Annotated in this window: 201 protein-coding genes and 1 riboswitch (1 of these 202 only partly in view); of the genes, 114 read left to right on the top strand and 87 right to left on the bottom strand. The window is 44.9% G+C overall.

Features of this window, described 5'->3' with window-relative positions:
- Nucleotides 1-316: 316 nt before the first annotated feature.
- Nucleotides 317-1,624, top strand: a complete 1,308-nt coding sequence (locus AB9P05_RS08595) for a peptidoglycan DD-metalloendopeptidase family protein (RefSeq protein WP_371908415.1) — start codon at nt 317-319, stop codon at nt 1,622-1,624.
- Between the two features lie 78 nt (nt 1,625-1,702).
- Here AB9P05_RS08595 and AB9P05_RS08590 read toward each other — a convergent pair whose 3' ends face one another.
- Nucleotides 1,703-3,157, bottom strand: a complete 1,455-nt coding sequence (locus AB9P05_RS08590; RefSeq protein ID WP_371908414.1) for an ATP-binding protein — start codon at nt 3,155-3,157, stop codon at nt 1,703-1,705.
- A gap of 359 nt (nt 3,158-3,516) precedes the next feature.
- On the opposite strand from AB9P05_RS08590, the gene AB9P05_RS08585 reads away from it, so the two are divergent.
- From AB9P05_RS08585 to AB9P05_RS08575, 3 genes are all read left to right on the top strand, one after another.
- Nucleotides 3,517-4,245 carry an OmpA family protein gene (locus AB9P05_RS08585; protein WP_371908413.1) on the top strand — a complete coding sequence of 243 codons (729 nt, stop codon included), beginning with the start codon at nt 3,517-3,519 and terminating at the stop codon, nt 4,243-4,245.
- 11 nt (nt 4,246-4,256) lie between these two features.
- On the top strand, nt 4,257-6,275 hold the full coding sequence (locus AB9P05_RS08580; protein ID WP_371908412.1) for an OmpA family protein: 2,019 nt from the start codon (nt 4,257-4,259) through the stop codon (nt 6,273-6,275).
- A 163-nt stretch (nt 6,276-6,438) separates the two neighbouring features.
- Nucleotides 6,439-7,290, top strand: a complete 852-nt coding sequence (locus AB9P05_RS08575; RefSeq protein WP_371908411.1) for a hypothetical protein — start codon at nt 6,439-6,441, stop codon at nt 7,288-7,290.
- On the opposite strand, the gene AB9P05_RS08570 is transcribed toward AB9P05_RS08575, so the two are convergent.
- Nucleotides 7,287-8,090: a hypothetical protein gene (locus AB9P05_RS08570; protein WP_371908410.1), complete on the bottom strand. Its 804-nt coding sequence runs from the start codon at nt 8,088-8,090 to the stop codon at nt 7,287-7,289. The two genes, AB9P05_RS08575 and AB9P05_RS08570, sit on opposite strands and share 4 nt — an antisense overlap.
- Nucleotides 8,091-8,300: 210 nt before the next feature.
- Here AB9P05_RS08570 and AB9P05_RS08565 point away from each other — a divergent pair, with 210 nt between their 5' ends.
- Nucleotides 8,301-9,749 (top strand): aldehyde dehydrogenase family protein, encoded by a 1,449-nt coding sequence (locus AB9P05_RS08565; protein ID WP_371908409.1) that lies wholly within the window; start codon nt 8,301-8,303, stop codon nt 9,747-9,749.
- A 47-nt stretch (nt 9,750-9,796) separates the two neighbouring features.
- On the opposite strand, the gene AB9P05_RS08560 is transcribed toward AB9P05_RS08565, so the two are convergent.
- Entirely contained in the window at nt 9,797-10,009 is a 213-nt protein-coding gene (locus tag AB9P05_RS08560) for a pinensin family lanthipeptide (protein ID WP_371908408.1), read from the bottom strand.
- A 258-nt stretch (nt 10,010-10,267) separates the two neighbouring features.
- Nucleotides 10,268-10,377: riboswitch (SAM riboswitch) on the top strand.
- A gap of 251 nt (nt 10,378-10,628) precedes the next feature.
- On the opposite strand from AB9P05_RS08560, the gene AB9P05_RS08555 reads away from it, so the two are divergent.
- The 4 genes from AB9P05_RS08555 to AB9P05_RS08540 all read left to right on the top strand — a co-directional run bounded on the left by AB9P05_RS08555 (nt 10,629) and on the right by AB9P05_RS08540 (nt 17,591).
- On the top strand, nt 10,629-11,948 hold the full coding sequence (locus AB9P05_RS08555; protein WP_371908407.1) for an O-acetylhomoserine aminocarboxypropyltransferase/cysteine synthase family protein: 1,320 nt from the start codon (nt 10,629-10,631) through the stop codon (nt 11,946-11,948).
- On the top strand, nt 11,945-12,994 hold the full coding sequence (gene metX, locus AB9P05_RS08550; protein ID WP_371908406.1) for a homoserine O-acetyltransferase: 1,050 nt from the start codon (nt 11,945-11,947) through the stop codon (nt 12,992-12,994). Before AB9P05_RS08555 ends, metX begins: the two co-directional genes overlap by 4 nt.
- An 18-nt stretch (nt 12,995-13,012) precedes the next feature.
- Nucleotides 13,013-14,248 carry a homoserine dehydrogenase gene (locus AB9P05_RS08545; RefSeq protein ID WP_371908405.1) on the top strand — a complete coding sequence of 412 codons (1,236 nt, stop codon included), beginning with the start codon at nt 13,013-13,015 and terminating at the stop codon, nt 14,246-14,248.
- 406 nt (nt 14,249-14,654) lie between these two features.
- Nucleotides 14,655-17,591, top strand: a complete 2,937-nt coding sequence (locus AB9P05_RS08540) for an AsmA-like C-terminal region-containing protein (protein ID WP_371908404.1) — start codon at nt 14,655-14,657, stop codon at nt 17,589-17,591.
- Nucleotides 17,592-17,672: 81 nt separating this feature from the next.
- On the opposite strand, the gene AB9P05_RS08535 is transcribed toward AB9P05_RS08540, so the two are convergent.
- The 3 genes from AB9P05_RS08535 to AB9P05_RS08525 all read right to left on the bottom strand — a co-directional run bounded on the left by AB9P05_RS08535 (nt 17,673) and on the right by AB9P05_RS08525 (nt 20,667).
- Entirely contained in the window at nt 17,673-19,229 is a 1,557-nt protein-coding gene (locus AB9P05_RS08535; RefSeq protein WP_371908403.1) for a ribonuclease E/G, read from the bottom strand.
- A 192-nt stretch (nt 19,230-19,421) separates the two neighbouring features.
- On the bottom strand, nt 19,422-20,255 hold the full coding sequence (locus AB9P05_RS08530; RefSeq protein ID WP_371908402.1) for a tetratricopeptide repeat protein: 834 nt from the start codon (nt 20,253-20,255) through the stop codon (nt 19,422-19,424).
- An 85-nt stretch (nt 20,256-20,340) separates the two neighbouring features.
- Nucleotides 20,341-20,667 (bottom strand): HU family DNA-binding protein, encoded by a 327-nt coding sequence (locus tag AB9P05_RS08525; protein WP_371908401.1) that lies wholly within the window; start codon nt 20,665-20,667, stop codon nt 20,341-20,343.
- A gap of 155 nt (nt 20,668-20,822) precedes the next feature.
- On the opposite strand from AB9P05_RS08525, the gene mutY reads away from it, so the two are divergent.
- Genes mutY through recG form a run of 5 tightly spaced genes read left to right on the top strand, consistent with a single transcriptional unit; the run spans nt 20,823 to nt 26,484 of the window.
- Complete coding sequence (gene mutY, locus AB9P05_RS08520; protein ID WP_371908400.1) at nt 20,823-21,893, top strand: A/G-specific adenine glycosylase; 1,071 nt, start codon at nt 20,823-20,825, stop codon at nt 21,891-21,893.
- Nucleotides 21,894-21,935: 42 nt separating this feature from the next.
- Complete coding sequence (locus AB9P05_RS08515; RefSeq protein ID WP_371908399.1) at nt 21,936-22,406, top strand: single-stranded DNA-binding protein; 471 nt, start codon at nt 21,936-21,938, stop codon at nt 22,404-22,406.
- A gap of 34 nt (nt 22,407-22,440) precedes the next feature.
- Nucleotides 22,441-23,766 carry a gliding motility-associated protein GldE gene (gene gldE / locus AB9P05_RS08510; RefSeq protein ID WP_371911340.1) on the top strand — a complete coding sequence of 442 codons (1,326 nt, stop codon included), beginning with the start codon at nt 22,441-22,443 and terminating at the stop codon, nt 23,764-23,766.
- Between the two features lie 8 nt (nt 23,767-23,774).
- Nucleotides 23,775-24,380, top strand: coding sequence for a gliding motility lipoprotein GldD (gene gldD, locus AB9P05_RS08505; RefSeq protein WP_371908398.1), 606 nt, complete (start codon nt 23,775-23,777; stop codon nt 24,378-24,380).
- 4 nt (nt 24,381-24,384) lie between these two features.
- Nucleotides 24,385-26,484 carry an ATP-dependent DNA helicase RecG gene (gene recG, locus AB9P05_RS08500; protein ID WP_371908397.1) on the top strand — a complete coding sequence of 700 codons (2,100 nt, stop codon included), beginning with the start codon at nt 24,385-24,387 and terminating at the stop codon, nt 26,482-26,484.
- On the opposite strand, the gene AB9P05_RS08495 is transcribed toward recG, so the two are convergent.
- From AB9P05_RS08495 to AB9P05_RS08485, 3 genes are all read right to left on the bottom strand, one after another.
- Nucleotides 26,477-26,914, bottom strand: coding sequence for a hypothetical protein (locus AB9P05_RS08495; RefSeq protein WP_371908396.1), 438 nt, complete (start codon nt 26,912-26,914; stop codon nt 26,477-26,479). The genes recG and AB9P05_RS08495 overlap by 8 nt on opposite strands.
- 115 nt (nt 26,915-27,029) lie before the next feature.
- Nucleotides 27,030-28,952 (bottom strand): GAF domain-containing protein, encoded by a 1,923-nt coding sequence (locus AB9P05_RS08490; RefSeq protein ID WP_371908395.1) that lies wholly within the window; start codon nt 28,950-28,952, stop codon nt 27,030-27,032.
- 98 nt (nt 28,953-29,050) lie between these two features.
- Nucleotides 29,051-29,563: a YfiR family protein gene (locus AB9P05_RS08485; RefSeq protein ID WP_371908394.1), complete on the bottom strand. Its 513-nt coding sequence runs from the start codon at nt 29,561-29,563 to the stop codon at nt 29,051-29,053.
- A gap of 224 nt (nt 29,564-29,787) precedes the next feature.
- On the opposite strand from AB9P05_RS08485, the gene prfA reads away from it, so the two are divergent.
- The 3 genes from prfA to AB9P05_RS08470 are packed head-to-tail and all read left to right on the top strand — an operon-like array spanning nt 29,788 to nt 32,664.
- Nucleotides 29,788-30,861, top strand: coding sequence for a peptide chain release factor 1 (gene prfA, locus AB9P05_RS08480; protein WP_371908393.1), 1,074 nt, complete (start codon nt 29,788-29,790; stop codon nt 30,859-30,861).
- Complete coding sequence (locus AB9P05_RS08475; RefSeq protein ID WP_371908392.1) at nt 30,845-32,236, top strand: right-handed parallel beta-helix repeat-containing protein; 1,392 nt, start codon at nt 30,845-30,847, stop codon at nt 32,234-32,236. Before prfA ends, AB9P05_RS08475 begins: the two co-directional genes overlap by 17 nt.
- A 5-nt stretch (nt 32,237-32,241) precedes the next feature.
- Complete coding sequence (locus AB9P05_RS08470; RefSeq protein WP_371908391.1) at nt 32,242-32,664, top strand: secondary thiamine-phosphate synthase enzyme YjbQ; 423 nt, start codon at nt 32,242-32,244, stop codon at nt 32,662-32,664.
- Nucleotide 32,665: 1 nt separating this feature from the next.
- Here AB9P05_RS08470 and AB9P05_RS08465 read toward each other — a convergent pair whose 3' ends face one another.
- Nucleotides 32,666-33,415 (bottom strand): L-type lectin-domain containing protein, encoded by a 750-nt coding sequence (locus AB9P05_RS08465; protein ID WP_371908390.1) that lies wholly within the window; start codon nt 33,413-33,415, stop codon nt 32,666-32,668.
- A gap of 343 nt (nt 33,416-33,758) precedes the next feature.
- Here AB9P05_RS08465 and AB9P05_RS08460 point away from each other — a divergent pair, with 343 nt between their 5' ends.
- A complete protein-coding gene (locus AB9P05_RS08460) occupies nt 33,759-34,748 on the top strand; it encodes an aldo/keto reductase (protein WP_371908389.1) in 990 nt (329 codons plus the stop codon).
- A 43-nt stretch (nt 34,749-34,791) separates the two neighbouring features.
- Here the strand turns inward: AB9P05_RS08460 and AB9P05_RS08455 are convergent, their stop codons facing one another.
- Nucleotides 34,792-35,022: a hypothetical protein gene (locus AB9P05_RS08455; RefSeq protein WP_371908388.1), complete on the bottom strand. Its 231-nt coding sequence runs from the start codon at nt 35,020-35,022 to the stop codon at nt 34,792-34,794.
- 239 nt (nt 35,023-35,261) lie between these two features.
- On the opposite strand from AB9P05_RS08455, the gene AB9P05_RS08450 reads away from it, so the two are divergent.
- The gene (locus tag AB9P05_RS08450; protein ID WP_371908387.1) at nt 35,262-37,169 is read left to right on the top strand and encodes a M1 family metallopeptidase; all 1,908 of its coding nucleotides are present in this window, start codon (nt 35,262-35,264) and stop codon (nt 37,167-37,169) included.
- Between the two features lie 57 nt (nt 37,170-37,226).
- Nucleotides 37,227-37,883, top strand: a complete 657-nt coding sequence (locus AB9P05_RS08445; RefSeq protein ID WP_371908386.1) for a fasciclin domain-containing protein — start codon at nt 37,227-37,229, stop codon at nt 37,881-37,883.
- 72 nt (nt 37,884-37,955) lie between these two features.
- Here AB9P05_RS08445 and AB9P05_RS08440 read toward each other — a convergent pair whose 3' ends face one another.
- The 16 genes from AB9P05_RS08440 to AB9P05_RS08365 all read right to left on the bottom strand — a co-directional run bounded on the left by AB9P05_RS08440 (nt 37,956) and on the right by AB9P05_RS08365 (nt 60,454).
- On the bottom strand, nt 37,956-39,755 hold the full coding sequence (locus tag AB9P05_RS08440) for an acyl-CoA dehydrogenase family protein (protein ID WP_371908385.1): 1,800 nt from the start codon (nt 39,753-39,755) through the stop codon (nt 37,956-37,958).
- Between the two features lie 106 nt (nt 39,756-39,861).
- Nucleotides 39,862-41,037 carry an acetyl-CoA C-acyltransferase gene (locus AB9P05_RS08435; RefSeq protein ID WP_371908384.1) on the bottom strand — a complete coding sequence of 392 codons (1,176 nt, stop codon included), beginning with the start codon at nt 41,035-41,037 and terminating at the stop codon, nt 39,862-39,864.
- 36 nt (nt 41,038-41,073) lie between these two features.
- On the bottom strand, nt 41,074-43,476 hold the full coding sequence (locus AB9P05_RS08430) for a 3-hydroxyacyl-CoA dehydrogenase NAD-binding domain-containing protein (protein WP_371908383.1): 2,403 nt from the start codon (nt 43,474-43,476) through the stop codon (nt 41,074-41,076).
- A 17-nt stretch (nt 43,477-43,493) separates the two neighbouring features.
- Nucleotides 43,494-43,931, bottom strand: coding sequence for a MarR family winged helix-turn-helix transcriptional regulator (locus AB9P05_RS08425; protein ID WP_371908382.1), 438 nt, complete (start codon nt 43,929-43,931; stop codon nt 43,494-43,496).
- Nucleotides 43,932-44,193: 262 nt separating this feature from the next.
- The gene (locus tag AB9P05_RS08420; protein ID WP_371908381.1) at nt 44,194-45,963 is read right to left on the bottom strand and encodes a long-chain fatty acid--CoA ligase; all 1,770 of its coding nucleotides are present in this window, start codon (nt 45,961-45,963) and stop codon (nt 44,194-44,196) included.
- Nucleotides 45,964-46,029: 66 nt separating this feature from the next.
- On the bottom strand, nt 46,030-47,817 hold the full coding sequence (locus AB9P05_RS08415) for a tetratricopeptide repeat protein (protein ID WP_371908380.1): 1,788 nt from the start codon (nt 47,815-47,817) through the stop codon (nt 46,030-46,032).
- A gap of 493 nt (nt 47,818-48,310) precedes the next feature.
- Entirely contained in the window at nt 48,311-50,020 is a 1,710-nt protein-coding gene (locus AB9P05_RS08410) for an Ig-like domain-containing protein (protein ID WP_371908379.1), read from the bottom strand.
- Entirely contained in the window at nt 50,017-50,898 is an 882-nt protein-coding gene (locus AB9P05_RS08405) for a class I SAM-dependent methyltransferase (protein WP_371908378.1), read from the bottom strand. The genes AB9P05_RS08410 and AB9P05_RS08405 overlap by 4 nt, the downstream gene beginning before the upstream one ends.
- A 4-nt stretch (nt 50,899-50,902) precedes the next feature.
- The gene (mnmG, locus tag AB9P05_RS08400) at nt 50,903-52,768 is read right to left on the bottom strand and encodes a tRNA uridine-5-carboxymethylaminomethyl(34) synthesis enzyme MnmG (protein ID WP_371908377.1); all 1,866 of its coding nucleotides are present in this window, start codon (nt 52,766-52,768) and stop codon (nt 50,903-50,905) included.
- 111 nt (nt 52,769-52,879) lie between these two features.
- Nucleotides 52,880-53,332, bottom strand: a complete 453-nt coding sequence (ybeY, locus tag AB9P05_RS08395; RefSeq protein ID WP_371908376.1) for an rRNA maturation RNase YbeY — start codon at nt 53,330-53,332, stop codon at nt 52,880-52,882.
- Between the two features lie 3 nt (nt 53,333-53,335).
- Nucleotides 53,336-53,737 (bottom strand): ATP-binding protein, encoded by a 402-nt coding sequence (locus tag AB9P05_RS08390; RefSeq protein ID WP_371908375.1) that lies wholly within the window; start codon nt 53,735-53,737, stop codon nt 53,336-53,338.
- 11 nt (nt 53,738-53,748) lie between these two features.
- The gene (locus AB9P05_RS08385; RefSeq protein ID WP_371908374.1) at nt 53,749-57,075 is read right to left on the bottom strand and encodes a DUF4175 family protein; all 3,327 of its coding nucleotides are present in this window, start codon (nt 57,073-57,075) and stop codon (nt 53,749-53,751) included.
- 59 nt (nt 57,076-57,134) lie between these two features.
- The gene (locus AB9P05_RS08380) at nt 57,135-58,907 is read right to left on the bottom strand and encodes an ABC transporter substrate-binding protein (protein WP_371908373.1); all 1,773 of its coding nucleotides are present in this window, start codon (nt 58,905-58,907) and stop codon (nt 57,135-57,137) included.
- 65 nt (nt 58,908-58,972) lie between these two features.
- Nucleotides 58,973-59,743, bottom strand: a complete 771-nt coding sequence (gene xth, locus AB9P05_RS08375; RefSeq protein ID WP_371908372.1) for an exodeoxyribonuclease III — start codon at nt 59,741-59,743, stop codon at nt 58,973-58,975.
- A complete protein-coding gene (locus AB9P05_RS08370; RefSeq protein WP_371908371.1) occupies nt 59,743-60,111 on the bottom strand; it encodes a hypothetical protein in 369 nt (122 codons plus the stop codon). Before AB9P05_RS08370 ends, xth begins: the two co-directional genes overlap by 1 nt.
- Nucleotides 60,104-60,454, bottom strand: coding sequence for a carboxymuconolactone decarboxylase family protein (locus AB9P05_RS08365; RefSeq protein WP_371908370.1), 351 nt, complete (start codon nt 60,452-60,454; stop codon nt 60,104-60,106). Before AB9P05_RS08365 ends, AB9P05_RS08370 begins: the two co-directional genes overlap by 8 nt.
- 101 nt (nt 60,455-60,555) lie before the next feature.
- Between AB9P05_RS08365 and AB9P05_RS08360 the strand changes: the two genes are divergently transcribed.
- A complete protein-coding gene (locus tag AB9P05_RS08360) occupies nt 60,556-61,236 on the top strand; it encodes a ComF family protein (RefSeq protein WP_371908369.1) in 681 nt (226 codons plus the stop codon).
- Nucleotides 61,237-61,287: 51 nt separating this feature from the next.
- Here the strand turns inward: AB9P05_RS08360 and gldJ are convergent, their stop codons facing one another.
- Complete coding sequence (gldJ, locus tag AB9P05_RS08355; RefSeq protein WP_371908368.1) at nt 61,288-62,511, bottom strand: gliding motility lipoprotein GldJ; 1,224 nt, start codon at nt 62,509-62,511, stop codon at nt 61,288-61,290.
- A 287-nt stretch (nt 62,512-62,798) separates the two neighbouring features.
- Between gldJ and AB9P05_RS08350 the strand changes: the two genes are divergently transcribed.
- A complete protein-coding gene (locus AB9P05_RS08350) occupies nt 62,799-63,347 on the top strand; it encodes a hypothetical protein (protein ID WP_371908367.1) in 549 nt (182 codons plus the stop codon).
- 1 nt (nt 63,348) lies between these two features.
- Here AB9P05_RS08350 and AB9P05_RS08345 read toward each other — a convergent pair whose 3' ends face one another.
- The 6 genes from AB9P05_RS08345 to AB9P05_RS08320 form a co-directional block, all read right to left on the bottom strand.
- Nucleotides 63,349-64,773: a DASH family cryptochrome gene (locus AB9P05_RS08345; RefSeq protein WP_371908366.1), complete on the bottom strand. Its 1,425-nt coding sequence runs from the start codon at nt 64,771-64,773 to the stop codon at nt 63,349-63,351.
- A gap of 56 nt (nt 64,774-64,829) precedes the next feature.
- Nucleotides 64,830-65,573 carry an SOS response-associated peptidase family protein gene (locus tag AB9P05_RS08340; protein ID WP_371908365.1) on the bottom strand — a complete coding sequence of 248 codons (744 nt, stop codon included), beginning with the start codon at nt 65,571-65,573 and terminating at the stop codon, nt 64,830-64,832.
- Between the two features lie 212 nt (nt 65,574-65,785).
- A complete protein-coding gene (locus tag AB9P05_RS08335; protein ID WP_371908364.1) occupies nt 65,786-66,223 on the bottom strand; it encodes a methylglyoxal synthase in 438 nt (145 codons plus the stop codon).
- Nucleotides 66,220-67,446: a M28 family metallopeptidase gene (locus AB9P05_RS08330; RefSeq protein WP_371908363.1), complete on the bottom strand. Its 1,227-nt coding sequence runs from the start codon at nt 67,444-67,446 to the stop codon at nt 66,220-66,222. Before AB9P05_RS08330 ends, AB9P05_RS08335 begins: the two co-directional genes overlap by 4 nt.
- A gap of 518 nt (nt 67,447-67,964) precedes the next feature.
- Entirely contained in the window at nt 67,965-69,101 is a 1,137-nt protein-coding gene (locus AB9P05_RS08325) for a hypothetical protein (protein WP_371908362.1), read from the bottom strand.
- 133 nt (nt 69,102-69,234) lie between these two features.
- On the bottom strand, nt 69,235-70,428 hold the full coding sequence (locus AB9P05_RS08320; protein WP_371908361.1) for an aminotransferase class V-fold PLP-dependent enzyme: 1,194 nt from the start codon (nt 70,426-70,428) through the stop codon (nt 69,235-69,237).
- Nucleotides 70,429-70,836: 408 nt separating this feature from the next.
- Between AB9P05_RS08320 and AB9P05_RS08315 the strand changes: the two genes are divergently transcribed.
- From AB9P05_RS08315 to AB9P05_RS08305, 3 genes are all read left to right on the top strand, one after another.
- Entirely contained in the window at nt 70,837-71,496 is a 660-nt protein-coding gene (locus AB9P05_RS08315) for a hypothetical protein (protein ID WP_371908360.1), read from the top strand.
- A gap of 70 nt (nt 71,497-71,566) precedes the next feature.
- On the top strand, nt 71,567-71,779 hold the full coding sequence (locus AB9P05_RS08310; RefSeq protein ID WP_371908359.1) for a hypothetical protein: 213 nt from the start codon (nt 71,567-71,569) through the stop codon (nt 71,777-71,779).
- Nucleotides 71,780-71,837: 58 nt separating this feature from the next.
- Nucleotides 71,838-72,167, top strand: coding sequence for a hypothetical protein (locus AB9P05_RS08305; protein WP_371908358.1), 330 nt, complete (start codon nt 71,838-71,840; stop codon nt 72,165-72,167).
- Nucleotides 72,168-72,196: 29 nt separating this feature from the next.
- Here the strand turns inward: AB9P05_RS08305 and AB9P05_RS08300 are convergent, their stop codons facing one another.
- Nucleotides 72,197-73,387 (bottom strand): glycoside hydrolase family 57 protein, encoded by a 1,191-nt coding sequence (locus AB9P05_RS08300; protein ID WP_371908357.1) that lies wholly within the window; start codon nt 73,385-73,387, stop codon nt 72,197-72,199.
- A 1-nt stretch (nt 73,388) separates the two neighbouring features.
- Nucleotides 73,389-74,747: a glycosyltransferase gene (locus tag AB9P05_RS08295; RefSeq protein ID WP_371908356.1), complete on the bottom strand. Its 1,359-nt coding sequence runs from the start codon at nt 74,745-74,747 to the stop codon at nt 73,389-73,391.
- A gap of 296 nt (nt 74,748-75,043) precedes the next feature.
- Here AB9P05_RS08295 and AB9P05_RS08290 point away from each other — a divergent pair, with 296 nt between their 5' ends.
- From AB9P05_RS08290 to AB9P05_RS08280, 3 genes are all read left to right on the top strand, one after another.
- The gene (locus tag AB9P05_RS08290; RefSeq protein WP_371908355.1) at nt 75,044-77,053 is read left to right on the top strand and encodes an OmpA family protein; all 2,010 of its coding nucleotides are present in this window, start codon (nt 75,044-75,046) and stop codon (nt 77,051-77,053) included.
- Between the two features lie 148 nt (nt 77,054-77,201).
- Nucleotides 77,202-77,726 (top strand): flavin reductase family protein, encoded by a 525-nt coding sequence (locus AB9P05_RS08285; RefSeq protein ID WP_371908354.1) that lies wholly within the window; start codon nt 77,202-77,204, stop codon nt 77,724-77,726.
- A gap of 380 nt (nt 77,727-78,106) precedes the next feature.
- Nucleotides 78,107-78,763, top strand: coding sequence for a DUF3365 domain-containing protein (locus AB9P05_RS08280; RefSeq protein ID WP_371908353.1), 657 nt, complete (start codon nt 78,107-78,109; stop codon nt 78,761-78,763).
- Nucleotide 78,764: 1 nt separating this feature from the next.
- On the opposite strand, the gene AB9P05_RS08275 is transcribed toward AB9P05_RS08280, so the two are convergent.
- Nucleotides 78,765-78,998, bottom strand: coding sequence for a Kazal-type serine protease inhibitor (locus AB9P05_RS08275; RefSeq protein WP_371908352.1), 234 nt, complete (start codon nt 78,996-78,998; stop codon nt 78,765-78,767).
- Nucleotides 78,999-79,009: 11 nt separating this feature from the next.
- Complete coding sequence (locus tag AB9P05_RS08270) at nt 79,010-79,588, bottom strand: DNA-3-methyladenine glycosylase I (RefSeq protein ID WP_371908351.1); 579 nt, start codon at nt 79,586-79,588, stop codon at nt 79,010-79,012.
- Between the two features lie 62 nt (nt 79,589-79,650).
- Between AB9P05_RS08270 and AB9P05_RS08265 the strand changes: the two genes are divergently transcribed.
- From AB9P05_RS08265 to AB9P05_RS08250, 4 genes are all read left to right on the top strand, one after another.
- Nucleotides 79,651-81,744: a CARDB domain-containing protein gene (locus tag AB9P05_RS08265; protein ID WP_371908350.1), complete on the top strand. Its 2,094-nt coding sequence runs from the start codon at nt 79,651-79,653 to the stop codon at nt 81,742-81,744.
- An 80-nt stretch (nt 81,745-81,824) separates the two neighbouring features.
- Nucleotides 81,825-82,808: an AAA family ATPase gene (locus AB9P05_RS08260; RefSeq protein ID WP_371908349.1), complete on the top strand. Its 984-nt coding sequence runs from the start codon at nt 81,825-81,827 to the stop codon at nt 82,806-82,808.
- Nucleotides 82,809-83,013: 205 nt separating this feature from the next.
- Nucleotides 83,014-84,417, top strand: a complete 1,404-nt coding sequence (locus AB9P05_RS08255) for a hypothetical protein (protein ID WP_371908348.1) — start codon at nt 83,014-83,016, stop codon at nt 84,415-84,417.
- 81 nt (nt 84,418-84,498) lie between these two features.
- Nucleotides 84,499-87,354: a TonB-dependent receptor domain-containing protein gene (locus AB9P05_RS08250; RefSeq protein WP_371908347.1), complete on the top strand. Its 2,856-nt coding sequence runs from the start codon at nt 84,499-84,501 to the stop codon at nt 87,352-87,354.
- 50 nt (nt 87,355-87,404) lie between these two features.
- On the opposite strand, the gene AB9P05_RS08245 is transcribed toward AB9P05_RS08250, so the two are convergent.
- A complete protein-coding gene (locus AB9P05_RS08245; RefSeq protein WP_371908346.1) occupies nt 87,405-87,698 on the bottom strand; it encodes a hypothetical protein in 294 nt (97 codons plus the stop codon).
- A 270-nt stretch (nt 87,699-87,968) separates the two neighbouring features.
- Here AB9P05_RS08245 and AB9P05_RS08240 point away from each other — a divergent pair, with 270 nt between their 5' ends.
- The 4 genes from AB9P05_RS08240 to uvrA all read left to right on the top strand — a co-directional run bounded on the left by AB9P05_RS08240 (nt 87,969) and on the right by uvrA (nt 93,697).
- Nucleotides 87,969-88,877: a TIGR01777 family oxidoreductase gene (locus AB9P05_RS08240; protein WP_371908345.1), complete on the top strand. Its 909-nt coding sequence runs from the start codon at nt 87,969-87,971 to the stop codon at nt 88,875-88,877.
- A gap of 100 nt (nt 88,878-88,977) precedes the next feature.
- Nucleotides 88,978-89,736 carry a TIGR00730 family Rossman fold protein gene (locus AB9P05_RS08235; protein ID WP_371908344.1) on the top strand — a complete coding sequence of 253 codons (759 nt, stop codon included), beginning with the start codon at nt 88,978-88,980 and terminating at the stop codon, nt 89,734-89,736.
- A 4-nt stretch (nt 89,737-89,740) separates the two neighbouring features.
- Entirely contained in the window at nt 89,741-90,754 is a 1,014-nt protein-coding gene (locus AB9P05_RS08230) for a lytic transglycosylase domain-containing protein (RefSeq protein ID WP_371908343.1), read from the top strand.
- Between the two features lie 63 nt (nt 90,755-90,817).
- A complete protein-coding gene (gene uvrA / locus AB9P05_RS08225; protein ID WP_371908342.1) occupies nt 90,818-93,697 on the top strand; it encodes an excinuclease ABC subunit UvrA in 2,880 nt (959 codons plus the stop codon).
- Between the two features lie 56 nt (nt 93,698-93,753).
- Here uvrA and AB9P05_RS08220 read toward each other — a convergent pair whose 3' ends face one another.
- Nucleotides 93,754-94,050, bottom strand: a complete 297-nt coding sequence (locus tag AB9P05_RS08220) for a hypothetical protein (RefSeq protein WP_371908341.1) — start codon at nt 94,048-94,050, stop codon at nt 93,754-93,756.
- A 369-nt stretch (nt 94,051-94,419) separates the two neighbouring features.
- On the opposite strand from AB9P05_RS08220, the gene AB9P05_RS08215 reads away from it, so the two are divergent.
- From AB9P05_RS08215 to AB9P05_RS08200, 4 genes are all read left to right on the top strand, one after another.
- Nucleotides 94,420-95,781: an NAD(P)/FAD-dependent oxidoreductase gene (locus AB9P05_RS08215; RefSeq protein WP_371908340.1), complete on the top strand. Its 1,362-nt coding sequence runs from the start codon at nt 94,420-94,422 to the stop codon at nt 95,779-95,781.
- A gap of 119 nt (nt 95,782-95,900) precedes the next feature.
- Entirely contained in the window at nt 95,901-96,233 is a 333-nt protein-coding gene (locus AB9P05_RS08210) for a hypothetical protein (RefSeq protein WP_371908339.1), read from the top strand.
- Between the two features lie 13 nt (nt 96,234-96,246).
- Nucleotides 96,247-97,290 (top strand): sensor histidine kinase, encoded by a 1,044-nt coding sequence (locus AB9P05_RS08205; RefSeq protein WP_371908338.1) that lies wholly within the window; start codon nt 96,247-96,249, stop codon nt 97,288-97,290.
- A 12-nt stretch (nt 97,291-97,302) separates the two neighbouring features.
- Complete coding sequence (locus tag AB9P05_RS08200) at nt 97,303-98,025, top strand: LytR/AlgR family response regulator transcription factor (RefSeq protein WP_371908337.1); 723 nt, start codon at nt 97,303-97,305, stop codon at nt 98,023-98,025.
- A gap of 2 nt (nt 98,026-98,027) precedes the next feature.
- On the opposite strand, the gene AB9P05_RS08195 is transcribed toward AB9P05_RS08200, so the two are convergent.
- From AB9P05_RS08195 to hemW, 4 genes are read right to left on the bottom strand one after another with little or no spacing between them, the layout of a single operon-like run.
- Entirely contained in the window at nt 98,028-99,635 is a 1,608-nt protein-coding gene (locus tag AB9P05_RS08195) for a M1 family metallopeptidase (RefSeq protein ID WP_371908336.1), read from the bottom strand.
- Nucleotides 99,636-99,661: 26 nt separating this feature from the next.
- On the bottom strand, nt 99,662-100,027 hold the full coding sequence (locus tag AB9P05_RS08190; protein ID WP_371908335.1) for a hypothetical protein: 366 nt from the start codon (nt 100,025-100,027) through the stop codon (nt 99,662-99,664).
- A gap of 59 nt (nt 100,028-100,086) precedes the next feature.
- Nucleotides 100,087-100,809, bottom strand: a complete 723-nt coding sequence (locus tag AB9P05_RS08185) for a cyclase family protein (protein WP_371911339.1) — start codon at nt 100,807-100,809, stop codon at nt 100,087-100,089.
- A 34-nt stretch (nt 100,810-100,843) separates the two neighbouring features.
- Nucleotides 100,844-101,980 carry a radical SAM family heme chaperone HemW gene (hemW, locus tag AB9P05_RS08180; protein ID WP_371908334.1) on the bottom strand — a complete coding sequence of 379 codons (1,137 nt, stop codon included), beginning with the start codon at nt 101,978-101,980 and terminating at the stop codon, nt 100,844-100,846.
- Nucleotides 101,981-102,235: 255 nt separating this feature from the next.
- On the opposite strand from hemW, the gene AB9P05_RS08175 reads away from it, so the two are divergent.
- The 7 genes from AB9P05_RS08175 (at nt 102,236) to gldN (ending at nt 109,916) form a co-directional block, all read left to right on the top strand.
- The gene (locus AB9P05_RS08175; RefSeq protein WP_371908333.1) at nt 102,236-103,291 is read left to right on the top strand and encodes a DUF4271 domain-containing protein; all 1,056 of its coding nucleotides are present in this window, start codon (nt 102,236-102,238) and stop codon (nt 103,289-103,291) included.
- A gap of 42 nt (nt 103,292-103,333) precedes the next feature.
- Entirely contained in the window at nt 103,334-104,107 is a 774-nt protein-coding gene (locus AB9P05_RS08170; RefSeq protein WP_371908332.1) for a uroporphyrinogen-III synthase, read from the top strand.
- 127 nt (nt 104,108-104,234) lie between these two features.
- Nucleotides 104,235-105,200, top strand: a complete 966-nt coding sequence (locus AB9P05_RS08165) for a type IX secretion system membrane protein PorP/SprF (protein ID WP_371908331.1) — start codon at nt 104,235-104,237, stop codon at nt 105,198-105,200.
- A gap of 189 nt (nt 105,201-105,389) precedes the next feature.
- Nucleotides 105,390-106,430 (top strand): gliding motility lipoprotein GldK, encoded by a 1,041-nt coding sequence (gene gldK, locus AB9P05_RS08160; protein ID WP_371908330.1) that lies wholly within the window; start codon nt 105,390-105,392, stop codon nt 106,428-106,430.
- A 71-nt stretch (nt 106,431-106,501) separates the two neighbouring features.
- Nucleotides 106,502-107,308, top strand: coding sequence for a gliding motility protein GldL (gene gldL, locus AB9P05_RS08155; RefSeq protein WP_371908329.1), 807 nt, complete (start codon nt 106,502-106,504; stop codon nt 107,306-107,308).
- A gap of 55 nt (nt 107,309-107,363) precedes the next feature.
- Complete coding sequence (gene gldM / locus AB9P05_RS08150) at nt 107,364-108,968, top strand: gliding motility protein GldM (protein WP_371908328.1); 1,605 nt, start codon at nt 107,364-107,366, stop codon at nt 108,966-108,968.
- A gap of 21 nt (nt 108,969-108,989) precedes the next feature.
- Nucleotides 108,990-109,916 (top strand): gliding motility protein GldN, encoded by a 927-nt coding sequence (gldN, locus tag AB9P05_RS08145; protein ID WP_371908327.1) that lies wholly within the window; start codon nt 108,990-108,992, stop codon nt 109,914-109,916.
- Nucleotides 109,917-109,974: 58 nt separating this feature from the next.
- Here the strand turns inward: gldN and uvrC are convergent, their stop codons facing one another.
- The 3 genes from uvrC to AB9P05_RS08130 all read right to left on the bottom strand — a co-directional run bounded on the left by uvrC (nt 109,975) and on the right by AB9P05_RS08130 (nt 116,615).
- On the bottom strand, nt 109,975-111,774 hold the full coding sequence (uvrC, locus tag AB9P05_RS08140) for an excinuclease ABC subunit UvrC (protein ID WP_371908326.1): 1,800 nt from the start codon (nt 111,772-111,774) through the stop codon (nt 109,975-109,977).
- 73 nt (nt 111,775-111,847) lie between these two features.
- Entirely contained in the window at nt 111,848-114,148 is a 2,301-nt protein-coding gene (locus tag AB9P05_RS08135; protein WP_371908325.1) for a penicillin-binding protein 1A, read from the bottom strand.
- A 1-nt stretch (nt 114,149) separates the two neighbouring features.
- Nucleotides 114,150-116,615, bottom strand: coding sequence for a tetratricopeptide repeat protein (locus AB9P05_RS08130; protein ID WP_371908324.1), 2,466 nt, complete (start codon nt 116,613-116,615; stop codon nt 114,150-114,152).
- Nucleotides 116,616-117,053: 438 nt separating this feature from the next.
- On the opposite strand from AB9P05_RS08130, the gene AB9P05_RS08125 reads away from it, so the two are divergent.
- The 12 genes from AB9P05_RS08125 (at nt 117,054) to AB9P05_RS08070 (ending at nt 125,371) form a co-directional block, all read left to right on the top strand.
- Nucleotides 117,054-117,758: a M23 family metallopeptidase gene (locus AB9P05_RS08125; RefSeq protein ID WP_371908323.1), complete on the top strand. Its 705-nt coding sequence runs from the start codon at nt 117,054-117,056 to the stop codon at nt 117,756-117,758.
- A 10-nt stretch (nt 117,759-117,768) separates the two neighbouring features.
- On the top strand, nt 117,769-118,200 hold the full coding sequence (locus AB9P05_RS08120; protein WP_371908322.1) for a polymer-forming cytoskeletal protein: 432 nt from the start codon (nt 117,769-117,771) through the stop codon (nt 118,198-118,200).
- Complete coding sequence (locus AB9P05_RS08115) at nt 118,151-118,381, top strand: AtpZ/AtpI family protein (RefSeq protein WP_371908321.1); 231 nt, start codon at nt 118,151-118,153, stop codon at nt 118,379-118,381. Before AB9P05_RS08120 ends, AB9P05_RS08115 begins: the two co-directional genes overlap by 50 nt.
- Nucleotides 118,378-118,779, top strand: a complete 402-nt coding sequence (locus tag AB9P05_RS08110) for a hypothetical protein (protein ID WP_371908320.1) — start codon at nt 118,378-118,380, stop codon at nt 118,777-118,779. Before AB9P05_RS08115 ends, AB9P05_RS08110 begins: the two co-directional genes overlap by 4 nt.
- The gene (gene atpB, locus AB9P05_RS08105; protein ID WP_371908319.1) at nt 118,779-119,852 is read left to right on the top strand and encodes a F0F1 ATP synthase subunit A; all 1,074 of its coding nucleotides are present in this window, start codon (nt 118,779-118,781) and stop codon (nt 119,850-119,852) included. The genes AB9P05_RS08110 and atpB overlap by 1 nt, the downstream gene beginning before the upstream one ends.
- Nucleotides 119,853-119,886: 34 nt before the next feature.
- Nucleotides 119,887-120,144, top strand: a complete 258-nt coding sequence (gene atpE / locus AB9P05_RS08100) for an ATP synthase F0 subunit C (protein WP_371908318.1) — start codon at nt 119,887-119,889, stop codon at nt 120,142-120,144.
- Between the two features lie 76 nt (nt 120,145-120,220).
- Nucleotides 120,221-120,715, top strand: coding sequence for a F0F1 ATP synthase subunit B (locus AB9P05_RS08095; protein WP_371908317.1), 495 nt, complete (start codon nt 120,221-120,223; stop codon nt 120,713-120,715).
- A gap of 10 nt (nt 120,716-120,725) precedes the next feature.
- Nucleotides 120,726-121,286 (top strand): ATP synthase F1 subunit delta, encoded by a 561-nt coding sequence (atpH, locus tag AB9P05_RS08090; RefSeq protein WP_371908316.1) that lies wholly within the window; start codon nt 120,726-120,728, stop codon nt 121,284-121,286.
- Between the two features lie 47 nt (nt 121,287-121,333).
- Entirely contained in the window at nt 121,334-122,908 is a 1,575-nt protein-coding gene (gene atpA / locus AB9P05_RS08085) for a F0F1 ATP synthase subunit alpha (RefSeq protein WP_371908315.1), read from the top strand.
- A gap of 52 nt (nt 122,909-122,960) precedes the next feature.
- Nucleotides 122,961-123,854, top strand: coding sequence for an ATP synthase F1 subunit gamma (atpG, locus tag AB9P05_RS08080; RefSeq protein WP_371908314.1), 894 nt, complete (start codon nt 122,961-122,963; stop codon nt 123,852-123,854).
- A gap of 108 nt (nt 123,855-123,962) precedes the next feature.
- Entirely contained in the window at nt 123,963-124,754 is a 792-nt protein-coding gene (locus AB9P05_RS08075) for a hypothetical protein (RefSeq protein WP_371908313.1), read from the top strand.
- A complete protein-coding gene (locus AB9P05_RS08070; RefSeq protein ID WP_371908312.1) occupies nt 124,751-125,371 on the top strand; it encodes a class I SAM-dependent methyltransferase in 621 nt (206 codons plus the stop codon). The genes AB9P05_RS08075 and AB9P05_RS08070 overlap by 4 nt, the downstream gene beginning before the upstream one ends.
- Here the strand turns inward: AB9P05_RS08070 and AB9P05_RS08065 are convergent.
- Both AB9P05_RS08065 and AB9P05_RS08060 read right to left on the bottom strand, forming a co-directional pair.
- The gene (locus tag AB9P05_RS08065) at nt 125,368-127,734 is read right to left on the bottom strand and encodes a GAF domain-containing protein (RefSeq protein WP_371908311.1); all 2,367 of its coding nucleotides are present in this window, start codon (nt 127,732-127,734) and stop codon (nt 125,368-125,370) included. The two genes, AB9P05_RS08070 and AB9P05_RS08065, sit on opposite strands and share 4 nt — an antisense overlap.
- A 171-nt stretch (nt 127,735-127,905) precedes the next feature.
- Nucleotides 127,906-128,739, bottom strand: a complete 834-nt coding sequence (locus tag AB9P05_RS08060) for a DUF1206 domain-containing protein (protein ID WP_371908310.1) — start codon at nt 128,737-128,739, stop codon at nt 127,906-127,908.
- Between the two features lie 38 nt (nt 128,740-128,777).
- Between AB9P05_RS08060 and AB9P05_RS08055 the strand changes: the two genes are divergently transcribed.
- Nucleotides 128,778-129,719 carry a hypothetical protein gene (locus AB9P05_RS08055; RefSeq protein WP_371908309.1) on the top strand — a complete coding sequence of 314 codons (942 nt, stop codon included), beginning with the start codon at nt 128,778-128,780 and terminating at the stop codon, nt 129,717-129,719.
- Nucleotides 129,720-129,729: 10 nt separating this feature from the next.
- Here the strand turns inward: AB9P05_RS08055 and AB9P05_RS08050 are convergent, their stop codons facing one another.
- Together AB9P05_RS08050 and AB9P05_RS08045 are read right to left on the bottom strand one after the other, a co-directional pair.
- Complete coding sequence (locus AB9P05_RS08050) at nt 129,730-130,692, bottom strand: pyridoxal-phosphate dependent enzyme (RefSeq protein WP_371908308.1); 963 nt, start codon at nt 130,690-130,692, stop codon at nt 129,730-129,732.
- Nucleotides 130,689-131,108, bottom strand: coding sequence for a VOC family protein (locus AB9P05_RS08045; protein ID WP_371908307.1), 420 nt, complete (start codon nt 131,106-131,108; stop codon nt 130,689-130,691). The genes AB9P05_RS08050 and AB9P05_RS08045 overlap by 4 nt, the downstream gene beginning before the upstream one ends.
- Nucleotides 131,109-131,191: 83 nt before the next feature.
- Here AB9P05_RS08045 and AB9P05_RS08040 point away from each other — a divergent pair, with 83 nt between their 5' ends.
- The 7 genes from AB9P05_RS08040 to AB9P05_RS08010 all read left to right on the top strand — a co-directional run bounded on the left by AB9P05_RS08040 (nt 131,192) and on the right by AB9P05_RS08010 (nt 135,563).
- Nucleotides 131,192-132,124, top strand: coding sequence for a patatin-like phospholipase family protein (locus AB9P05_RS08040; protein WP_371908306.1), 933 nt, complete (start codon nt 131,192-131,194; stop codon nt 132,122-132,124).
- Nucleotides 132,121-132,729 carry a class I SAM-dependent methyltransferase gene (locus AB9P05_RS08035; RefSeq protein ID WP_371908305.1) on the top strand — a complete coding sequence of 203 codons (609 nt, stop codon included), beginning with the start codon at nt 132,121-132,123 and terminating at the stop codon, nt 132,727-132,729. The genes AB9P05_RS08040 and AB9P05_RS08035 overlap by 4 nt, the downstream gene beginning before the upstream one ends.
- A 93-nt stretch (nt 132,730-132,822) precedes the next feature.
- A complete protein-coding gene (locus tag AB9P05_RS08030; protein WP_371908304.1) occupies nt 132,823-133,302 on the top strand; it encodes an RDD family protein in 480 nt (159 codons plus the stop codon).
- A gap of 121 nt (nt 133,303-133,423) precedes the next feature.
- A complete protein-coding gene (locus AB9P05_RS08025) occupies nt 133,424-133,612 on the top strand; it encodes a CPXCG motif-containing cysteine-rich protein (protein ID WP_371908303.1) in 189 nt (62 codons plus the stop codon).
- Between the two features lie 22 nt (nt 133,613-133,634).
- On the top strand, nt 133,635-134,393 hold the full coding sequence (locus AB9P05_RS08020; RefSeq protein WP_371908302.1) for an SDR family NAD(P)-dependent oxidoreductase: 759 nt from the start codon (nt 133,635-133,637) through the stop codon (nt 134,391-134,393).
- Between the two features lie 3 nt (nt 134,394-134,396).
- Nucleotides 134,397-135,335, top strand: coding sequence for a LysR substrate-binding domain-containing protein (locus AB9P05_RS08015; protein ID WP_371908301.1), 939 nt, complete (start codon nt 134,397-134,399; stop codon nt 135,333-135,335).
- Between the two features lie 84 nt (nt 135,336-135,419).
- Nucleotides 135,420-135,563, top strand: a complete 144-nt coding sequence (locus AB9P05_RS08010) for a pinensin family lanthipeptide (protein ID WP_371908300.1) — start codon at nt 135,420-135,422, stop codon at nt 135,561-135,563.
- Between the two features lie 151 nt (nt 135,564-135,714).
- Here the strand turns inward: AB9P05_RS08010 and AB9P05_RS08005 are convergent, their stop codons facing one another.
- Together AB9P05_RS08005 and AB9P05_RS08000 are read right to left on the bottom strand one after the other, a co-directional pair.
- Nucleotides 135,715-136,293: a carboxymuconolactone decarboxylase family protein gene (locus AB9P05_RS08005; protein WP_371908299.1), complete on the bottom strand. Its 579-nt coding sequence runs from the start codon at nt 136,291-136,293 to the stop codon at nt 135,715-135,717.
- A gap of 18 nt (nt 136,294-136,311) precedes the next feature.
- Nucleotides 136,312-136,866: a peroxiredoxin gene (locus AB9P05_RS08000; RefSeq protein WP_371908298.1), complete on the bottom strand. Its 555-nt coding sequence runs from the start codon at nt 136,864-136,866 to the stop codon at nt 136,312-136,314.
- A 208-nt stretch (nt 136,867-137,074) separates the two neighbouring features.
- Here AB9P05_RS08000 and AB9P05_RS07995 point away from each other — a divergent pair, with 208 nt between their 5' ends.
- The 3 genes from AB9P05_RS07995 (at nt 137,075) to arsM (ending at nt 141,313) form a co-directional block, all read left to right on the top strand.
- Nucleotides 137,075-138,919, top strand: coding sequence for an ABC transporter permease (locus AB9P05_RS07995; RefSeq protein WP_371908297.1), 1,845 nt, complete (start codon nt 137,075-137,077; stop codon nt 138,917-138,919).
- A gap of 75 nt (nt 138,920-138,994) precedes the next feature.
- The gene (locus AB9P05_RS07990; RefSeq protein ID WP_371908296.1) at nt 138,995-140,251 is read left to right on the top strand and encodes an aspartyl protease family protein; all 1,257 of its coding nucleotides are present in this window, start codon (nt 138,995-138,997) and stop codon (nt 140,249-140,251) included.
- A 90-nt stretch (nt 140,252-140,341) separates the two neighbouring features.
- Entirely contained in the window at nt 140,342-141,313 is a 972-nt protein-coding gene (gene arsM, locus AB9P05_RS07985; RefSeq protein WP_371908295.1) for an arsenosugar biosynthesis arsenite methyltransferase ArsM, read from the top strand.
- A gap of 67 nt (nt 141,314-141,380) precedes the next feature.
- Here arsM and AB9P05_RS07980 read toward each other — a convergent pair whose 3' ends face one another.
- The gene (locus AB9P05_RS07980) at nt 141,381-141,857 is read right to left on the bottom strand and encodes a hypothetical protein (protein ID WP_371908294.1); all 477 of its coding nucleotides are present in this window, start codon (nt 141,855-141,857) and stop codon (nt 141,381-141,383) included.
- Nucleotides 141,858-142,198: 341 nt separating this feature from the next.
- Here AB9P05_RS07980 and AB9P05_RS07975 point away from each other — a divergent pair, with 341 nt between their 5' ends.
- Nucleotides 142,199-143,674 (top strand): SDR family oxidoreductase, encoded by a 1,476-nt coding sequence (locus tag AB9P05_RS07975; protein WP_371908293.1) that lies wholly within the window; start codon nt 142,199-142,201, stop codon nt 143,672-143,674.
- On the top strand, nt 143,646-144,788 hold the full coding sequence (locus AB9P05_RS07970) for an NAD(P)/FAD-dependent oxidoreductase (RefSeq protein WP_371908292.1): 1,143 nt from the start codon (nt 143,646-143,648) through the stop codon (nt 144,786-144,788). The genes AB9P05_RS07975 and AB9P05_RS07970 overlap by 29 nt, the downstream gene beginning before the upstream one ends.
- Here the strand turns inward: AB9P05_RS07970 and AB9P05_RS07965 are convergent.
- Complete coding sequence (locus AB9P05_RS07965) at nt 144,782-145,645, bottom strand: UbiA family prenyltransferase (RefSeq protein ID WP_371908291.1); 864 nt, start codon at nt 145,643-145,645, stop codon at nt 144,782-144,784. The genes AB9P05_RS07970 and AB9P05_RS07965 overlap by 7 nt on opposite strands.
- Nucleotides 145,646-145,831: 186 nt before the next feature.
- On the opposite strand from AB9P05_RS07965, the gene AB9P05_RS07960 reads away from it, so the two are divergent.
- Both AB9P05_RS07960 and AB9P05_RS07955 read left to right on the top strand, forming a co-directional pair.
- Nucleotides 145,832-146,983 (top strand): type III polyketide synthase, encoded by a 1,152-nt coding sequence (locus AB9P05_RS07960; RefSeq protein ID WP_371908290.1) that lies wholly within the window; start codon nt 145,832-145,834, stop codon nt 146,981-146,983.
- Nucleotides 146,967-147,677 (top strand): methyltransferase domain-containing protein, encoded by a 711-nt coding sequence (locus AB9P05_RS07955; RefSeq protein WP_371908289.1) that lies wholly within the window; start codon nt 146,967-146,969, stop codon nt 147,675-147,677. The genes AB9P05_RS07960 and AB9P05_RS07955 overlap by 17 nt, the downstream gene beginning before the upstream one ends.
- On the opposite strand, the gene AB9P05_RS07950 is transcribed toward AB9P05_RS07955, so the two are convergent.
- Together AB9P05_RS07950 and AB9P05_RS07945 are read right to left on the bottom strand one after the other, a co-directional pair.
- Nucleotides 147,674-148,264 (bottom strand): nitroreductase, encoded by a 591-nt coding sequence (locus AB9P05_RS07950; protein ID WP_371908288.1) that lies wholly within the window; start codon nt 148,262-148,264, stop codon nt 147,674-147,676. The genes AB9P05_RS07955 and AB9P05_RS07950 overlap by 4 nt on opposite strands.
- A 7-nt stretch (nt 148,265-148,271) precedes the next feature.
- Entirely contained in the window at nt 148,272-150,533 is a 2,262-nt protein-coding gene (locus tag AB9P05_RS07945; RefSeq protein ID WP_371908287.1) for a TonB-dependent receptor, read from the bottom strand.
- A gap of 96 nt (nt 150,534-150,629) precedes the next feature.
- Between AB9P05_RS07945 and AB9P05_RS07940 the strand changes: the two genes are divergently transcribed.
- Complete coding sequence (locus tag AB9P05_RS07940) at nt 150,630-152,363, top strand: M14 family metallopeptidase (protein WP_371908286.1); 1,734 nt, start codon at nt 150,630-150,632, stop codon at nt 152,361-152,363.
- A gap of 20 nt (nt 152,364-152,383) precedes the next feature.
- Nucleotides 152,384-153,091, top strand: a complete 708-nt coding sequence (locus tag AB9P05_RS07935) for an SDR family oxidoreductase (protein WP_371908285.1) — start codon at nt 152,384-152,386, stop codon at nt 153,089-153,091.
- Between the two features lie 6 nt (nt 153,092-153,097).
- Here AB9P05_RS07935 and coaE read toward each other — a convergent pair whose 3' ends face one another.
- The 8 genes from coaE to AB9P05_RS07895 all read right to left on the bottom strand — a co-directional run bounded on the left by coaE (nt 153,098) and on the right by AB9P05_RS07895 (nt 159,395).
- Nucleotides 153,098-153,718 carry a dephospho-CoA kinase gene (coaE, locus tag AB9P05_RS07930; protein ID WP_371908284.1) on the bottom strand — a complete coding sequence of 207 codons (621 nt, stop codon included), beginning with the start codon at nt 153,716-153,718 and terminating at the stop codon, nt 153,098-153,100.
- Nucleotides 153,705-154,694 (bottom strand): hypothetical protein, encoded by a 990-nt coding sequence (locus AB9P05_RS07925; RefSeq protein WP_371908283.1) that lies wholly within the window; start codon nt 154,692-154,694, stop codon nt 153,705-153,707. Before AB9P05_RS07925 ends, coaE begins: the two co-directional genes overlap by 14 nt.
- 9 nt (nt 154,695-154,703) lie before the next feature.
- Entirely contained in the window at nt 154,704-155,021 is a 318-nt protein-coding gene (yajC, locus tag AB9P05_RS07920; protein WP_371908282.1) for a preprotein translocase subunit YajC, read from the bottom strand.
- Between the two features lie 38 nt (nt 155,022-155,059).
- Nucleotides 155,060-155,599: a DUF1573 domain-containing protein gene (locus tag AB9P05_RS07915; RefSeq protein ID WP_371908281.1), complete on the bottom strand. Its 540-nt coding sequence runs from the start codon at nt 155,597-155,599 to the stop codon at nt 155,060-155,062.
- A gap of 59 nt (nt 155,600-155,658) precedes the next feature.
- Complete coding sequence (locus tag AB9P05_RS07910) at nt 155,659-156,660, bottom strand: isocitrate/isopropylmalate dehydrogenase family protein (protein ID WP_371908280.1); 1,002 nt, start codon at nt 156,658-156,660, stop codon at nt 155,659-155,661.
- 36 nt (nt 156,661-156,696) lie between these two features.
- Nucleotides 156,697-156,996, bottom strand: a complete 300-nt coding sequence (locus AB9P05_RS07905; protein WP_371908279.1) for a YtxH domain-containing protein — start codon at nt 156,994-156,996, stop codon at nt 156,697-156,699.
- A 10-nt stretch (nt 156,997-157,006) separates the two neighbouring features.
- Nucleotides 157,007-158,203, bottom strand: coding sequence for a transcription antitermination factor NusB (gene nusB, locus AB9P05_RS07900; RefSeq protein ID WP_371908278.1), 1,197 nt, complete (start codon nt 158,201-158,203; stop codon nt 157,007-157,009).
- Between the two features lie 88 nt (nt 158,204-158,291).
- Nucleotides 158,292-159,395, bottom strand: a complete 1,104-nt coding sequence (locus AB9P05_RS07895) for a Glu/Leu/Phe/Val dehydrogenase dimerization domain-containing protein (protein ID WP_371908277.1) — start codon at nt 159,393-159,395, stop codon at nt 158,292-158,294.
- Nucleotides 159,396-159,720: 325 nt separating this feature from the next.
- On the opposite strand from AB9P05_RS07895, the gene AB9P05_RS07890 reads away from it, so the two are divergent.
- A complete protein-coding gene (locus AB9P05_RS07890; RefSeq protein ID WP_371908276.1) occupies nt 159,721-161,505 on the top strand; it encodes an ABC transporter ATP-binding protein in 1,785 nt (594 codons plus the stop codon).
- An 11-nt stretch (nt 161,506-161,516) separates the two neighbouring features.
- Here the strand turns inward: AB9P05_RS07890 and AB9P05_RS07885 are convergent, their stop codons facing one another.
- The gene (locus AB9P05_RS07885) at nt 161,517-161,783 is read right to left on the bottom strand and encodes a hypothetical protein (RefSeq protein ID WP_371908275.1); all 267 of its coding nucleotides are present in this window, start codon (nt 161,781-161,783) and stop codon (nt 161,517-161,519) included.
- A gap of 183 nt (nt 161,784-161,966) precedes the next feature.
- On the opposite strand from AB9P05_RS07885, the gene AB9P05_RS07880 reads away from it, so the two are divergent.
- Both AB9P05_RS07880 and AB9P05_RS07875 read left to right on the top strand, forming a co-directional pair.
- Entirely contained in the window at nt 161,967-162,203 is a 237-nt protein-coding gene (locus tag AB9P05_RS07880; RefSeq protein ID WP_371908274.1) for a hypothetical protein, read from the top strand.
- Between the two features lie 87 nt (nt 162,204-162,290).
- On the top strand, nt 162,291-162,848 hold the full coding sequence (locus AB9P05_RS07875; RefSeq protein ID WP_371908273.1) for a Dps family protein: 558 nt from the start codon (nt 162,291-162,293) through the stop codon (nt 162,846-162,848).
- 49 nt (nt 162,849-162,897) lie between these two features.
- Here AB9P05_RS07875 and AB9P05_RS07870 read toward each other — a convergent pair whose 3' ends face one another.
- On the bottom strand, nt 162,898-163,908 hold the full coding sequence (locus AB9P05_RS07870; RefSeq protein ID WP_371908272.1) for a DUF697 domain-containing protein: 1,011 nt from the start codon (nt 163,906-163,908) through the stop codon (nt 162,898-162,900).
- A 301-nt stretch (nt 163,909-164,209) separates the two neighbouring features.
- Here AB9P05_RS07870 and AB9P05_RS07865 point away from each other — a divergent pair, with 301 nt between their 5' ends.
- Nucleotides 164,210-164,641 (top strand): hypothetical protein, encoded by a 432-nt coding sequence (locus AB9P05_RS07865; RefSeq protein WP_371908271.1) that lies wholly within the window; start codon nt 164,210-164,212, stop codon nt 164,639-164,641.
- Between the two features lie 36 nt (nt 164,642-164,677).
- On the opposite strand, the gene AB9P05_RS07860 is transcribed toward AB9P05_RS07865, so the two are convergent.
- Nucleotides 164,678-165,580, bottom strand: a complete 903-nt coding sequence (locus AB9P05_RS07860) for a sterol desaturase family protein (protein ID WP_371908270.1) — start codon at nt 165,578-165,580, stop codon at nt 164,678-164,680.
- Nucleotides 165,581-165,785: 205 nt separating this feature from the next.
- On the opposite strand from AB9P05_RS07860, the gene AB9P05_RS07855 reads away from it, so the two are divergent.
- Nucleotides 165,786-166,997: an alpha/beta fold hydrolase gene (locus AB9P05_RS07855; protein ID WP_371908269.1), complete on the top strand. Its 1,212-nt coding sequence runs from the start codon at nt 165,786-165,788 to the stop codon at nt 166,995-166,997.
- A gap of 528 nt (nt 166,998-167,525) precedes the next feature.
- Here AB9P05_RS07855 and AB9P05_RS07850 read toward each other — a convergent pair.
- Together AB9P05_RS07850 and AB9P05_RS07845 are read right to left on the bottom strand one after the other, a co-directional pair.
- Nucleotides 167,526-169,409, bottom strand: a complete 1,884-nt coding sequence (locus AB9P05_RS07850) for a T9SS type A sorting domain-containing protein (protein WP_371908268.1) — start codon at nt 169,407-169,409, stop codon at nt 167,526-167,528.
- A 489-nt stretch (nt 169,410-169,898) separates the two neighbouring features.
- Nucleotides 169,899-171,014 (bottom strand): RluA family pseudouridine synthase, encoded by a 1,116-nt coding sequence (locus tag AB9P05_RS07845; protein ID WP_371908267.1) that lies wholly within the window; start codon nt 171,012-171,014, stop codon nt 169,899-169,901.
- A gap of 70 nt (nt 171,015-171,084) precedes the next feature.
- On the opposite strand from AB9P05_RS07845, the gene AB9P05_RS07840 reads away from it, so the two are divergent.
- Nucleotides 171,085-172,008, top strand: coding sequence for a 1-aminocyclopropane-1-carboxylate deaminase/D-cysteine desulfhydrase (locus AB9P05_RS07840; protein ID WP_371908266.1), 924 nt, complete (start codon nt 171,085-171,087; stop codon nt 172,006-172,008).
- Here the strand turns inward: AB9P05_RS07840 and AB9P05_RS07835 are convergent, their stop codons facing one another.
- Both AB9P05_RS07835 and radA read right to left on the bottom strand, forming a co-directional pair.
- Entirely contained in the window at nt 172,009-172,608 is a 600-nt protein-coding gene (locus AB9P05_RS07835) for a DUF2179 domain-containing protein (RefSeq protein ID WP_371908265.1), read from the bottom strand.
- 498 nt (nt 172,609-173,106) lie between these two features.
- Nucleotides 173,107-174,486 carry a DNA repair protein RadA gene (gene radA, locus AB9P05_RS07830; RefSeq protein ID WP_371908264.1) on the bottom strand — a complete coding sequence of 460 codons (1,380 nt, stop codon included), beginning with the start codon at nt 174,484-174,486 and terminating at the stop codon, nt 173,107-173,109.
- Between the two features lie 248 nt (nt 174,487-174,734).
- Here radA and AB9P05_RS07825 point away from each other — a divergent pair, with 248 nt between their 5' ends.
- The 3 genes from AB9P05_RS07825 (at nt 174,735) to AB9P05_RS07815 (ending at nt 179,658) form a co-directional block, all read left to right on the top strand.
- Complete coding sequence (locus tag AB9P05_RS07825; RefSeq protein ID WP_371908263.1) at nt 174,735-175,568, top strand: ion transporter; 834 nt, start codon at nt 174,735-174,737, stop codon at nt 175,566-175,568.
- A 174-nt stretch (nt 175,569-175,742) separates the two neighbouring features.
- Nucleotides 175,743-178,619 carry a cadherin-like domain-containing protein gene (locus tag AB9P05_RS07820; RefSeq protein WP_371908262.1) on the top strand — a complete coding sequence of 959 codons (2,877 nt, stop codon included), beginning with the start codon at nt 175,743-175,745 and terminating at the stop codon, nt 178,617-178,619.
- A 10-nt stretch (nt 178,620-178,629) separates the two neighbouring features.
- On the top strand, nt 178,630-179,658 hold the full coding sequence (locus AB9P05_RS07815; RefSeq protein WP_371908261.1) for a PorP/SprF family type IX secretion system membrane protein: 1,029 nt from the start codon (nt 178,630-178,632) through the stop codon (nt 179,656-179,658).
- A gap of 235 nt (nt 179,659-179,893) precedes the next feature.
- On the opposite strand, the gene AB9P05_RS07810 is transcribed toward AB9P05_RS07815, so the two are convergent.
- Nucleotides 179,894-180,925, bottom strand: a complete 1,032-nt coding sequence (locus tag AB9P05_RS07810) for a M28 family peptidase (RefSeq protein ID WP_371908260.1) — start codon at nt 180,923-180,925, stop codon at nt 179,894-179,896.
- 199 nt (nt 180,926-181,124) lie between these two features.
- Between AB9P05_RS07810 and rimP the strand changes: the two genes are divergently transcribed.
- Genes rimP through AB9P05_RS07790 form a run of 4 tightly spaced genes read left to right on the top strand, consistent with a single transcriptional unit; the run spans nt 181,125 to nt 186,265 of the window.
- The gene (rimP, locus tag AB9P05_RS07805; protein ID WP_371908259.1) at nt 181,125-181,592 is read left to right on the top strand and encodes a ribosome maturation factor RimP; all 468 of its coding nucleotides are present in this window, start codon (nt 181,125-181,127) and stop codon (nt 181,590-181,592) included.
- Nucleotides 181,593-181,601: 9 nt separating this feature from the next.
- Nucleotides 181,602-182,843 (top strand): transcription termination factor NusA, encoded by a 1,242-nt coding sequence (nusA, locus tag AB9P05_RS07800; protein ID WP_371908258.1) that lies wholly within the window; start codon nt 181,602-181,604, stop codon nt 182,841-182,843.
- Between the two features lie 43 nt (nt 182,844-182,886).
- Nucleotides 182,887-185,997 (top strand): translation initiation factor IF-2, encoded by a 3,111-nt coding sequence (gene infB / locus AB9P05_RS07795; protein WP_371908257.1) that lies wholly within the window; start codon nt 182,887-182,889, stop codon nt 185,995-185,997.
- Nucleotides 185,998-186,037: 40 nt separating this feature from the next.
- Nucleotides 186,038-186,265 (top strand): hypothetical protein, encoded by a 228-nt coding sequence (locus AB9P05_RS07790; protein WP_371908256.1) that lies wholly within the window; start codon nt 186,038-186,040, stop codon nt 186,263-186,265.
- Here AB9P05_RS07790 and AB9P05_RS07785 read toward each other — a convergent pair.
- Nucleotides 186,249-187,427, bottom strand: a complete 1,179-nt coding sequence (locus AB9P05_RS07785; protein ID WP_371908255.1) for an SAM-dependent methyltransferase — start codon at nt 187,425-187,427, stop codon at nt 186,249-186,251. The two genes, AB9P05_RS07790 and AB9P05_RS07785, sit on opposite strands and share 17 nt — an antisense overlap.
- Nucleotides 187,424-188,416 (bottom strand): aspartate-semialdehyde dehydrogenase, encoded by a 993-nt coding sequence (locus AB9P05_RS07780; RefSeq protein WP_371908254.1) that lies wholly within the window; start codon nt 188,414-188,416, stop codon nt 187,424-187,426. Before AB9P05_RS07780 ends, AB9P05_RS07785 begins: the two co-directional genes overlap by 4 nt.
- Nucleotides 188,417-188,598: 182 nt before the next feature.
- Here AB9P05_RS07780 and AB9P05_RS07775 point away from each other — a divergent pair, with 182 nt between their 5' ends.
- Both AB9P05_RS07775 and AB9P05_RS07770 read left to right on the top strand, forming a co-directional pair.
- Entirely contained in the window at nt 188,599-193,005 is a 4,407-nt protein-coding gene (locus tag AB9P05_RS07775; protein WP_371908253.1) for a lamin tail domain-containing protein, read from the top strand.
- A gap of 142 nt (nt 193,006-193,147) precedes the next feature.
- Entirely contained in the window at nt 193,148-193,309 is a 162-nt protein-coding gene (locus AB9P05_RS07770) for a hypothetical protein (protein WP_371908252.1), read from the top strand.
- Between the two features lie 3 nt (nt 193,310-193,312).
- Here AB9P05_RS07770 and AB9P05_RS07765 read toward each other — a convergent pair whose 3' ends face one another.
- A complete protein-coding gene (locus AB9P05_RS07765; RefSeq protein WP_371908251.1) occupies nt 193,313-194,329 on the bottom strand; it encodes an isoaspartyl peptidase/L-asparaginase family protein in 1,017 nt (338 codons plus the stop codon).
- Nucleotides 194,330-194,476: 147 nt separating this feature from the next.
- Here AB9P05_RS07765 and truA point away from each other — a divergent pair, with 147 nt between their 5' ends.
- The 5 genes from truA (at nt 194,477) to AB9P05_RS07740 (ending at nt 198,934) form a co-directional block, all read left to right on the top strand.
- The gene (gene truA, locus AB9P05_RS07760; RefSeq protein ID WP_371908250.1) at nt 194,477-195,229 is read left to right on the top strand and encodes a tRNA pseudouridine(38-40) synthase TruA; all 753 of its coding nucleotides are present in this window, start codon (nt 194,477-194,479) and stop codon (nt 195,227-195,229) included.
- An 11-nt stretch (nt 195,230-195,240) separates the two neighbouring features.
- On the top strand, nt 195,241-197,001 hold the full coding sequence (locus AB9P05_RS07755) for an ABC transporter ATP-binding protein (RefSeq protein ID WP_371908249.1): 1,761 nt from the start codon (nt 195,241-195,243) through the stop codon (nt 196,999-197,001).
- A 49-nt stretch (nt 197,002-197,050) separates the two neighbouring features.
- Complete coding sequence (locus AB9P05_RS07750; protein ID WP_371908248.1) at nt 197,051-197,641, top strand: hypothetical protein; 591 nt, start codon at nt 197,051-197,053, stop codon at nt 197,639-197,641.
- Nucleotides 197,642-197,644: 3 nt separating this feature from the next.
- Complete coding sequence (locus tag AB9P05_RS07745) at nt 197,645-198,184, top strand: hypothetical protein (protein ID WP_371908247.1); 540 nt, start codon at nt 197,645-197,647, stop codon at nt 198,182-198,184.
- A gap of 81 nt (nt 198,185-198,265) precedes the next feature.
- Nucleotides 198,266-198,934: a hypothetical protein gene (locus AB9P05_RS07740; RefSeq protein WP_371908246.1), complete on the top strand. Its 669-nt coding sequence runs from the start codon at nt 198,266-198,268 to the stop codon at nt 198,932-198,934.
- Between the two features lies 1 nt (nt 198,935).
- Here AB9P05_RS07740 and AB9P05_RS07735 read toward each other — a convergent pair whose 3' ends face one another.
- Nucleotides 198,936-200,081: a hypothetical protein gene (locus tag AB9P05_RS07735; protein WP_371908245.1), complete on the bottom strand. Its 1,146-nt coding sequence runs from the start codon at nt 200,079-200,081 to the stop codon at nt 198,936-198,938.
- A gap of 87 nt (nt 200,082-200,168) precedes the next feature.
- Here AB9P05_RS07735 and AB9P05_RS07730 point away from each other — a divergent pair, with 87 nt between their 5' ends.
- The 5 genes from AB9P05_RS07730 to AB9P05_RS07710 all read left to right on the top strand — a co-directional run bounded on the left by AB9P05_RS07730 (nt 200,169) and on the right by AB9P05_RS07710 (nt 201,904).
- Nucleotides 200,169-201,104: a M20/M25/M40 family metallo-hydrolase gene (locus tag AB9P05_RS07730; RefSeq protein ID WP_371908244.1), complete on the top strand. Its 936-nt coding sequence runs from the start codon at nt 200,169-200,171 to the stop codon at nt 201,102-201,104.
- A 62-nt stretch (nt 201,105-201,166) separates the two neighbouring features.
- Nucleotides 201,167-201,337, top strand: coding sequence for a hypothetical protein (locus AB9P05_RS07725; RefSeq protein ID WP_371908243.1), 171 nt, complete (start codon nt 201,167-201,169; stop codon nt 201,335-201,337).
- A 4-nt stretch (nt 201,338-201,341) separates the two neighbouring features.
- Nucleotides 201,342-201,515, top strand: a complete 174-nt coding sequence (locus AB9P05_RS07720; RefSeq protein ID WP_371908242.1) for a hypothetical protein — start codon at nt 201,342-201,344, stop codon at nt 201,513-201,515.
- A gap of 29 nt (nt 201,516-201,544) precedes the next feature.
- Nucleotides 201,545-201,691 carry a pinensin family lanthipeptide gene (locus AB9P05_RS07715; protein ID WP_371908241.1) on the top strand — a complete coding sequence of 49 codons (147 nt, stop codon included), beginning with the start codon at nt 201,545-201,547 and terminating at the stop codon, nt 201,689-201,691.
- 45 nt (nt 201,692-201,736) lie between these two features.
- On the top strand, nt 201,737-201,904 hold the full coding sequence (locus AB9P05_RS07710; protein WP_371908240.1) for a hypothetical protein: 168 nt from the start codon (nt 201,737-201,739) through the stop codon (nt 201,902-201,904).
- Nucleotides 201,905-201,971: 67 nt separating this feature from the next.
- On the opposite strand, the gene mfd is transcribed toward AB9P05_RS07710, so the two are convergent.
- Complete coding sequence (gene mfd, locus AB9P05_RS07705; RefSeq protein ID WP_371908239.1) at nt 201,972-205,334, bottom strand: transcription-repair coupling factor; 3,363 nt, start codon at nt 205,332-205,334, stop codon at nt 201,972-201,974.
- Between the two features lie 158 nt (nt 205,335-205,492).
- Between mfd and AB9P05_RS07700 the strand changes: the two genes are divergently transcribed.
- The gene (locus tag AB9P05_RS07700) at nt 205,493-206,125 is read left to right on the top strand and encodes a heme-copper oxidase subunit III (RefSeq protein WP_371908238.1); all 633 of its coding nucleotides are present in this window, start codon (nt 205,493-205,495) and stop codon (nt 206,123-206,125) included.
- A gap of 15 nt (nt 206,126-206,140) precedes the next feature.
- The gene (locus tag AB9P05_RS07695) at nt 206,141-206,590 is read left to right on the top strand and encodes a DUF4174 domain-containing protein (RefSeq protein ID WP_371908237.1); all 450 of its coding nucleotides are present in this window, start codon (nt 206,141-206,143) and stop codon (nt 206,588-206,590) included.
- A gap of 14 nt (nt 206,591-206,604) precedes the next feature.
- On the opposite strand, the gene AB9P05_RS07690 is transcribed toward AB9P05_RS07695, so the two are convergent.
- A complete protein-coding gene (locus AB9P05_RS07690) occupies nt 206,605-206,955 on the bottom strand; it encodes a hypothetical protein (protein ID WP_371908236.1) in 351 nt (116 codons plus the stop codon).
- A gap of 1,315 nt (nt 206,956-208,270) precedes the next feature.
- Between AB9P05_RS07690 and AB9P05_RS07685 the strand changes: the two genes are divergently transcribed.
- The 4 genes from AB9P05_RS07685 to AB9P05_RS07670 all read left to right on the top strand — a co-directional run bounded on the left by AB9P05_RS07685 (nt 208,271) and on the right by AB9P05_RS07670 (nt 213,345).
- On the top strand, nt 208,271-210,004 hold the full coding sequence (locus AB9P05_RS07685; protein WP_371908235.1) for a hypothetical protein: 1,734 nt from the start codon (nt 208,271-208,273) through the stop codon (nt 210,002-210,004).
- Between the two features lie 337 nt (nt 210,005-210,341).
- A complete protein-coding gene (locus tag AB9P05_RS07680; protein WP_371908234.1) occupies nt 210,342-211,130 on the top strand; it encodes a hypothetical protein in 789 nt (262 codons plus the stop codon).
- 195 nt (nt 211,131-211,325) lie between these two features.
- Entirely contained in the window at nt 211,326-212,633 is a 1,308-nt protein-coding gene (locus AB9P05_RS07675) for a DUF3103 family protein (protein ID WP_371908233.1), read from the top strand.
- A 1-nt stretch (nt 212,634) separates the two neighbouring features.
- Nucleotides 212,635-213,345 carry a hypothetical protein gene (locus tag AB9P05_RS07670; protein ID WP_371908232.1) on the top strand — a complete coding sequence of 237 codons (711 nt, stop codon included), beginning with the start codon at nt 212,635-212,637 and terminating at the stop codon, nt 213,343-213,345.
- Between the two features lie 80 nt (nt 213,346-213,425).
- Here AB9P05_RS07670 and AB9P05_RS07665 read toward each other — a convergent pair whose 3' ends face one another.
- The 3 genes from AB9P05_RS07665 to AB9P05_RS07655 are packed head-to-tail and all read right to left on the bottom strand — an operon-like array spanning nt 213,426 to nt 216,159.
- Entirely contained in the window at nt 213,426-214,286 is an 861-nt protein-coding gene (locus tag AB9P05_RS07665; protein ID WP_371908231.1) for a hypothetical protein, read from the bottom strand.
- A gap of 5 nt (nt 214,287-214,291) precedes the next feature.
- Entirely contained in the window at nt 214,292-215,821 is a 1,530-nt protein-coding gene (locus AB9P05_RS07660; protein WP_371908230.1) for a tetratricopeptide repeat protein, read from the bottom strand.
- Complete coding sequence (locus AB9P05_RS07655) at nt 215,821-216,159, bottom strand: hypothetical protein (RefSeq protein ID WP_371908229.1); 339 nt, start codon at nt 216,157-216,159, stop codon at nt 215,821-215,823. Before AB9P05_RS07655 ends, AB9P05_RS07660 begins: the two co-directional genes overlap by 1 nt.
- A gap of 707 nt (nt 216,160-216,866) precedes the next feature.
- Between AB9P05_RS07655 and AB9P05_RS07650 the strand changes: the two genes are divergently transcribed.
- Nucleotides 216,867-217,448 (top strand): hypothetical protein, encoded by a 582-nt coding sequence (locus AB9P05_RS07650; RefSeq protein ID WP_371908228.1) that lies wholly within the window; start codon nt 216,867-216,869, stop codon nt 217,446-217,448.
- A gap of 777 nt (nt 217,449-218,225) precedes the next feature.
- Here the strand turns inward: AB9P05_RS07650 and AB9P05_RS07645 are convergent.
- From AB9P05_RS07645 to AB9P05_RS07635, 3 genes are all read right to left on the bottom strand, one after another.
- A complete protein-coding gene (locus AB9P05_RS07645; RefSeq protein ID WP_371908227.1) occupies nt 218,226-218,732 on the bottom strand; it encodes a hypothetical protein in 507 nt (168 codons plus the stop codon).
- A gap of 424 nt (nt 218,733-219,156) precedes the next feature.
- Nucleotides 219,157-219,885, bottom strand: a complete 729-nt coding sequence (locus AB9P05_RS07640) for a hypothetical protein (protein ID WP_371908226.1) — start codon at nt 219,883-219,885, stop codon at nt 219,157-219,159.
- Nucleotides 219,886-220,154: 269 nt separating this feature from the next.
- The gene (locus AB9P05_RS07635) at nt 220,155-220,340 is read right to left on the bottom strand and encodes a hypothetical protein (protein ID WP_371908225.1); all 186 of its coding nucleotides are present in this window, start codon (nt 220,338-220,340) and stop codon (nt 220,155-220,157) included.
- 438 nt (nt 220,341-220,778) lie between these two features.
- Between AB9P05_RS07635 and AB9P05_RS07630 the strand changes: the two genes are divergently transcribed.
- Genes AB9P05_RS07630 through AB9P05_RS07615 form a run of 4 tightly spaced genes read left to right on the top strand, consistent with a single transcriptional unit; the run spans nt 220,779 to nt 227,401 of the window.
- Nucleotides 220,779-222,248: a DUF3375 domain-containing protein gene (locus AB9P05_RS07630; protein WP_371908224.1), complete on the top strand. Its 1,470-nt coding sequence runs from the start codon at nt 220,779-220,781 to the stop codon at nt 222,246-222,248.
- Nucleotides 222,249-222,253: 5 nt separating this feature from the next.
- Nucleotides 222,254-222,859, top strand: a complete 606-nt coding sequence (locus tag AB9P05_RS07625; RefSeq protein WP_371908223.1) for a DUF4194 domain-containing protein — start codon at nt 222,254-222,256, stop codon at nt 222,857-222,859.
- Entirely contained in the window at nt 222,852-226,265 is a 3,414-nt protein-coding gene (locus tag AB9P05_RS07620; RefSeq protein ID WP_371908222.1) for an ATP-binding protein, read from the top strand. Before AB9P05_RS07625 ends, AB9P05_RS07620 begins: the two co-directional genes overlap by 8 nt.
- Nucleotides 226,262-227,401 carry a Wadjet anti-phage system protein JetD domain-containing protein gene (locus AB9P05_RS07615; protein WP_371908221.1) on the top strand — a complete coding sequence of 380 codons (1,140 nt, stop codon included), beginning with the start codon at nt 226,262-226,264 and terminating at the stop codon, nt 227,399-227,401. The genes AB9P05_RS07620 and AB9P05_RS07615 overlap by 4 nt, the downstream gene beginning before the upstream one ends.
- Nucleotides 227,402-228,165: 764 nt before the next feature.
- On the opposite strand, the gene AB9P05_RS07610 is transcribed toward AB9P05_RS07615, so the two are convergent.
- Both AB9P05_RS07610 and AB9P05_RS07605 read right to left on the bottom strand, forming a co-directional pair.
- On the bottom strand, nt 228,166-228,648 hold the full coding sequence (locus AB9P05_RS07610; protein ID WP_371908220.1) for a DUF695 domain-containing protein: 483 nt from the start codon (nt 228,646-228,648) through the stop codon (nt 228,166-228,168).
- A gap of 260 nt (nt 228,649-228,908) precedes the next feature.
- Nucleotides 228,909-229,130, bottom strand: a complete 222-nt coding sequence (locus AB9P05_RS07605) for a hypothetical protein (protein ID WP_371908219.1) — start codon at nt 229,128-229,130, stop codon at nt 228,909-228,911.
- A gap of 505 nt (nt 229,131-229,635) precedes the next feature.
- Between AB9P05_RS07605 and AB9P05_RS07600 the strand changes: the two genes are divergently transcribed.
- Both AB9P05_RS07600 and AB9P05_RS07595 read left to right on the top strand, forming a co-directional pair.
- A complete protein-coding gene (locus AB9P05_RS07600) occupies nt 229,636-230,214 on the top strand; it encodes a hypothetical protein (RefSeq protein ID WP_371908218.1) in 579 nt (192 codons plus the stop codon).
- Nucleotides 230,204-230,686, top strand: the 5' portion of a protein-coding gene (locus AB9P05_RS07595; protein WP_371908217.1) for a DUF2490 domain-containing protein. Its footprint extends 210 nt past the window's final position; 483 of the gene's 693 nt are visible here — the first part of the coding sequence; its start codon is at nt 230,204-230,206; the stop codon falls past the right edge of the window. Before AB9P05_RS07600 ends, AB9P05_RS07595 begins: the two co-directional genes overlap by 11 nt.

The following is a 230,686-nucleotide window of genomic DNA, read 5'->3' as shown; positions in this document are numbered from 1 at the left end:
ACAGGAATTAAAATACAATCTGTTGTCATCAAAAATCAAGACTCTGCTTTAAGGCCTGTCACCTATGTAAATATTCTGGCATACTATTGTCATAAACACATGTTTTCAATCTTTCTAGCTCCGCTATACCATGCCTGCAGCTTGAACGTTAATTTTCAGGGCAGAAATAACCCTCAAATTTTAATAATAATTGAAGCTTTTCTTATCAAAATACATCTTAATTACATGAAAGCTAGAGAGTTACCAACTTAAAGGTTTAAATTGTGCCTAAAAAGCCTTTATTTAGTAATTCGAAACGCTCAAATATCGACTCTTAATGAAAAAACGTATTCTTGCTATCGGAATTTTGGTGGCTCTTTCTATTGCTTCCTATTATATGTTGAGCCCCTACAGACAACAGTCTGCAAGCGCTACTCAGGTAAGTGAAGCTTCGGCTACTTTACATGCAGATTCCGTAAGTAAGCCAGAACCTGAACCCAAGGTTCTATACGGTATGGTCGTGGATTCTATGCTCATTATAGAGGATGTCATAAAGCCTAACCAAAACCTTTCACACATCCTTTCCGAGTACAATATTTCATTTGGCACCATCCACAACATCGCTCTTAAGAGCAAAGAGGTATTTGATGTAAGGCGTTTGGCTGCCAATAAAAAATATACTCTCATCTGCGATAATGATTCCGCTCGTACGGCTAAGGCCATGGTTTATGAACCTAGTCCGCTGGAATATGTCGTGTTTGACCTGCAGGATAGCATCAGAATCTACAAGGAGCAGAGGCAGGTAGTCACCGAAGAAAGGACCATGAGCGGTGTGATCGAGAGCAGCATGTACCAAACCCTTATGGATGAAGGAGCCTCTCCCGCACTCGTAAGTAAGCTGGCCGATGTGTTCGCCTGGCAAATCGACTTCTTCCGTATCCAAAAGGGAGATCGCTTTAAAGTCATATATGAGCAGCAACTCGTAGAAGGCGAACCTGTTGGGCTGGGTAGAATCATAGGAGCTGAATTTGAGCACTTCGGTAATACGTTTTTTGCCTTTTACTATGATCAGGGCAATGGGGTAGACTACTTTGATGAGGAGGGCAACAGCCTTCGCAAAGCATTTCTTAAGGCACCTCTGAACTACAGCCGTATCAGTAGCCGCTACTCTCCCAGGCGATTCCATCCCGTACAAAAGCGGTGGAAAGCACATTTGGGTACAGATTATGCGGCCCCCACAGGCACCCCTATCAAGTCAGTCGGTGACGGCATCATAGTCGCCTCTACCTACAACAGCGGTAATGGCAACTATGTGAAAGTAAAGCACAACAGTGTTTATACCACTCAGTACCTCCATATGTCTAAGCGCGCCCAAGGTATTCGCCCGGGTGTAAAGGTAAAGCAGGGACAGATAATCGGCTATGTGGGCAGCACAGGGCTGGCCACAGGCCCCCACTTATGCTTCCGTTTTTGGAAGAATGGCCGTCAGGTAGATGCACTAAGGGTAGAACTTCCCCCTTCGGAGCCTATCAGTAAAGAACATGCTGAAGCTTTCGCTGAGGTAAAAAGAAGCCTGACACAAAAGCTGGAAAGCATCAGCTATCCTGTTAAGGAAGAAGAAAAGGTATTGGCTAAAGTGCAGTAGCACGTAAGAAAAAGGCATTAAAAAAGGAGCTGCTCTTCTAAGAGCAGCTCCTTTTTTTTATCCCCTTACCTGGACTTATCATGCAGGAAGCAACACAGTAAATATAGTTCCCTGCCTGTCTTTGCTATCCACAGTGAGCGTGCCCCCCAGTCTGTCTACAGCACTTTTCACTATATACAAACCAAGGCCACTTCCCTTACTCTGCTCGGTACCCCGATAAAACATATCAAATATTTTCTCCTGCACTTCAGTCGGCATACCTATGCCATTATCCTGCACCTGCACTTTTAGGCTATCTTTTCTTTCCTCTATATTCACCGTAACCCGGGGAGTCTTCTTATGGTCAGAGTACTTAATGGCATTTTCCAGAAGATTCTGAATAATTGAGGTTAATAAGCTCTTTTGAGCCTTAAGGTCCGCTGTCTGGGAAATATTCAGGTCGAAGTCTATATTTTCGTATTCAGGTAAGTGATTGAGCGCCTGCATACTCTGCTCAACTATTTCCCGCGTATTAACAAGCTCTTTCTTAAGAGAAGCCTCCTTGACACGAGCAAGCTCGATAAGGTTTTCCAGTACATAATTCAACCTCAGCACATTGGTATTATAGTGCTTGAAATAGAACATTGCAGTTTCATCCTGAAACTCCTCCGCTTCTACAATTGAATGCAGACCTAAAAGGCTTGCTATAGGACCTTTAAGATCATGTGCTGCTTTAAAAACAAAATTGTCAAGCTCCTCATTCTTAGCCTTCAGTTCCTTTTCTATCTCCTTTTGTGTGCTTATATCCTGCACGACACTGATCAGTTGCCGCGGTTCTCCCTGCTGATTTTTTACTACCGTAGCCGTCAGGTATATCCATACTTCCCCACCGTCTTTATGCAGGTACTTCTTTTCCAGCTCATAGTGATCCAGCTCGCCATTCAGCAGCTTGGCAGCCAGATCCATACTTTCTTCTATATAATCAGGATGGGTTATAGACCATGCCCCCTGAGAACGGTACTCCTTCAGGTCATAACCCGTAATTTGAGTAAATTTCTTATTGACACGGATAGGATTGTAATTGATATCATATAGCATCACCCCTACTGCAACCTGCTGAAAAATAGAGGAAAAGTTTAGCTCAAGGTCTCGAAACCTGTTTGCCTCCTCTCTTCTAGATGTCACATCAGATGCATAGATCAGCACATAGGGAAGGATAGTTTCTCCAGCCATTAGTGGCTGGAAGGAGATGTCAAACCATCTTTTTTGTCTCTTTCTAACAAAATAATAATGCGTTAGATGAGTCTTATGTCCTGAAAGTGCCTTAGAGACAAGCTTACTAAGTACATCAGGATCATCAACAGGAATACAGTCCTGGATATTTATCCCCGTTTTCAGGTTCTTCCCTTCAAACTGAGCCACTACCGTAGCAGCCTTCTGGTTAAATGCTTTAACCTCTTGCTCAGGGCTTAGCAATATGACTATCTCCCTGCTGGCTTCTATTACTGACTGAAGAATAGAGAAGTCTTCTTCTATTTTATTTGGAAATGACATAAAGAAATATCATGTCTTAACTACAAATTAATACATGATTTGGTTGTTTTAACTCTTTCGAAAATAAGCTGGTTGAAAGGGTAAAACTGCTAATGTTAAAATTAAATATCTGAAATGTTCATTATAATTTTTAAACAATGTTTTGAAAGGCATGTAATATTTTACAGGCAAAAGATCAAAATACTATGAAAACCCCCTCATAGTTGTAGCTTTGAAAATATATCGCCCGCAGGCTTTTGTGATTTTTTCACAAAAAAAGATGAGAATTATTTATTAAATCGAATAAAGTACAATTTTTCTCATTTTGTTTATCAAAATGACGTACCTTAATGGATGATTTTTTTACCAGATTCTATCGTATGAACTCGAGGTTTAATCTCATTTGTGGATTTTGTCTGCTTTTCCTGTTAACCACAATCGGCCTTCAGGCTCATGCTCAATCTCCTGATAAAAAACCTGTACGCATAATAAAAATACTGGGGCAGGTAACCGACAGTGAAAACCAACAGCCACTTCTGGCAAAGGTGAGCTACGAAAAAATCCCCTACGGAAGTATCGTTGGAATTTCAAATACAAAACAGATGCAAGGCGACTATGCATTTTTTGTACCTGGTAATGGCGCTTATAAAGTAGTCGTGTCCGCACCAGGCTACAAAGATGAAATGGCCGAGATTGCCTTTACGGACAGTACTCATTCCGATAGTGTGTATGTCAGGCATTTTGAACTAATACCCCAGGGTGTCGGACGCGTTATTCGTCTTGAAAAGCTCATTTTTAAGGTCGGAGATTATCAGATCACCGAACCATCCTATCAGGAACTGGATGAACTGGCAAAGACCCTTCTTGAAAATCCACAAATGGAAATACAGCTTGAAGGCCATACTGACTACCGTGGCGGACATAAAGCCAACCTTAAACTATCTCAAAAAAGAGTAGATGCTGTCAGGGATTACCTTGTATCCAAAGGAGTATCCAAGAATAGGATTAAAACGAAAGCTTTTGGAGGATCTCAGCCCCTTACCCGGGAAAATACAGAAGAGGCGCGGAGGCTGAACCGGCGCGTGGAGGTGCGCATCATCAAAAATTAATAAATCCACAAATGACTATCCAACCATCAACCTTACTACTTTTAATCATTACGGCGCTGACCCCTTTGGCAGCTTCAGGTCAGAATGTGGAATGGGCCAGTACAGTAATAGAAGTTTCCTCAGAATACTCTTATCCACAGTACTCAGCTCTTCAGACCCTGGGCAGACCTAATGTACTACCCGCCGGAGGAGAAAGCCCAAATGCATGGGTTCCCCGAAGACCCAATAAATCAGAATTTATTAAAGTCGGGTTCCGAAACCCTATTCGCATAAAACAAGTAGCCATCGGGGAAAGCTTTAATCCAGGCTCGGTTTCCAAGGTATTTGCCTATGATAGCACCGGAGTCGAGTACCTGCTTTACGAACTTACTCCCCAGCCCCTGGAACTTAGCGGGAGAGTACTTAATATCAATGTTGATAAAACTCCATATAAGGTCCATGCCATAAAGGTCGTAATTGATGGTAATGCTGTACCCGGCTATAATGCAATTGACGCTATAGGCATCTCAAGTACACAATATCCAATTACGGCAGGTATAAACATTGCCACAAATTTAGATCCTGCTCTAAGAGTAGAGCGTGTAGGACCAGCAATTAACAGCCCCTATGCAGAATACGGACCCATTGTTTCGCCCGATGGCAAACAGATGTACTTCAGCCGCCTTAATCACCCGGACAATGTAGGGGGTGAAGATGACCCGGAGGACATCTGGGTAGCAGATATTAACGAGGAAACCGGCCAGTGGGAAGAAGCGCGTAACATAGGCCCCCCTCTTAATAATGATCAGCCTAACTTCATCAATGCCATCTCAAGTGATGGTAATACCATGGTTCTCTTGTTGGGAAATATTTACGAAGGCAACCGGATGATACCAGGCATTTCATTCAGCCGTAAAGTAGATGGTGAATTTCAGGAGCCCACTCCTGTAGAAATAAAGGATGACTACAACCTTTCCCCCAAGGCTAACTACTACGTAAGCAATGACCAGGAAGTGCTTCTCATGGCTATACAGCGTGATGATTCACACGGTGACCGTGATCTGTACGTGTCATTTCAACAGGAAGATAGTTCTTATAGTGTTCCCCTAAACCTGGGGAGTGTAGTCAACTCAGCCGGAGAAGAAGCGGGTCCCTTTTTATCCTCAGACGGAAAAACAATGTTTTACAGCTCTCGCGGATTCAGCGGATATGGAGGCACTGACATTTATGTTACTCGCCGGCTGGATAGCACTTGGACTAACTGGACTGAACCTGAAAACCTGGGCAACGTTATCAATTCAAAGGATGATGATCTCTTCTTTAATCTGCCTAAGGAGGGTAATTATGCCTATTTTGTAAAATCACAGGAAGAAGGCAATACGGACATTTTCAGAGTATCCTTACCTCTCTTTTACGAAGCTCCTGCAGTGGTTTTCATTCAGGGAAATGTCTATGAGAAAAGAGAAAATGAAAAAATTCCCCTTCAGGCAAATATTGAAGTACAAAACCTGAGCAGTTCAGAGGTTATCGATACCCTGGAATCAAATAGTGAGGGCTTTTTTGAAATTCTGCTGCCTGCGGGTAACAGATATGGATTTACTCCACAAGCAGATAAGTTCTTACCTATTAGCGATAACATTGACCTGACGGCGGATACCTCTTACCGGGAAATGAAGAAAGACCTGTATTTGGTAAGTAAAGAATACGCTGCTCCCATCACTATCAATAATGTATTTTTTGCCTTTAACAGCAGTGCGATTCAGTCAGACAGTAAGCTCGGACTGAATAGATTGGCTGACCTTTTAAAGAAGAACGAAGACCTGAGAATCAGAATTACCGGGCATACAGATAATGTGGGTGACGATGCATACAACCTCACACTATCCCGTGAAAGAGCCCGGGCCATCAAAAATTATCTGGTAGGTGAAGGGGTGGACCCTGATCGCCTGGCAACAGAAGGCAAAGGAGAAAGTAATCCGGTTGAGGATAATAATACCGAAGAAGGGAGAAGGCAGAACCGAAGGGTAGAGTTCAGAATAATAAGTGAATAACCTTTTAGGAAAAAAATTAAGCTCGCTACGGCGGGCTTTTTTTATTCATTTTCGCTGTTGATGAGTAACATCATTTAAGTTTAAAAGAATATTAAACATCTCTTTTTTGAATATTAATAATTAAGTACCTAGCTTACCTTTCCTGGCATTAGATTTTGTAAGGATGGATCTTCAATCATTTCTTGAGCTTCTTAAGATTCTTGTTACCATTCCCCTTACTATATTAGTTATAGCGGCTGTTTTTGGCGTGTTGCGATCACTTGCCCTATCCAAACTCAATCAGGCTAATAAAAATGCTCTAATGCTATCAGCCAATGCCATAGGCCTCAGCCAAAAGCCATTTGATATGAATGCCGCCTCTGCTAAAAAGCGTCGATTGAACAGCCTCACCCGCTCTTTTGTAGCAGAAGTCGTTCAGCAACAACTTGTGTATAAGTACTATGCTATGCAGGATGATGTACTTGCCATTACCCAAAAAGTGGGAAACAGGTATCCAGACTCACTCCGCTACCTCGAAGACCTTATTAGGTTTACAGTGAGAAACGGCCTGGCATCGGATATGATTCGTGATTGCCTGAAGGGCAAGGGGCTTTCCGAAAAAAGCCTGTATTTCGTTATCAAAGAAAACTTTAGTCAACTAGCTGAGGATGAGTTCAGCTTTCTGGAAATAGAATGCAATCAGCCAGGCAGGCGGTTTAACAAATATTTTGAACAGGACATGTTTACCATATCTCTCCTATTATTAGTCGAATCCACTTTCATGCGAACCCCTACTTCTATTTGCTACTATCTATGCTACACCTCTGGTCAAGTACGGCTTCATATACTTGATAATGATGATAGCGAGACTGGCCTCGACTTACAGGTAAAAAAAGATAAGTGGCCGGAAAACTATAAGGCTGTGCATAATATAGCCTCCCATTATCAAGGCTATTTATCTATGGATCCTACCGTTACAAAGGGAGTCTCGATAGAAGTGAACATTCCAATACCTGAGTGGGCAGGTGAGGATTAGGAGGCAGATGAAGACTTATTAACAAAAGTGATATACTGCTTATATAGCCTGCGTTTAGTCTCCTCTGATACATCAGCACAGGTAACAATAGCATCCAATATCGTGTCAAGGCAAAGCTTTAGCCTTTTAGAAGGGTAAAACTGGTATCCGCGTAATGCCAGCCTGTAGGCTTCTGACAGCTTCCCTTCACGGTAATGAATGACAGCTTCATTGTAATACTGCAATCCGGCCAATGCTGCAAGTCCGGGTAATTCCTGTACGCCAGGCTTACCCTGAGCCAGACCCTCAGAAGAACCCACACTAGTCGGGAATACTGAAACCAGGCCATTTGAGATATTTTCAACGTGTCTCGCTATGATCGTTTCATCAGCTATAAACCCGTTGAGAGGGTCTGTACTCTCTATTAGGTAACGTTCTTCCCCCGCTTGGACCATAAGAAATACATGATCATCGGATTCATATATCGTATATGGAATCTCAAGTGCATCAAATACAACCGCGTATAGGGCCGTACCGCTGATACAGTTATAGTCACCGCTAAGGATCAGGCGGTCATACGCTACCACGGCCTTATAGTTCCGAAGAAATTTCTTATGTGTTTTATAGAAGAGTTTACTCAGAAAAAACTCAGTAGCCGGGCCACTACCACGTTTTTTTTGTAATTTCTCAATATGATTTTCTAATCTGGAAAAGTGGTCTTCCACTTCTTCCTCATCAAGTGCTTTACTCTGGGAGTAAAAAATAACCAGTGAGTCAATTGAGGTGTGGCCGGTAAAATGTGTGCCTTCAGAAATGAACATACACCTGGCACTAAGTCCTTGGGTCAACAATAATATTAAGATTAAAAATATGTAAACAACTCTCCTTCTCATACCCTGTGTGCTGAATTGCAGAATTCAATTCCATTGCAAAGATAAATTTTACCGTAACATTAAGTTAACATAAAGGTAACATTAAAACAACTTTCAGGAAAAATGTTTTAAACTTACTGTTCTGAAAACCATTCCGATATGCCTGAAGCAACCCTTAATAATTCATCAACAGCCACGGATAACGTGGTTGACAAGCACTTTAGGCGCTTAAAGTCTAACAGTGTCGCTCTAAGAAGTGAAGGGTATAAGTCACGTAAAAGGAGGCTTACTAAGCTACGTGACTGGGTAATGAACAACCGGCCGGCCATTAAGGAGGCCCTATTTAAAGACTTTAAAAAACCGCCTGAAGAAGTAGACCTCAGCGAGGTATACGTAGTAATCCAGGAGCTGAATCACGCCATCACTCATTTGAAAAAATGGATGAAGCCGAAAAAGGTCAGTACGCCTCTAAGCCTGTTAGGTACGAATGGGGCCATTCACTATGAACCGAAGGGAATCTGCCTGATAATTGCTCCCTGGAATTTTCCTTTTAATCTGACAGTGGGTCCGCTTGTATCCGCCCTTGCTGCTGGCAATACTGTCATGATCAAACCTTCAGAACTCTCTCCTGCCACTTCAGATCTCATACACCGCATGGTGGAAGAGTGCTTTGGTGATGATGATATCGTCCAGGTTATGCTGGGAGATAAAGAGACTAGTACAGCATTGTTAGAACGACCATTTGATCATATTTTTTTTACCGGAAGCCCGCAAGTAGGTAAAATTATAATGGAGGCCGCTTCCAGGCACCTCTCAAGCATAACCCTGGAGCTTGGAGGGAAGTCTCCCCTTATAGTAGATGAGAAAGCAAATCTCAGAGACACCGCAGAAAAATTGGTTTGGGGGAAGTTCAGTAATGCAGGACAGACCTGTATAGCACCGGATTATGTGCTGTGCCATGAAAAAATTCAAAATGCTCTGCTGGAGGAAATACGCTCAGCCATTTTACGCTTGTTTGACCCGGATGGTAAAGGTATTCAGAAATCCGCAGCATATGCCAGAATTATTAATGAGAGACACTTTGACCGGCTGAACGATATGCTAAATGAAGCCTTGGATGACGGTGCTCTGCTGGTAAGCGGTGGCCAAACTCACCGTGAGGATTGCTATATATCACCAACAGTCCTAACAGGTGTTGATCCGGATGGCAAATTATCAAATGAAGAGATTTTCGGCCCTATCCTTCCTGTATTATCTTTCAATACGGTAGATGACGTGATAACCTATATCAACAGCAAGCCAAAACCTCTGGCTATGTACCTGTTCTGTGGTGGTAAAGAAAATCGGCAGGCAATTGAAAAGAATACATCGGCCGGAGGAATATGTGTTAACGAAACGCTGGTACATTTTATGCACCCAAACCTACCCTTCGGCGGAGCCAATCACAGCGGAATAGGGAAAAGTCACGGTCACTTTGGCTTTTTGAGTCTTAGCAATGAAAAAGCGGTCCTGAAACAACGGGTTGGCCATACATCAGTTAAGCTTCTTTACCCTCCGTACACCCCGCGCGTGAAAAAGATGATTAATCTACTGCTTAGGTATTTTTAATATGCAGGCCTCCCGGTTGAAAGGCCTGCATGCATTCACATGATGGATTAGCACTCTACTACGGTGCAGGCAATACCACAGCTACCGCAGTCAGTGTAATTTTCACTAGGTACCGGACAGTCTACTACTGTACAGGCAATTCCGCAGCTATCGCACTCGCTATAATTTAGAGACTGCTTACCTGCTTTCATCTCTTTAGCTTCTGAAGTGGTAATAAAGCTCTGCACCTCAAGTGCTTTCAAGTTTAGTTTCTTTTGCATAGTTCTTATTAAATTTTGATGCGATGGCAATATTAAAGAAACCAACCTAAATGGATTTTTATATTTTACAGCAATGGCAGACTTATTTTTATGAGTGAGGTGACGTGTTTTTACAAACGGTAAAAGAACATGGAGCAGAGGTGCCGTGAAACTCTTTCGTCAAAATCACGTTCAGAAAAAATCCCTGGCAGAAGATTTTGAAAGCTCGCCGGGAGTGTATAACATTGTATATCCAGTCAATTACTAACCACAGTAATTGATTTATAGAGAAGTGCTGAGAGACAGGCTCTATGACGCACTAGCAACCTGACCTGCAATAGGTCAAGGTGCTAATTCCTGACTCCGGAAAGCCCGGGGAAATATAAATTAATTCCATAATGATGGTTACTTCTTTATCCCCATTTCAATTAAAATCCCGTAGCGTTGGATACTTCCAATTAGCTGATAGTCAATTATTTGATTGCACCTGTAACCGGTCCATCCTACTGGAGTTAGCCTGTTGTTGTCCCTGTTGCTGTTAATAGCTTTTTGCCATTAACAGTTTAGCCTTGCCTTACCAGACCCCGTAGTGGTACAGGTAGCCTCTGTCCCTTTTTTTAACCCTTTATTTCTTTTAAACATGTCTCAATTAAAATTTGAAACCCTACAGCTACATGCAGGTCAGGAAGTAGACGAAACTACGTTATCCAGGGCCGTGCCTATCTATCAAACCTCCAGCTATTTATTCAAAAACTCAGCGCATGGGGCTAAACTATTTGCGCTGCAGGAATTCGGGAACATCTATACCCGAATCATGAACCCTACTACAGATGTATTCGAAAAGAGAATAGCTGCTCTCGAAGGAGGCACGGCAGCTGTAGCTGTTTCCTCTGGCCAGGCCGCTCAGTTTTTGGCCCTCACTAATATCATGGAGGCCGGTGATAATTTTGTATCCACTAAAAACCTTTACGGAGGATCATTCAATCAATTTAAGGTAACTCTTAAACGGCTCGGTATTGAGGCCCGTTTTGTTGAAGACGATGAACCGGATTCTTTTGAAAAGCGAATCGATGATAAGACAAAAGCAATCTACCTGGAGACTATTGGTAATCCGGCGTTTAATATCCCTGACTTTGAAGCAATAGCAGCCGTAGCAAAAGCTCATGATATCCCCCTTATTGTAGATAATACCTTTGGTGCAGGTGGGTATCTGTTCCGCCCCCTTCAGCACGGAGCAAATGTGGTGGTAGCTTCTGCCACTAAATGGATAGGTGGTCATGGCAGCAGCATTGGTGGTGTTATCGTGGATGGAGGTAATTTCAATTGGGGAAATGGCAAGTTTCCTCATTTCAGCGAGCCTTCCGAAGGATACCATGGTATGAAGTTTTGGGAAGTCTTTGGAGAAGGCGGCCCATTCGGAAACATTGCTTTTGCCATAAGGGCACGGGTAGAAGGTCTGAGAGATGTAGGGCCGGCCCTGAGTCCGTTCAACAGCTTCCTGCTAATCCAAGGACTTGAGACATTGTCACTTAGAGTAGAACGTACAGTAGAAAACGCCCTCACACTGGCACGTTGGCTCGAACAGCATGACCAGGTAGAGTCAGTAAACTACCCGGGGCTGGAAAGTAGCCCATATCACGAGATAGCCAGCAGGTACCTTAAAAAAGGCTTTGGAGGTGTTCTCAGCTTTAGGATAAAGGGAGGTAAAGAATATGCTGAGAAATTTGTAGACAGCCTGAAACTGGTAAGTCACCTTGCGAATGTGGGTGACGCTAAAACACTTATCATACACCCTGCTTCTACTACCCACCAGCAGTTGTCAGATGAGGAACAGTTCTCTTCCGGAGTACATCCCACCATGCTAAGGGTCTCTGTCGGTATTGAGCATATTGACGATATCAAAGGAGATTTCAGCCAGGCATTTGAGGTAATTAAAAAACCCGTAGCTCAACCTGCATGATAAGTCTGGAAGCTCATACCTACACGAATAAGGATGGTATTGTGCTGGAGAGCGGCCGGAAACTCTCCGAGTTTCAGCTCAGATATCATACGTGGGGGAATATCAATGAAAAGAGGGATAACATAGTTTGGATATGCCATGCGCTTACCGCCGGCTCGGATGTAAGCCTGTGGTGGCCGGACCTTGTAGGTTCCGGCAAACTGTTTGACCCGGAAACTCACTTTATCATCTGCGCTAATATGCTGGGCGGATGCTATGGAAGCACCGGGCCGCTTTCACCTAAACCAGAAAATGGTAATCCATACTTTCATAATTTCCCTACTCTGACTAACCGGGACATTGTTGCCGCTTTTGATAAGCTAAGAGACCATCTCAACATTCGCCAAATTCACACCCTGGTGGGTGGTTCGCTGGGGGGCCAGCAGGCTATGGAGTGGAGTATAGTACAACCGAATTTGCCTCAGCGTCTGGTCTTACTTGCAACCAATGCCCGGCACAGCCCCTGGGGTATTGCTTTTAACGAAAGTCAGCGTATGGCGATTGAGCAGGACATTACATGGCAGCTCAATACGGCCAGGGCCGGAGAGAGCGGGCTTAAGGCTGCCAGAAGTATCGCCTTACTGAGCTACAGGCAGTACCATGCATATGCAGCTACACAGGCTGATGCCGAAGACATCACCGACAACTACCGGGCGGTCTCTTATCAGCGATACCAGGGGGATAAACTCGTTTCGCGAAAATTCAATGCGTACACATACTGGCACCTGTCCAAGGCGATGGATAGTCATAATGTTGGCCGTGAGAGAGAGGGTGTAGCCAGGGCACTTCGGCAAATCCAGGCGGACACGTTGATAATAGGCATAGATACTGATGTGCTTTTCCCTCCGGAAGAGCAACTGGAACTTGCCAAACATATCCCTCAATGCGAGGTGGAAATCATTCATTCAGATTATGGTCATGACGGCTTTCTATTAGAAGTCGATCAGATTTCAAATCGTATTACAAAATTTTATAATGACCATCCCAGCAGGGTACAGCTAACTTAAGGGATGTGAACTATCGATATGAGCAACAAGAAACAGATTGGCCTGTTCGGCTTCGGATGCGTAGGGCAGGGATTTTATGATATTTTACAGGCTTCGGATGTCGATGCCGAGGTTAAAAAAATCGGAGTAATACACCCTGGGAAAAAAAGACCCATAGCAGAATCTATTTTTAGCTATGACCCTGATGAAATACTGGAGGATGATAGTATTGATCTGATAGTAGAGGCTATTACTGATCACGAAAGTGCTTTTACTATTGTGAGCAAGGCGCTAGAGAAGGGTATTCCAGTAGTGACAGCCAATAAAAAAATGGTGGCTACTTATCTACCCCAGCTTCTGGATCTGCAAAAAAAGCATAAATCCCCCTTGCTTTATGAAGCTTCCTGCTGCGGTGCGGTACCAATCGTAAGAACGCTTGAGGATTACTACGGTAGTGAGCCTTTGCAGGAACTGAGCGGTATATTTAACGGCTCCTCAAACTTTATTTTAACTAAAATGCGGGTGGAAGGTATAAGTTACGATGAGGCAGTTAAAGAAGCACAAGATCTGGGTTTTGCTGAAGCCGACCCTACACTGGATGTAGGTGGATTCGACTCCCTCAATAAATTATGCATACTTGTTAATCAGGCATATGGCATCTATTTATCCACAGATAAACCATTCAGGCACGGAATTCAAAACCTTTCTGAAGTTGACCTCAGCATAGCAGAGGCTGCGAATGCACGGATCAAACTACTCGCAGAAGCTAAAATCAAGGGCAATAATGAGCTTTCCGCAATCGTCGCTCCGGTTTTTGTATCTTCTGAAGCTGATCTGTATGGCGTGGAATACGAATATAATGCAGTACAGGTAACCGGAGAGTATTCAGGGAACCAACTCTATCGTGGTAAAGGGGCAGGCGGGCACCCCACAGGCTCTGCTGTATTTGCGGATACATTGGGGGTTCTAAATAATTACAGATACGGGTATGCTAAAACGTCAGGGCTGAAACAGCCAATACTATCCGATGATTTAGTCTTTGACGTCTATCTGCGCGGTACACCAGGACTAATTCCTGAGCTTGAAAATAAGCCGGATTTCATAGCTACTATAGACGAAGAGAAGATAGTCATTGTCAAAGCCTCTTTCCGGTGGCTTAAGGAAGCAGAGGCTACATTAGAGGAGTCGGGGTTATTTCTCGCTGTCATTCCAGAAGAAAGTGGCCTTAAAGAAAGCCTGACGGATGCTCTTAAGTCTTCAGTGGCCATGGTTTGAGATGTAACTAACACGGAAAAAGCTACACGGCATGGCCGTGTAGCTTTTGTATGAAGAGAACACTACTTATTTCTATAACTATTTGGCACCTGATTAGTTTTACATTTTTTAAGAAAAACTATTGCTATTATCTTAGCCCAATCCAAAAATTTTTTGGCGCCTGTAATATTTTTAGGCCAACACCTTCTTATAATTATATACAGGTTATTCCAATAAAATGTTGCATTCCGGAATAACTCCTTCGATATATTTATTCTGAGATTTTAAATCCGCAGGCAAATCTTTACGTTAATTTCATAGGCAGTTAACTAAACCGGATTCCGGCAAGGCTTTTATTTTTATAAATTGCCATTTGGCTGAAAATTTTTGAACTGAGCCGCAACGGCGTTTATCATATCACTTTAAAATGAAAAAGGTATTAATCGTATTAGGTGCCATATTTGGTGTTTTGCTTATCGCTTTACTATTGGTGCCCATCCTCTTTAAAGGAAAAATACAGGAAAGGGTACAGACAGAGATTAATAAGTCTGTAAATGCAGAAGTAAAGTTCGATAACCTTTCCGTGAGCTTTCTTAAAAACTTTCCAGATGTCACTGCCAGTCTTAATGACCTAAGCGTGGTAAATAAGGCACCTTTTGAAGGGGATACTCTGATGAGTGCCAATGAGCTTGAGATAGTGCTGGACCTGGGTAGCGTGATTTTCAGTGATCGCATACGCATGGAGGAAGTGAAAGTGGCAAGCCCCAGGCTGCTAATAATGATGATGGAAGATGGTACAGCAAACTTCGACATTGCCATGGAAGACACTACCTCAACCGCACAGGATTCAGGAACAGGTTTCACTATTGATCTGAAGAAATACGAAGTAAGTAATGGCCACCTGGTATACTACGATCAGTCTTTGGACTTGCTTATGGATATGGTGGGTGTTAATCACAGCGGCTCCGGCAACCTGACAGAAGTGGTGTATGACCTGGACACCCGCACCGTCATTGACAGTGTCACTGTTACTATGGAAGAAATAGAGTATCTGACCAGAAAGCGTATTGAAGCAGACGTACTTCTAAACATCGATATGGAAGAAGAGCGGTATACCTTCAAAGAAGGGCTGCTCACTATTAATGACTTTGGCATTAAGGTAGATGGCTGGCTTGGGTTTATCCCGGAAGGGTTCAATATGGATCTGGCTTTTTCAAGCCCTGAAAACACCTTTAAAAGCCTCCTGTCATTAGTACCTGGAGTGTACGACAGTAGTTTTGATGACTTGCAGGCAGAAGGCGTACTTACATTTGATGGAAAAGTCGCCGGTGTTTACAGTGATAGCCTCCAAAAACTCCCAGCCACCACTTTTAACTTAGCGGTAGATCAGGCCATGATGAAATACCCTGATCTCGATCCTATCCGTAATATCTCTCTCGACCTACTGTTTGAAATGGCCGAAGATGATCTGGAGGGTGCACTCGTTCATCTTTCTAATTTCAGTATGGAAATGAATGACAAGCCAGCTACTGCTGATATAAAAGTAATAGGACTCGGTCCTATGGATGTAGATGCAGATGTACAAGCCCACCTGGATCTTGAAAAACTAAGCGGCGTGATACCTATGGAAGGTATGAGTTTAAGAGGTAAACTTGACCTTGACCTTAAAGCTAATGGAGTATATGACAGCCTGAAAAACCAGTTTCCTAAAATTGACGGTGTTTTTAAACTGGCTAACGGATATGTTAAAACTCCCGATTTCCCGGAGCCTATTGAAAACCTGAATGTTTCTTCTAGAGTGATTAATGAAGATGGTAGTATGGCAGCTACAGTAGTAGATGTAGATGCCTTCTCATTTTCTCTTGCAGGTGAACCGGTCACTGGTAAACTTCATTTGGAAAACCTCGAAAACTATCGTTGGGATCTGGCACTGAATGGGGCAATAGACCTTGATAAGATGACCAAAATATTTCCTATCGAGGGTATGGAGCTGGCTGGCCGTATAAAGGCAGATATAAATACAAGTGGACAGATGTCTGACGTGGAGGCTGAGCGCTATGATAGGTTACGTTCCAGCGGAAACTTCGCTGTCTCCAACTTTAAATATGCCTCAGATGACTTGGCTCATCCCTTTACTATAAAGGAAGCTAACGGTAGCCTTACCCCTAATAGGATTGTGGTATCCAAGATGGATGCTCAAACTGGGCAAACAGATATGAGTATGACTGGTACGGTATCTAATTACATGAGCTACCTTTTTCAGGAGGGAGAAACGTTGAGTGCGGATATGAACCTAACATCTAATAATGTCAACCTGAATGAGTGGATGACCGAAGAAGAAGGCGCAGTTGAAGACACGTCTGCCTTGCAACCCTTTGAGGTGCCACGCAACCTTAACGTTAATCTGACCACATCTATCGCCAATGTCATCTACGATAACCTGTCCCTACAGAATGTAAGGGGAGGCCTGGTAGTACGTGATGGTGTTGTTAATATGAATGACCTGACTTTCAATACGCTGGATGGCAATTTCAAAATAGGTGGGTCTTATAATACCCAGGATATTAATAACCCATTGTTTGACTTAGACCTGGATATCAGTAACCTGGCAGTAAGCCGTGCTTATTCTAACTTCAATACCGTACAGACGCTGGCACCTATCGCTAAGAAGGTAAATGGTAATTTCAGTACTAATATGAACCTTTCCGGAGCCCTGGGCCAGGACATGATGCCGGTTTTCAGCAACCTTACGGGTAATGGGGTAATCTCCATCATTGAGGCCTCGATAAAAGATTCAAAGATCATCTCTGGTATTACCAAACTCACTAAGCTTAATAATACAGATAATGTCAACTTTAAAGATCTTCTCATGAATGTGAGTATTCGTGAAGGAAGGGTATTTGTAGAGCCATTCGACTTTCAGCTCCTGGGCAATGAAACGGTGATAGCCGGCAGCCAGGGTATTGATGGCTCACTGGATTATGACGTTAGTATGAAGGTAGATGCCGGAAAGGTGGGCTCTACAATAAACCAGGCTCTGGGGGCCATTACCGGTAATAATACAGCCCAAGGCTCTAAACTACTGGTTAAATTCAATGTAGGAGGAGATTACAACAGCCCTGACATAAAGTTGCAAGGTGCCTCTCCGGTAGGTTCAGGCAGTACACCGGAGCAAGTCGTTGATAATAGTGTTGAGCAGGCTAAAGAGGATATAAAAGAAGAGGTTACTAGTGAGGTGGAAGAGAAAAAAGCAGAAGCCGCAAAAGTAATTGAAGAGAAAAAAGAGCAGGCTGTAGAGGAAGCTACCGAAAAAGTAAAAAGTAAATTTAAAGGACTCTTTGGTGGTGGAGAGGACGATGGGTAAGTCTAGTCTAAAAAGTACTAAAAGAAAGAGGCCGTCTCAATAGTGGGACGGCCTCTGATGTTTTATAGTATCATGGTTAGATCAGCCTGCAATTTCAATCTCTTCACCGTGCACATTCAGGAAGGAATATTCTGTGAGTCCAAGCGAGGAATCCTCGACCAGGTGCACCCAGCGGTGATACTTAAAGAACCACTCCATTCGCCGGGAGATGATACCCTTCGTGTAGAATGCAAACAGAAACGGATGCAATGCAATAGTAATGTGCTTTTCGTTCTGCTTATTCATAACAAATTCCAGGCGGCGCTCAATCTGGTCTGTCACCAGAATGGTGGCATCGACTTTACCCGTACCTCCGCAGGTAGGGCATTTTTCATTAGTCTTAATGTTGAGTTCAGGCCTTACCCGCTGACGCGTAATTTGCATAAGCCCGAACTTGGAAAGGGGAAGGATGGTAAATTTAGATCTATCATCTTTCATTTCTTCCTTCATCGTTGAAAAGAGTGTGCGCTTGTTTTCAGCGCGTCTCATATCGATAAAATCGATTACGATGATGCCTCCCATATCACGCAACCTGAGTTGCCTGCTGACTTCTTTAGCAGCTTCAATGTTCACTTTCAGCGCTGTACTTTCCTGATCAGATCCGGCATTACTTTTATTGCCGCTGTTCACGTCTATAACGTGTAGAGCTTCTGTATGCTCAATAATCAGGTATCCGCCGCCAGGCAGACTTACAGTCTGGCCAAAAAGCGCCTTTAGCTGCTTTTCAATACCATAGTTTTCAAAGATCTTCGCTTTACCATTGTAAAGCTTCACAATTTTCTCCTTTTCAGGAGCAATAGATCTGATGAATGTTTTTACCTCGTCGTGGGTTTTTTTATCATCAGAAATAATAGTGTCAAATGACTCATTTAACATGTCCCTCAGCATGGAGGACGCCCTGTTCATTTCGCCTATAACCTTGTCCTTGGATTTAGCAGTAGCAAGCTTCTTGATACCTTTATTCCAAATCTGAACAAGATTACGCAGGTCTTTATCCAATACAGCCACCTCTTTGCCTTCAGCCACAGTCCTGATGATCAAACCAAACCCTTCGGGTTTTATAGAGGTCATCAATCTTTGCAGCCTTTTTCGTTCCTGACTGTCAGTGATTTTTTTGCTTACGCTTATCGAATCCGAGAACGGTACGAGTATAACATACCGTCCGGCGATAGAAATTTCACTGGAAAGCCTGGGGCCTTTGGTGGAGATAGGCTCCTTTACGACCTGAACCAAAACCTGTTGGTTGCGGCTCAGAACCTGGTTGATCTTACCAAGCTTATTGATATCCGGCTCTCTTTTAAATCCGGATAGCTTCCCATTTACGTTTTTTTTCGTTTGGGCAAGCTTGGTGTATTTATGTAGGGATTTTACCTGGGGACCTAAGTCATGATAATGCAAAAACCCGTCCTTTTCATAGCCTATATCTATAAAGGCTGCGTTAAGGCCGGGAACTACTTTTCTGACGGTCCCTAAGTAGATATCACCAACTGTAAATTGGTCACCACCTTCATCGTGGTGAAACTCAACCAGGTTGCGATTTTTAAGCAGGGCAATACGACTACCATTCTGAGTCGAATTGATAATTAATTCGCTACTCAAAGTGTCTCTCAGTTAATAGTAAAAGATTCTAAAGAACTGGTGCCCTAAAAAAGAAGAAGATCCCCAAAGGGATTACTTCTTCTTATGCCTGTTCTTTCTGAGTCTCTTTTTTCTTTTGTGAGTTGCGATCTTATGTCTCTTACGCTTTTTACCACAAGGCATAATTCGAATATTTTATAGTTAAACAATAATTTAGTTCTTTAATCGGCTGAGGTAGTCATCAACAGAAGCCTGCACTTCAGCATTGCTTTCCATTGACTTCACCTTCATAAATTGCTTTCGGGCGTCTTCCTCCTTACCGGTCTCATAATAGGAAACAGCAAGGTAAAAGTTCCCCTCGAGGTGATCAGGATGATACTTTATCAAAGTTTGAAACCTATCTACTGCTTTCTCCCACTGACTAGACTGCATGCTAAGAGCCCCCATATTAAAAAGTGCCTTTTCATGCGTCGGATCTTCCTCGAGGACCTCTCTTAGCATCATGATTCCCTGCATGGGGTTCTCTGACGAAAGATAGGTCATGGCGGCCTTTGTTTTGGTATCCATATCCTTAGGATCACCTTCCAGGACCTTCATAAAGTTTTCCCTCGCCCTTTTGGCGAAGTCCTGTCGCTGCGCCGGATTCATTTCGTACACAAAAGCTAGGTAGTTAGCCTCTCCTGCATTACGATACCTCTGCAGCGTAGGCTCGATAGCCAGCGCCGTTTCGGCGTACTTTACAGCACTATCGGGCTTATTAACCGTGGTGTATGCCACAGACAAAGAATCCGCAAATTTAGCACTTTTTTCTTTATCATCAGCATTTATCTCCCAATTTCCCTTCAGGTCGGCAATAAAGTCCTCCTGTTCATCACTGCCCAGAGCACTATGTACTCCATTATCAGCAGCAATTTCACCTTCTTCCTCTATTGTTTCCGGTTTTGCCGCATTGCCTGGGTCATTATCCACCACAACCATTGGCAGGGCAAAAAGAGCGCCTATCAGCACCAGTGACGCTATAAGCACTATTATTCGAAATCTTATCATACAAAAAAAGCTTAATCCGAAAGCGCAAAGCTAACAGATTAAGCCTTTATCATATACAAATGGTTCCCTATATGTTCGATAAGGATTAGTTACCGTTGACGGCAACCCCATTCGTATTAAGCTCCTGAATTTTATCACTACCTTTGATTTTCTCAACAAATACTTTGCTGGGTTTAAAGGTAGGTACATAGTGCTCATCAATGACTATGGCAGTATTTTTCGAGATGTTACGGGCAATTTTCTTAGCCCTCTTTTTGTTAACAAAACTGCCAAAACCCCGGACGTAGATGTTTTCACCTTCGGCCATGTTGCTTTTTACAACAGTAAAGAATGCTTCAACCGTCGTCTGGACATCTGCTTTATCAATTCCGGTCTTGTCTGCAATTTGCGAAATTACCTCTGCTTTGGTCACTTTAACTTAAGTTTTTAATTGTAATAATTCCCTAATTAACTAATATCCAACTAATTTCGAATAGCAAATTTAGGGGCGGATTCCGGATAATAAAAACAATATAATCAAAAATTATACACCACTAAGAAAACCCTTAGTGCCTAATTACTAGCATCTTGGAAAACGAAGATCTGATTACAAAATTACTCTCCTGGTATCATGTTTTTAAGCGTGATTTACCATGGAGAAAAACCAGTGATCCGTACGAAATCTGGCTTTCAGAGATCATTTTACAGCAAACACGGGTGGCTCAGGGGCTACCCTATTTTGAGCGCTTTATCGAAGCCTATCCAAAAATCGAAGACCTGGCAAATGCCGCACAGGAAGATGTGCTTAGGCACTGGCAGGGGCTTGGATATTACTCGCGAGCCAGAAACTTACATGCATGCGCACAATTTATTGTACAAGAACTCCGCGGAAACTTCCCAAAAACCTATAAAGAGCTACTGAAATTACCGGGTGTCGGCCCCTATACTGCAGCAGCGATTGCGAGCTTTGCCTATAATGAAAAAGTGCCGGCCATAGATGGAAATGTAATGAGGGTACTGAGCAGGCTATTCGGTATCCGTTCGGATGTGAAGGTGCCGAAAAATCAGCGAACCTACTTTGAACTGGGGCTAAGCATTATGCCTGCCGACAGGGCCGGAGTTTTTAATCAGGCTATGATGGAATTCGGTGCCTTACACTGCACCCCTGCCAATCCGGGATGCAGGGAGTGCCCCGTACAGTCTGGCTGTTTTGCCTTTGAACATAACCTGCAGGGAGAATTACCTGTAAGGTCGAAAGCAAAGAAGGTAAAGAACCGATATTTTAATTATATAGTATTCTTTCAGGACGAAAACCTGTACCTTAATGCCAGAGGTCCTAATGATATTTGGCAGGGTCTATATGATTTTTATCTGGTGGAAACGAAAGAGGCTGGCACACCGGAACTAATAGAAAAAGACCCTGTTGTAAGACATGTTATGAATAAAGGTGGTATACTGGAATCAGTATCTGCCACCCGGAAACATTTACTATCTCATCAACGCATTCAGGCTACTTTTTTTGTTATTGAGCTTAAGGAGGAGCATCTGAGCAAAACTTTATTTAATGCTGGTTTACAGGAATTTTCGAAAGAAAAGGTCGAAAAATTGCCAAAGCCCGTTTTAATTGATAATTTTTTAAAAGATCTCACCGTTTGCTGAGTTCATGAAAAGATTCGTAGTTTTGGGCAAAAAAAGTTAGCTATGGCTGGAGGAGTCAATAAAGTAATACTAGTAGGGAACCTGGGCAAAGACCCTGAAGTAAGGCACCTGGATGGTGGACGCGCAGTAGCGAATTTTTCCATTGCTACAAGCGAATCCTACCGTAATCGCAACGGTGAGCGGGTAACTAATACCGAGTGGCATAATGTGGTGCTCTGGTCACCTTTGGCAGAAATTGCCGAAAAGTATCTGCGCAAAGGCAAGCAGGTTTATATCGAGGGTAAACTCACTACCCGTTCTTACGATGACCGTGACGGAAATAAGCGCTACGTTACTGAAGTTGTAGGTAGGGACCTTACGCTGTTGGGCGGTCGTGGAGACGATGATTATAATGGCGGCAACAGCGGAGGAGGTTATTCATCATCTTCTTCATCACAATCACAGGAAGGTGGCAACCAGCCTGCTGAGAACATCGCTTCATTTGATGACGAAACAGATGATCTACCATTCTGATTGTCGAACTAATTAACAAATTTTGGAATCAACGATAGACGACCCGTATCCGTGGTTCATCCTATTGGCTGATACGTTTGGGATGCCTGTTTTCTATATGGTTAACGGGCTTCTCATCTTATTTTTACTTTTTCTTTCGGCCATGATCTCAGGATCAGAAGTGGCCTTCTTCTCCCTTTCACCGGCTGACGTACGTCAATGCCGGGAGAGCAGCAACGAACGGGAAAAAAGAGTATATACCTTGCTGGAGCACCCTAAGCAGTTACTCGCCACTATCCTGATTCTTAACAACCTTGTCAATATCGCTATTGTGACGTTGGCTACCTTCGTAACCTGGGAGATTGTAGGATCAAAAAGTACGGAAGGCCTGCTGGTGGCATCACTTACTGCGGCAATCACCTTTGCTATATTGTTTTTTGGCGAGGTGATTCCCAAAAACTACGCTACCCTGAACAACATCCCTTTTGCCAAAGTAACTGCGCCTTTTCTGGATATCAGCCGGTCTGTATTCCGGCCTTTCTCCTGGGCTTTGCTCCACATCAGTGACTTGGTGGAGAGGCGTGTGGAAAAAAAAGCCTATAGTCTGTCGGTAGATGAGCTCAATACAGCCTTAGAGATCACAACTCATACCGATGCCTCAGAGGAGGAGAAAGGTATTTTAAAAGGGATTGTTAACTTCGGTACCATTTCAGTAAAGCAGGTGATGAAGTCCAGGCTGGATATTACAGCCGTAGATATCGAGGATGACTTTCATACGCTCATGGACCGCATCAATAAGTCTGGCTTCAGCAGAATTCCTGTGTACCGTGAAACGATAGATAAGATTGAAGGTATCCTCTATATAAAGGACCTGTTGCCTTATACTGACAGGGAGGACACTTACAATTGGCAGAAACTTCTTCGTCCTGGATTTTTTATCCCTGAGAGTAAGAAAATTGATAGCTTACTCAAAGACTTTCAGGAGAAACGGGTTCATATGGCCATTGTAGTGGATGAATATGGGGGCACTTCGGGCCTTATTACACTTGAGGATGTAATAGAGGAAATTGTAGGCGAGATTAACGATGAGTTTGACGATGAGGATATTGCCTACAATAAATTGGATGAAAATACCTTTGTATTTGAAGGAAAGACATCCCTTAATGATTTTTGTAAAATCATTGATGAAGACGCCCAATTATTTGAAGAGGTCAAAGGGGAAAGTGAGTCTCTCGGAGGATTACTTCTTGAACTGAATACAAAGCTTCCGCGCGCAGGGGATAAAATTACCTTCGATAAATTTGTCTTCACTGCTGTGGCAGTAGACAATCGCCGCATTAAAAGAGTAAGGGTACTGGTAAAGAAAAAAACGAACATATAAGCCGGAAAATGAGATATCGAGGTAATTACTTTCTGACTCTGGTTACCGGGCTATGCCTGATGACATTAGGCATATGTGCATGCGAAAGTGAAACATTCACCCCTAAACCCAAAGGGTATAATAGAATTGACCTGCCAGAACATAGGTATCAGGCACTTCCTGATAGCTTTCCTTATTGGTTCGAGTTTTCCAAAGAAGCTCAGATAGTAGACGATAGCTCATACATAAGTGAGCGATACTGGATAGATCTTCTATACAAAGACCTCGGCGCAAATGTAGTCATCACTTACAAATCCGTAAAGGACAGTGCCGACCTAGTGAAAGAATATGTAAGCGACGCTACCAGACTTACCTCCAAGCACCAGATCAAAGCTTATGCTATCGATGAGACGGTGATAAGAACACCGAAAGGCAGAACGGCTGTAGTGGCTGAACTGGAAGGAGAAGTGCCCACGCAGTTTCAGTTTTTTACAACAGACTCCAGTCAACACTTTTTACGGGGTGCTCTTTATTTCCCCACTGCCACAAAAAACGACTCCTTGGCACCTGTTATCGAGTATGTAAAAAAAGATATCATTCACATGCTCAATTCCCTGGAGTGGAAGGAAGAGTAGCCGCATGACGGGTTTTTTTGATACAAGGGTAGAGTTTTTAAAAGGGGTAGGGCCCCAAAAATCAGCTCTTCTTAATAAGGAGCTCGACATATTCACCTATGGTGATCTCATTCAGCATTATCCCTTTCGTTACGAGGACCGAACACGACTTTATAAGATCCGGGACATAAACAGGGATATGACCCACGTCCAGGTAAAAGGAGTGATCAGAAACCTGGCGATATCCGGCATAGGAAGAAAAAAGCGTCTGGTTGCAGTTTTTTCGGATGACACAGGAAGTATAGAGCTTACCTGGTTCCAGGGTATCCAATGGGTCATGAAACGCATCAGTACAGGTACAGAATACGTAGTATTTGGCCGCCCTCAGTTCTTTGGAGCAAAAGCCTCCATAGCCCACCCGGAACTGGAAGCATACACCACAAGGCACGATGCAGGCGGATACCTGCAACCGGTCTATCCTACAACCGAAAAGCTTCGCTCCCGATACCTTGACAGCAAAGGACTGAGCAAGCTTGTTAAAGCACTCCTCCCTACAGCTATTCCTAAAATTCGCGAGACACTGCCAGGCTATATTCGTGAACGGTACGGCCTTATGGATAAGGCTGAGGCTATTAGACACATTCATTTTCCTGCAGATCAAAAATGGCTGAAGCTGGCAAGGCACAGTCTTAAATTCGAAGAGCTGTTCTACGTTCAGTTAAGGTTACTTACTCTAAAGCTTAGCCGTACTGAAAAGCTGAAGGGAATGCTACTGAAGGATACAGCCCTTTTAAAGCATTTCTATGAAAGCCACCTTCCATTTAACCTTACAGGTGCTCAAAAACGTGTAATAAAGGAGGTTTATAGCGATTTTAAGAGTGGCAGGCAGATGAACAGGTTACTGCAGGGAGATGTAGGCAGTGGTAAAACCATGGTGGCATTTATCTGCATGCTCCTTGCAATAGGCAGTAAGGCACAGGCGACTCTTATTGCTCCAACGCAAATACTGGCGGAGCAACATTACAAAGGACTTAAGGAGTACGCTGAACTGATGAATATGCCGATTGCGCTACTGACTGGTAGCAGCAAAATTAAGGCACGGCGTGAAGTAGAAGCCGGGCTGGAATCAGGGGAGCTCAAAATATTGGTCGGCACCCACGCCATCCTTGAGGACAGGGTCCGTTTTGAAAACCTCGGACTAGCTGTCATAGATGAGCAACACCGATTTGGCGTAGCACAACGCGCAAAACTTTGGAATAAGGGTTCAGGGTATATGCCCCATGTGCTAGTGATGACAGCCACACCCATACCCAGGACGCTGGCAATGACCCTTTACGGAGATCTGGACCTATCAGTAATAGACGAACTGCCGGCTGGTCGCAAACCTATCCAAACGATGCATGCCTATGACAATAAGCGGCTGAAAATATTCGGCTTTCTGAAAAAGCAAATTGCACTTGGCCGGCAGGTATACATTGTGTACCCCTTGATTGAAGAGAGCGAAAAACTTGACCTTAAGGACCTGATGGATGGCTACGAAAGCGTAGCCAGGGCTTTTCCTCTTCCGGAATATAAAGTCAGCATTGTGCATGGCAAGCAAAAACCTGAAGAGAAGGAATTTGAAATGCAGCGTTTTGTTAAAGGGGAAACAAATATTATGGTAGCCACTACGGTGATTGAGGTAGGTGTTAACGTGCCCAACGCTTCTGTAATGGTTATAGAAAATGCCGAACGCTTTGGGTTGGCACAGCTTCATCAACTTAGAGGCAGGGTAGGGCGAGGCGCTGATCAGTCTTACTGCATCTTGATGACTAAATATGAATTGAGCAAAGATAGCCGTACCAGAATAGACACAATGGTACGGACTAACGACGGATTTGAAATAGCAGATACCGACCTAAAACTCCGTGGCCCCGGAGATATAGAAGGAACACGCCAAAGCGGTCTGGCAGACCTGCTAATTACCGACCTAAGTAAGGATGAGGAAATACTTAAAATTGCGCGTGATGCAGCACGGGAAACACTGGACAGTGACCCCGGCCTTAGTCTGCCGGAGCACCGTGAAATCCGGCAACAAGTAGATAGTATTAGAAAAAATGTGATAAACTGGAGCCGGATCAGCTAGCCAGAGATTTATTTATTTCCAGCAAACCTTCCCGGTTTTCATGCCAGGTAGCACCACTTACAGGCTCTTCTTCTACCCATTGAACAAGCTTTTCTATTACGTGCTGCCCAAATCCATATTGTGAAGCTATTTCCTTGCAGAAGATCATCTCTTTTTCCACTACATAGCCATCTGCTAGCATAAGAAGTACCAGATCCCTGAGTTGGTCCAGTTGCTGCCTTCTGTCGGTAGGCACAGTAGCGATAGCCGGCTGCGATTCATCAAGTATCTCACGTAGCTGTTTTTCACGAAGTGCATAGCGCTTTCCAAGGGTGCAAATGAGAGCTTTCTCATCTTCGTGAAAGTGACCATCTATTCTTGCCAGTGCTACCAGATTTCTAAAGTGAGTCTTTTTTTCCTTCAGAGATATGGGTTCAGCTATACCTTTCATGTAATATCCATGTACTTTTGTTGCCCTAATTTAACAATTTATTAGATGTCAGCAAAAATAAAAGCCATCCGCAAATGAGCGAATGGCTTTCACAAATACTGTTTCCTTTACCCTTTTAGCTAACTACTTTAGCTTCAGACATTTTCATGCCAAAAAAGAGAAAGCGGGTCTCCCCTGTGTAAGGGTCTTGTGCCTGTCCTGCACCGAAGTTAACGACAGATTGGTCGCCATTGGCTGTTTTAAGCGTAAGTACGCCACTCCATTCCTTTCCATCCTGGAGCTTGGATGATGCAGAATTAAGCGCATCACCATTTAGTACTACGCCTTGCAGAGCTGAACCAACAGCTGCCGAACTACCAAGTAAATTCTTAGCAATCGAATTCATATTTCTTATTGCAAGGCTGGCATCAGTCTCAATGCTGATATGGGTATGATCTATGATTCGTTCCTTTTCTTCACGGTCACGCTGAGCACGTTGCATCTCCTCCTGGGTTGCCTGAAGTTCTTCCATATTCTGCCGCATTTCCTCTTCCTGAGCACGCATTTGTTCAGTAAGCTCTGTGGACTCCGACAGAAGGTACTGAGTTTTTTCATTGATTCGGACAGCGCTTATAGAGGAGGCAATACTCTCGGCTATTTTTTCAACAAACTCAATCTCAAATTCTTTGAATTCATGGAAAGAAGCTAGTTCAATCACCCCATACACCTCGTCATTGACCTTCAGTGGTACAATCAGAATACTGCTAGGATTCGACTCGCCCAGTCCACTGGTAATTTTGATATAATCCTGAGGTATTTCGGTAACATAGACGGTATCTTTTTCCATCCATGCCTGGCCAGCAAGACCTTCGCCTTTTAGCACCTGCTGATCTAAGTATTTCTTTTTGTCCCAGGCATAACATGCAGCTAATGAGAGGTGCTCCTCGCTGTTGTCAGTACTATTTTCTTTAAGTATAAATAGCCCACCCTGATTAGCGTTCATATATTTTACAAGACTGCTAATTACCTGATCACTCAGTTCCTCAAGGTTATTGGTATGCTTACGCAATATTTCACCGAATTTAGCCATACCCTCTGTAGCCCAGTTACGTCTTTTATCCTCTTCGGCTACCTTCTGCAAGTTATCTCGCATTTCGATGAGGGCATTACCCAATACGTCGTTTTCACTTAACGGGCTATAGTCTGAGTGATAATTACCCTTACCTATATTTTCCGCAAATGATGATGTGCTACGAAGTCCATCTACCAGTGCATCTACTGCCACTGCCATTTCTCCTATCTCATCATTTGACGCTTTGGTATTTCTCTTATCGGGCAGCTCTCCTTTTCCAAGCTTAGCAATTAACGCCTTGATCGTATTGATAGGGCGTGTGATAGAGCGAGACATAAGCCATGCCACCGATAACCCGATGCCTAGAATAAGAAGGGCCAGCACCATGTTTGTAGTCTGTAGCTGATCAGAAGCCTTAATAATTGAGGCATTGGCTAATCGTTCCTCTTCACCCTTCGTTTCTTTCAGTTTCTTAAGGTCATCTATAAGCGCCTGAGAACGTGGCAGGACGGCATTCTCAATACTGTCTGCGGCCTGCCATTTTATAGTGAAGTCTTCGTAATCATCGAATGAAACCAGTGTGTTCATCACCCATTCCTGGGTGTTCAGAAGGGTTTCAAAATCGGTGAACATGGAATCCACTTCTGATTTTTGTTGCTTGTCTTCCCACTTGGTAGACAGCTCCAGCAGGCGATCCCGAAGTTCAGGATACTCCTCTTCATGCAAAACCTTGAGAGCCTCCTTGTCGTCAACATTGTTCTGAAGATACACCCAATTAGTCACCAGCATCTTACTGCGGGTAATCATAAGGTGAAAATCTTCCAGTGCCTGTGTGGAAGGGTTTACTACCTCCGAAGACTGTCTGATAACCTGATCATTTTTAAGAAGAGTGTAGTAATTAATTGCACTATTACCCACAAATATGCCGATCAGAAGCAGAAACCCGAAAAGAATTTTGTTACCTATGGTAAACCTGAATTTCTTCATTATCCTCCTGTGTGATAAATGATAATTATGCTTCCGGAACATAATTAGGAAGCGTAAATAGGCTGGTTTTTTGTATTTTTAGATTTAAATCGGTCGGATCAAATAAGGATCGCGAACTTTACCAGTTCACCTGAAACTTTAAGCTTTGAGCGGGTAGTGGCCTGTTGGTTTAATTCAAACTTCCAGCGCCCATCGTCAAGAATAAAGTTTATACTACTTCCCTTCTCGCCAAGGCCTGGCCTTTCGGTAATTACAAGAGTGGATTGCCCTTGAGTTTTTTGCAAGGTTTTATCCAGCAGGTGGCTTTTGTCATTGGGAATGAAGAGAATGTGGCACTTGCTTACTTCGTCAAGTGAGTTGAACTTCACGATTTTAAATTTCTGCTGGCCAACCGTTTTATTAGCTGCCATCTTCTCCAGGCTTTCAGAAATCGGGGAGTTTCCAAGTACGCCAATGACAAAATCACCAGATCTGTAGTTTTCAGGCCACTGGATATACTTGGTAAAATTGTAAATGAACACAGAATGAAACTTGTAATCCTGTGCCTGGGACAAAGCGGGGACAGCTAGCAAAAAAGCAATCAGCCAGAGTTTTTTCAATTGTCTGATCATGGTGTTTTCAGAGTTTTACTATAAACATATAGCGGGCTGACAATATTCGTAATACAAACATACTGTACTTAATGCACTGATTTGGATGCATTTCTGTCTGTTTATTACATATTCAAGATACCCGCCTCTTTTTGTCCGGATTGAGTGGCTAATATCATGCCAACCGGAATTTGGGTAAGGAAGTCCGACTACTTTATTACTTTTGATAGTCAATAGACTGAGCAATGATTGAAAAACTTGAAGAGATAAAGCACAGGTTCGAAGAGGTAGGGCAGCTTATCGTACAACCTGATATAGTGTCTGATATGAGCCGGTACTCGAAACTGAGTAAGGAATATAAAGACCTTGAAAAGATCGTTAAAAAATACGACGACTATCGCCTGGTAATGGATAATCTCAAAAACGCCCGGAACATTCTTAAAAATGAAAAGGATCCGGAGTTCAGAGAAATGGCAAAAGGCGAAATAGAAACACTGGAGCCGGAAAAAGAGCAAATGGAAGAGGAGCTGAAATACATGCTTATTCCTAAAGACCCTAACGACTCTAAAAACGCCATTCTGGAAATACGAGCTGGTACCGGAGGGGATGAAGCTGCCCTTTTTGCAGGTGACCTGCATCGTATGTACCAGCGCTTTGCAGAGAAACAAGGCTGGAGCATGAATGTACTGGACCTTACGGAGGGTACTGCCGGTGGTTATAAGGAAATTATAAGTACCCTGAGTGGAGAAGACGTATTTGGCATGCTCAAATTTGAATCCGGAGTTCACCGGGTCCAGCGTGTACCTGCAACCGAAACCCAGGGGCGTGTGCATACCTCTGCTGCCAGCGTGGCTGTACTACCTGAAGTGGAAGAAGTAGACGTTCAGATAGATATGAACGAAGTACGAAAGGATACCTTTTGTAGCTCCGGTCCCGGTGGTCAATCAGTAAACACTACGTATTCGGCCGTCAGGCTTACTCACCTGCCTACTGGTATGGTAGTCTCCTGCCAGGATGAGAAGTCGCAGATCAAGAACTTTGAAAAAGCACTAAAGGTACTCCGAAGCCGTTTATATGACATTGAAAAGGCTAAGCAGGATGAAGCCATAGGAGCTCAAAGAAGATCCATGGTAAAAAGCGGAGACAGGTCTGAAAAGATCCGCACGTATAATTTCCCTCAAAGCCGGGTAACTGATCATCGTATTGGATACACTGTACATAATCTGGGAGCTATTATGGATGGAGAAGTGGGAGATATAATCGAACAGCTTCGTCTTGCTGAGAATACGGAAAAATTAAAAGATGGCGCTGAAGGGTAAAGTTAAGGGGTTAATATTCCTGACTATTCTGGCAATTTGCTGGGCTTGTGAGCCATTTGATGAGCAAATTATTACCTCGGGTGATGCCCGGCTGAATTTTAGTCAGGATTCTGTAAGGTTCGATACGCTTTTTACTAGTGTGGGTAGTATAAGCAGACGATTTAAGGTCTATAATCCCAACGAAAATGCTGTAAGCATTGCCCAGATCGCGTTGGGAAAAGGGCAGGATTCACCGTATCGCATTTCTGTAAATGGAGAGAGGGGATATAGCTTTGAGGATCAGCTTTTATTTGGTAACGATAGCCTGCTTATATTAGTAGATATCACCATAGATCCCCGGGACGAAACCCTTCCTTTCCTGGTAAAGGATTCTGTAGTGTTCACCACTAACAAGAACTTGCAGGATGTGAAGCTCGAAGCATTCGGACAAGACGCCATATTCTTGGGTAATGAAATTCTTACCTGTAATGATACGTGGACTGCTCAAAAGCCCTACGTATTATTTGGTCCTGTTCTGGTAGATTCTCTTTGCACCCTCACTATCGAAAAGGGTGCCCAAATTTATGCAGATAATGGAGCAGCTCTTTTTATTCAGGGGAACCTTCGCGTTCAGGGAGACTCTGCAAATACGGTAGTTTTTAGGAACAGCAGGCTGGACGAGGGCTTTGATAATGCTCCCGGCCAGTGGGGTGGTCTCATTTTTCTTGAAGGAAGCAGAGATAATCATATCGAATATGCCAGTATTCGAAATAGTGTGGTAGGGGTGAACCTAACCACTTATGATGAGGATACGATACCTGACCTAATCATGAGACAGGTAGTTATTGAAAACATAAGCCTGTCCGGTATTCTTACTCTCGATTCTGATGTATATGCAGAAAATACCCTTGTCAACACCTGTGGTGAGTTTTTAATAGCAAATCTGGGTGGTGGTAATTACCAATACTATCACTGCACCTTTGCTAATTATAACTATCTTTTTAGTAGAGAAGTGCCAGCTGTTGTATTTAGTGACAATGGTCTAGCAAATAGCGGAGAAAATATTGTTAACCCCCTCAATGTCGTATTAGAAAACTCAATCGTATGGGGCCGCGGCTTTAATGGTGATGAGGTGGTAATTGACAGCACTGCGGGAGAACCAAAAAGCTTCAGACTATCGCATAACCTGATTAAGGCACAGGGAGAAATCTTTGAAGGTAATGACAATCTCCTGAATACAGAGCCCGGTTTTGCAGATCCGATCAGGTATCTTTTTCAGCCTGATACTTTAAGCCCACTCATTAACAATGGCATAGAGAGTGATATTATAATTGACCTGAATGGTAATCCTCGTGATGCAATGCCGGATATAGGGGCGTACGAATATAATAACTGATTTTTATGGCAACATACCAGACTGAAATAAATCTACCCTCCAAAAACAGGGGCTTTCATCTTATTACTAGCCACATAGAGGAAGCCATAAAATCCTTTCCCTCTGTATCAGCTGGTATACTGCATGTTTTTATCAAACATACTTCTGCCGGGCTTACTATTAATGAGAATGCTGATCCTACGGTCAGGCATGATTTTGAAGCACACTTCAATGAGATGGTTCCGGAAAATGCCCCGTATTATAAGCATACGCTTGAAGGGCCGGATGACATGCCTGCACATATTAAGAGTAGCCTTCTGGGCAGTTCTGTATACATTCCGGTTACTAATGGTGGACTAAATCTTGGTACCTGGCAGGGAGTTTATTTATGTGAGCACCGTAATCACGGAGGTAGCAGAAAGCTGGTTATTACACTTCAGGGGGATTAATCTATTCACTGTGATAAATTAAGGGGGTGTTGTCTGACGAAGGGTTAAATACAAGCTGCCTCAGACAAAAGTACTGAAGGTTATACTTTCGTCCGGTGCTGGCAGTAAATCCCCACCTCACCAGTGTAGTTCCTTCAAATATATCATTAGCAAGGTCTTTTACACCAGTGTACACTGTGTAACCGTCTAATAGAATGGTGAGTTTCTGTTCGTTTGCCTCCCAGCGAAACCTAAAGTCATGCAGGCGATTGTCTTCAAGGTTATAGGCTGGATCGTTATTATTGAAATAGATAGTATGAAAATTTGATCCTTGCTCCAGGTAGACAACATGATCCATGTCAGGGTCATTTTGTCCCGGGTTCTGGTATGTATCGAACTCCACTGCAATAGAGGGGGCTATATAAGTACCTCCGGGCCGGCTCCGATCCCAGGTACCATAACCAAGACATTCTCCCCAGGTGCCGTATGCCTGATTACCTCTTGGATCATTTTGGATTACAAAGGCAATGCCGTCGGCACCATTTTCATCCCTGGCACCAAAGTATATGTCAAATCCGATCTCAAAGTCATACTTTAGATCTAATAGGGTATTGTAGTAGGCGAGTCCTTCGCTATAAGGCTCAGCAGGAGTAAGTTGAATACAGCCATCTGGCATGTTTTTAGCTGAACCCATGAGGCTAAACTGTGCCTTAATAGGTAGGGATAATGCAACTAATAGGAGAGTTGGAAGAAAATGTTGTAGCACAGCCATGAAGGTTTTCTTTATACTTAAGATATAAAAATCCAACGAAAATACAGGGGCATAAAGGTCTATAGAATAGACGCTTAGTGTCGGTCTCTAGCTTTCAGGATAATTCCCTCAGAGCTAGATTTTACTTTTATTTCTTCAGCTTCGCTCTTAGGTTTGTTAATGAAACATAGGGACGCCACCAATAAAATCAGTAAAATAAGTAAAGTCGATAAAAATTTTTTCATCGGCACATGGGGTTAGTCTAAAAAAAACAGCTTGAAGGGCTATCAGGTGGGTCTCAATAACTATGCCCTTTTGAATCGCTTAGTAATATAACACCAAATACGATCATAATTGTTTGGGAATGGAAACAGTAAATCTTGGGAATACAGGCCTTAAAGTGAGTCAGATAGGTCTGGGTACAGCCGCATTAGGACGGCCAGGCTATATGAATCTCGGCCACGGGAAGGATCTGAAAGGAAAGACAGCCGTACAAGATATGCGTCAGCAGGCTCATCAGATGTTTGATTTAGCTTATGAGCAGGGTATACTTTATTACGACACAGCTAGGTCTTATGGGAAAGGGGAAGATTTTCTGGCAGAATGGATAAATATCAGGGGATATAGTGATGTCATAATTGGAAGTAAATGGGGCTATATCTATACGGCTGAGTGGCAAACAACTGCCAAGCAGCATGAGGTAAAAGATCATAGCATCAACAACCTGAATAGACAACTGGCGGAAAGCACAGGTTTACTGGGAGAACACCTGGATTTGTACCAGATACATTCTGCTACTTTGGAAACCGGTGTCTTAGACGATCAATTGATCGAGGACAGACTATGGGAAATTAAGCGTTCCGGAATTAAAATCGGCCTGACTCTAAGCGGAGCTAATCAAGCCGAAATTTTACACAAAGCTCTGACCAAAGAAAGAGATGGCCTGCTGATATTTGATAGTGTACAAGCGACTTTCAATGTGCTGGAGCAAAGTGCGGGATCAGCCTTAATGAAGGCACATGAGATGGGCTTGGGTGTGATCGTGAAAGAGGGCTTAGCTAATGGTAGGCTTACTCAGCGAAACACGTTTGAAGAAGATCAGGATTGCTTAAAGTTATTAAGTGAGCTGGCCCAAAAGTACGATACTGGTACAGATGCTATTGCTTTAGCATATGTTCTGGAGCAACCATGGAGCGATACTGTACTCAGCGGGGCTACTACTATAGCACAACTAAAGGCTAACTGTGATGCTGGTAAATTAACGCTGGAAGAAACTGATGAGAAAAGGCTATCCGCCTGTGCCCGAGATAGCGAAAGCTACTGGAATACGAGAAGTAAGCTGGAATGGACATAAAAAAAGCCCGCTTGTTACGGGCTTTCATTTAACTATTAATAAATTATTTTTTTGAACCAGAGGCTTTAGCGAATTGCAGGCTTCTTCTTCTTACAAAGAAGTATACGATAGAAACTGTCACAATACTACCGAAAGTAATTAAAAGATAATACAACGGCATTTTGTATTGAAAAACCTCAGTCACTCCCTGGTGAATACCCAAACCTATGGCCAGGCTCACGATAAGGTATTTGAGGACTCTCGCAAACATGGTATGCTTCTTATTAAGAAGCATTATCAAAATAATAGAAATTAAAATAAAGATCGAAATGCTCATAATGCGTTTAAAAAAATTCAGCGAATAGAAAAAAAAAATGGATCGTAGGTCTATTTACGCTATAATATGTTATACGGAAATCAGTTGTTCTTTGTTTAGTTATTCTTAAACAAATTTCAGCGTTTATTCCTATCCCTGATAAAATCTTCTTTGTAGCAATTGTTTCGTATTTTTTGGCCTTAATCAATCCGAACAAAATGTTTTTCAATCTTAGAAACATAGCCACACTACTAGCCGCAGCTACCTTAATCATGGCGGGCTGCGCCGAAAGCGAAACAGGCCAGCAGTCTGAAACGCCGGAAAATAATGATATGATGCTAACGAAAGACCCACACACTTTTGCCAGACCTGAAGAGGCGGTAATGAAGCATCTGGACCTCAACCTCACTGTGGATTTTGCAAGTAAATCGCTAAGTGGAATTGCAGGGATAGAAATTTCCAGAACAGAGGACGCAAAACAGTTAATTCTGGATACCAAAGGACTTTCTATCAATGAAGTATTGGAAGGTAAAACCGGAGAAGAGTCACTGAAGTATTCATTAGGTGAAAAGAATGACTATATGGGCCAGGCCCTGGTCATCGAATTGAACGATGATACTGATTACGTCAGGGTAGATTATAGCACCTCACCGGAGGCGGAGGCACTGCAATGGCTTGAACCTGTGCAAACCGCCGGCGATCAGCCCTTTTTATTCACACAGTCACAAGCCATTCTCGCCCGTAGCTGGATACCTCTGCAGGATTCTCCTGGCATAAGATTCACTTACTCAGCTAATGTACAGGTACCCGAAAACCTGCTTGCACTTATGAGTGCAGAGAACCCTACGGAGAAAAGTGCAGATGGCACATATAATTTTAAAATGAAACAGCCCATTCCAGCTTATCTGATGGCTCTTTCGGTAGGAGACTTAGTATTTGAACCATTGGGTGAAAAAACGGGGGTGTATGCTGAACCAGCGACGATAGAAAAGGCCGCCTACGAATTTGCCGAACTGGATGAGATGCTGGAAGCAGCAGAATCTCTTTATGGGAGCTATCGATGGGATCGTTACGACCTGCTTGTTTTACCTCCAAGCTTTCCATTTGGAGGTATGGAAAATCCCAGGCTTACCTTTGTGACGCCTACCATACTTGCCGGAGACCGTTCCCTCACTTCACTGGTAGCCCACGAGCTTGCTCACAGCTGGTCTGGCAACCTGGTAACAAATGCCACATGGAATGACTTCTGGCTCAACGAGGGCTTTACTGTCTATTTCGAAAACCGGATAATGGAAGAAGTATTTGGCAGGGACTACTCAGAAATGCTCGCAACATTGGCCCAAAAAGACCTGAAGGGAGAAGTAAAGAAAATGATTGCTGATGGAAACGGTGCCGACACAAAACTGAAACTTGATCTAGAGGGTAGAAATCCTGATGATGGGGTCACTAGTATAGCTTATGATAAAGGGTATTTCTTCCTGCGCTATTTGGAGGAGACTGTTGGAAGGAAAGAGTTTGATGCTTTTCTGACCGAATACTTTAACTCAAACGCCTTTTCGACTATGACTACTGAAGGGTTTTTAGCGTATTTGTCTGAAAACCTGTACGAAGCTAATGGTCTGGAGCCAGATACTGCTGTATTTAATGCATGGATATACAGGGAAGGCCTACCGGCAAGTATGCCTGAAGTGGAATCTACGCGTTTTGCGCAGGTGGATGAAGCGCTGACAGCATGGCAAAATGGAACTCCTGCTTCGGAACTGGATACAGCAAACTGGAGCAGCCATGAATGGCTCCATTTTGTACGCGAGTTGCCAGATGATCTGGATACCACTAAACTGGAAGAACTGGACGAAGCATTTGGCTTCACTTCTACCGGTAATTCAGAAGTACTAACAGCGTGGCTGGTACTTACGATTAAAAATGATTATACGTCTGCATATAATAGGCTTGAGGAGTTCCTGATCAATACGGGCCGCCGAAAATTCCTTGTGCCTATTTACGGGGCTATGCTGGAAACACAAAAAGGAAAAGAAATGGCCAAAGAGATTTATCGTAAGGCGCGGCCTAATTATCATTTCGTATCCACAAACACATTGGACAAAATGATTATGGAGCAGGGTTAAAATTTAACAAAATACCTACTGACCAGTTTGATGAGGGTATAGCCAATTTGACAGATTATGAAAATACCCAGAAGAATAATAGCCGGACTGATTTTACCGGCAAGCTTGTTTTTGTGGTCCTGTGATGGGAGCGAAAACCAGGAAAGCAATGAAAACGTGAGTGAAGAGCCTGCAGAAATGGAGGCAATGGAAGACCCTGAACAGGCAACCATTGACCTTGGCATGAGCACTACGGATAAAACTATTGCTGATATAGTTGTTTCAGCCGAACAGTTCAGTACTCTGGCTCAGGCCGTTCAAACAGCAGAACTGGGCGAAATGCTTAGTGGTGAAGGTCCGTTTACAGTATACGCACCGGTGAATGATGCATTTAACAAGTTGGATAGCGGCGCGCTGGAAAACCTTCTGAAGCCTGAGAATAAAGACGCCCTGAAAAGATTAATTTCCTTTCATGTAGTAGAAGGTAAGAAATATCTCGGTGAAATGGCTGATGCCTCTGACTCTGATACTACAGATATGGGAGGAGTAGATGAAGCTGTGGAAGGCATTCCTGCTTCAGATGCTCAGGGTGAGCCCATGAATGTGGTAGTTACTCCGGAGGGTGTAGACGTAAATGATGCAGATATCATTCAGGCTAATATTGAGACACAAAATGGCCTGATTCATATAGTAAATAAAGTACTTACGCCCCCTGTAGAAGAAGATAATCAGTAATAAAACTGGTGAAAAACATTAAAGCCGGGATGAATAAAATCATCCCGGCTTTTTTTATATCAGGCATTTGCCTTAGAATGTGTAAGCATTCTTTTCAATTACAAAATCGGCAACCTTACGTCTTAATTCTTTAAGGTTCACAGGATCCTGCTTGGTAAACCTTTTGAGACCAAGAAGCATCAAACGCTGTTCATCGCCGCTGGCGAATGCATTAATAGCTTCACGACCAGCTGAAGCAGCCTGATCTATAGCACGGTTGAGATAAATCCGGACCATATCCACCTGTACGCTTACAGCTTCCTCGCCGAGGCGCTCGGCGAGCTTTTCGGTACGAAGCAGTGCAGACTCTGCAGTATAACCCATGATCAGCATGTCGGCCAGGTTCATAAGGATTTCCTGCTCGTCTTTAAGCTTATCCATAAACTTTTGAACGGCAGCACCCGCTACCATAAGTCCCGCTTTCTTCAGGTTATTTAAAAGTTTCTTCTCCTTGGCAAAAAGGGTATCATCATCACTGCTGCTGAAGTCGGGCACAGAGGTAAGCTCCTTTTGTACTGCCATGGCCGGACCCATCAGATCCAGGTGACCTTTCATAGCTCTTCTAAGCACCATGTCAATGGTGAGCATACGGTTGATCTCATTGGTACCCTCAAAGATCCTGTTGATCCGGGCATCACGGTAGGCACGATCCATAGGAGCATCGGCAGAGAAGCCCATACCTCCATAAATCTGAACCCCTTCATCCACTACATAATCAAGTACTTCTGAGCTATGTACTTTCATAATAGCGCACTCAATGGCAAATTCTTCCACAGACTTCAGTTTAGCCTGTGCTTCGTCCATGCCTTCGGCTATCAGGGCATCATAAGCATCATCAATATTCTGACCGGCACGGTAGGCAGCAGATTCACTGGCATACGTGCGGCTGGCCATTTCGGCAATCTTATGTTTGATAGCACCAAAGTTGCTTATAGAGGTACCAAATTGCTTACGCTCATTAGAGTAATTCACAGCATGATCCAGCACCGCTTTGCTAGCACCAATAGCAGAGGCCGCAAGCTTAATACGACCAATATTAAGGATATTAACAGCGATTTTAAATCCGTTACCACGCTCACTGAGCATATTTTCGGCAGGAACTTTACAGTCATTAAAGAAAATCTGGCGGGTAGAAGAGCCCTTAATACCCATCTTCTTCTCTTCCTCATTCATAGTAATACCACCGAAGTCTTTTTCTACGATGAATGCAGATAGATTTTTGTCATCTTCCACTTTGGCAAATACAATGTAGACATCGGCGAAACCACCGTTCGTTATCCACATTTTCTGACCGTTGATCACGTAGTGCTTGCCATCATCGGTAGGCATAGCTTTGGTTTTACCACTATTAGCATCAGAACCACTATCCGGCTCTGTAAGGCAATAGGCAGCTTTCCACTCGCCTGTTGCCAGCTTAGGCAGGTATTTGGCTTTTTGCTCATCATTTCCATAGTATAGGATAGGAAGGGTGCCTATACCGGTATGCGCTGAGAATGCAACGGCAAAGCTATGACCTGCACCGATTACCTCGGCTACAAGCATGGAGGTATTGAAGTCCATGCCGAATCCGCCATACTGCTCAGGGACAGACGTACCCAGCAAGCCAAGTTCGCCTGATTTGTCCATAAGCTGAGGCATCAGCTCAGGATTCTTCATGCTGTCAATCTCTTCCAGGCGAGGATAAACTTCCTGCTCCAGGAAATCCTTACAGGTCTGAGCAATCATTTTTTGCTCTTCAGACCAATCTTCAGGAATAAATACACTTTGAGCAGCGGTCTCTTTTATGAGAAACTCGCCGCCTTTTACGGACTGTTTGTTTTCTACTGCTTCCATTTTTCGTAACGGTATTAGAAAGAGACGGGCAGACAATAGGAAGAGTTAAACTCACTGGAATCAAGGCCTAAGCCATACCGCTCCTGTCTGCCAGTCTTTAAAGTTATTAATTGAGTAATTCGTAAATGCCGGCTACACCCTGGCCACCACCTACACAAGCGGTTACCATTCCGTACTTCTCGTTTCGGCGGCGCATTTCGTTAAATAATTGGATAGAAAGCTTAGCTCCGGAACATCCAAGCGGGTGACCAAGAGCAATTGCGCCCCCATTTACATTCACTTTTTCCATATCCAGATCCAGTCCCCGAATAACTGCAAGAGACTGGGCAGCAAAGGCTTCGTTAAGCTCAATCTGTTGGATATCTGATTGCTTGAGGCCAGCTCTTTCAAGCGCTTTAGGCACTGCTTTCACCGGTCCAATACCCATAACGCGGGGGTCAACACCTGCAGCAGCATAGCTCATCATTCTGGCAATAGGCTTGAGATTAAGCTTATTAACCATTTTTTCTGACATAACCATGACAAATGCCGCACCATCAGAAGTCTGTGATGAGTTACCGGCAGTAACGCTGCCTCCCTGTGCGAATACAGGGCGAAGCTTGGATAGTACCTCCAGGCTAGTGTCGGCACGAGGCCCCTCATCAGTATCCACTATATATTCACGTGTCTGCTTTTTGCCTTTTTCGTCAACGTACGTTTCGTTAACAGTTATGGGTAGGATCTCATCCTTAAACCTGCCGCTTTTGATAGCATCCATTGCGCGCTGGTGTGAGCGATAAGCAAACTCATCCTGGTCTTCACGACTGATATTGTATTCTTTAGCTACCTCCTCGGCGGTTAGCCCCATGCTTGTGTAGTAATCAGGATGATTTTTAGCTATCTCATAGTTAAGAGAAGTTTTCCATCCCATCACTGGTACCAGAGACATAGACTCGGTACCACCCGCAATAATACAATCAGCCATGCCGGCATGTACACGGGCAGCGGCAATGTTAATGGCTTCAATTCCAGAACCACAATACCTGTTTATAGTAAGGCCAGGTACTTCCTGGGGAAGTGACAGTAGCGCAATCATGCGCCCCATCTGCATGCCTTGTTCAGCTTCAGGCACGGCATTACCTACAATCAGGTCATCTACTTCTTTGGCATCCAGTCCTTCTATAGAACCGACCAGATGTTTGATCACGTCAGCGGCCAGATTATCAGGGCGGACAAATCTGAATCCGCCTTTTTTTGCTTTACCGACTGCTGTTCTATATCCTGCTACAATGTATGCGTCCATTGTTGTTTATTTTCTTATTTGACTATACGATTAATATTAGTTTCTGAGAGGTTTACCTTTTTGCAGCATAGACTGAATCCTCTCCAGGGTTTTTCTTTCTCCGGTAAGAGAAAGGAAAGCTTCTCTTTCCAAATCGAGGAGGTACTGCTCAGAAACTTCAGTGGGGTATGAGAGGTCTCCGCCACTCATCACATAGGCAATCTTTTCGGCTATCTTCTGATCGTGGGCTGAGATATAATTACCCATCTTCATCCCATTGATACCGGCCAGGAAGAGGGCCATTCCGGCCTTACCCTGTACGCGGATATCCGTACGCTGTATAGGTTGGGTATAGCCTTCTTCGGCCAGCTTAAGCACGGTAGCTTTCGCATCGGCTATCTGGCGATCCTTATTTATCGTTATTCTGTCCTTTTTGAGAACAATGTTCATATCCATTGCCTCGTGCGCAGACGTTGCCACTTTAGCCATGGCAATATTCATAAAGGCATTTTGCAGTGCATTAAGCTCCACATCACCTTCCTGCATCCTATCAGCCACACGCAGAGTCATTTCCTTGGTTCCACCGCCGCCGGGGATAAGTCCGACACCTACTTCTACCAAGCCGATGTAAGTCTCCGCAGCCGCCTGCATCACATCACCATGCATCGACAATTCACAGCCACCACCAAGGGTGAGTCCATGGGGAGCTACCACTACCGGTACCGAAGAGTAGCGTGCCCGCATCACAGAATTCTGGAAGTGACGGATCATAAAATCAATCTCGTCATATTCCTGCTCCACCGCATACATGAATACCAGCCCCAGGTTTGCACCAGCAGAGAAATTTGCTCCCTGGTTACCTATGACAAGGCCATTGTAATCTTTCTCAGCCATATCTATGGCCCGGTTGATGCCTTCGACTACTTCACTACCCAGGGTATTCATTTTTGAGTGGAACTCAACATTCAGCACGCCGTCGCCCAGGTCAATAATAGAGGCACCATCGTTACTCCAAAGTTTTTTGGATTTGCGAAGATCATCAAGGATGATGAAATCACCGATGCCGGGGATGGCTTTATAGGTTTTGCTTGGTATGTCGTAGAATTTACGCACACCGTCTTCCACTTTATAGAAGGTCTCATGTCCGGCTTCCAGCATCTCATAAACCCAATTATTAGGTTTATAGCCAGCCTCTTCCATTTTCTCAACAGTCTTACGAACACCTACGGCATCCCAGGTCTGGAAGGGACCTAACTCCCATCCGAAACCTGTTCGGATAGCATCATCGATCTTAAACAGTTCATCCGTAATTTCAGGAATACGGAAGCTAACGTATTTAAATAGACCGAAGAAAGAATCACGATAAAACTCTCCGGCTTTATCTTTTCCGGAAAAGAGCATTTTGAACCTCTCCTTAAGATTATCGACAGGTTTTGTCATCTCAAGGGTAGGAAAACTCACCTTTTGTTTGTCTTCGTATTCGAGAGTTTCAAGGTTTAGAGTGAGAATCTCGCTCTTGCCATCCTTTCCTTTTACTTTTTTATAGAATCCCTGGCCACTCTTTTCTCCAAGCCAGCCTTTCTCTTTAAGCTTGTCAATAACCGGAGGAAGCTTGAAAATATCTCTCTCCTCATCATCAGGCAGGCCATTATAAAGGCCATTGGCCACATTGATAAGAGTGTCCAGACCTACCACGTCTGAGGTACGGAAAGTAGCTGACTTAGGCCGCCCAATAACCGGACCTGTTAGTTTATCTACCTGATCTACGTTCAAATCAAGTTTCTGCATAGTATTTACCACCTTCATAATAGCATAAATGCCTACGCGATTAGCAATGAAGGCCGGAGTATCTTTACAGAGAACAGTTGTTTTACCCAGATAAAGATCTCCATAATGCATCATGAAATCGATGACCTCGAGATCGGTCTCGGGGCTGGGGATGATTTCAAGAAGTTGCAGGTAGCGGGGAGGATTGAAGAAGTGAGTACCGCAGAAGTATTTTTTGAAATCGTCGCTACGGCCTTCAAGCATTAGGTGGATGGGTATACCGGACGTATTACTGCTGATAAATGTGCCGGGCTTCCGGTATTTTTCAACATTATCGAAGACCTTCTTCTTAATATCGAGGTTTTCAACAACTACCTCGATAACCCAGTCACAGTCCTCTATTTCCTTAAGGTTATCGTCAAAGTTTCCGAGCTTGATACGGTCAGCGTATTCCTTGTGATAGAGGGGGGATGGGTTTGCCTTGGTGATACTCTGGAATGAGCTTGTCACAATCCTGTTTCTAACGCGCGGATCTTCAAGTGTGAGGCCTTTGGCTTTTTCCTCATCTGTAAGCTCGCGTGGAACGATGTCCAGCAACAAGGCTTTTACACCAATATTTGCAAAATGGCAGGCAATCCGGGATCCCATAACACCGGATCCTAATATGGCCACTTTTTTAATCGCTCTTTTCATTTGTCAGCTGCGGTTAACTATTTGTATATGCTGTTTTTCTCTATAATCTCGTGTATATCAGAGATGACCCTAAAAAATGCAAGCAGGTCCTTCTCATCTATTTTTTCCCGCACTGCCTTGTTAAAGGTCTTTACAACCTGGCGGGATACTTCCTTCTTTTTCTTACCGGTATCAGTGAGATAGATACGGATACTACGGCGATCGTTCTCATCCTGCTTCCTGTAAATAAGCCCTTTTTCCTCCATGCTTTTAAGCATTCGGGTGAGACTTCTGGCCTCAAGGCCCATCAGAGGTGCTATTTTAGTCGCAGGCGTGCCTTCTGAAGAATCAATATTGAGCAAAACGAAACCGATGGAAGTAGTGATGTCATGCTTAACAGCCTGCTGATTGTACATGCGTGCGATGGCATGCCAGGCTGCTTTAATATTATAATCGACAGATTCTTCTCGTTTCATTGCAAAGGTATTGCAGCGAATATAGCAAATATTTATTATGCATGCATACTAAAAATAGGAAATTTTCAGATGTCAGAATGACCAGCAGGAAACCAATATGAAAAAAGTGGTTCCGTAAAAGTTAAGCTATACACAACTGCAGAAAGAAAAATTAAATTTGTAAAACTCTGTACACTAGTAACATACGAATGTACTGCATACAGAGTTTTGAAAAATCTGAAAATCAGAGTGTAAGCTAATCTGAATTACACCTCGCTAAAAATCAAGCCGGGCCTTTAGCGTATATCTGGTTAACCAGGGGGCCGTGCTTTTCCATTATTGCCTTTCGCTTGAGCTTAAGGGTAGGAGTTAGTTCCCCTCCTTCAATAGACCACGGCTCTGGTAGCAAGCGGAATTGCTTTACTCTTTCGTATTGCGCAAAAGACTCATTGTATTTGCTGATCTCACGATCAAATTTTTCCTGAACGGAAGGATTTCCGATCATTTCAGCATCAGAGGAGTATGGAATTTCCTTTAGCTCACACCATTTTTTCAGGGCATCAAATGAAGGAACTATTAAAGCAGCAGGAAATTTTTCACCGTCTCCGATTATCATTATCTGCTCAATCACCATACTCTCTTTAAACTTGTTCTCCATCGGCTGGGGAGCTATATACTTTCCTCCCGATGTTTTGAACATCTCCTTTTTGCGATCGGTAATCCGAAGAAAACGATTTTCAACCAGCTCCCCTACGTCTCCGGTATGGAAGTAACCGTCTTTATCGATAACTTCAGCCGTAAGTTCAGGAGACTTATAATAGCCCTGCATGACATTAGGTCCCTTCACGCAAATTTCACCATCCTCAGCAATTTTGATTTGAACTCCTGGTAGGGCCGGGCCCGCACAGCCAATACGGGCATTTTCCGGCTCCAGCCTGGTAAAGCTTACTCCCGGAGAGGTCTCTGTAAGGCCGTAGGCTTCGAGTACTTTAATATCAGCAGCCCAAAATACCTTTGCCAGCCTGGGCTGGAGAGCAGCGGCACCAGAAATAATAAATTCGATATTGTTACCTAATGCCTCACGCCACTTACTGAAGATTATCTTATTTGCTATACGAAGTCTGAATTCGTACCACCAGCCTTTATTAAGCGGTAGCTCGTATTGTTCACCTAGCCCCAGCGCCCAGAAAAAGAGGGATTTTTTAATCCCGGTAAGTTCACGGCCTTTTGCTACGATCTTTTCATACACTTTTTCCAGCAGGCGAGGCACCGTTGTGAAAAGGTGTGGCTTTACCTCCTTAAGGTTGTCCCCGATAGTTTCCATACTTTCAGCATAATAGACCGCCGTAGCTGAATACAGATAATAGTAGACCGCAGTACGCTCAAAAATATGACAAAGGGGAAGGAAACTCAGTGCGCGATATCCACCAGGCAAAGGAAAGGACTCGGCAACCGCTATGGCATTACTGAGGATGTTACTATGGGTTAGCATCACACCTTTGGGCTTTCCTGTAGTTCCTGAGGTATAAATGAGGGTCAGTAAATCTTCCGGGGTTACGGTTTCACGATGAGGATCGAGTGTGGCAGAATCTTTATCGTTACCTAACTGACTGATGGCTGTCCAGTGAGGTACGCCGCTAATTTTATCAAAGGAATAAACCTCTATAGGATCATCTCCTATAGCTATCTTAGTCTTGTCGTATAATTCCTTATCAGCAACAAAGACTATTTTCACACCGGCCTGCTGGAATATGTAGCGATAATCTTCAGGAGTGATAGTAGGGTACAGAGGTACACTGACCACCCCGATCTGCTGCATACCAAGATCCACGAAATTCCACTCGGGACGATTGAAGCTGATGATAGCTACTTTATCATCCTTTTTAAGCCCTTTTTCCAAAAGACCCAGACTTAACGTATCGACTATTTTTATGACCTCATCGGTACTATACTTTTTCCAGGTACCATCAGGAAGTTTGAAAGCAAAGGTATCCTGCAGAGGTGCCTTTGCTTTCTGATAGGGAAGCAGGTCAAATAATCGGGTAGGTTTCATTGTATCTGGGTTTTGTTTCTACCCAATAAATAACATTTGGTGAAACTATGCCATACCAATAAAAGATTAATTTACCATATCACCCCTAAGTAGTCTGAAGCGTTTACGCGCGTCTGCAGAAAATATGCTACCGGGATAGCGAATAAGAAAGTCCCTGAAAATCCCCATAGCCACTTCTTCATCTTTCAGATCCTCCTGGTAGATAAGACCCTTGGTATACATAGCATTGTCCCCCAGAATATCTTTAGGAAATTTTATCTCTATTTGCTCGAGAATATCAATTGCCTGCTGAAACTGCCCCAGCTTTCTAAGAATATCCGCCTGCAAAAACCATATTTCATCCGTCAGGCTATGCCCCTCATATTTTTCCAACATGGCATTGAGGGTGTCCATTGCCATTTGGGGCTTGTTACGAAATAGCATCAGTTCCACGCGGGCAAATTGTTGCATAGCCGCATCAGTAGTATCCAATAGGGTATTATCCTTTATGGTAAGACTCAGGTCCATGGCATCATTAGCAATATCCCTTGTGGTAGCTTGTTTCAGGATGTCAAGGTGTTCCTGCGCCAGCTGGAAATTACCCTCATAATAATTTAGTTTGGCATTTTTCAGTTTGGCCTCATACCCTATGGGATCATCTTTTTCAGCTTTCTCAGCCTGACTATACAGGAGAGTACTCTCCCATGGCTGTCCTGTGAGTAGGTAAATATCCCCTAGATCAATTTTACTTTTGGAGACAATCTTACTATCAGCTCTGGGGGTAGCTATTATAGTTTTAAGCAAATCTTCTGCTATCTGTGGCTCATCTAGGTAGAAGGCATGCAACAATGCCTTACTACGCATTGCCTCCAGTGACTGATTAGACAAGCCAAGCCTGTCAATAAGCTCGCGGTAGTCGTTTACCAGCGCTCGCACCTCTACTGTGTCTACCGGATACGAGTTTTTGACAAGTTCTTCGCGGCTATGAATACGCATGCGACCTGCGAGTTGATAGTAGGGTCCATCCGGATATTCCCTCGACAGATAGTCAAATACTTTTACAGCCGTCTCGTATTCCTTATTCTCAAGCGATATGCGGCCGATCTTCATGCTGTTGACACCCTGGGTACCGAAACGCTTATCCATGGCACGAGACTGTATGAAAGCACCGTAAAAATCCTTCTTCTGCAGGGCGACCCATACCAACATCTCACTGTATGCACCTTCTTCAGGATTATCCTGCACCCGGTCTAACAGATAAGTTTCCAGATCATCAAGATCCTCTTCATCCATTACTGCCTGCATTACGTTTTGCACATAGTCGATATTTTCCGGCCTCGACTTAGCAAAAGTCAGGTATTCCTCTACCATTTTCTGCTTGTTGCCTTGCAGGCGGTATACTGTAGCCAGCTCCAGTGAATAGGCACCCGGTGCAGGTGTGTTAGTTCTAGCAGACAGAAAAGCCTGTTCTGCAAGCTTCAAGAGGTTGCGGTCTATAAAGTTTTGAGCCAGAATCCGGAGATATTGCTGATTTCCTTCATACGCATCAATGAGTCCGGACCAGTATTCACGCGCCTTTTCCTCGCTCTCTTTTCTTCTGATGATCTCTCCCTCGTCTATTTCGTAGCGGATATTATCAGGATAATACCGCTGGGTTTTCTTCAGGTAGGACTGAGCCGCTTTGTAGTCCTGTTGGTTGAGTAAAATTTCGAAGTAGTTATTGTGGATAAGAGGGATGATACGTGTATTTCCGGCCAATTCTTCATAAAGGATCCGTGCCTTATCAAATTCTGCCTGCGAATAGTATTCATTGGCAAGCTGCAGATTCTCATCCTCGCTACCAGAAGACTGCGCACTGGCTTTGCCAATGATCATTGTCTGAAAGGTCAGAATCAGGAGTAGGCATAGCCACCCTTTTGAGATTTTGTAAATACCTCCGAATAATCTACAGCTTTCAGTGAGACAAGAGCCAAAGAGAGATTTCCACGCACTCATATTAATCACACTTTTATTTTAATTATTATTCTATTGTTATCACTAGGGTGTGGATAGGTGGAAAACTTCCTCATTAAATTTTTGTGATTGTAAATTGTGGGTAATATCACGTGTTTTCCTAACTTTTCCACAGGTAATCCACATCGTAAGTAGCTGATATATAAATAGTTAAAATATTATTCTCAATTTTCAACAAATTTGTTGATAAGAACTTTTTTGCATTTGAATGTGGACTAGTCTGTGTATTTGTCATGCTTAAGTCATGGCTTTTCCACAGGGTTTAGCCCGAGATAGCTTATCCAACATTATGGAGCCTTTACATGTGTATTACTTCCGAGTTATCCGCATGCTATCCACAGTTATTCACAGGTTATCAAAAGCTTATATTTTCATCAACTACTTCCCAGTTCGCTTTTAGGGGTATCACCTTATCATAGAATATAACTGGTTCTGGCATTATTCTATTGCTGATGTTCCCCGGATCCCATTGGCCGTTGCTGTTTTCATCTATCAAAACTCTTAAGGTATAGTCTCCTGGTGGTACTAAAGTAAAGCGGTAGCTCCTGGTATTCTTTACCTCTCTTACTACTTCTGAGTTGGCATTTAGTAATTGAAGAATATAGCTGTCTTTGTCTGTATTGATCTTGCCTGCTATGATACCATAGTCTGATGGCGTAGAAAATGTATAGTTATAGCTAGCACTTTGAGAACTATCGTTTTCAATGCTTATAAATGCTGCACTCCCAAAATTTATTGAAAATGTTTTTCCGGAGCTTCTATTGAATTGTTGTATCGAGGCATTAAGCTGATTCCTGGTTTCCTCACTTGTTGAATCGGGTAGGCTAAGCAATGGGGAATTAGTACTGTCGTATTTTACCAGGTTCGTTTTACTAAGATCAGGACTCAGTGTGAGTATTGTCCGGCTGGCATTCCAGGTATAGGATACAGTGTCTGTATTCAGTGTATTGAGTGAATCATAAGCTAACATTATCTGAGGCAGGTTGATTTGTATGACTGGCTTGGTAAAGGTGAGATTGAACTCCTGAGATCTTGAAATTTTACCTTCCTTTGGGTCAATACTGAATGTGAAAGCCTCTGGCTTAGATCGTGAGTTGTTTTCAAACTTAACATATAGTGTATCAGTCCAGGTATTGGACAGGGAGTCTGTCACACTAAGAATTGTTTGAACACTGTCTTTTATTTCCTGCGGATACCATCTTAATAAATTCTGATCCTGTTTATAAAGAGCTATCAAACTATCGCTTTCAGGGTATCTTATATCGTAAGACTGGATTCCTTTATTGAATTTGACTTCATAGTAATTGCCCGCTGTTCTTGAATATATTGGTAGTAATTCCCTGAAATCGTACTGGATAATGTTGAGCGTTTCAATGGAGTCCGAGGTTTGTATGGTGATTGGATCCGGGAGAAAGGCATAACCCTCATTCTTACTATTCAGCTCCAGGTTATCATTTTTATCATTCCACGCATACACATTATATTCTCCAGGCTTCAGGTTTTCTAAAGTATAGGTTCCACCACCATCCGTCTGCGTAAAATAATAGGGCTTACCATTGAAAACCGTGATAGTGTCATCAACCGGATATAAACCAACTATGGCTTTTTCTACCGGCTTATTTGTAAGAAGGTTATTTACCTGGCCGCTTAAACTTAAGCTATCTATAAATGGACCCGTACTAAAAGCTAGCCTGAGGTTTTCTGCAGGATTACCTTCAGTGATATCCTTTACGGCTTCCCGGAAGTTTAAAGTGAAGGTAGTATTTTCAGGAAGTGGTTCATCAAACGTGATAGTGACCACATTCTTTCTTACCTGTGACTTGTAGTTTATATCGAGCCTTGGTGTGATTATTAGTTGTTTTGATAAGCCATCCAGTCTTATGTATTCATCAAATTCAAATACAATCTCACGACTTCTCACATTCGTGCTATTATCGCGGGGCACAGATGTGATCAATTCCGGTGGTGTCTCGTCTCTCGGACCACCAGAAGGGCTTGAAATATTTGCACAAGCCATCACGTAAAGTATTCCTACGATACATATGGCAGAATTAAAGAGTCTCATTTCTTCAGTACGTATATAAGGCTGGAATATTCTTTAGTCTTCCTGGCATTTCTGTTTGATGCCAGTCCTGTTTTAAATGCTTTAAAATAATTCGGTTTTCCTGTACGGTACTTTTCTGATAGCATAGAAACATAGAATGAGTCGAAGATCATTGGATATGTTTCTTTCCATTTTAATTTATATTCACTGGAAAGATGTTTAATAGCGTCCCGGTTAAAATGATACAGGTGCCTGGGCACATCATAGCCTGCCCAATCTTCCTTATAATATTGTGCGTCATATGAATAGCTATTTGGTAGAGCCAAAATAAGAATTCCTTTGGTTACCAATAGTTCTTTTAGCTGTTGGATAGTCTTTTCTAAGTTATCAACGTGTTCTAAAACATGCCACATGGTAATAACTTCAAACTTGCTCTTAGGTGGTATCTTATCAATAGACGGATAGACTATTCCCGGAGTTTGATTGACAGCTATATTTCTTGCCTGATCGTTTACCTCTACCCCGCTGGCTTGCCATCCATCATGTGCAATAGATTTAAGAAAATGTCCGGTACCGCAGCCAATATCTAAAAGCCTTGCTTTTTTGGGTGCATGTCTGTTTACCAGCTTCACCTTTTTTCTGAGGGCATATTTTCTGACCAGTCTATAGATTGGTGAAATAAGTCCATATGACTTGCCAGTGTGACTTATATAGGCGTCTGATTCATAGTATTTTGCCAGATTATCCCTTTCTGGTCTTGGATTCGTAAACATGATCTCACAGTTATCACATTTGCACACAGCAAATTTCTCCTGACTTACCATATGATCCTGCACAATCATTTCATTATGGAAATGCCCACTCTTGCAGAGCGGGCATTTTTCTAATCGTTTGTACATATGTCTATTTACCTAAGTATACCATGATAATGGATATATCGGCGGGGTTAACGCCGCTTATCCTTGATGCCTGCCCTATGGTGTCAGGTTTAATTCTATTCAGCTTTTCTTTTGCTTCTGCAGATAAAGCAGGAATCTTATCATAATTGAATCCATCGGGAAGCTTCTCGGTATCGAGCGATCGTATTTTATCTGCTAGTTTTTGCTCCTTGTCTATGTAGTTTTGGTATTTGATCTGAATCTCTACCTGTTCCTGGACATCATTGGCATACTTATCAATGTTTTCTGCTAACTCTTCACTGAGCTTTTTTACTTCCTCAATTCCAATTTGAGGCCTTTTGAGTAATTTAATTACCGGAATTTTCTCCCTGATTGTCGCTGTATTCATATCAGAAAGTTCATCGTTTACCTCTCCTGGTCTTACTTTATAAGTTTCTACTTCCTTAAAAAGGCTTTCTATACCATTGCGTTTATCAAGCACCTTATCCAGTCTTTCGTTTGAAGCCAGGCCCAGGCTATGACCTAGCTGAGTGAGTCGCAGATCTGCGTTATCTTGCCTCAGCAGTATCCTAAACTCTGCCCGAGAGGTAAACATCCGGTAGGGTTCTTCCGTACCTTTGTTGATCAGGTCGTCTATGAGCACTCCTATATATGCTTCCGACCTGTTAAGAATGACTGGGTCTTCCTCGTTTATTTTACGATGAGCATTTATTCCAGCCATCATGCCCTGGCAGGCAGCTTCTTCGTACCCGGTAGTACCATTTATCTGGCCGGCAAAGTATAAGTTTTCTACCAGTTTTGTTTCTAATGTAAGCTTTAGCTGAGTAGGTGGAAAGTAATCATACTCTATTGCATAGCCTGGTCTGAACATTTTAGCATGTTCAAAACCCACTATTTTATTAAGGGCTTTTTGCTGAATATCCTCCGGCAAGCTTGTTGAAAATCCATTGACATAGACCTCTACAGTATCCCACCCTTCTGGTTCTACAAATATCTGGTGACGGTCCCTCTCAGCGAATCGATTAATTTTATCTTCTATAGAAGGGCAATACCTCGGGCCTATTCCCTGAATCCGTCCATTGAACATTGGACTGCGATCAAATCCTGTTTCCAATATCTCATGCACTTCAGGATTGGTGTAGGTGATATGGCAACTCCTTTGTTTTGTTAACGGGGTCGTTTCGTCAGAGTAACTGAACTTCGCTGGGTTTTCATCTCCTGCTTGTTCCTCCATTTTAGTGTAATCCAGGCTTCTTCCATCAATGCGTGGTGGTGTTCCCGTTTTCATTCTACCTGCCTCGAAGCCCAGATCTACCAGTTGTTCGGTTATGCCTTTGGCTGCGCGTTCACCAGTTCTTCCTCCACCAAATTGTTTTTCGCCTATATGGATGATGCCATTTAAAAATGTACCATTAGTAAGGACAACCGCCTTAGCTTTTATTTCCAGGCCAAGGCTAGTGGTGACTCCTATTGTTTTACCATTTTTTATGACAATACCGGTGACCATTTCCTGCCAAAAGTCCACATTCGGATTACTTTCAAGAGCTAGTCGCCACTCTTCAGCAAATCGCATCCTGTCATTTTGTGTGCGGGGACTCCACATGGCAGGGCCCTTAGATCTATTTAGCATGCGAAACTGGATGGCTGACTTGTCGGTAATGATCCCCGACATACCTCCCAAAGCATCTATTTCTCTTACTATTTGCCCTTTAGCCACACCACCCATTGCCGGATTACAAGACATCTGGGCTATGGTGTTCATATTCATAGTAACAAGAAGTACTTTTGATCCCATCTTACCGGCTGCATACGCTGCTTCGCATCCTGCATGACCACCTCCTACTACAATTACATCGTACTCAGGAAACATACTATTATAGTTTGATGTTCCACGTGGAACATCTGGTTTCAAAACAACAAAAGTGTTCCACGTGGAACACTTATATCAGTATTTATTTCGTCAAAATTTCTAACAACTGTTTCACGTGGAACGTTTCATCTCATTAAGAAATTGACTTCGTAAAGATAAGCATCGATCCTCTTTTTCGCTCATCATCTTTTTATCCTCCTCTGTTTTGTCGCCTTGGCCTAGTAAATGGAGTAAGCCATGTGCCATCACCCTGTGAAGTTCATCTTCAAATGTGGTGTTTACGACAGATGCATTTTCCGAAACTCTATCAACACTAATGAATATATCCCCTTCTATTGTGTGCTCAGTTTCACTATTGTCAAAGGTGATGATATCAGTGTAGGTGTCGTGATTAAGGTACTCTACATTTATTTTGTGTAGATATTCATCTGAGCAGAAGATGTAATTCAGGCTTTCCAAGGTAAAGTGTTCTTGTGATAATATGTGATGAAGCCATTTTGTAATAGACTCACTACGTATTAACTGATATGGAACATCTTCAGAAAAGTAATTAATTTCTCCCACTACTTAATTCAGATAAAAGCTGAGTTCAACTATCCTACCCTCATCTTTAAAGTTTACTTCATCGCAAAGATGCTTCATGAGAAATATCCCACGACCTCCGGGTTTGTCTATGTTTTCGGGTGAAGTAGGGTCAGGTAGGTTTGTATGATCAAATCCATTACCCTCGTCTCTGATAGTAAAAACTATCTGATTGTCCTGAATGGTGAGGCTTAGGTGAACATTCTTGCTTTTGTCTCCACTGTTGCCATGCTTAATGGCATTGGTAACAGATTCTGTTACTGCAATCATAATATTCCCGTATATATCATCATTGAGACTAAACCTTTCCTTGGCATTGTCAATGAAGCTTTCAATGATACGTATGTTCTCTGACAATGAGGGAATCTGAATCTTAATGGAGTCCATGCTTACAGGCATCATTTATTATTAATCCTTTCGAAGTACTTATTAACCTCCTCTTTATAATAAGGGTTTAGCCTTGGAGGAATAGTTTTAAGTAGTTCGATCTCTTTCTCTTTATTGCGAATATACTCTTCAAATGCTTTAGGTACTTCACGGGCATATTGTTTTCCGGTTTCGCTCTTGCGTTCTTTTTCTGTTTCTCTTTCACGCATAGACTCCTCTGCTTCCAATAGCCTCGTTAGTATTTCCTTCTGGCGATTAATGGTTTCTTCTGTGAGCTGCTTATTTACCAGGTCGATTTCAGATTCTTCCATCTTATCCAGCACCGGCTTCATGCCATTCGTACCGTTCTCCCCCTCCTCCCCTGCTTTGCCGCCAGCTTCACTGCCACCATTTTGCATTTGCTGCTGCAGTGCTTTACGTATTCTTTCCTGTTCCGCAGCTAATTTAGCTAGTTCTTCCGATAGTTCCCTACCGCTTTTACCGCTCTTCTTTAGCTGGTTTATCTGGTTGTTTAGCTGCTGTTGTAAATTACTTAGGCTTGGCTGGCTTTGTTGGCCCTGTTGCTTTTGGGGCATACCCATAGCATCAGCCATTTGTTGTTGCATCTGCTGGAGGACATCATCAAGCATTAGGGCCAGATTATTCATCGAGGTCATGGCAAACTGCTGCTCTGATAGCGCTTTTCCTCTGTCCCTCTCTTTGAGGGCGTCCATAGAGCCCTTCATATATTTATTCATGTCACCCATTTCACGGGTAATAAAGCTGCTTAGCTGAAATACTCTTTCACTTAGGGCCTGCAGACTGTCTTTGATCACCTCTGCATCATCTTCAAGCTTTAACTGTCCCTGAGATAGCTCTACAAACCTGGGGTCACTTTGTGAGATCTTTCTAAACTGGCTCAGCAGGTTTTCCTGATCAAAGGATAATTGGATAAGATTATCCACTATCTGTCGCAGATCTCCAAGGTTTTCCTGCATCTGGGACATCTGCATGTTATTCTGCATCTGTTGGAGCGACTTTTTCATCTGCTCCATTTTCTGGCTGGAATTCTTTTGGTTTTGGCTCGCCTTATTCTTCTTGTTTTTCTGTAGCTCCTCAGCTGCCTTTTTCATTTCCTCACTTATCTGCTGCTGCTGTTCCTGGTTATCCGGTAGACTCTTGGGTCTCTTAAGCTCCTGGTTCATTTCCTGAAGCTCTTCCATATCTTCTTTAAGCTGATCAAACTCCTGGTTCAGTTCTTCCTGCTCCTGCTGCAACTCTTCAGATTCTGAGTTTTTCTCTTCTGTTTTTTCTCTAAGCTCTTCCTGCTTTCGGACCATTTCATCAAGATCCTGTATGGTCTGGTCCATCTTGTTCTCCATCTTCATCCGCTTAAAGAGCTCCAGTGTTCTTTCCAGTTCTTCTTTAAGGTTCTGTTCTTTATTGTCTATCTGCTCGAGTTGTTCCTGAAACTCCGGTAAGGACATATTTTCCTCCAGTAGTTTTTGTAACTCCTCGTAAAGCTTCTTCGTCTCATCGTCAAGTAATTCCTCCATGAGTTCCTGAAGCTGTTCTGCCTTTTCTGCTAGCTCCTTGTCCTGTTCATTAAAGCGTGATCGTTTCTCAGCTTCGTTTTTAGCCTTCTCTTTTAGTTGCTCCAGCTCTTTTTCTATCTCCTCTCGCTTTTCTATTAGCTCCTCTATTGCTTTTTTATCCTGCCAGTTCAGGTTGTTTTTTCCTTTTAGACGGTTGGATGCATCCTCAATCTTCTTTTGAAGATCTTCAACCTTATCAAGAGTTTGCTCCGTCTTTTTCTGTGTTTCCCTGTCAGCTTTTTCCAGATCTTCATTTACCTTCCGTCGTTCCGGTACGGCAAATTTATATACACCTGTACGGGTAGCTTTCCGGCCATGGATTGCGTCATTATCTCTCACCTGTACGAAGTATTCAATAGATGATCCTTCTGTGATAGCTAGGCTATCCAGCAGCCACTGGTAATAGTAGCTCTGGTTATTGCTATTTCGATCAAATGATAGAGGTAAGCGCTCATAATCCCCTGTCTTTCCCCTTTGGTCTACCAGACGATAGTAAAGCGCCAGGTCACTAATACCATAGTCATCACTAATATTTCCTCCAACGATGAGATAATTAAATAGTACCGTATCCTGGAGAGTCTCAAGCGTAATCTGGGGAGACTTATCTTTGATGACATCCAGGGTGTACCGTATTTTCTCTTTATTCTCACTGAATTCGTTTTTCAGCGTAATGTCATAAGACTGAGTCTCAAAAACCTGCTTTTCTATTTCAAATATTTCTTCGGAATCCTTTTTAATTGGAAAATTATTGCTCTCAGTACTAAAATTAACCTCCATTTCATCACTTGCCAATGTGCTGAAGATCCATTTTATTTTGGTTCCTTCCGGTACCTGCAGGTTTCCCACATTGGTTAATCGTTTGTTTTCAAGACCTAAATAAGCCGGGTAGTTAAGGCTGACATCGAAGTTTTTCAGGTCAGGCCGGTCTACTACCTCAAGGCTGTGGGTACCTGCTGAAAAGCCGGCTGCCTCAATTGAAAAATCAAGGTCCTGTTTTACACGAGTGAAAGTATGCGTAAATCTACCGGTTTGGTTGCCGGGCTTCATCTTTATGCGGCGGCCGTTGAGTTCTATATAAGCATTCTCGGGGATGCTACTGCCTTGAAGATCAATAGCCAGTTCATAATCCTCATTACGAAATGCCCTGAGATCCTGTGGAATGCCAAACGAAAATGGGGCTTCTTCCACTAACTCAGTATTGAATCTGATAAGCCTGGGTGTACTCTCAGTAAATAACTGAGGGACAAAAAGCATAATAATAAGGATACACGCTGCAGGAGCTATTACATAGCGCAGATAACGTTTATTTTCCCCGTAGTTTACTGCAGAGGTAAAGGGCACAACCGTTATTTCCTTAGTTCTTTGCCTGATACTTGCTTGCACCAAGGCATTTTCCCTATCAGATATTTCAGCAAGCTGCAAAGTATTTAGGAGCTTATCGCTGATATCAGGAAAGTAGTGGCCTATTTGCTGTGCCGCTTGTCGGTTACTAAGCTGACGCTCATTTGTGAGCAGTTTATAAGCTGGCCGAATTACATACCAAACTAAGGTGATTGCCGTAATCACTATAAATATTCCTACAAGCACTGTTCTCCCGGCAGAGGGTAATTTGAACCCATAGTCTACCGAATTAGCAAACAGAAATGCAGTGAGTAGAAGGGCAAGTGCTACTATGCTTCCTTTAAGCAGCTTATTCAGATAGTACTTCTTTTTGTACTCTCTGAGTTTCTTTAGTAGTGTTTGTATGGAATTGGGTTGGCTCATAGTTAATATCCGGTCCGCCTGAGGCTTTTATCTCTATATCTTCAAACGGTCAGACCTGTCTACATAGTTTCCAGTTTTTTGGCTCTTTGAAAATATACTTCCGCATAATCCCTGTACTGCATGCCATTATTAGGAAAGTTTCGTACGTACGAATGCAACAGACGGTATCCTTCGTCATACCAAAGAATGATCACAGGAGCATCCTTGATCATAACCTTCTCAGCTCTTGCAAGTAATTCCTCCGCTTCTGCTATGTCTTTTTTGGCCAAGGCCTGTTCATACAGCCTGTTGAACCTTGGGTTATTGTAGCGCATCATATTCGGATATGAGACCTTACTTTGATCAGTAGGGACATTTTTTCCGTAAAAAAGCCAGAGAAAACTTTCCGGGTGAGGGTAATCCGCATACCATGCTGCCCGCATCATATCAAAACTACCCTTGTAGCCCATATCCAGCATCTGAGCAAATGGCAATACCGTTAGTTTTACATCTACATTCAGGTTGTCCTTAAGCTCCTTTTGTATTTCCACAGCCACATTAGTGTTCCTTTCCCCCTCTGCATTAAGGATTAACTCTACGGAAGGAAACCCTTTACCATCAGGATAGCCGGCCGCCTTTAGAAGGAAACGCGCTGAGTCAGGATTGAAAGAATAGCCGGGTATATTATGGATGTCATATTGGCTAAATACCGGAGGAGTTATGCCATGATGGCCGGGTGCAAAACCTTCCCCATTCAGCACAAAGTCCAGGATTTTTTGCCGATCAATGGCATAATTAAAGGCTTTTCTGACCTGGACATCATCAAATGCACTATTTCTGTTTTGGAAGGCAATAAATTGCGTGACCATTTCAGGCACACGCTGCAGATTATACTGGCTGTATTCACCCTGTTTGCTGGCACTTTCTTCAAGAATCTGAATAATATAATCCGTGGGTAGGCGGTAGATAAGATCAAGGTTACCCTTTTTAAATTCAAGTAACTCAGACTTTTTGTCCTTTAAAAACTGTATGCTAATAGCGTCAAGGAAAGGTAGCTGATTCCCAAATTCATCCTCACCATGGTAGCGTTCATTACGTCTGAGCAGGATACTGATATCCTCACTTACCTCACCCATAGTGAACGGGCCTGTACCCACCGCTTTTATTCTCAGCTCCTGACCATATTTCTTTTCTGCCTCCTTAGGATAAATAAAGCAGGGAGGTCTTGCCAAATGTACCGGAAATATCGCATTAGGTTCTGTCAGGGTGATCTCTACCGTATAACGGTCTAATACCTGGATGCCCTTGAGAAATCCGGATGGTCTATTGCCTGCCTGAGCAGCTTTATACCACTCCTCGGCACCGGCTATCAACCCACGGAATATAGCTGCATTTTGATTATTTCTGTGAGGGGTAGCCAGGCGGGTAAAACAGTATGCTACGTCTTCGGCTACAAACTCCCTTCCCTGCCCGTTAGTAAAGCAAGGATCATTATGGAAGAAAACACCTTTTTTAAGATTAAACTTGTATTTGGTACCACTCTCATCTACCGTATAGCTGTCTATCAAATTCTTTTCAACCTCCAGAGTCTCTGAATTGAACTTGAATAGCCCTTCATAAACCTGCGAAGCTACGCGATAGGAGTAAACGTCAGTTATATTGTGCGGGAATAGATTACGAATGTATTCGCTTTCATTTACCTTTAATATACCTCCGTAAAATCGGTTTCCTTTGGCTTCACGATACCCTTCCTTATCTCCGGAAATGCTTTCATCTCTATTTCCTCCGGCACACGACGTCAAAAAAAGTGCGCTGGTAAAAAGTAGCATGACGAGTGATACAGACCTTTTCATCAAACTAATATCAGTTAAAAACTAAAAAATACCGAAAAAGCCTATCGTATCAAAAAATTAAAATGCTACTCGATTTCCAGAAGTATCGGACAATGGTCAGAATGTACAGCATCAGGCAGTATAACTGAGCGTTTTAGCCTGTTTTGCATGCTTTCGCTGATCATGTGGTAGTCAATTCGCCAGCCCAGGTTTTTCTTACGGGCACCGGCACGATAGCTCCACCAGGTGTAATGATGAGGGTTAGGATTCAAATGACGGAAAGTATCTATAAATCCGCTATCGATAAAAGCAGACATCCAATCCCTCTCTTCCGGCAGGAAGCCTGAGCTATTTTTATTACTAACCGGGTTATGAATGTCTATAGCCTGATGACAAATGTTGAAATCACCGCAGATAACCAAATCTGTCTTTTCCTGCTTTAGTTCTGCAATGTAATTTTCAAAGTCACTCAACCATTTCATTTTAAATTCCTGACGCAGATCGCCACTGCTGCCGCTGGGCATATAGACGGACATGAGTGAAAAGCCATCAAAATCTGCTACTACCACCCGGCCCTCACAGTCATATACCGGCATATCACAGCCAATAGTGACATTTTCAGGTTCGATCCGGGAAAGTATGGCTACACCGCTGTATCCTTTTTTTTCTGCCGAATGCCAGGCGATGTGCCGGTACCCCAAGCAGCGAAAGGCCTCCAGGTCTACCTGCTCCTGCATGGCTTTTAGCTCCTGCAGGCAAAGAATATCTGCATCTGTGGCCTTCAGCCATTCGATCAGGCCCTTATTCATGGCGGCCCTTATGCCATTTACGTTATAGCTTATGATCTTTACTGCCACTATAAAGAGTATCCGTATTCGTGTTCGAAATAATCAATTACGTGCATCTGAAGCATTTTCTCCTGTTCCTTCAGATCCAGTCGGGGAAGTTTTTTCACTACCTTCCAGTGGGGCCACCCTTCCTCGTCCAGGCCTTCCAACTCATAAAACCCTGAAAGGCTCAGTACTTTACATATAGCTATATGCATCAGGTCCTGCTTTTCTTCCTTACTGAAAGGCATTGCCCCCCTGCCTAGCTCCTGCACACCTATAAGAAAGAGCACGCCATTCATGTCCGCCGGCCTCTTACCTATGGTTTTCTCAAGAGCAGAAAGCAGACGGAACCATTTTTTTTCCAGTTCTAGATCACGCTGAGATTTATCAGCCATTATCCTCCTCTCCCAAAGCCTCCCAATATTCTACTGCCCTCCTGAGATGAGGGATCACTATGGTACCTCCCACAAGGTTGGCTATTGCAAAAATCTCATATACCTGGGCTGTAGTCAGTCCCTCTTCTTTACATTTTCCAAGATGATACCTGATACAATCGTCACACCGTAATACCATGGAAGATACAAGGCCGAGCATTTCTTTGGTTCTTCTGTCCAGCGCCCCCTCAGAAAAAGCGTTTGTGTCGAGGTTAAATATCCTCTTCAGTACTTTATTATCAGAAGACGTGATCTTATCGTTCATCCGGCTTCTGTAGTCATTGAATTCGTCTACTATGCTCATTTGATATAATTGAGAATGCAAATATAGAGTCTTAAAGGAAATGGTCACTGTCAGTTTGTGACAAGCTCACTCTTCCTTAATTTTACTAAAAATAATCAGCTATGTTATCGGATTTTCTTTCCCTGATCTACCCCTCCTGCTGTGAGGCGTGCCATACTCCACTAGTCAAAGGCGAAGATCTGATATGCACTGGCTGCAGAATGGACCTGCCCCTCACTAATTTCCACGTGGAACATGAGAGCCCCCTTGCTATCAGGTTTCACGGTTTTGCTCCCATAGCATACGCAGTAGCCTATTATAAGTTTACCAAAAGCGGACGGGTACAGAGGCTGCTCCACCAGCTTAAATATGGTAACGTACCAGAGATCGGGTCCATGCTTGGTAAATATTACGGGTTTATCCTTTCCGAAGCCGGGTACGATAAGCGAAGCGATGTGATAATTCCGGTTCCTCTTCACAGCACCAGATTACGAAAAAGAGGATATAATCAGAGCGCTCATTTTGGGTATGGTTTAGCAGCTTCACTTAATATTCCGATAGAAGAACATGCCCTTCAGAGGATAAAAAAGACATCCACCCAAACTAAAAAAGGAAGGCTCGAGCGTATGGAAAGCTTAAGCGGAGCATTTGGTAATGTCAAAAAGGAAGTGGTTGAAGGAAGACGGATCATGCTGGTGGATGACGTGATCACGACAGGAGCTACCCTGCTGGCCTGCATGGAGGTATTGTATCAGGCAGGCGCCAGCGAGGTAGGCGTGGCAGCGCTTGCTGCAGGGGAATAAAAAAAAGAGGCTCATTGAGCCTCTTTCTTATTTTAGATTTATTGAATGCAATTAGTAGTTAGTACCTGCTCGGATCATGGCGCAACGGAAGCCTACAGTAGCAGTTGAGGAATCTTCTTCCAAATACCTTCTGGTACCGGGAGACATCCAGTAAGCTACATCCTTCCAGCTACCGCCTTTATATACCCTTACATTATCAGTAACGAGTGAGTTATATACACCACTTCTGGTATCACGGGGATTGCTTCTGGAATCATATCCGGTAGAAGGATCCAGTGTACCATCACGGCGAACAGGGTTCATATCTTCAAAGTCCTGGAATGAAAGCGGACGATATACGTCAAGCACCCATTCGTTAACATTGCCTGCCATGTTATACAAACCGAAATCGTTCGGAGGGTATTCGTAAACATAAGCAGTGATCATGGCGCCGTCATTCAGCTTACCAGCAATACCGGCGTAGTCACCACGGCCACGTTTGAAGTTAGCCATGAAGTAACCCATTTGTTTTCCGTAAGGGTTACGCAGAGCGTGACCATCCCATGGATAAAGCCTTTTGTGCGTCTGGTTCTCGTCCAGCCACTGCGTACCGATAAGAGCCTGAGCAGCATATTCCCACTCAGCTTCAGTAGGGAGACGGTAGTCAGGCAGAACCACGCCTGTTTCCAGAGGAATACGGCCACCTACTTCAGCAGGAATTTCGTCAAGGCCAGACTGCTCATACAGGTTGTAATTAACTACAGACGTTCTCCACTTACAGTAGTCATTTGCCTGTTTCCAGCTTACACCAACCACAGGAAAATAGCGGAAACCAGGATAGCGAAGGTAATGATCTACATAAGGGTCATTATAAGCAAGATCGCGGGCCCATACAGTCGTATCAGGCAAAGCAGATCTGTAAAATTCTCTTGAGGAGTCTACTTTTACGTAGAATAGATACTCTAGCCAGTGGATATTCGCTACCTCGGTTTCGTCCATGTAAAAAGACGCTACGGTAACCGTTCTTTCCAGGTTATCGCGTGTGTAGGCTACATCTTCTTCGAAAGATCCGAGTGTGGTACGACCACCTTGTATAAAGACGAGGTTAGGGCCTTCGGGCTGGCCACGAAATTCTTTTACCTGAAATCCACCGTCATCATTGTAGGCAAGACCGGTAGCAGTACTAATAGGCCCCGGGTTTTTGGCCGTTGGGTTGCCTTTGGAACAACCGGTCAGTGTAGCTGCTGCAAGCAGACAGACCGATAGCCCCTGAGCTAGTCTCACAAAATTTTTCATAACCTGTTCTGTTTATCCAATAAACCTAAAATAACACATTCGTTGCCGGTGCGCTTTCATACAACGCGCCGAACGGGAGAGATTGTATTCTCTGTCCAACAAAAATCATATTACAAGACCTGAAAATAAAGCTATTTGACTTCCAAATAACAGTCATGTAAGAAATGCTGATAAATGGAGTCTATGCAACAGGCCTGTCACACACAATTCACACGATTCTTCGAAAATATAGGAAAACCTTATAATTTGGAAGCTAACAAGGACTGAATAAATTAAGTTTTGCCTCAATGAAATATCTCAGTATCATACTGTTACTCCTTATCGCTGCGTGTAGTGGCGATAAAGATAAGCGTGTATCACGTGATAATGTCCGCTTCACTACTTCTGATGCCTCTGAATTATTTTTCAAAAATGTCCGCCAGACCAGCTATGAAAAACAGGGTCTTGCAGGCTCAAACGTAGAAATATTCAGATTAGAAGACAGGTCGTCTGATACAGACCATGCTGTAATGTATCCTGCCATAGCGCTTAATTGGGCACATGATGAAGCGTACATCCTCCTTGAGACCAATGAATTTCTTGATTCGGAAGATAGCCTTGTGGTAAACTGGTTAGATCCGGACGCGGATAATTCAGGTAAATACATTTTTTCCGGAGGTAATAAAGAGGATAATTTCCGCTCGGCTGTGGATATCTATACGAGCATTCAGGATGGACATGAATTCACCATCATGGTACAAGGTGAACCCATGCCCCTGTTTTCAGATAAAGAGGAGAGGGAGGTTTTCAGAAAAACTATGCTGGATTATTTCAGGCTTGTAGACCTCATCCGCTAGTTTACAGCCACTTGTCAAAATCCACCACTGGCTCCGGATAATCTTCCGGAAGCCGGATACCGTAACCTGCAAGCTCTTTTTCCCTCAGGTATCCGGGATGGTGTACCGCCGACGCAGGTAGGGGTTCTAGCTCAGGGAGCCAGTGTTTTACATACTCCCCTTTACCATCATACCTGTTTGCCTGGCTCATTATGTTAAAGTACCTGTTTTCACGTGGGTCATTTCCTACCCCCGCTACATAGCACCAGTTTCCCCAGTTGCTGCATGGGTCATAGTCTATCAGCATACTTTCAAAATACGATGCACCCCAGATCCAGTTTACTTTTAAGTCCTTAACCAGGAAGCTCGCCACATTCTGCCGTCCTCGGTTAGACATATACCCTGTCAGCGCGATCTCCTTCATATTCGCGTCTATAAACGGTATGCCCGTTCTGCCTTCCGCCCAGCATTTGAACTTCTCCTCATCATTATTCATTTCCAGGGTTTTCTGTTTAGGGCCCCCTTTTACAAAAAGGAGATTTCCATATTTCTTTGCTACAAATCGGAAGTAGTCTCTCCAGCGCAATTCAAATATCATCCAGTAGGTAGACTGATTACTCCTTCGCTCCTCTTCGTAGCGTTTTACCTCCGCATATATTTTTCGTGGGGAAATGCTGCCATTTGCCAGCCAGGCAGAGAACTTAGAGCTATAGTCAGCCCCCAGCATACCATTTCGTGTTTCCTTATATGATTTCAGGCAGTCTTTCTCCCATATATAAGCCTGAAGCCTCTTAAGTCCTTCATCCTCCCCACCTTTATAATGCAGTACACCCCTCTCATCTATGGCAGTTTCTTCCAGCCCCAGGTCTTCCAGGTGAGGGATTTCACCAGGCACCAGGTCAGGGGGTACCGGGAGGGTGTCAGGTACCGGAAGGAGGTCTCTTACCTCCACAGACCTTTCACTTTCCTTTCTAAAATCAGTAAACGTATCCGGCAGGTTTCGTACAGGCCAGGGGATATCATCCACATGTAACAGGGTAGACTGCCACACCATAGTAAAAGATTTACCCTTTGCATACAGAGCTTTTTCTAATTTATCCTCCACCTTTACCTCTTCTGTAGTTACTTCCTTAGAAGCTACTACCTCTCTCGCTTCATACTGCTCAGCCAGATCAGGTATGATTTTTTCCGGAAGGCCCTGCCGGATAATGATATCACCCCCGCGTTTTCTGAAGTTGTCGCGGAGGTTAGTAAGGGTTTCCAATAAGAATTGGGCGCGATAGCTGCCCGTTTTCGGATAATCGATGCTTGTAGTGTGGTAGTGCCGGGGATCAAAACAATAAACAGGCACGATCTCATCCGCTTTTTCAAGTGCGGTTACCAGGGCGTGGTTATCATGAAGTCGCAGATCGTTCCTGAGCCAAAAGATGGTTCGTTTTCTGCTCATTATTCCCTAACTGCTTAAAATATGGGATGGTTTGAGGAAAGCAGGAGATTAATTTTTCATGACTCATGTCTTTTTTCCACTACCTTTCTCTCCTTTGCAGTGCCTACCATTTCTTTATACCTGCGCCTGTCCGTCCGTAATTCCTCAGTTTGCTTTCTCCTTATCAGGGTGATGTGTTGGTCTATCGTAGGCCCTGTAGGATTAATGGCCTCCCGGTTGTTTAGTGACGGGTCATTGATCATGGGATCTACCGGAAAACCATCTGCCGCCCTGTCCGGTGAAAGCAACCGTGTTACCTGGTTCAGCGAGGCCGTTTTTTTAAGCCACTTTCGCCTGTCACCCGCCTGTATTGTGACCGGGACATAGTTTACCAGTGAGCGAAGTTTGTCTGGCGCCGGACAGAGGATGATGGAGTAGCACGTTACATACCTGTTTTCTATGGTAGGATGAGGATAGCTGTTACAGATGCCGGCATAGGTAACCAGCCGGTCCGTTAGCGAATGCATGAGGTAAGGTGGGTTCCCCAGCAGTAGCCAATAATTAGCAGGCACAAGGCACCGCCGGTTTCTGACCGCGTGTCTGAACCTCGGGTGCCTGACTATGCCAGAGGTAGCGGCAACTGCAGAAATACCCCTGCCTCCCCAGCGGACAAAATCCAGGTGGCCCTCGTCATATACCACAGGCATAACCATACCTGCCGAGGCATTAAATTGTTTTTCATATCCGCTGCTTCTGAAGGCAGCCTGCAGCTTTCGTTCTATCACGGATATATCTGATACCAGTCCATATCTGAATCGCATACTTTCGGGCGTTGATCTGGGCCGAAAGTATTTGCTAAATCAGTTGACATAGCAGTTAATCCCCTATATCAGGCGTTTTATGCTTTTAGTGTTAGGTAATATGCGTTTAGAGTATTTCCTATTGGCCTTCAGAAGAAATTTTATTCAGTGGGGTATGCTAATCAGCAGGATAAAAAATTTAGTATAAATGCAAGATATGCTAATAATTGTGGCTAAACTTTTCTTTCTATGTAATTCTGAAAGTCGGGTAACTTCCTTTGGTAGCTCTTATCGCTTAGTACAGGGCTGGCTATCAGCATATCAGCAGTAGTACGGTTGCATGCTACCGGTAAGTTCCAGACCACCGCTATGCGTAGAAGGGCTTTTACATCCGGGTCATGTGGCTGAGGCTCCAGCGGATCCCAGAAGAAAATGAGCAGGTCTACCTTTTGCTCTGCTATCATCGCCCCCAGTTGCTGGTCTCCGCCAAGCGGTCCGCTTCGTAGCCTTTTAATTGGTAGTTTCGTTTCCTCTTCCAGTAGTCTGCCTGTAGTACCTGTCGCTACCAGCTCATAATTACTCAGGATAGATTTATTATGGATCGCCCATTCCATAAGATCTGCTTTCTTGTTGTCGTGGGCTACCAGTGCTATGGTTTTTATCGTATTCATAAAGATGAAATGTATTCGATTAGGAGACGCTTCAGATTAATAAACTCTGTGAGAGGTAACGTTTCTGCACGGTCGTAAATATCATGATACGCCTTGATTCCCCCCATGGTATAGATAAATATCGCTGGTACACCCTTATTATAGAAAGGACAGTGGTCACTATTACAGGCTTCTCCCCTTGGCTTAATTACAGGAAGCAACTCCCTACGCTCATTTAAAGACTGAAGCTCATCAAAGATACCATGTAAAATACTGCCATTGACCACCGTAATACCTTCCTGCCCTGTACCGGTGAGATCCAGGTTTATCATAAGCCTTACCTGTTCCAGAGGTGTGGGCGGGTTTTCAGTAAAAAACCGTGAACCAATTAGGCCAGCTTCTTCTGAGGCAAATGCGACAAACACCATGTTATACCTGGGCCGGTGCACACTAAAGTACCTCGCCAAATCCAACAACATGGCCGTGCCACTCGCATTGTCATTAGCACCGGGAAAGAGAGTTTTCCTGCCCATTCTGCCCAGGTGGTCATAGTGTGCCCCTATAATTACAGTACTATCCTGTTGGGTCCCCCTCGCTATGGCCATCACGTTGGCAGCCCTAAAATCACTAACAAACCTTGCTTCTACCCTTATATCAATATTCTCAGCCCTATCTATCCAAGCGTTCTCCTTAATGATCAGCAGAGGCTTAGCGTATTGTTCAGTCGCTACAGACCACGTCAGTTTACGCTGCGTAACCAGGATGGCCCCTGCACCCGGCGTATTTTCCAGGGCACAGTAGTTACGGATCTCTTCCAGTATGCGATTGTATCTTTCTGTACTGGCAAATGTATCCCTTATCACAATAAGGCTATTATCCGTGGGCGGCATCCCTTTTGTAGTATGTAAAACATATCGCCCTGCAATCGAAGGAGAGGCAGGGTCTGCCAGGTAATCTGCACCTGGCTGCAGTAGATTGCCGTTAATGCTAAGAGAAACCTCCCCCGGAAATGTATTCACCGGATGACTGAAATACTGAAAGTATCCCTTTGTTTCAGGTAAAGGTAAAAGGCCAAGTTCTTCAAACGCTGAAGCCACATAGTCCGCAGCCTTTTGCATGCCTTCCATTACATATCCACGGCCATGCATAGAGTCTGCAGTAAGTACATTAACATCAGGGTGCTGAGCTTGCAGAGCAATTGGATACACAGAAAATAGAAGGAGAAGCAGGGCTTTGAAAGGCATTGGATATAGACTATTGATTCAATATGCAACATTATGCTAATCGTTTGCAATGATTAGTGCACAAAATTACGCTAAGCCCACTCATTATTTTTAGCTAATCCAGGGGGGGTAACATAGAAATAATATCTGTATGCGTGGAGGTTTTGCGGCAATCCCTTCAGAGAATGGATTTAAATACGGAGTCAATACCGAAACATCTTACATGAAAATGGAATCCGGTCAATTCCATTTGGGCATGGAATTAAGCAGCGCTAATTTGGCACTAAATAACTTCATAAGCCGGAGATGAATTTCGGTTGTGAGGATTTTTGACCAGCTAACATGTCTTTCGAAGCCATCTTTGGTTTCTGTGCACAATTGATTTTTTGCCTTTATCAAAGGCAATGTGCATTCAATATCCCCTGGTCAAAAATTTATTGGAAAATCTTTGCAGGTTTTTAATAGAAAATCTGCTTGTAGAAATTGTGTTAGGTTAGGTTTAGCGATGAAAAAGGGCAGGATTTTATTCTGTCCTTTTTTTATGTTCTCGCAAGCTGTGCCACCAGTGACCGGGATCGCACCCAGTTAGCCGATTCAGGAAATTCCAGATCGGAAAATCTTGTAAATATTTGCCTGGAAGCAATAACAGCAATCAGGTTGCTTACTCTGGCTGCGTAAACGTGATACTCATTGCTTACATTACTCAGTGGAAATTGACTGCCTGTAAATACCATAGGCCCGTTGCCGGATTCTGCATACGGCTCAGGTGTAGCCCCGGCAGAAAATACCGTCTCATCACGGTTGGCAGCCGAAACAAGCAAATTGATGCGGCTACTTTTGGGTATTTCTATCCCTTTAAGGAGGATATCCTCGTGATTTTGAACCATAATAATAGGCCTGGGAGCAAAGCAGCGATATATCTCACGCAGAACATTCAAGGCTACCTCATCATTTGAGAGAACCTCTTTTCTTACAGCCTTATTATTAGCCAGGTAAAGCATATATCGGGCAAAGGCCTCTTCAAAGTGCATACCTCCACACATAAGTAAGGCGCCCAGGGCCGGATCTCTTCTTTCACCCAGGTCAGACCATTCAAAAGGAGCGTTATCCCGGTCATTATACTCACTTACTCCATCGAAGTAGCGGCGCATCTGTGAGCGGCTATTCTCACTATTTACTGCTATGTCCGGGTTCCGCTCAATATTTTTCAGCATATCCAGAAAAGCAGCATGCCAATGCTGCAATCTTGGTATATCCGTTCTCGATATACCCGTTATATCGGCAAATATGCCATAAGGTAATAAGGAGGAGAATTGCCTAACCAGATCAAACCTCAATCCACTACTAATTCGGGAGAGAAGGTCCTCAGAATTTTTCTCAATAATTGATTTTATCCCTTCCAGGCCCGGTAGCCCTTTAGGTGCAGAAGCCGAAGCAAGTATAAACGGACTTTCCCCCGGTATAAGAGGTTGCTTTGCCTCAACAGATTCTACCTCCCACAGATAGGAGTAAGGTGAGATAGCCGATTGACCCACGAGCTGATTCACGCCTTCGTAATCTGCTACAACAAAACTTTGAGCAGCTTTATCATAGTAAACGCCTGCGGCATCTCTTATCCGGTCATATTCCCTGTAAGGGTCTTCTGAAAAAGTTGCAGCTAACAGATCGATGGTCACTGGTCTAAACTAGTAAATAAAATATTCACAAAATGCTTATCGTATGCAAAATAAAGATATGTGAATAAATTACCATCTATCCCCAGCTTACTATGAGCGGATATTTTTTATGATCTGCTTATAGAAAGCCTATTTAGCTACTTGTGAAGGCCTTAAGAGCTTTCGTAAGTTTTTCCAGATCCTCTTCGTTATTGTAGTAATGCACCGAGGCCCTCATGACACCTTCCAGGTGTCTCGCCTCCATATCCAGCCGCGTGCTGGATCTGTGAGAGACAGAAACATTTATTTTCCTCTCCTGCAGATATTCCTTTACCCTCTCACAGGGCTGATTTTTGATAGTAAAAGTGACAATCCCCCCCTGGGTTGCGCCTATGTCCTCTATGCTTACCCCCTCTATCTCATTGATAAGCTTTTCCCTGAGCATTCCCCCCAGGTACACTATCCGTTCCCATATGCCTTTCGGACCAATATTAATAGCATACTCAGCGGCTGCTTTAAGGCCTAGTGTGAGAGCCTTATTCGTTTCCCAGTTTTCAAATCTGCGAGCGTCTGCACGTACCTCATAAGTATTTGCTGCAGACCATTCTGCCCCATGCAAATCCAGAAACATTGGTTCCAGTGTCTGCAGGACACTTTTTTTTACGTATAAAAAGCCCGTACCTCTTGGCGCCCGTAAATACTTCCTGCCTGTAGCCGATAGCAGGTCGCATTTGACCGCTTTTACATCTACAGGGTACTGCCCTACAGATTGGCAGGCATCAAGCAAATACATGACACCAGCTTCCTCGGCAATATCCCCTATTTCCTCAGCCGGATTCACCAGCCCATTATTTGTAGGAATATGCGTAAGCACGATCATCCTCGTTTTGCCATCTATCAGCTTGCGGATTTGCTGCGGATCTGCAGCCCCTGAGTCTCCCCGCATTGCCACTTTTACCTCTATGCCAAACCTTTTTTTAACCTGTAAAAAGCTTATGAAATTCGTAGCATACTCCGTGTGACTGGTCACAATATTATCCCCCTTTTTCCAGGGATAGCTGTGAAATGCCTGATGCCAGGCAAATGTGGCATTCTCGACAATAGCTATCTCATCACGTTCCGCACCAATGAGCCTTGCCACACTGTCATAAGTTGCGTTCAGTTCAGCCTCATGGTCAGCCGCCGCCTCGTATCCACCCCTTGTCAGCTCATGCTCCTGGTAAGCTTTTACCGCCTCATACACAGGCGTTGGCATCAGAGAGGCACCTGCATTGTTTAAGTGCGTCACACACGCAGTTCCGGGTGTTTCTTTACGTAAAGTGGGGATGAGTTGCAGAGGTATCTTCATATAAAGCTTCTTTTAGCGATTATTTAGCGTCCGGATATGTAATGTTTTGCTTGTTTAGTAAAATAATTTTTGCAAATTCTTCTAGTTAAACCAAACCTTTTCTATATTAGTCACCATTATTCAATGTAATAATTGAATAAAAAAGAAAGATTCTTCCTGTTCTATCCGGAGGAAGTTACGCAGATTGGTATCAGAGAAGCTGGAAAACTAACCCCGGAATGGTACATGTCATAATGGGTTTTATGGATAGTGGCGTTTCAAGAGGAATCTAATAATGAATAAGCCTTTTGCTTTTTTGTTATGTATTTGTCTAAGGATTAAGATTATCGCTTTCAAACTGGGAAAAACGGAAAGCGACAGAGGCGTATAAGCAGCCAGAATCTATTGCCTGCAGCACTTTCTATACCAATGGAAAACATACCTTTTCTCTCCAAGTTATCCACCTTTTCCGTATTCATACCACTGCTTCTGGCTTTGGTTACCATAAGGTTCCACCACAGAGAGGTCAAGTTTCTCGCTTACCTGGTCTATACCTCCTTTTTGGTAGAGATATGCATGGTATATCTCGGCTACCAAAAAGTGAATAACCTGCCTCTGCTCAATATCCTCACCATGGCTGAGTTTACCTTGCTTAGCCTTATGTACTACCACTTGTTCAGAGAGCCCCGGCTAAAACGGTTTATTAAGATCAGTATTCACGTATTTGTTGCATTCACCTTCCTCTATGCCACTTTTATAAAAGGCTGGTATGAATACTCAGACGTTCCCAGGGCTTTAGAAAGCCTCATGCTTGTAGCCTTCAGCCTCATCTATTTTCGCAAGCTGCTCACCGACCTTAATGTTTTTTACATTGAAAAAGAGCCTGCTTTCTGGGTAAGCACCGCCGTACTATTCTACTTTTCCGGTAGCCTATTCATGTATATCTTCAGCAGCTACCTCGCCCTCCAGTATATTGATGTGATGAAGCAGGTATGGCACATTCACTCCATGTTAATGATCATTTATAACCTGCTGCTGGCGGTGGGTATCTGGTATAGCCGTCAAAAATTCTCCCGCGCAATTAGTTGATTAGCAAACAATTCGGTGACCGCATCTCTTATTAAAGGGTAATAATTTTTATACCTAAAGTAGATGCAATATGGCTAATGAAACACAAACCTGGCCCGAGCTAGCCGGTGGACTATACGATAAGCTTACCGGAAGAAACGCCGAGATCACATATGAGTTTGATGATTTTGATCTCTATGTACCCGGTAAAGCCGGCGATAATGCCACTCATGCCCACTGGAAAATGAATGGAAAGCTAAGGATCAAAACCAATGAAAGCTCTGCTACCAGTGCAAAAGCCTGAAAAGCATTAGGCTAGTACAAACCTATTGCATCAAATTCTTACCCTATTTTAAAATTCATTGAGAAATCAACTAGATATTGCTGCCAATTTAAGCCTGGTTCACGGGGATGAAACCGTCACCCTTTCCAATGATGAGAAAGGGAATCTGATTCTGAATATTCCCTCTCAGAAAACCTTTAGAGAAATTACCACCTATAACTTCCCTCAATCAGATGAAGGTTGGTTATCTTCTTTGAAACAATGGAATACCAGTCTGTATGAAAGCGGAGTTATCTTATCTGTACAGGTAGAGACCAATAGAGTCCTGACCTTGGGTCAGGACGAGTCACCGTATATAAATTACCTCTCCCTGGCAGGAGATTATCTCAAAAATCTGTTTGGCAGATAAAATAATAAACCCGGTACCCCCGGGTTTTTTTATGACGCCTCTATCATTTTTCTGGCCCTCAGCTCAAAGTCAGAAAGCACATTCATAAAGTATACGTAAGCATCATAAGGCGTGGGATACGGGCTAAAATAACTATGGACCTTCCCATCATGCTGCTGTTTTGTGCTCATATAATAGAAATGATCCGAGGATTGTAATACTGACCATAGGTCATCCATTTCCTTATTTTGCAGAGGCCTGATCATATCCCCCAACTCATAAAGTCGCTTCAAAGCAGCCTTTTGCAGAGGGTTTCCATTCCATGCAGAAAGATCCCTTTCCGTATCCGCCCAGCTAATAGGACTATAGATATCCAGTTCCGTTTTTGCAGGTATTTTTTTCAATGAGTCTTCCGGTAAAATAAAGCCCTCATTCACGCTCCATTTCTGCCCGAACTCCCTGAAAAAATTAAATATGCCGCTGGATTCAGCGTGGTGTTCCCCTATCGTTTCGTAATCCATGTACAGATTTACCACCTCCCCCGGCTCTTTAGCAAGCCAATTCACATATTTTCTGGCAGTCAGTGGGTACTTTTTCCAGCTCTGGTCCGTATACCGGTAGCCAACGTCATTACTCAGGTGGTGATTCCTCAGTAATATCCTTGTCTCTGTTCCACCCACCCCTTTGTATACCGTATTAGGGTGACCAATTGAAGGAGGAATAAACCACTCGAGCCCCTCCGTGACAATGCCCTTAAAACCATGTTGTTCTATTACTTCCAGCAGGTCATTCTGGCAAGCCAGTTCAGTATTTCTGAAAATTTCCGGTTTCTGGTCAAAATGATTTTCTATAGCTTCCCTGTGCCGCTCTATTTGGCGGACAAACTCCTTACGGTCATAGAAAAAGCTCAGAGAGTGATAGTAAGTTTCCCCCAGGAACCGCACATGCCCAGTGGCGGCCAGCTCCTTAAAAGAGTCCAGCACATCAGGCCTGTAAGCCTCAAATTGCTCCAGTGCCGTACCAGATATAGAAAAAGCCACTGAAAAAGCGCCTTTTGTTTGGTTGATGAGGTCCAGCATCATGTGGTTGGCTGGTAAGTAGCACTTATCCGCTACTCTATCCAGAATCTCCTCATTCAGATAAGTGTTCACATACTCCCGTCCCGATCCAATGTCAAAAAACTTATAAGGATACAGCCTGAATGGCTGATGCACCTGGAAAAATAAACTAACTGCAGGCATATTATTCAGAATCGGTTAACAGTGTGCGAAAGACATTCATTATCTGGGTGCAGCCAGCCTCCCAAGTCAGTTTTTTAGTGGCCATTAGCTGTCTTTCTACCACATCACTGTATAAATCCTCATCTTCCAGGAGTTTCAGAATATGACGTGCGTAAGCATCCACATCATAGTAATCAGCCGTAAGGGCTCCTTCCAATACCTCAGCCACCCCTGATTGTTTAGAAAGTACACAAGGCAAGCCCATAGATGCCGCCTCCAGTGCCGTAAGCCCAAATGGCTCACTCACGCTCGGCATACAATAAATGTCCGCCATGCTATAAAGCTTATAAACCTCCTCCCTATTCAAAAAGCCAGTAAAATGAATCTTATGAGCAATTTCTGAGAACGCGCTTGCCTCTATAGCACTTTTGAGGCGATCACCCGTACCAGCCATCACAAATCGTACACCCGCATTTTTTTCTGCCACTTTACTTATGATTCTGAAAAAAAACTCCGGCCCTTTCTGCGCAGTGATCCTACCCAGGAAAAGAACTAATTTCTCAGAAAAAGACGAGGTAGCTTTTGCTTCCTCCGGCCTGAACTTATACCCATTGTGAGCTACCGTCATCTTCTCCGGAGATACACCATAGCGCGTTTCCAAAAGGTGAGCCGTATAACTGCTTACCGTTATGATATGATCAGCCAGCTCAAAAGCCTCCTTTTCCAGTTGAGAGGTAAAGTTTCCATAGCTTACACCGCCATTTCGGTCATAATCTGTAGAATGTACATGAAGCACCACCCGCTTGCCAGTGGCTTCCTTCAGAGACAGTGCAGCCGGAAAAGTCATCCAGTCATGCGCATAAATAAGGTCAGGCATAAGCCCTTTTTCATTTACCAGCGCCACAGTACGATTAGCAAATTCGCTTATTCTATGTCCCAGATCCTTGTCGTAGAGGCTTTTAGTGCTAAACAGCTCATCCCTTGAAGTGGCCCCGCGACCGGATAGGGCTGGGTTTTCGCTTACCGTTTCCGTAACAGCAGGAACAGGAGCCAACACCGGTGCTTCAGCGGTTTCGTACGGATCCAGAGCTACATTTACCTTGTGTTTGTTCACAAGATCCCTCCAGGAGCCTTTCTCTGCTACTATTTCTGCCTCTGTTTTATACACTTCCGAGGAAGTATATGCATTTCTATATGTATCAAAGAGAGAATACCCTTCCTCCTCATAGCCTTCAGTGGACAAGGGAACAATTACCGATAAATCTACTTCTTCAGATAAGCACCTGGCTATAGCCTGGCATGCTATGCCAAGGCCCCCTGTGAATACGGGAGGAAACTCCCAGCCTATCATTAAAACTTTTGGGGGATGATGGTCCTGCATTATTACTGCTGGTGGTTTGGTTATATTAAAAAATCATGCCGGAGCGAACAGGCTCCGCACAATATACTAGAATCAGGTGAACCATAATATACCCAGTGGTAGCTAAAGCCAGTCATACACTTGCTTTTGCCAGGAACTCCTGATATGTTAAAAAAGGTAAAACAAACTTATCTTGTAATTTTATTAATAAAATACATTATTTTCAGATCGTAAAGCAGCGTTCAGGCTTTTTTGAAGTATTACTATCTGAGAGTCACGCATTTATTTTTAAGTAAGAAAATACCAGGAAAGACAGCATGGTAAGAAGGTTTACAATTTTATTGATTTTTGTGTTACTATCTGTGGCCTCATACGGCCAGGAGGTACAATGGGCTTCGGAAATCCTCGATTTTTCTTCTGAAATGAGTGAAAGGCAGTACAGTGCTGCCCAGGTACTCGGAAAACCAGATGCCCTGCCGGTAGATGGAGAGAGTCCTAATGCATGGACCCCCAGAAGACCCAACCGCGATGAGTTTTTGAAAGTGGCTTTTTCTCAGCCAATGCGTATCAGGCAGGTAGCCATCGCTGAAAATTTTAACCCTACCGCAGTTAAAGCCATTTATACCTATGACCCCCAGGGAAATGAGTATAAGATGGTTGAACTAAACGCCAATCCCGACCCGAATCGCGGCCGAATGCTAAACGTCTTTTTTGACCTTACCACCCACGCGGTAGCCGCTGTTAAGGTAGAATTCGACGGGAACGCTGTTCCCGGATATTACAGCATAGATGCTATTGGCATCTCCCCTGATGCTGAGCCCGTACAACCGGAGGTAAATGTAAACCCTGAAGTAAACCCTAATCTTTCAGTAGAACGATTAGGTCCCAACGTTAATAGCGATTTTGATGAGCTTAAGCCTTTGGTTTCTCCTGACGGAAATATGCTGTTTTTCAGTCGCCAGAATCACCCCGACAACGTAGGAGGTATCGAAGACAAGGAGGATATTTGGTACTCGGAAAAAGGCGCCGATGGAGAATGGGGTGAGGCCCGCAATATAGGAGCCCCTCTTAACAATGAAGGCCCCAATTTCATCAGTTCTATTACCCCCGATGGCCGCTCAATGGTCGTACTGCTCGGTAACCAATACATGCCTAATGGCAAAATGCGAGCAGGCGTATCAATGAGTAACCGGGAAGGCAGTGGCTGGTCAGACCCTGAAAATATAGAAATAGAGAATGATTACAATCTATCTCCTCAGGCCAACTTCTTCATGGCCAACAACCGTAAAACCCTGTTGATGTCCGTAGAGAGAGATGATAGCCGCGGCGATCGTGACCTATATGTAAGCTTCCAGCAGTCAGATGGTAAATGGTCCGAACCTTTGAACCTTGGAGATATCGTAAATACAGCATCAGTAGAGTCAGCACCCTTTCTGGCCCCCGATGACAGAACCCTCTATTTCTCTTCCAAGGGATATAGCGGATTTGGCGAACTCGATATCTACGTCACCCGCCGCCTTGACGACACCTGGACAAGTTGGTCTGAACCCATGAACCTTGGCCCTAATATTAACAGTCCGGAAGATGACCTTTTCTTTACTATTCCTGCCAACGGGGAAGAGGCCTATTTTTCAAGAGGCATGAAAGGAGAAAATGTAGATATATTTCGCTTTGGGATGCCTAATTTCTACAGACCTGATCCCGTCGTTAAGATTACTGGTATCGTAAGAAATAAAAAGAACAACGAACCCCTTGAAGCAAAAATCTTCTACGAAAAGCTGCCTCAGGGAGAAGAAGTAGGCATAGCCCAGGCCGACCCCCAAACAGGTAAGTACAGTATCATCCTGCCTTACGGAGAACTCTATGGGTACCTGGCAGAAAAAGAGGGCTACCTATCAGAAAATGCCAATATAGACCTCCGGGAAGTGAGCGACAATCAAACCATTACCAAAGATCTCTATCTCGCACCTATCGAGAAAGAGGCTGTTATTTCTCTTAATAACATTTTCTTTGACTTCGATAAGTCCTCTCTCAAGCCCGAATCCTATCCTGAGCTTAACAGAACTGCCGAAGTGTTGAAAAACAATCCATCTGTAAAAATTGAGATTGCCGGACATACAGATAATATCGGCTCAGACGCATACAATCAGCGACTTTCCGAGAGAAGAGCAAACAGTGTAAAACAGTATTTGCTTAATAAAGGAATAGCTGCCGATCGCCTTGTGGCTAAAGGTTATGGAGAGTCCCGCCCTATTGCCACTAATGACCAGGAAGTGGAAGGCCGCGAGCTTAATCGCCGCGTTGAGATGAAAATTATCCAAGACTAATAGAAACATTATCTCCCTTCAATGCCCGTTTACCCCTAGGTAGACGGGCATTTTTTATATAACATGATTATTATCAATTACTTGCTAAAACAGTAAGGCCGTGTAGTCTGTTTATGATTTGTAGACGATAATTAAACAGACGAATTATATGGACAAGCCTCAAAATAAATCAACCCAAGCATCACTGGCACTGAAAAAGATCAGCTACGGATTTTATATAGTCACCACCAAAGCACCTGCTGAGGAATTATCCAGCAGAGATAAAGACTACTATGCAGCCGGAACAGTAAGCTGGGTTAGCCAGATTTCATTTGATCCCCCACTCGTTATGGTAGCTATTCAGAAAGACAGTGACCTGAACGAGACCATTCAAAGAAGCCAGTCTTTTGCTATTAACATCGTAGGAAAGGCAGAGCTAAATATGCTAAAGGCCTTCAGTAAAGGCTCCGATGTAGAAGGAGAAAAAATCAATGGCTATTCCTTTGAAGAGAAGGAAACCGGTAGCCCCATCCTGAATGACGTACCTGCCTTTATTGAGTGTGAGCTCAATGATGCCGTTACACCCGAAGGCGATCACATGGTATTCATCGGTAAGGTCGTAAATGCAAAAGTAAGAAATGAAGATGCCGAGCCCCTCATGGAGTGGGAAACCGACTACCATTACGGTGGTTAATATCACGGACAATAATTATATGAGAGCTACCCCTGAAAGGTAGCTCTTTTTCATTTTCCTGCTCTGCGTTTAAGAATCCTCCGGCGAGACATTAGAAATTGGGCTGTAATTTGTATTTTTCTACTTATTCAGATACCTGCTACCCTATACTCTCCCTATAGTGATCCTATAGTCAAAGTATAGTCAAAGTGTGGATATCCCTGGCCCCCCTATTTAGGACTTAACTAAGACGTTAGGAATACCGATCATAACTCGGCAACCAGGTATGCATGGTGTCGCCTGTTTTTCCAGCCCCGAAAAGTGGATTACTTCTACTAAAAATGATAAAATGCAGTCCTGTAGTTGAACATCGATAATTTGAACCCGAAAACAGAAGTCCTATGACTCGCTATTTTTGCCTCTCAATAGTATTCGCTACGATGCTATTCTCTTCCTGTGATATGGAACAGCGAAAAATAACTAGTGAGGCGCTCAAAGATGAGAGAAAAAGCAGGGAAATTAAGCAGGTAAAAGAAGGTGAGATTCTTAATGCCGCGCTTCAAACGGGAAGAGAAGTATCCCGCATATCCCAGCAGGAACTGATCGCCACTTTACAGCTAGCAATAGAGGCGCATGGCGTACCTGGCGCAGTCACCTTCTGTAATGTAGAAGCCCTTTCCCTCATGGATAGCCTCAGCACTGCTACCAAAAGCCGAATTCGTCGCGTCTCTCAGCGCTATCGCAACCCAAAGGATGAGCCAAATGAATTGGAGGCCAATCTTCTCGACGCCTATGCCTACTCTGTAGAACAAAACGAAGCCCCCGGAGACAATATCCAAATGCTCGATAATGGTAAAATTCTCTATACCAAACCCATTTTATTAGGAGCTGAACTCTGTCTTAATTGCCACGGCACTAAATCAGAAATAAGCCCGGAGACCCAGTCACAGATAAATGAGCTCTATCCCCAAGATAAAGCCACCGGGTATCAAATAGGTCAGCTTAGAGGCATGTGGAGTATTGAGCTTGATAAAACCGAGATCATAAAGAATATGTAAGTCACGAGTCACAAACACCCGCCCTATACTCCGTCACCCCTGCATTTGTCGCTTCGCAGTCGTTTGGGTACGTTTGCCCGTTGCAGCCGCACACCGGATCATAAATCTGTATACACGCCGCATCTTCATTTATCAGACTCGCATCTATACACCCGGATGATCTCTCCTCTTCTTTTCCGCACCCCAGGGCCAGCATAGTCCCCCCCAGTAGCATGAATTGTAATAGTAGTTTCATAAAAAAATGAATTAGACTTCTGAATAACGAAAGCAAGATACCAGGTGGTCATTTACCAGCCCGCATGCCTGCATGTGCGCATACATAATCACGCTTCCAGTAAATTTAAATCCCCTCTTTTTCAAATCCTTGCTTAGCCGGTCCGACTCTTCAGTTCGGGCAGGTACCTCCTTTAAAGAGTTCCACTGATTTATAATCGGCTCCCCCTTTACAAAACCCCAGATATACTTATCAAAGCTGCCAAACTCTTCCTGAATTTTTAGAAACAACCTCGCATTCGTCACCGCCCCACGTATTTTCAGTTCATTGCGGATAATTCCTGCATCCTTTTTCAGACGCTGGATATCCTCTTCCGTATATTCAGCCACCTTCACCGGGTCAAAATCACTGAAGCAACGGCGATACCCCTCTCTTCTGTGAAGGATCGTTCGCCAGCTCAGCCCAGCCTGCGCTCCCTCAAGTATAAGAAACTCAAAATGCGTACCGTCATCATGCACCGGTACGCCCCATTCATCGTCATGGTAGGCTTTGTAGGCTTCAGACTCACCTTCGGCCCATGGACAGCGATTAGCTTTTGATAATGTAGTCATAACAGATGAATAATATAAAAAATGAGACAGATGTATAGCTTTGATCGACTAAACAATTTTTTATGAAAAAGCTACTCACATTATTATTAACCATTTTCTCAATTTCAGCCTACGCCACTCCCGACCTTATTATAAGTTCATACTACCTTCCTACTACTGTTTTAACAGCTGGTAGCAGTATGACTATAAGTGTAGGCGTTAAAAATATAGGTACATCTGCATCAGAAGAAGTAGATGTTAAGGTTTTTCTATCAACCGATAATTCTTACTCCGAGGAAGATATTCGATTATTTTGGCAGGAAACAGAAGGTATAGGTGTAAATGAATCGGATGGAGAAATAGCGAATATTACCATTCCAGTTAATACCCCCGCAGGTTCGTATCACCTAGTATTTTACGCAGATCATGAAGGGTTTGTCTCAGAATTAGACGAAAGCAATAATACTGATTTCAGAGAAATTACAGTGGAACCAGGGCTTCCTGACTTCTCAGCAACTGATTTATTTGGGCCGGCTTCAGCAATTGTGGGAAACACTATTAACATAGGATGTACTGTTACTAATTCTGGTACAGCAAATAATGTTAGCTTCAAGGTTACATATTATCTGTCTAAAAAAACATATTTGGATGGGACTGAAACGGTCCTTGGGTACGATTTCTCTACTGGTGACGATGGGGAATACGGCCAATTTATGCTTCCTGCCATTACCGATGGAAATTATTACATTCTTTACGAAGTAGATAGTGACCAGGATGTAACTGAGTCTAATGAATCGAATAATATCGCTTATCAGGCTATACAGATTTTTAACCGACCTGACCTGGAAATTACTTCCTTAAACTTGAACCAACACATTTTTTCAACAACCCCTGTTGTCGACTTCACTTTAAATGTCTTGAACTCTGGTACGCTGCCTTCTACAACTGTTAACCTGCAGGGATATCTTTCTACCGACAGTAATATTGGATTCGGCGATATACAATTTTATTCTTCGACATTGAGTGGTTTAAACGTTGGTCAGCAGACGACGATTACTGATCAAATCACATTAAATCCGATTACGGAAGGTGATTACTATGTCATATTTGCCGTCGATCAAAATAATAGTTTGATAGAAATATCAGAATTGAATAATCAAAAGGCATTATTCACGACAATCTACCAGCCCTATCCAGACTTTGCTATAAGCAACCTTTCCGTACCAACATCAATAAAGCCAGGAGATGGCGGAAATATTTCATTTCGAGTATCCAATAATGGTGAAATTTCTGGGTCAACTGATTATGCTGTTTACCTCTCAGGATCATCTTCTATCCCCGCCGGAGTTTCACCTATTGCTACTGGCAGTATATCAACACTATCTGTAGGGCAAAGTAGAATTATAAATAAGACGATAAATATTCCTTTAGGAGCAACCACTGGTGATGATAGAAAGCTAATTGTATTGATTAATACTTCTAAAGCCCACGAAACGAATTCTTCAAATAATAAGACTAGCGCAGATATTGGTATTGGCGAAATTGATTTAAAGGTAGAGATAATTCAATTCAAGATCTTGGGAGCATCAAGTGATTTTACCTCTTCTGTTACAGAAAATGAAAGTGTGAATTATAAGGTGAAATTTTCCAACGCTGGAACACTTACTGGCAAAAATATTTATGTAACAACTTTAATGTCATTAAACGGAGATATTCGCTATGCCACTACGGTAAAGGAGGGATATATCACTTTAATTCCAGGTGAATTCGTTACCTGGGATGAGATTTTCGTGCCGTCTGGGTATACACAAAACTACTATGGTACAAAATATTTTCATGCCATAGGTAATATAGGTAACCCATCAATTGCGGAAAGTGATAAAACAAATAATGAGGTAATTCGGACTATCACAGTCAATTCGTCGAGTAGATTCTCAGAGCCTAAAGAAGAGGTTAAAATTGCTTCATACTTCTCTAACCCTGTTAAGGGAAATAAACTTCACCTTTACCTAAAAGAAAGAGCTAATATTCAGATTCTCACGCTTGATGGGGTAGTTTTGGTAAGTAAGAGCCTATATGTAGGAAAACATGAAATAGGGCTAGCTCTCCCTTCTGGAGTTTACTTATTGAAAATTGACGGAAGCGAATCAAATTATCATAAACTTATTGTTGAATAGGCTGCTTTAGTCAATAAAGAAAGGAATGGAATTATCCCTTCCTTTCTTTATTTTTGCCAGTAGGATAAAAAATGATGATTATGGATGCACCCTTGGAGCATAAGGACAAGTACCAGGAACAGATACAAAACGTCTTTCGCGAAATAGGCAAGGTAGTTGTCGGACAGGAATACATGGTCAATAGACTACTGATCGGACTATTTACCCATGGGCACGTGTTGCTTGAGGGTGTTCCCGGTTTGGCCAAAACACTTACAGTCAATACCCTGGCTAATGTACTGCACCTCGACTTCAAGCGTATCCAGTTTACCCCCGACCTCCTCCCTGCAGATCTGGTAGGTACCATGATCTACAATCAGCAGCGCGCAGAGTTCGAGGTAAAAAAAGGCCCCATTTTCGCGAATATCGTATTAGCCGATGAGGTAAACCGCTCCCCTGCCAAGGTCCAGGCCGCTCTGCTCGAGTCCATGCAGGAGCGCCAGGTCACTATCGGCGAAACCACCTATAAGCTCGATACCCCCTTCCTCGTACTCGCTACCCAAAACCCCGTCGACCAGGAAGGTACCTACCCGCTCCCCGAAGCACAGGTAGACCGTTTCATGATGAAGGTGTACGTCGATTACCCTTCCAAAGAAGACGAACTTGAGATCATGCGGCGGATGGCTAACCTCAGCTTTCATAGAACAGTCGAGACCCATCTTACCAAAGAGGACATATTCGCTATCAGAGATGAGATCAATAAAGTCAATATGTCCGAGTCTTTGGAGCGCTATATCATTGAACTCGTGTTCGCTACCCGTAGACCTGAAGATTATAAGCTTACCGAAGAGGCCGCCTATATTCAGTTTGGTGCATCACCCAGGGCCAGCATTAACCTTAACCGCGCCGCCAAGGCAGTCGCCTATTTTGATGGGCGTGATTATGTACTGCCGGAGGACATAAAAGAAGTAGCCACCGACGTGCTCAACCACCGGATTCTACTCAACTTTGAAGCCGAAGCAGACGGAGTTTCTACACACCAAATCATACGGACAATACTTAATAAAGTGCCTATTAATTATTGATAACATACGCCTTCTACCGGACAAAAACCTTCTTAAAACCTCCCTAAGGAGGTTTTTTTTGTTATACCCCCTTCGTTTGGTTAACAATTAATTAACCTCCTTTTATCCTCTCATAATGATTTCATAACAAAGACCAAGCCCCTACTTAACATTACTTGGTCACCTTTGTGGCGTAGGATTTTTAACCCAACCAAGTAATTCTAACATGAGAAGATTTTCGTTTTTGACAACACTCCTTGCAGGACTCGCCTTTACGGTATCTTGTAGCGATGATGACGATACACCTGATCCGGTAACCCCTACTCCCGAGCCCGATGCTAACGTTGTAGAAATTACACCATCATCAAATGGTGTAGGTACAACCACATGGGATTCCGATAGTGTGTATATTCTACGTGGTTTCATATTTGTAAATGAAAACCAGACCCTAACTATTGAACCTGGTACTGTTATAAAAGGCCAGACTGGACAAGGCTCTAGTGCATCAGCCCTTATTGTTGCCCGTGGTGGCACTATTATAGCTAATGGTACTTCAACTGACCCTATCATTTTTACTGCTGAGTCCGATCCTTTGGATGGTACATTTGATGCAGCAGCAACACAACAGTGGGGGGGACTTATTATTCTAGGAAGAGCCACTACTAATAATCAGGATTCTCCTGAAAAACTTGTTGAAGGTATAACAGACGAGTCTGGTCGTGGATTGTATGGTGGTTCTGATGATTCTGATAATAGTGGTACCCTAAGATATGTTTCTATTCGTCATGGAGGTTCACTACTAGGTGATGCCAATGAGATTAACGGCCTTACTTTAGGTGCGGTAGGCAATGGAACTACTATTGAAAACATTGAAGTATGGTCTAATTTTGATGATGGTATTGAAATGTTCGGAGGTACTGTAAATCTCAAGAATGTAGCTGTATCATGGGCAGGTGATGATGCAATAGATTATGATGAAGGGTACCGGGGTAAGCTTCAGAACGTTTTTGTTTGGACAGTAACCAGTCAACTTCAGTCAGATGATCCTCGTGCTGGTGAACATGATGGTGGTGTAAGTGCCAATGAGCGTCTGCAGCCTTATGCCATACCCACCTTTTATAATGCTACTTATTTGATGGATAGCGACGACCCAACTGCTAGCATTACTAATACAATTATTTTCCGGGATAATGCTGGTGGTAAATACTTTAATAGTATTTTCTATGGCTATGATGGATCGGTTGAGGTTGAGGATCTAGCTGAAAACCCCGACTCATATACGAGATTTGAGAGTGGAGACCTAGAATTTTCAAATAACCTCCTGTACGATATAAACGGCGTAACTGATAACGCTAATATTGAAGATATCTTCACACTAAGTGGTGCTCCGGAAGCCGGGAATGAATCTACGTGGAAAGCCTATGGTGCTAATAATAATATGGTAGCAGACCCGGGTTTTGGGTCAGGTGTAGATGCCATCGTCCCCTCTGCTTCTGAAGTTACTAGTGACCTTGCCACAGTTCCTTCTGATGGATTCTTTTCCAATCAACAGTATAAAGGAGCTTTCCAACCGGGCCAAACCCCTTGGATCGCTAACTGGACTAAAGCCTGGGAAGTACTGAATCAGTAATCATACCCCATAAAAACTTTAAAGAAGCATCCGCCATGAGGGCGGGTGCTTTTTGAATGGTTTCTCAAATTCTATTAAAAAATGCTTAAGAAGGTAATTTTATCTGCTGTTTTCCTCGTATTTGGAATTGCGGCATTTGCACAGAACAACGGTACCATTCGTGTGACCGTTGTAGATGACGAAACAGGCGAAGCCCTGATCGGTGCCAACGTCGCGTTGGAAGGTACTACCACAGGTGGTGCCGCCGACCTCGACGGAAAGGCATCAATCCCCAATCTTGCTCCTGGCACTTATAGCGTGCAGGTTTCCTACGTCTCTTACCAGACACAAACTATCAGAGACATCCGGTTAGAAGCTGGTGAAACAGAGGTTCTTACCGTAAGACTTGCTGTAGAGGACGATGTGCTCGAAGAAGTAGTAGTAACAGCCGAGGCTATTAAAAGTAGCGAAACAGCCCTGCTTACCGTACAGAAAAAATCTCCCGTGGTTCTTGATGCCATATCTGCAGACATGTTTAGCAGAAATGGCGACGGTGACGCTGGTGCAGCCATCAAGCGTGTTACCGGGGTAACCGTACAGGAAGGTAAGTACGTTTATGTACGTGGCCTGGGTGATCGCTATAGCAAAACTACACTCAATGGTGCCGACCTTCCTGGGTTAGATCCTAACCGTAACTCTGTACAATTAGACCTTTTCCCCAGTAACCTTATAGACAATATCATTGTCTATAAGACCTTTTCTCCTAATCTTCCCGGTGACTTTTCAGGAGGTCTAGTAGATATTGCTACAAAAGATTTTCCTGACAGGTTTACATTTCAGGTTAGTGCCTCCCTTGGATATAATACAGTTTCATCATTCAATGATAATTTCCTCACCTACGAGGGCGGTGGACTTGACTGGCTAGGAATAGACGATGGCACACGTGAGTTGCCGGCCCAGATAAAGCAATACACTAATGCTACATTTCCTGAGCGCTATGAAGACCCGGCTGCCTTGGATGCAGCAACTAAAAGTTTTGAAAATACGGAGTTCGAGCCCTCTTCTAAACAGCCCTTCCTAAACCAAAGTTTTAGTGTGGCTATTGGAGATCAGCTGAATATTGGTGAAAAACAGTTAGGTCTTATTGGATCTCTTTCATACGATAGAGACTATTCTGCTATATCTGATGGATTTGTTGGACGATATAGTGGAGTTAGCGCGGGAGTTGGTACCTTGGAAGGAAATACTGATTTTCTTCTCAATGATGAAGCTGGATCGGAAAGCGTAACATGGGGAGCCATGGTTGCGGGTGCTATTAAGCTAAATAACTTCCATAAGATACAGGCTACCCTTCTTCGAAACCAAAGTGGTATTAAAGAAGCCAGGTATTTGGAGGGAAACTGGAGTTTATCGGGTACAGTAAACCCCTGGATAGATAACTCCAACTTTTACGAAACTCGTACAATTTATTTTAAAGAACGATACATCAATACTGGTCAGTTACAGGGTACCCATACCATTCCAGGAATAAATAATGCTGAAGTTGAATGGTTGAGTTCTTATTCCTTAGGTTCATTTGATGAACCTGACCTTCGTTTCTTCACAAATAACTATATCGCGCAAGAAGGTGATACTTCCTTTATTCAGTCAAATCTTAACCGCCCTGGTCGTTACTTCCGGGGTATGGAAGAAAGTAGCTTTGATAATAAGGTAGACATAACAATACCTACAGCGGGGTGGAATGATCAAGAAGCCAAGATACGATTTGGTGCTGCATACAGATTCAAAGAAAGAGAGTACAATGAAAGACGTCTTGAGTATGTTAGAGGTAACGGAGCTGAAAGATATGCTGGAGACATTGATGATTATCTCGCTCAGGAAAATTTAGGATATACAAGTGATGGCGGTTTTGGCCTTTATCTTATAGATGGTACTCGGGAAGAAAATAATTATAAAGCTGATCAAACTATCATTTCTGGATATATAATGGGCGAGTTGCCTATTACAGAAAGCTTTAAAGCTATAGTTGGTGCTCGGGTTGAGAATACTGATCAAAATCTGAGAACGCTCAATGAAGTACCAGGTATTGGTGGAAGGATTACGGGAAATATTAAGGCTTTCGATGTTCTTCCCTCCATCAACCTGACATATGAGGTTGAGGAAAATATGAATATTCGCGGAGCCTATGGTAGGACCCTTGCAAGGCCTTCATTCCGAGAGTTCGCCCCCTTAGTAACTTTTTCATTCCAGGGAGACCCTGCCCTTCAGGGTAACCCCAACCTTGAAAGAACCCTGATAGATAATCTTGACCTCCGTTGGGAATGGTATCCGGCGGCACAGGACTATCTTTCCGCAAGTGTTTTCTATAAAAACATGGATAGTCCTATCGAGCGTACGGTTAACCCTCAGAATAATAATCTTCTTTTTGAGTTTCAGAATGTTAATCAGGCTACCCTCCTTGGCTTAGAGCTGGAAGCTCGCAAAACACTCGGCTTCTTAACACCCGCTCTCAAGGATTTCCGGGCCTCAGTAAATATAACCTTAGTAGATTCTAAAGTTAATCTTTCTGATGAGGAGCTAATTGCACGTAGAGTATTTGATCCAACTGCTGAAGATACGAGGCCTCTGTATAATCAGTCACCTTATATCATCAACGCCGGACTAAGCTATAATAACCTGGAGTCAGGTTGGGATATAAATGCAGTTTACAACGTGTTTGGTGAAAGAATTACAGCCGTTTCCCTTGCTTTGCCCTTCATTTATGAACAACCAAGACCTGATCTCTCTCTAACAGTAAAAAAGGGCATTGGTGAACATTGGAGTGTAAAAGCAAAGGCTTCAAACATCCTTAACTCCACCTACAGAGAAGAACTCAACTATAATGGTAGAGATTATATCTGGAGCAATTTTAACACAGGTCAGACATTCTCACTGGGAGTGACTTACCTTATTGAATAAGTACCTTCATAAGCAAACATAGTAAATAAGGGGCTGGTTTTTCCAGCCCTTTATTTTTTGTACCTGAAGTAAAAGTCATACTGATTTGGCTCCCCACCCTCAGCATATCCCTTCGCGTAGATAGATACGTTACTGAAGTCAGGATACGACTTCCAGTTTATCAAAACCCTCTCCTGGTGCTGAGTAGGAGGCAACATGTCTAGCCCAAATGCCTCAATTGACTCCTGTGCAAAAGGCAACTCAGGGTTCTTTACCACTATCTCCGATAGTTTATCACCCCCCTCATATTGCAGGTTAATGTTTTTCTCGCCATATACCTGGAAGTGAACGCGCTTGTCCACCATACTTTCTTTTCGTAAAGACCGTATCAGGTTTGCCTAGTATCTCCGTCACCTCCTCCGGGCTATTTTTACATCCAGGTATAGCCCCAAACTATTTTAAATAACAGCAATAAGATTGATCCGCTAAGTATTGATTTCATGAGCGCAAAATATAAAAGAGCTGACCATATAATGAGTAGATCAGGTCATCTGTAAGTTAATTTTTTACAGTTCATAATGTGGGCTAAAAACACTACTATTAAGCGGCTGTTGTATCAATAAATGTGAAATTCCATGCCTAAAAATGTACTTATCACCGGAGGTACCGGCCTTGTCGGACACCACCTTACCCTCCTTCTCATTTCCAAAGGATACCATGTTGCCCACCTCAGCCGTAGCCCTTCTCCGGACAGCAGCATTACCACCTACCTGTGGGACATAGATAAAGGCTACATTCAACGGGAAGCCCTTGATTTTGCAGACTATATTATTCACCTCGCCGGTGCAGGCGTTGCCGATAAAAAATGGACCGATAGCCGCAAGAAAGTTATTATGAACAGCAGGACCCAAAGCACCCGCCTCCTTTTTGATACCATAAGCCAGGGAGGCTATCCCCTGCAGCGGTTCGTTTCCGCCTCCGCCATCGGCTATTATGGAATGGATACCGGCGATAAATGGATAACGGAAGAAAGTGGTCACGGCACAGATTTCCTGGCCGATGTTACCAGTAGATGGGAAGAAGAGGTAAAAAAATTTCATCAGATAGATGTACCCGAAGTCAGGATCAGAATAGGGGTAGTATTAGCTGAAGAAGGTGGAGCACTTCCTAAAATGGCTAAACCCGTACGTTTTGGCCTCGGCGCTCCACTAGGTGACGGCAGTCAGTACGTTAGCTGGATACATATACAAGACCTATGTGGCATTCTCGCGCATGCACTTACAAGCAACCGCATGGAAAATCAACCGTATAATGCCGTAGCCCCTTATCCTGTTACTAATAAAGAATTGACCAAACAAATTGGCAAAGCTCTCAGGAAACCTGTGTTTTTACCTTCCGTGCCTGCCTTTATGCTGAAAATGGTTCTTGGTGAAATGTCACAGATCGTATTGGGAGGTAATAGGGTTAGTAGTGAAAAAATACGTCATACCGGGTTTGATTTTAGCTACCCCCATGTAGATCAGGCACTCAAAGACCTCCTGTAAGAGCCATCGTTAGTAAAAAAGTATCGCCTCTATTTTGGCAAATTCTTTGATAAGGGTTATTTTACGTCCCTTTTTTTAAAATACAACCTAATTTTTAAGAATGACAGAAATAAAAGGAAAGCTCCCCGAGCACAAAGAGGGAGCAAACCTGAACGAAGATGAAATAAAAATTCGTCAGGCCTTCAAAGACCGCGACTGGAATGAAATCAAGATCGCAGATAGCTGGGCCATATTTAAAATAATGTCCGAGTTTGTCGAAGGCTTCGAAAAGCTTACCAAGATAGGCCCTTGCGTGTCCATCTTCGGTAGTGCACGTACCCTCGATAATCACCCATACTATATAATGGCCGAGGAGATCGCCGCAAAGCTTGTACGCCACGGTTATGGCGTTATCACCGGAGGCGGTCCTGGTATTATGGAAGCTGGTAACAAAGGTGCTAAGCGTGAGGGAGGAAAATCTGTAGGATTAAATATTATCTTACCTTTCGAGCAGTTCAATAATATTTACATAGACCCTGACAAATTGATCACTTTTGATTATTTTTTTGTTAGGAAAGTAATGTTCGTCAAATACGCTCAGGGTTTTGTCGTCATGCCTGGTGGCTTCGGCACACTCGATGAGCTATTCGAAGCACTTACCCTTATCCAGACTAAAAAGATCGGTCGTTTCCCTATAGTACTTGTAGGTAAAGATTATTGGTCAGGTTTGGTAGACTGGATTAAAGATGTGCTGCTCAGAAGAGAGAAGAATATCAATTCTGAGGATTTAGATCTGTTTTCAGTGGTAGACGACCCCTCTGATGCAGTTAAAGTAATTGACGACTTTTACGCCAAGTACTTATTATCGCCAAACTTTTAGATCTATGAAGGGATATTTGATAGTTGCTCAGTGGGTTTTGATTGCCGTCCTTTTCGGTGTCCTTTTTTACAATAGCGGATCAGGTGAAATCGCTGAATCCCCATCTCAACCTGTTGACTATCAACAAGTACCCCTCGCAGATAAGCCGTTTGACATAGTAAATACATACGATCTACCTGATAATCTTACATTTGCAGGAGAGGTAGTTCCACTGGAAGACCCCGATGTCAGAGAAAGACTCGACAGGGAGATTTATACAAATCTTTACTATCACTCGAGTACCATCTCCATTCTCAAAAGTGCTAATCGGTGGATGCCAGCCATTGAGAAAATACTGGCAGAAAATAATATCCCCGATGACTTCAAATACCTCGCTCTTATTGAAAGTGGCCTCAAAAATGTAGTGTCACCTGCAGGGGCAACAGGGTTCTGGCAGTTAAGAGATATCACTGCCAAGGAGCTTGGTCTTGAGGTGAATGTTGAGGTAGATCAGCGGTATGATCCTATAAAAAGCACAGAAGCCGCCGCCAAATACCTCAATAAAAGCTACGCTAAATTTGGTTCCTGGACCAATGCCGCCGCCAGTTACAATATTGGCATGTACGGGCTGGATAAGCGACTGAAAGATCAGCGCGTAATTAGCTATTATGACCTCCTCCTTAATGAGGAAACCAGCCGCTACCTGTTTCGTGCGCTGGCACTGAAAGAGATTTACGAAAACAGAGCCAAGTACGGTTATGATTTCCCCAGCGATCATATGTATGGAAATGAAGACCTGAGGGTAGTGACTATTGATCATGACGTAAAAAACTTTGTTGACTACGCAATAGACCTCGGGATCAACTACAAAATTCTCAAGCAGTACAACCCCTGGCTCAGAGGTAGGTCACTTACCGTAAGTAAGGGCAACAGCTACCAAATACTCGTACCCCGGAACCCTCCCCAGTTCACCATTCGTTCAATGGAAAGTGAGGAGTCCAACTATGCTGAAAGTAAGACACAAATAGCCACCCCCTAACAACGCGGGCCCCTCTTACGTTATCATTCGGTACAGACCCGAATTTTTCCTTTAATTTTGAGCATGCAAACAGGCGAAGCAACGCAAAAGCCTTTAGAATCTGTAGAGGATAATAATACCCATGACCCCAGCGGCCACGAACTCATAGAGATATTTGGCGCTCGGGAACATAACCTTAAAAACGTAGACCTCACCCTGCCCCGCAATAAGCTGGTAGTATTCACCGGCATTAGCGGGAGTGGTAAATCAAGTCTGGCATTCGATACCATCTATGCCGAAGGTCAGAGGAGATACATGGAAAGCTTTTCGGCCTATGCAAGGTCCTTTATCGGTGAGCTGGAACGCCCCGATGTGGATAAGATAAACGGCCTCAGCCCCGTCATTTCCATTGAGCAAAAAACCACTTCCAAGAACCCCCGCTCCACCGTAGGAACAGTTACTGAAGTTTATGACTTCATGCGCCTTCTTTTTGCCCGCGCCTCCGAAGCCTACTCCTACAAGACCGGCAATAAGATGGTCAGGCAGTCTGAGGATCAGATAATTGATCACATTCTTGAAAATCATGACGGCAAGAAGCTCATCATCCTTGCCCCCGTTATCAAAGGCCGTAAAGGACACTACCGTGAGCTTTTTACCCAGATCCGGAAAATGGGATTTACCAGGGTCAGAGTAGATGGGGAGCTGATGGAGATGCAGCCCAAAATGCAGGTCGATCGCTATAAGACCCATGATATCGAGATAGTAATAGACCGCGTTTTAGTCAAGCCTGCAGACAGGTACCGCATAGGTCAGTCAGTAAAAAATGCCCTGCAGCACGGTAAAGGCCTTATGATGCTTCAGCATGAAGATGATAGCGTTAGCCACTTTTCTCAGCACCTCATGGACCCCGAGACAGGCCTTTCCTACGATGAGCCTGCCCCCAATTCCTTCTCCTTTAACTCCCCATATGGCGCCTGTCCCCAGTGCAATGGGTTGGGAGTAATAGAAGAAATTACCGATGAGTCAGTCATACCAGACCCCTCCCTCAGTATTAGCCGTGGTGGCTTAGCCCCACTGGGAGAATACCGCGATATCTGGATCTTCAAAAAAATCCAATCCATACTTAAAAAGCATGGATTTAGTATTACCACCCCCCTCAAAGACCTTCCCGAACCCATTCTACACCTGTTGCTGCGCGGTGATAGTGTTCCTGTTGCTGTCGATTCAGTCAAGCACCCCGGGACCAAGTGGAAAACCAAGTTTGAAGGCATCATCAGCTTCCTCGAGAAACAGCGTGAATCAGGGTCTGATAAAGTAAGAAAGTGGGTGGAAGAATTCACGATCACCAACACCTGCCCTTCATGCAATGGCGACAGGCTTAAAAAAGAAAGCCTTCACTTCAAGTTTGGAGGAAAGAATATTGCTGAGCTTGCCCGTCTCGATATATTCCATCTCGGTCAGTGGTTTGATACAGTCGAAGAAAATATTAGTGACCGGCAAAAAGTTATAGCCCAGGAAGTACTCAAAGAGATAAGAAAGCGCGTTGGCTTTCTCCTTGGAGTAGGACTTGATTACCTCCACCTGAACCGGCCGCTTCGGACTCTCAGTGGTGGTGAGGCACAACGTATTAGGCTCGCCACACAAATAGGCACCCAACTCGTCGGAGTACTGTATATTCTCGATGAGCCAAGCATCGGCCTCCATCAGCGGGACAATATCAAACTCATTCAGGCCCTCAAAGACCTTCGCGATCTGGGCAATACCGTCATTGTGGTAGAACATGATCGGGATATGATGCTCGAATCAGATTTTATCATTGATATAGGGCCGGGTGCTGGGCGCCACGGTGGCCAGATTGTGGCCGCCGGCTCACCCCAAAAGCTTATGGCAGATAATAGCCTCACTGCCCGTTATCTTCAGGGTAAAGTTACCATAGCCATACCCGAACAGAGGCGTGAAGGCAACGGAAAGTCCCTCACCCTGACCGGAGCCAGTGGGCATAACCTTAAAAATGTCAACCTTAAGCTACCGCTCGGTAAGTTTATATGTATCACAGGAGTAAGTGGTAGTGGCAAATCCACCCTTATTCACGATACCCTGTTCCCTATACTCAACCAGCATTTCTTTCGCAGCAGGAAAGAGCCCCTCTCGTACAAGAAAGTAAAAGGCCTTGAAGATATTGACAAGGTAATAGAAGTAGATCAATCCCCTATAGGCCGTACCCCAAGGTCCAACCCTGCCACATACACAGGAGTCTTCACCGATATCAGAGCCCTGTTTGCCGAGCTTCCTGAGGCTAAGATCCGTGGCTATAAACCCGGGCGCTTCAGCTTTAATGTGAAAGGAGGAAGGTGCGAAACCTGTGAAGGGGCTGGCATGAGAGTTATTGAAATGGACTTTCTACCAGACGTTCACGTACCCTGTGAAACCTGCAAAGGCAAAAGATATAATCGCGAAACCCTTGAAGTTCGCTTCAAAGGCAAATCCATTTCCGATGTGCTCGATATGACAGTAGAGCAGGCCGTTGAGTTTTTCGATAATCAGCCAAAAATTCGTCGTAAGATCCAAACCCTGAATGATGTTGGGCTTGGCTACATTACCCTCGGCCAGCATGCTACTACCCTCAGCGGCGGAGAGGCCCAGCGGGTTAAACTTTCTACCGAGCTATCCAAGAGAGATACCGGGAAAACGCTTTATATTCTGGATGAGCCTACCACAGGGCTGCATTTTCAGGATATTCAGCATTTGCTTGATGTACTTAATAGACTGGTAGACAAGGGAAATACCGTTTTAGTCATTGAGCACAATATGGATGTGGTAAAGGTAGCCGACCACATTGTAGACCTTGGTCCCGAAGGTGGTGACAAAGGAGGGAACATTGTGGCAAAAGGAACGCCGGAAGAGGTTATTTCAAAAAGCGACAGTTATACCGCCCAGTTCCTGAAAATTGAGATGCAACGGTAAAAAATAGGGCTGCCGCGAGTGCGGACAGCCCTTTATTCATCAGGAAAAATTGTTGCTTAGTCAGCCATAAAAATAGTGGTGTCCTCAGTATCCACCAGCACCTTGCGGTCTACAGGTAGGTCAAGGTTGCTTTCCTTAGTGCCTGACATGATAAGCTTACCTTCATAATCATACACATAGATCATCTTCTTGTCCAGAAAAGAGAAGATCTCCTTCTCCATTTCCGCGTTCTCTATAACTTCCTTAAGGAGTTTTTCTTCTGTATTCCTCATGTGAACATTAGCAAAAGAGACTCCGTTAAACATTAATAGAAGTGCAGAGGCAATAAAGGTCGATCTTAAACTGGTAGACATTTTGTGCTAGTATTTTATTCTGTTGTTTCGTTCTTGTTAATCAATACCCAAAATTAAATTTTATGTTTCACATTTCAACATTAATAATTTATTAACCAATGTAAGAAGTGTGTAATGTTTATTAAAAAATAATAGATTTTTGATTTAATAGTGCTCAATTGTCCCCCTCTGCCCGTTTTGAGGGTATTTTATGGTTCTGCAAAAGCACTGAGGTCTGCCATCAGGACTTTGATCCTGGCAGCTTAATTCTTGAATCAATGGCATTGGGAGCCAAATATTATTTTGTCGAAAACCGCTTAACCTCTGCATAAAACATAAGCCTGATCACCCCGAAAATTTTTTTAAAATTACTCTTTTTAAGTGCCCAATATGGAAAGCGAAGAAAGCCTGGCTATAAGAATTCCCGAATCAAACAAACCCCGTGTCGTAATAGTAGGAGGTGGATTTGCCGGTATCCAATTATCCAGAAACCTAAAGAATAAAGGTGTGCAGGTAGTCATGCTTGACAGACACAACTACCATACCTTCCAGCCCTTACTCTACCAGGTAGCCACGGCTGGTCTCGAGCCCGATTCAATTGCAGGTCCCTTGAGAAAAGTTATAGAGAACTATGAAGACTTTTATTTCCGGTTGGCAAAAGTCGAACACATAGATGGCGATCGTAAGACCCTTAAAACCTCCATTGGTGAAATTAATTACGACTACCTCGTAATAGCCAATGGTACCAAGACAAACTATTTCGGCAACGAGAAGAAGTTCGAAAAAGCCTTCCCCCTTAAGCAGGTTCCTCAGGCCCTCGATTTACGAAGCCACATACTACAGAACTTCGAACAAGCCCTCATCACCGATAACGAAGCCGATCGTGAAGAATTAATGACCTTTGTGATAGTAGGGGGTGGCCCCACCGGCGTCGAACTCGCAGGTGCAATGGGAGAACTTAAAAAGCACGTACTACCCCACGATTACCCAGAGCTAAACCTGGATAAGATGAAGATATACCTCGTAGAGGGTATGGACAGGCTGCTGCTGGGTATGTCCGATGAATCAGGCGATCGCGCCATGAAATACCTTAAGAAATTCGAGGTAGATGTTTACCTCAATAAAATGGTAGCCTCTTACGATGGTGAAACGGTGAAATTTAATGATGACAGTGTGATCAAAGCAAGAACCCTGGTCTGGGGAGCAGGCGTGCAGGGAAATGTCATTTCAGGTATAAGATCTGAATCCGTAGAGAAGAGCCGTATCCTGGTAGATACGTACAACCGTGTACAAGGATATGAAAGCATTTTTGCGATAGGTGATATTGCCCTCATGAAATCCGAAGATTGGCCTAAAGGCCACCCCATGCTTGCTCCCGTGGCCATACAGCAGGGCAAGCACCTGGCAGATAACATTGGCCGCCTCATTTCTAAGAGAGAACTTAAGCCATTTGAGTATACCGACAAAGGCTCAATGGCTACTGTCGGCAGGAATAAAGCTGTAGCCGATCTGCCAGGAAAAATGCACCTGGGAGGCTTTGTGGCCTGGCTTATCTGGATGTTCATTCACCTCATATCCATTATCGGCTTTCGTAATAAACTGGTTGTATTCAGTAATTGGGTATGGAATTACTTTACCTATGACAGAGGGACTCGGCTTATCATTCGCCCCTATGTACAGGGTAAAACTCCCAAGGAGGAACACACAGAACTGCCTATAGAAGACTCCGTGTCAGATTCCGGCACCTCTTAACGAAATGGCAAGCCACTGATATAAATTTAGATACCTTAGGCATATTAAATCCGTACATTCACAGAAAGAAGGTAATCCCGGTTATTTGAACTGTTCCGGAATAGAATGCATAAAGTAGCGTGAAAAATAAAAACAGGATTTACGTACTTACTTTTCTGTTTTTACTGATCGGGGTAATAGATTTCTGGGTGATGGACTATATCGTATTGTCCATAGCACTCGGAGCACTCGCCCTGCTCAACATAAGCGTGCTTTGGTTTTTCTCTGACAAAGGATATAAATCCATCGACGTTAGTATACAGCTCAGTAATGCGATCATGACCGGAGCAGCCGCATACATTTATTACCAGTCCGGCGATGCCTTTCTCAAATGGATTTGGGGTGTCCTCTGCTTCTTTTACCTGTTGCTAAGCCTACTCCTTATTTTAGGCGCAGGCGACAAAAAAGGATAATTGTACATTGACAGTGGTTGATAAAAAGAAGAATTATTGGATCTGTCAGATTGGTGGATGGTCATTTTACATGCTCATCAATACCATTTTTCTGACTATGGCGGGTAAGATGAACCTTTATGAATTCATCATGCTTCTGCCCGTCACTGCCTTCTTCATTTTCTCCACCCACATGTACCGTAAGCTGATTATTCGCTGGGGCTGGTTGCGGCTTTTACTTCCACGGCTCATACCAAGAGTATTATTGGCTTGCCTGATATTAGGCGCTTTGAGCTTTGGCTTCCAGTTATTTGAATTTGCCGTATTTGGACAGTTCGAAAACATTATCGGCTGGAATGTTGACGCCATTTTTGCTATCCTCGGTTCCACCCTTCCAAATGCCACCCTATACTTCCTCTGGTCACTTATTTACTTTATGTACCACTATGTTCAAAACTATAACCAGACCCTGAAATATGAGGCTGTTATTAATGAAATGGAACTCAATAAGCTCAAAAGTCAGCTAAACCCCCATTTTATTTTTAATGCCCTCAATAGTATCCGTGCACTAGTGGATGAGGACCCTCGTAAGAGTAAACTAGCCATTACCCAGCTAAGCAACATCCTTAGAAGTAGCCTGATTACCGATAAAAAGCGGCTTATACCATTTGATGTAGAAATGAAAACCGTGGTCGACTACCTCGAACTCGAAAGCGTGAGGTTTGAAGAGCGCCTTAAAATCACCTTTGATCTCGACCCTCATTCAGGCGATTTTGATGTTCCCCCACTCATGATTCAAACGCTTGTAGAGAATGGTATCAAGCACGGTATCAGTTCACTGATCAACGGAGGAGAGATCAATGTGGCCTCTCGTATTATCGAGGAAAAGCTACTTATCCAGATACGCAACAGCGGCCAGTACAAAAACGGTTATAGCCGGCCTCACAGCGGCTATGGACTCGATAACACCAAGCAGCGATTACGACTTATTTTCGGCACTGATGCATCCTTTTCTATTCAGAATGAGGACGATAAAACAGTACTTACCGAAGTACTTGTACCAAAACGAGAACGATAACCACAAATACACATGAAAGCAATTATCATAGACGATGAGAGACTTGCCCGTAAAGAATTAAGCAACCTCCTGGCAGAACATAAGGAAATAGAGCTTGTAGGCGAGGCCGTTAATGCAGAAGATGCTAAAGAAAAGATAAACGAGCTAAAGCCCGACCTTATATTCCTGGACATACAAATGCCTGGTAAAACAGGCTTCGAATTACTCGAAGAACTGGACAAAGTGCCCCGGGTCATATTTACTACCGCATACGATGAATACGCTCTCAAAGCATTTGAAGTAAATGCACTCGATTATTTACTGAAACCTGTTCAACCCGAGCGTTTATCCGAAGCAATGAAAAAATTATCCGGCAGCAAGTCCGGACAGACTAAAAAAGCCGGTGAGGCAGGAAAAAAATTAAATACAAACGACCAGGTTTTTGTAAAAGATGGAGACAAATGCTGGTTTGTTAAACTATCTGACGTAAGGCTTTTCGAATCCGATGGTAACTACATCAAGGTTTATTTTGATAAGTTCAAGCCTATGATTCATAAGTCACTCAATGCCCTGGATGAACGATTGGATGACAGAATGTTTTTCCGCGTAAGCCGTAAACACATCATTAATCTCGAATGGGTAGATGGAATAGAAACCTGGTTTAATGGTGGCCTGATGGTAAAACTCAGAGGTGGCGAAAAGGTAGAAGTTAGCCGCAGACAGGCAGCAAAATTCAAAGAAATGATGAGCCTCTAAGGTTATTCCGTCTTTTCAGGGACAAAGTAGAATTTTTCAGTAGAGAATTTAGGGGTTACCCTTTTAGGTATCCTTACCTGCTGCCACGAAGAAGTCGGAGTTAGCCGGTATGTCTTATTACCGGCTTTTATTTCCACCGGCATATTAAAGCCTTTGCCCGTATTTAGCCACTTATAGAAAAAATCTCTTCCCTCTATCCTATAGGCTAGCCTTGGCGGATGTAACTCTGTCAGAAAATGGTGAAATACAGGCCTTACATTTACTTCCGTTTGTTCATTGAAGAAGTTTATGACCATCTCCGTGTTTACTGATTTCCCCTTGAAAGTCTGGTAGAATTGTCTGATCAGTTTGTGCCATTTTTTATCACTATCCACCATATGCCTGATACTATGAAGCATCCATGCCCCTTTGTAGTACATATCTGCATCATTCCAGTCCTCATAGTAAACGCCCATAGGCCCCAGAATCGGCTGATTATTACGGATCAGGGATAACTTTGATTCCAGGTAATCCTCACTGATCTCGTACCCATCCCTGCTTTCTAGAAAAAGAACCTCCAGGTAGGTGGTGAATGCTTCATGTATCCACAACTCCGCCGGATCTGTAGAACTGATACTGTTACCAAAGTATTCGTGCCCTGTTTCATGTATCAGTATGAAATCAAAGCCGTATTCATTCAGCTTGAATTCATTTCCATAAGCCACCGCACTCTGATGCTCCATACCCCAGTACGGTACCTCGACCAGTGCATACCCATCATCCGGAAATGGGTATGGTCCTAATAACTTGTTATAGTGGAGGAACATTTCCTTTACCCACTTGGGAAAGTTTTTCTCCGCCTTATCTTCATGGTAGTCCAATACATAATAGTCCGCAAGGATTTCCTGACCTCCCATCTGCAGCTTATCACTGATCTGGGCATAATGCCCAATATTTAGTGCCACATTGTAGACATTTATAGGGTAAGACACGAACCACCTGAAGGTACCTTGGCCCCTATCATGAGATTCATCCCTCAGGTTTCCATTTGATACACAAGTTAGCCCATTGGGTACAGTGCATGTAATAGCCATGCTATCCGGCTCATCAGATAAGTGTTCTTTAACCGGCCACCACAGGCTTGCCCCCTGGCCTTGAACTGCTGTGGCTATCCAGGGTCTGCCTTTTTCATCCTGCTCCCAGACAAATCCTCCATCCCAGGGTGGGGTCTTCGCCTCTTGAGGCTTGCCTGAATAGGTTATGGAGATAGTTTGATTACTGCCTGCAGGTAATATTTGTACAAAGTCTATGAATATTGCACCATGAAGGCGATCATAGCCTGAAATAGCCGAACTGCCCGTGATAGTATGGATTTCCAATTCCGGAAACAAGTCTATCTGTATCCGTTCTGTAGGTTGGTTGACGGTGAAGTGAATCGTATTTTGGCCACTTATAACTTTAGCATCCGGGTCGACGCTTACCCTGAGATCGTAGAAGTGAACATCAAAGGAAGTTCTTTCCGGGCGTAGACCTCCTTTTAGTGTATCTGCAGGGGAGAATAGAGAGTAAGATTGAGCTAATGCCTGTAAGCTGGTCAAAATAGCAATTAGCAGAAATAGAAAAGTTCTCATGGTCTGAGAACGAAACAGGCTATGGCCTATTTTCTGATCATTGCGATCAGATCGCCTTCTATATGCCAGTCTTTGGCCAGCTTTAGCATAGCGGTGGCCTCCATTTCTGTTATGTACCCCTTCTGATTGTTTGCTTTCCATACCATGTCAAGGTACATAAGCCTTTTATCTTTATCCAACGGACCAATAACAGAATTCAAATATTCGCGGGCGCGATCGAACGCTGTAATGTAGTCGGTGGAAATAAATTCATTGGCCCAACTAAGCTCATCTGCGGCTTCAAGGTCCTGTGCAGTTTCATCCAGTATCTTTTGCTCGTCTTCATCAAGGCCATGATAGTGGAATATAACTGACTTCAGCAGTAAGAATGCTTTTTTTTCTTCGCTGGTCATACGACTAGGCTTTTCATCCACGCAAATATACATAAAATTCTAAGTTTAAAACCTTTGTACTAATTTTTGTTCATATAGTACAAAACAGGCTTGCTTGGTGCTGCATCCGTTTCAAGGCTACATATTTGTAAATTCAATAAATATAGCCCATCACTTACATCATCAGGTACAAATATCAATTCAGTAATTGTGCAATTTCTTCTTAATTTACCCTGAGGATACCAAAATGCGCGGTGTCCGGCTAATTTACCACCGTCTTCCTCCTTATCCACACTCGGCAGATCAATAAGCAGATGCTTTATTCCTTTTTCAGCTAAATAGGCAACTGCCCCGGTAGTAAAGTATGCCGGATTAGTTCCTGAATATTTTCTGGCCAGTTTATCCGCTGTATTAGGCAGTGTACGAACCACAATTGCCTCAGTATCCTGGTGCGTAGGGGCCTTTCTTACAATAGATTCCGTAATTACACGATCCCCATTCTTTAATAATTCTGGTTCTACTGTAATTAAATTACATATAAAGATAAATTTTTTCAGGGAATTATTGACCGTAGCCTTCATATCTTTCTCAATATGCGCATGGCTTTCAGTGTGTGTACCGTTACCATGAGGTGTGATCGTAACCTTCTGATAGTTCACTGGCCCCCCCTCTTTTACACTCCCCACAAACTCCCCCATCCTTATGGTCTCAAATAGTGGAGGTTCAGCCCAATAGCAGTTAGGGTTCTCATGGCCCTCTCTAAGAGGTAGGCTTATATCTAAAGGCCTGCTCAGGTCTACCATGTAGCTGTTATTTCCTAAAGTTATCGTACAGGTCTCAATCATATTCCTCTAAAAAAAGATCTTCAGCTATCCTATCAGCCAGCAGGAGTCCCTTGTCCGTAAGTTTTAGGCACCCCCCGCTCCATTTGGCCAGATCGTTCTCAACCAGAGAATTTAAATAAGATATTTTCGCTGTCTCAAATACATAGCCAAAATTTTCTCGCAGCACCTTTTTATCAATCCCCCTCCAGGTTCTCAATCCCGTCAGTATATATTCATTTATTTTATTTGTCCTGGTTAGTACTTCTATTTCAGAAGGAATCTTATGATCGCCTAATGATTTGATATACTTTATGTTATGACTCACATTGTAACGCCTTGTTTCCCCGTCATATGAGTGCGCCCCAGGCCCTATGCCCAGGTAGTAGCTTCCCTTCCAGTAGGCGCTGTTATGTTTTGATTTTTTTCCTTTTTTAGCAAAGTTAGATACTTCATAGTGCTCATATCCCGTTTTCTCCAGTGACTCCACCAGTGTTTGATACTGGCTCACACTCTCCTCTTCCCCCGGAACGCTTAGCTTGCCCTTCATGTACCAATTGCCAAAAACCGTTTTATCTTCGATAGTCAGATGATAGGCAGAAATATGCTCAGGTGAAATACCAATCATTGTAGCCAGGTCATTTTCCCAAACAGCCAGTCCGGAAGAAGGTACCGCATAGATCAGGTCCATATTCAAATTGTCAAATCCAGCTTTTCTGGCAAGCTCAACCGAGCTTATTGACTGCGCAGCAGAGTGAGACCGGTTCATTAATTTCAGTACCCTATCATCAAATGATTGAGTGCCAATACTCAGCCTGTTAATTCCGGCTGCTCTAATATTCCCTAAATAATCACCATCAAGGTCATCTGGGTTGGCCTCAAGGGTAATTTCCATATTTCCCGCTACCTCGTACTCCCTGTAAATAAGGCTCAGAAGCGAATCAATATCAGCGGGAGATAAAACTGACGGTGTGCCTCCACCTAAATAGATTGTTTCCACCTGTCCATCCTGCAGAAAATTCCTTTGAAGACGGAGCTCAGTATGAAGAGCCTTTACCATTTCCCCCACATAGCTTAGATTGGTGCTAAAGTGAAAGTCACAATAATGGCAGGCCTTTCGGCAGAATGGGATATGTATGTAAATGCCTGACAAATCGAGTCCTGCAAAAATACAGACCAGCAATACGCCTTAAAAACATACGGCGAAAAGTTTTTTAGCTACCTAAACATTACTTAGAGTTGGCCGCCTTACCCATTAGATGTATTTTTACCACGTATGGTTCACTGTATTAAGGTATTACGACAAAAGTCTCTTTGCTGGCTTTTGCTTCTGCTCATATCCGCTCCGGCTTTTTGCCAGCCCGACCCTGCAGAAGCAGAAAGTGATCAAACCATGGTTATACAGAATTTGAAAAGATTCTGGGTCACCTTCGATGAAGCCTATGAAAGCTATCGCCCCTATTTTACAGGGAGTGAAGCCGCTAAGACAAGCGTTAGTTTTTACCTTGATGCTAATCGATACAGGCCCTACTCCCTAAACCTGCAACTTCCTCCCAAAACCTATATTTTTATAAATAATACCCTGGCCGGCCGTTTTTCGCAGGGCGGAAACCATTATCTGAGCATTGATAGCCTGGCCAATAAATACCATTCTGATAGCCTGTTTATTACAATCTTCAATGAAAACCGTGTAGCAGACCTTGCCGAAACCCAGATTACACGTCAAAGCCTGCTTGCCAGCCTTGGTCTTTCAGAAGATAAGTCCTTTTTGAATCTGCAGGATCGTCAACAGAACTATTTCAAAGAAGTCTTTATTACCCTTTCGATTGGTTGGCTTATCCTGCTCGCCATTGGGTATAATGCTTATGATAAATCTTACCGCGAGTTTTTTAGCGTGGCTAGAGCTTTCGCCTTTAGGCTAAGAGAAGAAAATGTGTTGAAGAACCGGCCTTTTACCAGGGAGAACGTCATGTTCTTTGTAATCTATTGTTATTTGTTTAGCCTTATTTTTTTCAGTGTTAAGCATTACTTCCGGCCTCAAGCAGCTCTTTTCAATTTTATTACTTTCGGAAGCTATAGTGAATCCCTATTTGCTTTTACATTATTTAATGTCGGTCTCTTCTTTTTATTACTTATTAAGTATCTGCTTCTGATTAATATGGGGGCTATTTTTGACTTGAGAAATCTGGTAATTGTGCACTTTATCGATTACATCAGAATATCTCTCATTTTGTTCTCTTTCGTATATGCTTTACTGGTAATTATTTTTCTCTCCGATATTTACATCGGCTTAACCATCACACATATAGTTTACTTGTTGATAGCCAGCGCGTTTCTTAGGGTAGTCTTGGTGTTCTTCAAGCTCTCAAGTAACAGCGGCTTTAAATTTGTTCATTTATTTTCCTACCTTTGCACCACTGAAATAGCCCCTCTCGTAGTGGCATTGAAGTTCTTATTGAAATAGTTTCTTTTTTCCGTTAGCTCTATCAATTAGATGAGTGCAGGTATGTCTAAAACAGTGAAAGACAGGCTAAAAAAGGTAGAAACCATCTTGGTTTCTCAACCACAACCCACAGATAACAACTCCCCTTATTTTGCTTTAGCCGAAAAATACGGATTGAAAATCGATTTCCGGCCGTTCATTCAGATCGACCCGGTATCGCATAAAGAATTCCGACAGCAAAAGGTTGATATTCTCAAGCATACGGCAGTGATTTTTACCAGCCGCAATGCCGTGGACCATTTTTTTCGATTATGCTCTGAGAGTAAAATTGAGTTGCCTGCCGACATGAAGTATTTCTGCATTAGCGAGCAGACCGCTAATTATCTGCAGAAATATATTGTCGTCAGAAAGCGTAAAATATTTACCGGTCACAGGACTGCTCAGGATTTGATCGAAATTCTGAAGAAGCACAGGAATGAAAAGTACATCTTCCCCTGCTCCAATATCAGAAAAAATGACATTCCAGATTTCCTTGAAAAGAATGGCTACAACTTTACCGAAGCCATTATTTACAAGACCGTAGCAAGCGATCTTTCTGATCTTGAGGACGTTTATTACGACATCATCGCGTTTTACAGTCCATCAGGAATTAACTCTTTATTTGTCAATTTCCCCGATTATCAGCAGAACGATACGCGATTGGCAGCCTTCGGGCCTACTACAGCCAAGGCCGTTCGGGACCATGACCTCATACTGGATATTGAGGCGCCGCAGCCCAATGCTCCTTCTATGACAGGGGCCTTGGAATTGTACATTAAAAAGGCTAATGGTGTGTAATTTATTACACCACTGTTTATTGTAATTCCGGAATACAGTATCTTTAAGACATTTTGAAGGCTTTCTGGCAGGTAGCCAGGGTTTTAAATTGTCTATACGTATAGGAGTATTTACCTCATCTGACACTATGCAAAAGATACTTGTACCAATAATACTATTATGTGTATTGGGTGGTCTGACATCAGTTCATGCCCAGCAGGACGTGCAGTTCACCCAATACATGTTTAATTATCTTTATTATAACCCTGCCTACTCCGGTGTGGAGGGCGTGACTAAAGTCACAGCCATGCACCGTAGCCAGTGGGCCGGTTATACCCCCACCTTTTCTGATGGTGGCGCTCCAGCCACCCAAATGGTTTCATTTACTACCCCTGTGCTCCGCTACAGAAGTGGAGTGGGAGCGTATATTATAAATGAAAATCTGGGGGCACTCCAAAACATGGAAGCCCAGGTTTCCTATGCATATCATATCGGCGTCGAAAAAGCTAAGCTAAGCTTTGGCATCAGGGCTGGTGCCTTTAGCCAGGTGATAGACTTCGATCAATACCGTCCTATCGATGAAGATGATCCCTTGCTGGCTGACAAGAGTGGCCAGGAGTCGCAGATCAGACCGGACCTCGCAGTAGGTGTCCATTACCAAAGCGAAAAATTTTACGCTGGTATTGGAGCCAACCATATTATTAATAGTGAATTCGACTTTGGCGTAAACCAATTGAGGAACAGGCTCGAGCCACACCTCAATCTTTCCTTCGGATATTACTATGATTTCAATTATAACCTGCTGCTTATTCCCAGTTTTCTGGTACGAACAGACCTCAATACCTATAATTTTGAGGTAGGGGTATTAGGTACCTATGATGATAAATACTGGGGAGGCCTGTCTTTTAGGCAGGGAGAGTCGGCAAATGTCATGCTCGGTATAGCACTTTTAAAAGAAAACGCACTGCGCATCGGCTATGGTTTCGACTATGTGATAAAAGCACAGGGTGCTAAGAGCCCTACGTCACATGAGGTGATGTTAAGTTACACATTACCAGCTATTTCCAGTGCTGGAAGGAAAATTCAGCGTAACCCTAGATTTAGACATAACTAGGGAAACTTTTTATCCCCGACATACTTTATTATGTCCTCCGGCCGTTTACAGAATGTGTGTTAAAGAGGTGTAAACATTACAAGTGCTAGGATTTAAAGGAGATGTCAGGGTTCGTGAAGATGATAGACTATAAATTTGAAACTCGAAGCTTGTAATAGGTTCGAAGTTCGACAAACAAAAATAGGTGTTATGAATAAATTGGTGTTCCTCAAAAAGGCTGCTGTACTGTGTTCAGTGGCTGCTGCACTAGCCTTGCAGGGGTGCGGACTTTTCGGCCGGGGAGGCGGCGACGACCGTGGTGAGGTTGTCGGTGTCCAGGGTCGCGAAGGATGGGTCATGACAGTACCCTACGGCATGGTGCCGATACCTGCTGGTACATTTCACATGGGACAGGCTGACGAAGATGTTGCTGCTAGTATGATTAACTTCAACAAGCAGGTGACCATCGGTGGCTTCTATATGGATGATACCGAAATTACCAATAACGAGTACAGACAGTTCATGGAAGCCATGATGCAGGATTCTCTCAGTGTACTGGGTGAGGACTTCGTTATGAATGAGCTATATCCTGATACTACCGTTTGGGTCAAAGACTTTACTCACCACATGGGCGACCCCCTTATGGTGTATTATTATAGCCACCCCGCTTTTGATAACTACCCCGTGGTAGGTGTTGACTGGGAGGCTGCACAGTTCTTCTGTGAGTGGAGAACAGATTATCTTAACAGCTACCGTGAAAGCAGGGGTCTCTTCCCTATGCCTAACTTCCGTCTCCCTTCTGAGGCTGAGTGGGAATATGCTGCACGTGGCGGTCGCGACATGGCTAAATACCCCTGGGGTAACCCTTACATCCGTAACTCCAAAGGATGTATGCTGGCAAACTTTAAGCCAGGCCGTGGTAACTACTATGATGATGGATTTGCTTACACTGCGCCTGTAGGTGCTTACTTCACTAACGACTTCGGGCTATATGATATGTCCGGTAACGTTTCTGAATGGTGTGAGGATGCCTATAATCCTGCTTCCGTGCCCCTAGTATGGGACCTAAACCCTACTTACTTTGACGACGAAGAGCCTAATAAGGTAGTAAGAGGTGGTTCATGGAAGGACATTGCCTATTTCCTGGAGACTGGTACTAGAGATTACCAGCATAAGGATTCTACTAATGCCTACGTGGGCTTCAGGTGTGCGATGACTTACCTGGGTCGCTCTGCAGGCAACGAATTTTAATGAGTAGTTAGCTACTCAATCCCTAGACTTTCATTACGAAAAAATATTAACCCTTTAAACTTGGAATTAAGATGAGCAGAAACAAAGGTGGTTTCAAGGAACTGTTCTACGGTTCCGTTATGCCTAAAATCTACGGTATCGGTGCAGCTGTTGTAATTGTTGGAGCTATGTTTAAAATCCTTCACTGGGAAGGTGCAAACATCATGCTTGTAGTTGGTTTGACAACGGAAGCTGCGATTTTCTTCCTCAGTTCGTTTGAACCTAAAGGAAGTGAGTATGACTGGTCGCGTGTTTATCCTGAGCTAAGCGAAGAATTCGACGGACCTGTAGCAAGAAAGAAAGTACAAAACGGATCATCCGATTCAGTTTCTAAGAAACTAGATCACATGCTTGAGAGCAGCAAAGTTGGTCCTGAGTTAGTGGATAGCCTTGGTAAAGGCATGAAAAACCTATCGGACTCTGTTGGCAAAATGGCGAATCTGAGCAATGCAGCTGTAGCTACTGAAGAGTATGCACAGAATGTTAAGACTGCCAGCAAGTCTCTTGTAGAAATGAACAAATCTTATGGCACTACCCTTACAGCCATGTCTGAAATGACTACAGCTTCTAAGGATGCCAAAGAATACCACGCACAGGTTCAGAGTGTAACTAAAAACCTGAGCGCGTTGAATGCAGTGTATGAGCTTGAGCTTAACGATGCGAACAATCACCTGAAAGCAATGAACAAGTTCTACAATAACCTTAGCGGGGCTATGGAGAACATGTCTCAGGCAAGCAAGGAAAGTGAGCAGTTCAAGACTCAGATGTCACAGCTTACTACCAATATCGGTAGCCTGAATAAGGTATACGGCAACATGCTTAGTGCGATGAAAGGGTAATTACCCCGGAGTCCAAGATTTGTTAAACGATCAATATTAGTTAATACAATCTAATATGGCAGGAGGAAAAGAAACTCCCAGGCAGAAAATGATCGGTATGATGTACCTGGTACTAACGGCCCTTTTGGCCCTGCAGGTAAGTAATGCCGTCCTGGAGAAGTTCGTAGATATAGACCGCGCCCTCGTTCAGTCGGTACAGCAGGGCCAGGTGAGAAGCAATGAGACTCTTTCTAGGATCTCGAAAGCTGTAGATGATGCCGGTAATAGAGCGTCAGACCAAAAGCAGCTTGAGGCCGCGAAAGAAGTGCAGGCAAAGACGCGTGAAGTAATTTCATACCTTGAAGACCTGAAAGAAGAAATGGTTACCCAAACCGGTGGATACGAAGAAACCGAAAGCGGTGCCAAAATACCTAAGAACCTGAAAGAAGATGAGAAAATCTCTTTTATGATGGTTCAGGAAAATAAAGGAGCAAAAGGTGAGGAGCTTAAGAAGACGCTGAATGACTATGTTCAGTTCCTCAACCAAAAGACCGGAAGTAATTTCAAGCCAATTGCTTTCGACGGTGAAAATGATCCTTATTTTAAGAATTTCAGCGAGCATAATAACAAAGATTTTGCAACACTGAAATTTGATCGTACACCACTTGGTGCTGCCCTTGCAACTGTTTCGCAGTTTGAAACAGAAGTAGTGGCTCGCGAAACGGCTGCTCTTGATGAGATCGCCCGTAGCCTAGGCGCTGAGGACGTGAAGTTTGATAAGATCGTTCCTATGGTTCGTGCCGAATCAAACATCGTAGCCGCTGGTGCTAAGTATAAGGCTGATATGTTTATCTCAGCATCATCTTCAGGAATTACGCCTACCATGAAAATGAATGGTTCAGACATAGCTGTTGATGGTGGATTTGGTAAGGTAGAATTCGTCGCCCAGCCTGGTCAGTATGACAAAGATGGTCTGGCTAAGAAGTCTTTCGAAGCAGCCATCAGCGTTCGTCTTCCCAGTGGTAAAGACACTACATATACGGAGACTATAGAATACTTCGTAGCTAAGCCCGTTATTCAGGTTCAGTCACAGTCTGTTCAGGCCCTTTACCTGAACTGTGGAAACGAACTGAATGTACAGGTTCCTGCACTGGGTTCTTCATACAATCCCACCTTCTCAGCCAGTGGTGCTAACACGATCCCTGGTAGTCAGAGAGGGCTGGTAACAGTAGTTCCTCAGGCAGCTGAAGTTGCGCTTACGGTTCGTAATGACGGTAACGTAATCGGTACGGAGAAATTCAAAGTAAGAAGAGTACCTAAGCCTGAAGTAAGACTTACAAGTCGTGGCAAAGAGCTAAACCAAAAGGCCGGTGAGAGTATCAGTCGTCTGCGTTCTCTTGAGATTAATGCGGTGGCTGAAGAAGGCTTTGCACAATTCCTTCCTAAGGATGCCCGTTATCGTGTAAACGAGTGGACAATTACCCTTGCACGTGGTAACCGTCCGGTTGGTTCTCCTATCCGTGCCACTAGCGAAAAGGTAAACCTGAGCAGTCTGCTCGGTTCTGCCAAAGCTGGTGACCGTCTGGTAGTAGAAGTAAAAGGTGTTCAGCGTATGAACTTCCGTGGTAAGATCGAGAATGTGAACATGAGCGTTCCTCCTCAGATCATTCCTTTGAATTAATATTCGATAAGTATAGGTGTTATGAGAAAATTAAGTTATGTATTCGTTTTCGCTATGGTATGTGCCCTGCTGAGTTCAGGCACTTCTATGGCGCAGGAAATGGACGACAACGGGTATAACCCCAATAGCGTCCTACCCATACATGAGTCTGACATTATGTGGAAGAAGCGTGTGTGGCGCAGAATGGACCTTCAGGAAAAGCAAAATAAGCCATTCTTTGCCTATAACAAGGAAATCACCCGATTGATGATCGATGCTGTAAAGGCAGGTATCCTTGTTCCTTATAAGAATGATTCCCTCACCACTCGTATGTCTAAAGAGGAGTTTCTCAAGAACCTTGAGATTCCTGAATACGGTGGAGGTGATGAGCTTACCGAAGAGGAAAAAGCCATGGGCTTTAGTAATGAAGAACCCGCTGATGACGCCTGGGGAGGCGATGGCTGGAGCGATGAAGGCGACGATAGCGGTTCTACCGCTGACGATGGTGCTACTGCTGACTCGGAAAAGACTGCCTCAGCCTCAGACAAATTGTACTTTTCACCACGTGATGTATCTGTACTGGAACTACAGGAAGACATGATCTTCGATAAGAGGCGTTCACGTCTGTTCTTTGACATCCAGTCAGTTAAAATGGTAATACCTTCAGAGAAGTTCGAAACCGGACTGATCCGTGAGTTAGGTGTATTTAAGTACAAAGACCTTGTGGAGCTTTTTCGCAACATGCCTGAAGAGGCTGTCTGGTTCAACCCTCATAACAGTGCACAGCACAAGAATCTCGCAGATGCATTTACGCTTCGTCTGTTTGGCGCCCGTATTATAAAGGTGGCCAACCCTGACGATGCTATGATTGTAGACATCTATAACCGCTCACCTCGTGAAGGTATAATGGCTTCACAGTGGCTTGAGCAGCAACTTATCGAATTCGAACACAACTTGTGGGAATTCTAAGAGGAAAACGAACACATAACACTTACGAAAGGCAGGGAGAAATCCCTGCTTTTTATGTTTATACACTTTTAGAAAAGTATGACCTTATCCTGCCTGCCTTGTCACTTCCTACTATAGCTGATAGCTCTTCTACGTTAGCCTCCCTGACCTTTTTAACCGATTTAAAGTGTTTCAGAAGCTTATCAGCAGTGGTTTTACCCACCCCTTCTATCTCCTCCAGCTCAGTTTTAAAGCTTTTTTTGCTTCGTGTTTTCCTGTGAAAGGTGATAGCAAACCGGTGTGCTTCATCCCGCACGCGCTGTAGCAGAGCCAGCGATTCACTTTTTTTATCTATATGAAGCGGGTACGGGTCCTCTGGGAAATAGATTTCCTCAAGGCGCTTAGCAATACCCACCACCGGAATTTCTCCGTATACCTCCAGGTTCTTAAGAGCCGTCACCGCCGCACTTAGCTGACCTTTGCCGCCATCAATCACTACTAAGTCCGGAAGGGGTGCTGCCTCATCTTTCAGGCGTCTGTACCGCCTCGTTACGATCTCCTCCATACTCGCGAAGTCATTAGGCCCTATTACCGTCTTTATGTGATAATGACGATATTCCTTTTTACTGGGCTTACCGTTCTTAAAACATACCATTGAAGCTACAGGGTTACTTCCCTGAAGGTTAGAGTTATCAAAACACTCAATGTGCCTGGGTACCGTCTTTAATTGCAAATCGTGTTGCAGCGTCTTAAGAATTCGGTCCTCCCGCGTCTCTCCGGGTGACATAGCCAGGTACTTTTCTTTTTTGTAGAAGAGCGCATTTTTGATGGATAGCTCGATCAGCTTTTTCTTGTCCCCTATTTTAGGCACCACATTTTCATGATCATCGTAGCCCAGTTCTATTGGCAGGTTGGTAATTATCTCCTTGCTTTGACTACGGTAGCGGTCCCTAAGCTCCAGTACCACCAATGAGAGGATATCTTCATTCTCCTCTTCAAGCTTCTTTTTTATTTCGACCGTTTTGGTCATAATGATCGTTCCGTCCTTTACCTTCAGGTAATTCACAAAGGCATATTTCTCATCTGAGACGATGGTGAAGACGTCCACATCCGAGATTTTCTGATTGACGACTGTGGATTTTGTCTGGAATTTCTCCAGCAAATCGAGCTTTTCTTTAAAGCGCTGTGCCCTTTCAAAGGCCAGCTTTTCCGAAGCTTTCAACATCTCCTCCTTAAAGGCATTTTTTACGATGGTCAGGTGGCCTTTCAATATGTCCCTGCACTGGAGTATATCCTGGTCGTAGTCCTCTTCTTTTTGAAGTCCCTCGCACGGGCCCTGGCAGTTTCCGATATGGAATTCCAGGCATACCTTATATTTTTCCTTCTGGATATTTTCCTCCGACAGGTTGTATTTACAGGTTCTGATCGTGTAAATGTTTCTGATGAGGTCCAGCACATTATTCATGGCTTTTACGCTGGCATAAGGCCCAAAATAAGTGCCTTCACTCGGTATAACCGTCCGCGTAGCGTAAATGCGGGGAAAGCGCTCATTTGATATACAGATATAAGGGTAGGTCTTGTCATCCTTAAGCAGGATATTGTATTTAGGCTGGTGTTCCTTTATCAGGTTGTTTTCCAGCAGCAGCGCATCAAACTCAGAGTTTACCAGCGTAACTTCCAGTGAACGAATCTCGCTCACCATTCTCAGCGTTTTACGGTTCACACCCGTATTTTTCACAAAGTAGCTGCTGACCCTTTTTTTCAGGCTCTTTGCCTTGCCAACATAGATCAGGGTGCGGTTCTTATTGTAAAACCGGTACACTCCTGGTTCATCTGGCAGATTATTTACTTGATCCGGGGTATAATTAGGAACTTCCATGCACAAAATAAAGAGGCTATCCCGGACAAGGATAGCCTCTGATTTAACTCAAATACCTGTTAATGGTTCTCTATCAGAAGATATCATCCACAAGTTCTTCATTTTCCTCGGTGGCCAGAGAATCAATATCCTCAAACATGCGATCACGGTAGCGGTCACAATTAAGCTCTACACTTAGTGGCCTGTCAGGTCTTTTGAAAGCCCCTTTTGTAATATCCAGCTTTTCATCTTTATAGACCGTGCGCATAAATTTATCATAAATCGGAAGGGCCATTCTTCCTCCTGTACCTAGGGCACCGGTCCGGAAACGCACCCGGCGGTCGTCGCCACCAACCCAGGTTACGGCTACCAGGTCTTTCGTTACCCCTACGAACCACCCATCAGAATAGTTATTTGTGGTACCTGTTTTTGCTCCTACTTCATTCTCATAGCGAATTTCACGGCTCAGTCCGAGAGAGGTACCCCCTTCTTCCTCGGTACCTCCCCTGAGCATATGAAGCATCAGGTACGCCGTTTCCTCATTTAATGCCTCCACCGTCTGAGGAGCAAATCTATGGATCAGGTTTCCATTCTTGTCCTCAATGCGGGTGATGAACATAGGCTTTGTATAGATACCTTCGTTAACAAAAGTACCATAAGCTCCTGCCAACTCAAACACAGACAGATCACTCGAGCCAAGTGCCAAAGCAGGTACCGGGTCCAGAGAACTCTCTATGCCCAACCGGCGAGCCATGTTAACGACTGATTCCGGGCCTACTTTCTGCATTACGAAAGCAGCAATGCTGTTCAGTGAGCGGGCCAGGCCCTGGCGAAGAGTGTATTCCTCTCCTGAAAATCTACCGCTGTAGTTATCCGGGGTCCAGGAACCGTTCTCATCAGAGGTTTTAAAAGTTACCGGTACGTCCCTGACCGTATAGCACGGTGTATAGCCCATCTCAATGGCTGTAGCATACAGAATAGGCTTGAAGGTAGAACCTGGCTGACGCTTACCCTGCATAACATGGTCATACTTAAAGTATTGATGATCAATACCTCCGACCCAGGCTTTAATGTGCCCGTTTTCAGGGTTCATAGCCATAAACCCAGCATGAAGAAAGTGCTGAAAGTATTTTATAGAGTCTATGGCACTCATTACCGTGTCTATTTCTCCCTGCCATGAGAATACACGCATGGGCCGCGGCTCGTTCATCAGGATCTCTACTGAGTCACTGTCACTTCCATACTTATCAACAAGGCTACGGTAGTATTCCGTACGTTTAGCCAGAGTACCTATATAGCTTTTAACCTCCCGGCCCTTCTCATCGATCCATGGGTTGCGACCATCCCAATGATCATTGAAGGTTTCCTGGAGTTTTGTCATGTGCTCTTCGATAGCCAATTCGGCATGTTTCTGCATGCGGCTATTGATCGTCGTGTAAATCCGCAGGCCACTATTATAAAGGTCATAGCCATTTTCAGAAGCCCAGTCTCTTAGCTGATTGCGTATAACAGACCTGAAATAGGTTGCGAGCCCTTCATTATGGTCATCTGCCTTAAAATTTAGCCCGAATTCACTGACTTTCAGTGAGTCGAAAGCTGCATCATCGATTTTTCCGTACTTGTTCAGATTATAAAGAATCTCATGGCGCTTAGCCATAGCTCTTTCGGGGTTACGGATAGGATTGAAACCGGTAGGTTTGTTTATCAGGGCTACCAGTACGGCACTTTCTTTATGATTCAGCTCCCAGGGTTCTTTCCCAAAATAGGTGTCTGCGGCGACCTTTATTCCGTACGCGTTGTTACCAAAGGGGATGGTATTAAGGTACATAGCCAGAATCTCCTCTTTGGTATAGTTACGCTCCAGTTGTACAGCAAGTATCCACTCCTTTAGCTTGGTGATTACCTGTCCTATGGTTCTGTTAAAATACAGCGCTCCCTGGTTTTCTGTATTTGTGCGGAATAGGTTTTCCGCCAATTGCATGGTAATAGTACTACCACCACCGCCACCACTAAAGGTGACTTTACCCCAAACAGCCCGTGCGAGGCCTCTGAGATCTATTCCTGAATGCTCTTTGAAACGAATATCCTCCGTCACCAAAAGAGTTTCGATCATTTCCTCTGAGAGGTCTTCATAGGCAATGGGTGAGCGGTTGTAACGATAGTACTTACCCAATAATACTCCGTCTTCAGAGTATAGCTCACTGGACAAGTCAGGCTGAGGATTTTCTAACTCCTTCAGCTCTGGCATGCCTCCATATAGCCCCAGAAAATCCACCTTAACTGTGTAGACCAATAAGGGGGCCAACAAGAGGAGAATAATAAAGGCTATCCATAAAAACCGGAGAAACTTACTGGACTTTCCGGTAGGCTTTTTAACTTTCTTTTTACCAGCCATATTAATAATTGGTGTAGAAGAATCTTAGGTAGTTTTCCAGATCCTGATTTTCCTGAAAGAGCTGGAAGTTGTCTTTGGTAACAACAAAATTAGCAAAATTATCGCTACCGAACTCACGAAGGGGGGCACTCTCGCCATTAAACATTTCGTAATACCTTACCGCTTTCTGGCGTCCCTCAATCCCGCGTACAATGAGCATTTGCCTGTCTTTATCATAGGTCATACTTCCAGTATTCAACGTCTGATCAGGGAAAGTCGTTCGGTTATACGATTGCATTTTGCTAAGCATCCTGTTAATAGCAACGCCCCTGTCCACAATCATCACAAAGAGGTGCTCCTGGTCGAAGTCAGGCACATACCGTATGGCCCCCGCATTGGCTATGGCTGACTCTGCTGCTGATGCAGAGGTAAGCAGCCGCTGGGCATAGGCGGTAATTTCCTCCTCAGGATACATTTCAATAAATCCTTCCAGCCGATTTTTGTACACTTCACTTGTACCTGTTTTGCCCTCGATAAGAATCTGGAGTAAACGAGCCTTGGGCTCCACGTCTGTTTCGGGATATTGAGCCAGCCCATCATCTAGCATAGCTGTAGCCGTTTCAAAATTATTTTGCCTGTACATCTGATAGGCATCCTCGTAGACCTTCCTCAAGGCTGCATTAGCTATCTGAGTTTCCTCCTGGTAATTCGGGTTTTCCGCCATTTTCGCGAACAGCGTATCTGGGTATTGATCGATAAGCCGCTTTTTATAGGAGTTTGCCAGTGCAGGGTCTGAATCTTTGAATGTCAGGTACAACAGGTAGAGTACTTCCGGAACATGTTCAGACTGTGGGTATCTTGTGAGTAGGTTGTCAAACATTTCGACAGCATTTTCCTGTTCACGAAGCTTGTACTTGTAAATATTACCAAGAGCGAAGTAGGCCTCTTCTATTTTTTTGTTTGCCTGTTCCTTTGCCGCAGGGCTAAAAGGTATATTGCTGTATAGCTCCTGTCTTCTGGATGCAAGTGCATCCTCTTCCGCAGATGTTCCTGTATTATCGGGGGTAATCGGAGTATCTATGGTATTTGCTTCCGGGCTTCCACCGGCATTTTGGCTGTCTGCGAAGGTATTTTCAGGCCGCTTGCTACCTAGCCTCCAGTAATCCTCCAGCGGACGATTACCCCATGTCTTGCGGAAGTTGTCCTGGCCACGGGCTAATGCTACACTGTTGTAAAAGTACCACTCACCCCCGGGGTTATTATTACCACCTACACTAAATCCGGTACCGTTATCTCCACTTTGAAAGCCCGGTCCGCGGTCATCGACCTTCGCCTGTCTGCGTCTCTCATCTCTTTCTAATTGTCGTCTGAGAGCTTCTTCCTCTTCAATTTGTGTATTTATCAGGACCATCACCTGCATACTGTCCATGGCAGCCACCTGTAGTAGGCTGTCCTGCTCATTCAGTATAGTAAGTTGCTCTACGAATTCTCCCAGTATTTCCTGCCTTTGTTTGATGGCCGCATAGCGCCGTTGTTCTTCGGGATAGACAGTGATCGTGCTATCATAGTAAAGTTTGGCCATAGGGTAGTCCGCCAGACTATCATAGTAGATCTCTGCCAGAGCCAGGTAGCTATAGGCTTTTTGAAGAGGTTCCTGTGTGCTTTCTCTTACAGATTCTTTATAGAAATCAATTGCCTGATCAAGGTTACCCAGTCGCTGTTCGAATCGGGCCCGCTCGTAGTAGATTTTTCCATGGTACTCAAGGTTTTTATCATCTCTGAGTAGCTTTTTATAAAATGTGCGAAGCTTATCTACTTCATCGCTGTCCCCTACTCCTAAAGCTTCTGCTGCTTTTAACCTGGCCTGAAAGTACAGCTCGTAAGGCGGGTTACTTTTCATACTTTGATAAAAGTGGTAGTAAGCCTCATCTCCACGGCCGGCCTTTTGATAAAGCTGACCAAGCAGGTAGTGGATCCTCGCTTTTGGCTCACCGCTATCCACCAACTCTACGGCCGTAAGAAGGTAAGGAGCCATGCTAATGTATTCACCCCTTGTCTGGTGCAGGTAGGCCCTCGTTAGGGCGAGGTCCCTTGAGTTTTCGTCATTGAGCGTTTCCTTATTCAAAAACTCAGATACGGCAATCGCATTATTTTCCTCCTTGTTATCGATAAATGTGCGCATGAGCGAGATTAGGGCGCGGTGCCTCGCTTCGTCGTCCTCACTCGTGGTATTTACATATTTGAACGTTTCAATAGCATTTCTAAAGTCGCCGAGGTAATACCGGGATTTGCCAATGATATTGTAGCTGTCGTCCACCCACTTACTATTTTTGTGACGCTGAATAGCTAAGGAAGACTTTTCAATTGCATCCTGGATGGACTCGTCCATTCCGTCAATGGTGGCAGAATCGATATCATAAAATACCTTCAGGTAGGTATTGTAATCATTTCTGTGGGCAGATTTTATTGCCTCCGCTACCTCATCCATACGGTTCTGTGCAATGAAATAGGCATTGTACCGTGCCGTAGTGTTATGGTATACATTTGCTACGGGTCCTTTTTTTTCAGGGGCACAAGAAAAAAGTACCGGGGTCAGTAATAAAAAAAAGGTTAGCTGATATGGAAATTGTATGGGTTTCAATGAGTTCAATTAATTTTCAATCCCAATTCACGTAATAAATTGCCCTTACAAAAACCGTATTTGGCTGACAATTGACTTTAAAATATATAATTTTGCGAGGCACAATCAGGGAATATACAATTGAGGTCTAGAAAAACACTCTCTAATTTATTGAACAACAGATATCTGCTCATTATTCGTAATGAGGAGAATCTTGCCGAGAAAACTACGTTCAATTTTACATACGCAAAGCTAATAGTTTTTATTTTATCCCTGTTTATCATTTTCTTAATAATAAGCCTTTACGTGGCTTCAACCATACTGGCTCAGTGGCTGGATCCCAGACATAGCCAGTTAGAAGTAAACAGGCAGCTTTTTGAACTTACCCTGCAGGTGGATTCACTAGCTGAGGAAGTAAGAGAGAAAGATCGGTTTATTGCAAATTTTCAACAGATCGTAGAAGGGAATGTACCTGACGGCAGCGCTGACTCCATGTACCTTAGTCAGGAGGAAATGCAGGATTTTAATAAAGATGTTGAGATTACATCACTTGCTGCTATTGATTCGCAATTTAGAAAAGAGCTTGAAAACGAGAACTTTACGATGACTGCGGTCAACCGCTCAGGTGCGGGAATACTACAGGAGGGGTTCTTTTTCAGCCCCATTAGTGGGATTGTCTCATCCGCCTTCAATGGTAAGATCGGCCATTTCGGCATCGACGTGGTGGCAAAAAGTAATGAACCTGTAAAATCTGTAATGGATGGTACCGTTATCTTCTCATCCTGGACCCAGGACGGGGGTAATGTCATTGCGGTGCAGCACAGGAATAATCTGGTCTCAGTTTATAAGCATAACTCTGCCCTTTTAAAAAAGGCAGGGAACTTTGTTAACGCCGGAGAAATTATTTCCGTAATTGGGAATACCGGGGAGTTAACCACGGGGCCTCATTTACATTTTGAACTTTGGTATAACGGTAATCCGGTCGATCCGGAAGAATTCGTTTCATTCTAAACAGTGTGTTATGTTTAATAAAGAAGAAAAAAAGGCAGTCGAGCAACTGACCAACTCCAGCAACACTATTGGGAAGGGTACCACCATCACAGGTGATGTGGAGACTTTCGGCAATATCCGGATCGATGGAAAGATTGTGGGCAATATAAAAACCAAATCAAAGGTGGTTCTGGGTCCTTCCAGTGAGATCGATGGGAATATACTTGCACAAAATGCGGAAATAGAAGGTGAAGTAAAGGGGAAGATTGAAGTAAGCGAGTTACTTATACTGAAGCCTTCTGCTGTGATCCATGGAGACATTATGACAAACAAGCTGGTAGTAGAGGCCGGTGCAGTCTTTAATGGCGGTAGTAAAATGGGGATAACCACTAAAGAAATACGCATAGGAGATAATGAAGGATCATCAAAAAATACCTTCAAAAAAGAAACCAAGTCAGCCTAACGAGTACCTCAAGTACACCGGCCTGGCCTTTCAGTTATTCGGGGTAATAGCCGTATTCACTTACATTGGCTATCTCATAGACGAAAAGCTAATGGGAGGGAAAACGATTTTCCTTATTGTTTTCATGCTGTTAGGCACATTTGGCAGCCTTTACCAACTATACCGGAGCTTACCAAAATGAAAAATCAGTTTCTTGGTATTGTCTTAAAAAACATAGCTGTGCCAGGCTTAGTCCTGGCACTTTTTGTTTATCTATCAGGGCTAACCTTACTACAAGAGTATGTTCATCGGCATGCTTTTTTGCTCATGGGCCTCTTTTCTCTGGCATCTTTATTTACGCTTTTCTTGAATTACCGTGCGATCACAGGACCTGACGAAAAATCGGTAAGCAGAATGATATTTGTTAATGTGCTGCGGATAATTGTCATATTTGGACTGGCCGCAACCTTTATACTTGCAGGGGTAGAAGAGCAAAGGTTGTTCATCTTTAATTTTTTGATCCTCTATTTGTTCTTTCTTGTTTTTGAAATCAATGCAGTTATATCTAAATTGCGCCGAAATTTAAATAGGGGCGATTAATGAGCACTATTCAAGGTAAAAAATCGGGCATTACCCGTTTTATCCTACTTGTCATCACTGTGATTTTCGTTGCCATCGGCCAGCCAGCTTCGGCATTTTCCGATACGGCCGAAGATGCACCAACTGCGGAGGAAAGTCCTACCGGCTTTATTCTACATCACATTAAGGATTCGCACAACTGGCATTTTGCTACTGTGGGACACACCCATATTACGTTACCATTGCCCGTAATTCTTTACAGTGCAGAGAAAGGTCTTGATGTTTTTATGAGCTCAAATTTCTACGATGAGCACCATAACTTGCAGCCTTACAGGGGCTACATTTATGACGAACATCACGACCATATTTATATTAAGGGCAATGAAGAAGCCAGTCTCTATGATTTCAGTATCACAAAGAACGTAGCGCAGCTTTTCATTACTCTTATCATTCTGGCATTCATTTTCCTAAGTATTGCCAGTAAGTACAAAAAGAATCCTAAGACTGCTCCTAGTGGCATGCAAAGCCTGTTTGAGCCTATAATTATTTTTGTGCGTGATGAGATTGTAAAGCCTAATATTGGCCCTAAGAAGTATGAGCGGTTTATGCCCTATCTGCTGACCCTCTTCTTCTTTATCTGGTTTGCTAACCTGCTGGGGCTTTTCCCTGGAGCTGCTAACCTTACAGGAAATATTGCCGTGACTTTCACACTGGCTGTTATTACATTCCTGGCTACGAACTTCAATGGGAATAAGGAATATTGGAAGCATATTTTTGCGACCCCGGGCGTGCCCAAGCCTGTTCTTTTGATCCTAGTTCCTGTAGAATTTATTGGATTATTTACGAAGCCATTCGCTTTGATGATTCGTCTCTTCGTATCTATCACGGCTGGTCACATTGTGATCCTGAGTATAATAGCTCTGGGCTTTATCTTTAGCTCCTATGCAATAGGTATCACAGGCAGTTTGCTGGTGATCTTTATCAATATTATCGAATTACTTGTGGCCACCATTCAGGCCTATGTATTTACCTTGTTTACATCAATGTACATTGGTTCTGCTGTGGCAGAGCATGAGCATGATGTAGCACATTAATTTGTATTAACTGTAATCTTAATAAATAAGTCTTATGTTACTGACTTTATTACTTACTGCTGGGTATGCTCTTATGGGCGCAGGTATCGGAGCTGGAATTGTAGCTATCGGTGCTGGTATCGGTATTGGTCGCATCGGTGGCCAGGCTATGGAGGGAATTGCCCGCCAGCCTGAAGCCGGTGGTCGTATTCAGACAGCCATGCTGATCATCGCTGCCCTTATTGAGGTAATTGCCCTCTTTGGTGTGGTAGTTTGTCTGCTTATTGCAACAAGCGACGCAATCACATTCTAAATTGCTTAAGCTTCGGGTCACTGCGATGGGCAGGTCCCGAAGCTTTATTTTAGACCTTTATTAAGAATCGAGATATATGGATCTGTTAACCCCCGGATTAGGTCTTATTTTCTGGCAACTGGTTGGTTTCCTCGGCCTTCTTTTCCTTTTGGGAAAATTTGCATGGAAACCCATACTCGGAGCCCTGAAAGAACGCGAGCAGTCTATTGAGAGTGCGCTTGCTTCAGCAGAAAGTGCTAAACTCGAAATGCAACAGCTCAAAGCGGATAACGAAAAGCTTCTGGATGAAGCCCGTGCTGAAAGAGACAAGATCCTGCACCAGGCTAAAGAGGCTGCAAAAGCTATTGAAGAGGAAGCACAGGCTAATGCTTCGAAAAGAGCTGACAAGATCATCAGTGATGCTGAGGCGTCTATTGAGACTAAGAAAGCCGCAGCTCTTGCCGACATTAAAAACCAGGTAGCAGACCTGTCGCTACAAATCACTGAAAAGTTGCTTCGTCAGAAGCTGGCTTCTGATCAGGAACAGAGAGCCCTGGTAGAAGAATATTTAAAAGACGTAAAAGTTAACTGATCCGCTTCCAATGTCAGATATTAGAGTTGCTTCCCGTTACGCCAAATCCATACTGGAACTTTCTGTAGAAAGAGGCCTGCTGGAAGATATTCATAAGGACATGCGGTTGTTTTCCGGTGTGGTTAAAGATAGCAGAGATTTCGAACTGCTGTTGAAAAACCCTGTCGTTCCCCCTTCAAAAAAGCTTAGCATTTTAAAGAGTATTTTCGAAGGAAAAGTCAACAACCTGACGCTTCAGTTTTTTGAGATTATTACCAGGAAGAGCAGGGAGTCATTTCTTCCGCTAATCGCTAAAGAGTTTAGAAACCAATATAATATCCATAAAGGAATTCAGAGAGCTGAGGTTATCACAACCTTTCCACTTTCCGAGGAACTTCGGACTGAGTTTTTAACTCTTATTAAGAAAGAAACTGGTAAAGAGATCGAACTGAAAGAAAAAGTAGACCCTGCTATTTTAGGTGGGTTTATCTTGAAAATAGGTGATCGTCAAATAGACGATAGTGTAAGTTCTAAGCTTAAAGAACTTCGCTATAAGTTAACTGACGACTCATACGTGAAAAAAGTATTTTAAGGGCAACCGTCCCTCCAATTAGTATAGTACATAATTTCGTTTGAATAATGGCAGACGTAAGACCTGACGAGGTTTCAGCAATATTAAGAGAGCAGCTTAGCAACTTCAAGACTGAAGCTGAGCTCGAAGAAGTAGGCACCGTACTGCAGGTAGGTGACGGTGTGGCGCGTATCTATGGACTTTCACAGGCTCAGGCCGGTGAACTTCTTGAGTTTGATAGCGGTGTAAACGCCCTTGTACTTAACCTTGAAGAAGATAATGTAGGTGCGGTAATTCTTGGTGAGTCTTCTGAAATTAAAGAAGGAGATTCAGTAAAAAGAACCGGACGTATCGCTTCTGTAAAAGTAGGTGAAGGCATGGTGGGACGAGTAGTTGATACGCTTGGTAACCCCATCGATGGTAAAGGCCCTCTTGCTGGTGAGCTATACGAGATGCCTCTTGAGCGTAAAGCACCTGGCGTAATCTATCGTCAGCCTGTAAATGAGCCCCTTCAAACTGGTATCAAAGCTATTGACTCGATGATTCCTATCGGTAGGGGTCAGCGTGAGCTTATCATTGGTGACCGCCAGACTGGTAAAACGGCTGTTGCGATCGATACCATTCTTAACCAGAAAGAATTTTACGAAAAGGGAGAGCCTGTTTTCTGTATTTATGTAGCCATTGGACAGAAAGCTTCTACTGTAGCAAACATTGTTGCAGCCCTTGAAAAGGGTGGTGCAATGGATTACACGGTGGTTGTATCTGCAGCGGCATCTGATCCTGCTCCTATGCAGTTCTTTGCGCCATTTACCGGTGCATCTATAGGAGAGTTCTTCCGTGATACCGGTCGTCCTGCACTGGTGGTCTATGATGACTTATCCAAGCAGGCTGTAGCTTACCGTGAAGTATCCCTTCTGCTTCGTCGCCCTCCGGGACGTGAGGCCTACCCTGGTGATGTATTCTATCTTCACTCTCGCCTCCTTGAGCGTGCTGCAAAGGTTATTAACTCTGACGATATCGCTGCTCAGATGAACGACCTTCCCGAAAGTCTTCGTCCAATCGTTAAAGGTGGTGGCTCACTTACTGCCCTCCCTATTATCGAGACTCAGGCTGGTGACGTTTCAGCGTATATCCCTACCAACGTAATTTCTATTACTGACGGCCAGATCTTCCTTGAGACTAACCTCTTCAACTCGGGTATCCGTCCTGCGATTAACGTAGGTATCTCGGTATCCCGTGTAGGTGGTTCCGCTCAGATCAAGTCAATGAAGAAGGTAGCTGGTACGCTAAAACTGGATCAGGCTCAGTTCCGTGAACTTGAAGCTTTTGCTAAGTTTGGTTCTGACCTTGACCCTACTACTCAGCGTACGATTGACAGAGGTAGAAGAAACCAGGAAATCCTGAAGCAGCCTCAATACTCTCCTGTATCTGTAGAAGAGCAGGTGGCTATTATTTATGCTTCTACTAAAGGCTTTATTGATAAAGTGCCTGTAGGTCGTGTTAAAGAATTCGAAGCCGAATTCCTTGACCTGCTTCGCGCACAGCATGCGAGCACACTTGAGGGCTTACGTACTGGCAAACTTACCGATGAGATAACCGGTACCCTTGAGACAGTAGCTAAAGACCTGGCTAAGAAATACTAATTATTGCTAACCAAGTGCACCGGATTTCTGTCCGGTGCCTGTTCTATATAACATGGCAAACCTTAAGGAAGTAAAAAGCAGAATTCAGTCAGTCTCTTCGACTCAGCAGATCACCAAAGCAATGAAGATGGTCGCCGCTGCTAAGCTTAGAAGAGCCCAGGATAACATCATTCAGATGCGTCCTTACGCTGAAAAGCTATCTGCTATTCTGCAAAACGTTTCTGCCTCTGTTGGTGAGGGTGCCGATTCTAATGAATATGGCGAGGAAAGAGAGCCTAAAAAGGTACTAATTATAGCAGTATCTTCCGATAAGGGTCTCTGTGGTGCATTTAATGCCAATATTAATCGACGTATTACGCAGCTTGCTTCTGAGCGATACGCCAGCCAGCGTTCGCAGGGTAATCTTTACATTCTGCCGGTGGGCAAGAAAGTTTATGATTTCATTAAAAGAAGGGACTTTCAAGTAATTGAAACCTACAAGGACACCTTCTCTAACCTGAGCTTCGACTCGTCACGTGAAATTGCAGAGTATGCTATGGAAGGATTCAAAAAAGGTGAATTTGACCGTGTGGAGCTCCTGTTCAATGAATTCAAGAATGTGGCGACACAGATCGTTCGTACAGAGCAGTGGTTACCCATTCCTAAGGCTGAGCATACAGAAGATGCCGTTTCTACTACAAAGGTAGACTATATCTACGAGCCTAGTAAAGAGTATATCATCAGAGAGTTGATACCCACCTCTTTGAAAATTCAACTTTACAAGGCATTGCTTGAATCTAATGCCTCTGAACATGGAGCTCGTATGACCGCCATGGATAAGGCAACTGATAATGCCGGTGAGCTTTTAAAAGACCTCAAGCTTATGTATAACCGTACGCGCCAGGCTGCTATCACAAATGAAATTCTTGAGATCGTGGCTGGCGCTGAGGCGCTTGGTAGTAACTAAGAATCTAATACGTTAGAAAATTGAAAAGCCCGTCCGAATGACGGGCTTTTTTCATATATAGGTATTGTGGAAAGGGTATACGCGTACATACGAATACTTAGCCTCGATGTGGTGGCAGGGGCTTTATTTTCAGCATTAGCCATAGCCCGCCTTATGAAGGTAAGGCTTTCACTACCGACAGTGTTAGCTCTGTGTCTTGCCGTATGGGTAGTTTATACATTTGATCACCTTATCGATGCACATAAAATCTCTCATATAGCCCACACGCCAAGGCATAGATTTCATCAGAAGTATTGGAAAAGCTTGGCAGCTATTTTGGTCTTTCTTTCTCTGGTGGGTGTAGGGTTGATGTTTATTATGCCGTTCAGAACTATACTGGTTGGCTTGATAGTATCTTCTGTAACGCTAGTTTACTTCCTTGCTTTGCGTTTATTTAATGTGCAAAGTGCTTTTCAAAAGGAGCTTTTTATTTCCCTTGTATATGTGATGGGTGTTTTTACAGGTCCGCTCAGTCAATTTGAAGGGCAAATTTTGCCATACCACTTCCTGTTATTTTTTGAATATCTGCTTCTGGCATTTACTAACCTGGTTCTTTTTGCTTGGTATGAGCAGGCTTCGGATATGGCAGATGGCCATAGCTCACTCGTATTAAAGGTAGGTTTAAAGGGTACACATGCATTACTCCGTTCTCTTTATATTCTTTGCTCCGTTACAGTAATCGCTGGCCTGCTTATCTGGTCATTGGGTAGCCTTCAATGGCATTTTCAATGGATTATGTTTAGCATGTTGGTTTGTTTGCTCATTCCATATCTGTTACCTGGTTTTTTTAATAAGAATGAAAGATACAGGGTTATTGGTGACGGTGCATTTTTGTTACCGGGGTTACTTTTGCTGATATGAACTTCGATAGTACTGCCTCATGGTATGATTGGCTCGTATCGATAGTTTACGGAAGCAGAGTCACTGCTGCACAGCAACATCTTATATCAGGTTTATGGCCTGGGGCCAGCGTCTTGGTGGTAGGTGGCGGCACAGGCAGGTTCCTGCCGGAATTGATAGCAAGGAAGCCTTCCGCAATAACCTACCTCGAGGCTTCTGCTTCTATGCTGGCAAAGGCCAAAAGAAACACAACTGCCACGGGTCTGATAGAGTGGGTTCATGGAGATGAGGAGTGGCTGGGTAAAGGCATACAGTACGATGCCATCCTTACATTTCATCTATTCTCTAATTACCCCCCTTCGGACGCTACCCTTATCTGGGCGAGATTGAACGCCCTCCTAAAACCAACTGGGTACTGGTTATACACTGATTTTATAGCTAGTGTGCAACAAAACCTCTGGCAGAGGCTGTACACGGGAGTTATGTTCTGGCTATTCAGATTAGTTGCCGGGGTACAGGGAAGTAAAATTACCGGTATGCGCAGGGTGTTTACGACCAACGGATACTGGGAGCGAAATAGCAAATTTTTCTATAAAGGGTTTATAGAGGCTATCACTTATCAGAAAGCTTCTGACTAAGCAATTTTGCGCCGTATATCTGCTTTTAAAAGCTTACTGATATCATTTACCTCTTCTTTATCTTGTCCGCTCTTGACGGCAACCCGTAGGGCTTTGAGCCCTTTAACGCCTTGCAGTTCCTCCAGTTCGTGATATTCAACCTCTTTCTCAAGGTATTTTTTTGATACAAGGTAATCTATATACTTATTATAGTCCTCCGCTTCTTTACTTTGGCTGTAGACGATGGCTATCTGACCGGGTTGGGTCAGGCGTTCGTTAGTTCCTTTAATAAAGGCTTTGTCTATACGCTTTTTAACTATCTCATAGCGAATGTTATAGGCACCATCTACGTCAAATTTCTTTTCATCCTGACGAAAACGAATAGATATTGGCGCACTGTTAAGCAGGATTAGATGAGTATTATCTAAAGGAAGTGGCAAGTCACTTTTGATCTTTTCTGACTGTCTGGCTATTTCTGCAGTAATCATTAGCTGCCACAGCCGAAAGTTTTCCAGGTATATGGGGTGGAACTTTCTGCTTTTCACTAGTGACTGGCCGATGTACATGTTGTATTCCACCCCATCGGTTTTATACTTCTCAAAATAATGAGGAAAGATTTTCTGAGCCTCACGTTCCACCTCGTCCATGTAGTTAGAGATCATGGTATTTATAGAGGTTAAACTATCTTCAAACTCCTTCCTGCGGTTATAAACCATTCCTACTGATGGGTCTATGTGGCCCTGATAATACTCTACCGCTTTACCCAGTTCATGGCTTGATTCATTTATATGGCTAAAAAGCGGGTTCAATTCCTTGTGAAGAAATTCGTGAATGTTATACTCATCACCAGATACTAACCCGGGCTTTATTTTCCTGATTTTTTTATTAATCCTGTGCATATACTCATCCAGTATAGGCCAGTGATTAGCCTTGTGTGCCTGTTGTAGCACGTCATTAGCCAGATTCAGGTTATGGATGAGGTCATCCTGTATAGCCCTGTTGCGCTCAAGTGAACTATTACGGATATCGGATAACCCATACATTGGATAGACATTATGGAAAACAATATTCCCAAAGTCGGCATCCTGTTGAGACCCTTTATTCTTGTAGGCTTTTATGGCTTCGTCAGTGAACCTCCACTCCACCGTAGGATGGATATTGGTGAACTGTTCTTTAATGATTACCTGAATTTTATTACGGATCTCCTCAGCACTTCTCCTCATTGCTACAGCAAAGAGAGGTAGGAGCTCTTTAAGCTTGTGTAAGGTGAAGCTGTTGAACTGATTTTCCACCTGAGCCCCCAGCTCAAGGACGCCAATGAGTTCTCCTTCGTACTGCAGGGGAGCTACGAGCAGACTTTTTATCCCGTTGCTAATGAGGCGCTCTTCTACAAGGTTCTGGTCCGTGCAGGATTTGAGGGATTTAAGGATCATAGGCTTGCGCTCAGAAATGACCTTTTCGTAGATACTTCCGGAAAAATGGCAACAAGCCATTTCTGTGTCCTGCTGAAGCGCCAGGCTCTTCCAAAGTTGTTCCTTGTAGTTGGCTACCGTATCCCGGCTGGGATTAAACCCTCCAAGACCAAGCTGAAGCGAAGGAATCTTAAAGTAATTACGCAGCTTGACTTCAAGTTCATGAAATTTTTTAGTGCTCAGATTATAGCTATTCTCAAGGAGGTCATATTTCAGGGAACTGATTACCTCCTGTTCGGTAACGTCAATTAGTGTAATGATCACAAAGCCATGAAATTCGAATGCCTCAGGAGGAAGCTTTTCTTTCCAGGCCTCCAGGTCATCAAGGTTACTTAGTAACTCCTCAATGTCATTTTCACTAAGCGCAGGAGGATTCTCGGCAATTACCTCACAAAACTTTTCATTATGCTGTAAACGAAAGCACCGGGTGAGACCGGTTTCTTCATCTTCTTTGTGAATAATAATAGGGAAGTCGAAGTTTACCTCATAGTTATAAATCTCCTTAAGAATAATAAAATAAGCAGTAAGTGTTTTATTGTGAATAATCTCATCCAGATTGATGTTGCGTAGGTCTGTTGGAAAAATTTCCCTTGCCCCCAAAATCCCTTCGGCTACAGGGTTAGCATAGATATGTTTGAACTGAAAGGGTACCATCGCAAGACTGGCATCACGGCTGTTCTTGTAAGGGGAGAACAGTACGGACATCATGGTCTCAATAAATTCCCGATGCTCATCTATCATGTCGGGAGTTTCGATAATATTTTTAAAATGGGGGTAAGCCTCCAGTTTCACCATTAGCTCTTTACCCAGACTACCCATAGGTGAGCCTGGGTTTTTTGATTCATTCTCCCAGTATTGAATCAGAGGTTTGAAGCTTAGCTTCGATTTGAACGGAAAATTATCCAACATCATCTGCTTTCCCTTAATTATGTAAGGTTTATACGTGTTACTGTAACGAATAGTTTTGGGTAGAAAAGACCTGACAGATCTACTTTATACCACAAATGATACTTGTGCGTAGTTGCGGCAAACTAAAAAAGGTGGCCATATGACCACCTTTTTGATATAAAATTATGTAAGTTCTTATCTCCAATTAATTCCACTCATGGTTCTATATCTGGCTTTGATAAAGGTAAAAATACCATAGCCAATAAGTCCGATAGCGATGAGAGCCATCAACCAGGGTCCATAGGAAGTGCTCTGAAGGTAACCAAATGCTTCTTGCGTGCCCCCTGCCTGGCTAGGATTAGCTTGTAGAGCAGCCTTCACAAACATATATCCCACAATCAGTAGAATCACTCCACGACTGTAATACCCGAGTCTGCCCCACTTAGTAAAAAGACGTTTTTTATCGGCACTGATTGATGACTGTTGTACTTTCTTTTTAAAAGATCCTGTATAGGCTTTAATAATTTGCCTTACGCCCTTAACAATAAAGAAGAGAGCTACAATACCTACCAGCCACTGGCCGAAGGGTTGTGATAATAATTTAGCCACCAGAGTTTCTCTGGATCCACCGGATCCTCCTCCGCCAGTTTTAACGATAAGCCTTACCGCATAATAGGATAAGAAGCCATACATAATACCACTAACAAGGTATCCCAAACGTTTGGCAATTCCTTTAGCATCAGAACCTTCATTTTCTGTATCTCTGGATGCCTGTACAAACCTCCAAACAGCATAAGCTAAAAGGCCTAATGCCAGGATGCCAAGAAGTATACTACCTCCGGGCACCCCGTCGATAAATTTAAATACGGTCATTTTACCGGCCTTCTGACCACCATAATTAAAGGCAGCGGCTACTGTTAAGCCTCCAATCATTACATAAACCGCTCCCTTTGCGATATACCCGAATCGGGCAAAATTCTCTACCCATTTATCATCAGGTGATGGGGCAGCGTGACTTATTGATGCCATATGTTAAAAAAGTTTAGATTTTAGACTAGTATTAAAAAATGTCAATAGCCAGAAAGCCATTAAACTGTATCCTTAACAATGCGTGGTCGACCTTTGTTACTGAAAACGAGAACTTTGAACTGAAGTCTACAAACCACGATACTTATAATATGAAGACACAAAGACGATCTACTTTTAAAACCTTATTTTCTTTCTTTATTCTATCAATCGCTCTCTTTCTATCCTCCTGTGGAGAGGATAAAAGTGATGAGAAGGATACAGAGAATGAGATTGAGGTGTCTGCTATGCCTGAAAACGCAAGAGTGCTTTTTGAAAATGACTTTTTAAAAGTTGTGACAGTAAGGTTACAATCGGGAGAAAGAATGCCTGATATGGGTAATCAGGATTATGTCATCTACCAGCCACTGGATATAGAAAATATATATGCAGGAGAATCATCTGCCCAGGCAGATTCTGCCGGGGAACAGATAAAAGGTTATACGGCCCCTAACTACAATGCAGAATTAATTGCCGACTCAACAGAAACCATTGAGTGGGAACCTGGTAAGATGTATTCTTCTTCAGGCTTTCAGATGAATGATTCTAATATGGAAGCAAATTATCTTCTCATCTGGAACCTGAAAAACCCCGACATGAATGGCGAGGCTGAAACCATGCATAACAATGACGAAGAAAAGTCCGGTGAGTCAGGAAAAATGTATCAGATTCTGGGAAGTGACAAAGGCGTTACCCTCGAAGAAATATATATCCCTGAAGGTGATACACTCATGAGAGAAGAAAGAGCTCCGAGGGCCTTATTCTATATTACCTCTAATACATACCATTATATATCACCTGACCAGAGCAGAAGAAATGTTTCAAATGAGCGCGGTCAGGTAGAATGGCATGAAACTGCCCGCGCCTCCCTGATAAATTCCGGACCTACTCCTGCCAAGATATTAGTTATTAAACCTTCGGGAGCAGTAGCTACCATGCAGTAGCAGAAACCTTTTAGTTGCCAAAGGGCAGGCGGTCGAGGTCCACATTACCACCAGTAAGAATGATCCCCACCCTCTGCCCTTTATGTTTTTCTTTCTGTTGAATGAGAGCAGCAAGAGGCACAGCGCAACTTGGTTCTACAATTATCTTCATCCTCTCCCAAATCAACCTCATTGCATCTATTATTTCATTATCCGAGACAGTGACGATCTCTTCCACGTGGGTATGAATAATCGAAAACGTTTTGTCTCCTAGTGAGGTAAGTAATCCATCGGCAATGGTATCGGGGTTTTCCATAGGAATAAGCTTACCTGCATGTAGGCTTCGATAAGCATCATCTGCTCCTTTGGGCTCAGCTCCTGATACCTTACAATTTTCACCAAAGTAAGCCACTGCCAGTGCACTGCCTCCCAATAGCCCGCCACCCCCTACAGGGGTCATAATCCTGTCGAGTCCTTCAGTCTGTTCCAATAACTCCACCGCACTGGTGGCTTGCCCTGTTATGACATGGTCATTATTAAATGGGTGAATGAATGTAGCTCCCGTATCATTCATTACCTGCTTTACGGTATCCTCACGGGCCTGCAGGGTAGGTGTACAAGGGATAACCTTGGCCCCATAACCTTCCACCGCCTTTCGTTTAACATTAGGAGCGTTTTCCGGCATAACGATATAGGCCTGAATATTTCTGAGAGTGGCTGCGTATGCTATAGCCTGTGCGTGGTTTCCGCTGCTATGTGTGGCCACACCTGCTTTGGCCTCTTGTTCATTTAGTTGAAGTACAGCATTAACAGCGCCCCTGGCTTTGAAGGCACCTATCTTTTGAAAGTTCTCGCACTTAAAAAAAACCTCGGCCCCCGTGATGGCATTGATAGTACTGTTTGTCAGTACAGGGGTACGATGCACATAGGGCTTAATACGCTGATGCGCTTCCCGGATGGTACCTGCAGAAATGGTAGCGTGAATGAGGCTCATGATGTGGCGAAAAGCTTAGATGGGTCTTTAAAGGACTTAAACTCCAGGGCATTTCCGGAGGGATCCATAAAGAACATAGTAGCCTGCTCGCCAGGTTGACCTTCAAATCGGGTATGAGGCTTTATGACAAAATCAGTACCCACCTCTTTCATTTTATCCGCAAGCTTATGCCAGTCCTCCCATGGCAGCACAGCACCAAAATGCCTGACCGGCACACTATCACCATCTACCTCATTTGTGAGGGCGTTTTTCAGTTCTTCAGGTTTAAGGTGGGCCGTAATCTGATGCCCGAAAAAGTCAAAATCTATCCAGCTATCGCTGCGGCGTCCGATCTTACAACCAATCAGGTTTTTATAGAATTCTTCGGTGGCTTCCAGGTTTTTTACTGGGAATGCAAGGTGAAAGGGTATATCCATGTGGTTAGTTTTAAGCAAAAATAGCAGAGGTTTCTAAAATACCTGAGATTGCAATCCTTTAGTTTATCAGTTACTTTTCGCATATGGGTCAAAAGGTATCATTAGTATTGAGTAGTGGCGGAGCCAGGGGGCTCGCCCATATTGGAGTAATAGAGGCGCTGGAGGATCACGGATTTGAAATAGTTTCGGTAGCCGGCGCTTCTATGGGGGCAATTGTAGGGGGAGCATACGCTGCAGGTAAATTTCCGGAGTTTAAGGAATGGATGCTGGGACTTGACAAAATGGAGGTGTTCAAACTTATAGACTTTACCGTGTCCCTTAAGGGGTTTATTAGAGGGGACAGGGTGTTCCGTGAATTCAGTAAGATACTGCCGGACTGCGCCATTGAAGACCTGCCGGTAAGCTTTACGGCTCTGGCCGCAGACCTGCAAAAGCAAGAGGAGGTAGTATTTGATAAAGGTAGTCTGCACAAGGCTCTTAGAGCAAGTATTGCGATACCCACCGTGCTCACACCCGTGTTTTGGGATGATAAAGAACTGGTAGACGGTGGTATCCTGAATCCTATTCCGATGACCCATGTGAAAAGGCACTATGGTGACCGGTTGGTGGTTGCTAATGTAAACGCAATTATGCCCTACCAACGTATTAGCATTGATGAGGTTGCAAGCGAGCCTCCTTCACCTTCTGCCACAGCTATGATGTACAATAAGCTTTCACTGGAAGACACGAGGTTGAATGCTTTTTTACAAAAGTGGAGGAAGCTGTTACCCTCTCCCGGCCAAAAAAGCCCGATACAAAAACTAGGGTTTTTTGAAGTGGTTACACGCTCTATTGACCTCATGCAGGACAGAATAAGTTCCTTGCAAATGGAGTTGAGTAAACCAGACATGCTCATCAACTTTTCCCGCCAGGCTTGTACGACTTTCGAGTTTTATCGCGCAAAAGAAATGATAGAAGAGGGGCGCTGTGTGGCAGAAAAGGCGATTGAGGCATATTTAGAAAAGAAGGATCAATGAACTATACCGAGCTTAACCATGAACTGGGTAATATTGACATATACCTGCTGGATGCTATACTTAAAGGCTACTTCCCCCAAGGCACTAAATTACTCGATGCAGGATGTGGAGAGGGACGTAACCTGTTTTATTTCCTTAAGAACGGGTACGAATGCTACGGTACGGATGTGAACGAAAGCGCTTTGCGTATGCTTCGTTTTCAGATAAATAGCGTGGCTCCCGGATATCCTACGGACAGGTTTACTTCGGGAGACCTTACTCAACTCCCATATCAGGATGCGGCCTTCGATGCTGTCCTCTGTATAGCGGTTCTCCATTTTGCAGAAAACGAAGAGCATTTCCGGAAAATGTTTTCCGAACTGGTGCGTGTTTTGAGGCCTGCGGGTAGATTACTCATTCGCATGACAGATAATACCGCTATGGATAAGGCTGAGCACATCGGGGAAGGTAAGTATTCGCTGCCAGATGGAAGTATCCGGTTTCTGATGACTCCCAAACTACTCTCCGAATTGATTGATACATACTCCCTTAACTTTGCTGAGCCTGGTAAATCGCTGGTGGTGTCTGGCATGCGAAGTATGAATATTCTAATGCTCGCGAAATAATAAGAGCAGGCAGGTAATTGGGCTACAGACTGTAGCGACTGTTAGATTATTTTGTTAATTTAAGATATACCATCTAATCTAACCCTAAACACTATGGAAGTTATTTCCACTACAGTAAATGAACAGGTCCATTACGCCGGCTTCGGGCGTAGGCTCGTGGCTTTTATCCTCGATAGTTTTATATTATCTATCCCCTACAGCATAGTAGGATCTGTGTTCGGGCTGGGTTTTGTAGGTGTATTTCAAAATCCTGATCGCTATTCAGGCGAAGCTCAAACGACAATAATAGCCAGTGGAATTATTCTGTATGCGGTATTATATGTTGTTGGGCTGCTGTACTATGCCCTGATGGAAAGTAGCCCCCGGCAAGCCACCATCGGGAAGCTTGCTTTAGACATAAAGGTAATGGATATGCAGGGGAACCGGCTGACGTTTGGAAAAGCTCTCGGGCGTAACCTCGCTAAACTTATTTCAGGCATGATCTTCTATATCGGCTATATCATGGCGGCGTTTACAGAAAAAAAGCAGGGGCTCCACGATATCGTCGCTAACGTGCTGGTAGTCAAAAATTAAGCAAATAATATATGCATCTGTGGATACTGGTGGCACAGTGCCCTTTTTTTGTCTTTTTTGTAAAATAGAAGTAATTTAAAACCCTGTACGCCTTAGGTCGTTGTACTTAAAATCATTCGCTATGATAGAGCATTTTTTTACCTGCCCCAATTGCATGACTAGGGTATCCTCTACCGTTGATCCCGACCAAAGGAAGCAAAACTTCACCGAAGATTGTGAATACTGCAACCATCCGGTGAGTATACGGCTGGAAATAGAAGGGGTAGACATCCTCTGGTTTGATGCTATTTGCTGCGAGGAAGAAGTATAATTATCTTCCCACAAAAAATGATATGCATATTGACCTTTCAGGCCAGGTAATTTTAGTTACCGGTGCATCACGAGGCATAGGTAAGGCTATTGCCACCCAATTGGTGCGTTCCGGTGCCTCAGTTGCATTGCATTATAATCGTAGTGCCGATCCGGCGAAGGCCCTTGCTAGCGATCTCGGATCTGCTGCCTGGACAGTGGCTGGTAATCTGGAAGACCCGCAGCAGGCTGCCTCCCTTGTAGAAAAAACCATTGATCGTTTCGGTAAACTCACAGGTGTTGTCAATAATGCAGGTATTGCCCTGTCATCTGCTATTGATAAAGCCGATCAGGAATATCTGGAAGACTGGCAACGTACCCATAGGGTTAATGTAGACTCACTCGCATTGATCTGCAAAAAGGCGCTCGAATATTTCATAAACCATGGGGGAGGTCGCATAGTGAACATTAGTAGTCGTGCCGCCTTCAGAGGAGATACACCCGACTACATGGCCTATGCTGCCAGTAAAGGAGCAGTAGTGGCACTTACCCGTTCCATTGCCAGGGGCTTTGGCAAAAAAGGTGTGAAGGCCTTCATTGTAGCGCCAGGATTTACACGGACCGATATGGCCCAGGACTTTATAGACCAATATGGGGAGGGCTTTGCACTGGATGACATCGCGCTTGATACGCTGACAGAGCCAAAAGATCTCGCCCCCCTGGTCACCCTCTTGCTCTCCGGACTATCTGACCACAGTACGGGAGCCACTATAGATGTAAATGCCGGCAGTTACGTCCATTGACCCATGACCATTACGCAGCTCGAATATATAATTGCCGTTGACACCCATCGCCATTTTGCTAAGGCGGCAGAGGCTTCATTTGTGACCCAGCCAACGCTGAGCATGCAAATTCAAAAGCTGGAACAGGAACTCGGCGTAACCATATTTGATCGCAGCCGGCAGCCAGTGGTACCTACCGATATTGGCAGGCGGGTAATACTTCAAGCCCGCCAGATAGTCAATGAGTCCAGAAAGATCAGGGAAATTATAGAAGATGAGAAGAAAGAGGTGGCAGGCGAGTTGAGGTTAGGCATAATTCCCACGCTGGCGCCTTACCTGCTTCCACTTTTCATAGGTAGTTTTATAGAAAAGTATCCGGGAGTGACCCTCCAGGTGGAGGAATTGCTTACTGAGCAGGTACTTATGCGCCTTAAGCAAGACCAGATAGATATTGGCCTCATCGTTACACCATCCAATGACCCTGGCGTATTAGAGCAGCCGGTCTTTTACGAAGAGTTTTATGCCTACCTATCACCCAGGCACCCCCTATACAGGCAAGAGACCCTCAAAGCAGATGAGATTGATGTGGAGGATGTGTGGTTACTAAATGAAGGACATTGCTTTCGTGAGCAGGTACTCAATATTTGTGGAAGACAGGGAGTAGGAAGCCATGGTAACTTCCGATACCAAAGCGGATCACTGGAAGCCCTGAGAAAAATAGTAGACAGGCAAGGGGGCTTTACCCTGCTGCCGGAACTGGCCAGTATGGAACTGGGCGAAGAGTCTAAAAGTAAAGTGAGGCCATTCGCCGAGCCCAGACCTGTAAGAGAGGTGAGCCTTGTAATGCACAGGAGCTTTCTGAAAAGAAAACTCGTAGAGGCTCTCAGGCACGAGATAATAGATAATTTACCCCCCCTTGTAAGGCAGAAGACTGGTAATACGAATACGGTAAAGTGGAGATAAACCTGCCAATACATGGCGTCTTTAAGGCAAGTACCCTATATTCATAGGCTTTTAAACTAAATGTATTACCAAAATTTATTAATTGTGAAAAAGAAAATTGCACTAGACTCTCTCAAAGTAAAAAGCTTTGTAACCAAGATAGAGAACAGCAACAGAATCATTGGTGCCAGCCTACCTTGTTCAGACTCTCCTTTATGCAATGAAACCTTTGCCGAGAGGATAGACTAAGGGTACCTGGCCGGTAACTATAAAATTACAGTCAATCATCTACCCTGAGTGAAAAAGCCTCAGATCACATTACTGGCTTTATTGATCGTTTAATAAACAAAAGGCTCACCACTACCGGCGAGCCTTTTGTATACATTCCAAAAAGAAGTGCTTAATTAATGCTCTTTGTGAGTCCTGTGACAATACCTGCCAGCCTGACTGCATCAAATATCCGCTCAGGGGTACAATCGAGCTTTAGCAGAGAGGCCTCATGAGCGCGAACACACATCTCACAGCCATTCACAGCAGATATAGCCGTGCTTACCAGCTCAAAAAATTCTTTACCGGTTACCGGCTTCATCATTATACCCATTTTAATCTTCACCGGCTGGTTTTGATAGGTATCGCTATCCATAAAGTGCTTAAAACGATAAACCACATTATTGGTGGCCAGAAGAGATGCACAAGCGTGCATTTCGGCTACCTCTGCCTCAGTAGCTCCCTCCTCCCTGGCAAGCCTGGAGAAAGAATTTGTTAATGCAGGGTGTCGTTCATTAATAGCAATAGCTAGGGCAATCAATAGTCCTTCCTTTCTGGAGAGGGTCCCTGTCTCCAGGTTATTTCTCAGATTTACACGAAGGTCTTTGATCTGCTTCGAGCCAGCCAGTTCCATTATTTCAAGCAAGGGCTGGTCGTTTTCCAGTGCCAGGTCCTGCTTATAGTCCTCTGTTATTTCTAGTGTTGCTTCCATTACAATTCCGGTATGTGATCAGACAGCAATTGTTTCTTCGCCTTTTTCCCAGTTGCAGGGGCATAGTTCATCTGTTTGCAGCGCATCCAGTACACGAAGTACTTCTTCTACATTACGCCCTACATTAAGGTCGTATGCAGACACCCAACGTATTATCCCCTCCGGATCTATGATAAAAGTGGCCCGGTAAGCTACTTTTTCGTGCGCTTCAAGTATGCCAAGGTCTTCAGCCAGACTTTTATTCGTATCCGCAAGCATAGGGAACTTAAGGCCGCGAAGGTCTTCGTGGTCTTTACGCCAGGCCAGATGAACAAATTCGGAATCTGTACTGGCACCTACCAGCATAGCATCGCGGTCACGGAACTCCTCGTAGCTTTTATTGAATTCGGCTATTTCCGTAGGACATACGAATGTAAAGTCCTTTGGCCACCAGAACATTACCATCCACTGATCTTTCTTTTGGTGGTCCTCATGGCTTAGGGTGGCAAACTCCTTTCCGTTTTCCAGACTCACTACCGATGTCTTTTCGAACTCAGGAAATTTATTACCAATTGAAAGAATGCGTTGACTCATAATCAGATATTATTTTCTCGTTTATATGCCCCAAAGGTGAGGGCTATACGGCTATAATTCAAATCGATTATATACAACGCCTCATTGATAAAAACTATTAAGTGTCCGCAGTTGATCGTTTTCCGTACACATCAATTTATTAGAATATGCCTTTAAAGGGTGTATAGAGCTAATTCCTATACGGTACAGCTTTTGTCGGTGTATTGATATGAATAAACAATACCTGATCGTCGCGTGGCGCTACCTCAGGCAACACCGGCTGTATTTTTTGATTAATGTGATGGGCCTTACCGTGGGAGTGACAGTGAGCCTTGTGCTCATGCTGCATGTCCTCGATGAGGCATTTTATAATCGTAACCTCCCAACTAAAGGAGATATTTACCAGGCCGTATACAGGGTTAGTCTGAATCAGCGCTCCTATTCCTTTGGAGAGACCTCACACTCTCTGAAGCCTTATGTAGATACCACACGTCTGGCAATGATGACATTGGCTACCGGCAGCCAGCCTGTAAAAGATGAAAATGATAGAGTATGGATGGCCACGGATCGGCCCATTTCTCAATTTTTCAATCTGGAGGTTATCGAAGGGCATCTTGAAACGCCCTGGGAAAAGGAAGGATATGTAATTATATCAGATCGATTTGCCAGTCGGCTATTTAGAGAAGGCCCTTATGTGGGACGTAAGTTTCAGTATCAGGACAAAGCCTTCATTGTAGCGGCTGTAGTAAAGGATTTACCTTACAACAATACTGTATTTTTTGACGTGTTAGGGGCTTTCCACAGTAGCTTGCCCGTAGGCCCGAATCATCAAACTCTGGTAATGGAAAAGACCACTGGCCAGGGGACTGGAATATGTGACCAGATCAGCCACCCCTCAATACCATGGATAGACCAAATGGGCTTGGCAAGTTCAGTATACCTGGTTCCGTATGAAGAAACTTTCGAACATAGCGGTATCATCGGAAACCCATCAGGAATTTGGCAGGGCCTGCCTCCACTGGTGATCTGGGGTGTGGCATTAGTCGTTATTTTACTTGTAACAGGTAATTATACAGCCTTGTCAACGGTTCAAAACTATAGTCGCTATCCTGAAACCGGCTTAAGAAAAATGCTGGGAGCCTCCCGCCTTCAGGTGGCAGGACAGTTTATGGCAGAAAGCTTCCTGTTGGTCTCACTGGCGGTAGTGTTCGCACTAATTATCACAGACCAGCTTTTACCTTTCTTTAACAGCCTTACGGGGAAAGCCATTTCGCTCAGAGGAGAGTGGTCCTATTATCAATGGACAGGAATCCTCGGCGTAAGCATCATCACCCTTTTATGTACGGTCATTTTACCATCCGTTCAGTTAGCTAATATCCCTTCCCTATTTGCCATGGCGCGAGTAAGAAAAAGTACACATGGCTACAACATACTACGCAAATGGTGGGCGGGTAGCCAGGTGGGCATTCTCTGGCTCTTGCTGTTCCTGGCATATATGGCGCTGCGCGCCGATGTCAATCCTGCTAGCACTGACCTGGCCTTTTCATCATCAGACACCGTCCTGGCTTCAGGTAAATCCCACTTGCCGCAGCGTAATACTGTTAATGACAATACATGGGATAATGCAATAGCGTTACAGGGTCAATTACCTTTATTAAAAAAGCAGGGGCCTGTTATGGACTTGGTAGCTGTCCTCATATGCATGTCCATAGCATGGGCCATGATTTGTATTTGGGCGCTGATAGGGCTCGCTACTTATGAGAGGCACCGTAATGCATTATCTATTAAAATAAAAAAACTTGCCGGAGCCAGTGCCCGCCAGCTGGCATTAGATACGGAGAAAAGGTATATTTATTTAACCCTGATGGCAATCCTCTTTATGCTGCCACCGGCATACGCAGCTATCCAGTTCTGGCTTCCGGAGGTGGTTTCTGCTACAGCCGGAAGCGCCCGGCCCCTGCCTGCTGTGTGGGGCTGGGTTACATCGATCGTACTTTGCCTGATTATTGCCACTACTATACCACTGCTTCCAGTCTACCCCGGATTACGGGGTAAATCCGCCGGAAACGTGTAATTCAGAGGGAGACCATTTATCAGGGTGTCTTTGTCTTAGAGTGGATGTTTTTCACTCATTGCATGTTACCCTCATATGGCTAAACGTCCGCGTATACGATTCTTAACGAAGGTGGCTATTATGGCCACTTCTCTGATGCTTTGTGTACTACAGGTATACCCGCAAAGTCCAGGGCTGCGTTTCGTCACCCCTCGCAAAAAACTTACCCTGCCTTTTGAGATGTATAATAACCTTATTGTGGTGCCTATACTTCTCAATAATCAGATCCCCCTGAAATTTATTGTAGACACCGGCGTAAAAACCACCATTCTAACAGATAAGGCATACTCAGACCTCCTCAACGTGGATTATTCCCGCAAACTAACTATTGCGGGGCTCGGTCGTAACTCACAGGTAGAGGCCTATGTAGCCAATAACCTCACCGTATCCATGCCCGGAGTGGTAGGTACAGGGCAGGCTTTTCTGGTTCTGGAAGAGGACTATCTGCAGCTCAGGAAAAATCTTGGGGCCGTAGTACATGGCATTATCGGGTTTGAGCTTTTCCGCAGGTTTGTGGTCAAGATCGACTACCAGAATCGTGAGCTGACTCTGTATGATCCCACCAGGTTTTCTCCCCCCAGGAGGTATAAGGAAATAGACATCATGCTCGATAGCTACAAGCCCCTGGTCTACGCCGACCTCAAAACCCGCGATACCACCGTAAATAACCAGCGCTACCTGATTGACACCGGTGCCAGCCTGTCTCTGATGATCAAAAAAGACTCCTTCAGTGGAGTTAACGTGCCGGAAAAAAACGTAGAGAGGCTTATCGGTCAAGGGCTTGGCGGTCAGCTTCACGGCCATGTAGGCCGGGTGGAGGAAATCGATTGGGATGGCTACCGACTAAAAGAGCCTATTGCTTCATTTCCTGAACCGGATCCGGGGGCCGAGGTGGTTTTCTTCAGAGACCGGGAAGGCACCATCGGCGGAGAGATACTGAGCCGGTTCACGGTTATTATGGACTATCATAACAGAAAGATGTACCTGAAAAAAAACCGGAAGTTTAGAGACCCTTTTGAATTTAACATGGCAGGTTTCGACATTATGGCCGATGGCGTGAACCTGGATAAGTTCTATGTGTCTGAAGTAATAGCCAATACCCCGGCCCAGGAAGCAGGTATCAAAAGAGGTGACCGGATTATGCGCCTCAATGGCCGCCAGGCCTACAACTACGAATTGCGGGAGATAATTGAGATTATTACCCGGAAGCCAGGTAAAAAGATCAAAATGGAGCTTATGCGATCTGATGGCTCCAAGTACAGAGTTAAGTTCAGGTTAGAGAGAATACTCTAAGCCCTGCTGTTCATTTTGTCCAAGTGAAAACACCTTCCTCCCTCACTAATTTATATCTTTGAACCCACTTTAACCTTCAATTTCCTTAGAATGGACACCTATCTAAAAACTACAGAAGATGTATACCGGAAGGCTGCTCTTACGCCAGACGTAGGCTTATGCTGCACCACTACACCACTGTGGAAGCTTCCCGGCCTCAGTATCCCGTCTATTATGCAGGAAATGAATTATGGTTGTGGCAGTACCGTCCACCCCCGCGATCTCAGCGGGGAGCCCAGCGTTCTCTATGTTGGCGTGGGTGGCGGAATGGAGCTATTGCAGTTTGCCTATTTCAGCCGTAAATCCGGCGCGGTGGTAGGAGTAGATCCCGTTCAGGAAATGCTTGAGGCAAGCCGGAAAAACATGGTACAGGCAGAACAGGAAAATGCCTGGTTCAATCGTAATTTTGTCGACTTACGTAAAGGAAATGCCCTTGAACTACCATTAGATGATGGCACAATAGACGTAGCAGCACAGAATTGCCTGTTTAATATCTTTACTAAAGAAGACCTCAAACGTGCCCTTTCTGAAATGTACCGGGTATTAAAGCCCCACGGTCGCCTTGTGTTATCAGACCCGATATGTGACCAGGGTATACCCGATAATTTGCAGCAGGACGAAACCCTCAGAGCCTTGTGTCTGAGCGGATCTCTTCCGTTACAAGATTATCTCGATCTCATCACAGGTGCAGGCTTTGGCACGGTGGAAGTTCGCGCCCGAAGGCCCTACCGGATACTTTCACCCGGCCGCTATGATACTACTGAAAACATACTGATCGAGAGTGTGGAAGTCTGTGCCATAAAAGACCCAATGCCAGAGGATGGTCCTTGTGTATTCACCGGCAGATCAGCTACCTATTTTGGTGGTGAGGAATATTTTGATGACGGTAAAGGTCACACCCTACTGTACAATCAACCACTGGCCGTTTGTGACAAAACAGCCGCCGCCCTTTCCGGCTTAGGAAAAGAAGATATTTTTATCTCCCCCTCTACCTGGTTTTACGATGGGGGAGGGTGTTGCTGAAAAATATAAATGCGCCTCCCCCGGGAAGCGCATTCAAAATCCAAAATCTGTAAACGAGGGGTAATTTTCAGGAGACCCTGGCAGGTTCCCGTTTCGGCATTAGGTGCCGGGTTATATTCTCAATCGCCAAACCAAGTCGGGTTTTGCGTTTTTTGATCAGGCGCTTCATTAGTCGTTTGTTCACCCGGTAGGTTCTTATTAATAATGCCTGAGTTTTTTTCAGCCTCATTGCATTCAGTATCGAACGCACCAGTTTTTCAGGAGAAAGGTCATCCTTCAGCAAATACTCCTGTATGCCATTTGTAGCCACCAGCCGGTAATTACTGGTTTTTAATATAGCAAAAGAGGCATTATTGGTCCGCTTACGGTTCGCTACCTTATGCACCATCCGCTCTATTTCATTTTTATCAAAAGAGTCGTCGATAATAATACAGTCAGGCCGGTTTTGACTGGCTTTTTCGATGGTTTCAGGAAGACTAAAAGCCGTTATTAGCTTGATCTGCCTGTCTTTTACTTTCCTTATAGTGTCATACACCTTGCTCATTTCCAGGGGGTTGTTGCTTATGAGTAAGACGCATAATTTGGATGGGGGAGAAAAAATATTCTCAGAAAAAGTAGAGGTTGTTACCGTCATTCAATTAAAAAAGATTCCTAAAAAATAATAACGCACTCTCCCGCCAGGAAGAGCCAGCCATTTTAATTTACATATACTTTAGAGACAATGTACAAAGGGTTACCCCCTAATCAGTCCCTTACGCCAATTACTATTCAGACACAGGTACTTTGGTTTTGGTTGGAAGACCAATTACTATACCGGCAAACTTAGTGTGATCCAGCTAGTTCTTATGCTACTACCCTTCGCATATTATCTAATCATGCACGTTTATGAAAATTTTAATTACAGGAGCCAATGGGTACATCGGCCGCCGCTTATTACCATTATTGGTAAAGCAGGGCCATGAAGTGGTATGCGGAGTCCGGGATAAGCGCCGGATAGACCTTGAGGAAAGTATAGAAGAGAATATCACCTATTTCGAGGGCGATTTCCTGAAAAAGGAGTCCCTGTCCGGCTTCCCTGAGGATATTGATGTGGCCTTTTATCTCATCCACAGCATGGGGCACTCCCATAAAGACTTTAAGAAAATGGAGCAGGATGCGGCCACCAACTTTGTGGAATGCCTGGAAAGCTCGTCCTGCAAGCAGGTGATTTATCTAAGTGGCATTGTGAATGATGAGGAGCTTTCCACCCATCTGCAGAGCCGCAAACGTGTAGAGGATATTCTCAAAAACAGTTCTATACCCTCCACCATCCTGCGTGCGGCCATTATTATAGGAAGCGGTAGTGCCAGTTTTGAGATAATCCGTGATCTGGTGGAAAAGCTCCCTGTCATGATTGCTCCCCGCTGGCTTAAAACCAAATGCCAGCCTATCGCTGTACGAAACGTCATGCAATACCTGTGCGGGGTAATTATGCAGGAACAAGCCTTCAACAAAATATTTGACATTGGCGGACCAGATGTACTTACCTACAAGGAGATGCTCATGCGTTTTGCAAAGGTCCGTAAGTTCAAAAGATTTATTATTTCCGTTCCTGTGCTGAGTCCCAAGATTTCCAGCCTCTGGTTATATTTTGTTACCTCAACCTCCTTTAACCTAGCCCGGTCCCTGGTAGAGAGTATGCGTAATGAGGTAGTGGTACAGAATGAGGGCATCCGCGAAATAGTGGATATTGAGCTTCTTAGTTACGAAGAGGCGGTAGAGCTGGCCTTCGACCGCATATCACAAAATGAAGTGCTATCCAGTTGGAAAGATGCCCTGGCAAGCAGTCGCATCGATATCAATCTGCTGGAATTTGTTCAGGTGCCAAAGTATGGTTGCTTTAAAGATGAAAGGTTTAAGTCCTTTGATAAACCTGTGGAACAGGTACTGCACAATGTGTGGAGCATAGGCGGAGATACCGGGTGGTATTACTGGGGCATGCTATGGAAGCTCAGGGGCCTTCTGGATCAGATGGTGGGCGGTGTCGGCCTGAGACGTGGACGGCGCAGCCCCTATAACCTGGTGCCAGGTGATGCCCTCGACTTCTGGCGTGTATTGGTAGCAGATAAGCGCGAGGGCAGGCTTTTGTTATATGCTGAAATGAAGCTGCCGGGCGAGGCCTGGCTCGAGTGGAAGGTGGGCAGGGATGATAATGGCGGCAATTGTCTCAAGCAAACGGCTACCTTCCGCCCCGAGGGACTTATGGGCCGCTTATACTGGTATTCGGTTTTTCCCTTTCATCACTTTATATTCGAAGGTATGCTCAGCCGAATCATTGAGCTGGAGGAGAAAAGTGAAAACGTACAAAAAGTTGACGCATGATATTGTAATTGCAGGAGGTGGCCTAGCCGGTCTTACCGCAGCTATCCTCCTGGCTAGAAAACAATACCGGGTACTACTTTGCGAACGTAAAAAGTACCCCTTCCACCGGGTTTGCGGAGAGTATGTCTCTAATGAGGTACTCCCCTTTCTTAAAAAAAACGACCTCTTTCCTGCCACTTTCAACCCTCCTGCTGTCAGGAGTTTCCTGCTTACCGGAACTAACGGACAAAAGCTTACACTACCACTCGACCTCGGTGGTTTTGGCATAAGCCGCTACGCCTTCGACCACTATCTTTTTCAAAAAGCAAGAGAGGCAGGCGCAGAGATATGCGAGAATTGTGAGGTATCCGATATATCATTTCAGAAAAACACCTTTACCATTTCTACCAGTGAAGGAGTGGAGTATACTGCACCAGTGGTTATCGGGGCATACGGAAAACAAGCCCGCCTCGACAGACAACTTGACCGGGATTTCACTGAAAAGGAAAACGACTATGTTGGCATCAAGTACCATGTGACAGGCGATTTTAAAAAGGATGAGGTGGCCTTGCATAATTTTCGTGGAGGGTACTGCGGCATTAGTGCCATAGAAGAAGGTAAGTTTAATTTATGCTACCTCGTTCGCAGGACAGTACTGCGTGAATACGGCTCACCGGGCGATTTGGAAGAAGCCATACTGAGGCAAAATCCCTACCTTGACGATATCTTTACCGAAGCCTCCCATTTGTTTGAAAAACCTATGGTGATCAGCAATTTTGGGTTTTATCCCCGGACTGCCGTGCAAAATCATGTCCTCATGACCGGAGATGCCGCCGGCCTTATCACCCCCCTTTGCGGTAATGGCATGGCAATGGCCATTCATGCGGCCAAAATAGCGGCTGACACAATTTCGAGGCACATGCCTGCAGGTACTACCGGAAATCGCGAAGCACTGGAAAAAGAATATGTAAGCCACTGGAACAGCAGCTTTCGTACCCGTCTGGCAGTGGGGCGAAAAGTTCAGCAGGTATTCGGACACCCCGTAGTTTCCGGTCTCGCCGTTAGGGTAGCAGGTGCCTTTACCCCCCTTGCCCGGTCACTCATGAAGAGAACCCACGGGCGACCCTTTCAATAAATTGTCAGTACAAGAAAAAAAACATTCAGGCAAAATGCCGACAATAGATTTAATCGCATGGTGCGTCTGTAAGTAACTGCACCTGGGTCGTTACGTACCGCCATGTACCAGCCCAGAAAATACATGAGTACAGGCAGCATGGCAAACTGAAACAGCCAGGCAAACATCGGGTCACGATAATTAATAAAGTACCATACGAAACCCGCATCGGCAAAGGCAAAAAAAACAGCCGTAAAATGGAAGGTGCCTGGCACCCCTAGTTTTCGACTGATGGTTTCATCCCCCCTGCGGCCGTCCTCATCATGTTGGTAAATTTGCGTCATCGGATAACTACCCAGCAACAATATGCTCGAAAGCAGTGCAGGTACGTATATCTCCGGGGTGGACAAAGCAGATACACCCTCTCCCGTAAGGCCCGCATACACCATTAAGACAGTAAATGCCCCCTGAAAAATACCTGCCGCAAGCCAGCCGGTCACAGGCATCTTTTTAAGCCTTACCGCCGGGTGGCTATAAGCTTTACTCACAAGCCCGTAAATAAAAGCCATAAGCACAAAAAGCTTCCCGAGAAGAAGGCCCAATAGTAAGGCCGCCACATCAAGCAGGATAGACACCCAATAGAGCTCCTTTTTTACCTTAGGAGGCTTTTCCAGGCCGCCGATACTGTCCTCGTCTTTATCAAAATAGCTGTTATACCCATTACTCGCAGGGTATAGTAAAAAGTGCAGGATAAAGAAAACTAGGCCAATCCTGTAGGGATCATAACGAAATACCAGGCTCAGGGCCAGTAAAAAGACTGGCAACAGAAAAAAAGAAAAGGGTAACCGAAGATGTAGCCAGGTAGAGCGAGAGATCATATGGTTCAAATAAAATGTGTGCCAGGTAAATTTTAGCCGTGTGATGTCCGAAAACAGCCTACGCCTAATTGGAATAAAAAATAAAACCTATTAGATAATCACAGGTTATGTAAATCCAATTTTCTCCGGTATATTAACTATAATATGCTGTAAAAATAGCTAATTTTTTAATCGATTCTCCCTTCTATGGATGTACACATTTCTTCCATCGGTACGGCCGTACCGGACCATAAATTTAAACAACAGGAAATACTGGACTTCATGGTGGAGGCACACGATCTGCAAGGGAGAGATGCCACCAGGCTAAAAGCCTTGTACCGGGCCAGTGGCATTAACTATCGGCATTCCGTTATACCAGACTACGGCAGTAACGACCGGTCTTCCTTTGCATTTTACCCCAGCTCATCAGACCTGGAGCCATTTCCTCCCACCAGTTTGCGAATGGCATGGTACAAAAAACATGCGCTTCCCTTGAGCATCAAAGCAATAAATGATTGCCTTACCCCCTCCATGGGAGTAAAGGCCTCTGACATAAGCCACCTTATCACCATTAGTTGTACGGGTTTCTACGCACCCGGCCTCGACATTGAGCTTGTGGAAAAGCTCGGTATGAATTCCAGTGTAGAAAGAACAAGTGTACAATTTATGGGGTGCTATGCCGCGTTTAATGGCCTTAAGTTAGCTCGCCAGATTTGCCGTGCAGAGCCTCAGGCTAAAGTGTTGGTGGTATGTACCGAACTATGCACCCTTCATTTTCAAAAAAAGAACCACCCGGACAATTTTCTGGCTAATGCCCTTTTTGCCGATGGGTCGGCTGCTGCCCTCATTCAGGCAGAAGAGGAAAAAGGCCTTCGCATGGAAGCCTTCTATTCAGACCTCTACAGTCAGGGAAAGCAGGATATGGCATGGAATGTAGGAGATCACGGCTTTCACATGCGCCTCAGCGAGTACGTCCCTGAGCTTATCCGTGAAGGTATTGGCAAGCTCACCCGCAGACTGCTCGAGCGGGCAAGCGTAGAAATGAGTGATGTGGATGCACTCGCCGTTCATCCCGGGGGAAAGTCCATATTACACGCAGTGGAAAAAGCCCTGCGTATCGGTCGCGAAAAGAATACCTACGCTCATCAGGTCCTCGCTGAGTACGGTAATATGTCCAGCGCTACTGTACTGTTTGTCCTCAAAAAACTGATGGAAGATAGACGTACCAATCCATCTACTATACTAAGCTTTGCTTTCGGCCCCGGGTTAACGCTTGAAAGCGGTCTGTTTACCGCCCTGCCCTCAGGAGAAAGTAAATTTACCCTTCAAACATCCCTGGCAGATGAGCAACCGGTTTAGCCAGCGCTCCTACGAAAGGGAAATAATGGATGACCTCGACAGTGGTGGCCAGGAGATGGCCGTTACTCTCCGCGAACTCGAGGTCATCAACCGTAACCTCGGAGGAAATGCCGTTTCTATTTCCGGATTGAACAAACTAGTCAAGGGAAAAGCCCCTGGTCGGTTGCTTCATATTGCAGACATTGGATGTGGAGGAGGTGATATGCTGGTGAAAATGGCCAGGTGGGGGCGTAGCAAAGGTATTAAGCTCCAACTGACCGGCGTGGACGCTAACCCACACATCATAAGTATGGCAGAAGAAAACACCTCAGAATATCCGGAGATTGACTACCGGGTTATTGACATCTTCTCCGAGGAATACCGGCAAAGCCGGTTCGACATAGTCAACTGTAGCCTCTTCACACATCACTTCACCAATGAAGAGCTTACGCAGATGTTTCGTACCATGTACGAGCAGTCTGCCCTGGGGTTTATCATCAATGACCTTCACCGCCATTGGTTTGCCTATCACAGCATCAAAATACTTACGAGGCTGTTTTCCAACTCCCCCATGGTACAAAATGATGCCCCCCTGAGCGTGCTCAGGGCCTTTAGCCGCTCAGACCTCGAAACTTTAATGAACGCCAGCGGCATTCATTCCTATGATCTCGGGTGGTACTGGGCCTTCCGTTGGCAGCTCATCGCCAGGCATTAGTCTTCCACCCACTGCACCTTCTCCTCCAGCGGCCCGCGTTTGCCATCCGGCCACTTTTCACCCGGCATGCCTACGTATAAGAATCCAAGGAGTTGGTCCTCTTCTTCAAGTGAAAAGTGCTCCTTTGCTTCCGGCAGGTATGTCATCCCTCCCGAGCTCCAGTAGCATCCTACACCGTATGCCGTGGCCGTCAGGTACATATTCTGAACCGCGCACGCCGTTGCCTCTACCTCTTCTATTGCCGGTATCTTACCTTTAGCATCACGTTTCATTATGATAGCAATGATGTGCGACGCCAGTAAAGGCTTTGTCTTCAACTTTTCGTATTTCTTCTCTTCGAATTTTCCTTGCTTTTCAGCACTTACTTTATAAGTAGCCGCCTGCAGGTCGGTAAATGTCCTGATCCCCTCTCCTGAAAACACCACAAAGCGCCAGGGCTCCGTCTTCCCATGAGTAGGGGCCCAATTCGCATTTTCCAGCATCTGCTCGATTATTTTGCGGTCCACCTTTTCCCCGCTGTACATTTTCGGGTAGATAGAGCGTCTGTTTCTGATAAGCTTGTTTACCTCTTCAGTATTAAAATTCATGAATTAGCTATCGTTCCTGTGATGTTCTAAAATAAGAAAGCGTCAACCCTGCATAAAAAGTCCGGTCAGGGGCTGGCTGAAAGTACCGGCCCCCAAATGCATTCAGGTCATTACCCAGGCTAAAGGTTCTATTCAGTGCATTATCCGACCCGCCAAATACATCCAGCCGAAGCCTGTTACCCACTATACCTTTCCATCCGGCTTTCACTCTCACCATATGCACCCGGTCACTATATACCGTATTCCCATCGTCCAGCGGAATAGGAGCCGTATTCGTATAGCCCCCGTTCAGATAAAAGCCTTTCTGAATAGTAAGGTCCGTCAAAAAAGTAAGCCGGTGAGGGGCTGCGCCCGGCAGGCGGTTGCCGCTAAAATCCGTTTCATTTTTTACGTAATCTTCAAATCGAAAGTTATACCCCGTATAGCTTGCCTGTATCATCCACCCCTTTATCCAATACAAAGCCTTGAATCGTTTAATGTATTGGATGAGTCCTTCTACCCCATACTGGTCTGTACTGCCCGCATTATCGAAAAGCACCACCCCGGAGGAGGCAGTGCGCGTGACTATAGTTTCCTTTTGCCTCAGATAGAAGCCTGAGACATCTACGCTGAGCCCTTCTGCTATGTAGCCCCTCACGCCTACTTCGGTGTTGATACCTTTCTCCGCCTCCAGGCTACGGTCTATCGACCCTTCATTAGTGCGGAATTCATCCAGGGTAGGAGGGGAAAACCCATAACTCACACTTGCATGGCTGTACAGCCTGTCTGTCAGCCGGTAACTTACGGCCACCCTGGGAGACCAGACATCAGCAAAATCGCGGTTCACTGTATAGCTCGTATCTCCCGCCGCGTCTAATATCCGGTAGAGGCTGTAGCTAAGGTTATTCACACTTACTCCCGCCGACACCTCCAGTCTTGGCCATGTATAACCGGCACTTAAAAACGCCAACCAGCTTTTATTAGCAATTTCGTCATCAAACCGAAGTGTATCCGGCTGACCATTCACATTTCCCAGGTTCCGGGCAGAGATGATCTCCTTTTGATACTCACCTCCTCCGGACAGAGTAAAGCCCCCCCAGGTTTTACGGGCAGTGCCTCGGCCCCCACCGGCCACCTGGTGTTCACGTTTGTAGTCTGTTATAAAAGGGTGGTTAAAAAAACTACCGTATCCGTAGATTCCCACATGGGTCTCTACACCACTTTCCCAGACCTTTTCGTGGCGTACGCCACCCCATGCAGCCTCAAGGCCTATCGAGGCATTTTGCTCCTCGCTACCCGGCCGCCCCTGCCTGCGGTCTTCATCATTTTGTGCCCGGGTCAGTCCTCCTGGTATTTCATAAAACAGGTCACTGTAAAGCAGGTCTACATAGAGCGATTCCTTCTCACCAGTAGAGAACCTTCCCTGGTAAAAGACAGACTCCCTTTCCAGCGCATTATGGTCACGGTACCCGTCACTCTGCTGCCTGGCAAAAGCTACCGAATGGCTGTGAAGGCTATCCGTTACCCTCCCCTGCAGACTGAACTTTTGCATCCCGTAGGATCCAGTCTGCGCTATCACCGACAGGAACGGACCATCTTCATGTATACCCTCCAGCCTGATCACACCACCCAGGCCAGCGCCGAAGCGACTACCCGAAGGGCCCTTCAGAATCTCCACAGACCCCATCAGCGCCGGGTCTATCAGGTTTAGAGGCGTATTGCCATTAGCCTCTGTAAAAGGCAGTCCATTCAGATACACCTTCACATTTCGAACACCGAAGGGAGACCTGAGCAGCGTGCCCCGTATGGCTACACGGTAACTTCCTGCAGCCCGCTCCTCCAGCCGCACCCCCGGCACATAATTGACCGCCGGTAATAAAGTCTGCGTTTGAAACCGCTCTATGTCCTGTGAGGTTAGCCCCACAACTGGCCCCTCCGTACCCAGAAGCGCTCTTCTATCCCCGAATCCGTAAACCTCTACCTCCTGTAGGCCGTAAGTTTTAGTTTCCAGAAATATCACATCGGGTAGCTTTCCTGTGAGGACCTCCGTAGAATAGGCAGTATGGGTCACAAGTAGACTTTTATCCTCAGTATACCCTTCCGGTATAGCCGCCTGACCATAGGCATCACTAATTTCAGCACGGGCACTGGCTATTATACGTATTACCACCCCTTCTACAGGCTTACCCGTTTCGGAATCCCTTATGAGAATTGTCTGTCCATATACTTCAGGGACCATGTAAATACAGATGGTCAATAGGACAACCACCCACTTTGAGACTATAGACATGCGTGTATTAGTAAAAAGTATACCGGCTTTTATGCCCGCCGGATTCGTAATGACAATTAATTTTTAACTTAAAGGTTTTTAATCAGAATCTAACCCATGCTGAAAAAGAACCTTATTGTCATGGTGAGTGCTCTCCTCGCCTCCTTTCCCCTTGTAGCACAGAAAACTGCCTACGAAAAAAGCGGTAAAACAGAAACCGCGACCTATCAAGAGGTTATTGCCTGGTATAAATCACTGGCCGCAGAGCATTCCCAGGTAAAATTAATGGAAATGGGAGAAACCGATAGTGGAAAACCGCTTCATCTGGTTCTTTTTTCGACTGAAGGAGAGTTTAATGTGTCTGAACTGAAAGAGAAAGGCTACATTACTATGCTTGTCAATAATGGCATACACCCTGGTGAGCCAGATGGCATTGATGCCAGCATGATGTTAATAAGAGACCTGCTCAAAGATAAGCGAAAGCAAAAGGAACTGGATAAAGTGCTGTTGGGGATTATTCCCCTATATAATATCGGAGGCGCGCTCAATCGTATGGAGCATACCCGGGTTAACCAAAATGGCCCCGTAGCCAAAGGTTTTAGAGGGAATGCCCGTAACCTGGATCTGAACCGGGATTTTATAAAGGCAGATAGTAAAAATGCCCGCACCTTCGCCAAAATTTTTCAATACCTTGACCCTGAGCTTTTCCTGGATAATCATGTCAGTAATGGAGCAGATTACCAGCATGTGATGACATTGCTCACCACCCAGCACAATAAGCTCGGCGGTAACCTCGGCAGCTACCTGCAATCTCAATTGGAGCCCTCCCTTTATGCCTATATGGAAAAAGCCGGCTTCCCAATGGTGCCCTATGTAAATGTATGGGGGACTACACCCGAGAAAGGCTGGAACCAGTTCTATGATTCGCCCCGCTATAGCAGTGGATACGCTACCCTGTTTCAATCCATTGGCTTTACCGCCGAGACTCACATGCTCAAGCCCTACCACAGTCGCGTGGAGGCTACCTATGCACTCATGGAAAGCATGCTTCAGGCCGCGGCAAAAGATCGTGAACTTATACTTTCTCATAGAGAAAAAGACAGAGAAATGGTCAGGAAACAAGAAGAGTTTCCCCTCAACTGGGAGCACGATACCACCGCCTACCGCCAAATCACCCTTAAAGGATATGAGTGGGAAATGCAGGAGAGTGAAGTGTCTGGTCTTCAGCGGTTATATTACGACCGGCAAAAGCCATTTACAGCCAAAGTACCTTTCTATGACACCTACCGGCCTAAAGATGTAGTGGAAAAACCTCAAGCCTATATCATACCTCCGGGCTGGTATGAGGTCGCCGAGCTGCTTAAAATAAATGAGGTAGAGATGACACAGCTAGACCAGGACTCTACTATAGAGGTAGAGCTATACCATATAGCCCACTATAAGACCATGCAGAGGCCTTATGAAAATCACTACTCTCACTACGATACACAAGTAGAAAAGACTGTTAAAAGACTATCCATCCCCGCTGGTAGCTGGATTGTACCTACCGGCACAGACACCGACCGCTATGTGGTGGAAGTACTTGAACCTGCAGGACGCGATTCTTTCTTTAACTGGAACTATTTCGATGCCATTCTTCAGCAAAAAGAAGGCTTTAGTGCCTATGTTTTCGAAGACCTCGCAGCCCGTTACCTCGCTGAAGACCCCGGGTTGAGAAAAGCGCTGCAGCAAAAACAACAGGAAGATGAAGCCTTTGCCCAAAACCCTTATGCCCAGCTTCAGTTCATTTTTGAGCGCACCCCTTACTTTGAAAAGGCCTATTTGCGCTACCCCATTTACAGGGTTAATTAGAATATAAAACAGAAGACGACATGAATCTTAAACAAGCTAAAGTATTATTGACAGGAGGAAGCCTTGGTATTGGAAAAGCCACAGCTAAAATGCTTGTGGATGCCGGTGCTAAAGTAGTTATTACCGGCCGAAATGAAGATCGTCTGAAAGAAGCTGCTGAGGAGACCGGCGCCCAATACGTCGTGGCCGATGTGTCGCAGCCTGAAGAGGTAAAGCATACATACCAACAAACTACCCAGCTCATGGGGGGGCTGGATGTGCTGATAAACAATGCTGGTATTGGAGGAGGCTTTTCTCCGCTTTCTGAAGTAACAGCCGATGATTTTTTAAGCGTTTATTCTGTAAACGTTATGGGAGTTGCTATGATGAGTCAGCTAGCGGCAGAGATCTTCAAAAAGCAGGGGCACGGAAGCATCATTAATATTGGCTCCACCGCTGGCACGAAAGGCTTTGAAAGAGGTACGGTGTACGCCAGCAGCAAGTTTGCACTCAGGGGGATGACCCAATGCTGGCAGGCAGAGCTGCGTAAGCACAATATTCGTGTTATGCTGATAAACCCCAGCGAGGTAACAACCGCTTTTGGAAACAAAGACAGAGAGGAGCGTGACGAGGAAGCCAATAAGCTAAGGAGTCGTGAGATTGCCCACGCAATTACATCAGCCCTTCAAATGGACGATCGGGGATTTATTCCTGAGCTGGCCGTCTGGGCCACTAATCCGTGGAAGTAACGTTCACTACCTCTTTTCCGAAAGAGTAAGCAGCTTTTTATGTAAGTCTAATACCTGGGGGATCACTGCATCCCCCTTGTCATTTTTAATGACAAAGTTTGACTGAAGCTCCTTCTCTTGGGCCGGCATCTGCCTTTCAATAATGCTTCTTATCTGTGCCTGGCTGCGGTGCTGGTCACGCATGAGGGTACGTTCCACCCGCTCCTTTTCACTGGCACTCACGGTAATAATCTTATCCAGTTGGTGGTAAGAGCCGCTTTCAAAAAGCAGGGCAGCTACTTTTAATACATAAGGAGCGCCTTCATTAGCCATATGCCATTCGGCAAAATCCTCACCTATCCTGGGATGTACCAGTCCGTTCAGAACAGCCAGCCGCTCCTCATCACCAAATACCTTTTCGGCAAGATAAGGCCTGTTAGGCTCCCCGTTTTCAAGGTAGGCGTCCTTTCCAAAGGCGTCTGTTACAGACTGCTTTAGTACAGTGTCATGAGTCAGCAGGTACTTTGCCCTGTCATCTGCCTCATATACTGGTACTCCCAATACGGCAAATACCTTTGCCACTACGGACTTACCCGCGCCTATACCCCCTGTGAGGCCTACTTTTAACGGACCCTTATTGCTCGTCATTTGTCACCGGACGTTTTAATACTTTGATACGTACACTATCCATAATCACACCCAGAACCTTATCGGGTACATAGACTATTTCCGGCAGAATTGTACTGTCGCGTTTCATTTTGCGATAGTCCGCTACTATTTGAAGGTTATCCGGCTTAAGCATACTTACCTGTTCTTCATAAACCAGTATAGTCACCTCTGCAATCGTGTCACTCAGCATCAGCCCGTCATCCGGGAAGAATATCGGGTCTATAGTTACCTGGCCGCTAACCTCCTGCAGTTTCTTAATGCCAAACTTCATAGTAATGTAAGGCGGATCCACACGGCTGTGAGGCGCGTTTTCCGGCTCTACATTAAATTCTTCGAAAAAATCCTGGTCAATGTCTTTTGGCTCAACACTAATCCAAACGGTATCAGGCAAAGAATCCACCTCAGACTGTGGGCCGATAAATTCTACCGAATCAGGAGTGAGCACTACCGGTGTATTCCGGCGGTAATTTTTCCTTATGTAGATAGCCATAGTGTCTACCATGACCGGCACCTTTTTTCTAATGCGTCTTTCTACATTCAGGTACAAGGTGTCCTGAAACACTGCGTTTACTTCCACCTCTTCCATATGATCCCGGAAGCTGCCCAGTAAGCTTCTTCCCAAGAGGTATTTTTGTTCAGTAGGATTAGTGACAGTAATCACAAGTGGCTGGATATCAAACCAGAAGGTGCGTCTAAGCAAATTCCACCCTCCACCGGTAACACTTATAGGTACCCGTTGGGGGAGTTCTTCCATCACTACTATATTGCTGTCTGCCAGCTCAAACTGTACAGGGTAGCTTATCTGTGCAGTATGGCTTTCGTTCAATGCACTAAAAAGCCAAAAGGTAGTGGCTGCTATAAAGCATAATACCACTACCTTCCAGTTGGTGCTGCCTCTGTTACGTCTTGTATAAGAGACAGATAAATTATTTAGGATGCGTTTTACTCTGTTCACAAAGTAAGCCTAGTCCTTTTCTTTTTTTACGGGCTTTTCAGAAGCTTTACGGCTGTTCTCAAAAGAAACCGCCGTTTTCTCAATAGTCATTTTGTAACCACGATCCACTTCAATAGTAATAGTCTCATTGTCTACTGAGAATACCTTACCATGGATACCACCAATAGTAACTACACTATCACCTTTTTTTATCTGGTCTACAAAAGTCCTTTGATCTTTTTGTTTCTTCTGCTGTGGGCGGATCATAAAGAAGTAAAATATGATCGCCATACCACCAAGAAGGAACAACGTCTGCATGGCGTCACCGCCTGCTGCCTGTAAAAACATTCTATTTTATTTAAAAGCGTGTCGTAATCGAATAACCATTACTGGCTAACAGGGCCATTAGTTTTAGGCAGTACATTCGCCTTAATACGAAGCACATTCTTTTCAGGATATGTATTCGCAGTAATGGTAATAGTTTTAGACTGCTGGTTAGGCTTACCGGTACTGTTGAAACGAGCAGTTATCTCGCCAGTCTCACCAGGGGCGATAGGGTCTTTAGGCCATGAAGGCACCGTACAACCGCAAGATGCAGCCGCATTACTGATTACCAGGGGCTTTTCACCAGTATTAGTAAAACTAAACGTATGCTCCACAACGTCGCCTTCGTTAATAGTACCAAAGTCATGGCTTTCTTCAGCAAACTTGATTTCAGGAAGAGGGCCTTCAGGCTTCTCCTTTTCCATATTGCTTACCTGTTGCACAGGTGGCATTTCGTTTGTGGCTGTCATTCCACCGTTTTCTACTTTCGCTACCCGCTCTTCCAGGTCGGCAACCCTCTTTTCAAGTTCGGCGTCCGCACAGCTGGTCAGTATGATTACGGGCATCGATACAGCTAGAATTCTAAGAAGATTTTTTCTCATGATGCTCAATAATTTTTTGATCTATCCTATAACACAGAATCCGCCAAAAATATCAAATTTTACGCGAAATTTTTAATGATATTTTGGGTAAATTCTTTAGTGGATGCACTTCCGCCTAAATCTCCGGTACGCAGGTTAGGATTTTTTAAAGTTTCCATAAGTGCATTATTGATTTTCGTGGCATGATCCCTCTCTCCAAGGTAATCCAGCATCATGATAGCAGATCTTAAAAGAGCAGTAGGGTTAGCGAGGTTTTTACCCGCTATGTCAGGGGCAGTTCCGTGAACGGCTTCAAATATAGCAATATCATCGCCGATGTTCGCTCCCGATACCACACCCAGTCCACCGACCAGGCCGGCACCAAGATCGCTCAGAATATCGCCGAATAGGTTAGTAGCTACCACTACTTCAAATTGCTCTGGGCGAAGCACCATCTGCATACACATATTGTCGATGATCTTGTCATCCAGTGCGATGTCAGGAAACTCTCCACTTACTTTTTTGCCTGCCTCCAGGAACAGACGACCCGCATTTTTCAGAATGTTGGCCTTGTGGACCACAGTTACCTTGCTACGCTTATTATCACGGGCGTACTGGAAGGCCGCACGTACAATGCGCTCACATCCTTTACGGGTAATACGGGCTATACTGTCGCTTATCTCCAGTCTTTCATCGTAAAACTCTAAGCCACTATATAGTCCTTCCGTATTTTCACGGAAAAGAACCAGGTTCACATTGTCGAACTTGCTGTCCAGTCCGGGAGTAGTAGAACAAGGCCTTACGTTTTGGTACAGGTCAAACATCTGCCTCAGCTGCACATTTACGCTCTTAAAACCATGGCCTACGGGGGTGGTAATCGGCCCTTTGAGTGCAACCTTATTGCGCTCGATGCTCTCAACGAGTGAGGCAGGGATGAGCTCGCCTTTTTCATTCAGCGCAGTCTGGCCGGCATTCTCCTCTTCCCATTCAACGGGCACACCTGCTTCTTTGAATATCGTTTTTATTGAGGCGGTTATTTCTGGTCCTATACCGTCTCCTTCTATCAGGGTAACCTTCTTCATCAATCTAAAACTCCTGTGAACTTATATAAATTACGCTTATTTCTGCTCTCTGATCTGACCGATAAGGTCATCAACGTCTTCCAGTAACTTTTCAGCTTTTACTTTAGCGTCGCTGATTACTTTCTGGCTTTCTGATTTTGCTGCAGAATCGGGCAGGTTTTTCGTTTCGACGAGGTCTTCAAGAAGGTCCTCAAGTCTCTCACGGTAGCGGGCCAGCCTGTAAGTAAGGCGGTCGCGGGTATTACTTCCTTTATCAGGGGCAAACAAAATGCCGATCACCGTTCCGGCAGCAGCACCTGCAATAGCGCCTAGTATGGTGCTCGTAGTCTTATTCATTTCGGTGTAGTTATTTGTTATCAATTAAACCTCTGCCGCTCTTCCGGATAGCACCGGAATCCGACAGTTCCTGAGCCAGTACATCCAGAATGCCGTTAATAAACTGCTTGCTTTTGGGGGTACTGTACATTTTACTGATCTCAATATATTCATTTATGGTAACTTTTACGGGAATACTGTGAAACTGCAGCATCTCGCAAAGGCCCATTTTAAGTATGATCTGATCAGTGGCGGCCATCCGGTCTATGTCCCAGTTCTTTGCCTTAGCAGCGATCGTCTCTTCATACTCCCTTTCGTTAGATAACGTAAGGCTGTACAAGTCCTTATAGAACTCCTTATCATCTTCCCAGTTATTACTTAGGTTGATGAGAATGAGTCGATTGCCTTCCTCAGCATCTTTACCTGGTTCAGCAGACTTGATTGTCTTCACCACCATGCTCTTCAGGGCAGCCCTGTCCTCTTCCCAGCTCAAATCCTGCTCTTCCATAAATTTACTTATGGGCTCAGATTTGAAAACCAGGTTTTTCACAATGTGGTTTACTATTTTTTTATCCTCTTCAAGGCTCGGGTGATCCTGCTTGATGTATTCGCGATACTTTTCATCCTTTAGAAGAATTTCCTTATACCACACCCGCACCTCATCACGGTTCTCAGCCCATCCTATATTATTCTTAATAAGGAGCTGTTTAAGGGCCGGATCCTCTTCCAGCGCATTTACTACCTTATTATGGTAAAGGTTTAGGTTAGCTGCGGCAGTCGCTCTGCTCGATTGAAGGTGGCGGCTCTTTTTTCCCTCTTCCAGCTTATGGGCCTGTTCAGCCAAAGCAGGAATTAGTGAAAGTAACAGGAGGTATATATCGTATATCGCTTCAGTTTCTGCCACCATATTCTTCTTATGAAACTCCCTGTCCTTGCGTACCTGGTTGCGGTACCAGTTTATGGAGTTAGTGACTGCTTTGCGAATCTCATCATCCTGTTCGCTGTCAAAATCTACCGACTCACTCGAGAAGTTTTTCGAGAAAATTTGCTTTGCACGGGTAGCTTTTTCACGCAGCTTGGCCTTGTCCTGAATAATCATCGAGTTCAGGTCGGGCGCAAAGGTATCGTCTATGAGCTCTTTGGCTAGCTCAAAATTAGAGGCCTCACTTTGTTTGAAGGAATAAATGGCCTGCATAGCCTTTATTCGTAACGATCGTCTGTTAAGCATTAGGCAAGTTCAAGATCTGAAAGAACGTGTGCAAAATTATAAAAAATAAGGCCGGCATTTAAGTGCCGGCCTATATTTATCATTCTTTCTATAGGGTTTGTTTAAGCTTCCCTATTTCATCTATGCGTTTTTGGGCGTAGCTCATCGCTGCCTCTTGCGGAGTAACCCCATCATGGCGGGCCCTGTCCAGGATTTCCAGTGTCGTATAATAAATATTTTCCGCCTGCTGGTAAGCAAGTTCGCGCTTGTAAGCACCAAGGTGCTCAGCATATACATTGATAAGACCTCCGGCGTTAATCACAAAATCCGGCGCATATACTATGCCCCTTTCTATAAGCATGCGGCCGTGCGTCAGCTCATCTTTAAGCTGGTTATTGGCCGCACCGGCTACTACCTGGCATTTCAGGCGCGGAATCGTATTGTCATTAAGAGTAGCGCCAAGAGCACAGGGAGCATAAATGTCCAGATCCAGGTCATAGATCTCGTCCATGCCTACCACACGCGCATTATGTTCTTTACCGATCTGTTCCAGGCGTTCCTCGTTTATGTCGGTAATGAATATCTCAGCCCCTTCCTGGGCCAGTTTTTCAACAAGGTAGCCACCAACCTGGCCTACACCCTGGACGCCGATCTTTTTACCCGATAGGCTGTCATTGCCATAAGCCTTCTTTGCAGCCGCCTTCATGCCCACGTACGTACCATAAGCAGTAACAGGTGAAGGGTCCCCGCCGCCGCCGCGGTACTCAGGCAGGCCAGTCACATGCTTCGTTTCCATGGCTACATACTCCATGTCACGGGTTTTCATGTTTACGTCCTCTGCCGTGATGTATTTACCATTCAGGCTATCCACAAACTTTCCGAAGCGGCGAAGAAAAGCTTCTGACTTCTGAGTTTTGGCATCGCCGATGATGACCGCCTTACCGCCACCCAGGTTCAGTCCTGATACAGCTGCCTTAAAGGTCATGCCCCTAGATAGCCGTAATACATCTGTAATCGCATCGGCGTCAGACGTATAATGCCACATCCGGGTGCCGCCCAGGGCGGGTCCGAGGGTGGTGTTGTGAACGGCTATAATGGCCTTGAGACCAGTGGCCTCATCATGACAAAAGACCACCTGCTCATGTCCGAGCTTATTTATTTCCGTAAAAATAGAGGTCTCTTGTTCCATTGTCGTTTCTTTATATTCAACCATGGTGCTTATGTTGTTAGGAGAAGAGAATGACCTTTATGCAAAGGTTTGAACACAGTTAAATGCCACAATAATATGGTAAAACAGGCTTGAATTCAAAGAAATAATCCATTCATTAGCCGCGTAGATCGTACATTTTATAAACGCTTTGTTATTCTTTTGTTAATTTTTTGGTGACCGAATTTACTTTTATTATACATTTTCAGATCAAAATAATATAAAACTTTGCGACTTCAGTCATTAGAATTGACGTTATTGTCACCCCGTATAACCTATTGGCATTACCTGCCGTTATTAAAGCCGGCACATCAGATTAGACTAGAAGGCGTTGAAGGAGCTAAGTTACCTCAATAAGTATTTTATCAAGTACAAGCATTTCCTCCTGTTGGGAGTTCTGTTTGTTACTATATCAAACATATTTCAGATCATTCCTGCACTCATCGTTAGGTATTCTTTCGACATGATCCGTGAGAATTATGATCTTTATAATGCTTTCCGCAGCCTTCCGCTGCAGGATAACATACTCGACCTGTTCAAGTCCAGTATTCTAATTTACGCACTTATTATCTTTGGTATAGCTTTATTGCGTGGCGTTTTTCTCTTTCTGGTACGGCAGACCCTCATTGTTATGTCCCGGCACATTGAGTATGATCTCAAAAATGAGATATACGCCCACTACCAGGCCCTGCCACTATCCTTTTACAGGAAAAATAATACCGGAGACCTCATGGCAAGAATCTCCGAAGACGTAAGCCGTGTCCGTATGTACCTGGGGCCGGCCATCATGTATGGGCTTAACCTGGTAACCCTGTTTCTGCTTATCATCCCACACATGTATCTCATCAGCCCAAAGCTAACCCTCTGGTCACTGGTGCCCCTTCCGCTGCTCTCGGTATCCATATATTTTGTAAACAACATCATTAATAAGCGTTCCGAAGAAATTCAGCGGAGCCTCTCCGGCTTATCCACCTTCGTGCAGGAAGCTTTTAGCGGCATACGTGTCATTAAGGCTTTTACCCGGGAAAATAACAGCGCTGAAGATTTTGATAAAAAGAGCAACGAGTATAAACATAAGTCTCTGCGTCTCACTTTTGTAGACTCCCTGTTTTTTCCCCTTATCATGAGCCTCATCGGCCTCAGTGTTATTCTTACAGTATTCATTGGTGGCTCAGAAGTCATCGACGGAAGCCTTAGCGTGGGCAATATTGCCGAGTTCATCATCTACGTCAATCTACTTACCTGGCCCGTTACGAGTGTGGGGTGGGTGACCTCAATTGTACAGCGAGCAGCCGCCAGCCAGAAGAGGATAAATGAGTTCATGAATACACCTAACCCCATTGTTTCATCCGAAAACCTTGATACACAAGTTGAGGGCGACATTAAATTTCAGGAGGTAACATTCACTTATCCGGATTCAGGCATCGTGGCCCTTCGAAACGTCAGTTTCCATATTTCTCCGGGCAAGTCATTAGCCATTATCGGAACCACCGGTTCTGGTAAAAGCACCATAGCCAACCTGATATGCCGTCTTTACGATACCACCGAAGGGCACATTAAAATAGATGATACCCCCATACACGCCTTTAGCCTCAAAAGTCTGCGCCATCAGATAGGGTACGTGCCTCAGGATGTATTCCTTTTCAGTGACACTATAGAAAACAATATAGCCTTTGGTGTGGATGAACTAACCAGAGATCAGGTAGTCCAGGCAGCCAAAGATGCAGACCTGTATGGTCAGATAGACTCTTTCCCCAAAGGATTTGATACCCGGATTGGAGAAAGGGGTATTACCCTTTCAGGTGGCCAGAAGCAACGCCTCTCCATCGCCAGAGCGATTGCAGGCGATCCAAGACTGCTTATTCTTGATGATGCTCTCTCTGCAGTAGATACCAAAACAGAAAATACAATCCTCAACAGCATGAAGCGAATTATGCAGGGGCGTACATCGATCATCATTTCTCACAGAGTATCCTCTGCCAAGCTCGCAGATAAGATCATTGTGCTCGATGATGGTGTGATAGTGGAAGAGGGTACTGAGGCTGAACTGCTGGAAGCAAATGGTGCCTACCGCGAGCTTTACGATAAACAAATGCAAGCCGACCTGATAGACTAGCCGACATCGGTTTAGTGTACCTCCCGGTGATCAGGCCGGATCAACTTACCTAATACATACCCTGCAAAAAAGCCTGCCACCCCCGTAATTATCATGGCGGGTAGTGCAATGTGAAAATCAGTTATCGTCAGATTAGTGCCTGACAACAAAGCTACCAACCAGATCACCGTAAATACAACCCCGAAAATAGTAAAGGACATAAGGTTACCAGCCAGCGATAACCAAAGTAATCTGCTGCCCGACACATCCGTGGATTTTATCCCATAAAATGCTCCCATAAGAAAAAAAATAGTCAGGCCCAGCAATGTGCCGAATGATAAAGTAGGGGCTAAGCTTATCAGTGTCATAGTTTTAAGTAAGAAGCTTGTAATTTTTCTTCCTTTCAGAAAGATATAAAGAGCTAAGCGGGTGCTTTTTTCAGCACTATTATATATCTTTTGGTTTATACTCCATAATCCAAAATGAGTTTTACGTACATCGTCCTGTTTCTGATCTTCGTTGCCGACATAGTGTGGGTTGTCATACACATTATTCGGGCCACAAGAAATAATCATGACGGCGAGGACGACGAAGGCGGTATTCTCGGTGATTTTGACCCTGTTCTGGATTTGCCACCCGGCATCACCCTCCCCGAAGACGGGCCCTCATCCGGTGAGCCTGTTCCCACCCATAAAGAAGACGTTCCGGTATACGCATAAGCCTTAATTTTAATAAACATTAAGGCTAAACACCTGTTTAATAATACAGGTAATCTTTTTGAAACGGATAAAATTTTTTGAATTAATATGGACAAGCTTAGAGGACATAAGGAGTATGAAGGTAATCCCGTAGGATTATCCGAATCTACTGCTACTAAAATCGCTGAGGAGCTAGACAGACATTTATCAACCTTCTTACTGTTATATCAGCAGTATCACAAACATCACTGGATGGTGGAAGGACCCCAGTTTCGTGACCTTCACTTATTTTTCGAAGACAATTACGATCAGATTCACGAGGCCTATGATGCCATTGCTGAGCGATTGACTGTAATGGGTTTTGCCCCTACATGTCACCCCGCAAATATGGTGAAGCTATCGTACATCGAACATGAAGAAGAAGGGGTATTCCGCATTCGCGATATGCTGACCAGAGACATGGACGCCGAACGTACCATCGCCATTGAGCTCCGCAAAAGCATTAAGATAGCCTTCGAACTTGAAGATTATGCCACGAAGAAATTACTGGAGGGCATTCTGTTCGAAACAGAAGACCGCTGTCACCATATCGAGCACTTCCTGGGTGAAGACTCAGTTTCTGTTGGCCTGATAGCCAAACCAAACGGACTACTCGAGCAAGACTAAAACGTAATTGTTTTGATACATAAGCCTGGCCAATCTTGGCCGGGCTTTTTTATTTTTTAGTTGTTTTACTAAACCAGCCCATTGGTACTTCCACAGCTCTTACAAGACCTGATTTAGCTTGCGTCGTCACCCTACTTACCGCATCCACACCAGACTGAAAGGTCTGCGCACCTGCGCGTTTGGCCGATGTCATAATGGCATTGATTACTGAACCTGATACAGAAAGCACCAATTTTCGTAACATGCCTGAGGCTTCAGAAAAGGCAGACCTGCGGGCCTGAGCAGGAGTAAGCGTATGAACCGCCCCACAGAACCGGCTCGTGATCACCCCTACCCTTAGCGTCAGAAAAGCATTCACAGTTCCCTCCATAAGGGAGTCTGTAATAATGTGAGTGATAGAACCTACGAAAGGGATGGACCTGCCTGCAGTATTTTTCACCATGCTCCTTATTACCGGCTCTATTTGTTCCGTTATATCCATCTCTTCTATACTCACTGCAAAAAGACTCGCAGCCCCTACATTCCCATATAAATGTAACAGATCTTTAAGAGAAGGCCTTTGATAGTATAGCCTCGCTATCTGATAAACCATTTTGGTCTGTGTCGCAAATACCGTCAGTGCATCCAGCTTGCCATTCTGTGAGATGGCCGTGGTAACAAATACACTTTTGGCAGTCTGATCTATAATTTCCCGGGCTCGGGCATCCAGGATAGACAGCGCCTCCTCAAGCTGAGTAATATCCGTAAGCTGATACCCCTGCTCCTTCAGGTGCTTATTTCGTTTTAGTCGTTGAAAAAGCTGCATACGGTACCCATCAAACTCCTCTTCCGTATCAGGAGGCACTAACGCAGAAGGAAGGGTAAAATATAAATAGACTGGTACCAGAAAAAGTCCGAGTATAAGTAGCGCTGCTGCAGTAACCACTACTATCGCAAAAACCGGCCCCACATCTCTGGCTATGAGATATAATTGACTTAACTGATTGAATACAAATATCAGAAATACCACAAGGAATAAGAGCGTAAGGTACCTGACGAAAGTAAAAATGGTCTTTTTCATGCTACTTCTTATATGGTTGTAGTTGAGGCTTTTCCCAGCCTCCTAACCGGTATAGGTTTATTTTTTCTGCTTACAACTCAGTATGAAAATCTTTTAGATTACTCCCTAAAATTACACGTAGTTTTTCTTCAAATAGTTCAGCTTACGGTTTCTATCTTTCTAGAAGATAGAGCGTTGGTCTAATAGTATTTTATTTAGTCAAAAAATATCATACCCTGAATAGTATTAGAAGACAGTTGAACCAAAAAGTAATTCTGATGGGTGTTACTTGCAATGATTAAAATCATTCAACTAGTGTAGTATGAAAATTTATTCTGACAAAAACATTAATGTTTATTACGACGCTGAGACGCCGTGCATTCACCTTTCGGTAGAAGGCTTTGTAAAAAGTGAAGCTTTCAGAAAAATGGCTGATGAAGCGCTCAATCAGTGGGAGGTGAAAAGAAAAAATCATGATAACCTGCTATGGCTGGCCGATAGCCGTGGTCTTGGAGCATTATCCAAAGAAGACCTTGACTGGCTGGATAACAACTGGAACCCCAGGGCTGCCGCTAAAGGCATGGATACAATGGCCTTTATCGTGCCTAAAAGTGCTTTTGGTGAGATGACTGTAAAAAGCTACACCACTGCTATAGAAAGTGGCAACACAAATGCCGAGATACACACCCAAATGTTTGACTCGGTGGAAAGTGCCAAAAAGTGGTTCATGGAAAGAGATGCAGCAATCGTATAAGGAATTATTACCTCTGCAAAAAAAGAAAACCTGCTGTTAGGCAGGTTTTTTTATTTTCTTACGTTCTTCAACTAACTGCCGGAATTTAACCTTGTCCGCAGGCCTGCCAAACATAATGTTCCAGGCTTCTTTCGGGCTGCGTACACTACCCAGGTCACGAACAATATCCACCCATTCGTGAAATACGAGGTAAACAGGATTATAGCTGTTAACAGGCTCAGTAATTCCGTATTCCGGCTTTTCCTCCTCAGCCTGAAAAGTGCCAAACATCCTGTCCCATATGATCAGTGTAGATCCATAGTTCTTGTCCAGGTACTTCTCATTACGGGCATGATGTACCCTGTGATGGCTTGGCGTCGTAAATATGTATTCAATAACCGGATGCAGCTTACCTATATATTCCGTATGGATCCAGAACTGGTAAAGTACCTCTATCTGATGGCAAATGAAAAAAACCACCGGATGAAACCCCATAAGGGCAACCGGAAGGAAGAAAATCAGCTTTATATGTTGAGTCCATGACAGCCTGAAAGACACTGCAAAGTTGTAATTTTCAGAGCTGTGATGCGTCACATGAGTAGCCCACCACATGCGCTGCTCATGAGCTACCCTGTGAGCCCAGTAGCGGCAGAAGTCTATCGCAATAAGGCAAAGGGGAAATGACCACCACGTAAACGGAATTCGCAGAGGCGATAAATTATAGAAAAATAAAACGATGGCAAATGTACTGAACTTTAGCAGGGCGCTAATGCCTACATTTACCAAACCTATAGCTGATGCAGAAAAGAACTCCTTAGTGACATACGTTTTATGGTTCTTGCGAAAGCTGATAAACCATTCGAGCATGACCAATGCGAACATAACAGGAGCAGCGTATATAATTACCTCAGGGAGGTCCATTTGCCTTAGCTGTTCTAAGGTTATTTTTTCTGTTTGCATAAAATAATCTGTCTGCTATTTGGGCGAATAAGCCGGAAAATACGGCAATTATGTGTGGCTAAAAAGCTTTTGCCTTTTTAATGTCTTAAAGGGCAAATTTAAACGGGAAAAATAAAAAATCCCTGTCAACAGCGCTCACTTTTTACCAAATTTATAACAGGTAACTATCTGTACTTCATAAGCTTCATCCCATAACTCATTAAGAATGAAAACAATTCGGATAAACTTTATAAATAAAGACGGGCATGAGCTGAGCGGCCGGTTAGAAATGCCGGTAAACGGACAGCCAGACGCTTATGCAGTGTTTGCTCACTGTTTCACATGTAATAAAAATTTTAAAGCCGTTACGAATATTTGCCGAAGCCTCACCCAGCAAAAAATTGCCGTTCTTCGGTTCGATTTTACCGGTTTAGGTAATAGTGAAGGGAACTTCGCTGATACCACCTTCTCTGGAAATACTGAAGACCTGGTGTCAGCAGCCACCTATCTGCAGGACCATTATGAAGCTCCACAGCTCCTGATAGGCCACAGCCTTGGTGGCGCAGCCGTTCTCGTAGCAGCTGCCCGCCTGGACTCCGTAAAGGCCCTTGTCACTATAGGCGCCCCATCTGATCCTGAGCATGTAACCCGGCTAATAGGTAAGGAAAAGGATAAGATATTGCAAGAAGGAGCCGCCAGAGTAAGCATAGCAGGCCGTCACTTTAGTATAAAAAAGCAATTTCTGGATGATCTGGAGGAATACCGGATGAAAGATAGGATAAGAAAGCTCGGGAAGGCTCTGCTCATCATGCATTCACCCCAGGACCGCGTGGTCGAAATAGTTAATGCTGAGAAAATCTACAATTACTCCATGCACCCGAAAAGCTTTATCTCCCTCGATGGGGCAGACCACTTACTTAGTGATGAACAGGATAGCCGTTACGCAGGGTATGTGCTGGCTGCATGGGCATTACGCTACCTGGAGCCGAAAACGCCAGAAGATCTGGAAACCGATAGTCAGACAGTAACAAGTACAGGAAATGAAGGCTTCCTTACAGAAATACAGTCAGACCAACATTCTTTTATGGCTGATGAGCCTGTAAGTGTGGGAGGAACTGACCTCGGGCCTACCCCTTATGACCTGCTTACCGCATCCCTCGGCGCCTGCACCGGCATGACTCTGCGCATGTATGCCGACAGGAAGGGGCTCAACCTGGAAGAAGTGCGTGTTCATGTACAGCATGCTCACAAGCATGCGGATGACTGTACCGAATGCCAAAAGCCCGGCAGCCGGATAGATCAGATTACAAGAAAAATCGAACTTATTGGGGAGTTGAATGAGGAGGAAAAGAAAAAATTATTGGAAATTGCGGATAAATGCCCTGTTCACAGAACAATGTCATCCCAGACCACCATTCACACAGAGCTTATAAAATAAAAAAAGTACCGGGATACATATCCCGGTACTTAAAACAGATCATCTTACAAAAGAAAAATAAAACTAATAACTAATAACTGGTTGAAAAAGCGGGGAAAACACCTAAACCCCATTTTTTCGTTCTGCTTGATTCAAAGGTCGGAAAAATCGCCTTCCTGGCAAGGGAAACTTTAACAGGCAATGAAACACTGGATAACCCCCCGAAAATAACATGTCCATTTTGGTGGCATCTCCTCCCAAATTGTATAAACACCCTCTATTCATGTTAAAACTGCATTTTATTCCATATATGCATGCCTATTTATCAGACAGGGGGTGAGATTTGTAACATGAGATAAGAAGGACTTATCAGGTCAAAAAGTAAAATTTGGTTGCTCTTATAAAAAAATTAGGCTTTTCGATAACCTCCAATTCCTCTGATTTACCTGTAGTTAGCTAACTTATAAGGCCTTTTAGCCGCATCATAAAAAATAAAGGCAGCCTCTATTTTAGAGGCTGCCTTGAATAACATGTGAGCCTTGTTACTAATTAGCGGCTAAGAATAACCTTGCCTTTCATAACCTGCTCACCGGCTTTGATCTCATATAGGTAAAGACCTTCAGGCTGACTGGCCTGAGGGCTCCAAATCAACGATTGTGATCCCGCACTGCGCATAGATTGCTCTTTATACACCTCACGGCCTGCTATGTCACGGATACGAATCGTAACATCAGCCTCCATGCTCAGGTCAAAGCGAATCTGTACCTTATCCGTGAATGGATTAGGAAAGGCTTCGGCCATAGTCTCACCCACAGGCGCTGCAGTTCTGTCTGTCACACCAATACTGTGTACCAGTGAACGCGTGTAGTCACCCTTACGCGCATCGATAGATAAGTTATAAATACCCGCCTGTGTCATAGGTTCAGAGATATAAACGTACTCACCGGGCACGCCAGTAGAACTAAATGTAACTTCAGCAGGTGCCTGGTCCATATTCCGGTCACCTTCAAGTGAACCTGTCAGGCGGATCATACCAGAGACAGTAGCGTCTGAAAGCGGGTTACCTCCGTTGTCTGCCAGGCGTACACGTAACTCCATAGACTCACCGGCACTATATACCAGCTTGTTGTCAGTAAGGCCCGTCTCCAGTTCAAAGAGGCTATTGTCCTCAATAGTAACTATTGCAAGGTAAGGACCTTCCGCCTCTACAAAGTACTCACCATTCTCAGGGTTGGTAATTTGGGTGCGCATTACTGATCCGGGTAGTATGTCAGTGGCTTCAGCAGGTTTTCTTTCCGTCGTCGCATTGCGCATGGCACCAGTGAAAGGACCCGCTATTCGTGCCTGGTCAGAGGCATTCTCAGGCTGCCTGATCTCTATCGTTACCCCGCGGGCATTGTCTATACGAAAACGTTCCATTCCGCCTTCTGAGGCCAGCACCAGCATGTTGCTGTTTACAGTAGCGTGAGGATTTTCATTGGCTGCCGTAAGAGATCCTGCAGACTCTCTGGCCAGTGTAGAAGGAAGCTGGCTGCGAACAGTACTCCAGAAGTTTGAACCGATGTTGAGCTCAAAGTGGTCATACTTTGTACGTGAATCTCCCGAACCACTATAAAGTTCGCGGCTTGAAGGACGGCGGCTGTCGCGGTAATTAACTACCCCATCATTACCACCCTTGCTGCTGCTTCCGCCATTAGCTGAAAGATATACTCCGCTAAACCAAAGGCTTCCACCATAGTCCCATCCGCCTACCGTGCGGAAGTCAGTATAATTATTATTTACATGAGGGTCCGTTACACTACGGAAGTAGTCCATGTAACCCGTCTGCATTACGTAGGTAGCTTCGTTTACCTGTCCGAAAACAGCAGAAAGCCACCATACCCAACCACTCTGGGCTAGGTTAGCCAGGGGAGAGCCCCAGTGTGGAGATCCAAGCGTCACTACCCGGTTCACACGGCTGTAGCCACCGTAGTGTACCAGAGCGGCGTCAGTATCCAGACCACCTTTTGAGTGAGCCACAACGACCACTTTTTGTACACCATAGTAATTAGTGATAGCCGTAAGCTGTTGAGAAAACAGGTCACCGTTCACCCACATAGAACGGTCAGGGTATACAGTTACAAATGCCGTCCGGTATCCGGCATTATATGCGAGATCATACATATCATTGTCACCGAACCACGTGCTGGCATCTCCCGTGTATCCGTGAATGAATACGATAACAGGTTTAGAGCCGCTGTTAGCCGGAACACTCCCTACAAGTATAGTGCCCGGATCATAAGCGTTACCACCTATGGAAATGGCGTTTTCATCAGTGGTTTTGGATGGCGAGTCCAGGGGGATGATTTGCTGGGCAAATGCAACCGCCCCTGATAGAATAGTAAACAACACGGCTAATGCCATGCTGCGCAAAGCTGGTAAATGGTGTCTCATCTTTTGAGTTTAATGTTTAATAAGATTTCGAATTAATAAAAAACTAATGAAAAATTCTCTAAAATAATCGTCATGCAGAATAAATTTTGTGTTTGGATGCAGATTGTACAATTATTTGTCTGTTAAATAAAAAATGCCGGGACTGAAACAGACCCGGCATTTTAATAGCCACATTAACTCAACCAAACCAAATCATTCAAACAATCCTAAATATCATTAATCAAAACTGTATTTCTTTGTGCAACCTATCGTTCTGTTGACAATGCTAAGGTGCTGCTTTTCAGTCTATTAAAAAAGCTATATCACAAGCCATAATTACAATGTACTAAAAGCGAAAAATCTGGTAACCCTTTGATTACTAGTGACTAAAAAGGCCTCCCATGCGCCTTGGGAGGCCTTTATATAATCAATGACTGATGTAAGGTGATACAGAGAAGTGAAAATTATGGATTGTATTGATTATTAGATGGTTATCAGTATATACATCCCCTAGTCGGTAAAAGAGACATATCGGTCCCATTTTTCAATGACATTTTCGAAATCTTCAGGAAGTTTTGATTCAAATTGTACCCATTCCTTTGTACCCGGGTGTACAAAGCCAAGAGATTTAGCATGTAGAGCCTGACGGGGCATTAGCTTAAAACAGTTCTGCACAAATGCTTTGTACTTACTGAACTGCTCTCCTTTTAGAATGCGGTCCCCCCCATAGTTCGTATCATTAAAAAGCGGATGGCCAAGGTGAGCCATGTGCGCCCTGATCTGATGCGTACGCCCCGTCTCCAGGTTACACTTTATTAAAGATACATACCGGAAATATTTGATCACTTCATAGTGAGTTACGGCATGCCGCCCGTATTCACCCTCAGGGTAGGCTATCACAATGCGCCTGTCCTTTGGGCTACGCCCAAGGTTAGTATCTATAGTGCCTTTCTCCTCCTTTGGCTCGCCCCACACCAAGGCATAGTACGTTCGCTCAATGCTATGATTAAAAAACTGCTCTGCCAGACCAGACATCGCCCGTTCTGATTTTGCCACCACCAGTAGACCGCTCGTATCCTTATCTATACGGTGAACCAGCCCGGGGCGGCCTTCATTATTTTTCATCACCGGAAGGTTCTGAAAGTGGTACGTCAAACCATTTACCAGTGTGCCCGTCCAGTTATTATATGCGGGATGCACCACCATGCCGGCAGGCTTATTTACCACAAGCAAGTCATCATCCTCATGCAGAATGTCCAGCGGTATATTTTCCGGTACCACTACCGTATCCCTCGCCGGCTGTGGTAGAAAAACAGTGATCACATCATTAGGCCGTACCTTATAGTTCGATTTGGTAGGTAAGTTATTTACCAGGATAAAATCATTACGTATCCCCTCCTGCACCTTATTACGCGTTACATTAGGCAGGCGGTCCACCAAAAATTTATCCAACCTGATCAGCGTTTGCTTAGGGTCCGTTTTTATTCGATATCGCTCGAATAGCTCATCGCTTTCACCCTCATCATCCCCCTCACCGGCACTCCCTTCGTAATCCCCTTCATATTCCTCACCGGGATATGGCCTTTGCTCATCCCCCCTGTTTTCTTCTTCATTTCTTTCCTCCATATGATGCAAATATAGAAAATAATGCCCGATCCGATAGGAGGCACCCCCTGCTACCCATAACTTTGATGACATGGAAAAAGACCCTTACCGGCCTCTCATCCAGCAGATCGTCACGCCTGATACGCTGGAAAGAGGCGTCTCTCTTTACCTCAGCAGAGAAGACAGGAACGATCCCCTCATTCAGGGCAACAAATTTCATAAGCTAAAGCTAAATCTCGCTGCCGCCCGGGAGCAGGGCCTGAGCACACTTCTCACTTTTGGAGGAGCCTATAGTAACCACATTTATGCCACCGCAATGGCAGGTAAGCGCTTCGGCTTTGAGACGGTGGGCATTATCCGCGGTGAGAAGCACCCTGTCCTTAACCCAACCTTGCAAGCTGCTGCAAATGCTGGCATGACACTATATTATATAGATCGCGAGCGCTACCGCAATAAATATAGCGAAGAGGTCCTTCGGAATCTAACCCATGAATTTGGAGACTTCTACCTGCTACCCGAAGGCGGCACAAATAAACTGGCCGTACAGGGATGCAGAGATATGGTAAAGAGGCTACCCCTTCATTTTGACTTTATTACCCTTCCTGCCGGCACAGGCGGGTCCGCTGCCGGGGTTATCAGTGGCTTGTCTATAGCCCCCACCGTCAGCACACACGTCATAGCCTTTTCAGCACTAAAAGGGGATTTTTTAAAAAATGATATCGCTGACCTTTTACAGGATGAAGTAATAGCCCCTAATGTATCCTGGGAACTCGAGACTAACTACCATTTTGGAGGCTACGCCAAAATCACTCCCCAGCTGGCCACTTTTATCAAAGAGTTCAGGCTTACCCATGACGTGGTACTCGAGCCTGTATATACAGGCAAAATGCTTTTTGGCCTCATAGATATGATCCGGAAGGGCCGGTTTGAGAAAGATACCAGGATAATGGCTATACATACCGGAGGCCTGCAAGGGCTGGAAGGCATGCGGGAGCAGTACGGTGATGTATTCTGATTAGCGGATTTTCAGCGCCTGCTTCCATCGCTGACGAAGCCGCCCGCTTACCACCGCGTCTTCTTGGCTCACCTTTTTTACCCCTTCTATCGTGTAAAAGGCCTTTGGGTTGAAAGACTCAATTACAGCAAGTAGCTCAGGCAGCCTGTCACGCTTCAGTACCGTAAAGACCACATCCACAATTCCCTCCTCACTTTCTGCCTTTACTGTGCTGTAGCGAAAATTATGCGTCTGCAGATAATCCACCAGCTTCGTGGCAGGCTTTTGCGTCATAATCCTCACCACCACTCTTCCCAGGGCCAGCCTCTCCTCAAGTAGCATACCTACAAGCGTGCCCGTGGCAAAACCTCCTGCATAGGCGATATAGGTAACAGGGTTATTAATATGCTGGAAGATCTGTCCTATGGCTACCAGCCAGATGAGCGATTCAAAAAAACCCAGGATAGTCGCAGTGCCTTTGCGGCTATTCAATACAAATATGATGCGTAGCGTAGAGATAGATACGTCACATATGCGTGCCAGAAAAACCAGAATGGGTAAAATAATAAAGCTGAATGTTTCCGGGGGTACATTCAGTGCTTCGCTGAAAAAACGTTCCATGACTTCGCAGTTAGTTGATGCGTAGCGCCTGTCAGGCAATTACTCCGTTGCAAAGTTATCCAGAAGTATCGGGAATACTAAATCAAAAGAGCACTGCTTATAGTCTCTCGGTATTTCTGAGCCAGGAGTAAGGTAGCCGATTACCTACCCCCTCAACCTTACCCCTTATAACTCCTGCCCTATTGTAAACGCCGGATGAATTTTGTACTATTATAAGCCCAAAAGGGAGCTCAGTCCTTGGCTTTTCAGAAAATTTGCAACTGACTCCTCCGTATCTCCTTCGCTTATTCCTCGCTTCTGCTTCGCTACTCCTTCGCCTTGAGTATACCCTCAGTATACGTATCCTGTTACCTCCCCTATCCCCATACAACCTTTCTGTCGTATTTGCATAATTTTAATATAGCATGTTTAAGGTAAGCGGCTTTAAAAAAAATAAAGCTGCCCGAAAACCGGACAGCTTCAGTATGCTGCTTAATTACTTGCATGAAGTATAAAAAACTACCCCCATAGGTCGTGGATCACTTCATGCAGCTTACCCATTGCTTTAATTTCTATCCCATATTTGGCTACATCCAGCCCCTTTATGCCAAATCGGCTCACATAGATTACGTTGAAGCCTAGCTTTTCCGCCTCCGATATACGCTGCTCCAGCCTGTTTACTGCCCGTAGCTCCCCTCCGAGCCCGGTTTCAGCAGCAAAGCAAATTTTATCCCCAATAGGCATGTCCTCAAAAGACGATATCAGCGCCATTGCTACCGCCAGATCCATCGCCGGATCCTCTATCTTCAGTCCGCCCGCTATGTTAATAAATACATCCTGTGCACCCAGCCGGAAGCCCACCCGCTTTTCCAATACCGCCAATAGCATATTCAGTCGCTTATTATCATACCCCGTAGAGCTACGTTGCGGTGTTCCGTAATTAGACACACTCACCAGCGACTGTATCTCTATCAGCAAAGGGCGGTTGCCCTCCAGTGTTGCACCTATTGCCACCCCGCTCAGTGCCTCATCACGCTGCGTAATGAGGATCTCGCTAGGGTTAGAAACCTCCCTCAGGCCATCACTCAGCATCTCATAAAGCCCCAGCTCAGATGTGCTGCCAAAGCGGTTCTTCGTGGTGCGCAGTATACGGTACGCCAGGTGACGATCACCTTCAAACTGTAGCACCGTATCCACCATATGCTCCAGCACCTTTGGTCCTGCCAGCGTGCCTTCTTTTGTAATATGTCCTATCAGAAAGACCGGGGTACCCGTTTCCTTCGCAAACTTCATAAATTCGGCCGTGCACTCCCTTACCTGGCTGATGCTTCCTGCAGCCGAATCCAGATGTGCCGAATACATCGTTTGTATCGAATCCACCACTACCACATCCGGCTCCATATTTTCCAGTTGCTTGAATATCTGCTGGGTTCCCGTTTCCGTCAGTATGTAACAGTTATCCGAGCTGTCTTTCATTCGTGAGGCCCGCATCTTGATCTGCCTGGCGCTTTCCTCCCCTGAGATATAAAGCACCTTAATACGTGCCAGCTTAAGTGCTATCTGCAGCATAAGCGTAGACTTACCTATCCCGGGTTCGCCCCCGATAAGCACCAGCGACCCCGGTACAATTCCGCCCCCCAGTACCCGGTTTAGCTCTCGATCCCCCGTATCCACCCTTTCTTCTTCCCTGTAGGTAATTTCCTTCAGCGTTTTAGGTTTATTCACCTTACGGTCACTCGAAGAGCTCCCCTGTTTCCAGTCACGCTTGTCCGCCTTTCCCGTGGCAATCACCTCTTCCACATAAGTGTTCCACTCATGGCACGACGGGCACTTGCCCAGCCATTTCGCTGACTGTACCCCGCAGTTTTGACAGAAATAGGTTGTTTTCGTTTTAGCCAAATGCTTATCTTTTACTTTCGATAGCCAAAAGTAATATTCTGCCGTAAGAAAAATAAAAAATTCCCCGGGGCCCCATGCACAAGAAACCCAAAGCCCCTGCCTCAATAAAAATAAGCGTACCTTGAAATCAATTAGCCATTGCTGCGGATACAGTTGCCATTAGCCATTCTTTCTCCATAAAACATTAATGGCCTCTGATAGTCCGTTAGGTAGGCTTCCTGCCTTATTACCACCCAATCAAATACACTTTGGATAAATCCGTAATCAAAGAATCCTGGCGTAAGCACCTGCACGAAGTCATATTTGAGGCAGATACTCCCGCTGGAAAAGGATTTGATATTGCCCTGTTGATCGCTATTCTTTTGAGCATTCTAATAGTTGTGCTCGAAAGTGTAAATGAGCTCAGAGCGGATTATTTAGGGCTTATGAGGACCCTCGAATGGACCTTTACCATACTGTTCACCATTGAATACATACTCCGGATTATCTCAGCCGGCAAGCCCTGGCGATATATATTCAGTTTCTATGGACTCGTAGACTTTTTTTCAATTCTACCCACCTACCTCTCCCTCATTCTTACCGGCTCCCAGTACCTGCTCGTCGTAAGAGGCCTTAGATTATTAAGGATTTTCAGAATATTAAAGCTGTCACGCTACCTGGGCGAGGCAGAAGTACTAAAAAAAGCCCTCTATGCCAGTGCAGCTAAGATCACCGTGTTTTTAGGAGCAGTATTTGCCCTTACACTCATCATTGGTTCTGTCATGTATCTGATTGAAGGCCCCACCAATGGGTTTACAAGCATCCCAAAAAGTATCTACTGGGCCATTGTCACCCTCACCACCGTAGGTTATGGAGACATTGCCCCCCAAACCACTGTTGGACAGACACTCGCTGCCGCAGTAATGATTATGGGCTATGGTATAATAGCCGTACCCACAGGCATTGTATCAGTCGAGCTCTCCCGCGCCGAAGGTGACTATAAGGATAATAACGGAGTACGCAGGTGCCCTTCATGCCATGCGGCCGGACACAAGGAAAGAGCCAAGTATTGCTACAATTGCGGTTCCCCCCTTTCCGAATAAACGCCTGCCCTAATCGTGATATGTTGAATAAATTTCATAATTTTCCTTTTTTATTGTCAGCGCTTTTTCGTTAAATTTTTTGAGATTACGGTTATCCGTTTTATGCGCAGTATAACTAGACCACTTTTTTTCTCGGCCCTGCTTTCCCTTTTATCGGTAAATGTACTGGCCCAAATGGTTACCAACACCGCCAATTCCGGAGAGGGGTCTCTCAGGCAGGTGGTGACAGATGCCTCTGCCGGAGCTACCATTACCTTTGCCCTGGAGCCAGGCGCTGTGGTTCGCCTGAATACACAGATCGTAATAGATAAGTCCCTAAGGCTTGTAGGCCCCGGCGCAGATAAGCTCACTATCAGCGGAGACTCCGATAATGATGGCAATGGGCAGACACGCATTTTTAATGTGACCAATGGCACCCTCACCCTGCGAAATCTTAGGCTCGAACTCGGTAGTTCAGGTAGCCAGGGAGGAGCCGTTTATGTGACAGGGTCCGCTTCCACACTTAATGTTAGTGACTGTGAATTCGTCGATAATGATGCAGCCCGGGCGGGAGGAGCCATTTCAGTAGAGGACCGGGCCACACTTTTTCTCGCCAGATCACTCTTCCTGTCCAACTACGTCACCACTCCTGCCGCTACCAATGGAGGAGGTGGAGCCATATTCCTTAATACCGACCGGGAAATAACCATAGAGAACTGCACATTCAGCCAAAACAACCAGCAGGGTTTCTTTGCCAGCTTAGGTGGTGGGGCTATTTTAGGTCTGGCCAGTAATAATGACAACAGCCGGTTTAACATTCTCAATAATACCTTTTTCGGTAATAGTGACATCCGCTTTTCGGCCAATATAGCCGATGCCATCATGATGGAAAGTGGCGGTGGCGAGGCCCCTCTCAATATCAGGAACAACATTTTTCGGGATAACGGACTCAATTCCGTCCTGGTAGATGATCGCTATAGTGTGGACTCCAGGGGAAACATAGCAGATGATAATCCCGATATTTTCACCAATCGTGACCAGCCTGACACAGACATTAACCTGAGTAATCTTGCATTGAATGGCGGGGCTGTGCGCAGTCATAGCATTCCCGATAATTCTGATGCGGTTGACTTTAGTGAAAACCCTACCCCCGGCCTGGACACCAGAAGGTTTGTAAGAAATGACCGTGCTGATGCAGGTTCGTATGAAACCAACTTCGAAGCCAATTTAAGCCCTGATATTACCTCTGCTGCCCCTTCATCTGCTACCGAAGAGCAAGCTTACACCTATGACATCACTGTAGAGGATCCTGAGAACGACGAGTTAGTTATAGTAGCCGTGCAACTGCCTGATTGGCTCACCTTTACTGTAAATAATAATGCTACCACCGCACCAGCCGCACGACTTAGCGGCACACCCGATGACCCCGAACTCGCCAATAGCCCATACCAGGTCGTACTGCAGCTAACTGACGGGATAAACCTCACCCGGCAGGAATTTAACATAAGTATCGATCCCGTAAATGACCCTCCCGAACTTATTAAGAATAACACCCTTTCCGTAAATGAAGGAGCCTCCGTAACAGTTTCTAATAATGAACTCCTGGTAACAGATATTGAACAGGCTCCCGCTAATATCACCTATTCCGTAGTCACCAGACCCGCCAATGGCATTTTGGAGCTAAATGGCAATGCTAATCCCGCCACCTTTACCCAGGCTCAAATAAACCAGGGACGTTTGGTTTATCAACATAATGGATCTAACACCACCTCAGATAGCTTTAGAGTGAGTGTCAGTGATGGGGCCGGTGGATCTTTAAGTGCATTTATTATAAATATCAGCATCACTCCTGGAAACGATTCCCCCGTATTGGTAACTAATCGTGGGCTTGCTATAGACCAGGGCGGGACCGAAACCATCACTAACCAATTGTTACTCGCTAGTGATGAAGACAACACCAATATTGAGCTTACATATACAGTCACCCGCGTGCCCACCAACGGTGATTTACTCAAAAACGGTAATCGCATCACCATAAACCAGCAATTCACGCAGGCCGATATTAATAACAATGTGATCACCTATGCTCACTATGGCAATAATGCCAACGAGGACTATTTCCGCTTTGTACTTAGAGATGGGGCCGGCGGCCAGTTGCCTGACACTCGATTTGAAATATTAGTAGCTGAGGTAGATAACCCGCCAGTAGTCGCAGAGGCAATACCCGACCAGACCACCCCCGAAGATGTGGAATACACCTATACCATTCCCGAGAGCGTATTTCGTGATCCGGGTGATGTGCTCACCTATGAGCTTCGCCACTTTACCGACCCCAGGCTACCGGACTGGATCAGTTTTGACCCCATTACAAGAACTATTTCCGGAACCCCCCTTAATCAGGACGTAGGGGTGGAAGAGCTGCAGGTAATTGCCACTGACAGGGCCGGCCAATCTGCCAATGTTGTTTTTACCCTCACTGTCACAAATGTAAATGATGCGCCGGTTAGCATAGAATTAAATGCGGACTCTCTAGAGGTTGGTACCAATGCCGGCTTTCTTGTCGGGCGATTCATCGTAGATGATGAGGACCTTTTTGACTCGCATACATACACGCTTGTAGACGGAGAGGGCAGTCAATACAACAACCTGTTTGATATTGATCAGAATAGGCTATTGGTAGGGGGTGGCGTTTCTCTTGATACGGCAGGTGCCTACCCCATTCGCGTAAGGGCCACTGATGAAGAGGGAGCCTTTACCGAAGAGCAATTTCAAATCATAGTGTACGAACCCCGTTTTTTGGGTCTGGAGAGACTGATTTACAACCTTATCACCCCTGGGGGTACCGATGATAATAATACCTGGGGCATCGCTCACCTCAACCTGCAGGAGCCTGTTCACGTGCTGGTGCTGGACCGGTCGGGCACCCTTGTTTTTGAGACAACAGACCCCTCAGTAGAGTGGGACGGTACCGTTAATGGCCGCGAAGCACCGGATGGCACATATTATTACGTAGTGGAAATATTAGGTAATTCACCTCAGCGCGTATCAGGTACGTTGCTGTTGGAAAGATGAGAACACCTTTATGCTGATTTTTTTGAAAAGAGCTGGTTCGTCCGCTCTTATCTTCATTTTTCTCTCTGTAGGGTTCGCCCGGTCGCAGGAAGCATTGCTTTTCAGCCGCTTCGACCAGACACTTTACGGGATCAACCCCGCACTCAGCGGTATAGATTCGGGGTGGAAAGTACAGGCAGGTTACCGGCAGCCCTTTACCGGATTCGATAATGGCCCCTCCACCATTTTTGTTGGCGGTACAGGCGCCATAACCCGCTACCGAAACCTTTTCAGGTCCCAACAAACCATGCGTACCAGCACCTCTGCACAACAAGTAGAGCGATTACGTCAGGCAGGCAGTAATGAGCTAAAACATGGCCTTGGGTTTTTTATTTCCAGATATGAATCCGGTCCGTTTATTACCAACCGGCTCAGTGGTAACTACAGTGTTCACCTACCCTTGACCAGTAAGTTACGTGCCAGTGCCGGAATAGGGCTCGAACTCGTAAACCCACGTCTCGATCCCGGAGAAATCCGCCCTCGTGATGCTGAAAATGACTTTGTTTACTTCAGCTTAATAAGTGTAGGGTCATCACGTAATTTCCTGAATCTGGACCTCGGCCTTTCCCTGTATTCAGATAACTTTTATTTTGGATATACCCTGCACAGCGCTACCGAGGTGGCACTGGACACAGACAACAGCACCGAGACACAGGTGAATTACATGTTCCATTCAGTAATAGGCGGGGCAGATTTTGATCTGCCACGGTCTGTATGGAATATTAAGCCTTCATTTCTCTTACGATACGATGAGCTGCAAAATATTCAGGCTTCCGCTGTGGTCCAGGCAGAATGGCGTGATCAGGTAGCCGGAGGGCTGGTGTATAAGCTCCATCGTTCCGCAGGTCTTACCGCCGGATTTACTTTCCGCGGACAATATACCCTTAACTATACCTATGAGGTTATCACCAATGATAACCTGAGCCAACTTGGAAATAACAGCCATGAGGTCATGCTGTCCTTTTTACTCTCACCCCCTGTAGCAGGAGGGCCCAGGTAATTTACTCCCCCGGTCCGGGGGATTTTTCAAGTCTCATTTATGGAATTGAGAACATGCGGTTGTCATACTCATGAATTGACGGCCGGGTAAGCTATCGCAGCCAATAGTTACAGACCCAATTCTACGGAGGCGACAGGATTACCTGGTCAGATCAATGGGTTTTTTTGCAGTATATTTCAAAAGCAGGCCTTATAGGGGTCTGCTTTTGTTTTACTTTATCCCGGCTTACAGGAATCTATTTACTCCCCTCCTCATTCCAAATCACATGACTCACCGTTTCACCTACCGCCTCTAACGTACGACGGCTTATGATGTCCATGTTATCGTCATGCGTGTGATGATACCAGCCAAAATCCCTTTGTGGATGATACTCAATAATATCAATCATAGGTATGCCCGTCTGATTCACAAAGTAGTGATCATCCGTGATGCCGCCCGCCTGCTCCTGCAGGAAAAAGCTGCCATAGCCTAGCTCCCGGGCTTTTTCCCACACCTTATCCACGATAGTAGGCGCATATTGCATGCTATAATACTCCCTGCCGAAACGTGCGTTTTCAGCCCCTACCATATCCAGCAGAATACCATAGTAAGCCGCGTAGTTGCGTGGCATTTTGTTTTCTGCCCAGTATTGGGAGCCCAGGCAGTATGTTTCACCCTTACGGCTATAGTCCGTATCCCACTGAGGCTGGCCGTAATCCTCCCCGTCAAAAAGCATGATATCCACCCCCACAGAAGGCTCACTCTCCTGTAGCATCCGTGCTATTTCAAGCAGCACCCCCACGCCGCTGCCACCATCATTAGCACCCATGATCGGCTCACGTTCTCGCTCATCATCCTTATCTGCAAACGGCCTCGTGTCCCAATGTGCAGCCAGTAATATCCGCCGCGTTTTCTCAGGGTAAAAGGCCGCAAAAATATTCCTCAGTGGTAACATAGTCCCGTCATAAGCCTCTGCCTCGAATGATTGTACCTGTACCCGCGCACCAAACCCCTCCAACTGTTCTATCAGGTAATTGCCTGTTTCCATATGCTCCTGCGTCCCCGGCACACGTGGGCCCAAAGCCACCTGCCTTTCTATAAAGTAGTAAGCTGAGTCAGCATTGAAATCAGGTACATCCACTTCAGCCTTATTTGCATTCCCCTTCGGCTTATTCGTCTCACCCCCGGTCGTACGGGAGCCTTCCTCCTTTTTTTCTGTGTCGCAGGCAAACACTATAAATAGCAGCGTAGTTATCAGGATTGTCTTGAATGTACAATAAAGACTCATTCGGTTGGCTTTTGATGGTTTCTTTTCATAATTCCGGGACCACATCCTCCGGAGTTCGCTAAGTTACGAAAACGGTCCTGCATAGCCGAAATTATTTGTTTGGAGGAATTATTTTCCTACATTTGCACTTAGAAAATATTGTCAAGAGTATAGAGGGGACACCAGTCCCCTCTTTTTATTCTTATGCATCGTTTTTTTCGTGACGGATCTTAAAACACATATAGCGAACCTGGTGGAAGAGAATCTTCCTGATGAATCTGCTTTTTTGGTAGATATCATTATCAAAGGAACGAATACGGGTAAAAAAGTATTAATTCTTATTGATGGTGATCAGGGGGTTTCTATTGATACCTGTGCAGATATCAGCCGGAAAGTGGGTAATGACCTGGAAGAAAACGACCTCGTAGACAGTGCGTATACGCTCGAGGTGTCGTCTCCCGGTCTCGACCATCCCCTGGCTAGTATCAGGCAGTACCGTAAAAATATCGGTCGCCGGGTCAGAATTACCCTTGAGGATGACAAAGAAGCTGTAGGTGAATTGCTTGAGGTGCACGATGATAAAGTGCTCATCAATAAAGAAACCAAGGTCAAGCGAAAAATTAATAAAAAGGAAACCGAAATTCCTTTTAACGATATTCGAAAAACGATTGTATTAGTGTCATTTTAAACCATTGCAATGGATTCGGGAAATCTGATTGAGTCATTTGCCGAGTTTGCTCGCGGCAAAAACATAGATCGTCCTACGATGATCCGTATTCTTGAGGACGTTTTTCGGACGATGATCCGGAAAAAATATAACTCCGATGAGAATTTTGATATCATCATCAACGCCGACAAGGGAGACCTTGAAATATGGCGTTTCAGGGAGATTGTCGATGATAATTCCGAAGACATTTGGGACGATGATAAAATTAGCCTCTCTGAAGCACAAAAGATCGAGCCCGATTTTGAGATAGGAGAGGAAGTAGCGGAAGAGATTAAGCTTGAGCACTTCGGACGCCGGGCCGTTATGACTGCCAGACAGACCCTCATTCAGAAGGTAAAAGATCTGGAAAAGGATATTCTGTTCCAGCAGTATAAAGAAGTAGTAGGTGAGATCATCATCGGAGAAGTATATCAGATACTGGGCCGTGAAGTGCTTCTCATCGATGCCGAAGGTAACGAACTTATACTTCCTAAGAACGAACAGATCGGGAAAGACCGGTTCCGGAAAGGAGACAATGCCAGGGCTATCGTACACCGTGTCGAAATGGTAAATGGTAATCCGCGCATTATACTGTCCAGAACCTCACCCGTGTTTCTCGAAAGGCTTTTCGAGAGTGAAGTACCAGAGGTATACGATGGACTTATCAATATTAAGAAAGTTGTGCGTGAGCCCGGAGAGCGTGCTAAAGTAGCTGTGGAAAGCTATGATGACCGTATCGACCCGGTTGGTGCCTGTGTAGGTATGAAAGGTTCACGTATCCATAGCATCGTGCGCGAGTTGCAAAACGAGAACATCGATGTGATCAATTATACCGATAACCTTGAGCTATATATTCAGCGTGCGCTTAGCCCTGCTAAGATCAGCAGCATTAAAATAGACGAGGATACGGATCGTGTGAGTGTGTTCCTGAAGCCTGACCAGGTAAGCCTGGCAATCGGTAAAGGCGGACAAAACATCAAGCTTGCCTCTAAACTCGTAGGCATGGAGATTGATGTGTTCCGTGAGCTTTCCGAGGCTGAAGAAGAAGATGTCGCCCTGGTAGAATTCTCTGATGAGATAGAAGGCTGGGTGATTGACGAACTCAAAAGAGTAGGCCTTGACACCGCCAAGAGCGTGCTGGTGCTTACTGAAGAGGACATTGTTCGACGTACAGACCTGGAGCAGGAAACGGTCGAGGAAGTCTTCAGAATACTACGTCAGGAGTTCGAGTAAGATATTATTTTAGTAAATACCGAGTTTATACCTATTTTTGTGTATGGCAGAAGAAAAAATGATGAGGCTTAGTCAGGTAGCGCGGAAGCTAAACATAGGTAAAAATACCATTGTGGAGCATTTGGCTACTAAGGGCTTCGAGGTGGAAGACAATCCTAACTCCAAGATTTCAATGGAGCAGTATAACATGCTCGCGAAGGAGTTTGCGTCTTCCGCTATGGAAAAAGAAGAAGCTTCCGGCCTCACCATTGGCAAAAAACACGCGGGCAATGTCGTTATCGACACTGAGAGCGATCCTGCCCAGCAAGGTAAGAAGGACGAAGAAGAGGAGATTTTTATTAAAGGGATCAATGTGGACAAAGGCAAGGCTGAAGAAGAAGCCCCTAAAGCCTCTGATCATAAGAAAGAGCCCGCCAAAGAAGAAAAATCCTCTGAAGAAAAAGACGATAATAAAGTCGGTAGCTCTGCCAGGCTACAGGGTATAAAAGTAGTAGGTAAAATAGACCTCGACCAGAAAGGGAAGGCAAAAGCTACCCCGCAGGAGAAAAAAGAGGAAAAGAAAGAAGAGAAGGCTCCCGAAAAGCCTGCTCCACAGCCTGAGGCTAAGGCCGAAAAGCCTGCTGAAAAACCACAGCAGCCTGCTGCTAAAGAGACCAAAGAAGAGGCCAAGCCTGAGCCTAAAAAAGAGGAGAAAAAAGAGACCGAAGGTCCTGTCAAACCTCCTCAGCAGCCTGAAGTACCTAAAAAGCCTGAGGAGAAACCTTCAGAGAATAAAGAGAAAAAGGTAGATGCTCCCAAGCAACAAGAAAAGCCGGCTGCGCAAAAGCAGCCTGAGGCCGAGAAAAAGCCTGAAGTGAAAGAAAAAACAGAAGCTGCGGCATCTGCAAAGCAGAAGCCCGCCGAGAAACCTGCTGCCAGTGAAGGCAAAAAGCAAGAAGCTGACTCCGCTCCCAAAGATGAGAAAGTAATCTCTGCTAAAGCTAATCAGCTCAAAGGCCTTACCGTGTTAGGTAAGATTGAGCTGCCCGAAAGCAAGTCTAAGAAAAAGGCCAAGCCGGTTGCTTCTTCCGATGACCGCGATAAAAAAGGCAAGAAACGCCGCAAGCGCATCTCCAAGCCAGTTGATGGCAAAGGAGGCGGCGGTGGCGGAGGTAGCCGTCCCGGACAACAGAAGAATGATCGTGGGGCCAAAGGCCGAGGAGGTGCCAGAAAAGGCAAACCCGAGAAGGAAGAGCTCAGCGATAAGGAAATTCAGGAGCAGATTAAAGAGACCCTCGCCAAACTTAGCGGCGGCGGAGGTAAGAAAGGCGGCCGTAATGTAAGCCGTAGTAAATACCGCCGTGACAAGCGCTCAGCAGCCGAAGAGGCGCGCGAGCAGCAGCGCGAAAGAGAAGAGCAGGAAGCTCAAAAGCTCAAGGTAACAGAGTTTATCTCTGCTAATGACCTCGCCTCCCTTATGAACGTGTCCGTTAATGAGGTGATCTCTACCTGCCTTTCACTCGGTCTGTTCGTTTCCATTAACCAAAGACTTGACGCCGAAACCATCACTGTAATAGCCGATGAGTTCGGATACGATGTAGAGTTCACTTCATCAGAAGATGAAGAGACCGTAGAGGAGATAGTAGACGATCCTGATACACTTGAGGAACGCTCACCCATCGTTACCATAATGGGACACGTTGACCACGGTAAAACCTCACTACTTGACTTTATCCGTAATACACGCGTTACAGCCGGTGAGGCGGGTGGTATCACCCAGCACATCGGAGCTTATGATGTGACTACCGATAGCGGAAAGCGTATCGCATTCCTGGATACACCGGGTCACGAGGCATTTACCGCCATGCGTGCCAGAGGGGCTAAAGTGACGGACGTTGCCATCATCGTTGTAGCGGCTGATGATAACGTCATGCCTCAGACCAAGGAAGCCATTAATCACGCACAGGTAGCTAACGTACCTATCGTGATCGCTATCAATAAAGTGGATAAGCCTACTGCCAATGCGGACAAGATTCGTGAGGAATTGGCTAACATGAATATATTGGTAGAAGACTGGGGCGGTAAGTACCAGTGCCAGGAAATTTCTGCTAAAACCGGTCAGGGTATTGACGACCTCCTTGAGAAAGTACTGCTTGAAGCAGAGCTTCTCGAACTGACAGCCAACCCCAACCGGGGTGCCACAGGTACGGTTATTGAAGCCTCTCTTGACAAAGGCCGTGGGTATGTAACCACCATCCTTGTGCAGTCAGGTACCCTCAATATCGGAGATGTAATGCTCGCTGGACAACACTACGGTAAGGTAAAAGCCATGTTTGACCATAGAGGTAAAAAACTGGAAAAAGCCGGTCCCTCAACCCCTGTGCTTGTACTGGGACTCGATGGTGCACCACAGGCTGGTGATAAGCTGCAGGTGATGGAAACCGACCGTGAGGCCCGTGACATTGCTAATAAGCGTGAGCAGATTAACCGTGAGCAGTCTATCCGTACCAAAAAACATATTACGCTTGACGAGATTGGTCGCCGCCTTGCTATCGGTACCTTCAAAGAGCTTAATGTAATTGTGAAAGGTGATGTGGATGGCTCTATTGAGGCCCTTTCCGACTCACTTCTTAAGCTGAGTACAGACGAGGTCCAGGTCAACATCATCCATAAGGCTGTAGGACAGATATCAGAAAGTGATATTCTGCTTGCCTCCGCTTCCGATGCCATCGTAGTTGGTTTCCAGGTGAGGCCTTCTGCCGGTGCCAGAAAGCTGGCTGAACAGGAAGAGATTGAGATCAGATTGTACAGCATTATATACGATGCCATCAACGAGGTTAAAGATGCCATGGAAGGTATGCTTGCCCCTACTGTTGAAGAAGTTATCGTGGGTAACGCCGAAGTACGTGATATCTTTAAAATCTCAAGAGTTGGTACTGTTGCAGGTTGCTATGTCACAGATGGTCATATCAAGCGTAACCACAGAATTCGACTTATTCGCGATGGTATAGTCGTTTACGCCGGAGAGCTTGGCGCACTTAAACGCTTCAAAGATGATGTCAATGAAGTACGCCAGGGCTACGAATGTGGTATGAGCATTAGAAACTTCAACGACATTAAAGAAGGAGACGTAATAGAAGCCTTCGAAGAAAGAGAAGTAAAACGGACATTATAAAATCCGGATACAAATAGATTCACAGACAAAACCGGGCATCATGTCCGGTTTTTCTTTTTTAGTAGTGTCTATGAACCTCCTTATCACCATCATATACATTTTATTATTCCTGGCCTTATTCATGCTTTTTGCCGGCCTCGTCAGGCCATGGTGGGTATTGTGGTTTTTGGATTACCAAAACCGCATACGGGTCTTGCAGATTTATGGAGGAGCCGCCATACTTCTTACCGCCATTGCCTATGTGCTACGGTTTACGCTTTCTCTGTAATCAGGAGCGCTTTTTGCCCATTAACAAGAGTTGTGGCAAACAGGAAAACATCCGGGCCGTCATTTAACCGGAGCTTCTTTTTTAACGCCTCTACCCGCATGGGGAAATTACGTGTCGACAAGTTGCCCCTCAGATCGGGAAGCACACCCTTCAGAGCCTTATAAGTAGGGCTTACAACCTCATTGATCTTAAACGTCCTGCCTGGGAAATCCGCTATAAGCTTCCCTGAAGTATAAAGGTGGCTGTTTTCATGCAGCTTTTGAAGGCCATACCGGTTTGCAGTCGCCCTGAACACGCCAGCCTTCATTATCGCTGCATTAGGCTCATACAAGTAAGATTCTGGTAGCCCCAAAGAAAATGTGGTATTCGCCTCTTCCGCAAGGGCGAAAGTTTCTATCTGCTCAGCCCCACCGGCTATATTCACAGTCACTACACCTCCGGTCGCAGAGCTATTTCCTATTAAAAGCAGGATCTCCTTGCATTCATTATCTACAGCCACCACGTGAAAAATTATCGGCAGGTCTATCTGGCGCTGTAATTCACTCAGGTCAGCCATAGGAGAAACCTTGATAAGAAGTGCATCAGATTTTTCACGTAGCATGGGAAGGTAAGCCGTAATATCGGGGCTATAATCCTGTAGGCGAATTACTTTTTGTTTATGCTCATCACGGCGGGCAGGGTCAAGGTAGAGCAAATCAAAGGGGGTAGCCTGATCCTTCAGCCACGCCATGCCATCGCCGCGGTGGCATGCGGTCGTAGCCCCTAGCGCAGTAAGGTTATGTCGGGTTATATCAAAGAGGGCTGACTGCTCCTCCACATAGTGGCTTTCAGAAAACGAATGGCCCATATAAAAGACATCGACCCCCATCCCCCCGGTAAGGTCAGCCATTCGCTGCCCCTTTACCAAAGAGGCTTTATATAAGGCAGTTGCCTCAGAGCTACATTGTTCAAGGCTGATCCGCGCCGGCCATAAGAGGCCCCGGCGCCCCTCGTACCACTGCGGTAGTTTTTTTTTCGCTTTCTGCCGTCCTTCTATCTGCGAGGCAAGTACTCTGGCATCGATTCCGGGGAAGGGGCTCCCCTTTAGAAGAAGAGAAGTTACCTGCTCATTTTCATGCGCACCCAGCCAGTCCTGTACCTCCTTATTCGCTAGCTCTGTCAATACACCAGATTGTGCTCCTTCAGGTACTCTGCTATCTGTACAGCATTCGTTGCAGCTCCTTTTCTGAGGTTGTCCGCTACTACCCACATATTCAGGGTTTTCGGCTGTGACTCGTCCCTTCTCAGCCTGCCAACAAACACTTCATCCCTTCCATGGGCGTTTATAGGCATAGGATACTCATTATTAGCTACATCATCCTGCAGCACGACGCCCTGTGCCGCCGCCAGCAGTTTACGTACCTCTTCCAGGTCAAATTCCTTATGGAATTCCACATTGATGCTTTCAGAGTGGCCACCCACTACAGGAAGGCGTACCGCAGTAGCCGTCACAGAGATAGCATCGTCACCGAAGATTTTCTTCGTTTCATTGACCATCTTCATTTCTTCCTTTGTGTAGCCATTATCCATAAATACATCAATGTGAGGGAGGACATTCATGTCAATCTTATGAGGATACACCATTTCACCATCTACCCCTTCACGCTCACGCTTCAATTGGTCCACCGCCGCTTTGCCCGTACCCGTTACTGACTGGTAAGTGCTCACCACCACCCTTTTGATGCCATAGGCCTCTCGCAAAGGATTCAGTGCCAGTACCATTTGTATCGTTGAGCAGTTAGGGTTTGCGATAATACGGTCATCGATACGAAGCGTTGTAGCATTAATCTCCGGCACGATGAGTTTATGCCGGGGGCTCATGCGCCAGGCAGAAGAGTTATCTATCACGATCGTTCCCGCCTCTTCAAATTTTGGCGCCCACTCCAGGCTGGTGGAACCACCGGCAGAGAAAATAGCAACATCCGGTTTGAGAGCTACCGCTTCTTCCATGCTCCTTATCACATAGGTGTTCCCTTTAAAGCTTATCTCTTTACCCACAGACCGGGCAGAAGCCACAGGAATAAGCGTGTCAAATTCGAGGTTACGCTCCTCGATCACTTTCAATATTTCACTACCTACGAGTCCGGTAGCACCTACAATTGCTATTTTCATATGTACCTAATTGAATGGTGTCAAAGTTACATTATTAATTAAAGACCTGAAAAAATTCAGGCCACCTAAAAGGCTGATCCATAGCCATCAGGCCTGAGCTAAAGGATTTGCCAAGGAATAATCACATTCAATTACCTACATAATTTATTCAAATATTGAAAGTTGGTGCTAGTTTCGCGCCCATGTTAGCCAGTTATTGCCCTCGAATATGCCTGATCCTGCTTTTAGGTATATGCTATAGTTTGCCGGCTTCAGGCCAGCAGATAATTATCAATGAAATATACGCTGACCCCTATCCCAAAAGTTCCATTCAGCCGGAGAATCAGGTGTTTCCCACAGCTTCAGGCGCAGAGTTTGTAGAGCTGTTTAATACCGGGGACCTCCCTTTTAGTGGTGTGGACTGTTCCCTTAGCGGTAAGACATTGCCCCCCTTTACCCTTGAGCCCGGAGGCTATCTCATCATTTGCCCTCAAAGTTACGAGAGCGACTATATGCCCTATGCCTCTGTGCTCGGCCTATCTTCATGGAACAGCCTTAGTAATAGTGGAGAAGAAGTATACCTGCTTGCTGCCGACGGGCATGTTATTGATGCTGTCAGCTACTCACCGGACTGGCATGATAGCGGCAAAGACCGAGGAGGGTGGTCACTCGAAAGGATTAATCCGACCCTGATTTGTAGTAATGAGGAGAACTGGGCCTCTTCCGTTTCAGCTAACGGGGCCACTCCTGGTGCGGCTAATAGTATCCTGGAAGCTACTCCGGACCTTTCGCCCCCCGTACTGCTTAGCCACGAATGGCTGGTGCCCCATAGCCTCACTCTTGTCTTTTCCGAGGAGCTAGACATTAGTCAATTAACGGTAAATACCGATCCGGGACTCTCTGTTTTACCAGAGACAGATGGTCAGGTTCTTATTTTGCAGGTCTTCTCCACCCCTCACTATGACCTTTCTTACAGCTTTTCACTCTCAGGGCTGATGGACTGTGAGGGAAATATTGCTGAAGATATCCGCTTTACGGCATTGCTGGATAATACACCCCCTTTGTTAACCACCCTCGACATTGTGGCTACAGACCAGGTAAGGCTTTTATTCAATGAAGCCCTTGACGGCACACTCCTTCTCAGTCAGGCCAGTTTCCTTTATGATTGTGGCATTGTTTCAAATGCGATAAAGTGGGATCCCCGCTACCCAGAACAGGTCATCTTACAAAATGACCGTCCATTTATACCCGGGGAAAGCTGTTTGCTATCTGCCAGCCAAATACCGGACAGGGCAGGCAACCTCGCTGCTTTTTCCGAATCGATAATCTATCAGCCAGCAGTAGATACCGCCTTTACCGAAGAACCGGGAATCGTGCGGGTGCGCTATCATACACTTCCTGCCAATGCCCTGTCCCCAGAAAATTACTTTCTATCCAAGTATGATGCAGCCCCCTTTATGGTACTGCCAGAGCCGGACTTTCCCTCTGAAGTCCGGCTGATTTTTTCCCCTGTACCAGTACGTGATGAACCGTATGAGTTATTCATCAGTGGAATGGTAGATGAAGAGAGCAATGCACTCATCACCCCTTCCGCTGACCTTATTTGGGATACGCGGCCGCCCACGCTCGATAGCTATGAATGGACCAGTCCCGATACAGTTAGGCTCAGTTTCAGTGAACCGCTGGACCCTATAGTTGCGTCCATTGCCCGCTTCTATCAAATGGATGATGAGACGTTACCCTGCCGGATAATTTTACCTGACCCTCAGACCGTTGTCCTGGTTTATTGTCAGACTTTACAGCAAGAAACAGCCTACCGCCTGAAAATCCATTCCCTGGCCGACATGTATGGCAATGTCATGAGCCGGTCAAAATATATAGAGCTGCTTTTTGATAACTTACCTCCTGCTATACAATACGCCAGGGGCATAAGTCCGGCCACAGTTTCTGTAGTGTTGAATGAGCATATAGACACCTCTCAAATCTCGCTTAAGAGTGTGGTATTGCCTGGCAATTGGCCTGAGCCTCTGGACATACGTGCATTTTCTCTGTCAGATCATGATTCCCTGTTAATCGACTTTGGCAGTGATATACCCCGTCAGTTATCCACTCCGGGGCTAACAGGTATTTCAGATCAGTATGGTAATGAAGCTACCGATACGCTTCACTTTACCCTGGACTATAGCCTGCCTGAAATAGGCTATGTAAGGCTGCTTTCAGATACGAGCTTACTCGTTTCATTTACACACCGCCTGGAACAGGAACTTTTATCTGATGCGGTAGCCAGTCTGGGTTCAACCCCGGGTGTTATTACTCCTTTGATGTCGCAGTATGAAATAGATATCTCCGTTACAACCAGCCTCCCGGAGGGCCAACCTGTTTTGCTATCACTTTCCGACTTTGGGTTCGCAGACCGGGAAGCCTCATTTTCTCAGGTGATTCATTACCGCAAACCAGCTACCGGCTTCACATTTGCCGACGCCCACCTTCTTAAGGTTTATCCCAGAGAAAATATTGATTTGCCTTCAGAGCCACAATACTACACCTTAGAAGGAGCCCATCCGGACCTGGTTTGGTATTCTGCTGATGAACCTCTGACGTATCTTCTCTTCAAAGTAGGTATTCCTGAAAACACCCGCGCAGTTATTTCGATAGACTCATTTTCCGAAAGTAGCGGTCATTACTGGCCATTTAGCCGCTACGAGGCAACGTACGACCGCATTCCTCCCTATGTACTGGCTGCCAGAACTACTACTGAAAATAGAGTTCATATAGAATTTTCAGAAGCCATTGACCCCGTTTCCATCTCTTCGCCATATCATTACCAGATAGATGGAGAGTGGCCCCTTAGCTGTACGCCCATAGATGATCACGCAGTTATACTTAGCCTCGCTAACAATTTACGAGATGGAATAAGCTATGAAGTAGACATTCAAAAAGTTAATGACCGAGCTGGCAATACGATAAGCGATACTACCTTGATACTAAGCTACAGTGCACCTTCCACTCTAAGGCAGGGCGATCTTGTGGTTAGTGAAGTACTACCGGAGCCTTCCCCCGAAGGCCCGGCAGAATTTATAGAGCTGGTAAATATCACAGCGGACACACTGCGTTTGCAAGACATATACATAGCAGACCGTACCGTCAAGGGACGAATAGAACCATTTGATCTTAAGCCGGGTGAATATGTAGTCTTGGTGGCGGAAGCGAATGTGGCTGATATTTCCGGAGAAGCCAAAATGGCAGCTGTCTCTCCATGGCCTACACTAAATAATACAGAAGATGACCTCTTCCTCATCAGTAACGAAATGGATACGGTAGCGCAGTTGAACTATGTAAGTGGTCGCTTACGGGCCGGGCAGTCTCTGGAAAGAGTTGATTTATACAGCACCTGTGGCGGTGAGAAAAATTGGCTTCCTTCTCCCGCCCCGGCAGGTCATACGGCCGGTATGCCTAATGCTGCTACAGGAATAATTACCGATGATGAAGCGCCTTTTATAATGGTTGCGTTTATCACCGAAGAAGGAAACTGCCGGTTTTGGTTGAGCGAAGAGCTGGCAGGAAGTATTCGCTTAGAACAAGTGGAAATTAGAGATCAGAATGGTGAAATATATTCTATAGAAAAGATAATCAAATCAGGGGATAACCAATATGAAGCCATACCCTCTGCCAGGTTAAATAATGATGTCAGCTACCGGATTACCCTATTAGGCCTGACGGACTGTGTGGGCAATGAGACAGAAAGGTCATCCTATGAGCCGGTAATCTTCCCTCAAAAACCGGAAATTGGTGATATCATTTTAACGGAAATATTATTCAACCCTCCACCCAATGGGGTTGACTTTATCGAATGCCTGAATACTACTGACAGCTATCTGGACATGTCAGGATTGTATTTTTTCGGGCACAGGGATAAGGTCAGTATAGGATCAGACCTGCCTGTGGTAATAGGTCCTGGTGAGTACCTGGCATTTACGCCTGATCCGGGCATATTATCCGGACAATATCCCGCTGCGGATGCGGGAGCGTTTGTCCGTAACCCACTTCCCTCTCTTCCGGATACTGAAGGCATCGCAGGCCTTATGGATGAGTCAGATAGCATCTGGCAGGAGTTTGCCTATGACGATCGGTACCACCACCACCTCTTGCGGAATACCGAGGGGGTTTCGCTTGAGCGGATAGACCTGCAAGGTGCCCCTGATAACCGTATTAACTGGGCATCAGCCGCTGCAGATAGAGGGTACGGGACGCCTGGCAATGTCAACTCACATTATGCTGGTGGTACTAAGGGAGAGAGTGAAATATCACTTTCAACCCATGTTATCACGCCTGATTTTGATGGCGTAAATGATTTCGTACAAATTCATTTTACTTTCAAAAAAGGCCAAAACATTGCAAATGCTTGGATATTCGACATGAATGGCAGAAAGGTAATTACCCTGGCAGAAGGGGCAGCCATGGCGGCCGAAGGTACCCTTAGGTGGGAGGGGCAGAATGATGCCGGAGCTCCAGTCAGTTCGGGTTACTATCTCATTGTTATTGAGTGGTTTAATGCCCTTTCCGAAAGGGGGCTGATCAAAGAAAAAATAGCCGTTTCCACGCTTGACTAAAATGAGATTTAAAGGTCCTTCAGAGGTTATGGTAAAAAATAATCGTTAAAAAAGTAGATTATTCAGGGACGATTTTATTATTTTAAGTGTTATATTAATGAAACATTACCTGAAACTGCTTACCACCAATATCTGAACCCGTATGAATTGTCTAATCAATAAAGCGATCGAGAAGTATTCCAGACAAGGAAGAAGAGCGGATGTGATCCACAGATACATCCGCATGAAATACCGCATTTCTATTGACCAGGAGTCCATCAAAGCGCGCCTTCGCGGGCTGAGTATGAACTACGAGCTTACTTAAGCCTTACTCCTCGTCTCCGTAGATAAATGTGTTGATATCTTCTTTGCCTTTCATGTAGCCCCGGTACATACCAGCGGTGTTAAAGGGCATGGCTACGTTACCCTGGGCATCTAGTGCGATCAGGCCACCTGAGCCACCCATTTCACCGATATTCTCTACCACTGTGCTGGCGGCTTTGCCTACCTCCATATCAGCATACCGCATCATAGCCGCTACATCATAGGCTGCTACTGAGCGAATGAAGTATTCCCCATGGCCGGTAGCCGATACGGCACAAGTCGCATTATCCGCATAGGTGCCTGCCCCTATGACCGGGCTATCGCCTACTCTGCCGTATTTCTTATTTGTCATGCCCCCGGTGGAGGTGCCTGCCGCAAGGTTGCCATTCTTGTCCAAGGCCAGGCAACCAACCGTACCGAATTTTTCATCGGCTGTTTCAGGGTTGCTCCTAAGCTTGATAGAGCCTTCCGCATCTTCCGCCTGTTCCCGCTCTTTTATTTTCCGTAGCTGTTCATAGCGATTTTCAGTATAAAAATACCGGGCATCCACCATGTTCAGCTTTTCCTGGCTTGCAAACTCCTCTGCCCCTTCTCCGGTAAGCATCACATGGGGAGATGAGGTCATTACCGCCAGAGCAGCGGTGATAGGGTTTTTAATATGCTTAACACCCGCTACGGCTCCCGCATTACGGTCGCGGCCGTCCATAATACTGGCATCGAGCTCATTTTCACCCTGACTGGTAAAAACGGCCCCCTTACCCGCGTTAAACAGTGGGCTGTCCTCCAGGATTTTTATGGTGGCTACTACAGCCTCTGTACTGGTACCCCCCTCGTCAAGTACTTCATAGCCTGCCCGCATGGCTTCCTCCATCTTGCTGCGAATGGCCTCCTCTTTTTCAGGCGTCATATTTTCCTTAAGTATGGTTCCGGCACCGCCGTGAATCACAATGACCGGCCTGGTCTGACTATAGGCCATGCCAGCCATGAGCAGGCAGAGAAATAGGGTCAGGGTTCTTTTCATAATGATTGGGTCTGATAATTATTCGTTACAGATATCTAAGATATGGCTAAACTATGAACTTTCGTAAGGCTCCTTAGCAAAGGACAGTTTTCTTTTGCCGGGTATTTCCCTCTATCTTTGTCCCCGGCTCTCATTAAATCAATTTTCGTGCGTTACTTTATTGATCTGGCCTACAGAGGTACCCATTATCACGGCTGGCAGATACAGCCCAATGCACTGACTGTGCAGCAGGTAGTGGAGGAGGCCCTCAGCAGGATACTGCGCTATAAAGTAGAGGTAACTGCCAGCGGTCGTACGGATACAGGAGTACATGCTACCACCCAGGTAGTACACATTGATCATGAAAAGCCGCTCAGTATGAGTAATGAAGGCTATAAGCTCAATGCTATACTACCGGCTGATGTGGCTATAAAAAGTATCCGTGAGGTTAACGAAGAGGCGCACGCCCGCTTTTCGGCTACCTCCCGCAGCTATGAATACCATATTATCCGGCAAAAAGACCCCTTTCAAAAGGACCTCAGCTATCACTTCAACCGGCCGCTGGATATAGAGAAGATGAACGAGGCAGCCACCTTTTTACTCGGAAAGCAGGATTTTCAGAGCTTCAGTAAGGTAAAAACCGATGTACACACCTATTTTTGTGAGATTTCACGGGCCGAGTGGCTGGAGGTAAACGGAAGGCTGGTTTTTTACGTAAGTGCAAACAGGTTCCTACGCGGCATGGTCCGCGCACTGGTGGGTACTCTTCTGCTAATTGGCGAAGAAAAGGCTGAACCAGCTTCTATTAAAGAGGTTATAGCTTCCGGTGATCGAGGCAAAGCAGGGCGATCTGTACCACCTGAGGGCTTATTTCTCACTGAAGTGGCCTATCCCGGGGAAATCTATACGAACAGAGATTAAGACGATACATTTTGGATAAGGAAAACATTAGTGGCAACATCGTAGACCTGCCCGTTCTCAAACGGCTCTTTACCTTTATCAGGCCATATCGCGGAAAGTTCTACCTGCTGCTGTTCCTCACTATTTCTCTGGCCATACTGGCACCGGTGAGGCCCCTGCTTATTCAGCAGACGATCGACCGCCAGATTTCGGTCGGGGACTTCCAGGGGCTGGTGAATATGATATTGCTGCTGGTTGGCTTGCTTATTCTGCAGGCAATTGTCCAGTATTCTCACACGTACATGTCAGGCTGGCTCGGTCAGCATATTATCCGCGATATGCGGATACAGCTTTATCGCCACCTGCTCCGGATGCGCCTTAAGTTTTTTGATAATACACCCATCGGGCGGCTTGTTACCAGGAATGTCTCGGATATCGAAACGCTTGCCGACGTATTCAGTCAGGGTATAGCGGCTATGCTGGGTGATCTGCTGCAGCTAATTTTTATACTGGCTGTCATGTTCTACATAGACTGGGAGCTTACCCTCGTTACTCTTTGCACCCTGCCCTTCCTTATTCTTAGCACCTATATTTTTAAAGAAAAGATAAAGGTTGCCTTTAATAATGTGCGTAATGCCGTGTCTAACCTGAACAGCTTCGTACAGGAGCACATTACCGGTATGAATATCGTACAGATATTTACCAGTGAAGAAAAGGAATACGAGAAATTTAAAGCCATAAATAAGGAGCATAAGAAGGCCAACCTGAACTCCGTGCTATACTATTCCATCTACTTTCCTGTAGCTGAGGTGATACAGGCCATAGGCATAGGGCTTGTGGTATGGTATGGGGCCGAAGGGGTACTGGCAGAAGATGTAAGCTTTGGTGACATGGTTGCCTTTATCATGTACATCCAGATGTTCTTCCGCCCGATACGCCTTATCGCCGACCGTTTTAACACCCTGCAATTGGGCATAGTAAGTACCAGCCGTATCACGAAGCTTCTTGATAACCATGACTTTATTCCTGACGAGGGGGACTACAAGCCTGAGAAGATAAGGGGAGACATTGAATTCCGCAACGTATGGTTCGCCTATAGCGGGGAGGATTATGTGCTTAAGGATATTTCTTTCAAAGTAAAAGGAGGGGAAACCATGGCGCTTGTGGGGGCTACCGGTGCAGGCAAGTCCAGTATTATCAACTTGCTGAACCGCTTTTATGACATTAATAAAGGTGAGATACTTATCGACGGAAAGAATATCAGGGAGTATGACCTGAATCACCTCAGACAGCAGATTGGCATCGTGCTGCAGGATGTGTTTCTGTTTAGTAATACCGTCAAAGAAAATATCACCCTTGGCAATGACACCATTTCCCGTCCGCAGATAGAGGAAGCAGCTTCCCTGGTCGGAGCCTCTAAATTTATAGAGAGGTTACCTAATGACTTCGACTATAATGTGATGGAAAGAGGGGGAACGCTTAGCGTCGGACAACGTCAACTCATAAGCTTTGTGCGGGCCATGGTGTATAACCCACGTATTATGATCCTGGACGAGGCTACATCAAGTGTGGATTCGGAAACAGAAGAAATGATCCAGAACGCGATTAATAAGCTGATGCAGGGCCGTACCTCTATTGTAATTGCTCACCGCCTCAGTACTATTCAGGAGGCGGATAATATACTGGTACTGGACAAGGGTGAGATCAAGGAAACGGGTACGCACGATGAACTGCTTCGTCTGGATGGCTACTACGCCCAGTTACACCGTATGCAATACAAAGAGGTGGTGTAAAATACGCCTTTATCAATTCGTTATTATCTTAAAACTTTTATTTACATCTATGAACCGGACAGGAATCTATTTGTCTGTTTTGTTAACATTTTTTACGGCTGTTAGCGCTTTAGCGCAGAAAACCGATAGCTCCATAGGTCTGAAAGCGGGTGACCCCGTGGGCGTCACGTATAAGCAATACATGGGAGGGGGTACGGCCTTTGAGGTAGTGCTCGGCACTGTGCCCAGGGGGTGGTATAATGATTATTACCGTAACGCTTTTGACAATGAGTTTGATTTCTCCGCACGCTACATCAGTCATGACATAGAAATGGCCATCGCCGTGCAGGCACGTATTATGTGGCATAGCAGCCTGGAGGAGTATATCCCAGACTCAGAATGGTACTGGGGGGTGGGGGGTAACCTTCGCCTGGCAAATATAGACTACCGCTATGATGTGATGCGGAATGGCAGCCTCATATCCAGGGAGCGCAGCGATGAGACTAACTTTGACCTTGGGCCTGAAATATTTGCAGGTGGTGAATACTACTTTCAGGAAGTACCACTTACAGCCTTCGTAGAACTGGGGCTCATGCTGGAGCTGCTGGACCAGGTAAATCTGAGAGTTCTTGGCGGTGGCGGGATACGCTATAATTTCTAAGAAATGAAGAAAAAGGTATTCGTAATACTGGGATTGGTGGCCTTGCTGGCTCTGGCAGCTTTAGCAGGCTATTACTACCTCACACAGTCACAGTCTATAGAACTGAGCGTGGAACCGGGTGAAAAGTACCGGATTGCGGGCAAATATTACGAGGGGCGCTACGGAGACCGCAAACTGGAAATGATTTTCAGTGAAATGCGTCAGTTAGTTCAGGCGAATAACCTGAAAGGTGACCTCGCTATTCTCTATTACGGTAATCCCCGGGAGGAACGTGGCAGTGTGAAAAACTTTATAGGAATACTACCGGAATCAGGCAGTGATCTGCCTGATTCTCTTGAAGTACGTACCTTCTTGCCAGATTATACCATCACTGCGCGTATCCATTCTCACCCTGCTATTATGCCCCGGCCAAATCATATCAGGGAAATGATGGAGGAGAAGGCCCGGGAAATGGGCTATGAGCTGGACACAATCTTTATAGAAAAGTACTTGGGTAATGAAGATATTGTGGTCATGCATCATCTGAGTAAAGCGGGTAAATAGGCAGGTATACTTACTTTGTCCCGTTATTGGAAGGCAGTCTTCGTAAATTTCAAGTCTGAATGACTTAAAAGTGCGAAGGTAATGCGTGTGTTAAGAATATTTCTATTTCTGATTTTCCTTGTGGGTCTGGGCTTTCATTCTGAAGCCCAAAGCCTGCGGCAGCTTCGTAAGAAAATGCCGGTATGTGTCGGGCCTAAGAAAAATGAAAAAGGGCTGACGGCGGGCTTTCGTATGGGAGACCCCTACGGACTTACACTCAAATACTTTTTTCCGAAATACGTAGCCATTGAGGTGGTTGGAGGGTCTTCATTTGCCGGCCTCAACGCCCGCTACCTGCGCGACTGGTTTCAGCTTGACTCTATCAATGATCCGCGCAGCGGAATATATCTGGCTTACACCAGCCACGATGTAAATTCTATCTATGCTCTGCAGGGCCGCATCATGTTTACCCACCCCGTGCATAAGACCAGGTTTCCTAACTTAAGTTATTACATAGGGGCAGGGGTGCAGTATATGAAACTGGACGTTAGCTATTTCTATACCTACGAGGTGCCACCGGACCGCTTTACTATCGAGAGGCTTGACCATACTTTCCAGAACTTTGGTCCGGAGTATATGGTGGGCACTGAGTATGACTTCAAGGGGATGCGGCTAAGCACCTTTGCTGAGATCAATATGTTTGCCCAGGACATGAAAGAGCCCTTTAAGCTGCGCCTTATGGGAGGAATGGGGGTACGCTGGAGATTATAGATCAGGGCGTGGAGTCGTCCACCTTGAGTTCGTGCCGCATATTATTAAAGTGATTGCGCAGTGCCTCATCCCAGTTTGGAGCCGCGTCCCACTCAGAGCCGAGGTATACATCGCCGGTGAAAATGTGCTTGATGTAATACTTATAGACCGGCTGGTCGGCGGGTACCTCTTCTGTTACCTTCTCTCCGCCCTGCCATACAGTGGTGGTATACGTTTCGCTTTCTGTTTCATAGCCCAGCATCTCGCGAATGGTGCGGGCAGGGGCGTGTAGCCTCAGTAATACGAACTGGTAACCATCCAGCCGGATATCCCGCTCCTGGATCTTAGAAAAGTCACTGACCTTGTACTCAAACGGGTAAATGCTCATATAGCTTTTAAGCAACTCATTGTTGCTTTCTGCATTACTATTCAGCTTTTCCAGGGCGTTTATTACTTTTTCACTTTCCGGATTTGCAGGTACAAAGTCAGGTAGATCTACTGACTCAAAAGTGGGGACAGCTAGTTTGTCCAGTTTAAGGTCAGGGTTATACCGGAGAAATTTCTCTCCTGTGATGATACCGGTGGCTCCGAAAAATTCCGGTTTCTCCAATATCAGGTGGTTGGCCAGTTCTGAAGGGCTGTTCTTTACCGAGTTAGCAAACTGTTTGAGCAAAGGCTCGAGGTTAGGACTTGAGGCGATATAGGCCTTCTGCCCATTTTCCATGTAGTCGCCATCGCCTGCAAAGGGGGTAACCACAATCACGTACTGGAGCTTATCCTCGTAGGTCATGCGCCGTAGAATGATAAGGTTCTCCACACCCCTGGTGCTGAGCCTCTCGGCAAACATCCGCTCTGGGTCATCGCCCGAGAATACTTCTTCCATAGAAAAGTACGCTACGGCGTCTATTCCTGCCTCGCGAAAGTATGTATGGGCAAAATCGCTTAGGTCACGCCAGGTTTTCAAGTCCCTGTTATCGGGAGGGGTACCTTCGGCAGACACAAACACGACGGTACGCTTGTTACGTATAGATTCGGGAAACTCCTGTGAATAGTCAAGGAGGATAGCTCCGGCAGGAGAGACTGAAAGGCCCTGGCTGAAACCACTGGTGGCTATGCCCGTAATAAGCAGCAGGAAAAAGAGGGTTTTTCTGATTGAGAAAATTGCCATAAACAACAAAACCAACGTGAGGCAGGGAATATATTGTTTTATTTCCTGCTATTTTTAATCAAAAATAAAGATTCGCTGCCTAATCACATGAAAAAGCTCACCGTTTTCGTCATTATTCTTCTTTCCTCTCTACCAGCGTGCAGCCAGGAACGTAAGGATTCCATTGCTTATACTGTGGATACTACGAGCCTGTACCGTGATCTCAGGATACTGAGTGCGGATAGCATGGCGGGCAGGCAAACGGGAACGGAAGGAAATAAAAAGGCCAGGGATTATATTATTGGACGGTTTGAAGAAATAGGCCTTACCGCCTATACGCCTAACTACCTGCAACCATTTTCTGTAGCGCCTGTGCAAAGGGCCCACTCTGCTATGGACACCGTACAGGGGGTAAATTTGCTGGGCTTTGTGCAGGGTGAGTCCGATTCGGTGATCGTACTATCTGCGCACTATGATCATGTAGGCGCCCGTAACGGGGACATCTACAATGGGGCTGATGATAATGCAAGTGGTGTAGCGGCCATGCTTGCAATAGCAGAATACTTTTCGGCTAATAAGCCGCTGCATACCATGCTATTTGCGGCCTTTGATGCGGAGGAGGTAGGCTTACAGGGCGCAAAATACTTTATGAACAGCCTTGAGGTGGATCCTGACCGCATAGTGCTTAATGTGAATATGGATATGGTAAGTCAAAACAGAAAAGGAGAATTATATGCTACTGGCACGCGCTATACTCCTTCTTTGAAAAATTACCTGACACAGGCTGATGAGCAGTCGCCTGTAAAACTGAAGTTTGGACACGATGGGCGCGATGGCTTACAGGACTGGACCACTTCATCAGACCATGGTCCCTTTCATAAGAAGGGTATTCCTTTCATTTATTTCGGCGTGGAAGACCACCCGTATTACCATAAGCCTACTGATACGTATGAGCAGGTACCTCTGCCCTTTTATGGGGATGCCACAGAACTGATACTTAATAGCCTCATAAGACTTGACGAGGGCTTGGCTACAGGAGAATAGGGGGTGTACATTCCGGTCATTCAAAAATTTTGTATATTCCTGCTAAACAAAAACGAATGACTATGAAAAAGCAAAAGATCAGCCTTTCAGATCTGCGTTTGGAAAGCTTTGTTACGTCTAACATACGTGGCGGCCTGAAAAGAATTGCAGACGATACCACTGTACCTCCCAGCAGCGACTGTGAGCCTACGGAGGCGTCTTATACTTGTCCGGGAGCCATTCAAAACGTATAGAAAGGTGAAAAAGAAGCTTAGAATCCAACACCTGGAGGTAGAGAGCTTTGTCACCAAAACCATACGTGGTGGCCTGAGTATGATAGATCAGATAGACACTACCGATACCCGGCCACCCCAAAGCCGGAACGGTTGCAACACCTGGGAGGTGTCTTGTACTTGTCCTGCTCCCTATTAATCTCCTTAACTCTAAAAGAACGTTTATCAATGAAAAAGAAAATGACTTTGGACTCGCTCCGCATAGAGAGCTTTGTCACCAAACACATTCGCGGTGGAGTATCATTTGAGCAAGAAACGGAGCTTTATCCCAGCATTAACTGTGATCCGGGTGAGAAGTCTTATACCTGCCCCTGATGCAATACGTGCAATTTGTGTTTTAAACTTAAAGCTCTTATTAATATGAAGAAGAAGCTATTGACTGAGCTATCTGTTAAAAGCTTCGTGCTGCCAGCCGGTTCTTCTTTTATGCAGACGGCAAAAGGTGGGGCGATAAAAACGGACCCTTCAGTAGATATCGACTGTACGACAATACATATTCCCTGTCATACAGAAGAAAGGATACAGTAAAAAAAAGCCGGGACATGTCCCGGCTTTTTTTTACTTCCCCAAGGCTTAATATAAACCAGTAAGTATGTCAGGCATTTACCGGCTTCTCCTGGGGGAGCATATTGCCAAGGACTGTCCGGGCCTGCTCGATATTGTCTATGTCTTCAATTACGAGCATGAGGCGATTTTTGATTTCCTTCATGCGGCAGCGGCGACTGTGCTTTTGTACAAACTGGAGTACTCTGCCGAAGACATCTGATTTGTAATAGTCTTCCCGGTCAGAGGGCACGAAGTAGGCGCGCATGGTGCCGTTCTTGATGGTCAGTTTTTCAAAGCCCAGCTTTTCTGCCAGCCAGCGCAGCCGGACGGTTTTGATCAGGTCCTCTACCGGCTCAGGCAGGGGCCCGAAGCGGTCTTTGATAGAGGCATGAAATTCGGATAGCTTCTGCTCGGTCTTGATGTTGTCCAGTTGGCTGTAAAGGCTGAGACGTTCGGTAATATTGCTTACGTAATCCTCGGGAATGATAAGCTCGAGGTCGGTCTCTATGCTACAGTCCTGCACTAATACCTTGGTGGTTTCGCTGAGTTCTTTTTCAAAAAGCTCGGCGAACTTGGTTTCCTTTAGCTCACGGATGGCGTCGTCCAGGATCTTATGATACATATCAAAGCCCAGGTCGGTGATGAAGCCACTCTGCTCGGCACCGAGCAGGTTGCCGGCCCCACGGATGTCGAGGTCACGCATGGCTACTTTGAAGCCATCGCCGAGGTCTGAGAATTCCTCCAGCGTACTCAGACGCTTGCGGGCGTCAGAGGACAGGGCAGAGGTAGGTGGGGTGAGCAAATAGCAGAAGGCTTTCCGGTTAGAGCGCCCTACGCGTCCACGCATCTGGTGGAGGTCACTGAGGCCAAACATATGGGCGCGGTTAATGATGATGGTGTTGGCGTTGGGTATATCCAGCCCGGACTCGATGATGTTGGTAGATACGAGTACATCGTGCTCGCCTTCTATAAACTCCAGCATGATCTTCTCGAGTTTCTTACCGTCCATTTGGCCATGGGCTGCCACTACGCGGGCATCGGGCACCAGGCGCAGGATGATATTGGCCATTTCGTCAATATCGCTGATGCGGTTATGCACAAAAAAGCACTGTCCGCCCCGGCGCAGTTCGTAGCTGATGGAGTCGCGGAGTATTTCTTCATGAAACTCGTGCAACTCGGTGGTAACGGGCTGGCGGTTTGGGGGTGGTGTCTGGATCACGCTAAGGTCACGTGCTCCCATGAGGGAGAAATGGAGGGTACGGGGTATGGGGGTGGCGGTTAGTGTGAGCACATCCACATTCACGCGCATTTCTTTTAGCCTGTCCTTTACTTTTACCCCAAACTTTTGTTCTTCATCGATGACGAGCAGGCCCAGGTCCTTGAACTTCACATCCTTATTCACGAGCCTATGGGTGCCTATCACGATATTGATGGTACCCTCGGTGAGGCCTTTCAGTGTTTCTCTGATCTCGCGTGTAGTACGGAAGCGGTTGATGTAATCTATTTTGACGGGGAAGCCTTTCATGCGCTCCATAAAGGTGCGGTAGTGCTGAAAAGCGAGTATGGTGGTAGGCACTAGCACTGCTACCTGTTTGCCTTCCGTTACGGCTTTAAAAGCGGCCCGCATGGCTACTTCTGTCTTGCCAAAGCCTACATCGCCACATACGAGGCGGTCCATGGGGCTTTGTATCTGCATGTCCTGCTTTACCTCTTCGGTTGCACGTGCCTGGTCTGGGGTATCTTCATAGATAAAGGAGGACTCCAGCTCTGCCTGCAGGAAGGAGTCTTCACTAAAGGCAAACCCGGGTGCTGCTTTACGCTTGGCATATAGCTCAATGAGGTCATTGGCAATATCCTGTACTTTTTTCTTAACCCGCTTTTTCTTGTTTTCCCATTCGGGGGAGCCCAGCTTACTGGGCTGTGGAGGCACGCCTTCTTTACCGGTGTATTTACTGATCTTGTGGAGGGAGTGGATACTTACGTAAAGCAGGTCATCGTCGCGGTATACGAGGCGCACGGCTTCCTGCCGCTTGCCATTTACTTCCTTCACTTCCATGCCGGCAAAGCGGCCCACGCCGTGGTCTATATGGGTTACGTAGTCACCGGGTGACAGGGTACGCAGCTCTTTTAAGGTAAGGGCTTTGCTCTTGCTGGTGAGCTCGCGTGTCTTGTAGCGGTGGTAGCGGTCAAATAGCTGGTGGTCGGTATAGCATAGGATCTCGAGTTGCTTATCTACGAAGCCTTCTCTGAGGCCGACGTTGAGTGGCTGAAACTTAAGGAAGGGGTCCAGTTCTTCAAATATCTGCCGCAGGCGCTCTATCTGCTTTTGGGACTCGGCGGCTATGATATTGGTATAGCCTTCTTCCTGATGTTTAGTGAGGTTATCGGTTAGTATCTCGAAGTTTTTATTAAAGCTGGGCTGTGGTTCGCTGTCAAACTGGTACTCTTCGCCCTTGAGGTAGTAGCGGTTGCCGAACTCTACCCGGTTGTAGTTTTTCAGTTGAGCACTCAGGGTTTCTCCTGTTTCAAACAGCTCTTCGGGGTTATTTATTACCTGGGTGTCGCCACTTTTCTTTATGATATCGTCAAAGCTCTGTGAGGCTTTTTCAAATGACTTGTCCACTACATCGAGTAACTGCTGGTAGTCTTTTAGCCAGAAGGTGGTATTATCAGGTAAAAACTCCAGGAAGCTTTGCCGTACCTCTTCCAGCAGGTGGGTCTGTACGTTGGGAATGATGCTGATCTTCTCGATGGTATCGACAGAGAGCTGACTCACGGGATCGAAGGTACGGATGCTCTCTATCTCATCGCCAAACAGCTCGATACGGTAGGGTAGCTCATTGGCAAAGGAGTATATATCTATGATACCACCCCTCACAGCATACTGTCCGGCTTCGTATACAAAGTCGGTAGGCTCAAAGCCATAGGTGGAAAGAAGCTCGGCAAGGAATTCGATATCTACCTGCTCGCCTTTTCTGGCGGTGAAGGTGTTGTCTTTGAGTGACCGGCGGTTTATTACTTTTTCAGATAGTGCCTCGGGGTAGGTTACGAGTAGCATGCCGGTGTCCCTGGCGGCATTGACCTGGTTGAGTATCTCTGCCCGCATGAGAATGTTGGCATTCTCTGTTTCTTCAAACTGGTAGGGGCGTTTATAAGAGGTGGGGAAGAGGTGCACTTCTCTTCCGGTAAGGGCCTGAATATCATTGTGAAAATAGGCGGCTTCCTCTTTATCGTGGGTGATGTATACATGGAATCCTTCCATGAGGCGGGAGACGGCGGAGCATATGGCTGCATCCATGCTGCCGCTAAGGCCTTTGAGGGTCAGCGTGGCATGTTGCTGCTTTAACTTCTCGGTAAGGGTACGGATGACCCCGTCTTCGGTGTAGAGCGTTAAAAAGTCTGAGGTATTCACTTTTGGCTATTGAAATGCAAAAATAACAAATCCTGCTCCATAGCCTACCTATGCTATGGATAGAGAAGGCCTAAATCGGTTTTTTTGAAGGGTAAATTTAAGAATCTAAGAACCACCCGCCTCCGTTTATGTTTCTGTAGTATAATGAAGCACATGAGATGGAAAGCCGGAAAGACCTCAGAAAATCATCGATAAACCCTTCTACGTTCGACCGTATCGAGCGCATGCATCCGCATAAGATGCTGGTCTGGCTGGCGCTGATCGGTAGTACCTTAATATTCAGTTTTTTGCTGGTGGCCTTTGCTTATACACGATATAGCCGCGGGCAGGGTTTGGTTTTTGATTTTCCAAAGGCGTTTGTGGTCAGCACATTTATGCTGTTGCTCTCCAGCTTTACTATAAAGGGGGTGGTGCAGGCTTTCCGGCAGGACCGCCTGCATGAGGTGACGCGCCAGCTTGGGGTGACCCTTATGCTAGGCATGTCTTTTATAGCGAGCCAGGCGATTGGCTGGCAACAGCTTCTTGCGCAAAACCTGGATGTGTCCAAAGCAGTAGGGGCTTCGTATCTCTATGCGCTGTCGGGCCTGCATGTGCTGCACCTGCTGGTGGCGCTTTCCTTTCTGGCCGTACTCTTTGTGCAGTTTTACCGCGCGCATCGTGATCCTGTTAAGGCGCTAATACTGCATACAAATCCTTATCAGGGGATAAAGCTGGAGATTGCGACTATTCTCTGGCACTTTATGGACGTGCTATGGTTCGTCCTCTTCTTTTATTTTTTGTTTACTTTTTAAATACGTTATATGCTTATGAAGCATTTTTTTTCAACGTTCTTTCTCTTAAGTCTTATTATGCAAACGGCATTTGCACAGGTGGGTGACAGCCGTAATTACCGCACGCTATATATATTTTCACCTGATCAGCGAAATGACCTGTATTATCAATTAAACCGGCGCCTGCAAAGCGAATCGGAAGAGGTGGTGGAACGTGACCTGGTGGTATACAGGCTGTTTCCGGAAGAGGGTATAGACCCTGAAGATGGTAATATTACCTCTAATGAAGTATTGGCTTTGCGCGAAAAGTTTAAGGTAGCACCTGGCGACTTTGCGGTGATACTGGTAGGTAAGGATGGATATAGGAAGATGCGCTGGGACAATAAGGTGAAGCCGCTGCAGGTGGTGTTTGATAAAATAGACGCCATGCCCATGCGCCGCCGCGAAATGCGGGAACGTGGTATGGATGATGATGGTAAGAAGTAGTCCTTAGGACTGGCTTACATAATAACGGGCTGGCCGTCAAACACGGGTTCTTCCTCTGGCTCTTCAAAGGTTCTGCGTGTCTTTGCGCGCAGGCCTCTGTACATTTCCCGGGCTACTTTACCCGATTTGCGGATGCGTCCGCTTACAAATGCGCCATGCTCGTTTAAAAAATCAGCCACCTTACTTATCAACTTCGGCACCTGGTCGTGCTTAAGGGTGATGATCTCATCCCTGAACTCATCCAGAACTGTTGCAGCATACCTGCCATTCTCGTCCTGTTCTTCTTCTATCACCAAATGCATTGTGAAAGGCTCGTCTTTGGGATCATTCTCATGAAGTCCCAATTGTACACTAATCTCGCTCATTGAGTAGTTTGTAAAAATACTATCCGGTATGGATAATAGGCACTTAGCGGTGTCGCTAAGCATATAGATTATTGAATTTACTCTATACCAAATGAATTCCGGCTAAAAAATGTTTCCGGTTTTCATGACAGATAAACAAAAGAAAGGATATTTAGCGAGATTTTGAAGAAATAAGGCCTTATTTTTTGATTTTTAACCTTCTTAATAAGGTTTTTAAGGTGCAACGGATTAAGTGTTAACACCACATTTGTATATCATAGCTTCGGCATTATTGGTTTACTTTTGAGGTTATATTCTCTTCCCTACTTTCATACAGGGTTATATTCATCATACGACAATTGGTGATTTCGTGGCGGTAAGCTTAGAATATTGTCTGCAAATGCACCATATCTGCAGGGTGCCTGAGCACGGAACAACGTCAATCTAAGAGCTGTACAGCGGTATATTGCTCTACTGACCCCGGCTTGGGCGTGCGTTTTTACATTTCATTTTCATCATTCTACGCTTAGCCCTTGTATGTGTCTCCAGGCCCGGGAGGTGAATTGGATTTGCTCACTGAAAAGCAATGGCCTAGGTGCATGCTTTACTATGTGGACTGATATTCTGCACCGGGAAGTACAACTTCCCATGATCGTTACCACGAAGTACAACTTCGCGGTAGGGGAATTTTGGTACTAATTTATGGTATCGAATTAATCGGTATGGGGCTGATAGGCATAGCCATCAACTTAATAATTGCTCTGATGCTATTACATTCCGGGAGCTTAGGCTACGTGCCTACGGCACTGAGGGTTGCTTTGGATTTATCAGGCTACAAAGACTATGTCCCGATGGGATTGGGCAGGGTGCTCTCTGGCTGCATTATGCATGCGTCTTGCACGTCGGACCCCCCGGATGCGGGCCCAGCGAAAGTCGGACCACCGAAAGTCGGACCTCCCGTATGCGGGCCCAGCGAAAGTCGGGCCCCGAAAGTCGGACCTCCCGGATGCGGGCCACCGAAAGTCGGACCTCCCCTATTACCTTAGGAGGGGAATTAATTAGTGCCTATCACTACAGTGCCTGCAAATCGTTCTTAAATACCAAAATAGAAGCTTAAGCTGAAGGCTATGCCCCGACGGGTGGGGGGCATAGCCTGGCGGCTGTGCCCCACTACGGCCTAAGCCCGGTAGGGGTATTATGTAATTCTACCTACCAAAATCCTTTCTAAACGAGGTGTACCTCGTGGTTGCTATCCCAGCGATGTTGAACTGGGCATAGCCCCCTATATCTTTGTCAGCTTTTTCTATATTGTGCCCTACAATAAGGATGTTTTAATATGAATGAGGTAAGTATATCACCGGAGGAGTTTAAGCGATTATTGGCAAATAATGAATTAGATAGTAGTCTGGAAAAGTGGGCTGCTGAAGGAAAGGAAAGATTGAATGTTCATGGAAATATTATTATCAATGCTCCGGAATATTTTCAACATATTAATGGTGTCAAGCTTCCTATCTATATCATTGGATCACTCGGTTACAATGGTTTAAATATCGCATGTGATTTAATGTTGAACAATGTAACCATTAAGGAGAGGCTCCTATTTTCCGAATGTCAGTTCACAAGCGATATAGTGTCTATAAATGTAATAGGGCTATCAGCCAATGAGCTTTTAATAATGGCTCCATTTAAATCCCAATGTTTAACATTTAATGAATGCCAATTAGGAGCCTTTGGGTTGCTTGGGTTAGAAGTTTCTCTTTTAAAAGTGATGGACACTAAGATTGATGGCCATACTACAATGTTAAATTCATCAATTGACGAGTTTGTCTTAACCTCAAGTTATTTCAAGGGGCAAATTAATATTAGCGAAAGTAGAATATCACTAGGTAAATTAAATAAGTGTGAATTCGAGCGTGATGTTCAAATAAGCGAGGTTACACTTCACTACCTAGGCGTTATTTCATGTTCTTGCAAGGGCGCTTTTATCCTAGAAGAAGTTATTGCTGCATATATATTTCTTGTTGAAAATACGATTGAGGGTCAATCCAAACTAACCTATTCTGAACAACTTGATCTTGGTCAGTATATAGCTCCAGCTCTTCCGTTAGAGAAGATTCAGACTGAACTAAAACTAATCGGAAACACCCTTAATAAGGGGTTCAAGGTTTTAGGAAGAGATGGTAACTTTAATCTGATTACCATCCACGGACATGGCGCGGCCATGAACGTAGTCGAGTTCGAAGAATGTAATTCCCTATCTCTTGCCATTTCAGGGGTCATTCAATCCACAATCTTATCTTTTAATTATTGCCGCTTTGGCTGGGTAGGCTACAACAAAGTAAACAACCACGGTAAAATCATCTTCAATGGCCTGTTTACCTTCACGCCAGAAGAAGTAAAGCGGTTATTTAATAAGCCTGATTACGAAGCTTCCCACTTTGAAGCTCTACGTTCAGAGCTTGGTGATACGCGCTTTTTCCTGGTAGATTTTACCATATTTGATGAGATCATCATATCTAAATCCTCTTTCGATGGTGTGTCTGCCCGCCACACGACTTGGTTTACGGAAGACAAACTGAGATTTCCTAGTACCGATGAATCTGAGCAAGCCCAAAAGTACAACCTGTACCAGGAGTTGAAGAAAATGGCTGAACGTGCAGGGAATGATGTGCAGGCGAGGGAGTTCAGGAGGATAGAACTGGATGCGCACCGGCAGGACCTGAAAGCGCGGAAAGTGAGCCGGTTTAACAATGACCGGTTTACGCTATGGTTCAACCGCGTCACAAACAGGCACAATGCTAGCTGGAAGCGGCCGCTGGCTATTTTGCTAATAATGGCTACGTTATTCTATTCAGGGTTTGTTGCCATCCATTACTTTAACAGGTGCGGTAATTGGGTGAATAGTCTTTATTCATATCCTTACTTCTTATTTCCCCTCCGCAGCCTGGATACTTTCAATACCTGCGAGGGCTTGCTGTGGCTGGCGCCGGTTTATCATCTCTACCGCCTGCTTTACGCTCTTATTGCTTACCAGCTTGTGACGGCTTTCCGTAAGTTTGGTAAGAAGTAGCAGGTAAATGGTACATTTTGCCGCTTAGAGGATTTAGTGATGATTGCAGATTCTTCGCGGGTCTCTTAGCAGGCTCTTCTCTTGCTATAGTTCAAATTCAGGCTCGTTAGAGGTTATCCACAGGAGCTTATAGGGTACCCACGGGATACCCACAGGATAGGTATAGGATAAGCGATGGCTTTGCGGTGGGTATATATTGGAAATATGCTATCGGAGCCTTTTATGTGGCTATGGCTTCTCTGTTGAATTTCTTACGGAATATTACACCTTTCAGGCTATTCAAGGGCCTTATTCTAATTTTAGCCATGGATGAACATGAAAAAACGGGGGTAGGTAAATGGCTATAATAGAGAATAATCCATGGATAGAAGGTGCGAGGGGTATGGCTCGGGGGGCTATTGTGTACCGGCAGCGAGCTGGCCGGACGATTGTATCTGCAAGGCCGGCAAAGTGTTCAAAGCCGCTGAGCAGTAAGCAAAAGGCGCATCATGAACGGTTCGGGAAAGCGACAGCCTATGCGAAAAGGGTGAGGAAAGTGGAGGCTTTGTATGAGGTATATAAAGCTAAAGAGGCGGGCTTTAACTCATGGCAAAACCTGGCAGTAAAGGACTATATGCATGCGCCTGTGGTGGAGGGGGTGTTTGTGAATGGGTTTACTGGCGGTGCGAATGAGAGGATCGGGGTGTATGCATATGATGATTTTGGGCTGGTATCAGTAGACCTGTTGATAAGGAACGGTGAGGGTGAGGTACTGGAAAGCGGGCGGTGCACAGCAATAGTAGAAAATGGGATGTACGAATACCGCTTACGGAAAGATGTGCCTGTGCAAGGGGGTGTGCAGGTACAGGTGGAGGCACGAGACCTGGCGGGGAATGTGACGGTATTTACCGAATGGATGGTGGATACTGATGAGGAGGAGGTGGGGAACCCTGTAGAGAGTGGGGCGATAATGCCTGTGGAAGGGCAAAATCGCTTAGTAAATGGTGTCGCTGCGGCTAAGGAAGGGATTGGTTGGTGTGGTGTTGATGGAAAGGGTGTGGGTTCTGTAAACAGGGCTTATGGGGTGAAGGCATGTTGTTTTTATGCCATGAGTGAAAGGCTGAGGTTGGATTTTGGGGATCCTTGATTTAATGGATACACCAAAAGGCATTGGTCACCATGATACATAATTAGACCAAGTTTACAACATATATAAACGACTTAAACGGTGTATACGTGTTAGCTTTGAACGGTATTCATAGAAATAGAAGGGTTAAATAGATATTAGTTGTGGTTTTAGGATTTATTGTCCATTTTAATGATACAATTAACCACTAATATAATGATATTATCCCTCAAAACTCAAAAGGCAGTCCTGGCTCTCTTTGTGACTGCTTTTTTGTTTGGGTGTCAGGAGACTAAGGATGAGCTTATTACACCTGAATCCTCTCTTCCTGAAGCTAAATATTCGACCGAAGATGCCGGGTATAATCTTGCTCAATCCCTGGCCGTCGCCTTGCAAAGCAGTGAGATACGCCACTTCGTTAAGAACAAAATTGATGAACGGTTCGATGGAGACGATAACTTTCTCTTTGCTTTAGAGAAAGATCAACCGCTGGGTGGAGACAATGCCAGGAGCCTGACCTTTTCGCAAGCCCTCTTTGGGGCAAGTGAAGCTAACAGCCGCACCTTACAGCACCTGCAGGATGACCCCCTTCTACAAATTGCTTTGCGTAAAGCCCCGGGAGTGACCAAAGACTGGAATCCGGACAATGAGCACCCCATTGTGGTCTATCTTCCCTATGGTGCGAAGGCAGACCTGATCAGCAGCCTACCGGCCTTTGACCAGGAGGGTAATTATTTTGCTTTTGATGTGGCGACCTTTCCTACGGAGCCGATCTTGGTCATTAGTCACAATGAGCGCGTAAAGCCCGTACCGCGTAGTATGATTGATAAGCTCAGAGCACGAAGACAAAACGGTCTATTGGCACCGGACGATGGCTGTATTATGGAAGCAGAACCGATACTGGTTACAGATGAGGATTACTACTACACCACCTCCGATTTAAATTGTGGTGGAGGCGGTGGCTATGTTCCTGGTGGTTTAAATGGGGGCACCGGCACGCAAAGTGACTGTGATCGGGATGACACGGAGCTTTATGATCACATAAGCCGGATTAAGTTCGTCAATATGGAAGAGCTTGATGATGCTGAAGACTATCTGCAGGGAGCACCTGAGGTTTACTTTTTTGTTTTTACCGGTTCAAGTCAGGGACATCTGCAATCCTTTCAAAAATTCATATCCAAAGTAGATCGGAGTGAATGGAAAGATTGCCCTTTATTCAGTGGGTGTTACACCGAGTGGCATTATCCTGATTTAGAGGTTATGCAATGGGATAAAAGTCTATATGGTGAGACCATAAAATACCAATGGTTTGAGCAAGATTTGGGAGACCCGGTAAAATTTTCCACGACCTACAATACTAAATTAGACGATGGCTCAACTGTGACCCTCTCGTTTGAAGTGACGATATCCGATAAAGATTTTAATTTAGGCCATAGCATTGTTAACTTCTGCGAGGATGCTACAGCCACACAATACAAGGTATATGAAACTGGAAAGCTATTTTACGCCTTAGAACTTCGATAGTATGAAAGCTATTCTTATATTCTTAACAATCCTTATTTCTTATTCGACCGCTATAGCACAAAAGCTTGATATAGGAATAGGAACCGTACTTTCTGAAAGACGCACCTATCAGACACCGGTTGATTTAGATAGTATTGTATTTTTTGAACGGGACTATTTAGGCTCAGGTCAATTACTCCCTTTCATTCGATATAGTCACCCGATAAACTCATATTTTGAAGTCAGTGTCGGTATTCAAACTCAGCGTAACAGTGCGGGTCTTACTGTTGAAAAACGCGCCACCGATTCAACTTTTATGAATAGTAAATTGACGTCTGCCTACTTGAAGGGATTTGAGTTTCCAATTGCCGGACACTATATATTTAATCGAGATGGAGACTTTCAGCTTAGGGTTTTTGCCGGTATCATTCCAATCATTAATAAAGTGGACTTTGATGCCCGGTTTAAAGAAGGGCCGCAATATCCTGCAAGCGTAGCCGAAGCATTGAATAAAGCCGGGACACTACCCAAACGTTTCCATATGGATTATCAAGTCGGAGGACGATTGAGCTATAAGCGATTTAATGTTGATATCTACTACCAAAGCAATCTGACCTCAAACTTGAACAACAATCTTGAGATTTGGGGTCATGAATTTTTATATAAACGTAACACGGAATCCGTCAGACTGATCCTGTCTTACTCCCTCCCCTTAACAACGATAAAAAAATAGAGTACAGTAGTTGTTTTAATCTTTTGTAGGTACTCCCCACCTAGCCTCTTCTTGATTCTCTCAGGAAGAGGCTTTTTCATTTATACCTGAGGCAGTCCATCGTTACCAGAGGGAAGAGCCAGCTTTATTTCGATATGCTGCCCGGTGGTATAAGTGGGATCAATGGTCATATACCCGTTGTAGAGATCGGCGAGAGTGTCAGCCATACGGTAGCAGGGCGGCCAATTTTCTTTAGGTAAATGATACAGGTCTAAATTTGTGGCCGTGTCCTCATCATCATCCACCAGATGCAGGGTTATGAGATTTTGAGAATACATCAGATAAAAGGATAAGGTGGTGGGTATACGGTTATAGGCCGCATGGGTGAGCAAAGCCATGCAGGTGATGGCAATGTCCTCTTCTATGTGATGCGGGAACCGGCGATGCGGTTGGTTGCATTCCACGTCTAAATGCGGAATGTCTTTTTGCATCACCTTGGTAAAATACCGGTCGATAAAGGGATAAATACCCAGCTTATTGACCTTCTCAACATCCAGCATCGACACGATATGCCGACCGACCTTGCCCCGGCGTTCCAGTAAGTGAAAGCACTCATCGAGCTGTTGTTCCACCTGTTTATCCCTGGGTACAATACTTTGCTTAAAGTCAATCAGGGTGGCAAGAATCCAGCCGGTATCTCCGATCAGATTCAGGTGTCCCACCCGGGTCATGATGCTATTAACAACCGTATGTAAGGTGCGCTTGCGTTTGGAGTTGTCCTCAATGACCTGTGCGTAATACACCTGACCCACAAGAGAAAGGCCTCCCTCGCAGGTTTGATAAATGGCGGTACTGGCCCGTTTCGCCGTGAACACCCGAAGGGTTAGAGTTATGGCCCATGCCGCAAACAACAGGCCCGGCATGCCAAACAGGATAAGAAGATCGTTATGACTGATAAGCATACGGCCTAATCCTGATCCCCTTTATTAGCCCGGCCATGCAGATCGGTTTCATCGGGGCCTTCGGGAGGGGACACTTTCTCAGATTTTAAAGACATGGCTTTCATGATCTTATCCAGTTGCTCCATAATGTTGAGACCTAAGCTATGGGCTTTATCGACACGCCGCTCATAGTGTCTGATCGGCCCGTAATTAAGAAGTAAGATAAATAGAACGGCTAGGGTCAAAACAATGCCGCCGATAATGGCCCAGCGGATATTACGGCTTTGGCTCATATACGCCTCATGGGTAATGATGTCTGCTTCCAGGTCGCGGATCTCCGAGTCATTGCGGTAGGATAGTTCGGCCTTTTGAAGGCCGAGCTTTTGCGAGCTTTGCAGGGCCGCATGATCAACCTTTAAGGCTTCATGAGCATACTTATAGTAGCCGGTCTCATCACCTAATTCCCTGCAGTAAGTACTGAGATTTGTATAGAGGTCTATTAAAGTATTGGCCCTGGCCTCGTCTTTATATCGTAAGCCTTTGAGAGCAAAATCTTTAGCCTCTTCATAGTTTTTAAGCGTAAAGTGGTTGTGGGATAAAGCCTGATTTGCCTGAGCTAGAAGGGCAAAATTCCCGGTTTCTTCAAAAAGGGGTATAGCTTTATTGATAGATCGTATCCCAAGGCCGGGCTGATCCATCTTCTCATATAAATAGGCTTCGTTGAGGAGAAGTTCGCCTGTCAGGTTTTGGCTATGCTCTATTTCTGCTGCGACTTGTAAACCTTGCTGGATTACCTCTTTCGCTTCATCGAACTGCTCAGCTTCCATAAGAGAAAGGGATAAGGCTCTTTTAATGCGAGCACCAGCCAGCTTATCACCCGCCGTTTCAGCAACGGAAATAGCCTCAGAATAAGCCACTATAGCCTCATCATAATGTGCGGCTTCATAATGCAGCATACCCAGTAATTGCAGCGTATTGATCTGCATGGGTGCCGCCAAAGAGTCAATTTCAATTTTCTTAGCATACCGAATGCCCTGATCCGGTAAGTCATTTTTATAGAAAATTAATGCAATGGTGTAGAGAGCGTGCCCTGCTTTGTTCGGCTTATTGTCAACTAAGTATATGTCGTAAGCTTCTAGTAGATACGCAAGAGCAGAGGTAAATTCACCAGTTTTGTAAAGGTGATAACCCTTAGAGTAATTTAAAGCACCCAAATCATTTAGCTTATCCATTCTATTGGAAGTCGCTTCATAAGCTTTAAGGTGGTATTCGGCTTTCTGCTGATCTACATTGCCTTTGAGATATATCCAGTAAAGAACATTGTGACTATTCTTTTCCCCTTTCAAATAGAAGTTCTTCTTCGATAGCTCTAAGGCCTTAAGAGCAATGTGTTCAGCGTCTTCAGGTTGTTCTTTATAAAGGTCTCTTGCTTGCTGGATAAATCTGTCGACTGTATGATATACGTTATTAGTCTCGCTTGGAAGCTCAATATCTTCCTTTTCACAGGCAATTATGACTAATAGTAAAAAAAATATAGCTGGTAGAAACTTTTTCATCAGGGCTTATTTATAGGATAGCTAAATCGTGAGGTAGTCGTGTCATCGGGCCAAATAGGGTCTGGCTCTGGAGGTTCGCCGGTACTGCCACCACCACTCGATGATCCACCTCCATTACCGGAGCCACCTGTCAATTTAGATAACTCATATAATGTTAACCTATAGAGGCTCCGTGTATCATCGGGTACCGTTGGTAGCGGTGGAGGCTCAGGTTCTCCATAGCCCCCGCCGTTGCTGCCAGAGGTTCCACCCCCATCACCCGAGCCACCGGTCAGGGTTATCAAGCTTTGACTGCTAAGCTGATACCCGAGTAATCCATCAAGCTTTTTCCGTCTCATATCCTTAAATGATTAAAATGGTCATTTATCAAGATTCAAGATAATGAAAATAACGGCGGGAGCCTGAATAGGAGCGAAAAATGGTTTGTGGGTAGGTCATAGCGTATCGGGTTGAATGATCATGGCTGTATCGGAATAAGGCCCAAAATATGCAATTTATGCCTATTCGCAAACACTCTGAGTGGAATCGTTCCGTACTTAGAAAGAGCGTGCCTATGAAAGCCGGTATTTAACGTATAAATCTGCTGGTCAGGATAAGAGAAGCCAAACACAATAATGCTATTTCCCAACCTCTCTAAATATTAGTTAAGTACAATTTTATACCAGATCTAACCCCCATTTTAAGCCAATAGAGGCACATTTCGCCTCTTCAAAAACCGGTCTGCCCTGCTGCTCCTCTGCTGATGCCCTGCTGAGAGACTGCTAAAAGCCTGCTTTTATAGATTTTGTACAATTTTAACGAATTTTTAAAAGCCCTGTTGAGGCCCTAAATTCAGGCTTGCTGATCACAACATACTAACCAGTTTACACGCACAAATTATTTATCTGCATGTATAATAAGCAATTGACATTCAGTTAATTGCTTTATGTCTAATTCGAAATAAAAATCCGATAATAAACATTTAACAAAAAAATATTCTGTAATAAACAACAAATACAGACTTTTTAACGTGTAAAATATATAGCCAACCTAAATAAAATCAGATATGAAAGTCAGGACAAACAGCCTAATAGAAGCCCTTAGCGGATTAAGTGGAAACGTTGTATTTCGTACCATGAAAAACGGGGACATCATCATGTCCCGATTGCCTGAGAAAAGTGAAACCACGCCCCATCAACGTAAAATGGGAAATATGCTCAAAGAAGCTCATTTGAGAGCCACCCATATTATGGAAAATGACGAAGCCCGGGCAGACGTATACAAGAAATATGCAGCAAAGCGCGGCACACACCTGAGGCAGGCTATTGTCATTGACTTCATGAGCAAGCCCAAAATAGTGAGTGTAAACTGGGCCCATTATCAGGGCCTGGTAGCAGGTAGCATCCTCACCATAGAGGCCATAGACGACCACCGTGTAGAGGAGGTAGCCATCACCATTAAAGACATGGCCGGCCAGGTATTGGAATATGATAAAGTGCAGAATGACCGGCATGGAACTGCCTATAACTACATAGTAAAAACAGAAACCCTACCCGGAGACAGCGAAGCATGGGTTAGCGTGAGCGACTACGCAGGTAATGTGACGACTAAGTCTTTCAGGTTGTCCGGCATTCGTGTTAAGAAATGAACTCCATAGGCCTGCCAGCAGACTACTAAGCAGGGTCATTTTCCTAAAGGTTACAGAAAAGAGGGCGCCTCAAAGAGTGGCCTCTTTCTTTTTGGCGAAATATGATTTTGCGCCTCTTGTTACTACCGCGAGTTTGTACCGGGTCGCGTTCGACCGGGTCGCGTTCGACCGGGCCGCGTTCGACCGGGCCGCGTTCGGTCTCGTGGTTACCACTTCTACGGAGTTTGTACCGGGTCACGCCTGACCGGGTCGCGCCTGACCGGGTCGCGCCTGACCGGGTCGCGTTCGACTTCGCCATGCAGAATGTTAATAGTTATTTGCCAAATATTAATTCGTGTCAATCCCTAAATAGTGTTGACTGTTTTTACTAACTATTACCAACCGCGATAACATTGTTTCCGCAGGCCGTGGCCCGACATTCGGTGGTTCCCGCGCAAAGCCCAATAAACCTTCTACCCTGGCGCAAGCCTTCCGTTCCAATCCCTATGGGGCCTGTGCCCCACCTGCGAATGGCAGAAAGACCAATAAGAATCGACGTGCTTTATATCAGAAGAGGCCCGAAGGTAGCTTGCTAAGAGACCTCACCTAGTGTAAGCCTACGGTATTAACCCCTTTGGGACTGTGCTCTTCCGGTCGTGCGCTGAAGCTACAGCAGTGTAGATTGTCACAAGCGGATGCTTGCGACAGTGGGGCGTAGACGTCCCCGACTTTCCAATCCCCAAGAAAATATCCTGACCGATAAAACCCCATTCATTCATAGCATATGTTATCTGTTTTTTACAATAGCTTATCCAAGATTAACTTTTCTATTAACTTTTCAGAAGACCTTCTTGCTGATTCAGTTAATCCAAATTGCGCATCTGCTTTCAGGTTAGCTCTCCAAACTGGCGACTTTGAATCGGGTTCCAATAATTTAATATCAAATGTTCCTCCTGTGTTCGTTGAACCCCATCCATACTGATTCATTGTACTTCTAGATTCAGTTTGTTGAATCATCATCACAAGGTTAGGTCCAAATTCATTGATCTTATTCATGACGTCATCTTCATTTTCCAACGACAATGGGTCAAAGTAATAATAACTGGTTTCTATTCCTCTACTTTTCAAAGATTCACTCAATGAGTTATTAAAGGAGTTAAAGAATGGTTTTGCACTATCAGAGCCTCTTACCATAATGTAAAGTCGTTCTATTTTTCCGGTATAACCTGGTGCTTTGTTAGATGTAATGTTAGTAGATACACATCCAGAAAGTAGAAGAATAAGTCCAAATGTTAGTTTTCTCATTTTAAAATTCAATGTTTTTTAGTTCGGTAATGACAGATAAGATCTGAATAAATGAATTCAGACCAATTAATTTACAATATAATTAAATCAGCTCAGACGTTACGAATTATCATATGGACTTCTGACTGTGCTAGGTGGCTCCTACGCAAAGCCCACTAAACCACCTACCCTGGTGCAGGTATCCGGTTCAACCCCTATGGGACTGTGCTCCTCCGGTCGTGCACTGAAGCTACAGTAGTACAGTTTGTCACAAGCTCCGAAGGAGTTAAAACGGGACGCTTGCGACAGTGGGGGCTCACCCGCCTCCCGCAGAACCTGCCGCGGGTGATGGTGGAGTAGGTATGGAGAGATTGATTTTTCCGGTGCTTAAGATAAGGCTGCTTTTCAACAGTTCAGTTTTGAGGGAGGTTTACACAGTATTCTCTTAGTTTACTTCAACTTTGGCCCAATTGACATAAGGAAAACGATCTTTTGAAATACCATTTTCTTTTTCTGCTAAAAGCTTCGGGGCACTTACGAGTCGTAAATATGAGTATTTCCCTTTCCCCGGTTTATACATATCTCCTTCTCTCGATCGGATCAATAAGTCTTGATAAGAATTTCCTTCGTACTCAAATGGTTCGTCTAATTCAGCGTGAAACCAGTTTTTCTCTTCCCCCAGGCTAAACGTCTCGCTGATAGTTCCCTCTAATGGAAAGATGTCTCCTAGTTTATTATCTTTTCTTGAGTTTGTAATTATCAGTCTTCGACCAATCAAATCTGAACTCTGTAAAAACTTGAATAGAAATAGAAACGCAAGCGGAAGAATGTTAATTTTAAGGTCGAGGTATCCGTCCGAATTAGCGAAGGTCAAGCCAAGATCAAAGGTATAATGCTGCCCACCATCAAGTATTGGATGAAGTTCTAAAGTCCCTCCGTTTTCGGATGCCGATTGGGTAACTCTGTTGAAAGCAGGGAACTGTCCGTAAATCCAGGCTTGTATGAGAGGGTAGAAGTAATTTTTATTGACGAAGAACGCAATACCTGCAGCGATACCAACTACTGAAACTATGAATTGAAAAACATTCGTTAATGACAGATTCCCTATCAATGCAAGTCCACTTAGAAGGATTGCCAAAAGAGGAAGCAGTAAGCTTTTTATCTTAGAAGCCATTCTGGTTTACTATTAATATGATACAACGCCCGGAGCTTGTGTCAAGCGCGTCACGCAGTGAACTCCCTGAAGTACAAACCAGCAGACTGTAACAATATACATCCAACATCAGCGGGAACACCATCAGTCTGCAGTTTTAGTCCAATCTTTTCTGGACGAGCAAAACGCTTAAACTAAACGTTAGAGAACTTTATCGTCTGGTTTTCTTTTAAAGCATTTACTCCACTTTTATGAATTAGTTTTGTAAGTCGAATCTCAGAATCAGTAGTTTAGTTACTTAGATTTGGTTCTGTAATATTTAAGTTAGTGCCATTTGTTAAATGGCTGAATATTTCGTTTTTTCTCTCATTTGATATATTCCCATTTGATTCAATAGAATCATAAATAAGAGCTTTTAACCAATCATGTTGAGAGGTAGCAAATTCTTTTAAATATTCTTTTGCATTACTTTTCATAATCGTAGGTCTCTATTTTGCTTGGGCATAACATCCGAATAAACAAACCCGATCCCGTTCATTTACAATATACTTAGATCAGCTCAGACGTTGAAAATCATCCAATGGACTTTTGATGGCACTAATTATCTTGATGCGAATCAGGCCTATAAATTTCAGTGGTTTTTACGCCATTATTTCTCGCATCCTCAGGTTTTTGTTGTGGTCTTCTTGTCATATTCTTCGTTATAAATTAGGCCTGATATTCGGGCAAATGAATCTTATCCAGATTATAGAATAAATCTAAAAAATTTCAGCATAACTACAAACCGTTTCCAATTCGAGAGGCTCCTGGCTAAATCACAATAAAATTGGACAATACCCTACACCCACCCTACATAGCGGCGCTACTTTTGACCGTGGTTTCGTAAATTAGACCACGAACCTTAACAGCTTTACGTGTCAGACCAGCTCTACCATTATCAAGATCTGCTACTGCTGCATGGCAGCAATAAGGCGCTTAAGCTACTGCGTATGCGTCAGATGCCGCTTATTCTTAGCTTTCTCTACCAGAGCTTTAAAGAAACCGGCCAGTATAGCCAGCCGATAGACCTGATGGAGACCAGCCTTACGCGCTACCTGGAGCGGCTGGAGTACTATGATGAGGATGAGCGGGAGATCTCTTCCTATGCCGAAAAAGCTAAAATGTACCTGGAAAGGTGGATCAGTGAAGGTTATCTGAACACGATAATAGAAGAAAGTACGAAGAAGCCTCATGTGCTATTGAGCCAGTATGCGGAAAAGGCTTTTCAGGTAATAGAGAACCTGCGGGAGCGTGAGTTTGTAGGGGCGGAGAGTCGGTTTCAGGATCTGTTTCATAAGCTGAATGACCTGATAGAGAAGGCGGACCCTGACCGGGAGCGCAGGCTGGAGGAACTGCAAAGGCAGAAACGTGAAATAGATGAGCAGATGCGCCGGCTGCAGGTGGATGATGTAGTGCCTACCTTTGAGGACTACCAGGTAAAAAGTCGCTACGAAGACATAACGCGCCTGGCCGGTGAGTTGCTGGGGGACTTTAAGGAGGTAGAAGACAACTTCAGGGATATTACGCGGCGGCTGTACGAGCGGCAGGAAACGGAGGGCCTGAGCAAAGGGGGGCTGCTGGGAGCGACCTTTGACGCGCTTACGGAGCTGCAGGGCACCGACCAGGGCCGTAGCTTCCGCGAGTTCTGGAAATTTATGCTGGACTCGCACAGCCAGCAACAGCTAAAAGAGCAGATAGAGCAGATGTACGTGCTGCTGGAGCAGCGCGGCATAGAGGTGCCTAATCGCTCTCTGCGGCAAATAAAGAACCTGCTTTATAGGGCAGGACGGCGTGTAATGGAAAAGAATGACATGCTGGCGGATAAGCTGAGCAGGGAGGTGGTGGCCAAAGAGCTACAGGAGAAGAAAAAGATACGGGAGCTGATAGGCAGTATACGCCACCTGGCGCTGAGGACTGACCCGGATGCGCTGAAAGAAGAGACTTTTCTGGAGATAGACGAGCTGCCCCGGATACATCTGCCGGTGGAAAGGGCGCTGGCGGATAAACCACGTGAAAGTCACTATACGTCTAATCCGAAGGTAGCGGATAACGACCTGACGGAGCTGGATGGCCTGGCCCGTATATACCGGGATGAGGCCATCAATAAAGAGGAGCTGATAAGAACGATTAAGCATATGCTGCAGCATCATGACCAGATCACGCTGGCCAGGATAGTGGAGGAACAGCCTCTTACCAAAGGGCTGGCGGAGTTACTGGCTTATATAGGCCTGAGTCATTCACCTAAGCTAAAGGCGATTACTATAAGAGAAGAGCGGGACCACATACTGTATGACGCTGAGCGCATGAAGTACCTGGACACGCCCCGCATACTATTTACCCGATAAGCAATATGGATCATACAAACGATACCCTTACAAATACGGGCCTGCAGCCTGCGCCTTATGCCCAGGTAGTGGCGAGGCTACTGAAAGAGGTGCTATACGATGAAAAAAAAGACCTGTGGGAGACCCTAACCTTATATGAGGTGCCGATAAGGGAGTACGTGAGCAAAATAGGGCTGGAACTGGTGAAAGATGAGCGCGAGGGCTATGCTTACCTGCGGCAGATGGAGGATGATGAAGGCCAGGTAATGGTGAGTCTGATCACCCGCAGAAGCCTTACCTACGAAGACTCTCTTACCTGCGTGCTGCTGCGTGAGTGGCTGGATGACTTTGATGCGAGTGCGGATGTGAGCTCCCGAGAGCTTTATATCACTCCAAAGGACTTCAGGGACCGGGTGGAGATGTTTTTCAAAGAAAGTCATGACCAGCGCAAGTTCATCAAAAACCTTGGCAGGCATATAAAGCATATGGATGAGATGGGGTTTTTGAAATGCGTTAACGGTAATTTTCCTCATGAGGATGACTACATCTACCAGGTGCGCCGCATAATAAAGGCCCGGGTAACGCCGGAACAGCTACAGTACTTTAAAGAAAAACTCGAGGAACATGCTTAGTCTCTTCAGTGATAACCCGGCCAAGGCAGGCTACCGGCTGCATACTTTTGAGGTGTATAACTGGGGTGGTTTTGATGGTAACATATACCGCATTACGCCGGGCGGAGAAACCACGCTGCTTACGGGGGCGAATGCTTCGGGAAAAACCACGCTGGTAGATGGCTTGCTCACCTTGCTGGTGCCACAGAAGAGTGCGCGCTTCTTTAACCAGACGGCGGGGACTAAAAAGACTGAACGTACGGAGGAGAGCTACGTGCTGGGTGAGTTTGGCAATACCGAAAGTGAAGAGGGTACAGAGGTGCAGCGGTTACGACCCGATAAGGCTAAAACGCACAGCATCCTGCTGGCGACATTCAAGAGTGAGGAGCGGTTTGTGACGCTGGCGCAGGTGCGCTGGTTTTCGGGATCGGAAATGAAGCGCAGTTTTATCATTGCGCATAAAGAGCTCTCCATCGAAAAGGACTTTCTACCCCTGGACTCTTCTAATCTCTGGAAGAAACGGCTGAAAAACAGCTACCCGAAAGAAGCGGGCAGGGAAATGCTCCGGGTGATGGACCGGCCCGGGGAGTATGCGACGCATATGCGTGACATCTTTGGCATGCGTAGTGAAAAGGCGCATGACTTGTTTAACCAAACGATTGGGCTGAAGGTACTGGGTAGCCTGGATCTGTTTATCCGCACCCACATGCTGGAGCCGAAGGACAGCGAAGGGGAATTCAGGAGGATAACGGGCCACTTCCAAAAGCTATCCCGGGCGCACAAGGCGATACTGAAAGCGCACAAGCAGATAGAGTTGCTACGTCCTGTGCAGCAAAAGCATAGCGACATACTGAAGGTAAGAGCCGATATAGAAGCGCTGGAAGCGGACAGGGACCTGGCCTTGTGGTGGTTTACTAACCGCCACGTTACCCTGCTGGAAGAGTACTTAAAACAAAAGAATGATGAGTACAAGGCTTTGGAGGAAGAACAGGGACGGTTGACTGACACAAAGGACGAGTTGAGCGAGCAGCGTAGCTCACTGGAGGCGGATATAAAAACCAACAAAGAAGAGCGCTACATTAAAGACCTGGAAGAGGCAAACAAACGACTCAATCAGCAGAAGGTCATTGCCGAAGATAAATTAAAGCAATATCAACGGCATGCCCGCCACCTGGACGGCATAGGAACCCCCAATGAAGCGCAGTTTGACGAGCAGCGGCAGCAGGGCAGTAAGGCCCTGGCCGAAGTAAGCGAAAAGCTTGAAGATACCTACGAAAAGCGCCTGAAAGCAGACCGGGAACTCATAGACCAGCAGGAAGCCTACAAGGAAATGGCCGGGAAGCTGAGCATCCTTCGTCAGCAAAAGAACAATATAACGGGCAGGGTAAGCGAGATCAGGCAGGAACTGCTGCAGCACACAGGGGCCACGGAGGAAGAAATTCCTTTTATAGGGGAGCTAATGCGCGTAAAAGAAACGGAAGGCCGCTGGGAAAGTGCGATAGAGCGGCTGTTGCATAACTTTGCCCTGCGGCTGATAGTGCCGGATAGGTACTACACCGAGGTAAATGAATACGTGAATACCCATAACCTGCGTGGCCGGATCGTGTACCAACGATATAAGGAGGAAGAAAGGCTGAGCTTTGATGCGCTGCCGGAAGCTAACCGCCTCTACCATAAGCTTGATTTTAAAAGCTCAGCTTATGAGACGTGGCTGGAGCAGGAAATACAGCACCGCTTTGACTATGTGTGTACGGATGATCTGCAGGAATTTGGGCGTGTAAAGATGGCCCTCACCAGCGAGGGGCTAATTAAGAATGTAGGGCGACATGAAAAAGACGACCGCGCAAAGGTGAAGAGCCGCCAGCATTATGTACTGGGCTGGGACAATAAAGAAAAGATAGCGGCCCTGCGTGAGGAAATGCTTTCTCTGGAGGACCAGATAAAGCATAGCGAGCAAAAGCTTGATACCCTAAGCCACGACAAAAAAAGCCTGGAACAGCGAAAAGAAAGCTGGAATGAGCTGCTGCGTTTCAAAAGTTACCATGAGATAAACTGGGCACAATACGAATTAGAAAAAAGAAAAAACAACGAAGAAATTGAACGGCTACGGGCGACCAATGATAAGGTGAGGGAGATGAAACGGCAGGTGGACGAGCTAAAGGCCCGGATAAAGGAAATAGAGGAAAAAATCAACGAAACCAACAGGAGGAGCGGCCGCCTGGAGACGGATATAGAGAATAAGAGACAGGCACTACGTGGTAGTAGAAGCCACCTGGAAACCATAGCCCATACACCGGCAGAAGGCAACATTACCGCCTTTGAAGAAAAGCACCCTGACCTGAAAGACCTGGCCTTAGAGGGGCTGGAAAGCAGGAGGGGCATCTTGCAGGGCAAGCTTATCCGCGAACTGACTAAGTTAACTAATGCGCTCAGTAGCCTTACTAACAGCATGGCGGCTGCTATGCGTAAGTTTAAAAATCCGGACCAGGAAGTCACAAAGCTGTTTGCTGACTGGAATACGGACACGCACCTGCTAGGCGAAGAGCCGGAATATGTGGGTGACTACCTGGACTTGCTGGAAAAAATAGAAAGTGAAGAGCTGGCGAAGTACAGGGAGGATTTTGAGAAGTACCTTAACAATGAGATGATCACCCAGATGACGAGCTTCAGCTCTTGGCTAAACCAGCAGGAAGATGGGATCAGGAACAATATAGATGAACTGAATAAGTCCCTAAAGGCCATCCCTTTTAAAGCGAACCCTGCTACGTATATCCAGCTGAGGGTAGATAATGACTATACGAAAGACATAAAAGACCTGAAGTTTAAGCTGCAGGACTGGAAGCCTGATGTGGGGCATTATGAACGGACCCAGGATGAGAATATTCTGGAAGAGGCTTTTAACAAGATCAGAAGTCTGCTGGATGAGCTGGAAGAAAACGAGGCTAACAGGGAGAAGCTGCTGGATGTGCGTAACTGGCTTAAGTTTATTGCGGTAGAGCACTACAAGGAGGACCACAAAACCTTCAGGACGTATACGGGCACGGAAAAGCTGAGCGGTGGCGAAAGTGCGCAGCTCACTTATACCATATTGGGCAGTGCTATTGCGTACCAGTTTGGCCTGCACAGCAGTAGCGGAGGGCTCAACACTGACAGCTTCCGCTTTATCTGTGTAGATGAAGCTTTTAGCAAGCAGGATGATGAAAAGGCGAAATACCTTATGGACCTGGTGAAGCAGCTTAACCTGCAGCTTATGGTGGTCTCCCCTGCCAAATCTGAGGAAGTGGCCATTGTAGAGCCCTACATCAGCCATGTGCACTATGTGCAGCGGCGTAATAACCGCGACTCTATCGTGCATAATATGTCAATACTGGAGTACCAGCAGCAGCGTGATGCGTACCGGGCTGAGCAGGAGGAGGTAGCTTCATGATTACGGTAGACGAGTTAAAAAAGAAAGCCCTGCGCCTATACCCGCAGGTGCTTTCTGCTCATGTAGCTGGTGAGTCTATTTTTCCTAAAGCGGTACCCGCCAATAAGGTGCTCCCTAAGGACTTTGCGGCCATGCACGAAGCGCTCAGGCCTATTATCGCCCATAGCAAAGAAAGGACAGGGTATGGGTACGGAATAGACTATGAGCAGCGAAAAACGCGTAGCCATGGTGTGCAGACCATACCCACGGGCTTCGTATTTGACACAAAAACCGACTACCTCAAATTTATCAGTGCCGAAAAAGAATTCCAGGCCTTTGCAGAAGATGTTCGCCTTATCCTTCAGGAATTTCCAAGCCTTGCGGACTGGCTGCAGAAGTACCCTTTAAAAGTTATAAGCAATCATAGCAACTGGCCCCAAATACTTCTGGTGTGCAAGTGGTTTAAAGAAAACCATGAGGCTAACCGCTATTACATACGTGAGCTTCCAATCCCTGTCCACACCAAGTTTATAGAAGAGAACGAAGCTATCATCAGCGTGCTCCTGGAAGTGGTGGCCCCTGTGACGGTTTGCTCAGAAGATAAGAAGTTTCCTGTCCGCTTCGGGCTCTTATACGATGAGCCCCTTATGCGTATGAGGGTACTGGATGAGGGGATGGCTATAGCGGGGCAGCTTACAGACCTTGCGCTGCCCGTAAGCCAGATGGCCGATTTGAGTATTCGCCCCAGGCGCGTGATCATCTCAGAGAATAAAATGACTTTCCTTACGCTGCCGCCCATGCCGGATACGGTGGCAATCTGGGGGCATGGCTACCGTGCGGGTTTACTAAAGCACCTGACCTGGCTTAAGGGGGCTGAAGTGATCTACTGGGGGGACCTGGATGTTCACGGCTTTGAAATTCTTAACCAGGTAAGGAGGCACTATTCTGAGACAATATCTATGATGATGGATAAGGGCACTTTCAGAGCTTTTAAGGAATTTGTGACGGCAGGAAAAAGGTCATCGGTAGTCAGCCTGCCACGCCTCACAACAGAGGAGGCACTTATGCACCGCTACCTGGGCATGTATAATCTGAGACTGGAGCAGGAGCGAATAAGCCACGGGTATATTTTGGAACGGATAGAGGCGGTGGTGTAGCAGAGGGGAGATTGATTTTTCAGGCAGTTGAAGAAAACTTTGGTTTTCTGGTTTTTTGGGGGGGGAGTTGGGTTATAGTGGCTAACGTCAGTACAGCCGCCGTGCAGTTTTTTTTCATCTCAACTGGTTCGAGATTAGCGAAGCGTATCTCGTCCAGAGTGGATTGGACCTATTATTTAAGTTTAGTTTTTAACTGAACAGTCTTGCAGACCGCACTCCCCCAAGGGGCTAGTAGCTGAGCAGCTAATCCTGGCTGTTCGATGCCTGGGAGCATAAATCAACCTTAGTGCATGCGAAGTCGAACGCGACCCGGTCAGGCGCGACCCGGTATCAACTTCGCGTAGGTGGCAACCACGGGGTACAACCCCGCGGTAGTTATTGTTTGACGTGTAGCGCAGCATTGCCTCGGAGGGTCTCAGCTATGAGCAGTAGCGTCCTTCAGGACGCCCCCCTTTGGCGCAAGGGTCTCGCTTGTGTCAAGCGCGTCACGCAGTGAACTCCTTAGAGTGCAACCCAGCCGACCGTAACAATATACATCCGACATCAGCGGGAACTACCATCAGTCTGCCGTTTTAGTCCAAGCCTTTCTGGATGAGCAAAACGCTTAAACCAAATGGGGCTTGCTTATAACGATTTGTATATGGCTTGTGACTCTTTTGAAGCACTTTTATCTCCTCCGAAGCCAAAGCTCGCTACGGGGCGAAAACTACTTGCTGGTAGGCGTTCAGCAGCCATAAGCCTGGTGTGTTGCGGCTAGTTTTTCTTTATTTGATTAGCCCAGACACAAATTTCCATTCGGGGTCTTTATCTAAGTTGAAATTTACTCCTCGAATGGCATTAATCTGGTCAAAAAAACTCTTTGTTTCGTCTTGGTCGAGTCGAGGTTGGTCAATGTAGAAAATCAAGTCTCTAAAGTCTTTTCTTGTCACTCTCCCGATGAAATGAACTTTGTGCTTAACTTTTAAGAAGTTCTCGATTTTGTCTTCGAGTTTGTTCAATACTTCTGCTTCCTGGTCTGTTGGATGTCCATTTTCATTTTTGTCTTTAAATTCAAGAAGAAACTGAGCACACCACGGAAAGTGTTTTTTATTCGGATAGTTGTCGTAAGCTTGATTTACAATTACAAATCCAATTCCTTCCTGAGTTTCAATTTGTCGGACCAGGAAATTCTCACCTGGGTAAATTGGTTCAGCCGGCCCGAAATTTTTACCCTGATTTTTATTTCGTCCGAATAGGTACTTTAGCATTATTTTTATTCTAAGATGTGTGGTAACGTTAATGTATATGAGGCGTAGCGTCCTGAAGGTTAGCCTTATTTTATGTACATTGTTGAGTAGTATTAATTCGCACGCTGAATCTGTTTTTCAGTGCCGACTGCCACGGTGGCTACATTTGTGAATACCATAGTTCCATCACCATATTTTTCATTCACTATCTCAGCTAGGGCACCTTTAAACATATCATCATCTTTGTTCGGCCAGCGGCGGTGACCATATTATTCTTTTCGCTATTTACGCTTTCTTTTGAAAACCTGCTCTGATGGGATTCCTTCTCCACGGGCTATTTGATCGCGTCCTTCCTGGATTGCCTTTTTCTGTTCTTCATTTAATTGATATACAGATTCATCGATACTTATGTCTAAGAGCCTGTAAATTTCATCAATGACATTTTGATCATCAATATTTTTTATTCTCTCAATGAGTTGTTCGCGATTTTTAACCTTTCCCATATTCTAAGATACTGTTAATTCCTGAATTTGGTTCGAGAATCTTCATTGTGCCCAGGCGTTCACCCGCCATAAGCCCCTTTGGCGCAAGGTCTCGTTTTAACTCCTTCGGGGCTTGTGTTAAGCGCGTCACGCAGTGAACTCCTTAGAGTGCAACCCAGCAGACTGTAGCATATACCTCCAACCTCAGCGACCACTACCATCAGTCTGCAGCCTTAGTCCAATCCCTTCTGGACGAGCAAAACGCTTAAACTAAATGGGCAGACTGTAGCACATACCTCCAACATCAGCGGGAACTATCATCACTCTGCCGTTTTAGTCCAATCTTTTATGGACGAGCAAAACGCTTAAACTAAATGGGGCGGTAAGCTTACACTGGCGCTATTTTACTTGAGAGCTCAGGTATTTTTTAAATGAGGCTTAAACCTGCTATTTTCGTCCTCTTAACAGCTTTAAACCAACAGCATAAAACTTTTGTACGTTTACAAAAGGCCATAAACGCTCCCTTATGCATAAAAAATGCTACATCTTTCTCGTCAGCCTACAATTTGTTTTTCTGGCCACTATGGGCCAGGTAAAGCAGGAAAGAGAATACCGGATAGAGGCTAGTGAGGTACCGGAACTGGCCAGGCAGTTCATCGATTCCATTGGCGGCACACCCTGCGTACGCTGGTATTATGAAGAGAACCTGGAGGGCAATTCCATTGAAGGGAAACTTCGCTATTACAAAAAAAAACACAGTATCGAATTTTCCACCGAAGGCCAGTTGCAGGATGTGGAAATTCTGATCGACTTCGACGCGTTACCTGAGCGTCTTCAGGAAGCGATAAAGAAGCAGCTTGGCAAGGAATTCGATAACTTTAAGGTAAAAAAAGTACAGCGCCAGTATACCGGCGAGCGCCCGGCGCTGCTGGAGTTAACCAAAACCGGAAATACTTCCTTGCCCTATACCACTCGCTACGAACTGGTGGTAAAGGGTAAAAAAGACAGTCAGAAGAACCTGTACGAGATTACCGTTGATCAGCAAGGGAATATCCTTAAAAATGAAGAAATCTTATTCCGCAATACTGATAACCTTGAATACTAATCTTTTTACCGGACTGTTGCTTCTTTTGGGTACGCTTTTTTATGTACAGGCTTATGCACAGCCTACCTATGAGGCTGGCATTTTACCTGCTTTCAACCTGAACACTTCCTTAAGCAACAAGTGGAAACTTAATTTTAAAAGCGAAAACCGTTTCCTATTTGTAAAAGATGCTTTTTCGGAACAACCCGATAGAGGGCTGGATTTTGTGCTGTCGGATCTGTCGGTAATCGTTTCGCGTAAAGTAGGGCTGAACAACTCTCTGGGAGCCGGTTACCTGTTACGATTTCGGGACAATAATTTTCAGCACCGCCATTTATGGCAGTTTACCATAGTACCTGTTGGTAACCCCTTTCGGCTGGCCCACCGCTTTGCAGCCGATCAAACGTTAGATGAAGAAGCCGCCGCCCAATCGCGTTTGCGATACCGTTTGGCCATAGAACTTCCGCTGAATGGCACTGCAGTAGACCCCGGC

This window comes from Roseivirga sp. BDSF3-8, assembly GCF_041449215.1.
Classification (GTDB): domain Bacteria; phylum Bacteroidota; class Bacteroidia; order Cytophagales; family Cyclobacteriaceae; genus JBGNFV01.
This window is presented reverse-complemented; position numbering and strand designations above follow the sequence as displayed.

Excerpts from the sequence above, each read along its gene's own strand:
- AB9P05_RS08595 (WP_371908415.1), top strand. The coding sequence starts at position 317 with ATGAAAAAACGTATTCTTGCTATCGGAATTTTGGTGGCTCTTTCTATT.
- AB9P05_RS08590 (WP_371908414.1), bottom strand. The coding sequence starts at position 3,157 with ATGTCATTTCCAAATAAAATAGAAGAAGACTTCTCTATTCTTCAGTCA.
- AB9P05_RS08585 (WP_371908413.1), top strand. The coding sequence starts at position 3,517 with ATGAACTCGAGGTTTAATCTCATTTGTGGATTTTGTCTGCTTTTCCTG.
- AB9P05_RS08580 (WP_371908412.1), top strand. The coding sequence starts at position 4,257 with ATGACTATCCAACCATCAACCTTACTACTTTTAATCATTACGGCGCTG.
- AB9P05_RS08575 (WP_371908411.1), top strand. The coding sequence starts at position 6,439 with ATGGATCTTCAATCATTTCTTGAGCTTCTTAAGATTCTTGTTACCATT.
- AB9P05_RS08570 (WP_371908410.1), bottom strand. The coding sequence starts at position 8,090 with ATGTTCATTTCTGAAGGCACACATTTTACCGGCCACACCTCAATTGAC.
- AB9P05_RS08565 (WP_371908409.1), top strand. The coding sequence starts at position 8,301 with ATGCCTGAAGCAACCCTTAATAATTCATCAACAGCCACGGATAACGTG.
- AB9P05_RS08560 (WP_371908408.1), bottom strand. The coding sequence starts at position 10,009 with ATGCAAAAGAAACTAAACTTGAAAGCACTTGAGGTGCAGAGCTTTATT.
- AB9P05_RS08555 (WP_371908407.1), top strand. The coding sequence starts at position 10,629 with ATGTCTCAATTAAAATTTGAAACCCTACAGCTACATGCAGGTCAGGAA.
- metX (WP_371908406.1), top strand. The coding sequence starts at position 11,945 with ATGATAAGTCTGGAAGCTCATACCTACACGAATAAGGATGGTATTGTG.
- AB9P05_RS08545 (WP_371908405.1), top strand. The coding sequence starts at position 13,013 with ATGAGCAACAAGAAACAGATTGGCCTGTTCGGCTTCGGATGCGTAGGG.
- AB9P05_RS08540 (WP_371908404.1), top strand. The coding sequence starts at position 14,655 with ATGAAAAAGGTATTAATCGTATTAGGTGCCATATTTGGTGTTTTGCTT.
- AB9P05_RS08530 (WP_371908402.1), bottom strand. The coding sequence starts at position 20,255 with ATGATAAGATTTCGAATAATAGTGCTTATAGCGTCACTGGTGCTGATA.
- AB9P05_RS08515 (WP_371908399.1), top strand. The coding sequence starts at position 21,936 with ATGGCTGGAGGAGTCAATAAAGTAATACTAGTAGGGAACCTGGGCAAA.
- gldD (WP_371908398.1), top strand. The coding sequence starts at position 23,775 with ATGAGATATCGAGGTAATTACTTTCTGACTCTGGTTACCGGGCTATGC.
- recG (WP_371908397.1), top strand. The coding sequence starts at position 24,385 with ATGACGGGTTTTTTTGATACAAGGGTAGAGTTTTTAAAAGGGGTAGGG.
- AB9P05_RS08495 (WP_371908396.1), bottom strand. The coding sequence starts at position 26,914 with ATGAAAGGTATAGCTGAACCCATATCTCTGAAGGAAAAAAAGACTCAC.
- AB9P05_RS08490 (WP_371908395.1), bottom strand. The coding sequence starts at position 28,952 with ATGAAGAAATTCAGGTTTACCATAGGTAACAAAATTCTTTTCGGGTTT.
- AB9P05_RS08485 (WP_371908394.1), bottom strand. The coding sequence starts at position 29,563 with ATGATCAGACAATTGAAAAAACTCTGGCTGATTGCTTTTTTGCTAGCT.
- prfA (WP_371908393.1), top strand. The coding sequence starts at position 29,788 with ATGATTGAAAAACTTGAAGAGATAAAGCACAGGTTCGAAGAGGTAGGG.
- AB9P05_RS08475 (WP_371908392.1), top strand. The coding sequence starts at position 30,845 with ATGGCGCTGAAGGGTAAAGTTAAGGGGTTAATATTCCTGACTATTCTG.
- AB9P05_RS08470 (WP_371908391.1), top strand. The coding sequence starts at position 32,242 with ATGGCAACATACCAGACTGAAATAAATCTACCCTCCAAAAACAGGGGC.
- AB9P05_RS08465 (WP_371908390.1), bottom strand. The coding sequence starts at position 33,415 with ATGGCTGTGCTACAACATTTTCTTCCAACTCTCCTATTAGTTGCATTA.
- AB9P05_RS08460 (WP_371908389.1), top strand. The coding sequence starts at position 33,759 with ATGGAAACAGTAAATCTTGGGAATACAGGCCTTAAAGTGAGTCAGATA.
- AB9P05_RS08455 (WP_371908388.1), bottom strand. The coding sequence starts at position 35,022 with ATGCTTCTTAATAAGAAGCATACCATGTTTGCGAGAGTCCTCAAATAC.
- AB9P05_RS08450 (WP_371908387.1), top strand. The coding sequence starts at position 35,262 with ATGTTTTTCAATCTTAGAAACATAGCCACACTACTAGCCGCAGCTACC.
- AB9P05_RS08445 (WP_371908386.1), top strand. The coding sequence starts at position 37,227 with ATGAAAATACCCAGAAGAATAATAGCCGGACTGATTTTACCGGCAAGC.
- AB9P05_RS08440 (WP_371908385.1), bottom strand. The coding sequence starts at position 39,755 with ATGGAAGCAGTAGAAAACAAACAGTCCGTAAAAGGCGGCGAGTTTCTC.
- AB9P05_RS08435 (WP_371908384.1), bottom strand. The coding sequence starts at position 41,037 with ATGGACGCATACATTGTAGCAGGATATAGAACAGCAGTCGGTAAAGCA.
- AB9P05_RS08430 (WP_371908383.1), bottom strand. The coding sequence starts at position 43,476 with ATGAAAAGAGCGATTAAAAAAGTGGCCATATTAGGATCCGGTGTTATG.
- AB9P05_RS08425 (WP_371908382.1), bottom strand. The coding sequence starts at position 43,931 with ATGAAACGAGAAGAATCTGTCGATTATAATATTAAAGCAGCCTGGCAT.
- AB9P05_RS08420 (WP_371908381.1), bottom strand. The coding sequence starts at position 45,963 with ATGAAACCTACCCGATTATTTGACCTGCTTCCCTATCAGAAAGCAAAG.
- AB9P05_RS08415 (WP_371908380.1), bottom strand. The coding sequence starts at position 47,817 with ATGATCATTGGCAAAGCCAGTGCGCAGTCTTCTGGTAGCGAGGATGAG.
- AB9P05_RS08410 (WP_371908379.1), bottom strand. The coding sequence starts at position 50,020 with ATGAGACTCTTTAATTCTGCCATATGTATCGTAGGAATACTTTACGTG.
- AB9P05_RS08405 (WP_371908378.1), bottom strand. The coding sequence starts at position 50,898 with ATGTACAAACGATTAGAAAAATGCCCGCTCTGCAAGAGTGGGCATTTC.
- mnmG (WP_371908377.1), bottom strand. The coding sequence starts at position 52,768 with ATGTTTCCTGAGTACGATGTAATTGTAGTAGGAGGTGGTCATGCAGGA.
- AB9P05_RS08390 (WP_371908375.1), bottom strand. The coding sequence starts at position 53,737 with ATGGACTCCATTAAGATTCAGATTCCCTCATTGTCAGAGAACATACGT.
- AB9P05_RS08385 (WP_371908374.1), bottom strand. The coding sequence starts at position 57,075 with ATGAGCCAACCCAATTCCATACAAACACTACTAAAGAAACTCAGAGAG.
- AB9P05_RS08380 (WP_371908373.1), bottom strand. The coding sequence starts at position 58,907 with ATGAAAAGGTCTGTATCACTCGTCATGCTACTTTTTACCAGCGCACTT.
- AB9P05_RS08370 (WP_371908371.1), bottom strand. The coding sequence starts at position 60,111 with ATGGCTGATAAATCTCAGCGTGATCTAGAACTGGAAAAAAAATGGTTC.
- AB9P05_RS08365 (WP_371908370.1), bottom strand. The coding sequence starts at position 60,454 with ATGAGCATAGTAGACGAATTCAATGACTACAGAAGCCGGATGAACGAT.
- AB9P05_RS08360 (WP_371908369.1), top strand. The coding sequence starts at position 60,556 with ATGTTATCGGATTTTCTTTCCCTGATCTACCCCTCCTGCTGTGAGGCG.
- gldJ (WP_371908368.1), bottom strand. The coding sequence starts at position 62,511 with ATGAAAAATTTTGTGAGACTAGCTCAGGGGCTATCGGTCTGTCTGCTT.
- AB9P05_RS08350 (WP_371908367.1), top strand. The coding sequence starts at position 62,799 with ATGAAATATCTCAGTATCATACTGTTACTCCTTATCGCTGCGTGTAGT.
- AB9P05_RS08345 (WP_371908366.1), bottom strand. The coding sequence starts at position 64,773 with ATGAGCAGAAAACGAACCATCTTTTGGCTCAGGAACGATCTGCGACTT.
- AB9P05_RS08340 (WP_371908365.1), bottom strand. The coding sequence starts at position 65,573 with ATGCGATTCAGATATGGACTGGTATCAGATATATCCGTGATAGAACGA.
- AB9P05_RS08335 (WP_371908364.1), bottom strand. The coding sequence starts at position 66,223 with ATGAATACGATAAAAACCATAGCACTGGTAGCCCACGACAACAAGAAA.
- AB9P05_RS08330 (WP_371908363.1), bottom strand. The coding sequence starts at position 67,446 with ATGCCTTTCAAAGCCCTGCTTCTCCTTCTATTTTCTGTGTATCCAATT.
- AB9P05_RS08320 (WP_371908361.1), bottom strand. The coding sequence starts at position 70,428 with ATGAAGATACCTCTGCAACTCATCCCCACTTTACGTAAAGAAACACCC.
- AB9P05_RS08315 (WP_371908360.1), top strand. The coding sequence starts at position 70,837 with ATGGAAAACATACCTTTTCTCTCCAAGTTATCCACCTTTTCCGTATTC.
- AB9P05_RS08310 (WP_371908359.1), top strand. The coding sequence starts at position 71,567 with ATGGCTAATGAAACACAAACCTGGCCCGAGCTAGCCGGTGGACTATAC.
- AB9P05_RS08300 (WP_371908357.1), bottom strand. The coding sequence starts at position 73,387 with ATGCCTGCAGTTAGTTTATTTTTCCAGGTGCATCAGCCATTCAGGCTG.
- AB9P05_RS08295 (WP_371908356.1), bottom strand. The coding sequence starts at position 74,747 with ATGCAGGACCATCATCCCCCAAAAGTTTTAATGATAGGCTGGGAGTTT.
- AB9P05_RS08290 (WP_371908355.1), top strand. The coding sequence starts at position 75,044 with ATGGTAAGAAGGTTTACAATTTTATTGATTTTTGTGTTACTATCTGTG.
- AB9P05_RS08285 (WP_371908354.1), top strand. The coding sequence starts at position 77,202 with ATGGACAAGCCTCAAAATAAATCAACCCAAGCATCACTGGCACTGAAA.
- AB9P05_RS08280 (WP_371908353.1), top strand. The coding sequence starts at position 78,107 with ATGACTCGCTATTTTTGCCTCTCAATAGTATTCGCTACGATGCTATTC.
- AB9P05_RS08275 (WP_371908352.1), bottom strand. The coding sequence starts at position 78,998 with ATGAAACTACTATTACAATTCATGCTACTGGGGGGGACTATGCTGGCC.
- AB9P05_RS08270 (WP_371908351.1), bottom strand. The coding sequence starts at position 79,588 with ATGACTACATTATCAAAAGCTAATCGCTGTCCATGGGCCGAAGGTGAG.
- AB9P05_RS08265 (WP_371908350.1), top strand. The coding sequence starts at position 79,651 with ATGAAAAAGCTACTCACATTATTATTAACCATTTTCTCAATTTCAGCC.
- AB9P05_RS08260 (WP_371908349.1), top strand. The coding sequence starts at position 81,825 with ATGGATGCACCCTTGGAGCATAAGGACAAGTACCAGGAACAGATACAA.
- AB9P05_RS08255 (WP_371908348.1), top strand. The coding sequence starts at position 83,014 with ATGAGAAGATTTTCGTTTTTGACAACACTCCTTGCAGGACTCGCCTTT.
- AB9P05_RS08250 (WP_371908347.1), top strand. The coding sequence starts at position 84,499 with ATGCTTAAGAAGGTAATTTTATCTGCTGTTTTCCTCGTATTTGGAATT.
- AB9P05_RS08245 (WP_371908346.1), bottom strand. The coding sequence starts at position 87,698 with ATGGTGGACAAGCGCGTTCACTTCCAGGTATATGGCGAGAAAAACATT.
- AB9P05_RS08240 (WP_371908345.1), top strand. The coding sequence starts at position 87,969 with ATGCCTAAAAATGTACTTATCACCGGAGGTACCGGCCTTGTCGGACAC.
- AB9P05_RS08235 (WP_371908344.1), top strand. The coding sequence starts at position 88,978 with ATGACAGAAATAAAAGGAAAGCTCCCCGAGCACAAAGAGGGAGCAAAC.
- AB9P05_RS08230 (WP_371908343.1), top strand. The coding sequence starts at position 89,741 with ATGAAGGGATATTTGATAGTTGCTCAGTGGGTTTTGATTGCCGTCCTT.
- uvrA (WP_371908342.1), top strand. The coding sequence starts at position 90,818 with ATGCAAACAGGCGAAGCAACGCAAAAGCCTTTAGAATCTGTAGAGGAT.
- AB9P05_RS08220 (WP_371908341.1), bottom strand. The coding sequence starts at position 94,050 with ATGTCTACCAGTTTAAGATCGACCTTTATTGCCTCTGCACTTCTATTA.
- AB9P05_RS08215 (WP_371908340.1), top strand. The coding sequence starts at position 94,420 with ATGGAAAGCGAAGAAAGCCTGGCTATAAGAATTCCCGAATCAAACAAA.
- AB9P05_RS08200 (WP_371908337.1), top strand. The coding sequence starts at position 97,303 with ATGAAAGCAATTATCATAGACGATGAGAGACTTGCCCGTAAAGAATTA.
- AB9P05_RS08195 (WP_371908336.1), bottom strand. The coding sequence starts at position 99,635 with ATGAGAACTTTTCTATTTCTGCTAATTGCTATTTTGACCAGCTTACAG.
- AB9P05_RS08190 (WP_371908335.1), bottom strand. The coding sequence starts at position 100,027 with ATGACCAGCGAAGAAAAAAAAGCATTCTTACTGCTGAAGTCAGTTATA.
- AB9P05_RS08185 (WP_371911339.1), bottom strand. The coding sequence starts at position 100,809 with ATGGTAGACCTGAGCAGGCCTTTAGATATAAGCCTACCTCTTAGAGAG.
- AB9P05_RS08170 (WP_371908332.1), top strand. The coding sequence starts at position 103,334 with ATGTCTAAAACAGTGAAAGACAGGCTAAAAAAGGTAGAAACCATCTTG.
- AB9P05_RS08165 (WP_371908331.1), top strand. The coding sequence starts at position 104,235 with ATGCAAAAGATACTTGTACCAATAATACTATTATGTGTATTGGGTGGT.
- gldK (WP_371908330.1), top strand. The coding sequence starts at position 105,390 with ATGAATAAATTGGTGTTCCTCAAAAAGGCTGCTGTACTGTGTTCAGTG.
- gldL (WP_371908329.1), top strand. The coding sequence starts at position 106,502 with ATGAGCAGAAACAAAGGTGGTTTCAAGGAACTGTTCTACGGTTCCGTT.
- gldM (WP_371908328.1), top strand. The coding sequence starts at position 107,364 with ATGGCAGGAGGAAAAGAAACTCCCAGGCAGAAAATGATCGGTATGATG.
- gldN (WP_371908327.1), top strand. The coding sequence starts at position 108,990 with ATGAGAAAATTAAGTTATGTATTCGTTTTCGCTATGGTATGTGCCCTG.
- uvrC (WP_371908326.1), bottom strand. The coding sequence starts at position 111,774 with ATGGAAGTTCCTAATTATACCCCGGATCAAGTAAATAATCTGCCAGAT.
- AB9P05_RS08135 (WP_371908325.1), bottom strand. The coding sequence starts at position 114,148 with ATGGCTGGTAAAAAGAAAGTTAAAAAGCCTACCGGAAAGTCCAGTAAG.
- AB9P05_RS08130 (WP_371908324.1), bottom strand. The coding sequence starts at position 116,615 with ATGGATGAGGTAGCGGAGGCAATAAAATCTGCCCACAGAAATGATTAC.
- AB9P05_RS08120 (WP_371908322.1), top strand. The coding sequence starts at position 117,769 with ATGTTTAATAAAGAAGAAAAAAAGGCAGTCGAGCAACTGACCAACTCC.
- AB9P05_RS08115 (WP_371908321.1), top strand. The coding sequence starts at position 118,151 with ATGAAGGATCATCAAAAAATACCTTCAAAAAAGAAACCAAGTCAGCCT.
- AB9P05_RS08110 (WP_371908320.1), top strand. The coding sequence starts at position 118,378 with ATGAAAAATCAGTTTCTTGGTATTGTCTTAAAAAACATAGCTGTGCCA.
- atpB (WP_371908319.1), top strand. The coding sequence starts at position 118,779 with ATGAGCACTATTCAAGGTAAAAAATCGGGCATTACCCGTTTTATCCTA.
- atpE (WP_371908318.1), top strand. The coding sequence starts at position 119,887 with ATGTTACTGACTTTATTACTTACTGCTGGGTATGCTCTTATGGGCGCA.
- AB9P05_RS08095 (WP_371908317.1), top strand. The coding sequence starts at position 120,221 with ATGGATCTGTTAACCCCCGGATTAGGTCTTATTTTCTGGCAACTGGTT.
- atpH (WP_371908316.1), top strand. The coding sequence starts at position 120,726 with ATGTCAGATATTAGAGTTGCTTCCCGTTACGCCAAATCCATACTGGAA.
- atpA (WP_371908315.1), top strand. The coding sequence starts at position 121,334 with ATGGCAGACGTAAGACCTGACGAGGTTTCAGCAATATTAAGAGAGCAG.
- atpG (WP_371908314.1), top strand. The coding sequence starts at position 122,961 with ATGGCAAACCTTAAGGAAGTAAAAAGCAGAATTCAGTCAGTCTCTTCG.
- AB9P05_RS08070 (WP_371908312.1), top strand. The coding sequence starts at position 124,751 with ATGAACTTCGATAGTACTGCCTCATGGTATGATTGGCTCGTATCGATA.
- AB9P05_RS08065 (WP_371908311.1), bottom strand. The coding sequence starts at position 127,734 with ATGATGTTGGATAATTTTCCGTTCAAATCGAAGCTAAGCTTCAAACCT.
- AB9P05_RS08060 (WP_371908310.1), bottom strand. The coding sequence starts at position 128,739 with ATGGCATCAATAAGTCACGCTGCCCCATCACCTGATGATAAATGGGTA.
- AB9P05_RS08055 (WP_371908309.1), top strand. The coding sequence starts at position 128,778 with ATGTCAATAGCCAGAAAGCCATTAAACTGTATCCTTAACAATGCGTGG.
- AB9P05_RS08050 (WP_371908308.1), bottom strand. The coding sequence starts at position 130,692 with ATGAGCCTCATTCACGCTACCATTTCTGCAGGTACCATCCGGGAAGCG.
- AB9P05_RS08045 (WP_371908307.1), bottom strand. The coding sequence starts at position 131,108 with ATGGATATACCCTTTCACCTTGCATTCCCAGTAAAAAACCTGGAAGCC.
- AB9P05_RS08040 (WP_371908306.1), top strand. The coding sequence starts at position 131,192 with ATGGGTCAAAAGGTATCATTAGTATTGAGTAGTGGCGGAGCCAGGGGG.
- AB9P05_RS08035 (WP_371908305.1), top strand. The coding sequence starts at position 132,121 with ATGAACTATACCGAGCTTAACCATGAACTGGGTAATATTGACATATAC.
- AB9P05_RS08030 (WP_371908304.1), top strand. The coding sequence starts at position 132,823 with ATGGAAGTTATTTCCACTACAGTAAATGAACAGGTCCATTACGCCGGC.
- AB9P05_RS08025 (WP_371908303.1), top strand. The coding sequence starts at position 133,424 with ATGATAGAGCATTTTTTTACCTGCCCCAATTGCATGACTAGGGTATCC.
- AB9P05_RS08020 (WP_371908302.1), top strand. The coding sequence starts at position 133,635 with ATGCATATTGACCTTTCAGGCCAGGTAATTTTAGTTACCGGTGCATCA.
- AB9P05_RS08015 (WP_371908301.1), top strand. The coding sequence starts at position 134,397 with ATGACCATTACGCAGCTCGAATATATAATTGCCGTTGACACCCATCGC.
- AB9P05_RS08005 (WP_371908299.1), bottom strand. The coding sequence starts at position 136,293 with ATGGAAGCAACACTAGAAATAACAGAGGACTATAAGCAGGACCTGGCA.
- AB9P05_RS08000 (WP_371908298.1), bottom strand. The coding sequence starts at position 136,866 with ATGAGTCAACGCATTCTTTCAATTGGTAATAAATTTCCTGAGTTCGAA.
- AB9P05_RS07995 (WP_371908297.1), top strand. The coding sequence starts at position 137,075 with ATGAATAAACAATACCTGATCGTCGCGTGGCGCTACCTCAGGCAACAC.
- AB9P05_RS07990 (WP_371908296.1), top strand. The coding sequence starts at position 138,995 with ATGGCTAAACGTCCGCGTATACGATTCTTAACGAAGGTGGCTATTATG.
- arsM (WP_371908295.1), top strand. The coding sequence starts at position 140,342 with ATGGACACCTATCTAAAAACTACAGAAGATGTATACCGGAAGGCTGCT.
- AB9P05_RS07980 (WP_371908294.1), bottom strand. The coding sequence starts at position 141,857 with ATGAGCAAGGTGTATGACACTATAAGGAAAGTAAAAGACAGGCAGATC.
- AB9P05_RS07975 (WP_371908293.1), top strand. The coding sequence starts at position 142,199 with ATGAAAATTTTAATTACAGGAGCCAATGGGTACATCGGCCGCCGCTTA.
- AB9P05_RS07965 (WP_371908291.1), bottom strand. The coding sequence starts at position 145,645 with ATGATCTCTCGCTCTACCTGGCTACATCTTCGGTTACCCTTTTCTTTT.
- AB9P05_RS07960 (WP_371908290.1), top strand. The coding sequence starts at position 145,832 with ATGGATGTACACATTTCTTCCATCGGTACGGCCGTACCGGACCATAAA.
- AB9P05_RS07955 (WP_371908289.1), top strand. The coding sequence starts at position 146,967 with ATGAGCAACCGGTTTAGCCAGCGCTCCTACGAAAGGGAAATAATGGAT.
- AB9P05_RS07950 (WP_371908288.1), bottom strand. The coding sequence starts at position 148,264 with ATGAATTTTAATACTGAAGAGGTAAACAAGCTTATCAGAAACAGACGC.
- AB9P05_RS07945 (WP_371908287.1), bottom strand. The coding sequence starts at position 150,533 with ATGTCTATAGTCTCAAAGTGGGTGGTTGTCCTATTGACCATCTGTATT.
- AB9P05_RS07940 (WP_371908286.1), top strand. The coding sequence starts at position 150,630 with ATGCTGAAAAAGAACCTTATTGTCATGGTGAGTGCTCTCCTCGCCTCC.
- AB9P05_RS07935 (WP_371908285.1), top strand. The coding sequence starts at position 152,384 with ATGAATCTTAAACAAGCTAAAGTATTATTGACAGGAGGAAGCCTTGGT.
- coaE (WP_371908284.1), bottom strand. The coding sequence starts at position 153,718 with ATGACGAGCAATAAGGGTCCGTTAAAAGTAGGCCTCACAGGGGGTATA.
- yajC (WP_371908282.1), bottom strand. The coding sequence starts at position 155,021 with ATGTTTTTACAGGCAGCAGGCGGTGACGCCATGCAGACGTTGTTCCTT.
- AB9P05_RS07915 (WP_371908281.1), bottom strand. The coding sequence starts at position 155,599 with ATGAGAAAAAATCTTCTTAGAATTCTAGCTGTATCGATGCCCGTAATC.
- AB9P05_RS07910 (WP_371908280.1), bottom strand. The coding sequence starts at position 156,660 with ATGAAGAAGGTTACCCTGATAGAAGGAGACGGTATAGGACCAGAAATA.
- AB9P05_RS07905 (WP_371908279.1), bottom strand. The coding sequence starts at position 156,996 with ATGAATAAGACTACGAGCACCATACTAGGCGCTATTGCAGGTGCTGCT.
- nusB (WP_371908278.1), bottom strand. The coding sequence starts at position 158,203 with ATGCTTAACAGACGATCGTTACGAATAAAGGCTATGCAGGCCATTTAT.
- AB9P05_RS07895 (WP_371908277.1), bottom strand. The coding sequence starts at position 159,395 with ATGGTTGAATATAAAGAAACGACAATGGAACAAGAGACCTCTATTTTT.
- AB9P05_RS07885 (WP_371908275.1), bottom strand. The coding sequence starts at position 161,783 with ATGGGAGCATTTTATGGGATAAAATCCACGGATGTGTCGGGCAGCAGA.
- AB9P05_RS07880 (WP_371908274.1), top strand. The coding sequence starts at position 161,967 with ATGAGTTTTACGTACATCGTCCTGTTTCTGATCTTCGTTGCCGACATA.
- AB9P05_RS07875 (WP_371908273.1), top strand. The coding sequence starts at position 162,291 with ATGGACAAGCTTAGAGGACATAAGGAGTATGAAGGTAATCCCGTAGGA.
- AB9P05_RS07870 (WP_371908272.1), bottom strand. The coding sequence starts at position 163,908 with ATGAAAAAGACCATTTTTACTTTCGTCAGGTACCTTACGCTCTTATTC.
- AB9P05_RS07865 (WP_371908271.1), top strand. The coding sequence starts at position 164,210 with ATGAAAATTTATTCTGACAAAAACATTAATGTTTATTACGACGCTGAG.
- AB9P05_RS07860 (WP_371908270.1), bottom strand. The coding sequence starts at position 165,580 with ATGCAAACAGAAAAAATAACCTTAGAACAGCTAAGGCAAATGGACCTC.
- AB9P05_RS07855 (WP_371908269.1), top strand. The coding sequence starts at position 165,786 with ATGAAAACAATTCGGATAAACTTTATAAATAAAGACGGGCATGAGCTG.
- AB9P05_RS07850 (WP_371908268.1), bottom strand. The coding sequence starts at position 169,409 with ATGAGACACCATTTACCAGCTTTGCGCAGCATGGCATTAGCCGTGTTG.
- AB9P05_RS07845 (WP_371908267.1), bottom strand. The coding sequence starts at position 171,014 with ATGGAGGAAAGAAATGAAGAAGAAAACAGGGGGGATGAGCAAAGGCCA.
- AB9P05_RS07840 (WP_371908266.1), top strand. The coding sequence starts at position 171,085 with ATGGAAAAAGACCCTTACCGGCCTCTCATCCAGCAGATCGTCACGCCT.
- AB9P05_RS07835 (WP_371908265.1), bottom strand. The coding sequence starts at position 172,608 with ATGGAACGTTTTTTCAGCGAAGCACTGAATGTACCCCCGGAAACATTC.
- AB9P05_RS07820 (WP_371908262.1), top strand. The coding sequence starts at position 175,743 with ATGGTTACCAACACCGCCAATTCCGGAGAGGGGTCTCTCAGGCAGGTG.
- AB9P05_RS07815 (WP_371908261.1), top strand. The coding sequence starts at position 178,630 with ATGCTGATTTTTTTGAAAAGAGCTGGTTCGTCCGCTCTTATCTTCATT.
- AB9P05_RS07810 (WP_371908260.1), bottom strand. The coding sequence starts at position 180,925 with ATGAGTCTTTATTGTACATTCAAGACAATCCTGATAACTACGCTGCTA.
- nusA (WP_371908258.1), top strand. The coding sequence starts at position 181,602 with ATGGATTCGGGAAATCTGATTGAGTCATTTGCCGAGTTTGCTCGCGGC.
- infB (WP_371908257.1), top strand. The coding sequence starts at position 182,887 with ATGGCAGAAGAAAAAATGATGAGGCTTAGTCAGGTAGCGCGGAAGCTA.
- AB9P05_RS07790 (WP_371908256.1), top strand. The coding sequence starts at position 186,038 with ATGTCCGGTTTTTCTTTTTTAGTAGTGTCTATGAACCTCCTTATCACC.
- AB9P05_RS07780 (WP_371908254.1), bottom strand. The coding sequence starts at position 188,416 with ATGAAAATAGCAATTGTAGGTGCTACCGGACTCGTAGGTAGTGAAATA.
- AB9P05_RS07775 (WP_371908253.1), top strand. The coding sequence starts at position 188,599 with ATGTTAGCCAGTTATTGCCCTCGAATATGCCTGATCCTGCTTTTAGGT.
- AB9P05_RS07770 (WP_371908252.1), top strand. The coding sequence starts at position 193,148 with ATGAATTGTCTAATCAATAAAGCGATCGAGAAGTATTCCAGACAAGGA.
- AB9P05_RS07765 (WP_371908251.1), bottom strand. The coding sequence starts at position 194,329 with ATGAAAAGAACCCTGACCCTATTTCTCTGCCTGCTCATGGCTGGCATG.
- AB9P05_RS07750 (WP_371908248.1), top strand. The coding sequence starts at position 197,051 with ATGAACCGGACAGGAATCTATTTGTCTGTTTTGTTAACATTTTTTACG.
- AB9P05_RS07745 (WP_371908247.1), top strand. The coding sequence starts at position 197,645 with ATGAAGAAAAAGGTATTCGTAATACTGGGATTGGTGGCCTTGCTGGCT.
- AB9P05_RS07740 (WP_371908246.1), top strand. The coding sequence starts at position 198,266 with ATGCGTGTGTTAAGAATATTTCTATTTCTGATTTTCCTTGTGGGTCTG.
- AB9P05_RS07735 (WP_371908245.1), bottom strand. The coding sequence starts at position 200,081 with ATGGCAATTTTCTCAATCAGAAAAACCCTCTTTTTCCTGCTGCTTATT.
- AB9P05_RS07730 (WP_371908244.1), top strand. The coding sequence starts at position 200,169 with ATGAAAAAGCTCACCGTTTTCGTCATTATTCTTCTTTCCTCTCTACCA.
- AB9P05_RS07725 (WP_371908243.1), top strand. The coding sequence starts at position 201,167 with ATGAAAAAGCAAAAGATCAGCCTTTCAGATCTGCGTTTGGAAAGCTTT.
- AB9P05_RS07715 (WP_371908241.1), top strand. The coding sequence starts at position 201,545 with ATGAAAAAGAAAATGACTTTGGACTCGCTCCGCATAGAGAGCTTTGTC.
- AB9P05_RS07710 (WP_371908240.1), top strand. The coding sequence starts at position 201,737 with ATGAAGAAGAAGCTATTGACTGAGCTATCTGTTAAAAGCTTCGTGCTG.
- AB9P05_RS07700 (WP_371908238.1), top strand. The coding sequence starts at position 205,493 with ATGGAAAGCCGGAAAGACCTCAGAAAATCATCGATAAACCCTTCTACG.
- AB9P05_RS07695 (WP_371908237.1), top strand. The coding sequence starts at position 206,141 with ATGAAGCATTTTTTTTCAACGTTCTTTCTCTTAAGTCTTATTATGCAA.
- AB9P05_RS07690 (WP_371908236.1), bottom strand. The coding sequence starts at position 206,955 with ATGAGCGAGATTAGTGTACAATTGGGACTTCATGAGAATGATCCCAAA.
- AB9P05_RS07685 (WP_371908235.1), top strand. The coding sequence starts at position 208,271 with ATGAATGAGGTAAGTATATCACCGGAGGAGTTTAAGCGATTATTGGCA.
- AB9P05_RS07680 (WP_371908234.1), top strand. The coding sequence starts at position 210,342 with ATGGCTATAATAGAGAATAATCCATGGATAGAAGGTGCGAGGGGTATG.
- AB9P05_RS07675 (WP_371908233.1), top strand. The coding sequence starts at position 211,326 with ATGATATTATCCCTCAAAACTCAAAAGGCAGTCCTGGCTCTCTTTGTG.
- AB9P05_RS07670 (WP_371908232.1), top strand. The coding sequence starts at position 212,635 with ATGAAAGCTATTCTTATATTCTTAACAATCCTTATTTCTTATTCGACC.
- AB9P05_RS07665 (WP_371908231.1), bottom strand. The coding sequence starts at position 214,286 with ATGCTTATCAGTCATAACGATCTTCTTATCCTGTTTGGCATGCCGGGC.
- AB9P05_RS07660 (WP_371908230.1), bottom strand. The coding sequence starts at position 215,821 with ATGAAAAAGTTTCTACCAGCTATATTTTTTTTACTATTAGTCATAATT.
- AB9P05_RS07655 (WP_371908229.1), bottom strand. The coding sequence starts at position 216,159 with ATGAGACGGAAAAAGCTTGATGGATTACTCGGGTATCAGCTTAGCAGT.
- AB9P05_RS07650 (WP_371908228.1), top strand. The coding sequence starts at position 216,867 with ATGAAAGTCAGGACAAACAGCCTAATAGAAGCCCTTAGCGGATTAAGT.
- AB9P05_RS07645 (WP_371908227.1), bottom strand. The coding sequence starts at position 218,732 with ATGAGAAAACTAACATTTGGACTTATTCTTCTACTTTCTGGATGTGTA.
- AB9P05_RS07640 (WP_371908226.1), bottom strand. The coding sequence starts at position 219,885 with ATGGCTTCTAAGATAAAAAGCTTACTGCTTCCTCTTTTGGCAATCCTT.
- AB9P05_RS07635 (WP_371908225.1), bottom strand. The coding sequence starts at position 220,340 with ATGAAAAGTAATGCAAAAGAATATTTAAAAGAATTTGCTACCTCTCAA.
- AB9P05_RS07625 (WP_371908223.1), top strand. The coding sequence starts at position 222,254 with ATGGATCATACAAACGATACCCTTACAAATACGGGCCTGCAGCCTGCG.
- AB9P05_RS07620 (WP_371908222.1), top strand. The coding sequence starts at position 222,852 with ATGCTTAGTCTCTTCAGTGATAACCCGGCCAAGGCAGGCTACCGGCTG.
- AB9P05_RS07615 (WP_371908221.1), top strand. The coding sequence starts at position 226,262 with ATGATTACGGTAGACGAGTTAAAAAAGAAAGCCCTGCGCCTATACCCG.
- AB9P05_RS07610 (WP_371908220.1), bottom strand. The coding sequence starts at position 228,648 with ATGCTAAAGTACCTATTCGGACGAAATAAAAATCAGGGTAAAAATTTC.
- AB9P05_RS07605 (WP_371908219.1), bottom strand. The coding sequence starts at position 229,130 with ATGGGAAAGGTTAAAAATCGCGAACAACTCATTGAGAGAATAAAAAAT.
- AB9P05_RS07600 (WP_371908218.1), top strand. The coding sequence starts at position 229,636 with ATGCATAAAAAATGCTACATCTTTCTCGTCAGCCTACAATTTGTTTTT.